Annotated in this window: 207 protein-coding genes, 11 tRNA genes, 3 rRNA genes, 1 other RNA gene, 1 pseudogene and 2 riboswitches (1 of these 225 running past the window's edge); of the genes and pseudogenes, 53 read left to right on the forward strand and 170 right to left on the reverse strand. The window is 48.3% G+C overall.

Features of this window, described 5'->3' with window-relative positions; all coding sequences use genetic code 11:
• Positions 1–106 precede the first annotated feature (106 nt).
• From ACUN27_RS35870 to ACUN27_RS35880, 3 genes are all read left to right on the forward strand, one after another.
• Positions 107–673 (forward strand): RNA polymerase sigma factor, encoded by a 567-nt coding sequence (locus ACUN27_RS35870; protein WP_127457751.1) that lies wholly within the window; start codon positions 107–109, stop codon positions 671–673.
• Complete coding sequence (locus ACUN27_RS35875; protein ID WP_315954980.1) at positions 660–1949, forward strand: hypothetical protein; 1290 nt, start codon at positions 660–662, stop codon at positions 1947–1949. Before ACUN27_RS35870 ends, ACUN27_RS35875 begins: the two co-directional genes overlap by 14 nt.
• A gap of 138 nt (positions 1950–2087) precedes the next feature.
• Positions 2088–3371, forward strand: a complete 1284-nt coding sequence (locus tag ACUN27_RS35880) for a MerR family transcriptional regulator (protein WP_445560523.1) — start codon at positions 2088–2090, stop codon at positions 3369–3371.
• An 81-nt stretch (positions 3372–3452) separates the two neighbouring features.
• On the opposite strand, the gene ACUN27_RS35885 is transcribed toward ACUN27_RS35880, so the two are convergent.
• The 3 genes from ACUN27_RS35885 to ACUN27_RS35895 all read right to left on the reverse strand — a co-directional run bounded on the left by ACUN27_RS35885 (position 3453) and on the right by ACUN27_RS35895 (position 7094).
• Positions 3453–4970, reverse strand: a complete 1518-nt coding sequence (locus tag ACUN27_RS35885) for an HD domain-containing phosphohydrolase (RefSeq protein WP_326062282.1) — start codon at positions 4968–4970, stop codon at positions 3453–3455.
• A 111-nt stretch (positions 4971–5081) separates the two neighbouring features.
• Positions 5082–6530 carry a flotillin family protein gene (locus tag ACUN27_RS35890; RefSeq protein ID WP_315954983.1) on the reverse strand — a complete coding sequence of 483 codons (1449 nt, stop codon included), beginning with the start codon at positions 6528–6530 and terminating at the stop codon, positions 5082–5084.
• 36 nt (positions 6531–6566) lie between these two features.
• A complete protein-coding gene (locus ACUN27_RS35895) occupies positions 6567–7094 on the reverse strand; it encodes an NfeD family protein (protein WP_157323527.1) in 528 nt (175 codons plus the stop codon).
• Positions 7095–7280: 186 nt separating this feature from the next.
• On the opposite strand from ACUN27_RS35895, the gene ACUN27_RS35900 reads away from it, so the two are divergent.
• Together ACUN27_RS35900 and ACUN27_RS35905 are read left to right on the forward strand one after the other, a co-directional pair.
• Positions 7281–8840 carry a copper amine oxidase N-terminal domain-containing protein gene (locus tag ACUN27_RS35900; protein ID WP_315954984.1) on the forward strand — a complete coding sequence of 520 codons (1560 nt, stop codon included), beginning with the start codon at positions 7281–7283 and terminating at the stop codon, positions 8838–8840.
• Positions 8841–8957: 117 nt separating this feature from the next.
• Positions 8958–9290, forward strand: a complete 333-nt coding sequence (locus ACUN27_RS35905) for a hypothetical protein (RefSeq protein WP_326062283.1) — start codon at positions 8958–8960, stop codon at positions 9288–9290.
• Positions 9291–9355: 65 nt separating this feature from the next.
• Here the strand turns inward: ACUN27_RS35905 and ACUN27_RS35910 are convergent, their stop codons facing one another.
• Positions 9356–10711: an 8-oxoguanine deaminase gene (locus ACUN27_RS35910; RefSeq protein ID WP_445560524.1), complete on the reverse strand. Its 1356-nt coding sequence runs from the start codon at positions 10709–10711 to the stop codon at positions 9356–9358.
• A 49-nt stretch (positions 10712–10760) separates the two neighbouring features.
• Positions 10761–10857, reverse strand: a riboswitch (purine riboswitch).
• A 188-nt stretch (positions 10858–11045) separates the two neighbouring features.
• Here ACUN27_RS35910 and ACUN27_RS35915 point away from each other — a divergent pair.
• The gene (locus ACUN27_RS35915) at positions 11046–11246 is read left to right on the forward strand and encodes a cold-shock protein (RefSeq protein ID WP_028555458.1); all 201 of its coding nucleotides are present in this window, start codon (positions 11046–11048) and stop codon (positions 11244–11246) included.
• A 71-nt stretch (positions 11247–11317) separates the two neighbouring features.
• Positions 11318–11518 carry a cold-shock protein gene (locus ACUN27_RS35920; RefSeq protein ID WP_127457760.1) on the forward strand — a complete coding sequence of 67 codons (201 nt, stop codon included), beginning with the start codon at positions 11318–11320 and terminating at the stop codon, positions 11516–11518.
• Between the two features lie 132 nt (positions 11519–11650).
• Here ACUN27_RS35920 and ACUN27_RS35925 read toward each other — a convergent pair whose 3' ends face one another.
• The 10 genes from ACUN27_RS35925 to ACUN27_RS35970 form a co-directional block, all read right to left on the reverse strand.
• A complete protein-coding gene (locus ACUN27_RS35925) occupies positions 11651–12031 on the reverse strand; it encodes a general stress protein (protein WP_326062284.1) in 381 nt (126 codons plus the stop codon).
• Between the two features lie 76 nt (positions 12032–12107).
• Positions 12108–12272, reverse strand: a complete 165-nt coding sequence (locus ACUN27_RS35930; RefSeq protein WP_127458160.1) for a DUF1328 domain-containing protein — start codon at positions 12270–12272, stop codon at positions 12108–12110.
• A gap of 80 nt (positions 12273–12352) precedes the next feature.
• A complete protein-coding gene (locus tag ACUN27_RS35935; protein WP_315954988.1) occupies positions 12353–12886 on the reverse strand; it encodes a DUF1003 domain-containing protein in 534 nt (177 codons plus the stop codon).
• A gap of 419 nt (positions 12887–13305) precedes the next feature.
• Positions 13306–14199: a CheR family methyltransferase gene (locus ACUN27_RS35940; RefSeq protein WP_315954989.1), complete on the reverse strand. Its 894-nt coding sequence runs from the start codon at positions 14197–14199 to the stop codon at positions 13306–13308.
• Positions 14169–16961, reverse strand: coding sequence for a CHASE3 domain-containing protein (locus ACUN27_RS35945; protein WP_315954990.1), 2793 nt, complete (start codon positions 16959–16961; stop codon positions 14169–14171). Before ACUN27_RS35945 ends, ACUN27_RS35940 begins: the two co-directional genes overlap by 31 nt.
• A gap of 93 nt (positions 16962–17054) precedes the next feature.
• Positions 17055–17870: a PPK2 family polyphosphate kinase gene (locus ACUN27_RS35950; RefSeq protein WP_326062286.1), complete on the reverse strand. Its 816-nt coding sequence runs from the start codon at positions 17868–17870 to the stop codon at positions 17055–17057.
• Between the two features lie 13 nt (positions 17871–17883).
• Positions 17884–18651, reverse strand: coding sequence for a sigma-70 family RNA polymerase sigma factor (locus ACUN27_RS35955; protein WP_315954992.1), 768 nt, complete (start codon positions 18649–18651; stop codon positions 17884–17886).
• Entirely contained in the window at positions 18648–19106 is a 459-nt protein-coding gene (rsbW, locus tag ACUN27_RS35960) for an anti-sigma B factor RsbW (RefSeq protein ID WP_315954993.1), read from the reverse strand. The genes ACUN27_RS35955 and rsbW (ACUN27_RS35960) overlap by 4 nt, the downstream gene beginning before the upstream one ends.
• The gene (locus tag ACUN27_RS35965) at positions 19103–19471 is read right to left on the reverse strand and encodes an STAS domain-containing protein (protein WP_326062287.1); all 369 of its coding nucleotides are present in this window, start codon (positions 19469–19471) and stop codon (positions 19103–19105) included. Before ACUN27_RS35965 ends, rsbW (ACUN27_RS35960) begins: the two co-directional genes overlap by 4 nt.
• Before the next feature lie 15 nt (positions 19472–19486).
• The gene (locus ACUN27_RS35970) at positions 19487–19942 is read right to left on the reverse strand and encodes a DUF948 domain-containing protein (RefSeq protein ID WP_445560525.1); all 456 of its coding nucleotides are present in this window, start codon (positions 19940–19942) and stop codon (positions 19487–19489) included.
• A gap of 186 nt (positions 19943–20128) precedes the next feature.
• Here ACUN27_RS35970 and ACUN27_RS35975 point away from each other — a divergent pair, with 186 nt between their 5' ends.
• Complete coding sequence (locus ACUN27_RS35975) at positions 20129–20587, forward strand: Dps family protein (RefSeq protein ID WP_315954996.1); 459 nt, start codon at positions 20129–20131, stop codon at positions 20585–20587.
• 78 nt (positions 20588–20665) lie between these two features.
• Here ACUN27_RS35975 and rsbW (ACUN27_RS35980) read toward each other — a convergent pair whose 3' ends face one another.
• From rsbW (ACUN27_RS35980) to ACUN27_RS36005, 6 genes are all read right to left on the reverse strand, one after another.
• Positions 20666–21082, reverse strand: coding sequence for an anti-sigma B factor RsbW (gene rsbW / locus ACUN27_RS35980; protein ID WP_326062290.1), 417 nt, complete (start codon positions 21080–21082; stop codon positions 20666–20668).
• Complete coding sequence (locus ACUN27_RS35985; RefSeq protein ID WP_326062291.1) at positions 21079–21411, reverse strand: STAS domain-containing protein; 333 nt, start codon at positions 21409–21411, stop codon at positions 21079–21081. Before ACUN27_RS35985 ends, rsbW (ACUN27_RS35980) begins: the two co-directional genes overlap by 4 nt.
• Positions 21412–21550: 139 nt before the next feature.
• The gene (glgD, locus tag ACUN27_RS35990) at positions 21551–22645 is read right to left on the reverse strand and encodes a glucose-1-phosphate adenylyltransferase subunit GlgD (RefSeq protein WP_445560526.1); all 1095 of its coding nucleotides are present in this window, start codon (positions 22643–22645) and stop codon (positions 21551–21553) included.
• A gap of 20 nt (positions 22646–22665) precedes the next feature.
• Positions 22666–23859 (reverse strand): glucose-1-phosphate adenylyltransferase, encoded by a 1194-nt coding sequence (locus ACUN27_RS35995; protein WP_315955000.1) that lies wholly within the window; start codon positions 23857–23859, stop codon positions 22666–22668.
• A gap of 7 nt (positions 23860–23866) precedes the next feature.
• On the reverse strand, positions 23867–25768 hold the full coding sequence (glgB, locus tag ACUN27_RS36000; RefSeq protein ID WP_445560527.1) for a 1,4-alpha-glucan branching protein GlgB: 1902 nt from the start codon (positions 25766–25768) through the stop codon (positions 23867–23869).
• A gap of 138 nt (positions 25769–25906) precedes the next feature.
• Positions 25907–27046 (reverse strand): SpoIIE family protein phosphatase, encoded by a 1140-nt coding sequence (locus ACUN27_RS36005; RefSeq protein ID WP_445560528.1) that lies wholly within the window; start codon positions 27044–27046, stop codon positions 25907–25909.
• A gap of 225 nt (positions 27047–27271) precedes the next feature.
• Here ACUN27_RS36005 and ACUN27_RS36010 point away from each other — a divergent pair, with 225 nt between their 5' ends.
• Complete coding sequence (locus ACUN27_RS36010; RefSeq protein WP_445560529.1) at positions 27272–27688, forward strand: YtxH domain-containing protein; 417 nt, start codon at positions 27272–27274, stop codon at positions 27686–27688.
• Between the two features lie 37 nt (positions 27689–27725).
• The gene (locus ACUN27_RS36015; RefSeq protein WP_326062296.1) at positions 27726–28139 is read left to right on the forward strand and encodes a hypothetical protein; all 414 of its coding nucleotides are present in this window, start codon (positions 27726–27728) and stop codon (positions 28137–28139) included.
• Positions 28140–28227: 88 nt separating this feature from the next.
• Here the strand turns inward: ACUN27_RS36015 and srtB are convergent, their stop codons facing one another.
• The 6 genes from srtB to isdC form a co-directional block, all read right to left on the reverse strand.
• Positions 28228–29016, reverse strand: a complete 789-nt coding sequence (srtB, locus tag ACUN27_RS36020; protein WP_445560704.1) for a class B sortase — start codon at positions 29014–29016, stop codon at positions 28228–28230.
• Positions 29003–29773: an ABC transporter ATP-binding protein gene (locus ACUN27_RS36025; protein ID WP_445560530.1), complete on the reverse strand. Its 771-nt coding sequence runs from the start codon at positions 29771–29773 to the stop codon at positions 29003–29005. Before ACUN27_RS36025 ends, srtB begins: the two co-directional genes overlap by 14 nt.
• Entirely contained in the window at positions 29763–30746 is a 984-nt protein-coding gene (locus ACUN27_RS36030) for a FecCD family ABC transporter permease (RefSeq protein WP_445560531.1), read from the reverse strand. The genes ACUN27_RS36025 and ACUN27_RS36030 overlap by 11 nt, the downstream gene beginning before the upstream one ends.
• A 13-nt stretch (positions 30747–30759) precedes the next feature.
• On the reverse strand, positions 30760–31677 hold the full coding sequence (gene isdE / locus ACUN27_RS36035; protein WP_315955007.1) for a heme ABC transporter substrate-binding protein IsdE: 918 nt from the start codon (positions 31675–31677) through the stop codon (positions 30760–30762).
• Between the two features lie 81 nt (positions 31678–31758).
• Positions 31759–36204, reverse strand: coding sequence for an NEAT domain-containing protein (locus ACUN27_RS36040; protein ID WP_445560532.1), 4446 nt, complete (start codon positions 36202–36204; stop codon positions 31759–31761).
• Between the two features lie 40 nt (positions 36205–36244).
• Positions 36245–36916: a heme uptake protein IsdC gene (gene isdC / locus ACUN27_RS36045; RefSeq protein ID WP_315955009.1), complete on the reverse strand. Its 672-nt coding sequence runs from the start codon at positions 36914–36916 to the stop codon at positions 36245–36247.
• 353 nt (positions 36917–37269) lie between these two features.
• Here isdC and ACUN27_RS36050 point away from each other — a divergent pair, with 353 nt between their 5' ends.
• From ACUN27_RS36050 to ACUN27_RS36060, 3 genes are read left to right on the forward strand one after another with little or no spacing between them, the layout of a single operon-like run.
• A complete protein-coding gene (locus ACUN27_RS36050; RefSeq protein WP_445560533.1) occupies positions 37270–38223 on the forward strand; it encodes an ABC transporter substrate-binding protein in 954 nt (317 codons plus the stop codon).
• A 2-nt stretch (positions 38224–38225) separates the two neighbouring features.
• Positions 38226–39221 (forward strand): FecCD family ABC transporter permease, encoded by a 996-nt coding sequence (locus ACUN27_RS36055; RefSeq protein ID WP_445560534.1) that lies wholly within the window; start codon positions 38226–38228, stop codon positions 39219–39221.
• Complete coding sequence (locus ACUN27_RS36060) at positions 39221–39994, forward strand: ABC transporter ATP-binding protein (protein ID WP_445560535.1); 774 nt, start codon at positions 39221–39223, stop codon at positions 39992–39994. Before ACUN27_RS36055 ends, ACUN27_RS36060 begins: the two co-directional genes overlap by 1 nt.
• A 44-nt stretch (positions 39995–40038) precedes the next feature.
• Here ACUN27_RS36060 and fumC read toward each other — a convergent pair whose 3' ends face one another.
• Positions 40039–41421: a class II fumarate hydratase gene (fumC, locus tag ACUN27_RS36065; protein WP_326062304.1), complete on the reverse strand. Its 1383-nt coding sequence runs from the start codon at positions 41419–41421 to the stop codon at positions 40039–40041.
• 206 nt (positions 41422–41627) lie between these two features.
• Here fumC and ACUN27_RS36070 point away from each other — a divergent pair, with 206 nt between their 5' ends.
• A complete protein-coding gene (locus ACUN27_RS36070; RefSeq protein ID WP_315955014.1) occupies positions 41628–42020 on the forward strand; it encodes an acyl-CoA thioesterase in 393 nt (130 codons plus the stop codon).
• Between the two features lie 11 nt (positions 42021–42031).
• Here ACUN27_RS36070 and ACUN27_RS36075 read toward each other — a convergent pair whose 3' ends face one another.
• Positions 42032–42601, reverse strand: a complete 570-nt coding sequence (locus ACUN27_RS36075) for a pyridoxamine 5'-phosphate oxidase family protein (RefSeq protein ID WP_326062305.1) — start codon at positions 42599–42601, stop codon at positions 42032–42034.
• 196 nt (positions 42602–42797) lie between these two features.
• Here ACUN27_RS36075 and ACUN27_RS36080 point away from each other — a divergent pair, with 196 nt between their 5' ends.
• Together ACUN27_RS36080 and ACUN27_RS36085 are read left to right on the forward strand one after the other, a co-directional pair.
• A complete protein-coding gene (locus tag ACUN27_RS36080) occupies positions 42798–42956 on the forward strand; it encodes a hypothetical protein (protein ID WP_315955016.1) in 159 nt (52 codons plus the stop codon).
• 196 nt (positions 42957–43152) lie between these two features.
• Entirely contained in the window at positions 43153–43761 is a 609-nt protein-coding gene (locus tag ACUN27_RS36085; protein WP_315955017.1) for a DUF3298 and DUF4163 domain-containing protein, read from the forward strand.
• On the opposite strand, the gene ACUN27_RS36090 is transcribed toward ACUN27_RS36085, so the two are convergent.
• Together ACUN27_RS36090 and ACUN27_RS36095 are read right to left on the reverse strand one after the other, a co-directional pair.
• Positions 43758–44732: a TRM11 family SAM-dependent methyltransferase gene (locus ACUN27_RS36090; RefSeq protein WP_326062306.1), complete on the reverse strand. Its 975-nt coding sequence runs from the start codon at positions 44730–44732 to the stop codon at positions 43758–43760. The two genes, ACUN27_RS36085 and ACUN27_RS36090, sit on opposite strands and share 4 nt — an antisense overlap.
• Positions 44733–44766: 34 nt before the next feature.
• On the reverse strand, positions 44767–45663 hold the full coding sequence (locus ACUN27_RS36095) for a LysR family transcriptional regulator (protein WP_315955019.1): 897 nt from the start codon (positions 45661–45663) through the stop codon (positions 44767–44769).
• Between the two features lie 128 nt (positions 45664–45791).
• Between ACUN27_RS36095 and ACUN27_RS36100 the strand changes: the two genes are divergently transcribed.
• Positions 45792–46862: a branched-chain amino acid aminotransferase gene (locus ACUN27_RS36100; RefSeq protein WP_315955020.1), complete on the forward strand. Its 1071-nt coding sequence runs from the start codon at positions 45792–45794 to the stop codon at positions 46860–46862.
• A 131-nt stretch (positions 46863–46993) separates the two neighbouring features.
• Here ACUN27_RS36100 and ACUN27_RS36105 read toward each other — a convergent pair whose 3' ends face one another.
• The 5 genes from ACUN27_RS36105 to ACUN27_RS36125 form a co-directional block, all read right to left on the reverse strand.
• A complete protein-coding gene (locus ACUN27_RS36105; RefSeq protein WP_315955021.1) occupies positions 46994–48511 on the reverse strand; it encodes a malate:quinone oxidoreductase in 1518 nt (505 codons plus the stop codon).
• A 348-nt stretch (positions 48512–48859) separates the two neighbouring features.
• On the reverse strand, positions 48860–49285 hold the full coding sequence (locus ACUN27_RS36110; RefSeq protein WP_315955022.1) for a YkvA family protein: 426 nt from the start codon (positions 49283–49285) through the stop codon (positions 48860–48862).
• 88 nt (positions 49286–49373) lie between these two features.
• The gene (locus ACUN27_RS36115; RefSeq protein ID WP_315955023.1) at positions 49374–49994 is read right to left on the reverse strand and encodes a LysE/ArgO family amino acid transporter; all 621 of its coding nucleotides are present in this window, start codon (positions 49992–49994) and stop codon (positions 49374–49376) included.
• A 3-nt stretch (positions 49995–49997) separates the two neighbouring features.
• Positions 49998–50873 carry an N-carbamoylputrescine amidase gene (gene aguB, locus ACUN27_RS36120; protein WP_315955024.1) on the reverse strand — a complete coding sequence of 292 codons (876 nt, stop codon included), beginning with the start codon at positions 50871–50873 and terminating at the stop codon, positions 49998–50000.
• Between the two features lie 6 nt (positions 50874–50879).
• On the reverse strand, positions 50880–51914 hold the full coding sequence (locus tag ACUN27_RS36125; RefSeq protein ID WP_315955119.1) for an agmatine deiminase family protein: 1035 nt from the start codon (positions 51912–51914) through the stop codon (positions 50880–50882).
• Positions 51915–52176: 262 nt separating this feature from the next.
• On the opposite strand from ACUN27_RS36125, the gene ACUN27_RS36130 reads away from it, so the two are divergent.
• A complete protein-coding gene (locus ACUN27_RS36130; RefSeq protein ID WP_315955025.1) occupies positions 52177–52812 on the forward strand; it encodes an FMN-dependent NADH-azoreductase in 636 nt (211 codons plus the stop codon).
• Between the two features lie 270 nt (positions 52813–53082).
• Here ACUN27_RS36130 and ACUN27_RS36135 read toward each other — a convergent pair whose 3' ends face one another.
• Positions 53083–53817 carry a metallophosphoesterase family protein gene (locus tag ACUN27_RS36135; protein ID WP_315955026.1) on the reverse strand — a complete coding sequence of 245 codons (735 nt, stop codon included), beginning with the start codon at positions 53815–53817 and terminating at the stop codon, positions 53083–53085.
• Positions 53818–53838: 21 nt separating this feature from the next.
• Positions 53839–55440, reverse strand: coding sequence for a hypothetical protein (locus ACUN27_RS36140; RefSeq protein ID WP_445560536.1), 1602 nt, complete (start codon positions 55438–55440; stop codon positions 53839–53841).
• A gap of 538 nt (positions 55441–55978) precedes the next feature.
• On the opposite strand from ACUN27_RS36140, the gene hmpA reads away from it, so the two are divergent.
• Positions 55979–57193 (forward strand): NO-inducible flavohemoprotein, encoded by a 1215-nt coding sequence (gene hmpA / locus ACUN27_RS36145; protein WP_326062309.1) that lies wholly within the window; start codon positions 55979–55981, stop codon positions 57191–57193.
• On the opposite strand, the gene ACUN27_RS36150 is transcribed toward hmpA, so the two are convergent.
• From ACUN27_RS36150 to ACUN27_RS36160, 3 genes are all read right to left on the reverse strand, one after another.
• On the reverse strand, positions 57188–57694 hold the full coding sequence (locus tag ACUN27_RS36150; protein ID WP_326062310.1) for a Crp/Fnr family transcriptional regulator: 507 nt from the start codon (positions 57692–57694) through the stop codon (positions 57188–57190). The two genes, hmpA and ACUN27_RS36150, sit on opposite strands and share 6 nt — an antisense overlap.
• 70 nt (positions 57695–57764) lie before the next feature.
• Positions 57765–58235 carry a hypothetical protein gene (locus ACUN27_RS36155; protein WP_445560537.1) on the reverse strand — a complete coding sequence of 157 codons (471 nt, stop codon included), beginning with the start codon at positions 58233–58235 and terminating at the stop codon, positions 57765–57767.
• Positions 58236–58424: 189 nt separating this feature from the next.
• The gene (locus tag ACUN27_RS36160) at positions 58425–59600 is read right to left on the reverse strand and encodes an ROK family transcriptional regulator (protein ID WP_315955032.1); all 1176 of its coding nucleotides are present in this window, start codon (positions 59598–59600) and stop codon (positions 58425–58427) included.
• 172 nt (positions 59601–59772) lie between these two features.
• On the opposite strand from ACUN27_RS36160, the gene xylA reads away from it, so the two are divergent.
• Entirely contained in the window at positions 59773–61092 is a 1320-nt protein-coding gene (xylA, locus tag ACUN27_RS36165) for a xylose isomerase (protein WP_315955033.1), read from the forward strand.
• Positions 61093–61806: 714 nt separating this feature from the next.
• Here the strand turns inward: xylA and ACUN27_RS36170 are convergent.
• The 6 genes and pseudogenes from ACUN27_RS36170 to ACUN27_RS36195 form a co-directional block, all read right to left on the reverse strand.
• Positions 61807–62301, reverse strand: coding sequence for a CBO0543 family protein (locus ACUN27_RS36170; RefSeq protein WP_445560538.1), 495 nt, complete (start codon positions 62299–62301; stop codon positions 61807–61809).
• 10 nt (positions 62302–62311) lie between these two features.
• On the reverse strand, positions 62312–62791 hold the full coding sequence (locus ACUN27_RS36175; protein ID WP_445560539.1) for a CBO0543 family protein: 480 nt from the start codon (positions 62789–62791) through the stop codon (positions 62312–62314).
• Positions 62792–62908: 117 nt separating this feature from the next.
• On the reverse strand, positions 62909–63163 hold the full coding sequence (locus ACUN27_RS36180; protein WP_315955120.1) for a YiaA/YiaB family inner membrane protein: 255 nt from the start codon (positions 63161–63163) through the stop codon (positions 62909–62911).
• A pseudogene (locus ACUN27_RS36185) lies at positions 63152–63361 on the reverse strand (YiaA/YiaB family inner membrane protein); the annotation flags it as partial. The gene ACUN27_RS36180 and the pseudogene ACUN27_RS36185, both read right to left, overlap by 12 nt.
• Positions 63362–63471: 110 nt before the next feature.
• Positions 63472–63927 carry a hypothetical protein gene (locus ACUN27_RS36190; protein ID WP_315955036.1) on the reverse strand — a complete coding sequence of 152 codons (456 nt, stop codon included), beginning with the start codon at positions 63925–63927 and terminating at the stop codon, positions 63472–63474.
• Between the two features lie 10 nt (positions 63928–63937).
• On the reverse strand, positions 63938–64711 hold the full coding sequence (locus tag ACUN27_RS36195; protein WP_315955037.1) for a hypothetical protein: 774 nt from the start codon (positions 64709–64711) through the stop codon (positions 63938–63940).
• A gap of 188 nt (positions 64712–64899) precedes the next feature.
• On the opposite strand from ACUN27_RS36195, the gene ACUN27_RS36200 reads away from it, so the two are divergent.
• Positions 64900–66189 (forward strand): LysM peptidoglycan-binding domain-containing protein, encoded by a 1290-nt coding sequence (locus tag ACUN27_RS36200; RefSeq protein WP_445560540.1) that lies wholly within the window; start codon positions 64900–64902, stop codon positions 66187–66189.
• A 61-nt stretch (positions 66190–66250) separates the two neighbouring features.
• Here the strand turns inward: ACUN27_RS36200 and ACUN27_RS36205 are convergent, their stop codons facing one another.
• Positions 66251–67987 (reverse strand): methyl-accepting chemotaxis protein, encoded by a 1737-nt coding sequence (locus ACUN27_RS36205; RefSeq protein ID WP_445560541.1) that lies wholly within the window; start codon positions 67985–67987, stop codon positions 66251–66253.
• 269 nt (positions 67988–68256) lie between these two features.
• Here ACUN27_RS36205 and ACUN27_RS36210 point away from each other — a divergent pair, with 269 nt between their 5' ends.
• The 5 genes from ACUN27_RS36210 to ACUN27_RS36230 all read left to right on the forward strand — a co-directional run bounded on the left by ACUN27_RS36210 (position 68257) and on the right by ACUN27_RS36230 (position 74268).
• Positions 68257–70848: an Ig-like domain-containing protein gene (locus tag ACUN27_RS36210; RefSeq protein ID WP_445560542.1), complete on the forward strand. Its 2592-nt coding sequence runs from the start codon at positions 68257–68259 to the stop codon at positions 70846–70848.
• Positions 70849–70979: 131 nt separating this feature from the next.
• Positions 70980–71597 (forward strand): PH domain-containing protein, encoded by a 618-nt coding sequence (locus ACUN27_RS36215; protein ID WP_315955041.1) that lies wholly within the window; start codon positions 70980–70982, stop codon positions 71595–71597.
• 102 nt (positions 71598–71699) lie between these two features.
• Positions 71700–72089 carry a hypothetical protein gene (locus ACUN27_RS36220; protein WP_315955042.1) on the forward strand — a complete coding sequence of 130 codons (390 nt, stop codon included), beginning with the start codon at positions 71700–71702 and terminating at the stop codon, positions 72087–72089.
• Positions 72090–72235: 146 nt separating this feature from the next.
• On the forward strand, positions 72236–73357 hold the full coding sequence (locus ACUN27_RS36225) for a carbohydrate kinase (protein ID WP_445560543.1): 1122 nt from the start codon (positions 72236–72238) through the stop codon (positions 73355–73357).
• The gene (locus ACUN27_RS36230; protein ID WP_315955121.1) at positions 73354–74268 is read left to right on the forward strand and encodes a pseudouridine-5'-phosphate glycosidase; all 915 of its coding nucleotides are present in this window, start codon (positions 73354–73356) and stop codon (positions 74266–74268) included. Before ACUN27_RS36225 ends, ACUN27_RS36230 begins: the two co-directional genes overlap by 4 nt.
• A gap of 66 nt (positions 74269–74334) precedes the next feature.
• Here the strand turns inward: ACUN27_RS36230 and ACUN27_RS36235 are convergent, their stop codons facing one another.
• Positions 74335–74913 (reverse strand): nitroreductase family protein, encoded by a 579-nt coding sequence (locus tag ACUN27_RS36235; RefSeq protein ID WP_326062315.1) that lies wholly within the window; start codon positions 74911–74913, stop codon positions 74335–74337.
• A gap of 424 nt (positions 74914–75337) precedes the next feature.
• Here ACUN27_RS36235 and ACUN27_RS36240 point away from each other — a divergent pair, with 424 nt between their 5' ends.
• A complete protein-coding gene (locus ACUN27_RS36240) occupies positions 75338–76948 on the forward strand; it encodes an S-layer homology domain-containing protein (RefSeq protein ID WP_326062316.1) in 1611 nt (536 codons plus the stop codon).
• A gap of 152 nt (positions 76949–77100) precedes the next feature.
• Positions 77101–77577 carry a hypothetical protein gene (locus ACUN27_RS36245; protein ID WP_326062317.1) on the forward strand — a complete coding sequence of 159 codons (477 nt, stop codon included), beginning with the start codon at positions 77101–77103 and terminating at the stop codon, positions 77575–77577.
• Positions 77578–77587: 10 nt separating this feature from the next.
• Here ACUN27_RS36245 and ACUN27_RS36250 read toward each other — a convergent pair whose 3' ends face one another.
• The 4 genes from ACUN27_RS36250 to ACUN27_RS36265 all read right to left on the reverse strand — a co-directional run bounded on the left by ACUN27_RS36250 (position 77588) and on the right by ACUN27_RS36265 (position 82178).
• A complete protein-coding gene (locus ACUN27_RS36250) occupies positions 77588–78385 on the reverse strand; it encodes an energy-coupling factor transporter transmembrane component T family protein (protein ID WP_326062318.1) in 798 nt (265 codons plus the stop codon).
• Positions 78376–79863 carry an ABC transporter ATP-binding protein gene (locus ACUN27_RS36255; protein ID WP_445560544.1) on the reverse strand — a complete coding sequence of 496 codons (1488 nt, stop codon included), beginning with the start codon at positions 79861–79863 and terminating at the stop codon, positions 78376–78378. The genes ACUN27_RS36250 and ACUN27_RS36255 overlap by 10 nt, the downstream gene beginning before the upstream one ends.
• A gap of 5 nt (positions 79864–79868) precedes the next feature.
• A complete protein-coding gene (locus ACUN27_RS36260) occupies positions 79869–80465 on the reverse strand; it encodes an ECF transporter S component (protein ID WP_315955049.1) in 597 nt (198 codons plus the stop codon).
• Between the two features lie 104 nt (positions 80466–80569).
• Positions 80570–80679, reverse strand: a riboswitch (TPP riboswitch).
• 53 nt (positions 80680–80732) lie between these two features.
• Complete coding sequence (locus tag ACUN27_RS36265) at positions 80733–82178, reverse strand: methyl-accepting chemotaxis protein (RefSeq protein ID WP_315955050.1); 1446 nt, start codon at positions 82176–82178, stop codon at positions 80733–80735.
• A 196-nt stretch (positions 82179–82374) separates the two neighbouring features.
• Here ACUN27_RS36265 and ACUN27_RS36270 point away from each other — a divergent pair, with 196 nt between their 5' ends.
• The gene (locus ACUN27_RS36270) at positions 82375–83106 is read left to right on the forward strand and encodes a DUF3105 domain-containing protein (RefSeq protein WP_315955051.1); all 732 of its coding nucleotides are present in this window, start codon (positions 82375–82377) and stop codon (positions 83104–83106) included.
• 23 nt (positions 83107–83129) lie between these two features.
• Here ACUN27_RS36270 and ACUN27_RS36275 read toward each other — a convergent pair whose 3' ends face one another.
• Positions 83130–83918 carry a helix-turn-helix transcriptional regulator gene (locus ACUN27_RS36275; protein ID WP_315955052.1) on the reverse strand — a complete coding sequence of 263 codons (789 nt, stop codon included), beginning with the start codon at positions 83916–83918 and terminating at the stop codon, positions 83130–83132.
• A 119-nt stretch (positions 83919–84037) separates the two neighbouring features.
• On the opposite strand from ACUN27_RS36275, the gene pyk reads away from it, so the two are divergent.
• The 3 genes from pyk to ACUN27_RS36290 all read left to right on the forward strand — a co-directional run bounded on the left by pyk (position 84038) and on the right by ACUN27_RS36290 (position 86814).
• The gene (gene pyk, locus ACUN27_RS36280) at positions 84038–85450 is read left to right on the forward strand and encodes a pyruvate kinase (RefSeq protein ID WP_157323652.1); all 1413 of its coding nucleotides are present in this window, start codon (positions 84038–84040) and stop codon (positions 85448–85450) included.
• A 190-nt stretch (positions 85451–85640) separates the two neighbouring features.
• Entirely contained in the window at positions 85641–86597 is a 957-nt protein-coding gene (gene uvsE, locus ACUN27_RS36285; RefSeq protein ID WP_326062320.1) for a UV DNA damage repair endonuclease UvsE, read from the forward strand.
• Between the two features lie 64 nt (positions 86598–86661).
• Complete coding sequence (locus ACUN27_RS36290; RefSeq protein WP_445560545.1) at positions 86662–86814, forward strand: hypothetical protein; 153 nt, start codon at positions 86662–86664, stop codon at positions 86812–86814.
• Positions 86815–86945: 131 nt separating this feature from the next.
• Here ACUN27_RS36290 and ACUN27_RS36295 read toward each other — a convergent pair whose 3' ends face one another.
• Positions 86946–87848 carry a YihY/virulence factor BrkB family protein gene (locus ACUN27_RS36295; protein WP_315955054.1) on the reverse strand — a complete coding sequence of 301 codons (903 nt, stop codon included), beginning with the start codon at positions 87846–87848 and terminating at the stop codon, positions 86946–86948.
• A gap of 83 nt (positions 87849–87931) precedes the next feature.
• On the opposite strand from ACUN27_RS36295, the gene ACUN27_RS36300 reads away from it, so the two are divergent.
• Together ACUN27_RS36300 and ACUN27_RS36305 are read left to right on the forward strand one after the other, a co-directional pair.
• The gene (locus ACUN27_RS36300) at positions 87932–90244 is read left to right on the forward strand and encodes a UvrD-helicase domain-containing protein (RefSeq protein WP_326062321.1); all 2313 of its coding nucleotides are present in this window, start codon (positions 87932–87934) and stop codon (positions 90242–90244) included.
• 89 nt (positions 90245–90333) lie between these two features.
• Positions 90334–91236 carry a manganese catalase family protein gene (locus tag ACUN27_RS36305; RefSeq protein ID WP_445560546.1) on the forward strand — a complete coding sequence of 301 codons (903 nt, stop codon included), beginning with the start codon at positions 90334–90336 and terminating at the stop codon, positions 91234–91236.
• A 45-nt stretch (positions 91237–91281) separates the two neighbouring features.
• Here ACUN27_RS36305 and tpx read toward each other — a convergent pair whose 3' ends face one another.
• From tpx to trxB (ACUN27_RS36320), 3 genes are read right to left on the reverse strand one after another with little or no spacing between them, the layout of a single operon-like run.
• Positions 91282–91806 carry a thiol peroxidase gene (gene tpx, locus ACUN27_RS36310; RefSeq protein ID WP_315955057.1) on the reverse strand — a complete coding sequence of 175 codons (525 nt, stop codon included), beginning with the start codon at positions 91804–91806 and terminating at the stop codon, positions 91282–91284.
• Between the two features lie 57 nt (positions 91807–91863).
• Positions 91864–92175: a thioredoxin gene (trxA, locus tag ACUN27_RS36315; RefSeq protein ID WP_315955058.1), complete on the reverse strand. Its 312-nt coding sequence runs from the start codon at positions 92173–92175 to the stop codon at positions 91864–91866.
• Positions 92176–92213: 38 nt separating this feature from the next.
• Positions 92214–93161: a thioredoxin-disulfide reductase gene (gene trxB, locus ACUN27_RS36320; protein ID WP_326062323.1), complete on the reverse strand. Its 948-nt coding sequence runs from the start codon at positions 93159–93161 to the stop codon at positions 92214–92216.
• Positions 93162–93518: 357 nt separating this feature from the next.
• Here trxB (ACUN27_RS36320) and ACUN27_RS36325 point away from each other — a divergent pair, with 357 nt between their 5' ends.
• On the forward strand, positions 93519–94448 hold the full coding sequence (locus ACUN27_RS36325; protein WP_315955060.1) for a peptidylprolyl isomerase: 930 nt from the start codon (positions 93519–93521) through the stop codon (positions 94446–94448).
• Between the two features lie 97 nt (positions 94449–94545).
• Here the strand turns inward: ACUN27_RS36325 and pdaA are convergent, their stop codons facing one another.
• From pdaA to ACUN27_RS36345, 4 genes are all read right to left on the reverse strand, one after another.
• Positions 94546–95280, reverse strand: a complete 735-nt coding sequence (gene pdaA, locus ACUN27_RS36330; RefSeq protein WP_315955122.1) for a delta-lactam-biosynthetic de-N-acetylase — start codon at positions 95278–95280, stop codon at positions 94546–94548.
• A 174-nt stretch (positions 95281–95454) separates the two neighbouring features.
• Entirely contained in the window at positions 95455–96573 is a 1119-nt protein-coding gene (locus ACUN27_RS36335) for an HD-GYP domain-containing protein (protein WP_326062324.1), read from the reverse strand.
• Positions 96570–96998 carry a response regulator gene (locus ACUN27_RS36340; protein ID WP_326062325.1) on the reverse strand — a complete coding sequence of 143 codons (429 nt, stop codon included), beginning with the start codon at positions 96996–96998 and terminating at the stop codon, positions 96570–96572. The genes ACUN27_RS36335 and ACUN27_RS36340 overlap by 4 nt, the downstream gene beginning before the upstream one ends.
• Positions 96991–98544, reverse strand: coding sequence for a sensor histidine kinase (locus ACUN27_RS36345; RefSeq protein WP_445560547.1), 1554 nt, complete (start codon positions 98542–98544; stop codon positions 96991–96993). The genes ACUN27_RS36340 and ACUN27_RS36345 overlap by 8 nt, the downstream gene beginning before the upstream one ends.
• A gap of 158 nt (positions 98545–98702) precedes the next feature.
• On the opposite strand from ACUN27_RS36345, the gene ACUN27_RS36350 reads away from it, so the two are divergent.
• Positions 98703–99344 carry a response regulator transcription factor gene (locus ACUN27_RS36350; protein ID WP_315955064.1) on the forward strand — a complete coding sequence of 214 codons (642 nt, stop codon included), beginning with the start codon at positions 98703–98705 and terminating at the stop codon, positions 99342–99344.
• 56 nt (positions 99345–99400) lie between these two features.
• On the opposite strand, the gene lepB is transcribed toward ACUN27_RS36350, so the two are convergent.
• The 4 genes from lepB to ACUN27_RS36370 form a co-directional block, all read right to left on the reverse strand.
• A complete protein-coding gene (gene lepB / locus ACUN27_RS36355; protein ID WP_326062327.1) occupies positions 99401–99961 on the reverse strand; it encodes a signal peptidase I in 561 nt (186 codons plus the stop codon).
• A 74-nt stretch (positions 99962–100035) separates the two neighbouring features.
• Positions 100036–100662 carry a hypothetical protein gene (locus ACUN27_RS36360; RefSeq protein ID WP_326062328.1) on the reverse strand — a complete coding sequence of 209 codons (627 nt, stop codon included), beginning with the start codon at positions 100660–100662 and terminating at the stop codon, positions 100036–100038.
• 70 nt (positions 100663–100732) lie between these two features.
• Positions 100733–101503: a hypothetical protein gene (locus ACUN27_RS36365; protein ID WP_445560548.1), complete on the reverse strand. Its 771-nt coding sequence runs from the start codon at positions 101501–101503 to the stop codon at positions 100733–100735.
• Between the two features lie 59 nt (positions 101504–101562).
• A complete protein-coding gene (locus ACUN27_RS36370) occupies positions 101563–102024 on the reverse strand; it encodes a hypothetical protein (RefSeq protein WP_445560549.1) in 462 nt (153 codons plus the stop codon).
• A gap of 209 nt (positions 102025–102233) precedes the next feature.
• On the opposite strand from ACUN27_RS36370, the gene ACUN27_RS36375 reads away from it, so the two are divergent.
• The 6 genes from ACUN27_RS36375 (at position 102234) to ACUN27_RS36400 (ending at position 107676) form a co-directional block, all read left to right on the forward strand.
• Complete coding sequence (locus tag ACUN27_RS36375; RefSeq protein WP_445560550.1) at positions 102234–102662, forward strand: DUF1761 domain-containing protein; 429 nt, start codon at positions 102234–102236, stop codon at positions 102660–102662.
• Between the two features lie 168 nt (positions 102663–102830).
• Entirely contained in the window at positions 102831–103109 is a 279-nt protein-coding gene (locus tag ACUN27_RS36380) for a hypothetical protein (protein WP_315955070.1), read from the forward strand.
• A gap of 675 nt (positions 103110–103784) precedes the next feature.
• The gene (locus ACUN27_RS36385; protein WP_445560551.1) at positions 103785–104582 is read left to right on the forward strand and encodes a helix-turn-helix domain-containing protein; all 798 of its coding nucleotides are present in this window, start codon (positions 103785–103787) and stop codon (positions 104580–104582) included.
• Positions 104583–104691: 109 nt separating this feature from the next.
• Positions 104692–105666, forward strand: a complete 975-nt coding sequence (locus ACUN27_RS36390; RefSeq protein WP_315955072.1) for an ABC transporter substrate-binding protein — start codon at positions 104692–104694, stop codon at positions 105664–105666.
• 4 nt (positions 105667–105670) lie between these two features.
• Complete coding sequence (locus tag ACUN27_RS36395; RefSeq protein WP_445560552.1) at positions 105671–106684, forward strand: FecCD family ABC transporter permease; 1014 nt, start codon at positions 105671–105673, stop codon at positions 106682–106684.
• 50 nt (positions 106685–106734) lie between these two features.
• Positions 106735–107676 (forward strand): FecCD family ABC transporter permease, encoded by a 942-nt coding sequence (locus ACUN27_RS36400; protein WP_315955123.1) that lies wholly within the window; start codon positions 106735–106737, stop codon positions 107674–107676.
• A 60-nt stretch (positions 107677–107736) separates the two neighbouring features.
• Here ACUN27_RS36400 and ACUN27_RS36405 read toward each other — a convergent pair whose 3' ends face one another.
• The 3 genes from ACUN27_RS36405 to ACUN27_RS36415 all read right to left on the reverse strand — a co-directional run bounded on the left by ACUN27_RS36405 (position 107737) and on the right by ACUN27_RS36415 (position 109247).
• On the reverse strand, positions 107737–108177 hold the full coding sequence (locus tag ACUN27_RS36405) for a DUF6526 family protein (RefSeq protein WP_315955074.1): 441 nt from the start codon (positions 108175–108177) through the stop codon (positions 107737–107739).
• Entirely contained in the window at positions 108174–108401 is a 228-nt protein-coding gene (locus ACUN27_RS36410) for a DNA-binding protein (RefSeq protein ID WP_127457084.1), read from the reverse strand. Before ACUN27_RS36410 ends, ACUN27_RS36405 begins: the two co-directional genes overlap by 4 nt.
• 84 nt (positions 108402–108485) lie before the next feature.
• Positions 108486–109247: a GTP pyrophosphokinase gene (locus tag ACUN27_RS36415; RefSeq protein WP_315955124.1), complete on the reverse strand. Its 762-nt coding sequence runs from the start codon at positions 109245–109247 to the stop codon at positions 108486–108488.
• 231 nt (positions 109248–109478) lie between these two features.
• On the opposite strand from ACUN27_RS36415, the gene ACUN27_RS36420 reads away from it, so the two are divergent.
• Positions 109479–110282: a hypothetical protein gene (locus ACUN27_RS36420; protein ID WP_445560553.1), complete on the forward strand. Its 804-nt coding sequence runs from the start codon at positions 109479–109481 to the stop codon at positions 110280–110282.
• A gap of 45 nt (positions 110283–110327) precedes the next feature.
• Here ACUN27_RS36420 and ACUN27_RS36425 read toward each other — a convergent pair whose 3' ends face one another.
• Positions 110328–111626, reverse strand: a complete 1299-nt coding sequence (locus ACUN27_RS36425) for an NCS2 family permease (protein ID WP_315955076.1) — start codon at positions 111624–111626, stop codon at positions 110328–110330.
• 203 nt (positions 111627–111829) lie between these two features.
• Between ACUN27_RS36425 and ACUN27_RS36430 the strand changes: the two genes are divergently transcribed.
• Positions 111830–112639 (forward strand): MBL fold metallo-hydrolase, encoded by an 810-nt coding sequence (locus ACUN27_RS36430; protein ID WP_315955077.1) that lies wholly within the window; start codon positions 111830–111832, stop codon positions 112637–112639.
• A gap of 60 nt (positions 112640–112699) precedes the next feature.
• Here ACUN27_RS36430 and ACUN27_RS36435 read toward each other — a convergent pair whose 3' ends face one another.
• The 5 genes from ACUN27_RS36435 to ACUN27_RS36455 all read right to left on the reverse strand — a co-directional run bounded on the left by ACUN27_RS36435 (position 112700) and on the right by ACUN27_RS36455 (position 120455).
• A complete protein-coding gene (locus tag ACUN27_RS36435; RefSeq protein WP_445560554.1) occupies positions 112700–114883 on the reverse strand; it encodes a CocE/NonD family hydrolase in 2184 nt (727 codons plus the stop codon).
• A 12-nt stretch (positions 114884–114895) separates the two neighbouring features.
• Positions 114896–116062 (reverse strand): dipeptidase, encoded by a 1167-nt coding sequence (locus ACUN27_RS36440; RefSeq protein ID WP_326063180.1) that lies wholly within the window; start codon positions 116060–116062, stop codon positions 114896–114898.
• Positions 116063–116074: 12 nt separating this feature from the next.
• Entirely contained in the window at positions 116075–117049 is a 975-nt protein-coding gene (locus tag ACUN27_RS36445; RefSeq protein WP_445560555.1) for an ornithine cyclodeaminase family protein, read from the reverse strand.
• A 99-nt stretch (positions 117050–117148) separates the two neighbouring features.
• Positions 117149–119785, reverse strand: a complete 2637-nt coding sequence (locus ACUN27_RS36450; RefSeq protein ID WP_445560556.1) for a response regulator — start codon at positions 119783–119785, stop codon at positions 117149–117151.
• A 178-nt stretch (positions 119786–119963) separates the two neighbouring features.
• Positions 119964–120455, reverse strand: coding sequence for a CcdC protein domain-containing protein (locus ACUN27_RS36455; protein WP_315955082.1), 492 nt, complete (start codon positions 120453–120455; stop codon positions 119964–119966).
• Positions 120456–120687: 232 nt separating this feature from the next.
• Here ACUN27_RS36455 and ACUN27_RS36460 point away from each other — a divergent pair, with 232 nt between their 5' ends.
• The 3 genes from ACUN27_RS36460 to ACUN27_RS36470 all read left to right on the forward strand — a co-directional run bounded on the left by ACUN27_RS36460 (position 120688) and on the right by ACUN27_RS36470 (position 123791).
• Positions 120688–121956, forward strand: a complete 1269-nt coding sequence (locus ACUN27_RS36460; protein ID WP_445560557.1) for an MDR family MFS transporter — start codon at positions 120688–120690, stop codon at positions 121954–121956.
• Between the two features lie 392 nt (positions 121957–122348).
• On the forward strand, positions 122349–122747 hold the full coding sequence (locus ACUN27_RS36465; protein WP_315955125.1) for a CHRD domain-containing protein: 399 nt from the start codon (positions 122349–122351) through the stop codon (positions 122745–122747).
• A 171-nt stretch (positions 122748–122918) separates the two neighbouring features.
• Complete coding sequence (locus ACUN27_RS36470) at positions 122919–123791, forward strand: DNA-primase RepB domain-containing protein (RefSeq protein WP_445560558.1); 873 nt, start codon at positions 122919–122921, stop codon at positions 123789–123791.
• Between the two features lie 31 nt (positions 123792–123822).
• Here the strand turns inward: ACUN27_RS36470 and ACUN27_RS36475 are convergent, their stop codons facing one another.
• From ACUN27_RS36475 to ACUN27_RS36565, 19 genes are all read right to left on the reverse strand, one after another.
• A complete protein-coding gene (locus tag ACUN27_RS36475) occupies positions 123823–124356 on the reverse strand; it encodes a DUF3231 family protein (protein WP_315955085.1) in 534 nt (177 codons plus the stop codon).
• 71 nt (positions 124357–124427) lie between these two features.
• Positions 124428–125411: a hypothetical protein gene (locus ACUN27_RS36480; protein ID WP_315955086.1), complete on the reverse strand. Its 984-nt coding sequence runs from the start codon at positions 125409–125411 to the stop codon at positions 124428–124430.
• A gap of 665 nt (positions 125412–126076) precedes the next feature.
• The gene (locus ACUN27_RS36485) at positions 126077–126859 is read right to left on the reverse strand and encodes an AAC(3) family N-acetyltransferase (RefSeq protein WP_315955087.1); all 783 of its coding nucleotides are present in this window, start codon (positions 126857–126859) and stop codon (positions 126077–126079) included.
• Positions 126856–127347, reverse strand: a complete 492-nt coding sequence (locus ACUN27_RS36490; protein WP_315955088.1) for a GNAT family N-acetyltransferase — start codon at positions 127345–127347, stop codon at positions 126856–126858. Before ACUN27_RS36490 ends, ACUN27_RS36485 begins: the two co-directional genes overlap by 4 nt.
• A gap of 2 nt (positions 127348–127349) precedes the next feature.
• Entirely contained in the window at positions 127350–127604 is a 255-nt protein-coding gene (locus ACUN27_RS36495; RefSeq protein WP_315955089.1) for a phosphopantetheine-binding protein, read from the reverse strand.
• Complete coding sequence (locus ACUN27_RS36500; protein ID WP_315955090.1) at positions 127601–129223, reverse strand: amino acid adenylation domain-containing protein; 1623 nt, start codon at positions 129221–129223, stop codon at positions 127601–127603. The genes ACUN27_RS36495 and ACUN27_RS36500 overlap by 4 nt, the downstream gene beginning before the upstream one ends.
• Positions 129220–130575: a DUF4910 domain-containing protein gene (locus tag ACUN27_RS36505; RefSeq protein ID WP_315955091.1), complete on the reverse strand. Its 1356-nt coding sequence runs from the start codon at positions 130573–130575 to the stop codon at positions 129220–129222. Before ACUN27_RS36505 ends, ACUN27_RS36500 begins: the two co-directional genes overlap by 4 nt.
• A gap of 403 nt (positions 130576–130978) precedes the next feature.
• Positions 130979–131343: a transfer-messenger RNA gene (gene ssrA / locus ACUN27_RS36510) on the reverse strand.
• 174 nt (positions 131344–131517) lie between these two features.
• The gene (gene smpB, locus ACUN27_RS36515) at positions 131518–132000 is read right to left on the reverse strand and encodes an SsrA-binding protein SmpB (protein WP_167053092.1); all 483 of its coding nucleotides are present in this window, start codon (positions 131998–132000) and stop codon (positions 131518–131520) included.
• Positions 132001–132094: 94 nt separating this feature from the next.
• Positions 132095–135073 carry a ribonuclease R gene (gene rnr / locus ACUN27_RS36520; protein WP_326063045.1) on the reverse strand — a complete coding sequence of 993 codons (2979 nt, stop codon included), beginning with the start codon at positions 135071–135073 and terminating at the stop codon, positions 132095–132097.
• Between the two features lie 44 nt (positions 135074–135117).
• Complete coding sequence (locus ACUN27_RS36525) at positions 135118–135915, reverse strand: alpha/beta hydrolase (protein WP_326063046.1); 798 nt, start codon at positions 135913–135915, stop codon at positions 135118–135120.
• Positions 135916–135991: 76 nt separating this feature from the next.
• The gene (gene secG, locus ACUN27_RS36530) at positions 135992–136228 is read right to left on the reverse strand and encodes a preprotein translocase subunit SecG (RefSeq protein ID WP_029196004.1); all 237 of its coding nucleotides are present in this window, start codon (positions 136226–136228) and stop codon (positions 135992–135994) included.
• Between the two features lie 112 nt (positions 136229–136340).
• The gene (locus tag ACUN27_RS36535) at positions 136341–137057 is read right to left on the reverse strand and encodes a M50 family metallopeptidase (RefSeq protein WP_315955094.1); all 717 of its coding nucleotides are present in this window, start codon (positions 137055–137057) and stop codon (positions 136341–136343) included.
• A gap of 88 nt (positions 137058–137145) precedes the next feature.
• Positions 137146–138438, reverse strand: coding sequence for a phosphopyruvate hydratase (gene eno / locus ACUN27_RS36540; RefSeq protein ID WP_127457101.1), 1293 nt, complete (start codon positions 138436–138438; stop codon positions 137146–137148).
• Between the two features lie 37 nt (positions 138439–138475).
• Complete coding sequence (gene gpmI / locus ACUN27_RS36545; protein WP_315955095.1) at positions 138476–140014, reverse strand: 2,3-bisphosphoglycerate-independent phosphoglycerate mutase; 1539 nt, start codon at positions 140012–140014, stop codon at positions 138476–138478.
• 1 nt (position 140015) lies between these two features.
• Entirely contained in the window at positions 140016–140768 is a 753-nt protein-coding gene (gene tpiA, locus ACUN27_RS36550; RefSeq protein ID WP_445560559.1) for a triose-phosphate isomerase, read from the reverse strand.
• Positions 140769–140795: 27 nt separating this feature from the next.
• Entirely contained in the window at positions 140796–141977 is a 1182-nt protein-coding gene (locus ACUN27_RS36555) for a phosphoglycerate kinase (protein ID WP_315955097.1), read from the reverse strand.
• Between the two features lie 136 nt (positions 141978–142113).
• Entirely contained in the window at positions 142114–143118 is a 1005-nt protein-coding gene (gap, locus tag ACUN27_RS36560; RefSeq protein WP_127457105.1) for a type I glyceraldehyde-3-phosphate dehydrogenase, read from the reverse strand.
• Positions 143119–143196: 78 nt separating this feature from the next.
• A complete protein-coding gene (locus ACUN27_RS36565; RefSeq protein WP_315955098.1) occupies positions 143197–144219 on the reverse strand; it encodes a sugar-binding transcriptional regulator in 1023 nt (340 codons plus the stop codon).
• A 233-nt stretch (positions 144220–144452) separates the two neighbouring features.
• Between ACUN27_RS36565 and ACUN27_RS36570 the strand changes: the two genes are divergently transcribed.
• Positions 144453–144524, forward strand: a tRNA-Arg gene (locus tag ACUN27_RS36570).
• 225 nt (positions 144525–144749) lie between these two features.
• Positions 144750–145331 carry an ATP-dependent Clp endopeptidase proteolytic subunit ClpP gene (gene clpP / locus ACUN27_RS36575; protein ID WP_127457107.1) on the forward strand — a complete coding sequence of 194 codons (582 nt, stop codon included), beginning with the start codon at positions 144750–144752 and terminating at the stop codon, positions 145329–145331.
• A 538-nt stretch (positions 145332–145869) separates the two neighbouring features.
• On the opposite strand, the gene ACUN27_RS36580 is transcribed toward clpP, so the two are convergent.
• The 24 genes from ACUN27_RS36580 to ACUN27_RS36695 all read right to left on the reverse strand — a co-directional run bounded on the left by ACUN27_RS36580 (position 145870) and on the right by ACUN27_RS36695 (position 169775).
• The gene (locus ACUN27_RS36580) at positions 145870–147639 is read right to left on the reverse strand and encodes a stalk domain-containing protein (RefSeq protein WP_445560560.1); all 1770 of its coding nucleotides are present in this window, start codon (positions 147637–147639) and stop codon (positions 145870–145872) included.
• Positions 147640–147856: 217 nt separating this feature from the next.
• Entirely contained in the window at positions 147857–148126 is a 270-nt protein-coding gene (locus tag ACUN27_RS36585) for an HPr family phosphocarrier protein (protein ID WP_028555561.1), read from the reverse strand.
• 148 nt (positions 148127–148274) lie between these two features.
• Positions 148275–149207, reverse strand: a complete 933-nt coding sequence (whiA, locus tag ACUN27_RS36590; protein ID WP_127458361.1) for a DNA-binding protein WhiA — start codon at positions 149205–149207, stop codon at positions 148275–148277.
• 5 nt (positions 149208–149212) lie between these two features.
• Positions 149213–150196, reverse strand: a complete 984-nt coding sequence (locus tag ACUN27_RS36595; protein WP_127458362.1) for a gluconeogenesis factor YvcK family protein — start codon at positions 150194–150196, stop codon at positions 149213–149215.
• A gap of 31 nt (positions 150197–150227) precedes the next feature.
• Positions 150228–151115 (reverse strand): RNase adapter RapZ, encoded by an 888-nt coding sequence (rapZ, locus tag ACUN27_RS36600; RefSeq protein ID WP_127458363.1) that lies wholly within the window; start codon positions 151113–151115, stop codon positions 150228–150230.
• An 83-nt stretch (positions 151116–151198) separates the two neighbouring features.
• The gene (locus ACUN27_RS36605) at positions 151199–152146 is read right to left on the reverse strand and encodes an ROK family glucokinase (RefSeq protein ID WP_157323796.1); all 948 of its coding nucleotides are present in this window, start codon (positions 152144–152146) and stop codon (positions 151199–151201) included.
• A 154-nt stretch (positions 152147–152300) separates the two neighbouring features.
• Positions 152301–153248 carry a thioredoxin-disulfide reductase gene (gene trxB, locus ACUN27_RS36610; RefSeq protein WP_157323739.1) on the reverse strand — a complete coding sequence of 316 codons (948 nt, stop codon included), beginning with the start codon at positions 153246–153248 and terminating at the stop codon, positions 152301–152303.
• 101 nt (positions 153249–153349) lie between these two features.
• A complete protein-coding gene (locus ACUN27_RS36615) occupies positions 153350–155086 on the reverse strand; it encodes a tetratricopeptide repeat protein (RefSeq protein WP_315955100.1) in 1737 nt (578 codons plus the stop codon).
• Positions 155087–155189: 103 nt separating this feature from the next.
• Entirely contained in the window at positions 155190–156140 is a 951-nt protein-coding gene (locus ACUN27_RS36620; RefSeq protein WP_127458367.1) for a ribose-phosphate diphosphokinase, read from the reverse strand.
• A 75-nt stretch (positions 156141–156215) separates the two neighbouring features.
• Positions 156216–157022 carry a histidinol-phosphatase HisJ gene (gene hisJ, locus ACUN27_RS36625; protein WP_315955101.1) on the reverse strand — a complete coding sequence of 269 codons (807 nt, stop codon included), beginning with the start codon at positions 157020–157022 and terminating at the stop codon, positions 156216–156218.
• A gap of 26 nt (positions 157023–157048) precedes the next feature.
• Positions 157049–157705: a bifunctional phosphoribosyl-AMP cyclohydrolase/phosphoribosyl-ATP diphosphatase HisIE gene (gene hisIE, locus ACUN27_RS36630; protein WP_326061956.1), complete on the reverse strand. Its 657-nt coding sequence runs from the start codon at positions 157703–157705 to the stop codon at positions 157049–157051.
• Entirely contained in the window at positions 157702–158460 is a 759-nt protein-coding gene (gene hisF, locus ACUN27_RS36635) for an imidazole glycerol phosphate synthase subunit HisF (protein ID WP_326061957.1), read from the reverse strand. Before hisF ends, hisIE begins: the two co-directional genes overlap by 4 nt.
• 48 nt (positions 158461–158508) lie before the next feature.
• Positions 158509–159114, reverse strand: coding sequence for an imidazole glycerol phosphate synthase subunit HisH (gene hisH / locus ACUN27_RS36640; RefSeq protein ID WP_315955103.1), 606 nt, complete (start codon positions 159112–159114; stop codon positions 158509–158511).
• 2 nt (positions 159115–159116) lie between these two features.
• Positions 159117–159725, reverse strand: coding sequence for an imidazoleglycerol-phosphate dehydratase HisB (gene hisB / locus ACUN27_RS36645; protein WP_315955104.1), 609 nt, complete (start codon positions 159723–159725; stop codon positions 159117–159119).
• Positions 159726–161012 (reverse strand): histidinol dehydrogenase, encoded by a 1287-nt coding sequence (gene hisD / locus ACUN27_RS36650; protein WP_315955105.1) that lies wholly within the window; start codon positions 161010–161012, stop codon positions 159726–159728.
• A gap of 18 nt (positions 161013–161030) precedes the next feature.
• Positions 161031–161669, reverse strand: coding sequence for an ATP phosphoribosyltransferase (hisG, locus tag ACUN27_RS36655; protein ID WP_127458374.1), 639 nt, complete (start codon positions 161667–161669; stop codon positions 161031–161033).
• Between the two features lie 72 nt (positions 161670–161741).
• Positions 161742–162953 (reverse strand): ATP phosphoribosyltransferase regulatory subunit, encoded by a 1212-nt coding sequence (locus ACUN27_RS36660; protein WP_326061958.1) that lies wholly within the window; start codon positions 162951–162953, stop codon positions 161742–161744.
• A gap of 232 nt (positions 162954–163185) precedes the next feature.
• Positions 163186–163662, reverse strand: a complete 477-nt coding sequence (locus ACUN27_RS36665; RefSeq protein WP_315955107.1) for an acyltransferase — start codon at positions 163660–163662, stop codon at positions 163186–163188.
• A complete protein-coding gene (gene ppaX, locus ACUN27_RS36670) occupies positions 163659–164318 on the reverse strand; it encodes a pyrophosphatase PpaX (protein WP_315955108.1) in 660 nt (219 codons plus the stop codon). Before ppaX ends, ACUN27_RS36665 begins: the two co-directional genes overlap by 4 nt.
• The gene (lgt, locus tag ACUN27_RS36675) at positions 164296–165273 is read right to left on the reverse strand and encodes a prolipoprotein diacylglyceryl transferase (RefSeq protein ID WP_315955109.1); all 978 of its coding nucleotides are present in this window, start codon (positions 165271–165273) and stop codon (positions 164296–164298) included. Before lgt ends, ppaX begins: the two co-directional genes overlap by 23 nt.
• Before the next feature lie 42 nt (positions 165274–165315).
• Positions 165316–166257 (reverse strand): HPr(Ser) kinase/phosphatase, encoded by a 942-nt coding sequence (gene hprK, locus ACUN27_RS36680; RefSeq protein ID WP_145668175.1) that lies wholly within the window; start codon positions 166255–166257, stop codon positions 165316–165318.
• 184 nt (positions 166258–166441) lie between these two features.
• The gene (locus ACUN27_RS36685) at positions 166442–167563 is read right to left on the reverse strand and encodes an ABC transporter ATP-binding protein (RefSeq protein ID WP_127458380.1); all 1122 of its coding nucleotides are present in this window, start codon (positions 167561–167563) and stop codon (positions 166442–166444) included.
• Positions 167564–167676: 113 nt separating this feature from the next.
• Complete coding sequence (locus ACUN27_RS36690) at positions 167677–168792, reverse strand: PucR family transcriptional regulator (RefSeq protein ID WP_315955110.1); 1116 nt, start codon at positions 168790–168792, stop codon at positions 167677–167679.
• A 131-nt stretch (positions 168793–168923) separates the two neighbouring features.
• Positions 168924–169775: a C40 family peptidase gene (locus ACUN27_RS36695; protein ID WP_326061960.1), complete on the reverse strand. Its 852-nt coding sequence runs from the start codon at positions 169773–169775 to the stop codon at positions 168924–168926.
• Positions 169776–170010: 235 nt separating this feature from the next.
• Between ACUN27_RS36695 and ACUN27_RS36700 the strand changes: the two genes are divergently transcribed.
• From ACUN27_RS36700 to ACUN27_RS36715, 4 genes are all read left to right on the forward strand, one after another.
• Positions 170011–170403, forward strand: a complete 393-nt coding sequence (locus ACUN27_RS36700; RefSeq protein WP_315955112.1) for a hypothetical protein — start codon at positions 170011–170013, stop codon at positions 170401–170403.
• A gap of 6 nt (positions 170404–170409) precedes the next feature.
• Complete coding sequence (locus ACUN27_RS36705; RefSeq protein ID WP_315955113.1) at positions 170410–171006, forward strand: gluconate 2-dehydrogenase subunit 3 family protein; 597 nt, start codon at positions 170410–170412, stop codon at positions 171004–171006.
• Positions 171003–172565: a GMC family oxidoreductase gene (locus ACUN27_RS36710; RefSeq protein WP_326061962.1), complete on the forward strand. Its 1563-nt coding sequence runs from the start codon at positions 171003–171005 to the stop codon at positions 172563–172565. The genes ACUN27_RS36705 and ACUN27_RS36710 overlap by 4 nt, the downstream gene beginning before the upstream one ends.
• 94 nt (positions 172566–172659) lie before the next feature.
• The gene (locus ACUN27_RS36715) at positions 172660–172962 is read left to right on the forward strand and encodes an MTH1187 family thiamine-binding protein (RefSeq protein WP_315955115.1); all 303 of its coding nucleotides are present in this window, start codon (positions 172660–172662) and stop codon (positions 172960–172962) included.
• Positions 172963–173071: 109 nt separating this feature from the next.
• Here the strand turns inward: ACUN27_RS36715 and ACUN27_RS36720 are convergent.
• The 53 genes from ACUN27_RS36720 to ACUN27_RS36980 form a co-directional block, all read right to left on the reverse strand.
• A tRNA-Lys gene (locus ACUN27_RS36720) sits at positions 173072–173144 on the reverse strand.
• A 9-nt stretch (positions 173145–173153) separates the two neighbouring features.
• Positions 173154–173235: transfer RNA gene (locus ACUN27_RS36725), tRNA-Tyr, on the reverse strand.
• Positions 173236–173282: 47 nt separating this feature from the next.
• Positions 173283–173355: transfer RNA gene (locus ACUN27_RS36730), tRNA-Phe, on the reverse strand.
• Between the two features lie 45 nt (positions 173356–173400).
• A tRNA-Asp gene (locus ACUN27_RS36735) sits at positions 173401–173477 on the reverse strand.
• Between the two features lie 27 nt (positions 173478–173504).
• Positions 173505–173580: transfer RNA gene (locus ACUN27_RS36740), tRNA-Thr, on the reverse strand.
• A gap of 71 nt (positions 173581–173651) precedes the next feature.
• Positions 173652–173727, reverse strand: a tRNA-Val gene (locus ACUN27_RS36745).
• A 16-nt stretch (positions 173728–173743) separates the two neighbouring features.
• A tRNA-Met gene (locus ACUN27_RS36750) sits at positions 173744–173820 on the reverse strand.
• A gap of 29 nt (positions 173821–173849) precedes the next feature.
• A tRNA-Ser gene (locus tag ACUN27_RS36755) sits at positions 173850–173941 on the reverse strand.
• A 117-nt stretch (positions 173942–174058) separates the two neighbouring features.
• Positions 174059–176976, reverse strand: a 23S ribosomal RNA gene (locus ACUN27_RS36760).
• 216 nt (positions 176977–177192) lie between these two features.
• Positions 177193–177268 (reverse strand) — tRNA-Ala (locus tag ACUN27_RS36765).
• Positions 177269–177283: 15 nt separating this feature from the next.
• A tRNA-Ile gene (locus ACUN27_RS36770) sits at positions 177284–177360 on the reverse strand.
• Positions 177361–177442: 82 nt separating this feature from the next.
• A 5S ribosomal RNA gene (gene rrf, locus ACUN27_RS36775) occupies positions 177443–177559 on the reverse strand.
• 126 nt (positions 177560–177685) lie between these two features.
• Positions 177686–179221 (reverse strand): 16S ribosomal RNA (locus tag ACUN27_RS36780).
• The 16S, 23S and 5S rRNA genes sit together here with 10 tRNA genes alongside, the layout of an rRNA operon.
• A gap of 319 nt (positions 179222–179540) precedes the next feature.
• Positions 179541–181037 carry a lysine--tRNA ligase gene (lysS, locus tag ACUN27_RS36785; protein ID WP_445560561.1) on the reverse strand — a complete coding sequence of 499 codons (1497 nt, stop codon included), beginning with the start codon at positions 181035–181037 and terminating at the stop codon, positions 179541–179543.
• Between the two features lie 125 nt (positions 181038–181162).
• Entirely contained in the window at positions 181163–181639 is a 477-nt protein-coding gene (greA, locus tag ACUN27_RS36790) for a transcription elongation factor GreA (protein WP_127457170.1), read from the reverse strand.
• A 221-nt stretch (positions 181640–181860) separates the two neighbouring features.
• On the reverse strand, positions 181861–182877 hold the full coding sequence (dusB, locus tag ACUN27_RS36795) for a tRNA dihydrouridine synthase DusB (protein WP_315955973.1): 1017 nt from the start codon (positions 182875–182877) through the stop codon (positions 181861–181863).
• A gap of 17 nt (positions 182878–182894) precedes the next feature.
• The gene (locus tag ACUN27_RS36800; RefSeq protein ID WP_315955972.1) at positions 182895–183107 is read right to left on the reverse strand and encodes a helix-turn-helix domain-containing protein; all 213 of its coding nucleotides are present in this window, start codon (positions 183105–183107) and stop codon (positions 182895–182897) included.
• Positions 183089–183604, reverse strand: coding sequence for a 2-amino-4-hydroxy-6-hydroxymethyldihydropteridine diphosphokinase (folK, locus tag ACUN27_RS36805; protein WP_326061300.1), 516 nt, complete (start codon positions 183602–183604; stop codon positions 183089–183091). Before folK ends, ACUN27_RS36800 begins: the two co-directional genes overlap by 19 nt.
• A complete protein-coding gene (gene folB / locus ACUN27_RS36810) occupies positions 183601–183969 on the reverse strand; it encodes a dihydroneopterin aldolase (protein ID WP_315955970.1) in 369 nt (122 codons plus the stop codon). Before folB ends, folK begins: the two co-directional genes overlap by 4 nt.
• A 17-nt stretch (positions 183970–183986) precedes the next feature.
• Entirely contained in the window at positions 183987–184802 is an 816-nt protein-coding gene (gene folP, locus ACUN27_RS36815; protein WP_315955969.1) for a dihydropteroate synthase, read from the reverse strand.
• Positions 184803–184835: 33 nt separating this feature from the next.
• Entirely contained in the window at positions 184836–185699 is an 864-nt protein-coding gene (pabC, locus tag ACUN27_RS36820; RefSeq protein ID WP_326061301.1) for an aminodeoxychorismate lyase, read from the reverse strand.
• A gap of 3 nt (positions 185700–185702) precedes the next feature.
• Positions 185703–186284 carry an aminodeoxychorismate/anthranilate synthase component II gene (pabA, locus tag ACUN27_RS36825; RefSeq protein ID WP_161407595.1) on the reverse strand — a complete coding sequence of 194 codons (582 nt, stop codon included), beginning with the start codon at positions 186282–186284 and terminating at the stop codon, positions 185703–185705.
• Between the two features lie 33 nt (positions 186285–186317).
• A complete protein-coding gene (locus ACUN27_RS36830; RefSeq protein ID WP_445560562.1) occupies positions 186318–187856 on the reverse strand; it encodes an anthranilate synthase component I family protein in 1539 nt (512 codons plus the stop codon).
• A gap of 121 nt (positions 187857–187977) precedes the next feature.
• On the reverse strand, positions 187978–188919 hold the full coding sequence (cysK, locus tag ACUN27_RS36835; protein WP_127457161.1) for a cysteine synthase A: 942 nt from the start codon (positions 188917–188919) through the stop codon (positions 187978–187980).
• A 103-nt stretch (positions 188920–189022) separates the two neighbouring features.
• Complete coding sequence (locus ACUN27_RS36840) at positions 189023–189982, reverse strand: peptidyl-prolyl cis-trans isomerase (protein ID WP_315955966.1); 960 nt, start codon at positions 189980–189982, stop codon at positions 189023–189025.
• A gap of 34 nt (positions 189983–190016) precedes the next feature.
• Positions 190017–190883, reverse strand: coding sequence for an Hsp33 family molecular chaperone HslO (gene hslO / locus ACUN27_RS36845; protein ID WP_315955965.1), 867 nt, complete (start codon positions 190881–190883; stop codon positions 190017–190019).
• Positions 190884–190906: 23 nt separating this feature from the next.
• Positions 190907–191671 (reverse strand): type III pantothenate kinase, encoded by a 765-nt coding sequence (locus ACUN27_RS36850; RefSeq protein WP_315955964.1) that lies wholly within the window; start codon positions 191669–191671, stop codon positions 190907–190909.
• On the reverse strand, positions 191668–192537 hold the full coding sequence (nadC, locus tag ACUN27_RS36855; RefSeq protein WP_315955963.1) for a carboxylating nicotinate-nucleotide diphosphorylase: 870 nt from the start codon (positions 192535–192537) through the stop codon (positions 191668–191670). Before nadC ends, ACUN27_RS36850 begins: the two co-directional genes overlap by 4 nt.
• 1 nt (position 192538) lies before the next feature.
• Positions 192539–194149, reverse strand: a complete 1611-nt coding sequence (nadB, locus tag ACUN27_RS36860; RefSeq protein ID WP_315955976.1) for an L-aspartate oxidase — start codon at positions 194147–194149, stop codon at positions 192539–192541.
• Positions 194150–194277: 128 nt separating this feature from the next.
• Positions 194278–195216 (reverse strand): quinolinate synthase NadA, encoded by a 939-nt coding sequence (gene nadA / locus ACUN27_RS36865; protein ID WP_157324474.1) that lies wholly within the window; start codon positions 195214–195216, stop codon positions 194278–194280.
• A 201-nt stretch (positions 195217–195417) separates the two neighbouring features.
• Positions 195418–197370, reverse strand: coding sequence for an ATP-dependent zinc metalloprotease FtsH (gene ftsH / locus ACUN27_RS36870; RefSeq protein ID WP_326061303.1), 1953 nt, complete (start codon positions 197368–197370; stop codon positions 195418–195420).
• Positions 197371–197467: 97 nt separating this feature from the next.
• Positions 197468–198007 (reverse strand): hypoxanthine phosphoribosyltransferase, encoded by a 540-nt coding sequence (gene hpt, locus ACUN27_RS36875; RefSeq protein ID WP_127457153.1) that lies wholly within the window; start codon positions 198005–198007, stop codon positions 197468–197470.
• A 70-nt stretch (positions 198008–198077) separates the two neighbouring features.
• On the reverse strand, positions 198078–199493 hold the full coding sequence (tilS, locus tag ACUN27_RS36880; RefSeq protein WP_326061304.1) for a tRNA lysidine(34) synthetase TilS: 1416 nt from the start codon (positions 199491–199493) through the stop codon (positions 198078–198080).
• A 36-nt stretch (positions 199494–199529) separates the two neighbouring features.
• Positions 199530–200441: a serine/threonine-protein kinase gene (locus tag ACUN27_RS36885; RefSeq protein ID WP_315955959.1), complete on the reverse strand. Its 912-nt coding sequence runs from the start codon at positions 200439–200441 to the stop codon at positions 199530–199532.
• The gene (locus ACUN27_RS36890) at positions 200425–201144 is read right to left on the reverse strand and encodes a vWA domain-containing protein (RefSeq protein ID WP_127457174.1); all 720 of its coding nucleotides are present in this window, start codon (positions 201142–201144) and stop codon (positions 200425–200427) included. Before ACUN27_RS36890 ends, ACUN27_RS36885 begins: the two co-directional genes overlap by 17 nt.
• 143 nt (positions 201145–201287) lie before the next feature.
• Positions 201288–209516: an S-layer homology domain-containing protein gene (locus ACUN27_RS36895; RefSeq protein ID WP_445560563.1), complete on the reverse strand. Its 8229-nt coding sequence runs from the start codon at positions 209514–209516 to the stop codon at positions 201288–201290.
• Between the two features lie 326 nt (positions 209517–209842).
• Entirely contained in the window at positions 209843–213235 is a 3393-nt protein-coding gene (locus tag ACUN27_RS36900; protein ID WP_315955957.1) for a collagen binding domain-containing protein, read from the reverse strand.
• A gap of 183 nt (positions 213236–213418) precedes the next feature.
• A complete protein-coding gene (locus ACUN27_RS36905) occupies positions 213419–214180 on the reverse strand; it encodes a class D sortase (protein ID WP_445560564.1) in 762 nt (253 codons plus the stop codon).
• Positions 214181–214273: 93 nt separating this feature from the next.
• A complete protein-coding gene (gene spoIIE / locus ACUN27_RS36910; protein ID WP_445560565.1) occupies positions 214274–216766 on the reverse strand; it encodes a stage II sporulation protein E in 2493 nt (830 codons plus the stop codon).
• 350 nt (positions 216767–217116) lie between these two features.
• Positions 217117–217704: a S1 domain-containing RNA-binding protein gene (locus ACUN27_RS36915; RefSeq protein ID WP_445560566.1), complete on the reverse strand. Its 588-nt coding sequence runs from the start codon at positions 217702–217704 to the stop codon at positions 217117–217119.
• A gap of 105 nt (positions 217705–217809) precedes the next feature.
• On the reverse strand, positions 217810–218130 hold the full coding sequence (locus ACUN27_RS36920) for an FtsB family cell division protein (RefSeq protein ID WP_161407612.1): 321 nt from the start codon (positions 218128–218130) through the stop codon (positions 217810–217812).
• A gap of 15 nt (positions 218131–218145) precedes the next feature.
• A complete protein-coding gene (yabQ, locus tag ACUN27_RS36925) occupies positions 218146–218721 on the reverse strand; it encodes a spore cortex biosynthesis protein YabQ (protein ID WP_315955954.1) in 576 nt (191 codons plus the stop codon).
• A complete protein-coding gene (gene yabP, locus ACUN27_RS36930) occupies positions 218718–219005 on the reverse strand; it encodes a sporulation protein YabP (protein WP_157324487.1) in 288 nt (95 codons plus the stop codon). Before yabP ends, yabQ begins: the two co-directional genes overlap by 4 nt.
• Positions 219006–219122: 117 nt before the next feature.
• Positions 219123–219386, reverse strand: a complete 264-nt coding sequence (locus ACUN27_RS36935) for an RNA-binding S4 domain-containing protein (RefSeq protein ID WP_127457143.1) — start codon at positions 219384–219386, stop codon at positions 219123–219125.
• The gene (locus ACUN27_RS36940) at positions 219386–219658 is read right to left on the reverse strand and encodes an HU family DNA-binding protein (RefSeq protein ID WP_029197991.1); all 273 of its coding nucleotides are present in this window, start codon (positions 219656–219658) and stop codon (positions 219386–219388) included. The genes ACUN27_RS36935 and ACUN27_RS36940 overlap by 1 nt, the downstream gene beginning before the upstream one ends.
• A gap of 168 nt (positions 219659–219826) precedes the next feature.
• Positions 219827–221344 carry a nucleoside triphosphate pyrophosphohydrolase gene (mazG, locus tag ACUN27_RS36945; protein WP_445560567.1) on the reverse strand — a complete coding sequence of 506 codons (1518 nt, stop codon included), beginning with the start codon at positions 221342–221344 and terminating at the stop codon, positions 219827–219829.
• 387 nt (positions 221345–221731) lie between these two features.
• Positions 221732–223438 carry a putative polysaccharide biosynthesis protein gene (locus tag ACUN27_RS36950; RefSeq protein ID WP_326063939.1) on the reverse strand — a complete coding sequence of 569 codons (1707 nt, stop codon included), beginning with the start codon at positions 223436–223438 and terminating at the stop codon, positions 221732–221734.
• 131 nt (positions 223439–223569) lie between these two features.
• Positions 223570–224112, reverse strand: a complete 543-nt coding sequence (gene spoVT, locus ACUN27_RS36955; protein ID WP_315955951.1) for a stage V sporulation protein T — start codon at positions 224110–224112, stop codon at positions 223570–223572.
• Between the two features lie 250 nt (positions 224113–224362).
• Complete coding sequence (locus ACUN27_RS36960; RefSeq protein WP_127457140.1) at positions 224363–225469, reverse strand: peptidylprolyl isomerase; 1107 nt, start codon at positions 225467–225469, stop codon at positions 224363–224365.
• The gene (mfd, locus tag ACUN27_RS36965) at positions 225450–228977 is read right to left on the reverse strand and encodes a transcription-repair coupling factor (RefSeq protein ID WP_315955950.1); all 3528 of its coding nucleotides are present in this window, start codon (positions 228975–228977) and stop codon (positions 225450–225452) included. Before mfd ends, ACUN27_RS36960 begins: the two co-directional genes overlap by 20 nt.
• 95 nt (positions 228978–229072) lie before the next feature.
• Positions 229073–229297: an anti-sigma-F factor Fin family protein gene (locus ACUN27_RS36970; protein WP_145669352.1), complete on the reverse strand. Its 225-nt coding sequence runs from the start codon at positions 229295–229297 to the stop codon at positions 229073–229075.
• A 129-nt stretch (positions 229298–229426) separates the two neighbouring features.
• Complete coding sequence (pth, locus tag ACUN27_RS36975; RefSeq protein ID WP_315955949.1) at positions 229427–229987, reverse strand: aminoacyl-tRNA hydrolase; 561 nt, start codon at positions 229985–229987, stop codon at positions 229427–229429.
• Between the two features lie 390 nt (positions 229988–230377).
• Positions 230378–230686, reverse strand: partial view of a 50S ribosomal protein L25 gene (locus tag ACUN27_RS36980; protein WP_315955948.1) — the 3' end only. 330 nt of this gene lie beyond the right edge of the window; 309 of the gene's 639 nt are visible here — the last part of the coding sequence; its start codon lies off the right edge, out of view; the stop codon is at positions 230378–230380.

Genomic DNA, 230686 nt, shown 5'->3' on the forward strand with positions numbered 1-230686 from the left:
ATATCCTTTCGAATTATTTAAGTAGGGGGATAATGCCGTAAAAATTTTTTGGGCGTTTTGCGAACTTTTTGGAACCTGCAAACGTCTAATTCAGAGAGGTGAGAGAATGGAGACGACCGGTGTCCATGTATTTGAGTATTTAAAGTACGTATCTGAAACAACAGATCAAAAAGTCATTCTTCGCAATTTAATGGAGACCTACGGAAATGATGTTTGGAATTACGCTTTCAGCATTTGCCGCAACTCCGATTTAGCTGATGATATTGCCCAAGATGCCTTCCTAAAAGTTTATCGCAATCTTACTACATTCCGCGGCGAAGCTTCGGTTAAGACCTGGCTTCTTACGATTACACGCAATACTACTTATGACTATTTACGCAAGGCCTTCTGGCGCAAAGTTACCCTTGTTGGCTTCATTCAATCTACAGGTACATCAAGTTCTGCCGAAACAGAAGCTATGGAGAAATTATATGCCAGCGACATTTGGAAAAAAGTAATTTCCCTTCCACCGAAATACAGGGAAATTCTGATTTTGCATGCCCACTATCAGCTCTCAACGAAAGAAATGGCGTCTATCCTTAATATATCGGAGGGAACCGTTAAATCACGGCTTCATCACGCCAGACTCAAGGTGGTCAAATTGAAGGAGCGTGAGGCTCTTGAAGAATCCTGATCCGGATGATTTACGCAAACAATTGGAATCAGGACCGCTTGAGCGCCCAGGCTTTACTTCCAAGCTTCAGCGCGAGATTGAAGAAGCGGTTGAACGCAAAGAACGAACGAAGCCAAGAATCAAGCCCATGCTTTGCTTCGCTGGTGTCGGTGCAATCGCGGCCGCGATCTTGCTTTTCCCTTGGAATACGCTACATACCCAAAGTGATGCCGCACCTGTCGCAGATGCAGCCATCACAGCAACAACTGCGTCCTTAAACCTCTCTCCTACGCCGATTACCACGGCTTTGCTGATTGGCTTAAGGACCGAACATGAGCCTGCCAGCGAGCCTGGGCGCGTACTGAAACCCATGCGCTATAGTACCTATCGCACGATGCTGATCGCGCCTGTTCGGGGGCAGCTGCAGAAGACGTCCGAAGGCTCAGGGATTCTTATGCCTTATAAGCAAAACTTCTGGAAAATCGATTCGTTGGTCCATCGAACGAAAACAGATGAATTCCATTACTTATCCGCTCATTTGGCGGATCAGCCCGTGAAACCGGAAGTTTTCCCGGATCAAGAAGACGAGCAGCTCAATCGGACAGAAACCCTCCTATTTGCAGGGAATCAATATGTATCTATTGCCGAGTCGGAACAGACCGTGCGTGGCGGCACGCCCTATCAGGCAGATCGCATCTGGGTCCGCACACTGCCGCAATTAAAAGAAGGCCACACCGTACAGTTTTACAACAAACCGGTGGACAAGAATCACGTATCTATCGCTGATGTCTACGGCACGAACACGAATATCAGCGGCGTGCTTGCAAGCATATCCAGCAGTTTGCGCGGCGAGGTCTCTGGCGAAAGCTGGACGGTTCAGCGTGAACCAGGGCACTGGGTTGGCAAGGTCGCTGAAACGCCGCGTGTCACAAACACGGCGGCAGTACCCGACAGCTATGCGCTGCATGACTTCCCGCGAGAGCTGCCCGATAAAGTCGTCAACCACGACGATTTGTGCTGCAACTGGAACGGCATTCAGTCTTCCTGGCCGCAAGCGACCGATGCTTTAACTTCGCCGATGAACGATATGCTCGTTATCTTTGAAAACGGCAAGCTCAAGTTCTATCCCTACGGCCAGGCACCCGGGAGTGATCCACAGCTTGTGCTGAATCTGCTCCCCGGTGAGCAGCTTGTCATGGCGCAGTGGGCCACAGATCATTATGTCGAGGAATGGATTGATAAGGTTGGTCGGTATTTAGCACCAGAGACGGATAAACATGTGCCGTCGATTGATTAAAAACAAGAAAGGTCCATTCCCCAGTTGTTGGGAATGGACTCTTTTTTCATTGTCATTTGTTTCATGTCCTGAATACAATGTTACAGCTAATTGCCTAAGCCTAAAGAGCTTAAGAAGAAAGGATGACGATACAGAACAATGAAAAGATCATATAAGCTCACCGAAATCGCCGGCAAAATCGGAAAGACACGTGCATCTGTCGTCGAATGGTCCAATCACTTTCGCGAATTTCTTCCGATCGTAGCGGTTGACGGTTCACTCAGGTACACGGAAGAGGCCATCGAAATGTTTCGAGTCATCGCCAGGATGAAAGACGCCAATAAGCCACTTAAGTTCATAAAAGAACAGTTACAGGAAATGCGTGATAAGGAAGCTCTTGCACTTCCCAAAGATATACAAACTGCGCAACCTGAAACTCCGGCTTCTCCTCCGTCTCCTGCTATTTCCGGCTCCATTACTCCCCCGCTGGCTGTCAACAAATCGAACGCTCAGTTTAACAATGATACGATCGAATTGCGTAATTCGGTACAGCTCCTCAAGCAAAAGATAGAATCGAACAAAACAACGGAGAAGTTAAAGGACTACGCAGATAACCTGAATCAAAAAGCCAGTATAGCATCAGTTACAGCCGGCAGAGCTTCATCACCTGCTATGGATCACTCCAACTTTCAGTTCGATCTGTTAACGCATAAATTCACAGAGCTAAGCGCCATTGTCCATTCTCTCATGCAGAAGGTCATAAAAACACCGGAACAAACAAGTCAGGAAGAAAGCTTGATAACCACTGTTGAAGCATTGGATACACGATATCATAGCGTTTCGGATGAAATAGCGGACCTGCGTAATGAAATCCAGCGTCTCGCGCAATCGCAAGAGCAAGTGCAGGCGCAAGTCCAAGCACAACCCGAGACTTCGGAGATCGACCTCAAAGGTGAGATCCTCTCCGCTGCAACTGAGCTACTGAGACCACAAGTCGAAGGTGTTTCGGAGGAAGTACAGAAGCTGGGCAACCGCTGTGACGCCCTTACGGAGGAAGTAACGGAACTTAGCAGCGTTAATCAGATTCTTGTTAACAAGATCGCTGAGCTCATTGAACAGGACATCCGAAGTGAAATCGCTACAACCATTGAATTGTTACACCGACAATTTGAAGGTGCTTCTCTTAAAGTGAAAGGACTTCAGAATGTCATCCAAGCTATTCAACAGCAGATCCAAGAAGCCTCTGAACAAGACGTCAAAGGTGAACTGCTTATTGCCACAACGCAGTTGCTGAACCAGCAATATGAAGGCGTTACCGGGGAAATGAACCAACTGAAAGATGACCTGAACAAAAAATACGATGACATGTTTCAAAAAATGACTGCACAGCAACGATTACTGGATAAGATTGCCGAATTCTTAGGCTATCCTGTTATCAATTGATCGTCATGGATTGCATAAATAATAGACCTTCCTTCACGCAGCAGCGGGCTCTATTATTTATGCATTTGCTGTTTCATGCGGTCAACTTACCTGTGATGTCTTCTTCCCAGGGTTCGAGCTCATGAAAACATCAATAAACGCCTGCGCATAGCTGGGATCCCACTGCGTCCCTTTGCCCTCCGCGAGAATGGCCATCGCCTTCTCAACCGCCATCCCCTTCCGATAAGGACGATCGGAGGTCATTGCGTCGAACGCATCGGCTACCGCGATAATGCGCCCAAATTCTGGGATCTCCTGGCCTTTCAGGCCGTCCGGATATCCCTTGCCATCATAGCGCTCATGATGTGAGCGCACGCCCGGAAGCAAAGGCGCCATCGCCTCCGCCGGCTCAATTTGCTTCAGGATCGATTCGCCTAGCACCGGATGCAGCTTGATTTTCTCAAACTCCTCAGCGGTCAATCGGCCCTCTTTCAGCAATACATTGTCACGAACGCCTATCTTCCCTATGTCATGAAGCAGGGCTGTTTTCTTCAATAGATCGAGTTCCTGCTCACTTAAAGCCACAGCTTTTCCAATCAGAAGGGAATACTGAGCAACGCGTGTGGAGTGCCCTGCCGTATAAGCATCTCTAGCGTCAAGGGCAGCAGCTAATGTGGAATAATAACTCTGCAGCAGCTGATTATTCATACTCTCGCGCGCTTCAAGCCCTTTGACCATATGATTAAAACCTGCAACCAATCTTGAAAATTCATCTGAATATAAATCCGAAGCCCTAACCTGCAGGTCCCCGGATTGCACGTCTCTCATCGCTCGGTACAAGTCTCCGATAGGCTGTTGAATATCTCTGGCCAGCATCCGTGCCCCAAGAGAGGAAAACCCCACGCCAAGCAGCAGAATGATCCCCGCCCACTTCCAATAATCCACCGTAAAATCCGAAGACTGTGAAAGAAGACGAATTTGCGTTGCTAAGCTAAAAAGGAACAGCGGCATCGTTCCAATCAAGAACGCGCTTAACTGGAATTTGCGTTGAATGGAAACAATCACGCGCCCATCCAAAGAGACGTCCTCCCCATAAAGGCGCTGGCCTACCTCACGGATATGGATAAGAACCGGCCGGATCGCCTGGGCTGTCGTAAAAAATTCAAGCAAAGCATGCATGCTTGCCACAAGCACAGCACCTACTCCGGCAAGCCCAATATAATAAGCCGGCAGTGAAAGCCAGCCCATCGCAATCCCGATGGACGCCATCGTCATGGCTGGAATCGACAGGCCAAGAAAATGAGGCCCCAGAATCCGTTTCACGGACAGTGCCGGAAAGCGATGAGTTTGCAAATAAGCGTCCCGAATGGACGTTAAGTCAGGCGCCTCCTGCTTCAGCAGGGTCCGAATGGGTTGCATGTGCCTGCGAAACACCAGCAGCTCCGCCAGCATCATGACACCTAGGGAAATGGTCATAATGAAGAAAATACGCACCATTTCTGCATTCGAAATGGATAAGGTCGTTGAAATAATGACCCCGCCAACCACAACAACAGCAATACCCGAACCTATGATATAATTGCGGATCAAATCTCGCAGAAACCTTTGGTAAATAACCATGACGGATGCCTCATTTCACTCTAAACTTAGTCCCTATTGTATAGCAATTCGCCCTTTTACGCTTATAAAAAAATGCCCTCAGCCCTAGGGGCCAAGGACATTCACTTGGATTCATTCCGTTTCCTTATTCACATTAGGCACATTGTCCTTGCCGAGGAAGGCGCGTGCAAGCTCCGTAACACTCTGACCTGTTAGTGTCTGCGTAATTTCAGGCACTTGGGCGATCATTTTGACGATGTCGCCTGTCACCTTGTTCACGCCGGATGTCGCACCGTCTTGGGAGATCACCGTGATTTTGTCCACGTTGCTCAGTGGCGCTGCAATCTTCTCCGCTAACTCCGGCAGAATGCGAAGAATTTCCACCGTCACCGCCGCCTGCGTGTACTGCTTGTAGGCTTCGGCTTTCTTCTCCAGCGCCTCCGCTTCAGCAAGCCCCGCCAAGCGAACGACTTCCGCATTCGCTTTCCCTTTGGCGAGCTCCGCCTCGGCCGTCGCTTCACCGCGCTTTCTCGTCGACTCGGCATCCGCCTCGGCTTCGAGAATTTGCCGCTGTTTGCTCACTTCGGCGCGCATAATCGCAGCCTGCTTCTCCGCTTCGGCGGGCTTGATGACCGACGCCTCGAGTTCCTTTTGCTTCAGCTCAACTTCAATCTGCCGTACGGTCTTGTTCGCTTCAGCTTCCATCTGCCTGATTCTCACCTGCTCCGTCACGAGCGACTGCTGAATCTGCTTCTGCTTCAGCTCATAAGCCAAGTCCGCTTCCGCCTGCCGGCTCGTCGTTTCCTGCTTAAACTCCGCTTCTCGCATGCTTAGCTCTTTGCGGTACTGCGCTTCTTTGGCCGATGCGACCGTTTCGGCTTCGACCTTCAGCTGGTGCGCCTCTGCTTTGCGAATAGCCGATTCTTTTTCTGTATCCGCTTGTCGGATCTGGATGTCCCGTTCGACCTCGGCTCTGGCAATGCTGGCGCTTTTGCGGATGCGCTCCACTTCCGGCACACCAAGGTTCTCAATATAACCTTGATCATCCGCCACACGCTTGAGGACGAAGGAGATCAGGCTCAGCCCCATTTTATCCAAATCCTCCGAGCACGTCTCCCTCATCTTGCTGTTCAACTCATCCGGATTCTTGAGGATAGCTTCTACCGTTAATTGGCCAACCAACCCGCGCAGATGCCCCTCAACGGAATGAAGAATCATCATTTCACGCTCCAGCAGCGTGTGGTCCAGAAACTGCTCGGAGGCCGTGGCGATGGCGATGGGGTCGCTTTGAATTTTGATCTGGGCAACCGCCTCGATCTTAAGCCGTATCCCCTGTTGAGAGAACATGGGCTGATCCGGCTTGACGTCGAAGCTCATGAGCATCATGGAAATTGTTTTGTAGCTCTGAAAGCCCGGAATGACAAACGTTCCTCCGCCCTGCACGACGCGTTTGCCGCCCAAACCGAACACGATCATCGCCTCATTCGGCGGAACTTTCTTATAGGCTCTAACAATGGTAGTAAGTAAAATGAAAACAACAAGCACAATCGCAACAACCGTATACAAAATCGTTAACGTCATCAAATAACCTCCCGGAAGTTAGTAATACCCTCAAGTTTAATCACTAAATTGACTTACTGTAGCGACGCCTTTATCCATATGAAGAATGACCACCCTCGCTCCTTTGGGTATCGATTCTCCAAGCTCGGATCGCGCGCTGATGGACCGTTTGGTCCCTTGCATCACAATCACCATCTCGCCGATTCCCTTTCCGTTAATGGGCACAATCAGCTTCCCTAACTGTCCATTGAGTTCAAAATCGCTTTCTCTCATGCTGTCATCATGCTTATAGATGACTTTGGCATAGAAAAGGAAGAACAGCCAACCCACAAAAAGCCCGGCGCCAATAGCAATGAGCAGGATGAATAAACTGCTGGTCATTCCTACCTCACTCAGCATATACCCCATCCCACCGAATACCGTTAAGCTCGCTAATAGGGAAGACAAGTTGAAGAAGGACGGTCCCCCATGGCCATGTGCTCCTCCGGTATCTCCGTGGACCTCGAAAAAGTCGCCTCCAAAAAATGTAACAAGAACAGTTAGTACAAGGCCTACAAAAAAACATACCGCAAACAAAGTCATCATAGACGTCACCTCCTTGTGGCCTCCTTCAGGAAGCATACTCCATCTAATAAATATAGACGAAATTGGTAATAAAAGGTTTCGGTCAAAAAATAATCCGTTTTCAAGCGAATCCTTCTTTGGTGCATAGCGTATAATCATTGGACGTCTTTTTGTTATTTCTATTAAAACTAAGGAGTAGATTAACACATGTACAAAAAGAAAATGACTTGGTGGGTATCCGCCGCCATGGTGTTCCTGCTGCTTGCGCTGACAGGTTGCCAAGCTGTACAAGGCTTAGATCTTGCTGAGGCGATTAAAAACAGCGCAACCGTGAAGTCCTCCGAATCCAAAGGCACCTTGCAGATTGAGTTCGTCCCCGGCGACACCTCCAAGCTAACAGCTGACGAGCAGAAGTCGCTCAGCGCTCTGCAACATGTACAAGTTGAGCTTACGAACGTGAAAACACAGAACGCACAACAGACTTCAGCAGAAGGTACAATTACATACGGGAAGGGCTCCATCCCCTTCAAGCTTGCTACAGAAGGTACGAAAATTATTTTAAGTATTGAAGGCGCGAAAAAACCGATTGTTTATGACGTCTTAGGCGGGTCGGATGCAACGCTCACCAAAATGCTGCCAACCGTCATTCAGGAACAGTTCGGAAATAAACTAGCCGAGATTAAATCTTCGGTAATTGGACTTATTTTAGCGAATACGGCAAATCCTTCGAATATTTCGGTCTCATCTGTTACGGACAAAGTTAACGGTGCCGACCTCTCCCTCCAGCAAGCACATATTGAACTGAACGGCACTGAGCTAGCCACCCTGCTCCAGAAACTGTTCAGCAATATCTTGGCGGACGAAGCTGGATTAAAAGAGCTGCTGAGCCAATTGTACGATGCTTTGTCACCTGTGATTGAAGATCAGGTCAAGTCCGGTTCCGCCGACTTCGCCATGACGATTTTGAGCAACAAACAATTAGCCATCGGACTCGTTTATGAGCCTATCCATGATTTCCTGGAGAAAGCGGCTGCCTCTTTCGAAGAAGCCATTAGCGGGAATGCCGAGCAAGGTGTGATGCCCATTAAAGGCTTGTTTGACGCCAAGTCTACGCTGCAGGCTGATCTTTACATCGATGCCGATAAATTCATTCGTAAGCAAACACTTGCGGTCAACGTCCCGCTTCCCGATAAAGGCACTGGCGTTGCAGGGCTTAAAATCTCCTTCGCAAGCGAAACCTGGAATATGAATAAACCGGTTACAGCTGATACCATGGATATCTCCGGCGGCGCCGTACAAGTTGGAAAGGACGCTTCCTCCATTTATCGCGTGCTGGGCGACTTGGATAACCAGTCCACATTCTACAAAATGCTTCGTGAAGATATGAAAGTAACGAAGAAGGAAGTTAACTTAAAGCTGACGGATGGCGATGCTGGCTCGACTAGCGATACACCGCAGCCATTCATTAATGCAGATAACAAAACCATGGTGCCGGTGCGCTTTATATCCGAAAAGCTTGGCGCTGAGGTTAGCTGGAACGGCGACTTGCAGGAAGTTACCATCAAAGACTTGTTAAGCGGTAAAACGATTGTACTGAAACTTGATAGTAAGATTGCTACTGTTGACGGTGCTTCCATTGAGTTGGAAAGTGCTGCAACGCTCCATAATGGATCTACCTTCGTGCCGATTCGTTTCATCGCAGAGTCGCTTGGCGGTAAAGTATCCTTTGACGATGATACTCGTGTGGTAACAATTAAACGCGATTAGTATCTTGGAATAAGTGGATAGGCAAACGCACCTTTTTCGGACGGCTGAATAGTCTGTAGTGAACCTAGGCAAAAAGCCTACCGATGCGCGCAGCCGCACGAAAAAGGAGCGAAAGCTATGTATATGAATCCGTCGCAACACCCCGGTCATCAAGGATCGCAAGTTCTTTATCAAGCAGAACCAGACTGGCAGCATCAAATGATGCACAAGCGGAACACGATTATGGGAGCTGTTCACCCCCATGTCGGTCGTACGATTCGCGTCACAACTATAGACGGTCATACGTATGAAGGCGTGCTGGTGAATGTGGATGGCCACCATGCTTATCTGCATGTTACCCCGCATGCTCAGCCTTTCGGGCACCACAGACCTATATATACGCCTGCTCAGTACAATCAAATTTTGACGTTAGTTCTGTTCGAGCTGCTAGTCATTTTATTGCTTGCTTAAAAGGAAAGTTCGCCCTCCCTTGGTCTGTAAAGGCCTTGCGAGAGGTGCGGGCTTTTTTCGTTCTCTTACTGTTGCATAAAACGTTCGAACGATGCTTGGCAGTCCATCGCAAGCCGTTCCTCATCCTCTCCAACAAGCCTGCCGTTCTCGACGACGACCTTTCCAGCCACGATGGTGTAATCCACTGGTCGCTTAAGGCCAACCGTTGCCAGCCATGATTTGGGGTCGGTCTGCGTCCCTACAGCGTCAATATGGTCTACACGAACCATGAACAAGTCCGCGGCCTTCCCTACCTCAAGCGATCCGATATCGGATCTGCCTAAAATTTCAGCGCCGCCTCTGGTGGCGATTTTCAATAAATCATAGCCGCTGGGCGCCTGAGCGCTGGATTGCAGTCTGTGCAGCAAATACGCTACCCTGAGCTCCTCAAGCAAGTTCGATCCGTCATTGGATGCACTGCCATCCACCGCCAAGCCTACGGGAATTCCCATATTGAGCATTTCGGGGACTCTCGCGATACCGGACGAAAGCTTCATGTTGGAAATCGGGCAATGGGCGACGCCGGTTTGGGTTTGCGCGAGCACCCTCATTTCCTCATCGTTAAAATGAATGCCATGGGCGTACCACACGTCGGACCCTAACCAGTCCAGGCTTTCCATATAAGCCAGCGGTCTCATGCCGAATCTTTCAAGCGTATAGGCTTCTTCATTCTTCGTCTCAGCCAGATGAGTGTGAAGCCGTACGCCTTTGGCTCTAGCCAGCTTCGCCGACTCCCGCATCAGCTCTGCGGAGACGCTGAAGGGTGAGCACGGCGCCAGCACCACCTGACGCATCGAGCCTGCGCTGGCATCGTGATAACGATCAATCAGCCTCTCACTGTCAGCAAGGATCGTATCCAGGTCCTGCACGACGCTCATAGGAGGTAAACCTCCTTGATCCTTGCCAAGCGTCATGGACCCTCTGGAAGCTACGAAGCGAATGCCTAGGCGTTCGGCTGCTTCGAACTGCTTATCGATGAAATGAGCGCTATTTTGCTGCGGAAATACATAATGATGGTCGAAAACGGTGGTACACCCATTTTTCATGAGATCGGCAATGCCTGTTAGGGAGCTGTGATACACGGTATCAGGCGTGATCCCCTTCCAAATTTCATATAGATAGCGGAGCCAGTCGAATAACTCCAGCTTTTGCACCTGCGGCAAATTGCGCGTAAACGTCTGATACAGGTGATGATGCACGTTAACCAAGCCTGGGTACACAAACATTTGCGAGGCATCGATAACCCTGTCTGCTTCATACATGTCCTTCCCCATCTTCGTAATCCGATTCCCTTCGATAAGGATATTCGTCCGTTCCAACACACGATCCCCGGCATCCACCGTAACAATAGCCTGCGCATTGCGAATTAATAATGAACCCATCTTTCATTCCTCCTCAACGTAAAAAAATCCTAACCAACAAACACAATATATAAGCATATATTGTGTTCGTAGTTAGGACTTAGGTTCCCAGTAGAGCCCCCGAACCAAATTATCGAGGTTATACGAACTATGAAATTATGATTTGAAGCCATATTTAGCCTCAGTATAGGCAACTTTTGGGAGCGCGTCAATTGGTTTGAAATGATTTTTTCACGAAATTGGAATAAGCTCCCTTCGAAATGGATATATTATCAAAGCTGCGTTAACAAGCTGTCAGGTTCTGAATGATCCAAGAGCAACACGCAGGAACAAATTATTGGAGGTTTATGTCTACATGGAAACAGGTACTGTAAAATGGTTTAATGCAGAAAAAGGGTTTGGCTTTATCGAAATGGAAGGCGGCAATGATGTGTTCGTTCACTTCAGCGCTATTACAGGGGAAGGTTTCAAAAGCTTGGATGAAGGCCAACGCGTACAATTTGAAGTTGTTCAAGGTAACCGCGGACCGCAAGCTGAAAATGTAGTCAAGCTGTAGTCCTTACCACATATTGCTATACACTGCTTGCGAGTCTGAGGCTGAGTCTATAATGACAAGGAGGAGTTCACATGTACTTTTCAAAGAAATCGATGGAACCTGTGCCCGAAGAGCAAACGAACATTTGGACCTGCAGCACGGAACAGTGCTCATGTTGGATGAGAGATAACTTTTCATTCGACGAAAGTCCGGAATGTCCGATTTGTCATTCTGCCATGGTCAAGGATTCAAAGATGCTCCCAACCTTATCGAACACAAGCAGCAGGCGATAATTAGTAATACAGCCTACGGCAGTACCCGAAGCCCTTATTGTCTCCGAGAATGGAGGCAATAAGGGCTTTGCTATTCATAAGTGCTATGAACAGGAAAAAAGAGACCCGCGAAGGAGTCTCCCCTGTCCATTTTTATAAAATCGTACGCTGAAAATCTGCTTCATCATAGGCTTTGTACTCACTGGAAGGCTTCGCCAGGACAAGGATTTTCCCCCGATCCAGCTCACCTTCCAAACGACTGGCCTCTACATCCGGCACGCCGAGAGCCTTCATCTTCGCCCTAAGCTCATCGCCGCGGGAACGGAAAAGATTTGCTATAGCGGTCAGCATGCCCTCCTCCTGCACGGTAATTTGCTCTGCACCCGTATAATTTGCGACGAAATCGGTACCTTCAGCACTGTGCGTCAGTACATAAATGTGTTCCCTCGAAAAGCCTTCCCTGTACAATTGCTGTACTTTCTCCTGCGCTTCTTGCAGATTGGTTGTCACACTCACTCTTGTGTAAGTACTCATGGTAATTCCTCCTCTTTCGATTGATTTTATTGGGTTAAGCGATTGTTACTGTGGGTTCATGTAGACTAGTTGTGAACTAGATGCCTCGGCGTCTGCCGAAAATCAGCGATACGACAAACATGATCAGGAATACGAAGAACAGTACTTTGGCAATTCCTACTGCCGCTGAAACAATTCCAAAAAATCCGAATACACCAGCTACAAGAGCAATGATTAGAAACATGACAGCCCAGCCTAACATAGGAAACACCCTCTTTTCATCTTAAATTTGTGTTGCTTGGCTATGATATCTATTAACCGCTTGTCCTTAAAATGAAACATTTATCGGTGGAAAATCTCCCGTTCCATTCTCTCCAACCTCTGATCCATCCGTTCGAGCAGCTCCTTCATCTCCATATTCTCTTGTTCAGCCCGATAATTAATGGCAAAATCCAGGATAGCCTCCTGCTTATCTCGATTTGCCTGACGATTCTGGCTCATGAGGATAACCGGCGCTTGAAAAGCCGATATGCACGAAAGTATCAAATTCAGCAAAATGAACGGCGGCTTATCGTAGGCAAAACGCGTCAGATTGAGCAGCATCCAGCTCACCAGAAAAAGAGCGAACAGCACGATAAACGTCCAGCTTCCGCCAAATACCGCGATACGGTCGGCAATGCGATCCGCCCAGGACGACTTTTTGGCCTGCTGCTGCGTCAAATGCGACTTGATATTCCCTTGATACTCTCTGACCATTGCGGTAATCCGCGTCAGCTGCTCGATATTAAGCTTGGCATGCGTATCACGCTCCAACTCTTGAATCAGCTTATCGGGTATGCGCTCATTTGGAGTCTTCAGCTCATCTGCTACGCTCATTGTGATCTCCTTCTTTCTGGTGATTTATAAACATTGTTAACCGCTGGCGCTGCGGGCGAAACAAGGGTTGATGGAGTGCATATGAGGTTAGATAGCTTAACCCATGGTTATTTGGGAACTACAGTCCTTTATTCTCCTGAAATAGCTTGTTCCATACAGATAAAGGGAACTGTGGGCCACTATTTTGGCGTTTCGCTCGATAAAGTGTGGCACGAAGGCCGAATAGTGCCCTGTAGTTCCGCTCATCGTGGAAAAATGCTTCTTTTTCCCAAAAATAGAGGCCCCCAGTTCCCTTAAGATACACCTATGCAGCGTTCTCCCAGGTTTTTTACTGTTCCTCAACCATAAAACTCCATCCCCCGCAGCTAGCAACAAAAAAACCACTTGAGACAACGATACCCTCATCGTCTCAAATGGTCTTATCTCTTACGGTATATTCGTTCCTGCGGAACGTACTCCTCATAATGCACGCCTTCCGGCACGAAAAGAATGGACTCTTTCTTGCCTAACCCGAGGTACCCTCCGCCGACCAAGCTGCCGTGAAACAAGCTGTGTACTTGGGTCTGCAGCTTATGATCGAAGTAGATCAAGACATTGCGGCACAAGATCACATGAAATTCATTAAAAGAGCCGTCCGTTGCCAAATTGTGCTGTGCGAACATCAAGTTATCCTTCATGACCGGCTGGAAGTAAGCGTACTGATGATCCGTTGTGTAATATTCGGAGAAAGCTTTCGTCCCGCCGGAATCCAAATAATTTTTGGTGAAGTATTGCATCTGCTTAAGCGGGAAGGCCCCTTTTTGCGCGGCATCAATCGCTTTCTCATTCATATCCGTTGCATAGATCTTTGTTCGCTCCGCCAAGCCCTCTTCCTGCATCAGGATCGCCATGGAGTACACTTCCTCCCCCGTCGCGCAGCCGGCATGCCAGATGCGAATCTCGGGGTACTTCCTGAGCTCAGGCACGACCCGATTGCGAAAAGCGCGGAAAAAGCTGGGGTCTCGGAACATCTCGGTGACGCGGATCGACATGTCATTGAGCAAGCGGTCCACGAAGCCAGGTTCATGGAGAACCTTCTCCAATAGGGCGGTGACGTTCGGCAGCTTCTCTGCTTTCATGCGATTCAGAACCCGCCTCCGTAAGGAAGAACGGACATAGTGGCGGAAATCAAACCCGTACATTTGATACAGGCCTTCTAAGAGGAGATTAATCTCAATGTTTTGTCGTTCATCCTCATAAGGCGGGTTCTCCAAGTCGACGGGCTCTTCCACAAGCTTACGATTCAATGTTTTTTCACCTGCTTCGTTAGCCATACACGCATGAGCGAAAATAGCTGATCCATATTTAGCGGCTTCGTAATATAGTCGGAAGCGCCGGCTTCCAGACATTTCTCCTTCTCACTTTTCATCGCTTTGGCCGTAAGGGCGATAATTGGCAGTTCATGCATCTGCAGTTCTCCTCGAATCGCCTGCATGGCCTCATAACCATCCATGACCGGCATCATGATGTCCATCAAGATGAGATCGTACTCGGCGCCTTCGCCTAACATTTCCAGGGCATCTTTCCCGTGATCCGCTACATCCACGGTAACTCCCTTCGTCTCCAGCGCAGTAACGAGCGCGAAAACGTTGCGCGCATCATCGTCGACGAGCAGCACTCTTTTGCCTTGGAACAGCTGCGCATCCGAATGGATGACATCCACGTCCCCAATCATCGTTTCAACCGATGAAACGGCAGACGGCGCCACAGCTTGCGTAGAAATAATCGTTCGCTCTTCCACGGCTGCGGCAATTTCCCCTCCATGAGGGTCATTGCCAGGCGACCCGTTATCCTGCTCCGTTTCAATTGCGTTAGGCACGTAGAGCGTAAATGTACTGCCCTTGTGCACCTCGCTTTTCACAACAATGGAGCCCCCGAGCAGACGCGTAAACTCGCGGCAGATGGATAAACCAAGCCCTGTTCCGCCAAATTGCCGGTTGGTTGTGCCATCCACCTGGCGGAACGCTTCGAAAATGACCTGCTGCTTGTCGATGGGAATCCCGATACCGGTATCCGTAATCGAGATGGCAAGTACTTTTTCTGCCGGATCTCTGCGCAGGAGCTCCTTCACACGAACCGGGTCGGCAAGCGCGATTTTCATCATCACGGAACCTTTTTCGGTAAATTTAAACGCGTTGGAGAGCAGATTCTTCAATATTTGCTGTAGACGCTGACCGTCCGTCTGAATGACATTCGGCACATCCGGATCCAAGGTGATGTCAAAGTCGAGTCCCTTTTTCTCCGCGACCGGAGCAAACATAAGCTTCATCAATTGCGGCAGTTCAGTCACATTGAAATCGTCCGTCATGATTTCTATTTTGCCCGCCTCGACTTTGGATAAATCCAGGATATCGTCGATTAGCGCCAGCAGATCCTTCCCTGCGGCATTCACCACGCGCGAATATTCCACAATCTCTGACATTTGCAAATCGCCGTTATTTTCCGCGAGCATCTGGGACAAAATCATGATACTGTTCAGCGGCGTACGCAGCTCATGCGACATATTGGCAAGGAAGTCGGATTTGTACTGGGAGCTCGTCTTCAGCTTTAACGAATAATCTTCCAGCTCGTCTTTGGCCTTCTTTAATTCCAACGCCTTTTGCTCAGAGAAATGGTTCTGCTCTTCTAAGAATTCGTTGGTCATGCGCAGCTGTTCCTGCTGCATTTGCAGCTCTTCCGACTGCGCCTGCAGCTCCTCGGATTGCGCTTGAAGCTCTTCCGTCAATATCTGAGACTCCGATAGCAATCGCTCTACTTCCATGCGGCTGCGCACATTTGTGATGGCCGAACCAAACTTCTCTTGCAGCGAGTCAACCAAGGTCAAATGCTGAGCCTGGAACGTATGAAGAGACGCTAACTCGATGACAGCCTCTGTGTGACCATTCACAAGAATCGGCGCTACCAGCAAGTTACGGGGGACCGAAGCACCTAAACCAGACGTAAGTTTCACATGATTTTCCGGCAGGTTATCGATGAGGAAAATACGCTGATCCACCGCACATTGACCAACCAAACCTTCTCCCAACCGGAAAACAGCCGCAGCAGGATCCTTTCCGGACGCCGCATACCCGGCTATTTTCACATAGCGAGTTTCCTCCCCGACGTTTTCACGTAGGTAGACAGCCCCATAAACACTATCCAGCATTGGCGCTAATTTGCTTATAAAAGTTCCACCCAAACAGCCGATATCATTAATTCCTTGATACAAAGTGGCGACTTCGGCGATATTCGTTTGAATCCAGTTTTGCTTCTCCAAATCTCCCAACATTTCATTGGTCGCTTCCGCCAACTCTCTTATTTCATCATGGCTGGTCAGTTCAATTCTCGACGTCAGATTCCCTTCGGAAGATGTAATATAACGAATCATTCTCGTAACTTGCTTGATCGTACTTGTAATAGAATTAGATAAGACCAGTGCTACAATTATTGCAAAAATAGAAATGATGCCAAGAAGCGTGAAAAGCACAATTTTAAGATTTTTATTACTTTGAGCGAGCTGCTCAGCTCTAGCCGTCGTCAGCTGCTTTTCTGCGGCAAGAAAAGAATCAAATTGGGTACGCAGTTGATCCATCAGTTTTTTTCCTGAATTTTGCCTGAAGTAATCGTCAATTGCCGCCTGTTTGTTTTCTTTCTTCAACAGAATCACATTATCACCGGCCGTGCGGATCCAACTTTGGATGGTCGGCTTGATACGCTCCAAACTCTCTTTCTGAGCGGGGTTATAACTGACTAACTGCAGAAGCTTATTATAATTATCGAGCCATGTTTTGTTGGCTGTATCGTAGGGTTCCAAGTATTGAACGTCTCCAGTAATGATGTAGCCTCGCATGCCGGTTTCCATATCAACCATATTTTTCTGTATGGCGTTGATAAGATCATGCGCTTCCAAATCATGACTGGAGACGAAATCCACTTCCTTCTGCAGCGCATTGACACGACCGCTCACAATGAGAAGAGCAATTCCTAAGCATATGATAATAAATACATATCCCATTATTATTTTTGCACGTATATTCGCACGAAAAAATTTGCCCATAGCAGCCTCCTAGTACAGTTCATAGAGAACGTTAGTTAACATTCTACTAATCTAACTATACCATAGTTACGGAGGTAGAGAGAAAAACAACGCCTATTCCTGTAGTTTTTCTAGTATTTCATCGAGCTCCGGATCTGACTCTGGAAATGCTAGATTCATGCTCTCTAGCGCTTCTACAGCGATTTGCAGCACAGCCCAATCCCGGTACCAGCGATGATTGGCTGGCACAATGTACCAAGGCGCCGTTTCAGAGCTGCAATGCTTAAATACCGCTTCATAGGCTTCCTCATATTCGGCCCATGACTCCCGCTCTACCAAATCATTTTTATCAAATTTCCAATGCTTCGTAGGATCTGTCAGCCGATTGCGCAGTTTTGCAAGTTGGAAATCTTTCGAGATGTGGAGAAAAATCTTCACGATTTTCACGCCACCGCTCTCCAATAATTTCTCAAATCGGTTAATATGCTTGAATCTGCTCTTCACTTCCGACCCGCTAATCCAATTATGGACTCTCGTGATGAGCACATCTTCGTAATACGAACGAATGAAGGCTCCGATCATCCCTTTGGCCGGTGCAATCTGATGAGCGCGCCATAAGAAATCATGAGCCGCTTCCTCTTCCGTTGGCGCACGGAAACTGTTTACCCGGAATCCCTGCGGATGCAACCCCCCAAGAGCATGCTTAACGACGCCATCTTTGCCACTGCAATCCATCCCCTGTATAACAAAAAGAACGGATTGCTTCTTCTCGGCGTACAGCTTATTTTGCAGTGCTTCCAGCTGCTCTTTCAAGCGTTCAACCTCAGCTTCTACCTCTTCCCTGTCATGGACGGCTCCGGTATCATTGGGGTCGATATTCGCTAAACGAAACTTTTTTCCATATTCCAATTTAAAATGCTTGACTGGCATAGGCCGGCCTCCTCTAAGGATTGGGTGTAAGAACTGCCTTCAGTTTCAGTATTGCCCGCTTCTGAATACGGGAAACACTCATCTGGGATATCCCTAGCTGATCCGCAATTTGACGCTGAGAGAGCCCTTCCTGATAGATAAGATGAATGACTTTCTTCTCTTCCTCTTTCAAGCAGGTCATCGCCTCTTCCAGATCCATTCGTCTCTCCAGGGATTGATATTCGTCGGTCGACCCGGCAATCATATCACCAATCGTCGCACTATCCCCTTCACTGTTCAGTGGCGTATCCAGCGAGGTGTAATGATAATAGTCTCGGCCAGCCAGTATTTCTATGGTCTCTTCCGTGCTGAGCTCCAAATAAGCCGCCATTTCATCGATATTCGGCGACCGTTCGAGCTTGACGGTGAGCTCATCCAAGGCTCTCTGAACGAGGGCTCCTTTCTCCTTAATTCGTCGCGGAACCTGTATGTACCATGACTTGTCACGCAAATAGTTCTTCAGGTGACCGATCAAGCTTTTCATCGCATAAGCTTCAAATGGAGTATCCAGTGTACTATCGTACTGGGTGAACAGCCGAAGCAAAGACATCTGCCCGACCTGATACAGATCCTCATAGAGATCAGGACGGCTCCGTGACATCTTGCCGACTGCCATACGAACGATAGGTTCATAGTGCAGCAGCAGTGCCGTAGCCGTCTCTTGGCAAGCCGTCTCTTTATAAATTTTCATTTTCACATACATGTCATAGAGAGGCTTGTTGGATGATGCATTCACATTCATACCATTTCCTCTTTTCTATTCATCTGCCCTGTTAACTGCTTCTTCAAAACAACCTGAGTGCCTTTACCGCTGTCCGTTAACACCTGCACATCGTCCATTAAAGCCTGCATGAGGAACAATCCTAACCCCCCTACCGCCGCTTCACTAATGGATTTATGATGCAGAGCAACCGTATCGGATTCGGCTTGCACATAATGAAAGCTATTCCCTTCATCCTTAACACTAATTTGCAAAAATCCGTCCTGCTGCTCGTACTGAATCTCAATGGTTCCAGGCTGCCCCTGTTCATAAGCATGCAGAATGGCATTATTGCAAGCTTCTGCTACAGCCACCTTCATATCTTCAATATCTTCAAATGAGAAGCCCGCTTTAGAGGCTACACCGTATAAGGTAAGTCGGACAATATCTAAGTATTCCGCCTGTGCGGGGATCGTAAGGCCGATGTATGGGTTCATATAATTTCTTCTTTCCTTTCTGCTCTGCCTTGATTATGAATTTGCAGTTCTCCGTCCACCAAATAGCGGGCAACGCCTGTGATTTCAAATAAACGTTGAATTCTGGCGGGAATATGCTGAATACGGAAGGGTGCGCCCATCGCAGCTCTTACTTTAAGCACCGAGACAATTAAACCTATCCCCGTGCTGTCAATGTAACGCAGCTCTTTTAAGTCTAAGGTTAATTGCTGATCACCCTGAGAGACGACAGAATCCAGAACGGCCGCAAGCTCGGAGGCTGCTGACAAATCAAGTTCCCCGCTTAAGTATATAATATTTTCTTCCCCATTCGATTGCTTATAAACCGTAAATTTGCGTATGTTCACAAAGATAGCTCCTTCCTATTTCATGCTGCCCATATGAGGCGTCTTTTTGGATTTAAACTTCTTCCACATCTCGACCGAAACTGCCGCTCCCTGCAAAATCGTTTGCCATCTGCGGCTTAATGACGGCGTATCTTTCGGCAATCGCGTTTGTTTCACCGCGTCGATGAAACCTGTGGCTGATTGTTTCATAGAAGATGTAAGTTCGTGGACGACTTGACCAACGTCGTTCACGGAGCTGAACAGATGATTCAACTTTGCCAGCTTCGCACGAACATCTATAGCCATCTCATTGGTATTGAGAATAACGTCCTGTACTTCGGAAGAAATCTGCGTGACTTCGTCCTTCATTTGACCCATCGTCAGTGTGATCTGATCCAGGGACAGCTTCAGTGATTTCAAGGTTTGAATCAAATAGAAGACAAGGAATACGAAAGCTACGGCAGCAAGGACTGCGCTAAGTTCGACCAACATGTCAATCACCCCTGTTCGCTTGATTAGTTTGCTTGATTACTTATCGTTACCCGTATCGCCGAGAAATGAAACAGCCCTCCATGAATTTCCAGATGTTTCTATGCTATGTTTCAAAAGTGAACCTCCCGGGTAAAGACAAGATAGAAACAATGAAACAATCCTATAAGATGAATGGAGGAATTTCCCATGGCGAAAACCGCATTGAAGGAACATGCCATTACCGAAACGTTGGACAAGCAAGTAGCGAACTTCTCAATACTATATATGAAACTGCATAACTATCACTGGTATGTAAAAGGAGAAAATTTCTTCACGCTGCATCTAAAATTCGAAGAGTTGTATGGGGAGGCCGCGCTGCATCTGGATGTTATCGCAGAACGAATGCTTTCGCTGCGCGCCGTGCCAACCGCTACCCTGCAGGAGCACCTGGAGCTTGCTTCCATCAAAGAAGCTAGCAAGGGGGCTTCCGCAGCGGAAATGGTGAAGCAGTTGGCAAGCGACTTCACCCTCATCTGCTCGGAGTTGACCGAGGGAATCGCGCTTGCCGAAGAAAGTAAGGATCAGCCGACCGCTGATATGCTGATCGGGATTCGCGCTTCGCTTGAGAAGCATAGCTGGATGCTGGAATCTTTCCTCGGCCGCTAAGACATAGCCGATCATAGTTCCCTTAGCCACAAAGGGCTATCTCCATAGGTCATAATTGACCCTAGAGATAGCCCTTTTTTATACATATTTAACGAGCGTGACTTCCGTCCCTTGCTCGGTGTTCACCGTCACCTCGTCCATCAGCGCTTGCATGAGATACATGCCAAGGCCTCCAGACTGCAGTTCGCCGAGTGTCCGGACATCCGGAGGTTCCGACTGCTCTTGCTGACTTTGGTAATCAAAGCCAGGGCCGTCATCTTTCACTTTCACAATCAGCTTGCCTTCACCAAGCTCAAAGCTGATTTGGATTTGCCCCAGCGTGGCCGACGTCTCCCCATGAAGCACCGCATTGTTGCAGGCCTCCGAAACCGCTACTTTCATATCCTCGATATCCTCATAGGAAAACCCCAGCTTAGAGGCAACCCCGTAGAGACTAAGCCTGACGAGGTCCAGGTACTCCGCTGCTGCGGGTATGTGCAGACGAACGACGTTCATGCGGTTCCTTCGATCCCTTCATTAAGAAATCCGGAAATGCCTGTAAGGTCAAACAGCCTTTTAATACCGGATGGAATATGGCGTACGGCAAACGGCGCTTTCAACTCATCGCGTATTTTCAAAGCAGAGACCACAATACCGATCCCCGTGCTATCGATGTATGTTAACTTGCTTACGTCTAGAATTAACGCCTTATCGGTTCTATGAACAACCGCTTCGAGCGCATGGCGGAACGTTAAAGCTGCTGCCAAATCGAGTTCACCGCGGATATGAAGCAGTATAGATGTTTCCAATTCTTCTTGATCAACTTGGAACTTTTCTACGGACATGAGCCACACTCCTTCTATGTGATTTGCTCTTTCAAGTGTAACAAGTGCCTAGCCTTTACACAAGGTTTACAGCCAAAAGCCTGATCTGCCGGGCCTTTCCGGACATGCAACGAAGCCGGCCAATCCGGCCAGCCTCCGCTTACAACACTCCGCTCTTCTCCGCTACGAATGGATGGGCGTACTCGCCGCAAATGACCGCTCCCTGCTCCACCATGACTTGTTTGTCCAAAATAACACGGTCCAAATAGGCGCCTGCCTGGATCATGCAATCCTGCATGATCACGCTATTTTTGACGTGCGCTCCCGCATGAACGGCAACTCCGGGGAACAAGATGCTGTTCTCCACAAAGCCTTCTATTCGGCAGCCGGGCGCAACGAACGCATTGCGTATCAAAGCTTGCTGATGACATGCGATCGCAGTCTCGTCCTCTTTTCGCGTATACACAGACTCTTGATGCTCCATGAACTGCCTCCATCCATGCGGCTGCAGCAGCTGCATGCTGTGCGCATAGTAACTGTCAACGGAATCCATAATCGCCATATAGCCATGATTGGCATAACCTTGTACATGAAGGTGGTCCAGCTGCTCCCATACCGCCTGTTTCAGATCCATGGCTTTTCCGGGCTTCAGGCTCATCTCAATGAGATCAATCAGCAGCTTGCGCTCCAGAACCATCGTGTCCAGATCAATATTTTGCGGAGAGAGGCTTGGCAGCGCATGGTAGGTGGGAGCGGCGCCAACAACCCGGCCTTGATCATTTATATTTAAGCTGTAAGCATGTCCAATATGCGCATGGCGGTCCATCTCCGTCAAATGTTTGAAAAGTACCGTAATGTCCGCTCTGCTACTGTCATGGTATTCCATCATTTGATCATAATGGGAATGATAAATAATGCGGCTGGGTGCAAGCAAAACATACTTCTCCGCTCTGGATTTCAAGTAATCCAGAGGGTAATCCAACTGAAGCTCATCGTCATGCTTGGCGGCTAGTGTGTGCAGCGCCTCTAACCCATAGTGCCGACCGTTTCCGATATGCTGGAGCAGCGATTCCGCCTTCGGAGTCGCCAGCACCACCACCTCTTGAATGCCGGCATTGCTCATATTGGAAAGCGCAAAATCCGCTAACCGGTACCGGCCGGCAAAAGGCACTGCCCCCACGCACCGGTCACGGGTAAGTGTGGACAAATCGCTTTGCTCATTCATGAGATTAATGAAACCAAGAACATTCTCCATACGGCATTCCTCCTCTGGGCTTAAACGAAATTCAGCCGCGTACCGGTCAATGTAGCAGGTATAGAGGCTGGATAGTGACGTCCAATCACGGATTTCTCACCGACAACAGTAATGCCCGGATTCCCTGGCTTGCCTACGATAGCGCCGTCTTTAATAATTGATCCTTCCCCAATAATAGCGTTAAGGATAAGGGCGTGCTCCCCAATCTGCACGCCGGGCATAATGACGCTGTTCAGCACCCGGCTATGCTTGCCGACCTTCACACCATCGAATAGAACCGAGTGACTGACATTGCCGTAGACAGAGACGCCATCCCCTATTTCGGCGTTATTAACCCGCGCGTCAAGCGCCACTTGGCTTCTGGGGAAGTTCCGTTTGGCCGTCAGCACAGGCCATGCCTCCTGATTCATCTGCAGCCTCGGATTATAACCAAGCAAATCCATGTGAGATTCCCATAGGCTTTCTATCGTGCCAACGTCCTTCCAGTATCCTTCAAAAGGATAGGCTGACACATGCGCCCCTGCAGCCAATAGCCCGGGAATAATGTCATGGCCAAAATCATGGCTTGAAGCCGGATGATCCGCATCCTGCTCCAAACAGGACTTCAGGAACTCCCAGTTGAATATGTAAATCCCCATGGAGGCTAAGTTGCTGGCCGGTTTGAACGGCTTTTCCGCAAAAGCGGTAATCCGATGCTGCTCATCTACGCTAACAATCCCGAACCGGCTGGTTTCCTCCCATTTCACCGGTATAACCGAAATCGTGGCATCCGCGCCGGTTGCCTGATGATGTTCCAGCATCGTCCGATAATCCATGTTATAAATATGATCGCCGGAGAGGATCAGCACATAACTCGGGTTATGCTCCTGCAGATAAGCCAGGTTTTGATAGACGGCATCTGCGGTTCCCTTATATGCATTAGGTGCTCCGGCCTGCCGCTCCAGAACGGAAATGCCGCTGCCGCCACTTCCAGCACCTTCCACCTGCCAAACGTCCCCGCTCCCGATGTGCGCATGCAAAACAGCCGGTTTATACTGCGTCAGCACGCCAATCGTACCGATTCCTGAATTGCGGCAATTGCTCAAAGCGAAATCAATCATCCGATATTTCGCTCCAAAATGAACCGCCGGCTTCGCCATATACCTCGTTAACGGACGAAGCCTGCTCCCTTCTCCGCCAGCCAACAGCATAGCTACACATTCCTGCTTTTTCATCATCATCTCATCCTTCCCTTTGGTTTTTTTTGAAAATGACAGCCGCCAGTGGCGGTATCGTTACCTGAATGCTGTAAGGTTGATTCTGACACGACCACTCTTCCGCAGTCTGTGCAGACTCATTCATCACACCCGATCCACCGTATTCTGGGCGATCACTGTTAAATACTTCTTGATATTGCGCAAGCTCTTTCACTCCAATACGGTAACCTTCGTGTGTTTCGGGTTTGAAATTACAAACCATAAGGAGGTCTTCATTCTCCTCCCCTTTCCGGCCAAATAACACCAGACCGTCCGCCGTATCCTCAAAATCAATCCCTTCAAACCCATCAGGCGCATAATCCCGCTCCCACAGAGCCTTCTCCGATATATAGAAATGATTTAGTGTCTTCACAAAATGTTGAAACTGTTGATGTTCACGATCCTGCAGTACATCCCACGTGAGTGCCGCTTCCGAGTCCCAATCCTGCTCCTGGCCGAATTCGCTGCCCATGAACAGGAGCTTTTTGCCGGGATGCCCGATCAGATAGGCGTACAGCACACGCAGATTGGCAAATCTCTGCCAGCTGTCGCTTCCCGACATTTTACCCAGGAGAGACTTATCCGGATTAGCCATCTCGTCATGCGCATAAGGGAGGATATAATTCTCATCCCATGCCTGTTGCAGCGATTTCGTCAACTGCGGTTCCAACCCGCTGCGTTCCTCTTGATTCTTTTTCATATAGTCGATTGTGTTCCACGTAAAGCCTAAATTCCATTTATAATTAAAACCCAGTCCGCCCTGTTCAACCGGCTTGGTTACTCCCAGGTATGAACTGGAATCCTCCGCCATCATCAAGGCGTTCGGGTATCTGGCGAAGATGACGGCATTCAGCTTTTGGAGAAAAGCGATGCCTTCCAAATTTTCCTCGCCACCCTCGTTATTCGTGATGCAGTCATCTTCCGACCTGTCAAAATTCAGCGTCAACATACTGTACACCGCGTCGACACGCAAGCCGTCAATATGATAAACATCCATCCAGAACAAAGCATTGGAAATTAAAAAGCTATGCACTTCGGGTTTCTCGTAATCAAAAATATAAGTCCCCCATGTCGGATGCTCGCCTTTACGGTTGTCCGCATATTCGTACAGCGGTTTTCCGTCGAATCGGGCTAATCCGTGAGCGTCTTTGCAGAAATGCGCCGGCACCCAATCCATAATGACGCCGATCCCCATCTGATGGCAGCGATCAACCAAATACATGAACTCCTGAGGCGTTCCGAAACGACTCGTCACCGAGTAATAGCCCGTTATCTGATAGCCCCAGGATTTATCCAGCGGATGCTCCATAAGCGGCATAAGCTCGATGTGCGTAAAGCCATGGGTCACGACATAGTCGACTAACTCGTCCGCCAATTCTCTATAGCTGTAGAAGCCGCCGTCTTCCTTGCGCTTCCAGCTGCCCAGATGCACTTCATAAACCAGAAGCGGCTGCTGTAGAAATTGGTGAGATGTCTTCCCTGCAAGCCAAGCTTCATCCTGCCAAGCATAACCTTCCAAGGAAGTCACTATGGAAGCGGTTCCGGGTCTAAGCTCAGAAGAAAACGCGTAAGGGTCTGACTTCAAATAACAATCATCCTCTGACGTAATAATTTCATATTTGTATAAAGTACCTTCCTTCAATTCGGGGATAAAAAGTGTCCACACACCGTCTGACACCGTCATGCCATGATTCCTACCATCCCAACCGTTGAAGCTGCCCGATACGTTCACTTGCTTTGCATTTGGTGCCCACACGGCGAAATGGACGCCTTTCACAGCATCTTTTTCCTCCAAGTGAGAGCCCAGAAACCGATAACTTTGATACTGCGTACCCTCATGAAATAAATATAGAGCGTCTGAACTGGGTGACGATGTCATCGTTGTCATCCATTTTCCTCCCCGCCATCGATTAACTTCATGCCTTTTATTACCCCCGTTATCGCCTATTGAAACAAAAAATGCACAAGCCGCCCAATTTATGGGACGAACTTGTGCATGTATCCATTTCTTATTAATAAATGCCAATTACGAAATGCTAATCATGACCAGACACATATCGTCCTGTGGAGCCTCGCTTTTGTCATGCGGATAGATCCGCTCCACCAGATCCTCTGGATCGTGTACGCTGCCAGAAGACTGCAGACCTTGCCGTATTTTCGCGATACCATCCTGTTCCTCATCATCCAGCCATTCCGATAGACCATCTGTGAATAATACAATACGTGCCTCTTGCTCATAACGAATTACGCCTTTCGTTACTTCAATTTCCTCAAAAAAACCAATGGCGCAGCAGCCTTCCGTCAACAGCTTCACCTCGCCGTCCAACTCCGCAATGCCTGCGGGGTGCCCCGCATTCACATACTCAATCGTTTGTTTCTCCGTATCCAGCACCAAGTAGATCGCCGTAAAATAATAATTGATCAAACTGTCCGATTGATGCAGCTGATGCATCCTGCCATTCAACTCGCGCATCACACCCTCCGGATCGCAAATATGCGTGATGGTGTCCTTCAAAGCCGAATAAATATACATACACACCAGGGAAGACGAAATACCGTGCCCCATCATATCCAGCAAAATAACACCATACCGATTCGGTCCAATCGGATACCACGCGTAGAAGTCCCCCGCCAATTCCGACGATGGCTTATAGACCGCAGAGATTCGGATATCTTCCTCCTCTATGGGGTTGTTGAGCACGCTGCGCTGTACCTGTTTTGCCAAATCCAGCTCATATTTAATCCGCTTATCCCGCTCTTTGTGCCAATCCTTCTCATATTTCAAACGGAGCGTCGCACGGATTCGGGCAAGCAGCTCCACCTTATTAATTGGCTTCATTACATAATCAAGCGCCCCTGCATCCAAAGCCTCAGCGAGCTTATTCGAATCCCCCATCGCCGTCACGAAAATAATGGGAATATCCCGCAGCCTCTCATCTGCTTGAATCGTGCGACAGGCCTCTACGCCATCGATCTCCGGCATCATCATATCCATTAAGATGAGATCTACCGGCACCTCTGCCGGACTGGGGGAATGCATATCTAATAACTGATACAGCTCTTTCGCCGAGGACACCATTTGAAGATCCGTGTATCCTGCTTTAAGCAGTATTTTTTCAATAATTAGTAAATTTGTCGCGTTATCGTCCACAATGACAATGCTCATCGTCATAACCCCTTTCGGGTAAAAGTTAACTGGAACCCTCATCTAGTTTACCATAGTTCAAAAACAAAGAGCTTCTCTATGTACTACCCGCCTGCGAAAATTTCAATCATCATCAATGATCGGCCAGGTATTTAAAGTACCTCCCCTGTTTCAAACCAAGAAAATAGGGTTACAACCTGGTATAAGGCATGACCCACTATACCCCAATTGAAGGAGAGATGACTCATGAGTGAAACTGTCGAAACAAACAGAAGCGGACTATTGTTAGGCCTGGTAATCGGTGGTGCGATAGGCGCTGTAGCCTCATTGTTATTAGCCCCGAAAAAGGGAGCAGAACTGCGAGACAACCTCACAACGACCTATCGAAATCTATCTGATAAAACAAACCAGTTCGCCGCAGCCCTCGGGCAAAAGACAAAGGAAATGGCCGCCAAGACTGCTGATAAAACTGAAGAGATGGCGGAAAAGCTGAGCGATAAAACACAGGACTTAGCCGAAATGGCGGGCGATAAGGTGCAAGAATTTGGTGAAAAGGCAAGTGAGAAAGCAAAAGACATTGGTGAGAAAGCTAGCACTAAGGTACAGGAGATTGCCGAACCATTGCAGTCAGCTAAACCGGAGTACTCGAATAATCGGCACTAAAAGAGTAAGCCATCATTTTTGAAAGGAGTGATTTGAAATGGATAAAAACATGCTGCATCGACAACTAACCGATTTCGGTTTAGAACGTGTGGAGTATACGGAGAAGGCCGTCTATCAATATAATATCTATAGTGAGGCTACAGCTGCCTCCTATCCGCTTACATTGACGACGCTCACCTCCGAGCACGGGAATACCACTGTACACTTCCATGAGGCAGGTTTTCCGGAGAATAGATTTGTTCCGCTGGAGGTCCGCCGGATCGCGCTGGACAAGCTGATTGAACTAGAACGGCTGTGTAACGGCCCCTCCGGTAAAACCTTAGAGGAAGCCAACAACAGCTCCATGGCTCAAGATTTGGACGAGATCAAGAAACTCGGCAATGAAATGAAGCACATGAAGACCAACAGCGAGTTGATCGAGAAGAATCTGATCCCGGACCCGATTCAATAAAAAAAGGTTGGACAGGAGAACCCCCTGTTCAACCTTTTTTGTTTCGAATGTGTTGCGTACAACCATACCATGCGGCTCTCAGTAGGCATTATTCAGTCAATGAAGTGAGCTTACCGTGTATCACTAGTCTTCCATCTTTGGAATCAAGCGTGTAGTCGCAGGTAGAAAGCGTAAGAATGGAGTCGTTTGCTGTTAACGCTTCATTAGTCGCATAGATCGAGCGGTTCTGAATCGTATGCAAGAATGATGCATATTCCGTGTCATCGGCAAAATCGGTTTGAATATAGTTGAATTCAGTCGTCGTATAGTAAACCGCAATAATGTCCACCCGATAGGATTGATGTAAGCTTTCATAAATAAACGTCCGGTGGGATTGAAAAAATGCCGGGTCCAGATACTTCTTTAAATTCCCGAACATGGAACCGTTTTTCATCCGATGGCCATAAATAATCGTATGACGTTCGTCCCCGCTCGCATCGTTCCGGAAATCCATAAATATACTTCCGGCTTCCATGGGTTCCCGCTCGTAGTTTCTGCTCAAATAATACTCGTTATCAGAAGCTTGCACGACAGGATAATCAATTTGGGTATCGCTGATTCGCAGCCAACCAACCGTATCTGGATTTTTCTCAAGCAATCGATCGAATTTGGAAGGCTTCGTCTTCGGATCCTGTCCTGACGTCAGCGCAAGCTGAGTCAAAGGCCAGCTTCCAGACTTATACAGCTCCCGCGCCTCGTTCATCACTTTGCTATTCTCTGAGTTAGCTAACACATAGTTAGCTAGCTTGAAGGTGGAGCCAATAAAAACGACTATGCAGAGAAGCGTCACAAGGCTAGACCACAGGCTTCTCTTGCTTAATTTTCTAAATCCCGACAGGCACCATGTATAAACCCGTATCTTGATCATGTTTTACGATGACGTCAACTCCATAAACTGATTTGATCATCGACTCCGTCATAATGTCATGTGGAGCGCCTTCCATAAACAATTGACCGTTCTTCATGACGAGAAGTCGGTCACTATATCGAATGGCCTGATTCATATCGTGAAGTACCATAACAATCGTCAATCCGTGATCGACATTCAACTTCTTGATTAACTCCAAAATTTCGATCTGATAGTAGATATCCAGGAATGTTGTAGGTTCATCCAGAAATAAAATGGAAGTTCGTTGAGCAATCGCCATTGCGATCCAGACACGCTGCCTCTCCCCGCCCGACAATTGCTGCAGGGTCTTGGCGCGTTTGTTTTGCAGATTCGTGCAGGTCAGCGCCCACTCAATCGCTTCTTTGTCTTCTTTTCTCTCCTGAGCGAATAAGGTTCTATGAGGCAACCTCCCAAAGCTCGTTAACTTTTCAACTGTTAAATCGGAAGGAGCCTCGTTGCTCTGATGGACAACAGCCAGCTTTTTGGCCAATTCTTTTGTTTTATACATGTTTAGCTCTTTGCCATCCAGAACTACCTGACCGGTATGAGGCGCATAATTGTTCGACATCACACCAAGAAGCGTAGACTTCCCACAGCCATTGGGGCCAATGATTGTCGTAATTTTACCCTTCACGATCTCACTCGTTACGGATTTCAATTGATCGTTCTTTTTATCATAGGAAAAAGAGATATTGTTAATTTCCACGAATCTGATCACTCTTTCTCAGCATGAAGATTAAAAACGGCCCGCCAATAACAGCCATGATAATGGAGGCGGGAATTTCGGAAGGTGCAAGCACCGTGCGCCCCAGCGTATCGGCGGATAAAATTAACAGCGCCCCGCCCAAAGCCGAGAAAGGAATCAAAATTTTATGATCCGAACCTACCAGCAAACGAGCGATGTGAGGAACAAGCAAGCCTACGAAAGCGATCATTCCGCCAATAGCGGTCGCTACCGCAGCGAGCATTACGGCCACTACAGAAATAAGTAAACGTGCCCGAGTTACCCTAAGCCCTAAATTTTGGGCTGATTTATCCTGAAGCGACAGCATATTGCACCATGAATATAAAAAGAAGGCTACCACCAAACCGATTGTCCCGTAGATGAGCATCACTTGGACGTCATTCCATGTCTTCATGGTAAAGATCGAGGTAACGGCCTGATTGATGCTGGTGACTGCGTAGCTTCCACGATAATTAAACGATTGTCCCAATCCTGTAAAAGTAGCGTTGATGGCGAGACCTACCAAAATAATACGGATCGGACTCAGACCAGACTTCCAGGAAAAGGAATAGACCAAGAAACACGCTAGCGCCCCTCCAAAAAAGGCGAACATCGGCAGCCAGTAAAACAGCTGCGGAAACAACGTCACGAACAGCAGCGAAACAACGCCCGCTCCGGAGGAGATGCCGATCACCCCAGCGTCAGCCAAAGGGTTCCTCATGACAGCTTGCAGCAGAACGCCGGAAACGGCTAGTGTTGCTCCAACGAATAGAGCCACTATAATTCGCGGTAAACGCAAATCCTTAATAATCTCTACTTTCTTATTGGCCCCTGTAAAAAGGCCTTGTATAAATTCAAGGCTACCTACCTTAATGCTTCCTGTAGTTATGGACACTAACGTTACGATGAAAAGCAGGAGGACAACGACAACCAAGCTCCATCCAATTTTATTCATGTCTTCTCTTCCTTTATTCATCCCTATTTGTTGGATACAGCATTTTCACAAGCTCATCAAGGGCTTCCGTAGCGGCAAGATTCCCCGTTGTTCCGAACAAATCCTCCTGCAAATCATAAACCCGATTATGCTGAACCGCCTCAAAATGCTTCCATATATCATTCTTCTGGAATTCCTTATCGAACATTTTAATGACTTCATCCGGCAGCCCATGGGCCGCTCGTAAAATAATGTCCGGATTCGCCTGTTGCAAATATTCCGTGTTCGATGCCAAATATTCGACTTTCTCTCCTTGCACCACATTGATGCCTCCAGCCAGCTTAACAAGATCTCCGATGTAAGAGTTCTCCGTTGCAACCAGATAGCTCCCCGGCACGCCAAGCAAAATTAGCACGCTTGGCTGCTTCTTGCCAGCAATCTTCTGATTGATTTCCTTTTGCTTGTCTTGAACCTTCGCGACGATTGCCTGAGCCTGCTTCTGGCGATTGTATTTATCGCCGAGCGCAATAATTTCTTTATTCATCTTGTCCAGACTTGTGAAATTAAGAAAAGTCGCATCGACAGCAGCATTTTTAAATACCGGGGCCAAATCATATTCTAATGTCGTCACCGACAGTACGTCTGTCGGATCCAACGATTTCACGACCTCCATATTGGGACTCATCGGATTTCCGACTTTGGTTGCCCCGTCGTAACGGTTAGGAAGCTCCTTCGTGCTAGTAGGGACGCCGACCAAATCCATCTCCAACGCATCCATAATTTGCGCAGCCGCAACCGTAGTCGCAATAACCCGCTTCTCGCTCTGCACATCAGCAGCCGGAGCCGCTGTCTGAGAAGCAGCTGTGTTGCTGTCCGAGGGCGTTCCTGACGAGCAGCCCGCTGTCATAACCAACATACCGGCAAGCAGTATGGCTCCCATTCTCTTATTCATGCCCGGTTCTACATCCTTCCCCTTAAAAATTACAGAGGACACCAGTAAACTGGTATCCCCTTTCTTACCTCATTCTCTTAATTACTTGGATTCCGCTTGTTTTAGCATTGCCAAAACCAAAGTAACTGCTTCCGCCCGGCTAGCGCTCAGGTTCGGAGCAAACGTATTGTTCTCACGGCCGCTAACCAATCCCAGACGGTAGGCTTCCGCTACAGCGGATTGTGCCCACTGCGGGATTTCAGCAGCATCCGTAAAGGTTAACGCGGTATTTCCTGCTGTGGACAAACCTAATGCACGAACAATCATAACAACCAATTCAGATCGGTTAATGTTTTGTTCAGCGCGGAACGAACCATCTTCATAGCCATTAATGATCTGCATTCCGGCTATTGCCGACAAGCTCGGCTTCGCCCAAGCTGGAATTTGATCAAGGTCACTAAATGCGAGCGAACCGTCCGCTGCTTTCAACTTCAACGCGTTGCCCAGCATCACGGCAAATTCAGCGCGCGTCACTTGACCGTTAGGACGGAATTGACCATCCTCATAGCCGCTGACGATACCTAGATCAATCGCTTTCTCAATAGCGGCTTTAGCCCAATGGCCTTGAATATCCGCCCACTTCTTCACTTCCGGCTGATTGCCGTTAGTTTCATCGTCTTGCTTGACGTAAGGTTTGATGTCGTTTCCATTAAACACCAACTGCACATCGTAATCCCCTGTATAATGACCGGCCCAGTCCATTTTGACCTGAGCATAAATCTTTGTTTCCAGAGCAAAGTCCTTCACAGCAAAGCGGATGACTCTGCTGTTCTCAGCGTCATTCGTACTAACAACTTCAGCATCGGCAAGCGTTCCATCTTCTAACTGAATTTTGAAGCCCGGTGCCTCTTTGCTCTTCGTTACGGTGAGATATACATAGCTTTTGCCATCAACAATCGTCAAAATAGCCGGATGCTTCACGAACTCATTCGTAATGGACTTCTGAGTACTTCCACGCAGGATGATGTTGAAATCAACCGAATAGTCGCCAGGCATATAGACTACACTTAACGGTTTTACAACCACGGGTTTAACTTCGCCAGGCGATTGTACGCGTACAATACTGGATTTATCAAATGTAAGATCAACATCGTAAGAATGGTTATAGTTAAGTTCCGGCCAATTTACTTTCACCCAACCCATGGTTCTGACCGTTAAATCAGCCACAGGGAATTGAATCACACGCGTATTTTTGGTGTCGTCTCTGCTTATAACATCGGTATCTCTTAAGCTTCCATCAAACTGTACTTGGAAATCTGTCGTTTCTTTGCTTTGCTTCAGTGTAAACGACACGAGCATCTTACCGCTGCTCACGGTTAACGTACCAGGCGTTACAACATAGTCCTGCATAACCGATCTTTCCGTAGTGCCATATTTAAGAATTTTATAGTCGATGCTGTATGTGCCGTCTGCAATCCCATGGATATTGGAAGGTACGGATGGTGTACTAGGACCTGTACCTGTGCCCGGAGACGTCCCAGGATCAACAGGGTCCACTGGGTCCACTGGATCTACAGGATCTACAGGATCTACAGGACTGGTACCTGCGGACGTAGCATCGCTAAAGCTAATTTGATAACTTGGATTGACTGTCTGACCGTTCTCTGTTGCGGATAAAAACAGGTTATAGGCCGATGTTAAATTCGGCAATTCGTATTTCACTTCTTGGGAAGCCGATAAAACAGTAACAAGGTCTGAACTTTTCATGGCTACCGCAGGTAAAATGTCCTCTGTAGTTTGATCCGGATGTACTAACTGCAGCTTCGTGATCGATGTCCCGTTTTTCAGCTTAAAGAACATCACATTCTTGCCATTCTGAACGGTTAATCTGCTCGTGTTATCCAGGTAGGAACTTACCGGAGCTATAACACCGCCGAGCGCGCTGCCGTACAAACTTACATTGTAATTGCCTTCTGGAAGCGGCTGATCGAGAGGCAAGATCGGTGTCAAGCTGCTCGCATCAAAGGCAATTTGCAAAGGCTGATCTTCGTGAACAACACCTGTCACATCAACCACGACTCTTGCGTTCAGCTTCACCGACAAATCGTTAACTTCAAATTGAACGGATCTCGTATCCTCGGATGGATTGGAGGTAAGTGTCGTTGTCTCTACCAGAGTCCCGTTTCGTTCCGTTTTGAAAGATGTGATCCAAGAGCTGTTTTTCAGCGTAAGGGAGACCATCTTTTTCCCATTCTGAACTTTCAGGCGTCCACTCGTTAAATCAGCGTAATTCTCCATCAATGACGTTTCATTCGTTCCGTCCTTATGCAGATTGAATTTAATTTTGTAGGATCCGTCTTCAGGTTGACCAGGCTGCCCAGGCTGTGTCGGCTTAGGATTGTTTGTAATCACCGAAGCATCAAAAGCCGTAACTGCCGTTTGCAGTTTGGTTAAAGCATCATCTACTTGCTTTTGCGTTGCATCCGCATTATTTGCAGTAACCTGCGCAGTCGTAATGGCAGTTTGCAGAGCGCTTATCGCACTAGCCGGGAATTGGCCGTTATAAATACCTTCCTCCGCTGTGTCGTGCTTATCTTGCGCGCCTGTAAGCGCTAGATTCAGCTTCGTTTTATTTGATGGAAGAATGGTAATGGAATAAGAGACATCCGTTACTTTTAACTTGTTACCCTCACTGTTCGCAAGCTCGATATTCGTCAATGTCACTGGAGCATAAGTCGATTGGGTAACCGACTTGGCTTTGAATTCGAGCATTAGATACATATTGTTGGCATCAAAGCTTTTTCCGCTAGCGCCTGTTAAAGTCAACTTCAGCTGACCAGCAGCTTGATCGGTATACCCTAAGGAGAAATTATCAATCAGCGACTTGGATTTCGCTTTATCGAGTTCAAGCAGGTTCGAATCGTAAGTCAGTGTCATTTCTTGACTATATACTTGTTGATAGACGCTTTGGCTCACGCCTGTAACTCTGAAATTCAGATCCAACACTTGCTTTGGCTCCACAGTTGGCGCGCCGATTAACTCAGCAATCTGTGACTTTGCTACAATGCCATTAGGATCAAATTTAAACAAAAAGTTATTGCCTGCATATTGCGGCGGCGCTATCGTGTTATGTACGTAAGCAAGGATATTGGACGAGAGATCCCTCGCTTCAAATTCAATGACTCTCGTATTGGCTGATGCATCCTGGCTTGTAACCACGGCATCAACCATCTGTCCATTCAATTGGGTCTGAATAACATCTGTATCCGTGCTTTTCAGCACCGTCATAATCACTTTTCTTTTCCCCTGCTGAACGGATAAAGTTGCAGGATTTACAAAATAGCTTTTCATGCTGGATTCTTTGCTTGGGTTCGTTGCGTTCAACGCTTGAAAAGGAATGCTGTATACGCCGTCTGCGATAAACGGCACGATGCTGCCAGTATCGAATTTAAACTGGAAGTCGTTTGTAGCGTATTGAGGTGGCGCTATCGTGTTATGCACTCTGGCAGCTACATTTTGAGTCAAATCAGCTATTTCAAATTCAACTTCTCTTGTGTTAGCTGCCGTATTGGTGCTGACAACGTTCATTTCCACGAACTGCCCATGCTGATCCTTCGTTTTCAGCGAGTCCGTATCCGTGCTCTTAATGACCGTAAACCGAATCGTTTTCTTCCCATTTTCGTCCACCGTCAATCTCGCCGGTTTTACGAAATATGATTCCATCGAAGAGGTTTTCGTCGGATCCGTTGCATTTAATGCCGAAAAATAAATGTGATAAACGCCAGCACTCACATTTCCTGGCTTTGGATTATTGGTTATCACGGAAGCGTCAAATGTCGCAACTGCGGTTTGCAGCTTGCTCAAAGCATCGTTTACTTGAGCCTGCGTAGCATTCGCATTCTCAGCTACAGCCTTCGCCGTCGTGATCTCAGCCAGCAAGGCGCTTATCGCATTAGCCGGATATTGGCCGTTATAGATGCCTTCTTGCGCTCCGCTTTGTTTCGCTTGCGCTGTAACAATCAATTGATTCAGGTTTGTTTTATCAACTGGCGTTTGTTCGGGTGGCGTGATACCTTCTGTATCAAAACCGATTTGCAAAGGCTGGTCTTCATGGATATTAAACTCAGGTACATCCACTTTGACTCTGGCATCTAGTCGGAGCGACAAGTCCGCTACTGCAAATTGAACCGTTCTCGTGTTTTCTGACTGATTAGAGTCGAGTGTCGCAGCCTCAACCAGATTGCCATTCAACGCAGTCATAAACGATGTAATCCATGAGCTGTGATTTAATGTGAAAGAAGCCTTCACTGCTCCGTCTTTCACAGTTAAACGACCGCTATCGGAGTCAGCATAACTCTGCATCATCGACGGTTCATTCGTACCGTCTTTGTATAAAGTAAATTTAATTGGGTATTCCCCGTCTGGAAGATTTATATTACTGGTGGCTGCATGAGCTACAGAGTCTTGACTTAGCGGGAAATGCAGCGTGCTTAACAGCACAAAAAACATCAGAAAGATCGTTCCGACTTTCCTTAATCGATTCTTCAAAATGATTACTCTCCTTCGTCCTGAAATCGTAATTGCTGAGTTAAGGCTTTACGAACTTGCGGATTAAAATAAATGATGAGATCACTAACAAAGCGACCAATACAGTAACTGGCGTCGTGTCCCCGGTTTGCGGATTCACTACCGCAGACTTCTTATGCTCCGTATTAACAGCGGGAGCTGCTGCGGGAACCGGGCTGTCACTCTTCGCTTTTGGCGTTACGTTTGCAGCCGTGTCGGACTTTGCTTCAGCGGTGCTCAGTGCTTTCATACTCTTCGCGTCAAAAGCAAAGCGAATCGTATAATCATGATCGTAATCGACGGATTTCACCGTCACATGGATTTTGGCTTTGAGCGGACTCGATACATCCTTCACTTTAAACTGAACCATCCGCGTATCATCGGCACTATCGCTTTTTAGCACTTGGGTATCCGCGAAACCTCCGTCATTGTCCACTTTAAAAACCGTAACCCATGAACTGTGATTCAATGTCATTTGCATGGTCATTTCCCCATTTTTCACATGGAGAATCGCTGGCTTTTCCCAGTAATCGTTAGCCATGGAAGCAGAGTCATTATCTCCTTGAAGAACTGTATATCCAATGGAGTACGTCCCATCTGCAGGAGCAGCAGCCTTCGCTACAGGCACGTTAATGAGCACTACGAAGATCAGCATCATTAAAAGTGAAGCCGAGATGGATAAGCATTTTTTCATGTTCTTTCCCCTCCTTTCATCATCCTTGGGAATTAAGATAATGATAATCATTATCAATAAACAGCAAAAAAAAAGAATAGGCTTTCTATTCTATTACTTCGCAACACCCCATTTGCAAGTCGAATGCTAAGATAGCAGAAGTCGCTTGTTAATAGAGAATGATAATCATTATTAATTGGTTTATGGTTTAATCTTAGCCTAGCCTAATGAAAATTGTCAATACATTCTAAACCCCTAGATTTATTATAAAAAATTACGATTGACTTTTGATAATGATTTTCATTATCATTTTAAAAGTGCTGTCATATGAATCGGTCACATCATTTTCTTAAAATACCTGGAGGTCATCTTTTATGAAAAGAGTTCATTTTCTCTTATTAAGCACAATCCTGGTTGGCATGTTAGCGGGTTGTTCCAGTCCTCCCCCACAGTCTTCGGATACCAACCAGCAAGCGAGCAGCGGCTCCCTTTCCGTTACAGATTTTTCCGGCCGCAAAGTGACTTTCTCCAAGATTCCGACGAAAGTTGCTGCTCTTAGCAACGGTGAAATGGATATTGTATACGCGCTTGGCGGCCAATTGGTAGGCAGACCTACATCCACTGCCCCTCTTACCATCAAAGAAGCGGCTAGCGCTGAACAGATCGGGACGCCTCACGGCATGGACATGGAGAAAGTGGCGCTCGTCCAGCCGGATGTCGTTCTGGGAAATAACCCGTTGAACCTGAAAGACGTGCCTGCCGTCGAGGCACTCGGCTCCAAGATGATTTTGACGGATGCCAACAGTGTCGCAGAAATCAAAAAACAAATTGGGCTTTTCGGCGAAGTGCTGGGCAAAAAAACGCGTGCCGACGAGCAAATTCAAGCCATTGATAAGAAAATTAGTGAGTTGCAAAAAAATCAGCCTGCAGCAAAGATACGCGCTCTGCTTGTTTACGGTGCTCCCGGCACCTATATGGCTGCTCTTAACAATTCGCTGAGCGGTGATATTCTCTCGATCGCAGGCGGGGAGAACATTGCGTCAGACTATCAAAGCCTGGATAAATATCCGCAATATGCGCAGCTAAATACCGAGAAAATTATAAAATCGAACCCACAGGTCATTTTCTTTATGGCACATGGAGATACAGACAAAGTGAAGGAGGGTTTTCTGAAGGAGATGCAGATGAACGCAGCATGGAACAGTTTGGACGCCGTTAAAAATAATCGCATTGAAGTGCTGCCATCCGATCTGTTCGGCTCCAATCCGGGAACACGCGTCATTGAATCCCTTGCGCTGATGCAGAAGCTTCTCCTTTCTGTTAAATAACTATGAACATACAACAGCGTGATACTAGAAGAAAACTAAGTTTTGTTGTCGCTCCTATCCTTGTCGCTCTCGTGTCCATCTATGGATTAACTTACGGCTCCGTCCATATCTCGCTCAGCGAAATCTGGGCCGTCTTCATGGCGGAGGGATCGCCTTTACACGAGAAAATCGTTATGAATCTCCGACTTCCAAGGGTGCTGATCGGATTGCTCGTCGGTGCATGCTTGGCTGCGTCCGGCGCCTTACTCCAAGGCGCCATGAAAAATCCCTTATCCGACCCAGGGGTCATTGGCGTCTCGGCCGGCGGAGGTCTTGCCGCGGTTGTCACCATGATTATTTTTCCGCAATACAGCTATTTGCTGCCTATTGCCGCTTTTCTCGGAGCCTTCATCACTTCCATTTTCATTTATTTGCTGGCATGGGATAACGGTTCCTCGCCACTCAAAATTATTTTGGCCGGAGTCGCCATCAATGCTCTGCTAGGGGCTGCAACAAGCGGAGTTATGGTCGTATTCAGCGACCGTGTTCAGGCCATTTTGCCTTGGTTGGCGGGCGGACTGAGCGGGCGAAGCTGGTATCACTTAGCATTTATGGCACCTTATGCGCTCATTGGTCTCGGTTTGTCCGCTTTAATGATCAAACCCTCCAATCTGCTGCAGTTGGGGGACCATACCGCGCAGCTATTAGGCCAGAAAGTTGAGCTTCAACGGCTCCTTATTATCCTGTTGTCTTCCTTATTAGCGGGGGCTGCTGTCAGCGTAGCAGGCTTAGTGGGCTTCGTCGGCTTGATTGTTCCTCATGCCATTCGCCTGCTGATTGGGGACGATTATCGGTATTTACTCCCTTTATCCATTCTGGGCGGAGCGGCCCTCGTCGTTCTTGCCGATACCGTGGCGCGATCGTGGTTTGATCCGATTGAACTTCCCGTCGGCATTTTGCTTGCGGGGCTGGGTGCACCATTCTTTTTATACTTGTTAAAGAAGCGGAGGATCATGTAATGTCTGCAATTGAAACGAGGCAGGTACACCTCCATGTTGGCGGTTTCCAACTTCAGAATGTGACGCTTTCCATTCCTTCTGAAAAAATCACAGCTATCGTAGGGCCTAACGGCTCCGGCAAGTCGACTTTACTGCAAGCGATGACCCGTCTATTGACGCCTGATCAGGGAGAAGTTTTTGTACAGGATAAGCCCCTGCAGCGTTTTAAAACAATTGAACTTGCGCGGACAATCGCGCTCATGACGCAATCCAAACATACGATACCGAATCTAACCGTAGGCGAACTCGTCGCGTATGGCCGCTCGCCATACAAACGATTATTTGACCATATGAATCAGAAGGATCGAGATATTGTTCAATGGGCCATGGAGGTTACGCACACGCAGAGGCATGAAAACCGCATGTTTCATACCCTGTCTGGGGGCGAACAGCAAAAGGCGCGGATTGCGATGGCACTCGCTCAAAAAACGACGATTATTTTACTCGATGAACCGACTACTTTCCTTGATATCGCCCATCAGCTGGATGTCATGGAAATGCTCGTGAAGATCAACGAAGCTTATCGGATAACGATTGTTATGGTTCTTCATGATCTTCAGCAAGCTGCGAATTACTGCCATTACCTCGTCGCTATGAAAAGGGGCGAAATCCAGCAAACAGGAAATCCCAAGGAAGTCATAACAGCTGAATTTCTTAAAGATATTTACCAGATCGAAGCCAAGGTTAGGTTCGAAGATAACTACGTCAACATCATGCCTCTTCGCAAATTGTAAAAAAAACGGTTGAACAGCACACAATGCGCTGTTCAACCGTTTTGTTATTTCGGCTGCACCATATCCTCCGGCCGCACGTAAGTATCGAACTGCTCCGCCGTCAAGTAGCCGCTGCGCACGGCTGACTCTTTCAACGTCAGCCCTTCCTTGTGGGCTTGCTTCGCAATGCTGGCGGCTTTCTCATACCCGATATACGGGTTGAGCGCCGTAACCAGCATGAGCGATTGCTCGAGATTGCGCTGAATCACCTCGCGATTCGGCTCCATCCCCACGAGGCAATTGTCGTTGAACGAGCGCATGCTATCGGCCAGCAGCCGGACGGACTGCAGGAAGTTGTGGATGATGACGGGCTTGAACACGTTCAGCTCGAAATTGCCCTGGCTGGCGGCGAAGCCAATGGCCGCATCGTTGCCCATGACTTGGCACACGACCATCGTCATCGCTTCGCTCTGGGTCGGGTTCACCTTGCCCGGCATGATCGAAGAGCCGGGCTCGTTCTCCGGGATCGTGATTTCGCCGATCCCGCAGCGGGGACCGCTCGATAGCCACCGTACATCGTTGGCTATCTTCATCAAATTCGCCGCGAGCGCCTTCAGCGCGCCGTGAGCGTACACGATCTGATCATGGCTGGTCAGCGCATGAAACTTGTTCGCCGCCGAGACGAAGCTCGTGCCCGTCTCGTTCGAGAGCTGCTCGGCAACGCGCGCGCCGAATTCCGGATGCGCGTTCAGCCCGGTGCCCACCGCGGTGCCGCCAATGGCCAGCTCGCGCATCGTATCCACGCTGCTGCGCACCATGCGCGCGCTCTGCTCCAGCATCGCCCACCAGCCGCTGATCTCCTGCCCCAGCGTCAGCGGGGTGGCGTCCTGCAGGTGGGTGCGGCCGATTTTGACGATGGAGGCATAGGCCTCCATCTTGCTGTGCAGCGTTGCCTGCAATAGCTCTAGCGCAGGCAGCAGCTCTTGCTCCACCGCGAGAACGCCGGCCACGTGCATCGCGGTAGGGAACGTATCGTTCGAGCTCTGCGAACGATTCACGTCGTCGTTGGGATGGATGCGCGCTCCATCCCCAAGCAATTCGCTGCCGCGATGCGCAATCACCTCGTTGACGTTCATGTTCGACTGCGTTCCGCTGCCGGTCTGCCAGACAACGAGCGGGAACTCGCCGCTCCAGCGGCCCTGCACGATTTCATCTGCCGCCTTCGCGATGGCGTCTGCTTTCCCCGGCGTTAACCCGCCAAGCTCACGGTTAACAATAGCGGCCGCTTTTTTCAATAACGCAAAAGCAGCTATTAACCGCTCCGGCATCCGCTCGGTCCCAATCTTGAAATTCTCAAAGCTGCGCTGCGTCTGAGCGCCCCACAACTTATCCACAGGTACTCTGATTTCCCCCATTGTATCTCGTTCAATCCGGAATTGCTGCTCCAAACCAATCATCCTCCTATGTAGGCGCTGACCGCCAATACCTTCTGTTAACCAGCCAATGGCTAGCGTCAAACACATGAAGCATAGTTTGCCCAAATGATGGAACGCTATGAGCCATAAACTGGTTTTCTCCCTTGCAAACAAGCTATAATCAAGGATAACTAATAAAACATGTGCCCTGTACAGGGTATCCAAAGGAGCTCTCACGCATGGAATCCAGACTTGCTATCATCGTCCGCTCGACGGAAATCGATGTGAACGGCCACGTCAACAACGCCAAATATTTGGAGTATTTGGAGTGGGGCCGTGAGGAATGGTACGAACTTTCCCAACTATCCTACGAGACCTTCGGCTCGATGGGCATCCAAACCGTAACGGTGAACATCAACATTAATTACAAAAAAGAATGCAAGCAAGGCGAACACCTCACCATTACCTGCCGCCCGGATAAAATGGGACGCTCCAGCTATGTGCTGAAGCAAGAAATTTATAACGAGCAAGGGGAGCTGTGCGCAGATGCTCTGGTAACCAGCGTGACAATGGACAGCACGACACGCAAAAGCGTGGAAGCGCCTGAAGCGCTGCGGAAACATTTTAGCTGAAAAAGAGAAAGTTAAAGGTTACCTGTGGATAACTTTTCCCCAAGTGGTGTCGGCATGCCGTCCATGCTGATCATGTTTTTCTCCTGCCAATACGCCAACAGTCCTTCCTCCCCTTTATTTACAGCCCATTTCTGCAGCGTATTCCGCTCACCTTCGTAATTATAAAAGGGAACGCTGAAGCCACAGGAGGTCTTGACCTCATGGACTTTGACAGCGATGATTTGCCGGGCTCCAGGCAGCATAGTGAACATGGGGGCTAACGCCTCCCATTCCGGGGTTTCCGGTAGAATGACGCGCCCCTGCCCGTATAAGCGCAGAATCATTGGCGGTCCTTCGAATGCGGTGAACATAACCGTTATCCTTCCGTTCTCTTCGAGATGCGCGCTCGTTTCATTCCCGCTCCCCGTTAAATCCAAATAGGCCACTTCATATGCATTCATAATGCGCAGAACGTCATGGCCTTTCGGTGATAAATTTACATGCCCATCCCCAGACAGCGGTGCCGATCCTACGAAAAAGATGTGCTGCTTGGCAATAAACGCCTCATGTTCCGGCAATATGGCCTCAAATGATTTCCCCATTGCGCTCTCCACCTTTCCATTTTCTTCTATTATGCTCCTCCTTACTCTATTTGTGAAATATATTTCTTTGGCGTGCTTTATAGTTATTTCCTATGGTCATTTACCAAATGATATCAAAAAAGATGGAAATTATTTGTATAATTCAGGAAACATGGAGGCATACTTAGTTGGTTGAAAAATGAGGAGGTGAGTGTTCATGTCAACGAACAATCAAAACGATGTGGTAAGCCACGCCATCAACGCGGCCCAGGCCAATGCGGAAGACAGCCAAGCGCAGCAGCAGGTGGAAGAGCTAAGCTCCATGCTGCAAAGCTCAACAGCCGATGCCAATGAGGAAACATCCTCTGAAGAGTAGTGCAACGCTATTTTTACTTGAGTACCGTTTGCCCTTAGGGACAAACACTAAAAGAGCTTTCCCGACAGGTCAATCCGGACCTGGGGAGAGCTCTTTTTATACGCAGCAGGACTAGCATCTCTACCTCCATCCCCATGAACCAATCGCCCATCGACGGAATAAATTGTAGCAAAAACATTAGGGATGGATGTTACGTATGGACGGATTAGATCACCCTGTAAGTATACAAACCTACCAGATGCTCAACGACAAATTAAAACTGCTCTACCCCGCCGTTATTCATCACACGCCTTACACCGCGGAGCGCGCCATGAACGTGGCGATTGTTAATGCCGTTAACAAGCAGCTTTACGATCAAGGCTACCCCCAAAATCCGAAGACAGACGTTACAGCCTACTACGAACTGAAAAACAATCAGCGAGGGGTACTCAGCCTGACCTTATGGAATTATGCGTTTTCCGGCGGCGCTCATGGCCTTACGATTCAAAATGCTTTAACTTTCAATACAGAAACCGGTCAGGCTTATGCGTTAAAAGATTTGTTTAAGCCGGGCAGCGATTATGTCGGCAAGCTCAGCGAAATGATTAAAGCTGAAATTAAACTGCGAGATATTCCCTTACTGGTAGATTTCAAAGCGATTCGGCCGGATCAGGATTTTTATATCGCGGATAAAGCACTCGTCATCTATTTTCAAGTTTACGAACTGGCAGCTTATGTGTACGGTTTTCTTTATTTCCCTATTTCTGTGTATGCCATTCAAGACATCATTGCCGAAGAGGGCCCGCTGGGGAAAATGTTCAGTTAAACGCAGACGATAATTTGTCGGCTAAACTTTCCTTTATTGACTTCGCAGCGCTCTGCTATGTGAAAGCCCGCTTGCTCGATCAGCGGATCAATCTGCTCCGTCGTAATAATGACCGCACGCTGTGCCAAGCGGCGAGCTGACTGCAGCATTTGCAGCTGCTCGTCCTCCGGCAGCTTCGAGCATAAGTTGTACGGCATGTCCAGGATCAGCGCGTCATAGCGGCTCTCTGCGCTGCCAGCAGCTGGGACAGCAGAGACAAGGGAGGCCGCTGGCAGGCCCAGCGACCGCATGTCACCAAGCGTGACCACGTTCGGCATGCCGAAGTGGGCCAGATTCACCCGCGCGCCGCGCACCGCCAGCGGGTTCATGTCATTGCCGACGATGTCGATACCCATCGACATCGCTTCCACCAGCACCGTGCCGATGCCGCAGCACGGGTCAATGACCCGCGTGCCCGCTATGACGGGCACGGTGATGTTCACCACCGCTCGCGCTACGCGCGTACTCAGGGCGGTGGAGTAGTTCTGCGGCTTCTGCTGATGCTGAAGCCAGACGGCTTCGCCGTAGGAGCAGTCGCCGAACAACCAGCGGTCCCCCAGCTGCGTCACGGCGAACCACTGCTCCGGCTTCCGCATCTCGGCTTTGCCGCGGAGATGCCGGCCTAGTTCGCGTTCGACGTCCCGCCGCCGGTCATACAGGACCGGCGTGTCCGTCTCCGCGAACACAACCTTGAACGTTGCCCCCCGTACGGTCAACGTCTGGACTTGCGAGGCCAGTTCCGGCAGGCTGCCGGCCTCGTACCGAACATCCAGCCGCAGCTTCAGGAACGGGCTGCGGCTCGGTTCCACGCAGCGCGGGCTGACGGCGTAGCCCGCGCCGAGCACGGTTCCTGCGCCCAGTAAGGTGCGCAGCTCTAACTGACATAGCGCCTGCTCGTCTTCATGGCAGGCGTAAATATAGATGTGTTCCATTGATCGGTATCCCTCATTTAAATGTGAATCTAGGTTATGAAGTAACATCTTTGTTTTCGCTTAGGAATTGCTGCGTGACTTGCTTCATGAAAGTTTTGGTCGTCTGGCACAAGAACATATCCTTGCGATATACGATGCCAACATCCTTTTGCGGCACAGGATCCATAATGGGAATACAGCGGATCTCACTGCTCTGAATACCTTCCAAATAGGAGCCGGGTAAAACCGCACCGCACACATGATTTTTAGCCATTTGCAGCAAAGATTCCAGAGTGGACAGCTCCAACACCGGCTTACATAGCAAATCTGACTGCTCGCAGCATGCCTCTATCATATGCCGGACATAAAATTTCTTAGGCAGCATGGCGACTGGAAGCTGCACAAGATCCTCCAACCGGATCGCCTCGGCGTTAGACAACGGGTGATCTTTCGAGACGACTAGCAGCAGTTTTTCCTTATACAAGGGAATACGAACCAACTGCTCATCCTCTTCCGGCAAAAAAACAACGCCTAGATCCAGCTGATTGTTCAGCAGCCCTTCTATCGTCTCTTCGGTAGCCAGTTCAGCTACAGACAGTTCTATTTTCGGATACTCAGCATGGAAAGCCATAATCGTAGCCGTCAGCAGATGATTGCCCGAGCAGCCAATACGCAGCCGCCCCCGCTGCATCCCTTGAATCTCGTTGAAAGCAGCCTGCGCTTGCTCCAGCTCATGAAAAATATTGCGGCTGTGCTTAAGCAAAATCTCTCCGGCCTCTGTCACATAAACCTTTTTGCCGATGCGCTGAAAAAGAGGCGAACCGATCCGCTGCTCCAAGATGCGAATTTGTTGGCTTAATGTGGGCTGGCTAATTCCCAGCTTCTCTGCGGCTTTCGTGAAATGCAGTTCTTCGCAAACTGCCAAAAAGTAGGCCAATAACCGATAATCCATCCTCTTAGCCCCCGTTCATAGCGATTAACTATGATCGTAATTGATATTTCCCAATTGATCAATGATTGTTATTTTTCTATAGTATAGAATAACGATTAAGATCGTAAACGAAAGGTGGTTACTTGCCCATGTATGGACAAATTCGATTTGAACGCAATCCGCACCTCAAAACAAAACCAGGCGTCCAGGATGACCTAGGCTTTGGGCGTATCTTTACAGACCATATGTTTGTGCTGGACTACGTAGAAGGACAAGGTTGGCACGATCCGCGGATCGTTCCTTATGCCCCGCTCTCTTATGACCCTGCCGCGATGATTTTTCATTATGGGCAAGCTGTTTTTGAGGGGTTAAAAGCTTTTCGTACCGCGAACGGAGAAATTCAAATTTTCCGTCCGGACCAAAATGCCAAAAGGCTCAACCGTTCCAGCGAACGGCTTAATATGCCACCAATCGATGAGGACTTCATCGTAAACGCCATTCAAGAGCTCGTGCGTGTCGACGCTGACTGGGTACCAAGCAAACAAGGTGCGTCTCTCTATATTCGTCCCTTCGTGATTGCTACTGAAGCCGGCCTTGGCGTGCGTCCTTCTTCGCGCTACTCCTTTGTTGTCATTATGTCGCCGGTAGGCGCTTACTATGAGGAAGGGCTTCAACCCGTCAAAATTCTCGTAGAAAGCCATTACGCCAGAGCGGTTCAAGGCGGTACTGGCGGTGCCAAAGCTGCTGGGAACTACGCAGCCAGCTTGAAGGCACAAGTGCTCGCTAAAGAGCATGACTGCGCGCAGGTGCTGTGGCTGGATGCTATCGACAAGAAAAGCTTAGAGGAAGTCGGCAGCATGAACGTCTTCTTCAAAATTAGCGGCGAAGTCGTGACGCCAAGCCTTAGCGGCTCGATCTTGGAAGGCATTACTCGCAAAAGCATCATCCACTTGCTGAACGATTGGGGCATCCCTGTCACGGAGCGGAAAATCTCCATCGACGAAATCGTGCAAGCGTATGAAAATGGCACGCTGGAAGAGGCCTTCGGCACAGGCACAGCCGCCGTTGTTTCGCCTATCGGCAGCCTGCTGTGGCAGGGCACTCCCATGGTTATTAACAATGGCGAGATCGGTGAGCTCGTCCATAAGCTTTACGACACGATCACTGGCATCCAGTACGGCCGTATCGCGGATAAGCACGGTTGGATGGTAACTTGCTAATCGCATCCTTGCATCTTGAAAGAACCTTCCTTCCACTTAGGTGGTTGGAAAGGTTCTTTTTTCGTTTCACCACCAAAACAAAATAAGAGTTAAGCTTTCGCTTAACCCTTAAGTCCGTGTACCACCGGTTATTATGATACGGTGCGGCTTGCTACCTTTAACGGCAAGTTTTCAACTAAACCAAGCGCCCGTGCTGTTGAAGAATCAATTTGTTTGATAAGCTCAGGGTTTTTCAATAGCGAAACGCCAAACGAAGGAATCATTTCCTTGATTTTTGGTTCCCAAGCTTTGACCTGTTGCGGGAAGCATTTTTTGATTAAGTCAAGCATAACGGAAACGGCTGTCGATGCCCCCGGAGAAGCACCAAGCAAAGCTGCTATTGAACCATCAGCGGCGCTAACAAGCTCCGTTCCGAATTGAAGCGTTCCTTTGCCGGCAGCTGTATCTTTGATAACCTGCACGCGCTGGCCAGCAACCACCAGTTCCCAGTCTTCGCTTTTGGCGTTAGGGACAAATTCACGCAAAGCTTCCATACGCTGCTCTTTGGATAACATAACTTCCTTGATCAGGTATTTGGTCAATGACATGTTTTTGCTGCCTGCCGCGAGCATCGTTACAAGATTATCCGTTTTGACGGAAGTGATTAAGTCAAACATGGAGCCGGTTTTTAAGAACTTCGGTGAGAAGCCGGCAAACGGTCCAAAGAATAACGATTTTTTCTTATCGATAAATCGCGTATCCAAATGTGGAACCGACATCGGAGGAGCACCCACCGGCGCCTTGCCGTATACTTTTGCAAAATGCTGGTCGACAATTTCCGGTTTCTGACATACCATGAATATCCCGCTTACCGGGAATCCGCCAATCCCTCTTCCTTCCGGAATACCGGATTTTTGCAGCAAATGGAGACTTCCTCCGCCTGCACCGATAAAGACGAATTTGGCCGAGTGGTGGTCGACGTTACCGCTATCAAGGTTCCGTACTTTGAGCTCCCAAGAGCCGTCGCTCGCACGTTTGATATCATCCACGCTATGTTTGTACATGATATCGACGTTTTGATCCTTTAGGTGAGCAAACAAGTTACGCGTTAACGCGCCAAAGTTGACATCAGTGCCTGATTCAATTCTTGTTGCTGCGATAGGTTCATTCAATTCCCGATCTTTCATAATAAGTGGAATCCATTCCGCCAATTTAGCCGGATCATCGGAAAATTCCATCCCTTGAAACAATGGATTATTCGTTAGTGCTTCAAAGCGTTTCTTCAAAAATGCTACATTTTGCGCCCCTTGTACTAGACTCATATGAGGCAGCGGTGAGATAAAATCCTGCGGATTACGGATCAGCTTGCTATTGACCAGATAAGACCAGAATTGTTTGGAAACTTGAAACTCTTCATTCGTTTTGATAGCTTTGCTGATATCTATGGATCCGTCCGATTTTTCGACGGTGTAGTTAAGCTCGCACAATGAAGAATGTCCCGTTCCCGCATTATTCCATTCGTTAGAGCTTTCCTCGCCAGCGCTTGCGAGCTTCTCAATTACTGTAATTTTCCATTCCGGCACTAACTCTTTCAACAGTGACCCCAAGGTCGCACTCATGATTCCGGCACCAATTAAGATAACATCTGTTTTCATTTGTCTGTTGCTCATTTTAACCGTCCTTATACCCTAAGATTTGCAGAAAGGATGTAGGCGTTCTTGGTAAGACGCTACAGCAAGCCAGGGAGCAAGCTAGTCACACATCTTTTCTGGATCAAAACTAACCCTATTTATAAAATATTTATTTAACTATTATATGATAGTTATAAGCTGTACGACAAGAAGTAAGGCCAAGAAGCCTTGCAGGTTATTCCTTACATCGTGCGTAGAAGCTTCCACGAAAGCAGTTTCCGAACCAATTATGCCTATCTTTACATCTTGTATGAAACTAAATGATAGTATTTGGCCCCACAGCCATAGACTGCGGGGCGCTTTCTGTTAGATCAACATGAACTCGTCTTACTTCTGCTCAGGTGCTTCTCCTTTTTCCCGATCAGCCACCAACTTACCGTCAATATCGATAATATCTTTGGATTTCACGGCCTCTTCTCCGAAAAAATCCCTCAGCTTGCTCTTGGCCTTGATCTTCACATCCTCGTCAATATTCTTCGCGACGACGGCGAGAGCTAATCCAAGCGCGCTCAAATCATCGACATAACCGACAATCGGCAGCAAATCAGGGATAAGATCCAGCGGCAGAATGAGATAGCCGAGTGTCCCGTAGATTTGTACTTTAGCTTTTAGCGGTGTTCGAGGACTCTCGACGGCATAATAAAGCAACAAGCAACTGTAAATCACTTTGCTTCCTGCCTTTTTAGCACCTTTTTTCAATTTGGACCAGAAATCATCCCGATTAAAATACTTTTGATATTTAGAAGCGTCCATTTCGCGATCACTCCATTCTTAACCCCATTATACCACTATCGATGGTGATGAGCTAAATCGCACCTTCTCGCACTCGCAAGACAAAAGGCTACCCCCCAAGGAGCAGCCCAACAATGGCTACAAGACCGAATATGGTTAAAATGACACCCGATATCCGGTTAATCCAGCGATACACGGAAACATGGATACGATCGCGAAACATCCCGATCACGAAGCTGAGCGCCAGCCACCATAAGGCAGATCCGGCGAATACGCCAATCACCAGAGCGATGGCCGCCCCCATGCCGGTTTGCGCGCCACCCATGCCTAAACCGGCAAAAGCACCGAGGAACGACATGATGGTCATCGGGTTGGTGATGGTGAGCATGAGGGTCGACGCATACGATTTGAGCAGCGTATCACCAGAGGCTTTGGCCGCTTCCGTAGCAGGCCGGGAACGAAAGGTTTGCACACCCAAGTAGATCAGGAATAAACCGCCTACCGCTTGCAGCAGCACCTTTTGGTCAAGGAGAAAGCCGGTGATCAGCGTCAGTCCGAATCCGGCGATAAAGCCGTAGAATGCGTCAGCTGTCGCAGCTCCCAGCCCTGACAAGAAGCCATGCAAGCGGCCTAATGCGATTGTTCTTCGAATGCATAATATACCAATGGGCCCGACCGGCGCTGCGATCGAGAGCCCAAGTAAAATACCTTTCAATAAGGCAATGAGCATAACTTACAGCACCTGATCTCCATCATAGGTCGCAATTTTTTTGTAAAGATCCGGACGACGGTCGCGGAAAATGCCCCATTCGATCCGTTGAATTTCCAACTGATCCAAATCGAATTCAGCGACAAGCACCGTTTCTTCCGTGCGGCCAGCTTCTTCGATCATGTTGCCCTGAGGGCCGGCAATGAAAGAAGATCCATAGAAGTCGATACTGGAATCTTCGTCTACTTCTTTCCCAATGCGGTTCGAAGCAATAACCGGCATCAGGTTCGACGCGGCGTGTCCACGCATGCACATTTGCCAGTGATCTTTGGAATCAATGGAGCCATCTTGCGGCTCAGAGCCGATTGCCGTTGGGTAGAACAGCAGCTCAGCGCCCATCAAAGCCATTACTCTGGCAGCTTCCGGGTACCACTGGTCCCAACATACGCCTACGCCGATTTTGGCGTAACGGGTTTTCCACACTTTGAAGCCGGTGTCGCCAGGATTGAAATAAAACTTCTCTTCATACCCTGGACCATCCGGAATGTGGCTTTTGCGGTAAGTGCCGAGCACTTGGCCATCGGCGTCAATGACGGCAAGCGAATTGTAGCGCGCATAATTTTTTTTCTCATAAAAAGAAATCGGCAGCACGACTTTAAGCTCTTTGGCAATCTCGCGGAAATGATTAATGGCTTTATTATTCTCGAGTTCCGTCGCGTACACGTAGTAATCGGACTTTTCTTTTTGGCAGAAATAGGGCGTCTCGAAAAGTTCTTGAATCAAAATGATTTGCGCGCCCTTCGCAGCCGCTTGGCGAACCAAAGCTTCTGCTTTGCGAATGTTTTCATCAATGTTTGTGGAACAGCTCATTTGAGTGGCTGCTACTTTAACGTTTCTCACGATGTATCACCCTTTCTGGCTAGCTGGCATTTGCTGCGTTGTGCAGTGGACGTTGCCGCCCTCTTTGATAATGGACATCCCGTTGATTTTGCGGATTCTGCGGTCCGGGAATGCTGCGCTCAGCACTTCTTCCGCTTTGCGATCCGTCTCCTCGGCAGTCCCGCCGAACACCGGCAAAATGATGCCGCCGTTCACGAAATAAAAGTTCAAATAACTAAGCGTTAAACGCTGCTCTTCAAAGAAAGTAATAGGCGGTTGTTCGATTTGGATAATCTCGAAAGAACGGCCTTTGGCATCTGTCGCCTTGCGCAGAATCTCCAGATTCTCCTGTGTGATGGCATAATTCGCATCGGAAGGGTCATTGCACACTTGCAAGATGACTTTGCCCGGGGCAGCGAAGCAAGCGATATTATCGACATGGCCGTCCGTTTCGTCGCCGTCGAGTCCTTTGTTCAGCCAAATGATTTTCTCGACATTCACGAAGTCCTTCACGAGTTCTTCAATCGCTTCGCGACTTAACTCCGGATTACGGTTCGTATTAAGTAAACATTCTTCCGTTGTCAAAAGCGTGCCTTCTCCATCGACATGAATGGAGCCGCCCTCCATCACTAGCGGAGCGTCGAAACGCTTCACGCCATGGTGCTCCAAAATTTGCGGAGCCACGTTATCATCCAGATCCCATGGCGCATATTTGCCGCCCCATGCATTGAATTTCCAATTCACCGCGGCGATTTCTTGCTGTTCGTTCAGCAAAAAGGTAGGGCCATTATCACGGAACCAGGCATCGTTATGTTCAATTGTTAGAAAATCAACGTTAGGCTCCGTAAACATTGCCTTAACTTGATCGGCATCAGCAGGATTGACAACGACTGTCACAGGCTCGAATTCCGCGATGGCCTTGACCAAATCCGCGTAGCCTTTTGTTACGACAGCGTGATCCTCTGGGTACACCATGGAAGCTTGGACAGGCCATGAAATGAAAGTGCGTTCATGAGTTGTCCACTCTGCGGGCATTTTATAGCGTAAATCCTTAGGTTTCATCATTTCATCCATCTCACTTTATATAAAATTTATATACGTATTTTTGAGGGCCAAAAAGCACCGTCTTTCATCATATACCAAAAGGAGCCTCCACTCAATGTACAGAGGTTTACAATTTTGAGAACGACCTGCTAGCAAACTCTATCAAACTCTAGCTAGACCTAAAAGCCATCCAGAATTAGCTTCGTATAGTTTCCCTCCGATTTATGAACATTAAAAAAGGCTTGAACAGCGCACAACACATTAGGGAGGATGACCAATTTTGGCAACTATCTTACACATTACCGCACACCCTCACGATCATCAGACTTCATACAGTATGGCTGTAGGGAAGGCCTTCATCGATGCTTATCGGGAAGCTAATCCGAATGACGAAGTGATTCCAATCGACTTGTACAAAATCTCGGTTCCGCACATTGACGCGGATGTGTTCAGCGGATGGGGCAAATTACGGAGCGGCCAAGAATTTACTTCGCTAAGCAAGGAAGAACAGGCCAAGGTTGCTCGCCTCGGCGAATTAACCGACCAGTTTGTCGCCGCGGATAAATATGTTTTTGTGACGCCGATGTGGAACTTTTCCTTTCCTCCCATCATGAAAGCCTATATTGACTCCATATGTATGGCCGGCAAAACATTCAAATACACAGAAAGCGGCGCCGTAGGCCTGCTGCCAGGCAAAAAAGCACTGCACATCCAAGCCCGTGGCGGCGTGTATTCAGAAGGTCCCGCGGCAGCTATGGAGATGGGCCATCGTTATATTGGCATCATTATGTCTTTCTTTGGAATCACCGACTTCCAAGGACTTTTCATAGAAGGGACCAATCAGTTCGCGGATAGAGCGCAGCAAATTAAAGAAGAAGCGATTGCTAAGGCCAAGGATTTGGCAAAGAGCTTTTAGAGGGAAGACTGTCGGGGAAACTACGCCCCCCAGCCAGGGTAACAAGAGAACTGGAGGCCTCTATTCTGGAGATAAACGAGCTGTTTCCTCGCCTAGCGGAACTACAGGCTTTTATTTATCCTCCATGGCGTACTTTTAGGTAAAAACACTTAACGTAGTTCCCCTTTCACGTAGAAACTGTGCCTTACCATGGAAAATAGAGGATCATAGTTCCCTCCAACACAAAAAAAGCTAAGTAAACCGGTATACGGTCTACTTAGCTTTTTTGGTCTATGTTTTCTTACGGCCCCGGTATTGCCCCGTTCGCAGCTCCAGAATATAAGCATCCGCGTCCAGCATCTGCTCATCCTTGGCATGCTGTACAGCAAGCTCGATATCGTATGGAACTCTCACATGCTGAAGATTAAACGTACCAGGCTCTTTGCTGTGATAATTTCCCTCCAATAGGACATAAGAAGCCTGCGTCATATCTAGAGGATTGCCCACGCTGCCTGTGTTGAAAAGCATTCGTCCTTTGAGTATTTGCAGAAAAGCATTGTGGACATCGGCGTAACCTGCCACATCCGCTTCCCTGGGATCACCGCAAGCTTCAGAGGATTCGAACATCGACAATCGGCTCTCCATAGAGTCCCACGGCTGGATGCGTTCGTAGACACTTCTTGGCGAAGCGTGGAACAATCTTACGAATTTACCGCTCATCCAAAATTCATAGGAAAAAGGCAGCTCTTTTAGATATGTCGTCCGCTCTATCCCCAACCGCTCCTGCTGCCAAAGCAAAACCGGATCCGTTACTTGGTTTCCGATGAAATCATCCCAATTTCCTTTGATCACTACATCACAGGATTCCCGTACACGGTCCACGACCTGTTCGGAATGCGGTCCTTTGCCGACGAGATCGCCGAGACAAATGATTTGCGTCACATTCCGCTCCTGAATATCGTGCATGACCGCTTCATATGCAGGCATATTGCCATGGATATCTGAAATAAGGGCTAGTTTCTCCATCAAGCCGCACCTGCCTTTAAATTAAAATGATTCCTCCGCTAATGATGCCGTTACTGACACGTCCGCCTCTTTCCCCGCCCTCCGAACTAGAAACGGATACAACAGGTATAGGCCAATGGCATACAGCAGCACAGCTATGTAAACGGGAAGCAAATGAATGAAATTTGTATAGCCAATATGAAAATGGACCAGCAACCCTGCTGCAAAGCCTGGTATTCCGCCCCACAGAAACGTCCACCACAGCCAGCTTTCGCCTTGATTCACTCCCCAGAGCGCGGAAGCTGCAATGGCTACAGCCAATGAAAATAAGGCGCCCCCAAAACCCGCCCTATCGTGCGCGATAAGCGGAATCAGATGCTCGTTCCAATTTGTAAGAAGCTCAGGTGTTACACCCAGATACGCTAAATCGGTCGGTACGAACACCTGCGTAATCCCGACAAAAGCAATGGTCAGCCCGCCGATCGCGAGACCAAACCCAAGGACAACGAAACAGCACTGCCCCCACTGGGCTCTGTACCAGAGGGCGTCATTCCGTAAGCCCGGAGGCTTCCTTGAAGGATAATCCTTCAACCCGCGCAAGGTGAGCAGCAGCATGGGGAGAAGCACAGCAGCTGCGATAGCATGCAGCGGGTCGAAATAGCCATAACCAAGATACAGGAAAAAGCTGCTGAAACCTACTGTGCATGAAGTAAGCAGCGCGGTACGAGCCCAGTGCGAGCCGAACCGCAAACCATGTGTGGCCAGTTGGTAATAAAAAATGCCTAGCGAGATCATGGTCCCCGCTAAGGTAATACGGTCATGAGACATGAAATGTATAATATGCCCGTTAAATCGATTTATGACACTCCGGCTCACGCCAAGGAAGGTTTCATCATATGGCAAAAGCACGCTGGTTGAAGCGATCAGCCAAGCCAGCACACCGCCGATCATCATGCCAATGCCGAGCAAGCTCATCCAGCCCCAATTCGCCCAAAACGACGGCGGCTGCGGCTCCTCTGTGTCACGAATGCGGTCATAAAGAATCGCTTCGTTGATTCGCTTTGGCAGCCCTGGCCCCGCGTATACGAGCCCGCTGTGCAGCTGCACGCTATTCGCGCCTGCGGCCAGTAGCTCTAGCGCATCCTGCGGCTGACTCACCGCGCCAGCCGCGACGATCGTGGCCGCCCCAGCTGCGCGGAGACGGCGAATCAGGCTCAGCTGCGCGCTGAGGACAGATCGGCCGCCAACGCAGATGCGGCGGCTGCCCTCCTCGCGTTGCGCTTCGCCGACGACGACCCCGCTCCAGCTGGCCGGCTGGAGCTCACGCAGCATGCCTTCGGGCAGCTGCGGCGGGATATACAGCAGCGCCGGCTTGCCCGCTGCTGCTGCCAGCTGTCGTACCTCGAGGAGGTACGACAAAGCTTCGTCCGGTGGCCAGCCTTCGGCGAGGCCATCGATGTAGAAGCCCGCCGCGTACGGCGCCAGCTTCTCCAGCAGCTCCTGCTGCTGAAGCAGCGCTTCGCGCGGCGTGCTGCCCGGCATCGGCCGGAGCCGCACGAAGTGCGGCAGGCGATGCCCTGTGCCTTTGCGCAGCCGCTCGGCGACCGCATCTGCGCCAGCATTGGCGTAGCCATCGGGGTACACGATGGCTTCCTGCTCGGGGACGCGCTCGATAGGCGCGTCGCAGCGCACTTCGCGCACGGTGATGGGGCCAAGCTCGATGAAGCCGATCCCGAGCTGGGCCAGCGCTTTGTGCGCGATGCCCTCGGGATCGAGAGCTCCGCTCAAGCCGACGGGGCACGGAATCGGCACCCCAGCGATTTCATCTTGCAGCACGGCCGACTGCTCGAAATGCCCCATCGTTTTGATAACGAAGGTACCGCCCGGCATGCGGCTTAATCCGCCCATCGTCTGTAATGTAAGGTCCCGCGCGATCTTGGACGGCAAACGAAACAAAAGTGGTTTAAATATCGAATGATAAGACCAGTCAGGCATCTATGCGCTCCTGTCTCTTATAATGATATGGAAATTTGTTCATTTCTAGTATAACGCGAAAAAGATTGAAATGAATACAGACACAGATTGTTGTCTTTTCATGTGATTACAATCACATCTCACCCATTCGCTTTTTACTATACTTACCTCATAACCACCAAAACTTTCTGAAGTGAGGCGAGTCCCTATGCTAAGTCAACAATCCATCGATATCATTAAATCCACAGCTCCCGTATTAGAGATACATGGTACATCCATCACGAAACGCTTCTATGAAATGTTATTCACTTCACACCCCGAACTGCTGAACATATTTAACCATGCTAATCAAAAACAGGGCAGACAGCAAACCGCTCTGGCTAATGCGGTTTACGCCGCCGCGGTGCATATTGATCGGCTCGAAGCCATTTTGCCCGTTGTGAAACAAATTGCTCATAAACACCGCAGCCTTGGGGTGAAGCCGGAGCATTACCCGATTGTCGGCCAGCATCTGCTTGCCGCCATTCAAGAGGTGCTCGGAGAAGCGGCTACGCCGGAGATCTTGCAAGCTTGGGCCGGAGCCTATGGCATCATCGCGGATGCTTTCATTGGAGTTGAAGCAGATATGTATCACCAAACAGAAGCGCAAGAGGGCGGTTGGTCGGATTTTAAACGTTTTCGAATTGCTCGGAAGGTGAAGGAAAGCGATGTGATTACTTCCTTCTATCTTATGCCTGAGGACGGGGCTCCACTCCCAACATTTGAACCGGGGCAATATATCAGTGTCAAACTTGATATTCCTGGCGACACGTACACACATATCCGCCAGTACAGCCTCTCGGACGCTCCTGGAAAAGCCCATTACCGAATTTCGGTGAAACGGGAAAATTTAATGGCCGACCGTCCTGACGGGAAAGTTTCAATGTTCCTGCACAATGAGACAAAGGAAGGCGATGTTGTTCTGATCTCAGCGCCAGCGGGGGATTTCACTTTGGATCAGCAGGATCCCCGTCCTGTCGTGCTCATCAGCGGCGGCGTAGGATTAACACCGATTGTTAGCATGCTGCAAACATTGGCCTCTACGAATCCCGAGCGCCAAGTGACGTTCATCCATGCGGCTCAGAACAGTCAGCATCATGCCTTCAAAGGGCATATTGAGGAGCTCGGCTTACAGCATCCAGCACTGAGCTATTATTGGTGCTACGATAAGCCTACGGCATCAGATCGGGAAGAGAACTCTTTTCATCGAGAAGGTCACGTTAGTCTTGACTGGCTTCAAAGCGTTGTGCCTACGTCCGCGGCAAGCTTCTATTTCTGCGGTCCCGTGCCTTTCATGAAAGCTGTAAACAGCGCCCTTCGCGAGTGGGGTATCCCGGAAGAGGACCGACACTTTGAGTTCTTCGGCCCTGCCGGCAGCTTATAATTTCGCGACTTTCTCCCTTAGAAGCCGGTTCACGGTTTCCCGGCGCAGCCCGATCAATTGGCCGATCTCTTCTTGTGTAAGCACATCCGTTAAAACCGTGGTGCCCAGATAACTGTGCATCCACTGTTCCAGCTTTTGCAGCTTCACCGTCGGTGTTACTTCGGTCAATTGATCAATCCGCTGCTGCATCATCCTTAGCTTCTCTTGCAGCTGCTGCGCAATGATCCGGAAGCGCTCCGGGTTGTGATCCAGTTCACGGTACCATTCCTCGGAAGGAATAGTTTCAATTTCACTAGCTACCAGTGCGACCGCCGTCCCATAATAAGGCTTGGGGCTAATCAGCGAATGGTGAGGAATCGTCTCCTCCGGCACAATGATATTCACGAGTGTGGGATGGCCGTCTTCGTGTACACGGACAATTTTGAGCAGACCGCTTTTGAGGCGGTATAAACTCCCTGATTCCCCTTGACGAAACAACGTCTCGCCTTTGTGAAGCTTCATCCTTTCAGTCTCCTCTACGCGAAAAAGCGACAGCAGTTCTTATGCTGGTCGCTTTTATTTGTTTGATTGTTTAAAGTTCTTTTTTTATAGCCGTAGGGGTAGGCATCATCTTGTTGAGGAACTGCGAGAAGGCTTCCGACCATCTGGAGACGACCGGTACTTGCTCGACTTTCGCGATGAGCCACACAAATATGATTAGACCAAGCAGTGAAACCAAAACGGCTGCCGGCAGAGCCCAAATCGAAGTCGTATGCGCAAAAAAAGGAATAAACGACACCGACAAGATCGGAGCAGCGTTCCATTTTAAAACCTGAATAAGTGAAATCGTAATAATAGCCGTTAGAAAAAAGGAGAGCGTGCCATGACTAATGCTGTACATGACGCTTCCAAGGGTGACCGCAATAATCGCCCCAAGGGTGATTCGTCCGACATCTTTAATTTGATCCACACGATGCATGAAAAGGAAGCTGAAAGCACCGAGCGTGGGATAAAAGACCATCCGGAGCGATGGAAAATGATAGGACGCCCAGTAAGCACCCATTAAATAACAGCAAATGACGAGTGAACGTAAAAGCATCGTTGATTTCCGTCCTTTATTGTGAGTCATAAGAGAGTCATAGGAGTCATAAGAGGCTCAAAACCCTTCTTATTTTACATAAGATCGGATGGGATGGTCAAATGCAATTTCATACATATCTCATACCTGATTATTTATTAACTACCTTAACGATCAATTACCATCTATAGACACCGTCGTTGAGGCAAAAAACTTCGATACCGCAAACGATGCCGCCCCTAGAACCGTCGAACGGTCGCTCAGCTGCGAGAACTCCACGTTCAGCAGCTTCCGTGGAAGCGGCAATGAACGTTTCTCCAACAGTTGGAGCAGCGGCTTCATGAGCCACTTCTCCGCTCCGGCCAAACGGCCTCCGAGAATGATGAACTCGGGATTATAACCGTTAATGATGTTAACGACACCAACGCCGAGATAATACCCGAGTCGCTCAAACAGTGCAATGACCTTCTGATCTCCGGCTTCCGCCTTGCTCAGCAGCATATCGAGCTGCGCGGGTTCTCCCAGCTCCAGGCGGGCTTGCTCTAGCAGCGCATGCTCGGACGCGTACAGTTCCCAGCAGCCTAAGCTCCCGCAGCGGCACTTCGGTCCGTCATGCTGGATCGAAATGTGCCCGATCTCACCGGAGAATCCGGTTGCTCCACGGTACAGTTCTCCCTTAATGATGATGCCGGCGCCAATCCCGATCCCGATTGAGATATACACCAGGTTCGCGGTGTCTTTCCCCGCTCCGAACTGCTTCTCTCCTACAGCTCCTGCATTCGCTTCATTATCAATGACGACAGGAATGCCGAACGCTTCCTCGATATCCTTTTGCAATGGCACGTTCTCCCAGCTTAAGTTAGGAGCGAACAGCAGATTGCCGTCATCATCGCATATGCCCGGCACACCAATGCCGATGCCAATGATGCCGTAAGTGCTCGCCGGCGCACTGTCGATCAGCTTGCGGATCGTTACCTTCAACAGCTGAATGACGGATTCAACCGAGGCGTTGTCATGTTGAACTCTTTTTTCGCTGATCACCTTACCGGTTAAATCCGTCAAAACAGCCAGTATATCATGGACGCCAAGATCAACGCCGATGGCATATCCGGCCGTCCCATTGAACAGCAGCATCATTGGCTTACGTCCTCCGCTGGACTCGCCAGCGCCGATTTCATCGACTAGGCTGCTTTCGATCAACTCGTTCACGAGGCTGGATACCGTCGCCTTCGTAAGCCCTGTAATCTCCGCGATCCGTGCGCGGGATATCGGCGAATCCGTGCGAATATGGTGCAGCACGATGGATTTATTTATTTTTTTCACTAAATTTAAATCGCCTGTTTGTTTCATAACTAGCCCCCACACCGCTCCAATAGCTTGTCTTTTCTTGTAATTGAACTGATTTTAACATGAATGGCATCCTCACGCACTAACTAAGTTTGTTTAATGAATTTACAAACTTTGCGATTGATGCTATGATGACTTCATAAGCATTTATAAACTCATTTTGGAGGCTGAATTCATGAGCTACTTTGATAACATCCAACAAATCAAATACGAAGGCCGCACATCGACGAACCCGCTGGCATTTAAATTTTATAACCCTGACCAAGTGATTCTAGGCAAAACGATGCGTGAACATATGCGTTTTGCAATCGCTTACTGGCACTCCTTCTCCGCTAACGGCTCCGATCCGTTCGGCAGCGGCACGGCTGTTCGCGCTTGGGATCAATATTCCGGCCTTGAACTGGCGAAAGCGCGCGTTGACGCATGTTTCGAGCTGCTGCACATTCTTGATGTAGACTACTTCGCTTTCCATGACCGCGACATCGCGCCAGAAGGCAGCACGCTGCAAGAAACGAACCAATACCTGGATGAAATCGTAGGTCTGATCAAAGACAAGATGCAGGCTTCCGGCAAAAAATTGCTGTGGAACACAGCGAATATGTTCACGAACCCGCGTTTTGTGCACGGTGCTGCTACAACTAATAATGCTGACGTTTTTGCTTATGCTGCTGCACAAGTGAAAAAAGCTTTGGATCATGCCAAAGAACTCGGCGCTGAGAACTACGTTTTCTGGGGCGGCCGTGAGGGTTATGAAACGCTGCTGAACACGGATCTGGGTCTGGAGCTCGACAACCTTGCCCGCTTCTTGCACATGGCGGTTGATTATGCCAAAGAAATTGGCTACACCGGACAATTCTTGATCGAACCTAAGCCGAAAGAGCCTTCCAAGCATCAATACGATTTCGATGCGGCTACTACGCTTTCTTTCTTGCAAAAATACGACTTGCTTCCGTATTTCAAATTAAACCTGGAAGCTAACCATGCTACGCTGGCTGGACACACTTTCGAGCACGAGCTTCGCGTTGCCCGTATTAACGGCGTGCTTGGTTCCATCGATGCGAACCAAGGCGATCTATTGCTCGGCTGGGATACCGACGAGTTCCCGACTGACCTGTACGCGACGACACTTGCGATGTACGAAATCCTTCTTAACGAAGGCGGAATCGGCAGAGGTGGCGTGAACTTTGACGCTAAGGTTCGCCGTACATCCTTCGAGCCTATTGATGTGGTGTATGCTCACATCGCAGGTATGGACTCCTTTGCACGTGGCTTGCAAGTCGCTGCCAAAATGATCGAAGACCGCGTATTCGATAACATTCTCGACACGCGCTACGCTTCCTTCAAATCCGGCATCGGCGCGGATATCGTGTCCGGCAAAGCAAACTTCAAGACACTTGAAGCTTACGCGCTTGAGAACAGCCACAACATCGTTAACCAATCCGGCCGTTTGGAATTGATTAAAGCTACGGTTAACCAGTACCTGATTAACTCATAATTACCTGCTTGGTTAGGCGATACACGCGCCGAACACAACATGAGACTGCCTCCGAAGGCCAGAAATGGCCTGAGGGGCAGTCTTTTTTGTCTGCTTGCTGCACTGTGGCTGCTGGGCAGGTTGGTTGATTGGCTTGCTTGCGGATCTACTGCCTCTTCGGGGGCCAACTGGGCAGGCTAAGGGAAGCTTGTTTGTAGTGCTTCAAGCCCCCCTTGTTGTATTTTCTGCAACGTAGTTAGGGTTGTTCGCGGCTTTCTTTCCCCTTCATTGTACAAAATGCAATGAAATCATTGGATTTGTGCTCAAACGTTAGCTTTTGAGGGCAAATCGCTGCAAAAAGTGCAATGTGGCTTATCCGAACAAGCCAATTGCGGCCAAATGGTTGCAGAAAGTGCAACATAGCTGCGGGGACGTAGCTACAGGCAAGACTCTGGCGTTGTAAGGACCTGGATTGACTCATCCACGGGATAGTTAAGCTTGTTTTACAGCGTTAACGCAGAACTTCCGAGCGTCGAGCAAACTTTAATGCTGAAAAACAGCGTTACAACAAGAAACACGGCGGGATCAGCCATTCCCGCAGCAGCTAAGCTTGTTTTACAACGTTAACGCAAATATTCCGAGCGTTGACCACACTTTAGTGCTGAAAAACAACATTACAGCAAGAAACACAGCAGGATCGGCCATTCCCGCAGCAGCTAATCTTGCTTTACAACCCTACCGCTGCACCTCCGGCTGTTTCCCCCCGTCGTCACGCGCAAAAAACCAATGATTAAATACAAGGGATAGCTGCAGAGTCATCCATATGCTAATGAACGTCCAATACCAGCTCCAAGCATGATATTTGATCAGCTGGGTTTGCGTTTCAAGGATAACCTCAACCACCGTAATCGCTGTCGGAAAGGCCAGCACGAAGAGAAAGCGAGCCCACCCCTTTTTCACCTTCGGATAGTAAATATTCAAATAAACGGCAATGATCGGATAGCCCATAAATTCAAACGTTAGACTCGAGTAATTTCGCTGAAGCTCTCTAATCGGATATTCCAGCCATCTATGTTCCACAACGATAAGGCCCAGAATCCAGCTTAAAAATTGCTGAAATAGAAAGGCAACATGCGCTTTGCGACGGTCGCGTTTGGGCACAAGGAGCATTCCAATGGCAGAGATCGCCCACACGGCTAAGATAATGAAATAGTCTAACTTAACATTCATAACCGTCGTTCTACCCTTCCTTCTGTATCTTCCTTTGATAAAACCAATCCACATACGTTCTTACCGCATTTAAGACCAGCCATAAGAGAACCGTATGAAGGACGATATTGAAATGCACATATTTCAGAATTTTTGTAAAACTGGAAAGCAAAGTTAAATAGATCGCTAAGAACAAAACGACGCGAAGATGATAAAAAAACGTGATTACGCCCGAGTTCCGGCTTGGAAAATAAAGCGCAAACAGCGTTGAGACCATCGGGAAAAAGATATAGTTATTAGTGAAATTGCTCCCGGATGCAGCAGGAAATTCGCGAATCGGATTGGCAATGGCCTGCCATTCGACTAACAGCAAGCTCATGATCCAAGCGACCATTTGCGTAGATAAGAATAACAGAACGGCTTCCCGAGTCCGATGTTTGGGTATCTTAATCGGTATGAGAATGATGCAAACGATCCAAATGACGATTAAAATACCCCGTTCCACTGTCATACTACTCAGCCTTTCTGCATGAAATCTCCTAATTCCCAATATGCCCGAATTGCTTCCATTTAACCCTGAGACAAGGAGAAACGACTTCGTCGTCCTTTTAGGAAAAGCGCGTTTGTCTTACACCTCTTCGGTATTTTTTTCTACAGTTTGCAGCGGCGCGTCGTCGTTGTTGTCACGCACTGTTTTTTGAAGCACGAAGGAAGACATCGTAAGAAATAAGGCCGTAACCGCGTAATACCCTTTTACAGAAAGCAATTGTTCAAGATTAATGATGCCGATGAACATGCCCAGCAGCGCAAGAGCGAAGGAACTCCAGGCCAAGAAGGTGAAAGCCGATGTGTTGCGTTTCCGGGAATCGTAGCTGTCTTCCAAATTATCGCGGATGACCTTCTGCAGGACGAACGCCGACATCGTTAGGAATAAGGCGCAGACGGCAAAATAACCTTTTACACTTAGCGATTCCTCTAACGTATATATTCCGATAAACATGGCCAGAAAAGCGCCGATAAAAGATGCCCATGCCATAAATGTAAATGCCGTTGTATTCCGTTTGCGCGTATTGAGTATCATCTCTGAAATCCTCCTGTGGCTGCTGCTGCAACCGTTTAGTATCTTGCTCTTGATACTTAGTATAGGAGAATGAAAACATCTCAAAAAGTACTATTTACCAATAGTACCCATCAATCGCAAACGGCCACACCCAACGCCATATGTTCCCAAAACATCGTCTGAATGTACTTCGCCTCCTCTTTGGTGCAGTTGACGAGAACGACCACTTCGGTCTTCTTACCCGGCGCTGGATTTTTCACCCCTTTCTTCTTTTTATGCAAAATATCAATAACAACCCCGATCGTGAACCCCGCTGCTGCGCCAATCAGCCCCCATAGAATCGCTCCTCCTTTTAACACAAAACCATAGGTGGAGCCTATAACCGTGAAGGCTGTTGCCAAGGCCGCACCCGCATCAAATAAGCTGATGCCGTCTGATCCATGGATGCTGTCGAACATCCCTGGCTTGCCGGGTCTCTCCTGCAGCGGGACCGCATAGATATTTTCCTTAAGAATACCCGCTTCTTCAACAGCCGTTATCGCCAGTTCCAAATAAATGGAGTGTTCAAATGATGCTATGACATGCATGGTATCCTCCTTATTTTCGAAGCGGTGATTTAGGAAATGAAAACTGTGAGGGCTGGTAGCTGCTTTTTAACATCACAGCCTGTTCATGATCGAATAGCTTGTTGTACTCGACCGTATTGACGTAAGCATCATAAACGGCAAACCCGTAAATAGAAGGCAGAAATAGAATCCAGTGCATATGCAGAACGCTGCTCGCTCTAGACAAGTCCCAATATAGGAGAAAATGAATTCCTTCAAGTAAATGAGACCAATACGATACAAGGATCCAGTTCCCAAGAACAAAGAAGGCATTAATAATACGTTGGGTATAGAGCTGCCCCATTCCCGGCATCAGCAGTGACCAGACAACGGCCAGCCAAGGGGAGCGTTTATCTAAGTAGTTTATTTCCATTCCAGACATTTTGAAGGGTTCGATCGGTGCGTTTTCCCGTCTGGCCAGCAAATAGTGATGATTCATATCCACGGCGGTGCGATAGCTATCATAGATGGAAAATAAATAAACAGGAGCATAGAGAGACATCCACCGGATGTTTAACACCTCATTGGCTTTCTCGAATTGCCCTGTGAAGGTATACACAATAGCTTCGTTCAAATGCATTTGGCTGTTAATCAGCATTTCCCAACCAATCAGCATAAAGCCGCGAAAGTACTTGGATAGCAGCAAATGCCCGAAGCCCGGGAAAGCCGCAGACCACCAAGCAATAATATAGGGATTCCGCAAATGCAGCTGAGTAATGCCTAATAAACTGACGAAAGCGATTTGACGGCGGGGTTTCTGTGGCATGTGCAGCATCCTTATGAAGAATAAGTTTCCAGTTATTCTATTATCTTCGCTGGTGTGTAAGATATGCATGCCTTTTCGACAATTGTTTGTGAGTAGACATACACCCACTCGCCCGATTTCGAATATGGTAAAGAAAAAAGTAGGCTCGGATCCGGTTCCTTGCTTACGTAAGAAAGTGAGGAATCCCCATGCAAATCCACGTTGTCCAAAGAGGACAGACGTTATATCGCATTTCGCAAACATACGGTGTGTCCGTGGATACGATTGCAGCAGCCAATGAGATGACGCCCAGCCAATCACTGGTCATCGGACAGGCATTGGTCATTCCAATCGTAGGCTCGTACTATTGGGTGCAGCCCGGCGAAAGCCTCTATTCGATTGCTCATAAGCTCGGTCTTGACCTCCACGAACTTGCATCTATCAATGGACTCACCCTGTACCAGCCTTTACCCGTCGGATTCCGATTATATATCCCCCCAGCTCCCCGCACACAAGCGGAAGTTAATGCGTATTTGGAATCACGGGGGAACGAAGTCTCACCTGCCCTGATTCAAGCCGCAAGGGAAGCAACCCCACACCTTACCTACTTAGCCCCCTTCTCCTTCCGCATTAAGCGGGATGGCACCTTACAGGCCCCGCCTCTCGACGATCTTAGGAGAATTGCCGAGCAGAATGGGGCCACCCTGATGATGGTTGTGACTAACCTGGAAAATGATCAGTTCAGCGCCGAGCTCGGGCATATTATTCTCACGGATGAAACCGTGCAGAACCGCCTGCTCCAAACCATCCTTACTACGGCTAAGGAACTTGGCTTCAAGGATATTCATTTCGATATAGAGCATCTATATCCGGATGATCGCGATGCCTACAACCGCTTCCTACGGAAAGCGGCCGATCAGATTCATCAGCAAGGTTACCTGATGTCGACAGCGCTCGCGCCCAAAACAAGCGCCACTCAAGCAGGCGAGTGGTATTCCGCTCACGACTATAGAGCGCATGGTCAAATCTCCGACTTCGTCGTTATTATGACGTATGAATGGGGCTACAGCGGCGGTCCCCCTATGGCGGTCTCCCCCATCGGTCCCGTGCGCAAAGTGCTCGAGTATGCCATAAGTGAAATGCCGTCATCCAAAGTGATGATGGGCCAGAACCTGTACGGCTATGACTGGACGCTGCCTTTCGTGAAAGGCGGTCCGTTCGCCAAAGCCGTCTCCCCGCAAGCTGCGATTGATTTGGCCCGCAAATACAACGCGCAGATTTTATACGATTACTCAGCGCAGGCTCCTCACTTCAACTATTGGGATGATGCCGGCAAAGAGCATACAGTTTGGTTTGAGGATGCCCGCTCCATTCAGGCTAAGTTCCGTTTACTGAAAGAACTGGGCTTACGCGGTATCAGTTATTGGAAGCTGGGACTCAGATTTCCACAGAACTGGCTGCTGTTGGAGGAAAATTTCAAAGTCGTCAAACGTGCTTAATCACGTATGAAAAAAAGGATAGAGTGTCAGAAGACTACTGACGGCTCTATCCTTTAATCGTTTACACACGGAAACGGTCAACCGCTTCCAGCAGCTGCCCTGCCATGTCGGACAATGTTCTGGAGGAGGTGGAGATCTCCTCCATCATGGCGAGCTGCTCTTCATTGGCAGCCGCTGAATCCTGGCTCGCAGCCGCCCCTATGTTCGCAGACTCCGTAACGTGCTCCATATGCGTAACGACTTCGTCGCTGCGGGTCGTGACTTGGGCGATCGCTGCACTCACATCCTCCACTTTCATTAAGACCCCGCCAAAGGCTTGCTTCATCGACAGTAGCGAGTCGTTCACTTGTTGTGAAGCGATCACGCCATCCTCCGTCAGTTTCATACCCTGACACATCGCCGTATCCACATCCCCGGCTTTATCTTCAATCTCACGAAGAAGACCTGCAATTTGTTTCGCTGCTTCATTCGTTTGTCCAGACAGTTTCTGCACCTCTCCAGCTACAATACTGAATCCTTTGCCCGCCTCCCCCGCTCTGGCGGCCTCAATAGAAGCATTCAATGCCAGCATATTGGTTTGCTTCGCAATGTCCGTAATGACGCCAATGATAGAACCTATTTGACCACAGCTGTCACGCAGTTCATTCGCAATCGTCCCTGCCGCCAATACTTTATCAGAAACGAGCCCAATCCGCTCGCGCATTCTCCCTACAGCTTCCATACCCGCTAATGACACATCTGCTGCAGATTCGGCCAACTGCGCCATATGACGGCTGTCTGCGCTAATAGCAGCCATTTCCTCTTTCACAACTTGAATGGTAAATAGCGTCTCTGTGACAATAGCCACTTGCTCTTGAATGCCTTGCGACAAGGAGTCTGTCGAAACAGCTATCGTTTCCGCAGCCAGCTTGCTTTGCTCCGCATGGCTGGCGAACTGCTCCGCCTGCTGAGTGAGGACATGCGCGCCTTGCTGAACATTCCCGATAAACGCCCGCAGGCTGATTAACATGGCTTGGAAAGAGCGCTGCAAATTGCCAACTTCATCCTTCGAAACAGCCCCCTCAATGGACAGGGAAAGATTACCGGCTTCCGCTTCGGCCATGAGCCCCTGCATAACATGCAGCGGTCTGACAATGAGCGCTGATAACCATCTTCCTATCACATAAAAAATGCCGATTGCACAAACCGAGGATATAAGCAATATCCAGATCAGATGCCGGTACTGCTGATTACGCTCTTTGTTTATCTCCTCCGATGTTTCCAAACGGTCGTTCAGCAAGCTCTCCACATAACCGTGGATGTCTTCCATCGTACCTTTGATATGTGTTTTATAGTACTTATAAGCCTCTTGGGTCTGCCCTGACGCCGACAGAGACTCCACTTTTCGCTGATCTTCCTCATAAGAGATTAGCGCTTCTTTTAACTTGGATATCCATAAAGTCCCTACGGGCTCCCCTTCCAAGGTTGCTTCGTAATCTTTCAATAATTGATTGGTTTTAACATGCGTCTTGCTGATCTCATTATCTAGTACATCCTTGTAGTGGCTATCCGGTGTTAAGACATGCTCCAGGAGCCTGTCATTGATGGTATGAACGTTACTCTCCACTTCATTGATCCAAGTTGTTGGCAAATAATCGAATTGGTACATCTCTTCCGCTTTTTTGTTGATTTCACTGAGAAAAAAGAAGCTCGTCACCGTCAGAACGATAAGGAAAACGACAGCCAACACATTCAACGCCAATATTTTCATACTAATTTTCAAGTTTCCAACGATGCTTATCAACCTGATCTTCTTCATTTTCTCATCTCCCCTGAGTAATCTGCTTTTAAATATACAGGTCATTCAGAAAGTAGACAATAAAAGCAACTAAATTTTATTTATTTTATTTTTATTAATTGGTTTATGTTGTTTTATGAAAAAAGGAAACTTTTTTTATCATCCCAAGGTTAAAATTCGGTAGATATTGTGACAGCTATTCATTTCGATCTCTGATTATCCGATACTAAATAGGTTCCCAGTTTTTCATTCATAACTTATTACGGAACGATATCGGAGGGATTATTAACGTGAGGTTTAGACACAGCAAGTGGTTATCCTTGGTATTCATTTTCATTTTGGCCAGTCAATCTTTAATCGCAGGAAACGCCTTTGCCGCTGATGAGATTTCCAAACTCGTCCTGAACAAGAATGAGCTTGCTTTGCAAGTTGGGGATACTGCAAATCTAACGGCAACTGCTATTTTCGTAAGTGGATCTACTGAGAATGCAACGGTCAAAACGGATTGGAATTCCGGTACGACAGATGTTGCTTCCGTCTATGCAGGTGTAGTGACAGCCAAAAAAGAAGGAAAAGCTGTTATTACGGCTACTTATATGGGTAAAACCGAAATCGTGAATGTCACTGTAAGCAAAAAAGTAAAATCGTTAACGACAGATAAACGCTCTCTCGAGCTTCGTCTGAATAGCACAGATCAGCTGTTAATTACCGCCTATTACGATGACGGCACGTCCGAGGATGTGACGAGTAAAGCAGACTACACGGTAGATACAAGCTCCATCGTTACTGTTACCAACGGTTTGGTAAAAGGACAAAATCCAGGCAGCGCAAACGTAACGATCAAATATATGAACCAATCCCTGACCGTTCCTGTTGATGTTGAGGTTGTCCGCCGTATTGACGCGGAGAGCTCAACCGTTTCCTTGCTCTTGAACGGAACAGCCGATATTAAAATCAAGGCGACTTATCCAAACGGCGATATGGCCGACGTTTCCGAAAAAGTGGTTTGGACAACAGATAAACCTAATGTCGCCGACGCTATCAAAGGTAAAGTTACAGGCTATAGCGTTGGAACAGCCAACCTAACGGCAACTTACGGTACCAAATCTACGACAATTACGGTTGACGTGGACAGCACCCTCAAACTCGAATTAGATAAACAGAATTTGCTTCTGAAGAAAGATGCTACTGGCGTATTGAAATTAACCGCTACATATGCTGACGGAAAAACGGAAGACATCACAGATCGGGCCGAGTGGGCGTCCAGTGATGAGGAAATCGTTCAAGTTTCAAAAGGAAAGCTCTCTGCGATCGCAATCGGTGAAGCGAAGATTTATGCGAAATACGGGGATAAATCCGTTGTAGCCAATGTAGACGTAGAGGTTCCGCGCCGCTTGGTTGTAGATACCGATCTTGTTTCCTTACAAACAGGACAAGAGCAGCAGCTAGTCCTTCACGCTACCTATGCCGACGGCACAAGCGCAGTCGTTACGGATAGTGCCGACTGGAGCGTGGATGATGAGAACGTAGCTTTCGTTATCAAAGGAAAAATCACAACATACAAACCCGGTATCGCTACAGTAAGTGCAAAATACGGTGGCAAAACAACTACTACGAAAGTGGAAGTTGATATCCCTACAATTATCAAACCAAGCAAAAAAACCGTTAATCTACAAATCGGCGGTTCCGACAAAATCACTTTGATGGCCTCTTTCAAGGACGGTCGCGAGGTGGACGTCACGAACAAAGCCGAGTGGACAACCAGCTCCAAGGACGTTGCCGAAGCTCAGAATGGCGAAATCTTCGGTCTTGCGACAGGCGCAGCGACCATTACGGCGAAATATGGAACGCGCACAGCGGTGATTCAAGTGTCTGTAGGCGTTTTGAAGAGCCTTACGGTCAGCCAAGAGAAGCTGATTATGAAAAAAGGCGACACAGTTAACTTGAAAGCCGAAGCGCTTTACACGGATGAAACGAAGAAAGATGTGACTTCCGACGTGATCTGGACCAGCAGCAATGCGAAAACCGCAACGGTGGACGGCGGAGTTGTGAAAGCTATAGCTTCTGGGGAAGCTACATTGACAGCTCAACTAGACAGCAAAACAGTCACTATTCCGGTTCAAATCGATATGGCAAGTGATCTAACGGCGAATGTAGCTAATCTGGTTTTTGATATGAATGAAACACGCACGATCGTTCTGACGGCTACCGATTCCTCAGGCGCATCGCGTACAGTTACCAATGATGCAGAGTGGAAAACAAGCAACAACGCGATTGTATCGGTATCCAAAGGGGTTGTAACTCCGGTATCCCGAGGGAAAGCAACCATTACGGCAACTTATGGCGGCAAAAGCGTTTCGATCCCGGTTGAAATCGGCGTAGTTGCAGGACTCACAGCAGACAAGACTTTCATCGTCACAAAACGAGGCGAGCAAGTCCAAATTAAATTGACAGCAACTTTGTCAAACGGCACAACGAAAGATGTCACAGAATCGGCGACATGGAAAGTTAGCGCCTATAAGCTGGGTACCGTGACAAATGGACTTTTCACACCTACAGCTTCTGGTAAGACAACAATCACCGGATCTTTCGGCGGCAAAATGGTCGCTATTCCCGTGGAAATCGACTCTTTGAAATATTTGAAAACCGATGTTGTCAAAGTCGAACTCAAAGAAGGCAGCACAGCCAACATTAAAGCACTAGCCACATACACGGATGGATCTGAAGAAGATGTCACGAAACCAGCTTTGTGGACATCATCGAATATCATGATCGCAGATGTGAAAGACGGCATCATCAAAGCAACCGGCAAAGGAACTGCAAGAATTACAGTGACGTATTCCAACATGAGAACAACGGTTCAAGTGACGGTTACCAAATAAAGCAAAGGGCTATCCTCAAGTAGATGCTTCTACTTCTGGGTAGCCTTTTTTTGCGTCATAACACTCGCCTGCTTTCCATATTTTGTACTATACTTAATAGGTATTTATTTGTTCATGAGAGGATTGATGTTATGTTTGGTAAAGTAGCAGCTGATATTCTGGGGTTAAGTGATGTAGGTTCCGTGATCAAGCCTGAAAATTACGATAAGGTCGATGCCGATGATTACGTTATGCATGAGGATAATGAGAAAATTTTCTTTTTGATTAAATCCAAATCGGATGAATACTGCTTCACGAACCAAGCTTTAATTCATCTTGACGGCACGAGTGCCATAAGCAAGAAACGGGTGCTGAACCGCTACCCTTACAGCAAGTATGCCCTTTCCCAAGTTTCTTTCGAAACAGCAGGTACGGTCGATCTCGATGTGGAGATCAAATTCGTGCTGGGTTCTGTCCATTTCTCGATTGATGTTCACAAAAAGCATGTTGAAGAACTGAAAGACCTGTATAAAGCTCTGTTTAAAATTTCGGAAATTACGCAGGAGAACGAGCACTTCCTTGACTACGCGAAGCAAAGTATCGAGCTGGCTTCCGCCACATTAAACCGTACGACGAAAACCGAGGGGCAGAAACTCTCTGAGGAATTCAAGCAGGTGAATCAAGGCGCCTTCGACTGGCTCGTAAGCACGCATAAGCAGTACAAAGTGAAGGATTTCGGCTTCGTTTTTGAGAAATTCATTAATCAATAACCTTGTCCTCATTTATTCATACATAAAATTTCATGCATAGGGGAAGCTAACCGTACCTGCATTAACAGGCCACTATTTAAGAAGTGCTTGGAGGTATGAAACATGTTTCCCCGATTTATGAAACTAGCTTTGATTTCATTTCTGTGCATCACCGTCCTGCTTGGGGCTCATCATTATCGCAAGCATCCTCATAATCAGCAAATGATCTCATCTGCTGAAAGCTGGGAGGCGGCCAAGCAAGGTTCGCCCACTTTTTATCAAACCAATCCATTCGGTATGCCTGGGGCAGAGGCAAGACTGCATATGACTACGGATATGAATCAACATGCCGCGGCATATGGACTTACACCGCCAACCTCGATGAAAGCATTAATGGTTCCTACGCAGGACAAAGCAGATAAGAGATGGGGCGGATGGAGCTATATCGGCCTGTTGGGACTGCTGGGGCTGCTCGGTATCCGAAGCCGTTCGGAGTCTTCTTATTCGGAATAAGCCATTCAAGGAGCGCTGTTCCCGGTTTCGGGAAACAGGCTCTTTTTCATTTGCGAACGCATTACAGACAAATGTTTAAGTGTTGGACATTTGTCTGTTACTGATATAAACTAGAGGTGTAGTCAACGATCGAAAGGAGTCATTTCATGGATCGTGAACAGCAAATTTTAGCGCTCATTCGTCAAAATCCATTCATCTCTCAGCATGAAATGGCCAGCATCATTGGCATTTCCCGCTCCGCTGTCGCCGGCTACATCGCGGCCCTGACCAAGAAAGGGACGATCCGCGGGCGCGCATACGTAACCTCGGATGAGAATACGGTCATGTGTATCGGCGGTGCGAACCTAGACAGCAAAGCGACTAGCAAGCAAGCCATCCGTTTGGCCTCTTCGAATCCAGTCACTGTGACGGAATCGTGCGGCGGTGTTGCTCGCAATATCGCTGAGACGCTTGCGGGACTCACCTGCGAGACGGCGCTGCTCACGGTTGTTGGCGATGATAAGGCCGGCCAATGGGTGCTAGAAGAAACGCGGAAGCGCGGTGTTGATGTCAGTCAAGCCATCGTACTCCAGGGTGAGAACACCGGGACGTACACAGCGCTGCTCGACGCGACAGGCGAGATGTTCCTCGCTTTTGCCAATATGGACATCTACGATAAATGTACACCTGCTCTCCTGCGGGACAAATGGCCGCATGTGGCTTCTGCCAAGCTCGTCATTGCGGATACGAATTTGCCCGCCGAGACTCTAGCCGAGCTGATTGATCGATGCAAAGAAGAAAACCTGCCGCTATTTATCGATCCCGTGTCTTCGGAAAAGGCCAAAAAGCTCCCTCAAGAGCTGCACGGTGTAACGGCGATTTTCCCGAATTGGGAAGAAGCTTGCCAATTGGCAGGTATCGCGCCCGGCAACAGCAGCAACAACAGCGATTTCAGCACGATTGCAGGAGCGATCCTCGCTCGCGGCGTCCGCCACGTCTTCATTACGCTCGGCAGTCAAGGCGTCATGTATGCCGGCGAGGAAGGCGAGCGGCATTTCCCTCCCATTCCCACCAAGGTTGTGGAGGTCACAGGTGCAGGCGATGCTTTTGTCGCCGGTATTGCTTACGGGGTCATGCGGCAATCCACCTATATGGAATCGTGTATGTATGGACTCGCTGCTTCACATATTACGCTTCAAACCGACCAATCTGTCGCGAGCGAGCTGACGGAAGAACGACTGCAACAAACCCTACATCACTTGACCAAAGGAGACGAATCCCTATTATGAATACAACTTACCTAACGTTTACTGATGAAGTGAAAGACGCTTTGGCGAACAATAAACCTGTTGTGGCCTTAGAAACTACGATTATTTCTCACGGGATGCCTTACCCGCAAAATATAGAAATGGCCAAAAAGGTCGAACAAATCATCCGCGATAACGGTGCCGTTCCGGCTACGATTGGCATCATGGACGGTAAAATCAAGATCGGCTTGAACGAGCAGGAGCTCGAAGCTTTCGCGACGAACCCTCATGTGGAAAAAGTCAGCCGCCGCGACTTCCCTTACATCCTCTCGTCGGGCCAAATCGGCGCGACAACCGTCGCAGCCACAATGATCGGCGCTGCACTTGCAGGCATCGAAGTGTTCGCTACCGGCGGCATTGGCGGCGTTCACCGCGAAGGCGAAGTGACGATGGACGTCTCCGCCGATTTGACTGAACTGGCTCAGACCAACGTTGCTGTTGTCTGCGCAGGCGTGAAGTCCATTCTCGATATTGGCCGTACGCTCGAATATCTGGAAACGCACGGCGTTCCCGTGGTTGGCTACAAAACGAGCGAGTTCCCGTCCTTCTACGCCCGCGAAAGCGGCTACGGCGTAGACTTCCGCCTCGATGAGGCAGTCGACGTTGCGGCCATGCTCCGCACGAAGTGGGAGCTCGGCCTTGCTGGCGGCGCCATCATCGCCAACCCGGTCCCTGCGGAATCCGCAATGGACCATGTTGAGATCGAAAGCTTCATCCAGCAGGCGCTTGCTGAAGCTAAAGATCAGAACGTGACCGGCAAGAAGGTCACGCCTTTCCTGCTAGCGCGTATCAAGCAGCTGACCGAAGGCCGCAGCTTGGAGACGAACATCGCGCTCGTGTACCACAATGCAGAAACCGCCGCGAAGGTTGCGGTTGCACTCAAGAGCAAATAAACAAAACCCTCCATGCTCACGATCGATCATCGTGGACATGGAGGGTTTTTTATTTGTCAGCGAAGACTACTCGCTGACCCAAAGCGTTTTTTGCTCGAACGGTGTACGCGCTGCTTTCGACGGCGGAGCCATGTCCGGGTAGCCGAGGTAGACGAAACCGACAAGCTCCTCTTTCGCGCCGAGGCCGAAGGCTTCGCGCATTTTCGCATGATAGGTCGGCGCTCCCGTCCGCCAGATCGCACCCAGACCGAGCGAGTGCGCGGTCAGGAGCATATTTTGTACGGCGGCATGTGCAGCCGCGTACTCTTCGATCTCCGGCACAACGGCTTGTGCCGAAGGCGTAACCGCCACGGCGATGACCACAGGTGCGCGGAAAGCTTTCTTCATCTGAGCGCCTTTGAGCACAGCCAGCTCTTCCTCCGTCAATGCTGGGTCGGCTTCAGACGCCGCGACCTCCGCATACCCTTTTCCAAGCAGTCCACGGCCTTCGCCCGTCATGACCCAAAACCGCCACGGTTCAGTATGGCAATGGTTTGGCGCCCAAGTGCCTGCTTCCAATATCTCTTCAATCAGCGCTTTGTCAACAGGATCCTGTTTGACTTTCCCGATACTTCGGCGATTGCGGATTGCTTCTTTCAATTCCATGTTTCTCCCACTCCACTCTTAGAAATGCACTTCATTAATGTACCTACTCTAAGTCTATTGTTATATGTACGATCCTGCAACAGCAAACATACAGGTCACTCAAAAATAATGGTATAGGACAATATGACAATAAGAAAACCTGACGGATCGGAGAAATCTCCAACTCCATCAGGCTTGGGTATCTTATGAGAATTTCTTTGGGAAGCTTAGTAGAACTACAGAAACTTTTTTAGCCATATTGACGTCTATGTTAGAGGAAAGTGAAAAAACAGCCGACTTTCGTTCACTTTTAGCACTCTCGTTCTTCGACTGCCAAGAATTTGACAATGACAATGGCTATCAGGCAAGCTATAGTTATAGCAACAGAACGAACAAGATTGCTTGCTAGAATCATATATTTATACCTAGGAGGTACTACATCTACATGAAAAAATTAACGATGATTGCGACAGCTGCTATGGCTTTCTCTTTGTTCACATCCACTGTCCTAACACACCCTGCTTCTGCAGCTGGCAAAACAAGCGCTGACTTCACAGATTTGGCCGGTATTGATGCTTCATTAAAAGCCAAAATCGATGCTATGTTGGCATCCGATATATTCGAAGGTGTATCCTCAGACACGTTCGGTATTACGCAAAACATGACTCGTGCACAATTTGCAAAAGTAGCAACGCTGATTTACGACATTCCTGTCGATCTTACTGTTAAGGTGTCCAGCTTTACTGATGTCCATGCGGACGATTCCGCTAATGGTTGGGCAATTCCTTACATCGAAGCTGCGAAAAAAGCTGGATTGATCGACGGTGTTACCGACACAACCTTCGTTCCTGGCGATTCTGTCACTGCGGGTCAGCTCGACACTTTGCTGCTTAAAGGACTAGGGAAAACTGTTTCCGTAACAGGCACACCTTGGTATGCGGATGCTGTGAAACAAGCAACAGAACTTGGCATTCACCCAACTGGAAAATCCGGTGATCAAGCTGCTAACCGCGCTGACCTAGTTACTAGCTCTTACGTAGCACAGCAAGCTTTCGACAATGACAACAAAGCCCTTATTTCGATTACAAAAGTTCAAGCTTCATCCGACAATAAACAGGTTCAAGTTACACTGAATACTAAAGTAGACACAGCCAAAGCAACATTCACACTTAAAAACGGCACGACTACTGTTCCTGCAACTACGACTTGGTCGACAGACGGCCTTACAGCAACGCTTGCTGTTGACGCTGCCCTTGCTACAGGAGATTATACAGTAACACTTGGCGGCCTTGACGCATCTACGATTAAAACAGCTACTGGAAGCTTCAGCGTAGCCCCTATTGACAATGGTAATGTTACTATCGAAGATAACTACACATTGGCAGCTGTAATCGATAGCGGTCTAACAGATTCAGCAACTGGCTCGATCACAAAGGCGATTGCCGAAGATCCAACACAAAGTAAATTTGCTAAAGAAATCAAAATTCAAGTGAAAAACGCTAGCGGCGACATTGTTGCCGTTCCAGGGATTGTTCAATCCGTATTCTCATCGAACACTGGTATTGCTAAAGTAGGTCTAACTGCTGACCATCACGCCTACGTACTCGGCAACAAAGCCGGTACAGCGGATGTCACTGTGGTTGTCAAAATCGGTAATAACGATTCCAAACAATTGCACGTACCCGTAACGGTTACGAATGATTCGATTAGTGTGAAACAAATTAAAGCCGATGAAACTTCCATCAAGAAAACGATGACGGTTAGTAACGGCGTCTACACAGCTGACATTAATCCATATACAGAAATGGATCTTACTCTAATAGATAATTTTGGTATCAAATACGAAAACAATGAGATTGCCGATTACAACTTTGGACTTGGCACACTTATTGTTGCCAGAGCTATAAAAGGTGACGGAGTCAACCCAGTAGGTACTGTAACGGTTGGCGACAATGGCATGGTTCACGTTGAAGGAAACGTCGTTTCTTTTGAATTATCCATTGTAGCTCCATCCGGCCAACAAGCAGTAAGCTATGTAACACTAAAACGCAACTAATCACACTTTCAAAATGGGCTGCCCGAAGTAGTGTAACTACTTTGTGGCGGTCTTTTTTTGCGTTCTGTGCCTCACATGCACCAACATGCCCATCTCACATATATTGCTAATGCATGCGCAAGCTCAACTTCTTAAGAAAAGGGGTCCGTCCCATGTACAACTACCCTGCTTATTTCATTCCTCAACAGCCTTTATATCGTCATTCCCCGACTGTGTCCGCTTCGTCCTATATTCGACGAAATGGCCAGTATGAACACCAAGATCAGTTGGAAGTTTGGACAGGTTGGGAGCAGCATTTTCCCTATTTCCATACAAATACGATCATTCCTCGTGATTATCCAACGGTTGATTCTAAAATACTATCCAACTCGATTGCATCTTCTCATCATCTGCTTAAGGACGCTTCGCTTCTCATTCAAAAGCTATCTGAACCCGCCATCGCTCACGAGCTTATGACACATGCCCAACAGGGCAATCAAAAAGAAGTGGATCGTATTGTCCACTCCTTCGGCGTGAAATCTGCTGTTGTCACTAGTTATTCCCCAAGCTCCGTGAAGTTTACGATTGATCCGCAAACCCCTGACATCCCCTGCTGTGAGGTAACATTAGCACTCAAATGGGGGCAATAGCCGACTTCCTTTATCGTACATCGAAAGCATTCCAAATCGGCCACGCCGTCCCCGCCCAAAACGCGAAGATAACAAGAAGCAGCCAGTACATCAGATAATAAAAATCTAACTTAGAATAGCTGGATTGATAATAATAAGTTCGTTTGGTTTGTGTAGAAAAACGCTTCGCTTCCATGGCCACAGCTGTCCGGTGAGCGCGACGGATGCTCTGCGCAAGAAGCGGTATGGCATACATGCGCATCAAGGTGTACCAACCTGTCAGCCAACTGCGTCTCTGCTTCCTGCCCCGCACCTTGAGCGCGTAACGCAGCGTCTGGAATTCCTCAATCATAAGCGGCAGCATGCGAAGAGCGGCAAGGAAGCTGTAAGCGTACTTCGGCGCCACCTTCCACTGCTGCATCAGCGCATAGAACAGGGCAACAGGACGTGTCGTCAAGCTGAACAGCAAGCCGACAGCGGCAACCTGTAAGCCGCGGAAGCCCAGATGCAGACCGCGGTAAAAGCTTTCTTCCGTGATTCGGATGAATCCGAGGCGAAACCACTCTGTATCCCCGCTGCCGAACATCATCATCCCCGCCGCGGAGGAGATAAAAATGAGCAGGAACGGCGAAGCATACAGCAGCAGACGCCGCAGCGGCTGGCCTGAATAAACGAACAGCGGCACCAAGGCGCCCGCCGTTAAATACATCATCGTATTCAGATTATGCGTGAATACAACAAGAACAAACAGAAGCAATGACAGGACAAGCTTCACTCCCGGATTAACCCGATGCAGCCAGGTTTCACGATACGTGAACGTTATTTGCATACCATCGGCGCCCCTTCCTCGGCTTGTGCTGCGGAAGTCGCAGACTGTTCCGTCACACAGCCCGCTTTAACCTGCCAAACGCGTGTGGCGCAGCGTTTGACGATCTCCTCATCGTGCGTCACCATCACGATGACGGTCCCGCCTGCGCGCAGCCGTTCCAGCTGCTCCAGCATGCGCATCGTACCGCGTGCGTCGAGCCCGAAGGTGGGCTCATCCAGCAGCAGGATACGCGGGCTGCGAACCATCGCAGAAGCTACGCTTAAGCGGCGCTTCTGGCCCATCGAGAGCTGGAACGGATGCCGCTTGCGCAGCGCGAGCAAATCGTACTGCCGCAGCAGCTCCTCCAGAGCAGCCTGCTGTGCATCCTTCCCTCCCTCCGCCTCCGGCAGGGAGTAGAGCAGTTCTTCTTCTACCGAATTTGTCAAGAATTGGAATTCGGGGTTTTGGAACACGAAGCCGACTTGCTCCGCAAGCTGCTCGATTCTGCTGCCCTTCACGCCATCGATCCAGCAGCTGCCCTTGGTCGGGATGAGCCGCATGATGGCGAGCAGGAGCGAGCTTTTGCCGGCGCCGTTAGCACCGATGATCGCGATCCAGTCACCTGGATAGACGCTCAAGTTATCCACAGAGGTCTTGATCTTTCCGCCGCGAAGCCCGGTAAAATCGCGAAAGGACATGACCGGCTGCCGATTCTCAGCATCAGCTTCGACTTCCGCGGGCAACTTGCTCCTGCTTAAGCGTTCCATGTTAAGTTCGCTCCAAACGCCCGGATACCAAATCCCGTAGTCGGCAAGCTGCCTTTTGTACCTTTCAAATACGATTTGTGGCGAGCCATCAGCCAAAATCTCCCCATCCGGAGAGAGAACAATCAAACGGTCGATGAGATCGAGAATGCCGCTGATTTTATGCTCCACAATGACCAAGGTTTTGTCAGCGCTAATGGACCGGATCGTTTCCCAAACAAGCCCCGTGCCTTCATCATCCAATAACGCTGTAGGCTCATCTAGAAAAAGCACTTCCGGCTCCAGCGCTAGGACGCTTGCAATCGCCAATCGCTGCTTCATCCCCTGTGACAGTTGACCAATTAAGGTATGAGCGTCTTCCAGGTGCAACCCCACTAAGCTCAGATAATGCGCGATCCGTTCCGGCATTTCCTCACGGGGAACCTGCCTATTTTCCAAAACGAAAGCAATTTCCTCATCCACATACGGCATGCAGAACTGAGCGTCTGGATCTTGAAACACGTACCCCCAGCGGCTTGGTGTGACAAGTTTATCCGCTTTCAGCGGAATCTCGATAATATCGGGAACGATCCCGCTCAGCACTTGGAGCAGTGTCGATTTCCCGCAGCCGCTTGGCCCGAGCAGCAGCACCTTTTCCCCCGGCATTACTGAAAAGGAAACCCCTTGAAATAACAGGGGAACCTCGTCACCGGGATATTTTAACCGCAGATTGGTAACCCCCATGCCCTCGCTCATCCGCATTACCCCAGTACATCGTAATCGTTCTTTGAGACGGGTCTAACCAAGTTCAGCACGCCCGTGCGAGCTAATGCTTTAGCCAAGTAATAGGCGAACACCCCAGCTATAATGGCGGAGCCTGCGAGACGAAGCCCAATAAATAAGCAATAATTCCAGAACGTTAGCTGATCGATATAGCCATAATATTTATCTACAAGCAAGGAAAGCGCTGCGGATGCGAAGGATGCTAGGACTGTTACACCCACATTCGCCCGGCGATACAAGAAAAACGCGAAGACCAGCTCTGCGCCAAGCCCTTGAAGAATGCCATACGCAAGCGTCGATACTCCCCATGATCCTCCAAAAAGGGCTTCAATTGTCGCGGCTGCAACTTCAGCCAATAAGGCGACGCCTGGTTTACGAATAACGAGGAAAGCAAATGTAGCCGCCATGAACCACATGCCGTAGCTTAACTGCTCTGCATGCAGACCGATCGGTTTTAGAAGATCATACATGGGTCCCCATATGCGATAAATCACCCCAAATACTGCCGCGATCACGATGGTAACCAAAATATCGGTCAATTTTAACCCTTTTGCTCTTGTTTCTTTTTGTGCCATTTCTTCTTCCCACTCCTTTTCCTGGATACCTTTTTTGTTAAAATGAGATAGGCGAACACGACAAAAAAAGCCTACCGGGATGCGGCAGGCATAAAATTAGTGCAAAAAGAGGCACTCCAATTCTCTACGCTGGCATTACCCAGATCAGATTAACGGTCAGTGGCATAGGGCCACTATCTCAGCCTGACTTCATCAAGCACCCGTGTTGCTATTCATTTGGCTTAACTGTAGCGGATTAACCGATATTTAGCAATGCCTTAGGAGAAATTATTTTTCCATCAAAAGTTTTAAATCCAATGTCAATCCATATAACTGGCGGATGCTGTCAACAATATCTTCCACCCGTTTCTGCTGCACTTCCGCGCTAGCAAGCACTTGCTGCACGGATGCGGCGGACTCTTCCGTAATGGCTGCCACGGATGTCATCTCCTCGGCCACCTTCTGGGAAGATAGTTGCAATTGCTGGTTCATGCGCTGCAAATTCTCGGCTTGCTCCATGACTTCAGCTGTATTCGTGTTAATAACCTCGAATAGCTGATCAACACTTTCCGCTGATTTTCTGCCCGATTCTACCGCTAGCTTGCCGACAGCTACTTTCTCAACAGCGGTTTCCACCTTCTGCTGAATGGAGCCTAGAATCTCTGAAATATCCGTTGAAGCTACGTGAGCGTTCATCGCAAGCTTCCGAATCTCACCGGCAACTACCGCAAACCCTTTGCCATGTTCCCCGGCTCGTGCAGCCTCGATGGACGCATTGAGCGACAGCAGATTCGTTTGATTCGCGATATCGGCAATCGTTGTCACGATATTTCCGATTTTCACATTTTCTTCGTTCACTTCATTCATGATGTTGGACGTTTCCGTTACGATCACGGTGATGTCCTTGATTTTATGCGTCAAATCCTCCATTTGGTTCTTACCTTCATTCGTCATGCGGGCTGTATCCCTGGATCTGCTGCTCATCGTGTTCGATGCGGAAGAGGTCATCTCCACCGTCTCATTCACTTCTTGGATAGCCGTTGTAATGTCTGTAATGGAAGTTGCTTGAGATTCAATACCGATGGAAATTTCTTGGAAAGCCGCAACAACTTCTTCTGTGATTCTGCCTGTCACGGATGCATTTTCATGAAGCGTATTACTGGAAGTTCCCAGCGCCTCTGTTGTCGTACGGACGCCTGTCAGAACCTCTTCCGTCTTCATGCGTGACACCTCGGACTCCCGAGCGCTCTGTGCTACACGGCTTAATAATCGGCTTCCTATCTGGCCTTGACCTATTAGCGTAATGATGATTAGCACATAAAAAACATTGATAGCAATATAGTCAATTGGACCTGACAACGTGGAACAGAAATAGTTCAAATTTAAGATCCCGATAACGCCATTAAGCAGTAACGGTTTATAATCCATATACAAGGAGACCAGCGCTAAACTTAAATACAAGATAAGCATGCTGGACAAAGCGATATTATGCGTCATGAAGAAATATGAAATCACATTAAGGCCTATGGCAATGATATACTTGGTGTAAGTGACCCCGATTTTCCTCCAGATCAGCAGTGTACAAATTAGCGCAATAGGCGCTCCAAAAGTCAGCAGCGTCATAACGACTCCCATGGATCTATAGGAAGCCCCCATTCCTAACACCAAACAAGCCCATAACAGCTTCACCATTAATCCGTTTCTTTTATGTAGTTCCAGCATCTGCGCTGTCATTTGGTCTTCCCCCCTTTTTTCTATAAATTTTTCTACAAAAATAGACATTTACTTACATCATTCAACAATTGAAAGGGAAAATCCTCCTTTTTGTATACCGAAAACGGGATCTTTACAAAGAATTTGACTTCTTGTCTCTATCGAAACTACAATATGTAGTGTATGACGGATTATAACGTAAAGGAGCTCATATCGAATGGACACTAGCACCATACAGAACGGACCGGATATTACTGCAATTCTAATTTATATAGGGGCTGCTCTTTTCATTTTGGCCATCCTTGGTTACGTGCTTGCCGCGAAGACGAACAAAGCGAACACGAGCAAGCTGAAAAAGGCCGAGAAGCAGGCCCTGCACAAAAAACGCAAGACTTGGATGCTTCTCTCTCATACTCTTATGATTTTGGCCGTTTGTTCTTTGGGAACTTCTCTGATCCAGTCTTCATCCAACAAATATAGCGTCGAAAAGCTTAATTACAATGCGCCTATCGAGGTCACGACGGATAAGGATTACGGGCGCAATCATGATGAGGGTATGCTGACCTACGAGATGAAAATCCCGACTTCAGGCACGCATAGCCCCCATGACTTAAAGTTCGGTTTTTACAAGGAAAAACCGACATATGCTATGCTTGTGCATAACTTGGAGCACGGTGACATCATCATCTATTATCATCCCGATGCACCTCAAGAACTCAAGGATCGCCTCGAATATTTGAGCCACTTCAAACAAGCAGGCGCCGGTGTGCTGGCTGTGCCTAACCCGGATGTGCCCAGCGATAAAGAGGTTGTCGTAACGGCCTGGACGAAAACGATGCAGCTTCCTAAGTTTGACGAAGCCAGCGTGGGAACTTTCATTTACCAGTATATCGATAAAGGTCCTGAGAAGATCCCGCCTGAAGTGCGCCGTGGCGGCGGAACGATGTAACCATCCAAGTAGACGAACTCCAGCTATTTACGGACGTTTTCGCGGTCGGAAACCAGATCAGTTGGCACTAGTCCGGTCAACCTTTTAAACACACGATAAAAATAGGACGGGTCATTGTACCCGATGAAATCGGATATTTCCGTCACCGTTAACGCCGAATGCCTGAGCATGTACACAGCCGTTTTGATCCTGGCTGCATGCACGTATTCACTGATCGTCTGTCCTGTCACTTTGCGAAATAGGGTAGCTGTGTAGTTCGGCGATCTGCTAATGCAGACACCCAGTTCCTCCTTACTGACATGCTCCCGGTAGTGGTTCTGGATGTAACTCTTCATCTGCTCGACTAGTTGCAGCGTGGCGCTCGTTGCAGCTTCTTGGTCCCACTCTCTGTGCAAATAAACGAACAGCTCTGTTAGCAGCGCTTCACACAGCGTCTGATAATAGGGCTGTTTGTCCTGCCATTGCTGATGGATATGTCGCAGCCGGTCGAGAATCAGTTCATATTTGCTCGTGAATCGACTTGTGGCGCTGGACAGCTTAAAAAGCGGAAATGACGCATGAGCTTGAACGGCTCTCGGATCAAATTGAACGACATATTTTTCGTGCAGCATGGTTGGAACACTTCGTCCGTAAAAGGGAATACTGCTTGGGATGAGCAGCCATTGCCCCTTCTCCAGCACTTGCTTTTTTTCCTCGATCCAATAAACGCAGCGGCCGTAAGTAACAAGCACAAGCGTCCAATCCTCGCACCCCTCCTGTGATTCCCCATACCAATTGCTGCTTTTATCATACGTGTAACTTGTTACCTTCATCTTCCACCACCTGCATACTATTTTTCATATAGCATACTATATTTCATGGAATTTTGTCGAAATAAGGCATATAATGAAGCCAAAATTGATTCGTCCACAACGAAAGGAAGTCCTAAACAATGCGTAAAACGAAAATCATTTGTACCATGGGACCTGCTTGCGATTCCGTCCCGACTCTAAAGGAACTCATTCGCTCCGGTATGAGCGTTGCCCGACTTAATATGGCTCATGGCGATTTGGATGAGCACCGCGGACGCATTCAGCGCGTTCGTCAAGCGGCTCAGGAGTTAGGTGTTGTCGTTCCGATTCTGATGGATATCAAAGGACCGGAAATCCGCATCGGACAACTGAAAGATGCTTCCTATGATTTGAAAGCCGGCGATCGCATCGTTCTGACGACAGAACAAATTGTCGGGGACGGCAACCGCGTTTCCGTGAATTACCCTGGCCTCCCGCAGGACGTTAAGCCAGGCAATCTTGTGCTTATCGACGACGGCTCCATTGAGCTTCGCGTTGAATCCATCGATGGCACGGAAGTCATCTGCAGCGTCTTGAACCAAAGTGTTCTGAAGCAGCGTAAAGGCGTTAACTTGCCAGGTGTTCGCACATCTCTGCCAGGTGTAACTGAACGTGACGTGATGCACATTAAATTCGGTATCGAAGAGAACATCTCCATCGTCGCCATGTCATTCGTGCGTAACGGGAACGATGTTCAGGAAGTTCGCGGTATTCTGGAGCAGCATGGCGCAGGCAATACGCCGATTATCTCTAAAATTGAGAATGAAGAAGGCATGACGAACTTCGCTTCTATCCTCGAGGCTTCCGACGGCATCATGGTTGCGCGCGGTGATCTTGGGGTAGAAATTCCAACAGAAGAAGTCCCTATCGCGCAAAAAGATATGATCCGTGCTTGTAATCTAGCCGGCAAACCGGTTATTACAGCAACGCAAATGCTGGATTCCATGCAGCGTAACCCGCGTCCGACGCGTGCAGAAGTGAGCGATGTCGCTAACGCCGTCCTTGACGGCAGTGACATGGTCATGCTTTCCGGCGAAACCGCAGCAGGCAAATATCCCGTCGAGTCCGTGACGATGATGGCGACAATTGCCGAGCGCGTTGAGCAGACGATGGAGCGCAGCTCCATGATCGATGCACAGCTGCAATCGAACAACGAAGTGACGGAAGTGCTGTGCCAAGCGGTTGTATCTTCTGCGAATAAGCTGAAGGCTGCAGCGATTCTGACGCCTACAGAGAGCGGATTTACCGCACGGATGATTGCCAAGTATCGTCCGGAGGCGCCGATTATTGCGGTAACGTCCAACGAGTACGCGATCAATCTGCTTAGCATGGTACAGGGTGTAATCCCCATCCATGGCGAGTTCTGCGAATCGACGGATGCGATGATTCGCTCGGCTATCGGACATGCCGAAACCCTCGGCTACGTGAAAAAAGGCGACCTTACCGTCGTTTCCGCAGGTGTTCCTGTGGGGAAATCGGGAACAACCAACCTGTTGAAGGTTGAGCGGGTATAAATCGTTTGGTTTAAAGGATCGTTTGGAGAGAATCGGATAAAAAGAGAGAATAGATGGATCAGAGAGAACAAAGAGATCCACAATAGAGAAAAGGCGCCTTATGGGTGTCTTTTCTCTTTTAATGCCTTAAAACCTCAGCCAAGGGGCAAATTAACGGTAACTTTATCATGCACTTTTAACGGGAGGCTCCATGATTATCCGACTTGGATTCGTATCGATTGCGCTCGCGATTTTTAATAATACACCCAGCTCGACATTTACGTATAAGCTGTTCTCACAGCGTCCGCGCGAGGAAGCCCTTCAGCGTGCGATTGATATCGGACGCAAAAACCTCGAAGCCACGCAGCGCATCCTCTTTTACAATGCCGCTCATGGGATTCGCTTGTTTCGTCTCTCTTCCTCGCTCATTCCGCTCGCCACGCATCCGGATGTGCAAATTGACGTAGCCGGCGAATATAAAAAAGAGCTCAAGAAGCTCGGCGACTTCGCCAAGGCACATGACATTCGCCTCAGCATGCACCCCAACCAGTTTACCCTGCTGAACGGGAGCGACTCGGTGGTTGCGGCGGCGATTCAAGACTTGCGCTACCATGCTGCTATTCTCGATGGGATGGGGCTGGATGAATCAGCCATCATCAACATCCACGTCGGAGGCGTGTACGGCGACAAAGCCGCCGCGACGGAGCGGCTGTTTGCGAAGGTCCCCGAGGTGCCGGATAACATCATGCAGCGGCTTACTTTTGAAAATGACGATAAAACCTACACCCTCGAGGAAACCCTCGCCGTGAGCCAGCGGTTGCAGCGTCCCTGTATGCTGGATTTGCATCATGATTGGTGCAACCCATCAGAGGCCACACCTCAGGAGCTGCTTCCGCAGATCGCGAAGACTTGGGGCGATATCCCTATGAAAATCCATATTTCGTCTCCGAAGTCTTCCAAGGACACGAAGGAGTTTCGCTCCCATGCTGACTACATTGAGCCGGAGCAGCTGGTCGCTTTCCTCAAAAGCTGCAAGGAGGCAGGACTGGACCGCGTCGACGTCATGATAGAGGCGAAGATGAAGGATCTTTCTCTATTCCAGCTGGCGGAGCAGCTGGGTAAGATCCGGGGGATTAAGCGGATTGATGGAGGCATTTTGGAGTGGTAGATAGGTAAAGAAAGACCGTAGAACGGAGCGGATTCCGCTTAGTTCTACGGTTTTTTGGGTTCGGTTGAGCCGTGGGATTAGTGAGGGGAAGCAACAGGTATTAACGCCGATTACTCCCGTTATTTTCCTCGTCTCATTCATTTTTGCACAGATAGATGGATTCTCTAACGTTAATTTGTTCAAAATCAACCATTTTCCGGAAACACCGATGATTTAGATGGAGCTTTTCCAGTTATTCCGTTTCCTGAGCCGACGCAGCTTGGATTAGAGGTAGATTTTCCAGCTATGTCAGTGTGACCGCACCTCTAGGAGTCGGTGGTGTGGGGCTTCGCCCTGGAAATCGGAGCGTCACCACACAGTCCTATCCTTCTTATCCTGCATGTCCTTTTTATCCTGTTTATCCTGCCAATCCCGCTTATCCAACGATACCGTATGAACATGCTCCTGCATCTTCACATGCTTCAGGGCATTGATCTCCCCTCCAATAATAATGAGCAGCGCGGAGATGTAGAACCAAGTCATAAGGACAATAATCCCCCCGACACTGCCATAAGTGGCGCTATAATTAGTAAAGTTATTCACGTAGAAAGAGAAACCCAGACCTGTCCCCTGCCAGCCAAGGGAGGCGAATAAGGCGCCGGGGAGCACACTTTTACACGTCAGACAGGTGTTCGGAGCTATGTAATAAATACCTGTGAAAACTATGAACAGGATAATGAAGTTCAGAATCCAGCGAAGATTGTTCCAAACGTTAACCTTCGTTGCCGCCAGATGAACATGGGCCTGTACCCAGTCGCCGATCCAATGGCCGAATACGCTCAGAAGCAGCGCAGAAGCAATAACAATAAGCATGCCCAGCGTCAGCATAACTGCCAGAAAACGCGAGTGAATAAAGCTTTTGCGCTCCGGCAAGCCGTAGGCTTTATTCACGGCTATCACGATCGCATTCATCGCTGCGCTAGCGCTCACCAAGGCCAGGATTAACCCGAAGGACAAGGTCCCGCCTCTTTTTACATCGAGCAGATTGGTCAAGGTATCCTCAAGCCAGCTGGAAACGGCGCCTGGTATGTAGTCTTTGATTAGTGACACCACATCGTCAGATGAGAACGGCAAATACCCGAGCAAACTCAGAATAAAGAGTAGAAACGGGAACAGCGACAGCAGGAAATAGTAGGCGCACTGTGCAGCCAGCCCCGTAGCATCGTGCTTTTGGAATTGGTGCCAGAGCAATTTTAAGTTAGATATAACCATTGGCGGAGTTATCCTTTCATTGCTCAAGAATTGTGATAAAATAGGTAGTTCAGTCCTGCAAGGAACAGGTGATTACCCTATCAATGAACTCTCTATCTATTTACCCTACTCCAATAAGCTCTAAACCGGCTGCTGAGCGAAAGGTTCCGCATGCTCAGATGGCTCGGTTAACGAATAGCTCGGATTTTGTGCCCGACGAGGATCGGGACGCTTATTTTTTCCGCGATTTGGAACGCCATCGCATTTTGTTGAATGAAGCGCAGGTACAAGCTGTGCGCCATTTCAAGGGTCCTCTTCTCACGTTAGCGGGAGCAGGTTCTGGCAAAACAACCGTACTGGTATGCCGAGTCGCTTATTTGCTGCGCGTTCACCGGGTGCATCCGTCGAATGTGCTGCTGATTACTTTTTCGAAAAAAGCCGCTGAAGAAATGCGGGAGCGCCTCGCTTCCCTGCCTGGCCTGGATGCGAGTATGACTCACTCGATGCAAGTGAGGACGTTTCATGCCTTCTGCCTCCGGTTGCTGCGAATGAATGGGTTCAATCAGGAGATTCTGAGCGACGGCCGTTATCAGCAGATTGTTTTCAAACGCATCATGCTGAGCATGGGACTTCAGGATACCTATCAACCCGAGGTTCTCATTTCCATCCTCTCTTCCTACAAAATGCAGCTGATCAACGTCAGCGACCTTCCCGAAGATACGGAAGAAGATCAGGAGATGAAGCGAATTTTTCTGCAATATGAACAGTGGAAAATGGAGCAGATGAAGATCGATTTCGACGATATTTTGATTCTCGCGCATCAGCTGCTGAATGACAATGGCGATATCCTGCGCTCGCTGGAGCGAAAGTTTTCATATATCAGCGTCGATGAGTTTCAGGATACGAACACCGTGCAATATGAGATTATTAAAATGATCGCTCGAAATCATCAAAATTTGATGGTCGTCGGGGATGATGACCAGACCATTTATTCGTTTAATGGTGCTCAGAATAAATTTATTTTACAATTCCATGAACAGTATCCTACTGCGACGACCGTCACGCTCGATATTAACTATCGATCCACTTCGAGTATCGTTGGACTCGGCAATGCTATTATTCAGCATAACGTCCAGCGCAAGAGCAAGACACTGCTAGCCACCAAACAAAGTGAAACGAAACCGTTGTATGTAAGGCCTGCCAGCAGCGATGACGAAGCGGATTGGCTGATCAACGATATTCGCGTTAAAGTCGCTGAAGGCGGCTGCGCGTTTGGGGATTTTGCCATTCTATACCGCACGCAAAGCAACAGCAGGGCTATTATTGAGCAGTTGATTCTGCATAATTTGCCCTTTGTCGACTATGGCAGCAGCGATTCTTTCTATGAACAATGGATGGTCAAGCCGATTATCGATCATCTTCGGATCGCTCATGAACGCCGCAATTTTGAAGCGATAGAGGGTGTCCTACCTTCATTATATATAGGGCGTGACCAAGGCATGCGGATTATTCAGGAACAGGAGGCGATTCAGGCTAAAAAGTGGCCGCTGATCCACCTGCTGGGCTTGCCGCAGCTGAAGGATTTTCAGAAAGAAAAGCTGAAAAGCCGTATCCGTCTAATCAAGTCGCTTGCCGAAATGAAGCCGCTGGAAGCCATCCAGGCGATCCGCAAAGACTTCTACGACGCCTTTCTGGAGACGAATAAGCGCAGCAAGCTTACGCATCACCGGGAGATGCTGAAGGAGACCCTGGACGAGCTCGAGTCCTCTGCCAAGCGTTTTGATTCGGTGGAGCAGTTCCTTTATTTTATCCATGAAGTCGCAGAAAAACGCACGGAAATGAGCGCACTGCCAAAAGAGCAAGCTGCGAATAAAATTTCGCTCATGACGATTCACAAATCGAAAGGCCTCGAGTTCAAGGTGGTCTACTTGCTCTGTGCAATCGAGGGCAACATGCCGCATAGCTCGGCACTGGAAGCGAACCAGCTGAACGATGTTCAGCTGGCCGGCGTCACCGCGCGCGACAAAACCGCCGCCGCGCTGGAGGAAGAACGGCGACTCGCTTACGTCGCCGTCACGCGCGCCAAGGCCGAGCTGCTCATCAGCTCGCCGGCGTATTATCGCGGGAAGAAGGCGGAGCCTTCCCGCTTCCTGCTGTCCGCGTTCCCTGACGCGGACGGGACGGACAGCCGCAAGCCTGTGGCGGCGGCTGTGACGAAGTCAGCCGCGCCGAGAACGTCGGCGGCTGCGAAGCCCACCGCGACGGAGTCGGTCGCGGCGTGGGTTTGCGGCCAGGCCGGCTGCAAGGCCTGGTCGCGCATTTCTTCGCCGCAGGAATCGCGGCGAACGGCGAAGGCGTGCCCCTTGTGCGGCGGGGCCATGGTCAAGGGCAGCAGGCTCGTCCCACTCGCCCGCTAGCCCGCCAGCTCGCCAGCTCGGAGGATTGCATGATATGACCCCTGCTTGGTTAGAATACATCCGTATCTGACCAGTTGGAGGGGATCATTTTGATCAAAAGATTCAATCGATTAGCTATTGAGCTTCCGCAGCCGACAACAGCCGATCCAAACGCAGCAGCCGCTGTACAAGAGCTGCTTGGCGGTAAATTCGGAGAAATGTCCACGCTGAACAATTACATGTTTCAGTCGTTTAATTTCAAGAATAAGACGAAGCTGAAACCTTTCTACCACCTGATTTCCAGCATAACTGCTGAGGAATTCGGCCATGTTGAGCTCGTTTCACACACCATTAACCTGTGTTTGGCTGGTGCAACGAAACCCGGTGATCCGGATTCAACACCTCTGTCAGCTGCCAAGGATGTGCGCAATACGCAGCATTTCATCTTTGCCGGTCAAAATGCGCTTCCCGTGGACTCGATGGGCAAAGCTTGGACTGGCGAGAATGTGTTCAACAGCGGTAATCTCATCCTGGATTTGCTGCACAACTTCTTCTTGGAGTGCGGAGCCCGCACACACAAAATGCGCGTCTACGAAATGACCACTCACCCCGTTGCTCGCGCGATGATCGGCTACCTGCTAGTTCGCGGAGGCGTGCATGTGGTCGCTTACGCCAAAGCGCTTGAAGTGGCTACCGGTGCAGACGTGACCAAACTCATACCCATTCCGAGCCTGGACAACAGAGCGTTCAACGAAACTCGCAAGTATGAGGAAAAAGGCGTCCACCGGGTCTTGTATCGCTTCAGCGATGAGGGCTACCGCGACCTGGAGCAGATCTGGAAAGGCACACATCCTGAAGATGGCGGCGATTTGATCGTCAAGGAGGGCATTCCGGAAGGAGGCCCCATTCCAGAGTATGCAGACACACCGGAAGAGTTTGCCCCTGGCATTTTCCCGGAAGACTTCATGAAAATTGCCGCAAGACTCCAACAGTCTGCCGGTATTCACGCATAAAAAAAAGGACGAAACAGGAATGAACCTGCCTCGTCCTTTTTTTATTTAAACAAGCTCTCTCAAAGCTTGAAGCGCCGCGTCATAATTCGGATGCTCTTTCATTTCGGTTAAATACTCAACATAACGAACTGTATTGTCAGCATCTACAAGGAAGATGGCCCGTTGATCAAGCTGGATCTCTTTAATCAATACGCCATACGCTTGGCCGAAGTTACGATGTTTGTAGTCGGAAAGTGTAATAACTTTATCAATTCCGGCAGCCCCACAGAAACGGCTTTGCGCAAAAGGAAGATCCACGGAAATCGTCAGAATGACAACGTTATCCCCCAGTTTATCTGCTTCCACATTGAATCGGCGCGTCTGCGCATCGCAAGTTGCTGTGTCCACGGAAGGAACAACGGAAATCAGCTTTATTTTACCCGCATAATCCGACAGGCTCACCTCTGTCATAAGATCTTTATTCACCGTAAAATCAGGCGCTTTATCCCCAACTTTAATCTCCGGTCCTAGCAAAGTGACTGGATTTCCTCCAACAGTTGCTACTCCTGTGCGTTCTTGTACTTGTGTCATGATAGTTCCTCCTGAATGGTTGATGTCGTTTATATGTTTTGATGCTGGGAAAAGGGATTAAGCTTGCTCGATTACAGCTTTAAGTTTCTCTTTGGGTTGCACGCCTACCAGCTGATCCACCACTTGCCCGTCTTTGAAAACTAGCAATGTTGGAATGCTCATGACGTTATATTTAGCAGCGGACTCCGGGTTGTCGTCCACGTTGATTTTTACGATTTTGGCTTTGTCGCCAACCTCGGCGGAGAGTTCATCCAAGATCGGAGCGATCATTTTACAAGGGCCGCACCAAGGTGCCCAGAAATCGACGAGCACGGTTCCACTACTTGTTTCACTTTGAAAGGTTGCATCGGAAATTTGGTTAACTGACATGGCTAATTCCTCCTAGGATTTAAGTTATTTGATGTTGGTTATTTGCTGCTGACAAGAGCAACAGCATTTTCTGAAATATATCGCTCAGCATCTAGTGCCGCCATAGCACCGCTGCCTGCTGAAGTGATGGCTTGCCGGTAAATGTGATCTTGCACATCACCGCAGGCAAATACGCCTGGTATCGCTGTTTTGGAAGTTCCCGGGATGACCTGCAGGTAACCGAGTTCGTCGGTTGGCAGTTGACCACCCAAGAATCCTGTATTCGGCGTATGACCGATTGCCAGGAAGATGCCGTCTGCTTCAAGCAATTCTTCTTCGCCTGTTTCGTTGTTGCGCACTTTAAGCCCTTTGACCCCAAGCGGTCCGGCTTCTACTTCCAGCGGGGTGCGGTTCAGGCTCCAAACCACTTTCTCATTGCCGCGGGCGTGATCCTGCATGATTTTCGACGCCTTCAGATCATCACGACGATGCACGACGCGCACTTCAGATGCAAATCTGGTCAAAAATTGTGCCTCTTCCATCGCGGTATCCCCGCCGCCAATCACGATAATTTTCTTATTTCTGAAGAAAAATCCGTCACAAGTGGCGCAAGTGCTGACTCCTTTTCCGATGTTCTCAGATTCGCCGGGGATGCCCAGCTTCTTAGCTGAAGCGCCTGTAGAGATAATGATTGAATCCGCCGTCAGTTGACCCCCACCTTCTAGAAATAACGTGAACGGCCGTTTCGACATATCCACTTCCGTCACGCGCCCTGACTGGATTTTAGCGCCGAAGCGCAGCGCCTGCTTCCTCATGTTGTCCATCAGTTCAGGGCCCATAATACCGTCCGGGAACCCTGGGAAGTTATCCACCTCCGTTGTAGTGGTTAATTGACCGCCAGGCTGTATGCCTTCGATGACAAGCGGCTCCATGCTCGCTCTCGCTAAATAGATCGCAGCCGTTAATCCGGCCGGGCCTGTTCCGATAATGATCGCTTTGTGGTGCATACAAATGCCTCCTTTTATTCATCGATATTTGTTTATTTCCTATTGTTGATTGCTTGTTGTCTATTTCGTATTTCTTATTTCTTAGTTCTCATTTCTTATTTCTCTTTTCTCATTTCTTACCATCGTTTTGTTAGCAAATTAATTTGATGCAAACCTTATGAACAGATCATATCAATTTCATTTAAATTTGTCAACAATTAAATTGCATACAAATCAAATATGAAAGTAGAAACCTTTACTCCTTCCAGAAACCGGTTAAGCCTTCATAAAACATTCAGTTAGACTTCATGTGGGCTTCAGATTCCATAGGCATAATAGAACCATGTCATCCAGAGACACATACTGAAGGGAGCAAATATGAATAAAACACAAATAAGATCTAATCGCACATGGAAATGGGTATCAGCTGTACTGCTGATCTGCCTTATCGCATATATCGCTTTCTACCCACCAACTAAACACGCTGCGGGCAGCGCGGGGACAGTAGAGCCCGTCGCCAAAGTCAATGGTGTCAGCATCAACTCCGAACAGTTATATCAAGCTATGCTCGCTAGCGGCGGTCAGCAGACTCTTGATTCCATGATCTCTGAAGAGCTCATTAATCAAGAAGGTCAAAAAGCAGGCATCACCGTCACCGACGAAGATATTGATAAAGAAGTTGCCAATGTAAAAGGCTCTTATGGCTCTGACGCTGAATTTCAACAAGCGCTCACTTCTTACGGTATGACTATAGACGATCTCAAGAAAAGCATGAAGTCGCAGGTCCTTTTGAAAAAGATATTAACGCCTCAAATCACAATTACAGATGATGAAATCAAAAAATATTACGATGAAAACCTCGAAACCTTGAAGGTTCCTGAGCAAGTTCAAGCCTCTCACATCTCCGTAGCGACGAAAGAAGAGGCGGATGCTATTATAGCCGATTTGAAAAATGGGGCCGACTTTGCCACGGTAGCTAAAAGCAAATCTTTAGACACAGCTACCAAAGATAATGGTGGATCCCTTGGCTACATCTCTAGCGGCAATATGGACGAAGCTTTCGATACCGCGGCCTTTGCTTTAAAAGTTGGCGAAACCAGCGGCGCTGTTAAGACAAGCACGGGTTACGACATCATTAAAGTAACAGACCACAAAGCAGCTTCCACCCCTACAATGGAGGAGAAAAAAGAAGATATTAAGTCGGCGATCACCACTCAGAAACTGGCTTCCCTCTCCACCACATGGCTGCAGGATAAGAAATCGCAGTCGACGGTTGAGAACTATTTGAGCAAGCCTAAAGGAGCTTAACGTATCCTTCCATCTATTCCACTGTACGTGGAGACAGAGGCGGCTGCCTCCACGACCAGCAGCAAAAAAGGATGCCCATGGGGCATCCTTTTTCATTTTACGGTGTACGAGTTTTCATCTCGTCCAAGCTCTTGAACTGATAGCCTTGACTTCTGGCGTCGTCAATGATTTTGGCCAGCGCCTCCGTGTTATCTTTGGATACGGAATGCAGCAAAATCACCGCGCCAGGGTGCAGCTGCGCCATCACATTTCTATACGCATACTCCCAGCCCTTCTGCTGCTTGGGCTCCCAGTCGCGGTACGCAATGGACCAGAACACGTTCGTGTAGCCAAGCTGCTGGCTGACGGCTAGCGACTGACCGTTGAAGATGCCCCGCGGCGTGCGCAAATAATGCATCTCCTTCTGGCCAGTGACAGCGCTCACGCCATCCCTCACTTGATCGAGCTCTTTCTTGATCCGATCGGCGGAAATTTGGCTCATATCCGGATGGCTCCAAGAATGGTTGCCAATCAAGTGCCCCTCTTGCGCCATGCGTTTCAGCAGTTCCGGCTCGGTTTTGATGTAATGGCCGGTCACAAAAAAGATGGCTGGCACTTGCTTTTCTTTTAGCACGTCCAGAATCTTGCCGGTATACCCCTGCTCATACCCATTATCGAACGTGAGGTACAATTCTTTGACCGCTAAATCACCTGTAAAGATAGCCCCATGCTGCTTCAACAGATTCTTGAAGCCTTCTTCATCAATGGAAGGACGCTGTCCGTTGGTGCTTTTTTTGAAGCCGAAATGATAAGACCCGTCAGCGGATACGAGCGTGGCCTGTCCGAGCAGCATCGCAATCACGACGGTAAGGATACGGATGTAATTCACGGGTGCAGATTCACTCCTTGCCTTCTGTGGTTGAGTTCAGCCTTCATAGACTGTTACTAATATTCCACAGGAAAGGCTGGAGTAGGCGTGATTCGAGCAGGGTAATATTGGATGCTCGGCACCAATCCTCTAATCGGATCAATCAATGACTTTCCCGAAAATCTCCACGATATCCGCGCGGAACGAGTGCCCCACCAGCTTTTGAATTTCGGCATAGGCTTCCCGCTGGGACATCTCTTCCCTGTAGGAACGCGGCGTCGTTAGCGCCAGGAATACTTCCACTAATCCTAGCATCTGCGATAGCAGAGGGATTTGATCCCCAGCAAGCCGATACGGGTAGCCGGTGCCATCCACTTTTTCATGATGATACAGGAACGCCTTCTCCACCTCTTGAAAGTCAGGGATGCCTTCGCATAATTCCTTGGCCATGTAGCAGTGCTCCTGAACGACTTCGAATTCGAATTCGGACAGCTTGCCTTCCTTTTCGAACATATAATCCGGCAGCTTGACCCTGCTAACAAAATGCAGAAGCGACAGCAGATCAATCTCCCAGTCCTGTACGCGCATTCCCCCATAGGCCTTCACCAGTGATTTGAGCAGCATGCTCATCTCTCCGATTTCTTTCCGTGATGTCTGGGTTTTCCGCTCCCCAACGGGAATAAAGCTTTGCAGAAGGTTAATCACCTGCTGTTTCTGCTGCTGGAAAGCCAAAGCCTCGACACGTTTTTTAAACTGATTGCGCGAAACAAGGATGACCCCTCCCAAGATCGCGCTTCCAAATGTATATACACCTCTGGTTATTGCAGCAATAATCGGTGAAATATCTCCAACTATAACGGAAGTTGGCCCGAATATAGAGAGAAGTACGACGTACATCATAACAATGAGGCAGCCGTATACATATATTTTGGAATCTACCAGCAAACTAAGCAGAATGGGACAAAAGGCAATCGCCACCCACATGTGCCATAAGGACAAAGGGTTGTACAGCGTAGTCACGACAACAACAACAAAGATAATGATTGGAGATATGAGCTTTGTATACACATTCTCTTTGGGCAAGTTCTTTTGAATCACAAGAATTCCCCAACAGAAAAGCGACACGGTAAGCGAGGTTACCATATAAAGATAAGATTCCGAGTCTCGGATAACGAGCCAGTAGAGTATCCCGCCAATCGTGCATAACGAAGCCATACTTGCGATAATGAACATCATCAGTTGATCGACGGGCTGATTCTCGAGGCGCTGCATGTTCATATGAGCGAACTCCTTTTGGAGACGGGGTAGGTTCCGTACTCTTTGCATTGGAAATAAGAAATTCCTTTCATGACCTCTTCAATGGTCGATAATATGACCTCTGGACTCGTATCCTTCATTAAATAACCGTCCACACCTGCTTGAAAAGCACGATAAATATCCTCACTTTCATCAAATGCGGTCAGGATAATGATTTTCATCTGCGGATATATGCTCTTAAGTGCCTTCGCACCTTCAATGATCGGTATGCCGGGCATTTTGAGATCCGTCAACAGTAGATCCGGCACGATGGAGAGGGCTTGCTCAATAGCTTCACTGCCATTGGTAGCCTCACCGGTTACCGCGTAAGCGCCGCAGCTGCCCAACAGCATGCGAAGACCTGCCCTTACAATGGAACTGTCATCAGCAATAATGACTTTATACATAAGCAGTACTCCTTTCGCGCGGTATATATGCGGTAACTGTTGTTCCTACGGCTTCCTCAGATTGGAATGTGATTGAGCCATTCAAGGCTTTAATCCGGCTCTCCATGCCGCCCAGTCCGAACCTTCCCTCTTGATGCCTGTCCTCGGACTTCATTCCGATTCCATCATCCTTAATCATAACGGTCCATTGCACACTCGTAACTTCAATCATAACGTGAAGATGCTTCGCTTTTGCGTGCTTGATGACGTTATTGGCCGCTTCCTCCACCAAGTGATAGATCGCACCTTCGACGTCCACCTGTTCTTGCGAAACCCAACCGACATGTTCAAAAATCGGCTTCACTCCCGTGTTCTCTGTGATGCGCTGCAGCATTTTTTCAATCGCGTAATGGAGATTCAGCGTTCTTTTTTCGTCCTTAAGCTCCGTTATGAATTGCCGGATATCGCGGTGGCTTTCTTTCACCTTCTTCTCGATCTCGGTGACATAAGGGAGCATTTCATCTCGCGCATGCGCGGGTAGGGCATTCTTCAACTGAAACAGCTGAATGGAGATGAAGAACAGCTCTTGTGTAATGCCGTCATGAATGTTCTGTGCGATCGTATTGCGCTCTATCGCGACCGCTGCTTCCTCTGCTTCCAGCAGCTCCTCGTCGCTGAAATGAATGGCTTCCAGCCTCATAAGAATGAACTGGATGTACATTTTGTGCAGGATGGATAATTCATTTTTCTCCGCCTTCACCAACAGCCAGCCATACGATTTCCCGCCACGATCGAGCAGTGTCTGGATGTACAGCGACTCTAATTCACCTGTAGGAGAAGGCAATTGGGCGTACATCCTCTGACCGTGCAGCGATGCATTTTGCTTCATATAGTTCGTGAAATAGGTATGCTTCCAGCTCAGCGCCTTCTCGTTCTGTCTATCTCTTTCCATACAGAGCATGACTTCACGCTCATCCAAAATTTTCTTGAGCAGACCTTCTAAATAAAGAATACCCCCCTGCTTCCTCGGCTGCCGAGCCATAAAACGAGAGGAATAAATCATCACCATCTTGCGATACTGTTTACGCACTGCTTGGATAGTGTAGTGCGCAAAACTTATCAAACAAAAGTAACCAAGGATAACAAAGCTATAATCAAAATGGTTCAGCAGATAGATGTACGCGGCCGCATCAGAAGTCAGCGCAAAGATCAACGGGAGTAAAAGCGCATAACAAAAAGAGATCCGGTAATACCCCCGCCATGTCACGAAGCGCTTGACCATTAATAAGCCGGTAAAACAGTAGATTAAGAACGGTGAGGACAACCCTCCTGTTAACCAAAGCAGGTAAATCCCAAAACTAATATCCACAGCAGATGCCGCAATCGCGGCTTTTTTACCCATTTTAAAAAGATATAACAGACTGTAGGCCGTGTGAAAAAGAACGGCAGCCAACAACAATCCCGGTGTCACGTTCCCCGATTTGGTATAAATCAGGAGCCCCATCAACAGCAGCACCCATCTGCCTCCAAAAAAAACATACAAGCTTGATTTGGTAGTTAGAAACATCGACAAATACTCCTAAACTTTATCAATTCTTAATGGTCTTTCGACTGCATTTGTTATACAATGAAGCAGTCAACTACAATAATAGGTAAAAAGCACTAGGAAATTATACCTAGTTTCAGTATATCATAGATCGCATCATTTTGGAGGGAAACCAATCGATGAATATGATTATCCTTGATGACCATCCGCTTGTACGCAAAGGTATTTGTACCATTGTTTCATCTGGTCAGTTCATGAATATTGTTGGGGAAGCAGCGAATACGAAGGAAGCTCTACGGCTTCTTGATCAGACAAACCCCGATCTTGTGCTCGTAGATTTAAATTTGGGAAATGAGAACGGCATCGATTTCATACAAGAGGCACGCAGGGCAGGACATGCTTGTAAATATATCATTTTGACTTCGTCCATTACGCAAAGTGAGCTTCAGCTCGCACAGTCCATGCAAATTGAAGGCGTCTGTTTAAAGGAAGCGTTTCCAGAAGATTTGTTGTACGGCATTGAAGTTGTCGCTCGCGGTCGTAAGTACTACGATCCGGTGTTGATGGGGTCGATCATGGAGCATAAATCAGGCAGGGAAAAGCAAGAGTTGTCTGAATTGACTCCCAAAGAACTTGAAGTGTTGATGTCGCTCGGTAAAGGCCGCTCGAACAAGGAAATCGCTAACGCCCTCTATATCACGGAGTTTACCGTCAAGAAGCACGTAAGCCAGGTTCTGGCCAAGTTAGAACTAGCGGATCGGACGCAAGCCGCCTTGTACGCCTTATCCAAAGGGCTGGTTCAATTCGAAATGCAGCGTTAATCGCCTATACATAAAGGAAGATCCGCCGGGATAACCCGCCGGATCTTTTTTTGGCTTTACAGGTCAAGAGGCTCAGCAATGCGATGCATCGGCAGCAGCGAGAAGAAGGCATAACCTTTCACATCTTTGATGTGTACAGGACCCAGCGAGGGGTCCCGGCTATCCTTGCTTTCGCCCAAGTTGCGATTGTCTCCAACTACGAACAGGTAGCCGTTTGGAATCGTCTGTACGTCCATATTTTCCGACTTGCCGGCTGTATACAGCTCAGGCAGCGGTGTTTCGTTGACGTAGATGACGCCATCTCGAATGAATACGCGATCGCCTTGAACGGCAATGACACGTTTAATAATGCTGAATTCTAACCGATCATCCTTGATTACAACCACATCGCCATACTTCGGCGTTTTAAAAAATAGCGATACTTTATTCATCAGCAGAACATTGCCGCTTTGCAGCGTCGGATTCATGGAATTACCAGAAACCCTCGTCAGTCCTATCATGTTATTAATCAATATAAAGGCTAGAGAGAGCAGTAAAATGAATCGAACCCAACCCCAGAATTCACTTTTATGCTTAGTCGCTGCCGGCTTCTTACGTGCCAAAACTTCATCTGCCATGATACTTTCCCACCCTCGCTAACTTTCTCGCTAAATTATGATTGATTGTACGTGACATGACTTACAGTTGCATCCTATCGCTGTTGCCCATAGACATCCGAAATGACCGTTGGCGGTTGGATCTCCGATTGTGACGCAGGTGGCACTGAAGGTGGTGCTGCTGGCGGTGTTGCCGGTGGTATCGCTGGTGCGCTAGGTGGCGGCGCAACCAAAATGATAGGCGGGCTCTGCGTGAACACCATAGCCGGCGGTACGTAGCTGCCTGCTAATGAATCCATGGCATCTTTGGCGCTGTCGAGAATGGTTTGCAGCTTATCCAAAATTTGTTTGCGGTCCTGCTCCGTTTTGACCTCCGTGCCGGCAAGCAGGTATTGTGCATGCTGCTCGAGTGCCTGCAGATGAAGCTGTTTCTGCGTATCAGTGAAAGATTGAAGACTTCTAGTGGATGCTTCAAGTCGAAGCTGCAATTCTTTCTTTAACAATTCCTTCTGCGCATCCGTCTCTGATTTCATGGATTGATCCAATCCTTGGATGACCTGCTCCGTCTTCTTGTTAAACCAAGAAGCCATTGCACCGGCAATATCCATATCCGCATAGGAAATTCCGGCGGACGCCGTGAGAACGACAGTTAAAGAAACAATTCCGGCTGCGACAATCTGCTTGGACTTCACCTTACGCTTCTTCTCATTTCTCCTCATCATTTTCATTCCTCCCTTTCTCAAAGTAAGCGTATAGCCCCGAAACCGGGGCCCGTCCGCTTATGGCATTTTATTATTTCAAACCGTTAAGTACGATGTTCTCTAGAGCTGTTTTACCTGAAGCTTCAAGAGCGTCGCCTTTATCTGTAATTGTTTTGATGTTAGCTGCTTCCAGATCATCAGCAAGTTTTTGAAGTTCTGCCAATTTAGCTGCAATTTTAGCCGTTAAGTTATCTTTAATTTCTTTGGATGCTGCTGTTCTTTCTTGGCTCAGCAAGTTGTTGAGCTCTGTTTTTGTCGTTTCAATTTTCGTAGTCAATGTCGCCGCTGCTTGCGCTTGCGTTGTTGCAACGCCTGCTTCAAGAGCATTCAAGGATTTTTTACCTTGCTCGTTTACATCGTGGATGATGTCTAATTTGCCGGCAAATCCAAGGCCATCAATAACACCATTGTTAAAGTTGTTGGCATCATTTACGACTTTGTCGTACTCGCCAGGCATGCTAGCTACAATACTTCCTTTTTTAGCGTCAATGGAATTGGAGTACGCCGTTACTTGACCGTTGATAGCCCCTTGTGTTTGCGCCGTTTCTGTTGTGCCCGCTGTTTTCACATTATTAACAGCACCATTGTTGATCGCTTTGTAATCCGAAACCAACTTGTCGTTATTGGAAGCGACGAAGCTTGCTACATCTCCGGCTACTAGAGCTTTTGTTACTTTAGTGGCGCTGTTATACCAGCTTTGAAGCTGTCCGCCAGCATCTGTTGCAGCAAAAGCTGTACCCATACCCGCTACTAATCCTGTTGCGATAACCCCAACTGCTAATTTACTTTTCAATGCTTTCATCGTTCATCAATCTCCCTTGGCATCATTTTATTTGTTGAATCATAATTCACAATGACTGACTACTTGCCCGGCGTTAACGTTAATTCCTGAAGCACCTGGATGGTCAATTGATCCACTTCACGGTCAAGCTTCTCGTTCGAAGCAAGAACATACTTGTCAAATTGGGCCGGCCCTTCTGTCTTCGTCAGCTCTTCCGCTTTACTTTCAATTTGGCTGACGTAGTCTTGCCTAACCGCCTCTACACGGTTCCTCGCTTGTTGACTCTGGACGTCCTGAACTTGTTTCAGTCTGGCGGCATGGCTTGAGCGCATCTCATCGGCCCCTGCTTGCATGGCTTGTCTGCTTTCGTTCAAAGCACGAATAGCTTTGCTATTCACTTCGCTCTTGCCCGTCTGAAAACTCGCCTTGTACCAGTTTTGCAGCGGCAAGCTCGCATCGGAGTAGGCATAGGCCGTACTCATGATGAGGAAAGTCGAGAGGCTCAATGAACCGATCATCACTTTTCGTTTTAAACGGATCATCGCGCTGCCCTGCCTCCTTCGTGTTCTGCACCTGCTTACAAATTTATTGTAGCTCAGCATCCATTTTGCGCCTTCCCACACAAGAGTAATTTATTACTACTACCTTGGCGGGGGGGTCGATGGTATACTTTCGTACCAGATCGAAGAGAAACTTCATTTACAAGAATGAAGCGCCACGATACAATTCGTCTGTAAAAGATCTAACATACATGATTAGTGGAGGGTTTATCTTGAATTTATTAGAAGTGAACTATCTTGCTGTGCTTGTTGCTACAGCGGTCACGATGGTGCTCGGTTTCCTGTGGTATTCGCCCGTCTTATTCGGTCATGCATGGGCTAAGCAGCGTGATCTTAAAATGGGCGAGATGTCCGGAGGCGGCCCGCTCACCTACATCCTTACTGCATTAACCGCTCTTGGGGGTTGCTTTATTCTGGCTCTGCTGCTGACAATGGGCACTGAAACCACTTGGGTATCCGGACTTGCGGTCGGCGCGTTGATCGGTCTGAGTATCTCTCTGAAAATCGGCATGAATTACCTATTTGAAAACGCCAAGCTCCCGCTGTACTTCATCACCGTAGGCTACCACCTGGTGGCCTATGTCATCGGCGGCATCATTATAGGTGCTTGGCAGGGATAGCTCTTTTTTTCTTTTTCCGTGATTCAATCCCACCAAACTGGTGTAATAAGGTAAGTCCCCAAGCCATATCGTGAACGCCTGCATATACTGGAGCAGGACCCTTTTGGGAACACAACCTCCAGCTGAATCCAACAGCTGGACTATAACCTGTGTACGGTGGTATCTATGATGGAAAAACAACTTATAACCGCAAAATATGACTTGCTCCACGTTCTTGGGCTGGCTTCCGAGGAAGACATTTACAATGCCCAATATAATGGGCTGTCACTGGCCGATATCGCTGAGGCGAATAAGGTCGACGTTCAAAAAGTAATTGATCTTCAGCTCGCCGAGCTCATTGAACAGCTCGATGAGCGCCTGTCCAGCGGCAGTATCACACCGGAGCAGTACTACGCTCAGCAAGCTGAACTGCCCGAAATCATCATGAGAAGCGTCTACGCCTTATAATTGCAGCTTAGAGTCGGCGTATGTCGAGGGCTGTCTCGAAAGTAGAGATTTCTACTTTTGAGACGGCCTTTTTCCTTTTGGCTGGCTTCTCAGGTAGCTTAGTTCAAGTAACACAATACCCACCAATTGCAGCTTTATCCACTAGCCCCCAAGTAGCTACCATTCCGTAACGGACTCAGGAGACGCTACTTCGCCAGATTTGGTCTATTTCCAGTTGCTAACGGACCGAGGAGACATTATTCACGGATTTTGCTGCTGTTTCGGACATTTTCGGGCCAATAACGGCTCCTGGGTCCGTTAGATGCGAATCCACTCCTACAAACAGCAAATAGCGTCATCTCAGTCCGTTAGCCGACGGCTGTTGCTCACACGTGCCAAGTTAGCGATTAAAAAACTCCGCCAATAGTTCCACAACTAGTTAAAGTACGACAATTCCCACCAGTCGCAGCTTTATCCACCAGTTCCACAACTAGTTAAAGTGCCACAAATCCCACCAATGCAGCTCATCCACCAGCCCCCCAAGTAGCCCACATTTTGTAACGGACTCAGGAGACGCTATTTCGCCAGATTCGGCCGGAACTCGCCCTCATTTGCATATTTTCTCCACTTGTTGCAAACTCCTTTCTGTGTCACTATCAAAGAAAGCATTTTCTAGGATTGGAAAGGATTCCGAATATGAATTTTCAACAGCTTATCCCCCTCGTCCCGCTCATTGAGCAAATCGAGACCTGCGGCACCTCCCTTACACTCGGATGTCCATCTGGCATGTACCAGCTTATTATTGTTCGTCGCGGTCATATAACGCTGCATCAAAATAACCAAGAACCGTCGGTTTGTTCGCAAGCCTATGCTTGCCATCCCGAGCATGGTCCCTACACGATACAAGTTCCCAAAACCAAAACCGCCGAATACATCGTTATCACCTACAGGATGATACCTGACGGTTACCCCTGGTCCTTGCATGGCCCTCTCACAACCTTGAGTGAAATCAAAATCCACTATATGTTGGACGAGCTGCTCCGCACAACGGAGGATATCCATCCACTATCGGTAGAGGAAATAGCTGCTCAGACGATTCGAAAGCGCATGATGCTGGAGCGTATTCTTTTCATTTATCTATATGAATCTCATTTAACTCAGGACAAGAAGTCATCCAGCGAATCCATTGAAGAGATCCTTTCCTATATGAACGAGCATTATATGTTGGAGCTTTCGCTTCCGATGCTGGCTAGACGGGCAGGCATGAGTGTCGGCTATTTTACCGTTCTTTTTAAAAAACAAACCGGGATGACGATGATGAATTACTTGTATACCCTGCGTATTGAGAAAGCGAAACAAATGTTTCTTCACACCGATTTACTGGCCAAAGAAGTGGCAGGACGTGTCGGATTCATCGACTATTTCCATTTCAGCAAAGTATTCAAAAAGAAGACCGGCACCTCCCCGTCGGAATTCGTCGCCAATCAAAATTAATCTAAATATTAGACATGCTGATTATGCAAATCAGACATGTCCTTACGCGGAAATTGAGCGTATTATTTCAAATGAGAATAATAATCATTGTCATGGGGGAGTCAACAAAATGAAACACTATTTTACACGTTTTAGCTTGCTTGCACTGATCACCGTGTTTGCACTGAGCCTAGCGGCTTGCGGCAAATCTACGAATATCGAATCCGCGGCAGCAACAACGTCTGCTGCAGCAAGCCAGAAACCTGCCGCTCAGACGGACGGTAAAATCACCGTACAGGATGCTACAGGAACACTTGAACTACCTAAGAAACCTGAACGCATCGTAGCTATGGAATTCGGATTCACGGACACCCTCGTCACATTAGGCGTACAGCCGGTTGGTGTTGCAGATGATGACAGCCCGGATCTATTGATGGATTCTGTCAAAGCCCAACTCAAAACCTACAAGTCCGTAGGGTCCCGTTATGAGCCGAACATTGAACTAATTTCCTCATTGAAACCAGATTTGATCATTGCTGACATTAACAAACATAAGAATGCCATTGCCCAACTTAAAGGTATCGCGCCTGTTCTGGTATTGGATGATTTCCAAGCCGACTACAATCAAATGCTGAAAAACGTTGGCATTATCGCCAAGGCTGTCGGTAAGGAAGAGGAAGGCAAGAAACGTCTGGCTGAACACCAAGCTAAAGTTGATGAAGTGAAAAAGAAACTAACCGCTACAAACCTTCGCGTACTTCCAGCGGTTGTGAATCCCAAAGGATTCTTCGCACACTCAGATCACGCTTACAGCGGTTCTTTCCTAGCGATGCTTGGTTACACGGATCCAGTTAAAAATGCTGCCGCCTACCCGCAAATTACACTTGAGCAGCTCGTAGAAGCAAATCCGCAAGTGCTATTCCTGATGCCAACGGAGAAAGAAACGATTGTTAAGCAATGGGAAACAAATCCGCTATGGCAGAAAATTGACGCTGTAGCTAACAAGAAAGTATTTACTGTAGAGCGTCGTGACTGGTCTCTATCACGCGGATTCCTCGGATCCGAGAAAATTCTTGATGATATCGTGAAGAATTTGGGGCAATAGTCCAATGAAGCCTATAACTGAGAAGCAGAGCCAGAAATGGCCTCTGCTCTTCCTATTTTCTGCCGCTGTTCTTGTGATGCTGATCGGCGTGATTTGCAATTTGAAATGGGGCCAGGCCTATGTCTCCTGGCACACTTTGTACGAAGCGGTGACTTATCAGGGCAGCGACAAAACCCATCTGTACATCCAAACGCTTCGTCTACCACGCGCCATCATGACGTGTATCGTCGGGATGCAGCTCGCTTTGGCCGGTATGTTGACTCAGATCACAACCAAAAACCCCTTGGCATCCCCGCACATTTTCGGGATTAATGCCGGGGCGGCGTTAGCCGTTGTGATCGGGCTTGTCATTTTGCCCCATTTCGGAAACTTCGGGCTCATCGGCTTTGCCTTCGTCGGTGCTGCACTAAGCGCGCTGCTGATCTGGTCGTTAGCAGGCGCAGGACGCCAGCAGTATGTGCGTCTGGCGCTAGCCGGCATCACGATCCACTTCCTCATGTCTTCCATGACGGAAGGTTTCATTATTATGAATCAGCATGCAACGGACAGCATGATTTTCTGGTTGGTCGGCTCCCTGAATCAGGCAGGGTGGTCGGATGTGCGAATCATTTTCCCCTTCTTCATAGGGGGAATGGCTTTGTTCAGCCTTATGCTGCCGGCGTTCAAGCTGCTGCTGCTTGATGATGACATTGCAGCGGGCTTAGGTCAGCGCGTCAACATCGTGCGCGGCATCAGCATCGTGCTTGTGCTCCTGCTCGCCGGATCTGCCGTGGCCTTATGCGGCCCGATCGGCTTCATTTGTTTGCTTGTTCCACACATCGCTCGGGCGATGATTGGGCCGAACCTGCAAATTCTAGGGCCGATGACGGCTCTGCTCGGAGGAATCTTGCTCGTCTATGCCGACTTTCTCAGCAGATTCATTGCTTTTCCCTTCGAATCGCCGGTCGGTATCGTGACTGCGGTGATCGGTGCACCATATTTCATTTACTTGGCACGTAAGCAAGGAGGTGCGAAGTGAGAAAATACACACACACCTCCTCCCTCTCACTGATTGTGGCTCTGATTATCATGTTTGTATTAACTGCCCTGTATGTCCATGTAGGTGCTGTGCGCATTCCGTTTGGCGATGTGTGGTCCGGGTTAACAGATGCACAAAGCCAGTCTTACTTCATCGTGCATCAAGTCCGCTTGCCCCGCGTGTTAGTTGCGATTTTAGCGGGCTTCGGGTTAGCCGCCGGCGGCGTCATTCTGCAAGGCTTAGTGCGAAATCCACTGGCCAGCCCTGACGTCGTGGGGATTACGAAAGGGGCCGGTTTCATGGCGGCAGCGGTGCTCTTTCTATTCCCCAAATCGCCAAGCTACGTCTTGCCGATTGCGGCTTTCGCCGGCGCCTTTCTAGCCTTCCTGCTCCTGCTGCTGCTCAGCCGCCGGTTAACGCTTAACCCCTCCACATTAGCTTTGGTGGGCGTAGCGATCGGTACTGTGTTCCAAGCTGGCACACAGTACTTGATTGTCAGGCACCCCAGCGATATTAACATGGCGCTGCTCTGGCTCTCCGGCAGCTTGTGGAGCCGCAGCTGGCACGATGTCTACACCCTGCTGCCGTGGATCGCAGTGCTCCTGCCCATCGTGTGGGCGAACTTTGCGAAGCTGAATGTATTTCTGCTTGGCGATGACATCACCGCCTCGCTGGGCCTCAACATCGTGAAGCAGCGCTTCCTGCTGCTGCTTCTTGCCGTTGCTTTGGCCGGCATCTCCGTGTCGGCGGTCGGCGCGATCGGCTTCATCGGCCTGATCGCCCCGCACATCGCGCGCAGCCTCGTCGGCAGCCGGCATCAGTGGCTGATCCCGCTGGCAGCTATCATCGGCGCGGACTTGATGCTGCTCGGCGACCTCCTCGGCCGCATCATCATCCTCCCGCGGGAAGTGCCTGTAGGGATCATGACGGCCGTGATCGGCGCGCCGTATTTTATTTACCTGCTGCGCAAGGAACGTCTGCGCAACAAATAAAGGGGCTTTCCCAGGAGGTCAGATATGACCATTCTGGGAAGCCCCTTTCAGTTTTACAAACTATATGCGATAATCGTCGTTTCTCCAGCTCTTGATGGATTTCTTAATCGTATCCGATGACCATTGCCCGTCAGCCGCCTTCTGACATAGAGCAGGAAACTCTTCGTCGGAGGCAAAGCGCAGCGCAGCGATCTGACCCACTGTTAATCTCGCATCCAGCAGCTTTTGAGTTAACACATAGTGCCTGAGATTCTCTTCTGCACGAATCGCACGATCCTGTGCTTTCAACGGATAGGAACGAATCAGCAGAAATACAATGATCACAATGATAGAAATGAGTAGAAAAAGAAAGGAAGGCAGCAATTGATCCCCTGATTGCACGGATCTAATTAACTCTACGATCGACGTAACCAATAGAATTAACGCTAGCAAAGAGAACACATAATGAAACAATGGATGCATTCTGCGGTGATTTGCATACGTTTGTTCGCCGTTTTTCATGATTTCCCCACAATCTCATCAATCTCGCTTTTCAAGAGCAAGTAGCGATGCACACTTCTCATAATTGGCACCTTGGTTAAATTGTTTTTGTCTACATACTGCTTCATCTGATCCTTGGTCAGACCTAGCGATTTCCCAGCTTCCATCACCGTTAATACAACTTCATTACTTGTCGCGTTGAACGTCGTTTTCACTTTTTGATTCCAATCCTCAAATACCTGCATGTCCGAAGCAACACCCTTCTGTTCCAATCCTTTCATTATAGCACAGAAGTACGCAGACAAAGCATCCATTTGTAGGATGCGGTCTTACTTACCGTCATCATCACTCAAAAGCTCCAGCAATGCCTGCGGCAGCGCAAACTGCTGATTGTTAATGACGATCTTATTGAGCGCGTCACTGGCCAAAATGCTGGAGGTCTGCTCTTCTTTAATCTCTTCGATTTCCGCATGCAGACGTTCCATTTGCAGATCAAGCGCAGATGCTGCCATAGCTGCTTGTTTAAGCTCCTCCAACAATCGTGCAGGAACAGCTTGATTGCCTTCATTGAACTTATAAAATATTTTATGCTCCAAACTGGCCCAAAAGTCCATCGCAATGGTACGAATTTGAATTTCAATACACACGCTTTCTTGCCGATCCGTCAAATGCACCGGCACTTCAACCAGCAAATGAAGACTTTGGTAGCCATTCGGTTTCGGATGCTTGATGTAATCTTTCTCACCCAGCACCTTCAGGTCGCTTTGGTTTTTGAGCATATTGGAAATGGCATAGATGTCCGAGACGAATGAGCATGTAATCCGCATGCCGGCAATATCCTTCACACATGCTTTGATCCCGTCAAAAGACATGTCTCCTCCCTTCCTGCTGAGCTTATGAAAAATACTCTCGGGCGATTTCAAGCGGGATTTGGTATGCTCGATCGGATTATATTCATGCAGCATCTCGAATTCCTGCACTAAGATTTCTACGCGGGTTTCCATGGCGTCCAAAGCGAATTTGTACGTCATCATAAACCTTGTAATTTCGTGCTTAAATCGTTTCAAATCATTCATAGAAAGCTGATTCATCATGGCAGTTCCATCCTTTAATCGTGGTTATTTTACCAGTCTTATCTAGTGTAAGGTACGAAAGGTCCGTGAGCAAATTTTGGTGTTCGTATTGACACTTTGCGCGGTCGCTTGATATAGTACATTTATCATATTTCGAGTGAAAACTTACGTCGGGAAGCACCCGTAGGATAAGGCTTTGGCCTTTTCTTGCAGGTGCTTTTTTTGTCTTTCCTCGAAACTTAAGGAGGCTTGTATCTGAACCTATTCACTTTGCTTCTCGCCGCTTTTGTTCTAGTCTCAGCCCTTCCGGGAGAGGCGTCTGCAGCAGCTCCGTTCAGCTTCACGACAGGACTTTTGGATAAAACGCTAGCCGCTTCCACCCAAGCTCAAACCAATCGTATTCACGCTTTACAGGATGAACTGGTCACCCTTCAGAAGCAAGAACAAGAATGGGATCATTCAATTACGGTGCAGCACAATCAAAATAAAGAGACACTGGCAGCGCTAAGCAAACAGGCTAAAGCAATCGACGCTGCTCAACTAGCCAAGCTGGAAGAGGATGTACTGCGAACGAGAGAACGCTACAAACCATTATTATCCCGTTACACCGCAATTAATAAACAAATCGAAGATGTGCGGCCGCTCAAAAACAAAAGCTTGAACACCATGCTCCGTCTTCAGGCCACGGCTTTGAAAATTCCCGCCCAGCTAGCGCGCGCAGACATTCAATCGAAGGAGAAAGCCCACCGGGCAGCCAAAGATAAAGCCTCCAAAGCAACGAAGGACATACGTGACCGTCTCGAGGACATCAATCCAACTAACGTGCAGATTAAAGCTAAAATGAGCGCTGTCCAATCTTCTCGCAAAAGCTTGTCTCCGCTATGGAGCGCTTTTAAGAAAAGCGCCAAGAAAGGGGATGCGATCGGGGTCCAAAGCACCATGAGCTCCATGGTTTCCCTCCAGCGTCAAGTCAATGACGAGAAACAGCGAATCTATAAGCTGGAGACCTCCGTCCGCGATAAGCTAGCCACTATAAAAAAAGACACCGGTTAAGGTGCCTTCTGTTACATTCATTTAATTAATAGGCAAAATTCTTGCTCAATGACTGAAAAACACAATCTGAATAAAGAACAGCACCGCAAATAGATAAAAAATCGGATGCACATCGCTTCGTTTTCCGCGGAGCAGCTTTAATACCGGATATACGATAAATCCGATGCCAATTCCAGTTGCAATACTATACGTCAAGGGCATCAACACCACGATAAGAAAAGCCGGAAAGGCTTCCTCCAAGTCTTGCCACTCTATTTTACGGAGCACATTCATCATCAGGAAACCGACGATAATTAACGCAGGCGCAGTAATGGCCGGAATGCTGGCAAGCACGGCAATGATTGGCGAGAAAAACAAGGTTAAGGCCAGCAATACGCACACCGTGATCGCCGTCAGCCCGGTTCTCCCGCCTACAGCAACGCCGGAACTGGACTCAATATACGCGGAGGTGGGACTCGTTCCAAGCAATGCCCCTGTCGAAGTTCCTATCGCATCGGCCAGCAGTGCGCCTCTTGAGCGCGGAAATTTATTGTCCTTGAGAAGCCCCGCTTGCTCGGCAACCCCAAGCATCGTTCCCGTTGTATCAAATAAGGTAATCAATAAAAATGTAAAAATGACAGCGTACATCCCTCCCGAAAAAACACCCTTGATATCTAGTTGAAAAGCCGTCGCAGAAAGCCCCGTCGGCGCTGCAACGAATGATCCCGGCATCGTCAAAAGTCCCATAATCCAGGCCAATACAGCGGTAATCAACATGCCGAAGAACAAAAAGCCACGCACCTGATAAGCCATCAGGATCAGCGAAACGATAAGGCCAATGATCGTCAACGAGGTCATATGTTCTCTAAGATCACCTAATGTTAGCAGCGTTGAGGGAGAAGCTACGATAACCTTGGCATTTTGCAGGCCGATAAATGTGATAAACAAGCCGATCCCCGCAGTGATGGCATGCTTCAAGCTTGTGGGAATCGCGTCCAGCAGCATATATCGGAAAGAAGTTAACGATAACACAATGAACAAGGCTCCAGCGACAAAAACAGCACCAAGCGCAGTCTGCCAACTGACACCGCTTCCGCCTACAACGCTAAAAGCAAAATACGCATTCAACCCCATTCCTGGCGCAAGCACAATCGGGTAATTCGCAAAAATTCCCATAATCAGCGTCGCCACAATGCTTGCCAACACCGTTGCAATGAACACCCCGTGGAAATCCATCCCCGCCTTGCTTAGAATCCCCGGATTCACAATCACAATATAAACCATCGTCAAAAACGTCGTGACCCCTGCCATGAGTTCCGTCGGCACCGTTGTGCCCCGTTCTTTCAATTTAAATAACGAATTCATTGCTGATGACCTCCAACCAACGGGATTTGTTTTTTTATTCTTCCCTTTGTTTGGAATCGTAGTAATCAATTTTCTCCATTGACAGCGCTGCCATGCGGGGATACAATTGGCACTAAACAACAAGAATACAACAACATTCACACAATAAACAACATTAAATGATCATGAAACAACAATGTCTATGCGCTAAGGAGGATTCATCCATGAAGGTTCATTTTTTGGGAACAGCAGCATATGAGGGTATCCCCTCGCTCTTCTGCCAATGTCTCACCTGCAAACAAGCCCGCGAACGCGGAGGTAAAAATATTCGTTCCCGCACTTCCGTCATGTTTGACGACGACTTGAAGGTCGATTTTCCACCTGATACCTTGATGCACTCACTACAGTACGGGATCGATATGAACAGCGTAAAGGATCTGCTCATCACCCATTCACACTCAGACCATCTATATGCTGAGGATATGGCTATTCGTGCAAAAGGCTACGCCCAATCAGGCGAAGAAACCATGCATGTTTACGGACATGACCTTCCATTCCGCCTCATCTTTCAAGCGTTGAATGGACTGAAGCACAACTATCATTTCCACCGGGTGATTCCGTTCCAGCCTGTAGAGACGCAAACGGCCACGATCGTTCCGCTGCTGGCGGATCATGATCCTCTCGAAACTTGCTTGCTCTATTCCATCGAAAAGAATGGAAAAACAGTCTTGTATGGCAACGACAGCGGGTGGTTCCCGGATGAAACGTGGGCTTGGCTGAAGGATAAGCAGTTCGATTTGGTTATCCTGGAATGCACCACAGGCCGAGTGGGGCACAGAAACAACCATATGAACGTGGATGCCGTACTCGAAACGAAAACATGGATGGATGAAGTCGGTGTATTGAAGCCGGGAGCACAAATCTACGTGACACACTTTTCTCATAATGCGGGGCTGCTGCATGAGGATTTGGTTGACATTTTTCAGCCTCATGGGATTGAGGTTGCTTATGACGGTTTGATTGTGGAGCTCTAGCTGGAGTAAACGAAAAGACACCTCATCAGGTGTCTTCTCTTCCCCGCTATTCTCTCCCGATTACAAAATAATCGGAAGCTTCACATGACTCGGATATTCCTCCGAGTGGTAAATCGTTTGCTGCACGATCACTGGCTTTGGATCCTCATAAGGGTTGATGCCGGTATTCGTGTTAGGAAACGCGATAAACTTGCTCGACGATGTCACCGTAAACCGCAATTGGTGGCCTTCGCGGAACGTGTGGGCAATATTTTGCATGAATATCGCGTATTTTTCCACTTTACCAGGCGTAAGCAGCTCTGGATTATCCAATCCACTACGGTACTTCGCCCGCACGATGTAATTGGACAGCTTTATCGAATTGCCGAGCGCATCCACATCGCTCAAAGTAACGACCCAGTCCGTATCAACACCGGTGCTCGCCGCATACAATTCACAAGACAGCTCGCCCGCTACGGTTAAATCCCGCTCCAGCACAGCGCTCGTATACACAAGAATATCACTGCGCAGCTCATGCTTGCGCATGTTCTCCGGCTCTCTTTCGCCACTGTCGGCAACAGGATCCTCGGGGTTATACACATACGTATCCGCAGGACCTTGCAGAGTAGGAGCCTCGATCAGCACACCGTCTCCATGGCTGGAGTTGGCCCGCCCTTTACTCCCCAGATAAAAGCTCTTGATTTGCGCCTCCGCAGGCGTCCAGTCCTCGGACGTTCGCCACTCGTTGCTTCCAACAACGTAATACTTCGCCCTTGGCTCTTGATCAATGCCATTGGGCAGCTCTTTCAGGAACCTGTCGAACCAGCGCAGCACATTTACGTCATAATCGTAAACAACCGCATCGTTGCTGAAGCTGGTACCGAGCAGATCTCTTGCTCGGTTAGGGCCGTGCTCCCATGGTCCGAGCCATATTTTCCGGTTGGGGACATCATGCTTGGTCAGCATCCTCCATGTCTCCGAGACGCCTGCGCTGTCCCCGTCGTACCAACCGGAAATGACAAACATCGGCACCTTAACCTGATCGCCACGCTCCGTAAAGGTGCAATTTCTCCAGAAATCATCATATTCCGGATGCTCACTCCACAGATCCCAAGGGCCAGAAGCTCTGCCAATCATCTGCTGAGGAACCTCTCTGATCGGTCTGGCGTCTACGGCTTTCTCCGGATCAACGGTTTTACCCGCAAAAATATCAAAATCCGTCCTTGTACCAACGGACTGCGCAAGCGTCCAGCAGAGCAAAGGCCAGGAACATACGGTTCCGCCTTTACGTACCGTATCCACAAATGGTGAACCTACGTTCACTTCATTAACGACCGCCTTTAAATTCGGATGTCCACTCGTAGATGCTGCTGTTACAACATATCCGAGATAGGAGGCACCCCACATGCCGACGCTGCCGTTTGACCATTCCTGCGACACGATCCAGTCGATCGTATCAGCACTGTCGTCCCGCTCATAAAAGAATGGAACCAGCTCTCCCTCGGAATCTGCGCGCCCTCTGACATCCTGATTGACGACGGCATACCCCTTGTTCGCCCAACGCTTGAAAAATTCTTTGCGCAAGTTGCGATCATAGCAGGTGCGAATCAGTATGGTTGGCAGCCCCTGCGCGGATTGAGCACCCTCAGGCAGATACACATCCGTTGCCAAACGTACGCCGTCCCGCAGCGGAACGAGAAAGGTGCCCAGATCGTTCACGCCGAATTCCGGCTTCGAGAGGAGCGGATCTTCGTACACCACAAGCGGGGTCAACGCTTCGTACCCTTCCGCCACTAGCACTTCCATGCCGTACCGGTTCGGCGCCACGAACGCGATAATGCGTCCATCTACGGTCACGATGTCGAGCGCCGTATCCTTCCGCATCGCCCAAACTTGAGATGTCACCTCTTGTCCCGATTGTCCTGATCTTTCCGTTTGTCCAGTTTGTCCCGTTTGTCCCGGTTCTCCCGCTCGGCCAGCCACCCTAGCTGTATAACGCACATGCCGTGCATAAAGGTCGCCATTGCCAAGCGTAACCTCGTCTCCCTGCCAAACGGCTTGGTCATAATGCGCCAAAGACGTCTTGATTTTGGAAAAAGGCAATATGTACGGTGTCTTCTCCGGAAGGACATTTTCCTGCATTTGTGTTCTCCTGCGAGCATCCACTTTGGCATGCATAATCGCATTTTCGGCAAACCGGATTTTCCCCTCATACACACCGGCACAATACAAATTAAACGTCGTTGACTGAAAATATGTGCTCATCCCCGTTAACTCCTATCCCCAGACTTGTTCGAAAACACGCAGCCAGTTGCCGCCCATAATCTTCTGAACGTCTTCATCGCTATACCCTCTTGCAACCAAGCCACGGGTAAAATTGATAAAATAACTGTACTTTTCCAGTCCCTTCACCGTTTCGGTAGACGGTCCGTCTCCTTTGGCAAAGCCAATTCTCGGTGCAATGTGCTCTTTAAAATACACCAAAGACCACTCCACATCGCTCATAGGCCAATCCGTACCAATACCCACATAGTCAACGCCGACCAGCCGAACCACATAATCGATATGATCCAGCACATGTTCGATTGTCGTTTCATTCGGGTCCTGATAGATAAACCACGGCATTGCAAAAACACCGATGACGCCGCCGGTTCCAGCAATCGCCTGGAGCTCTTCATCGCTTTTGCAGCGCATATGGCCAAAGAGAGCCTCTACGCCAGTATGGGAAGCGATAACCGGCGCCGTCGAGAGCCGACATGCATCCAGCGTCGTTTGCTTGCCGCAATGACTGGTATCAACGATGATGCCCAGCTCATTCATTCTGCGAATGAAGCGCGCACCGAAATTGCTGACACCGCCATTGGCTTGCTCCGCACAACCGGAAGCAATGTAATTCTGATTGTTGTACGTAAGCTGCAAAACACGCAAACCGAAATGATAGAGCGCGTCAAGCAAGGCGAGATTTTTGCCTAAGCCATCCGTTTCCTGCGCGGTTACGATGCCCGCTTTCTTATTGGTGCTTTTGGCGGTGCGAATATCTTCGGCGTTAAGCACTTTGACCAACCAATCATTCGTATCGAATTGACGCTGTATTTCGCCCATGCTGGTCACAAGACCCTCTATATCGGATATGTCCAGTTGGCGGTTACCCGCGGTAATGCCGGAACGATACCACTCCTCCTTGAATGCTGGGAGTTCCCCGCGCGCTGCCATATCGTGAATGATTTTGCTCGGCATGCCGCTGTACACCATTGGTTCATCCCGGTAAGGCTCGCAGGCTTCACGGATGTTTTCGGAGATCTGCGCAGGGATCGCTTGGGGCGACAATGGACCTTGGAACAGCAGATCAATAATGATACTGCTTTCGTGAAGCCGGCTCGCACGGTCCTCCTGCTCTGGGGTTAAGTGAAAAGGATACAATCCTTCCGTGAGATTCGTCTTCATCTACAATCGCTCCTAAAATGCAATTTGTGTGCCTTTATTCCTACGAACCGCTTCTTGAACAATATAATGAGCAGCTGCCAGGTCTTCACAAGCTAGCCCCAATGATTTGAAAAGTGTGATTGCCGTACTCGAACTCCTACCTGGCTTAAGCCCGACCAATAGCTCTCCGATTTCGCCTAAAATGTGCCCCTCCCCGATCGCCCCTTCGTGCAGGGGAATCAAGTAATCCCCCGCTTCGTTCACGGCGGACTCCCGGCGATCGACGAACAACTCCGCTTGACGCACGAGTTCGGAATCCAGTTCACGGTCCTTCGCCCGGCAAGCACCGACAGCATTGACGTGAGCGCCTTCCTTGATCCACGCTCCGTGCAAAACAGGTGTCGTCGACGTCGTCACCGTGCAAATAATATCCGCGTCCCGTACGGCCTGCGCCGCGGAGGAAATAGCTTCCACCGGAAGTTTGTACCGCGCTTCCGTCTCTTCCTTCAACTTCCGGGCATGGTCCGGGTTCGGCCCCCATACCGTAATCCTCTCGATCGGGCGAACCAGCATCATCGCCTCGATGTGGGTTCTGGCTTGCTCGCCCGTCCCGATCATCGCCAGCGTGCTGGCATCCGGTCTCGCCAGCAGCCGAGTCGCCACCGCACTGACGGCCGCTGTGCGGATTGCGGTGATTTTGGTACCATCCACAACGGCCTCCAATTGACCATTGGTTGAATTAAACAAAGAAACAAACCCTTGATGCGAAGGCATCCCTTTCGCATGATTATCCGGCAGCACGGTAATCACTTTGGCCCCCACTCGCTCTTCCCGCTTCAAGTAAGCCGGCATGAGTCCCATAACATGATTCCCCTGTAAAGGAACAACGCTTCTTAGCGATTGAACGGCTTCTCCATTCGTCAAATCTGCCAATACAGCCTGCATGATTTCCATGCAAGCTGACATGGACAGCAATTCCAGAACCTCGCGTTGATTGATGACTAGCATATCTGAATGATCACCCGCTTCGTTAGTACTTGCCCTTACATTATAGCAAAACGCACTCCCCATGGCTTGCAGCGCAGTACGTTTTATTTCACATCCGGCCTACCTGTCGTCAGACGATGCCGCGATCTGTTTATATCCCTTCACTCTCGAAGTTTGAATCAGTCGCTGCAGCAAACCGAACAACTGAATGGGATCGAACGGTTTTGTAATATAGCCGCTCATACCCGCTTCGAGCACTTCCTCCTTCACGCCTTTCATCGCATCGGCCGTCATCGCAATAATCGGAATATCCTTGGCATGCTCCAATTGGCGAATATGTTTGGTCGCCTCGTAGCCGCCCATCACGGGCATTTGCAAATCCATCAAAATGGCGTCATACCGCCTCACCTTCGCACGGGAGACAGCTTCCAGACCATTTTCAGCCACATCAACTACTACGCCGACTTCCTTCAGCATTTCCGTTGCAACCAACTGATTGATTTCATTATCCTCCACGAGCAAAATGTTCGCATGCTGCAGTGCCTTGAAACGCTCCGACTTCTCCGGATCAGGCCCTGTGACCTGCTTGGCCACAAAATGCTGCTGAAACAAACTGATAAGCTCGTTATACAATTGGGACTGGCTGATCGGGTAATACAACACCTTATCTATGGCTTGCGAACGGATGCGCGTTTGCAACTCCGGCTCATGATACGCGGTAACCATCACAATGACCTGCATCGGCGAGGAGAATTCGAGCTGAATACGTTCAGCAAGCGGAACGGCAACAGATTCCCTCAGCTTCCAATCTACGATGACCAAATCATATCGGCCATTGCGGTAAATTTGTTCAATTGCCCCACTCTCGGACTCTGCTGTATTGACAATAAACTGGAACTGTTCAAGCTGGTTTTTGAGTACGAGCTGCATATCCCCCTCATCACAAACGAGCAGCACCCGAAGCAATTTCAATTGTGAGTCTTGATTCATCGTTGTAAGCCGCGATCCCGTACTATATCCAAAATCCGCGGTAAAGGAGAATGAACTGCCCTGCCCGGCTTGACTCTCTACACCTATCGCTCCCCCCATCAGCTCGACAAGATTTTTACTGATCACAAGACCAAGCCCTGTCCCTCCGTACTTCCGGGTTGTCGACATATCTGCCTGTGTAAAATGGTGGAACAACTGCTCCTGCTGTTCTTCCGTAATGCCGATTCCGGTGTCACGAACCGTAAATCCGAGAGTGACGCCCCTTTCACTTTTGGCCAAAAGGCAGATCTCAAAAGTAATTTCGCCCTGATCCGTGAACTTCACAGCATTATTCGACAGGTTAATCAAAATTTGATTCAAACGGAACGGGTCGCCGACAAGCATTTGCGGAACTTCATGATGAATGGAGAAATGCAGCTTTAACCCTTTGTCATACGCTTTCATTCCTATGAGATTTGAAATCTGGTTGAGTACATCATACAGATCAAAATCGACCTGCTCGATGACCAGCTTCTTGGCCTCGATTTTGGAGAAATCCAGAACGTCATTGATGAGTGCGATTAAATTTTTGGCGGAAATAATCGTTTTATCCACATAAACTTGCTGCTGCTCTGAAAGCTCTGTTTGCTGGAGCAAATAACTTAGACCAATCACCGCATTGAGCGGCGTGCGGATTTCATGGCTCATATTAGCCAGAAACTCGCCTTTCGCGCGATTCGCGGACTCGGCCATTTCCTTGGCTTCCGCCAACTCTGACGTACGAGCCTCCACTAGTTCCTCGAGGTGGCCTTTGTATTGGTGAAGTGCCTTCTCTTGCCGCCTTAGTTCGGTAATATCATGACCGGTTCCTGTCACTTCCACGATCTCCTTGTTCCGATTAAAAATCGGCGAAACCGTGTAATGCATACATTTATTTTCACCGCATGGCAGAAGGCTTTCCGCTTCGAAGGACTTGGATTCCTTGGTGCTTAACACTTCGTTAAGCGCTTGCTTCCACTGCTCGCGAACCTTCTCCGATGACATCATGTCCAGCATATTTTTCCCGAGCAAATCACGTTCGTTCGTTTTTAAGAAATGCGACATCTTGTTATTCGCCTGAGTAATCCTCCCATCCAGGTCGCAGCAGTAGACGAGGTCAGGCGAGTTTTGCACCAGCGTCCGATACCGACTCTCGCTCTCGCGCAGCTTGATCTCCGTTTCGAAACTTCTAATTTCATAAGCAATCAATGAGTAGTAAAGTGGGATGGCTACCGTATGAAAAATCACATAGCTAACTGCAAACTCTGTCAAAAAATAGTTCATCGTTTCCTGAGGGGCAAGCAGTGCCCAGCCTACTGTCTGCAAACTGATAACCAACCCTAGCAGCCAGCCGTATTTCTCCATAAGCTTTCTACGTTTCACAGACCATCGATGGACAATTATACTGATCAACGTCGTAGTCACAAGTGAGCCTAATGGAAAAAGCAAATCTCCGCCAAGCATGGTGCGATAAGCGCCAACCATCAGAGTTGTAACGATTGCAGATAGAGGACCGCCAAAAACAGCCGAAAATATAACGCTTACAAAGCGGACATCCATATGCAACCCGTGTGCGACTTGTAACGGCATCTGCATAATAAGCAGACCGAAGATCCCGAAAGCGATTCCGAAAATGATCGACTGCGCTCTTTTGGAGCATTTTACATAATAGGGGTACAGCCATCTTAATAGAAAAACAAAAGTCACGATTAATGCACTGCATTGTGCAAAATAGAACAGAAATTTCATGTGACACCTCACCCCCATTTTACCTACTCGCTGCGTGAAAAAATTGTCATTTCTTGTCTATTATATATTACAACATTCAGTTCGGATCTTCTACTGATATATCGTGAGAGCCTGACCTTTTCGCCATAATAAAAAAAGCCCCAAGCTGCAAGCAGCCTAGGTACTCTTCAGTCGTAATTTAGTTCACACTGGCTTTGCGGTACTTCATGAAACTGCCAATTCGCCAAACTGAAATGTATAAGTACGCCATTAACATCGTAAGAACGGTAAATTCCGTATAATCCAGCCCTTTGAAATACTGCGAAAGCGCGATACGAATGACGAGCACGGCAATGATGACATACTTGAAATTCTTGTTTGGCTTCGCGTACACATACCCGTCTTCCCGCTTCTCGTAACCCGTATGGTACAACATAATACTGCCCAGCCCGACGCCCAGCAGCATCGCGCACAACATCTCCCAGATCACAGGTAAATGAAAGGGATGATCAGGAATTTTCGTCAACGAGTAGATGGAAAAACCAAATAGAATAGGCAGTATGATGACGGGGATTAATATTCCCAGACCTTTATTTTTGATCGGACGTGTTTTGCCGCGGGTTCTGAGCCATATTACCAGTATGATAACCAGTGCGCCAATACCATACCCGACCAATGTTCCAGCATTCATGATAAAAGTTCCTCCTGTTGCCGCTTTTTATATAAGTATACACGATATTTCACCGAATTCATTCAGACGCAGGTCATATTCCTTCTCGGTCTTCAGGCTGATGCGTGATCCCGGATCAAACCATCCTTTCCGCTGCGATAATCCGATTATCCGCATGTCCTTCCTTCGTTTTGTTTATTAAGCAAGAATGGTAGTATGTAAGTAAACACTATCAACTAGAGGTAACAGCCAGATGAGAATGAGAGATTGGGATATTAATTTAAAAATCCGCCTTGGCGGAGAGACTGCTTTTAACGTTATTTTTTGGACTTTTTTTCCGTTTTTATCGATCTATTTTGCGAATTCCTTCGGCAAAGGCTGGACGGGCGTCCTCCTGATTTTGTCACAAACGTTGTCCGTTTTCGCCAACTTAATAGGCGGTTACTGCGCTGACCGTTTCGGACGCAAACGGATGATGGTCCTCGCGGCATGCGGACAAGGCGTCGGTTACGGCGTCTTCGCTCTTGCCGCTTCGCCTCTGCTCGCGATGCCCGTTCTTGGCTTCATCGGGTTCAGCTTCGCCAGCATGTCCGGCTCCATCTATTGGCCTGCCAGCCAAGCGATGGTCGCGGACGTTGTGAAAGAGGAGCATCGCTCCAGCGTCTTTGCCATCTTCTATACAGCCGCGAACGTGTCTGTCGTTGTCGGGCCGCTGCTCGGGTCTATCACCTACGATGATAATCCGTATATTGTGCTTATCGCTGCTTCGGTGTTCTGTCTTCTCCTCTCTTTGACGATGAGCCGCACCTTGCACGAAACGCTGCCGGAGAAGCTTGCCGCGCGCAACCGCTCCACAACCGGTGAACCTTGGTACCGGTTCCTTGCCGCGCAGCTGCGCGACTATAAGATCATTGCAGCTGACCGCGTTTTCTTGCTGTTCATCCTAGCCGGTGTGCTGCTGTCTCAGACCTTCATGCAGTTGGATTTACTGTTCCCTGTTTTTATGGAGGAAACCGTGAAGTTATCGACGATCTTCTCCTACGGCGACTGGAGTTTGCAATTATCCGGCAAGCAGTTGTTCGGCCTGATTGTATCCGAGAACGGCTTGTTCGTAGCCCTCTTTACCGTCCTTGTGACCAAATGGATGCTCGCTTACCGTGACCGCTATGTATTCATCGGCGGCGCGCTTTTCTATGCACTTGGCATTGTGATGTTCGGCCACATGTCCACCTTCTGGGGCTTCACCCTCGCGATTGCCGTGTTCACACTAGCTGAGCTGATGTCCGCTGGCCCTCAGCAAGCTTTCGTCTCCCGGTTGGCTCCTGAGCATATGCGCGGCCAATATTTTGCCGCAGGTAGCTTGCGGTATACGCTTGGGCGCACCCTAGCGCCGCTGTCCATCCCGATCTCGTCGTGGATTGGGTTCACATGGACGTTCATTTTGCTTGCGGGCATAGCTGTGATTTCCGCAGTCCTGTACAACATCATGTTCAACTTGTATGACCGTCAGACCGCTGCTTAATGATATTTGATTATCCTACTCACCATTCAGCCAACTTCCCAATCCATTCATAAACCATGGCGGTGAGTCCTCTAAGATTTTATTTAACGGAACTGGAGGCCGCTATTTGAAGGAAATCGAGTAATTTCCTCTCTAGCGGAACTACTGGGCCTTATTTGTGCGTGGAGCCGTCCTTTTCAGGCAAAAACAGCGAAATAGAGGAACACAGTTCCCTCGGCTTAGCCAAAACTCCATATCCCGCCAAAATAACGGACTATAGTTCCCCTAGCCCCCCTTATCGCCCCATCGCACGATGAAATTCTTGTCATTTAGGCCTATCAACAAGCAAATCTCTCAATCTATGAATACATAGAAGTATTACTAGATAAGGAGAGTGAAGACCTATTCCTACCATATACAAAGCCTTTTTAAACGGTAAAAACGAAGTGCCTCCCGTACAAACTTTATCATCCGGAGATGCCATATTCGAGCTGAACAGCAGTGGAACCCAGTTAAGATTCGCTTTGATCATGCGAAATGTTTCCCGCGCCACCCAAGCCCATATTCATCTTGCGCGGCCAGGGCTAGGCGGTCCCATTGCAGTTTTCCTGTTTGGCCCCAACCAATTCGGTATTTCTGTCAGACGAGGCGTCATTCGCGGCATTCTAACGAATCAGGACTTAGTCGGTCCACTGCAAGGAAAAACGCTTAAAGACTTAATCGCTGAATTCGAAAGTGGTAATGCCTACATCAACGTGCATACCAACCGTAGCCCGGAAGGTGAAATTCGCGGCCAAGTCAAACAGCCTTAAAGCTATGTGAAAAGACACCCTCTGCGGGTGTCTTTCTTTCTATGCGCGAACGTCCCTACTCCCCTTGAAAATAGGTTCAAAAGTTTACACTGGGTTTATCCTTTTAGAATATGAATGTTTAGAATACCAATCACTTAGGTGACGGAAACCTAGACAAAGGGATGTGGCCAGATGAAAAATAAACCCACGCAATACTCCACTCTAGTTCAGCGAAGTTCCAGCCATATGCATCAATTCATTCATAAACTTTGCCGCAAAGGAGACGAAAAACTTCATTTTATCTTAGTACATGATGCTGAGCGTTCGAAGCCAAATCAGACCAACTCCGCTCATTCTGCACACTCTTTGAATTCATCCAACGACAAACAAGCCGTCCTGCTGCATAAACCCCTCTTACTTTTGGAAAAACAAGTCCCTCACATGAAGTTGATCTCCAAAAACAATAAATCCATCCATTTACTCAGCCAAAATGCGAAAGGCTACGCAGTATTCATGGAAATTAACCGCAGAGATGAAAAGAACCGCGAAATCAAAGAAATCCGAGCACAGTTTATCGATGTCGATCTCAATAAAATATCCGAACAGTTCCAAACCAAAGAACAATTGAAAGCGCGAATCAAACAACTCAAATCGGACCCTTTAGAGCGCATCCAATCCATTACCATTAAAAAAGGGAAACAAGGTCAATACCTGCTTAGGGCTCAACGCGCTGAAGAGCAAGTTGCTCAATTGAAAAAAAACTTCCTCAAAAAACACTGGCAACAGATCAAAAATGCCATGATCATCGAAACAAAAAACGGCTATCACATCTATTGGGTCATTCAAAACGGATCCATATCAAAGTTCGTTCCTATTCAAAAGGCGCTAGCCAGCAAATTTGGTTCAGATCCGATGATTACCAATCTGTCGAGGGTCATGCGAATTCCAGGCTTTTACCATTTGAAAAATCCGGATAAGCCTTACCTTGTCAGGGTCATTCATTCAGGAAGGAAGCAGCCTTTCACGCAAGAGGAACTTATTCAGACACTAATGTTAAGACCATAATCTAATGCAAAAAAGCACCCTGCACAGGTGCTCATGCTTCCGGTCTATAATACGGCGGTGCCTTCAACCACCCTTTTCGCATCAATAGATCCTTAAGCGTTAGCGAAAAGATGATCTTTTTCATCTGAAACTTGGCAAACAGTGCGGCCACATCCGGCCGTACGGCTTCTGTCAATCCCCGGCAGCCATAATTGATTCCCAATACTAAATTAAAGCTGAGCAGACTTGCTATCTCCTCGTCTGACAACTTCGACCCCACAGGAATATGTCGAAAATCGCCAACGGGCTTATCCGGCGACGCCTCTGGCATCGGGATTCCTTCATTTTTCAAGAATGCAGTTATCTCGTCGAGTATCGGCCGATGCACATCATTAATGACCTCTTGCAGCTTTTCTTTCAATTCAGGATCCTCCGTAATATTAAAAGAGACCTGTTCACCACGCATCGTTTGATCGGTTGCTGTGAAATAAAACCACAGATTCATGACTTCTCCGACATTTAAAGGAGGCTTTTCGCCATCCAGAAACGGCTTTATCGCATCGCCGAGTACCTCCATGATATTCATATTCCCAGCTCCTTTTGGTTAATAGCGTACCCATTGGCATCTATTTTATAAGGGCGATAATGGAAGCCTCTCTAGCTTCCAAGCTCCAGGATCAAACGCTTGAAAGTTGCATAAGCGGGTTTCTCTGAATAGTCGTCACGCAGAATACCAAATTGATAGAAGATGTTCACGTTAGAACTGTCGGCATCCCGAAGTCCAAACAACTCATAATGCGTAATATGGAGCTCAGGATGAAGACGGTAGACGGTTCGGATTACTCTTTCAAGGACACTCGCTTGTTGCTCGTACGTTCTTTCGTTTTGTGTAAAAGGATTCTGCCCCGTTGGCCAGCCACTTTCCGTAACGCGAATAGGTATCGTCGCGGGAATTCCGGCCTTGATCAAACTGCTTTCCCTTAAATTTCGCAAAGTGCGTTCTACAGAATCCGCTATTTCATCCAAATGAAGCGGTTCTTCAAAGACATCGACATAGAAGTTATGCCCCACAAAATCAAGAGCGTCCAAGAACGGCCTCCCTCCAAGCTCAGCGAGACCTTCCCAGAAATGAGGAACTGCCATTGGCCCCTCTGGCACGGAACCGAACCCAATCTGTACCTGAAGGCCTTGGTCTCGCACTTCTTGTTTAGCTGCCTTTACCCCTTCCACAAGTGCTTGCAAGGTGTAAGGTTTAGAACCTTCCATAAACGACAAATTCGGTTCGTTCGTAATTTGAAGAGAGGCCAGATGGGCACCATACTTCCTAATGATTTTGCGAATAAAATCGAGCCATCTGTCCATATCGATGTCAGTCTCTTGCATACATCCCGCCGTCAGATCACCTAACAGTCCGAATTGAAGAAGACGGTCCGCAAAGGAGAATAACGCTGGCTCTGATTCAGGTCCGGTATAAACGAGGTAGTTCCTCGGAAACAATTGCTTCGAACCTCGGAGTTCATTGAGTGCAAGCTGAATGCTACCGTAATCATCCTTTGGTCCAATAGCCAAACCGGTCGGTGTGCCAGCTACACTTAGCGGATAAATCCCGAACGTTAAACCAGTTGTCGTCATTGTGCTCATCATTCCTTTCTCATTCAACGTTCCCAAGCAACCGCAGTCGCTTATTAGTATGAACGGACGGAATTGGAATATGTGGACTGATGGCAATGAATACAACATGTAACACCAAAAAGGAGCCCGCCACTGAATTTCAGTGACAAGCTCCTTTCATTTTCTTTCGGGGTGTCTTGTAATTTGTATGTATCTTCAATCGTTACCTCTATGAAGGGTAAGCCATACTTCACTTCAATCTTCAGCTCGGACCTCGTGCTCCTGCCCACTTTTTTCATCAATGTAACAGTAGCCATCCTCCGAGCAGAAAACAGACTTCTGCAGGCACGGTGCTTCCATTTAAATCAGAACCCGATTTTTGCAATAATAGTTGCAACCTCGGCTCGACTGATGTTACCTTTTGGCTCAAGTACAGCCCCGTTTCTTCCCAAAAATAATACTAGCCTCCACATTGTCCGTAACGCTGCTTTGCGCCCACGAAGACACTGCCTCATTAGATCCATATTATCTTAATCTTCTTCAGTTATTAAAGGGGCTTCCTTTAAGTTATCTAACATTTAATGACAACTTAGGAAATTGAGATAAAACGAAAGAAAGTTGGACATGAGAGGGTATTGAAATGTCCATTATCTAACTTGCTAATGCCGCAATGAAGTCAAATCCATGCAGATTCGCTAACCGGGATCTTTTTTTATTGATTTCACTAAGCAATAAGGATCGTCATTCAAGTGCTGCATGACCACCTCTATAAAATCTGAGAAGGCACATTGCGCCACATACCCATTACCTAACGGTACTTTATGAAATTGGTTCCGTTCTGTCAACCATGTTTCAATCGGATATAAATTTAATCGTGGATCCAGTTCCAGATCGCGCGCAAAAAACTTATAGGTACGTTCCTTTTCCTCTCCATTATCTACATAGATTCCTGTGAACATCTTCCAATAACGATAGGGAACTTCTACCCGCTCCTCTGCGTAATGGATGAGAGAAGCCGCCTGGATCGGTGCTCCTAGTAAAAGCAATTTTGCTCCAAGACCGATCATCACGTCAAATGACCCATCAATATCAAATGCGGAACCTGTATCGGGGGATGTAATTGCCTCTGCAAGCCGTCCTACTGCCGCAATCGACTGCAAGGGGTGGTAACTTCGCAGGCTTGCAGGTAGTTTACGTACACTCTCAGAAAAGATACCCATCCCTTCGGACGAAGTAATCTGGCGATCAAATGGTATGCCTTTTGCAAATCCAAAGCTAAAAGTAGGAACGGCAAGCGTACCCTCGTTGCCCAAATAGTCAAGCATCAGGCGTACCAACTCTACTGGCATTGCCTCAGTCTCGCAACTTTCAAGCCTACCAAGTTGAAACAGAGAGCTATGGACAAACACCATATCCCCTGGATATATATTAACCGCTTCAAGTACCTGTCGAAAGTCTTCATTTGAGAACTTTTTCATTCACTTACTCCTACCAAAAATTTACGCATTTGATATACCTCGTATTCGTAGCCCGTATTTTCCCAGAAATTACGGGCTTTTTCGTTGTGATACAAGACCTGCAGCTCGATCGAATCAATATTTTTCGTGACAAACCATTCCTCGAGCTTTTTCGCCAACTCGCTTCCTATTCCGTATTGGCGCATTTCCGGTTTCACGTATACATGCGAAATAATGCCGACTTTGCCTCCGCCTAAATAATTGGGTAGCAGTTTGATCATACCTTGGATAAAACCGATCACTTCCTCCCCATTAAGGGCTAACCAAACCACGCCAAACTTCCCCAATGTAGGTAAAAGCGATTTCGACCACATTTTTTCACCGCCGGGTACAAGAGGTTGGAGCAAACCCTTATCGCCCATGTAGTCGTACATAAGCACAAACAAAGTCTCCATTTGTTCCAAGAGCGTACCCGCCTCTTTAAGTTCTAGGTATCGTATGTTCTCCACGATTAAAGCCCCTTGATGCAATGGATAAACCCTGCCAGCGTTGTGTATTGCTCTGGATCTGCAAGTTCAAAATCCATTTCCACTTTGAGATCTTGCTCCACTTGAGCGACCAACTCTAAAAAACCTAGTGAGTCGATAAGACCAGGAAGTAATTGAAATGAATCGATAAATTCCTCGCGGCTAACCCCAAAAAGTTTTAATTTTTCTTGTAACGTATTATATAAATAGTTTTCTACATCTTTGTATTGTAATGTCAACGTAATACCTCCAATTGTTCCATTAACTGCTTGCGATCGATTTTACCGTTTGAATTTAATGGCACGTCTTCCACGAAAATCAACTTTCTCGGTATCATATAGTCTGGCAATTTGGCTTGGCAGTGGTTCAGGATCTCTAGATGGTTTGCTTCCAATTCCTTTGGCAAGAAGGCGCAGACCCCTTCTGCTTTTCCATGCTGCTGCAGTAAAGGAACCACAACGGCAAAAGCGGCACCTGTCCCCAGCAAAACATGTTCGATCTCCTGAATTTCCACGCGGTACCCCATAATCTGAAGCTGGTTATCTATGCGACCTAGGTAATAAAGGTTGTTAGACTCATTACACATGACAAGGTCGCCAGTTCGATACCAGATTTTTCGGGGGTGGTCTGGGAAAATTATATACGAATGCTTTGTCTTTGCGTCATCGTTTAGGTAACCTCTAGTAATTTGAGTTCCAGATACACACAATTCACCAACCTCACCCACTGACAATTCTCGAAAATCCTCACTGATGATCCGCCACTCCTGCGTAGGGAAAACTTGCCCGATCGGTACAAGGCCTCGCTTACATTCACCAGGTGACCGATCCGCATCCCAACGATACTGCGAAATCGCAATAGTTGCCTCTGTGGGACCGTACAGATTTTCGACAACAGAGTTGTTCGCCGCCTCCTGCCAAGCCTCGGCGATACCTTGAGGTAGAGCTTCTCCGCAAAAAAAACTGTAACGAAGCGATGGAAAGGCATTGGGCTTTAGTAATCTTAATTTTTGCATAAACATCGGGACTGATGGTACGGAAAACCAGACTGTGAGTTCATGATCTTTGATGAACTTTGCGGGTGACATCACAGCCTGTTCTGGGACCGGGTACAGACATGCCCCGCTCCCCCAACAAATGAACATGTCATGAACACTGAGGTCGAAGGTCATGTCAAACATTTGGGAGAAACGGTCTAGTTCATTAAAAGAATAGCTTGTAATAACATGCTGCAAATAGGAAGTGACATTGCGGTGACTGACAGGTACGCCTTTCGGATTCCCTGTACTGCCCGAAGTGAACAACAGATAGGCAGTCTTCTCCAAATTGCTTGGATACGGTCTCCACCATTCGTTCCTTTCTACCAAATCCATAGTACAGAAAAATCGATGCTTCTGGTTTCGGGCTGCAATAATATTTCCCATTTCGTTGTCTTCCATTGGTAAAATGACGTTCAGACGACGATTCACTAGAGGTAACAGCTTAGCCAACAGTCCAAGCGCCTCAATTCCAACTATAATAGTTGAGGCCCCTGAAGCTTGCAACATATAAAGAGTTCGTTCTAGTGGAAATTTAGGGTTAAGCGGCACGTACCCTCGCCCTGAGGTCAATGTACCTAAAACCCCCGTATAAGAGGTTAGGCTGCGGCTCGCAAACACAGCCACCACTTCCTGTTGCTCCCCTATTTCTGCCGTTTGAATCAATTGGGCCAGTTGAATCGCCTTGTCACCAAGTTCCTTATATGAGTATACTTCATCGTGAACAACTAAGGCAGGCCTGTCATGAAATTGCTCAACAGAGCGCCAAAAAACGGATCCCAATCCATTATCAGGTCCTTTATGTGTTTGCTTCTGATTCATCGTGTCCTCCTCGCGTATAACCTTTCATCCGTTTGCATAACCGAAACGAGTAATTCACTTCCTTGTAAATCCTTAGCTGCACGCACTATTAACTCATATGGCATTCCAGATCGGCGTGCGATATCAAGTAAAGAATTCTGTCCGTCAGAAAAGTTCAAAACCCATAACATGGCGAATTGGATATCCTGTGCGTTTTTTTGTCCTCCGACCGAGCTGTAAAGACCTCGTTTACCAAGTTGAGGTTCACATTTAGGGTTGAGATTCAGATAACGATCGTCTGATTCCAAAACATGCAACACCTGAAGATACTTTTGATACGTGTTTGCCAAGTACGACGATCCGACAAAATCAAGATTATCAGCGGAGCTATGATACTGTGGAAACCGGCCATATGGCGTGCGCATAAGCGATCCGACAGGCAGATTAAATCCTGGGGAAGAAAATTGTCGTTCGTCGCTTCCCATCGGAAAGAAGTCTATAATCTGGAAAGGCTCGCCAGAGTCCTCAAGCACTTTTTCAACCACTTTATCGAGATAGTGATTTCCATGTTTGGTTCGCTTATACGTTGATTGACCTGGGTCACCGAGACATGTGGCCACTAGTCCACACTTGATTCTCCCGACCTTGTCTTGGTTTTCATGCAACCACGTTATCGCGCCGATTGTTTCTGGAATGAACAGGAGACGAAATGAATGTCTTCGCTTCAAATGAGTCAAAAGTTGACCAATCAAAGTTAACAGTACAACTCCGCTCAGGCTGTCATTGCACATAGAAGGATGACACACGTAGCAAGAGAGTAAGATTTCCTCTTCGGTTTCACCAGGCAAGTAAAGCTCTCCCCAAGTAACAAACCCCGGTTTGAGCGTAGATTCGATTTTCACTTCGTATAGATCATCCGGTAGTGATTGTAACAAATTATGAGGTAGGCAAAAACCCCAATCTTTTCGATAGTAGCTCGTCAGATAGGGAGTCCACTCCGGGTAATCCGGTAATGTAAATAAATGATTTTTTAATTCATCAAGTGTCATCTTTGCATGTATAGGGACACTATAGTTAAGGACATGCAGGTTGGATTTTTGGAAATCTACAACTCTTACCCCTCTTGAGTCCTTTATATAGGCATCTTCAACATTCCATTCATTTGGAACCTCCCAATCAAAAACCTGTGTTCCAGTCGGCACTTCATGAATATTAAGCGGTATATATTCTTGAATGATCTTTAACGTCTCTCTTACGCCGTTTCCCGTGATACTACGGGTGATGGGATACAGCCGAGCCATAAGGTCATACATCTCTTGCCCTGCTTCATCCACCCGTTCTTTATTTAAAAACCATTCGAAATGCTCATACATAATTCTACGACTCCCTACAACTTTAATTCCCCACTGTAATCATACACTGTAAAGTCAATACAACACTTGCCCGAAAATATCCAAAGTGCTGAGAGACACAACAGGGATTTCGTACACAAAATCAATAAATTGGATTATAGAAAAGAATCCCAATTAGTCCATGTGTTATAATAGCACAGAATAGTACAATTTTGTATAAAATTTTACACTCAATAGTGGGAAAACTATCTTGACGAACATTATCTTTCTAAATTGTAAACTTTGAAATCGTTTGCAAGTTTACAATCTTAAAGCCGTGCTCCCTCCGTCACGCTCCAGTCCGTCCGGGCGAACCCTCCAGGGTTTCTCCCCCGACCTCCTAATACAAAAGAAAAAAGCACCCTCACGGGTGCTTCTTTCTTTTGTATGGAGGTGAGGGGAGTCGAACCCCTGTCCGAAAATATCGCCACACAGGCTTCTACGGGTGTAGTCACAGTTTTGATGTCACCCGAGCAGCGCGCCGTAACCCGCTCTGCGTTGGGTCAGCCTGATTGTCTTCCTACGTTCGACCCCAGGCGGAGACCAAACGTCGTATCCCACTAAGGTTGGGCCCCTATCCTAGCACATGGGCGATGCGAGGGAGGAGCTAGCTCACAGGTTATTAAGCTGCGAAAGCTAAGTTGTTGTTTTGTTTGCCATTTAATAGGCTTTAGCGTTGTTAAAGCGGACGCGTCCCCACTACCCGCAACCCGCGCTCGAACTATCCCCGTCGAATCCAAGAACACCCCCGGATTGCCTTCATTTCCGCCAATAGAGCGGAGAAGGTAAAAGACGAGCTGTTTGAGCGAAATTGCTCTTTAATACTGAATCATTTGCTGTAGACCTAGTATAACACAAGCTGTTCAAAAATGAACGCTCAGGTTTGTGGAAGCTAAGGTGCTGCTTACCAATACCTTTGCCACGTTACCTAGCAATCTTTTGCTTCTCGCGCAGCGCACGCTGAATATCGCGTTGTGCATCTTTTTTGGCCGCGGATTCACGCTTGTCGTACTGCTTCTTACCTTTACCAATACCGACTAAAAGCTTAGCATATCCATTACGGATATACACTTTCAATGGCACAAGTGTGTAACCTTCTTGCTTTGCCTGGCCTAACATCTTGGCGATCTGCACCTTTTTCAAAAGCAGCTTCCGCGTCCGTGTCGGATCCTCAGGATTACTTCGGTTACCTTGCTCAAAAGGACTAATGTGCATGTTATGGACAAAAGCTTCCCCATTACGAATCGTCGAAAAGCTATCGCCAATGTTCGCTTTACCTGCCCGTAAGGATTTGATCTCCGTGCCGGTCAAGACAAGACCCGCTTCGTACGTTTCTTCAATAAAGTAATCGTGTGAAGCCTTCTTATTCTGGGCAAGCACCTTGCCATCTGCCTTCTTCGTTGCCACGTGAGATCCTCCTCCCGCAATTTCCTGCAGGTAAATACTGCTACAATGTGCATCCTATTGTAGCAAGATCAAGCCCGAAATGCAAGAAGCGGCGTTATCTCCGCCGCTTCTTGCTACCGCCGCCGTCGCCGTCACTCCGGCGACGACCACCCTTGGCAAGCGCGTTCACGCCGCTCGCCCAATCACTGCCGCCGCTGCTGCGCTCAGCAGCGGAACCACCGCCCGCTTGGGCTTCGCTTCCAAGCGCAATGCCCCCGCGGCCGCGCTTGCTCTCGCCGCGTCCAGCACCGCTATCTGTCCGGCCTGCGCCGACAGATTCCAGCCTTGAGCTCAAGCTGCCGCCTTCGCTCAGCTTAGGACCGCGCGCCTTCCCGCGACCACCGCCGGCTTTGCCGCGGTTTTCGCTCCACGGCGTGCTACCGCCTTTTCCTCGGCGCGATTTCCCCTGCCCGGCGCCATCACGCTCTTGACCTGCTTTCGCGCGACCAACGCCGTCACCACGCTCTTGACCTGCCCTCGCACGTCCCTCAGCTCCATCACGAGGTACTCTTCCCTCTTGCCCTTCCACACGACCGCGACCTTCACCGCGCTCCTGCCCAGCCCTTAAGCGCCCTGCTCCATTGGTTCCCTCTTGACCTTCTTTCACACGTCTTGCCGCGCCTTCTATGCGTTCTTGTCCCGCTCTCGCACGCCCAGCAGCCCCACCATCACGGCCCGCACGTGCCCCCCCATCAGTTGCACCAACAACACTACCTTCTCCGCGTCTCCGCCCCGCACTCTCACCCTGAGACTTCGAAAAGCCGCCTTTACCTTTGGTATAGCCGCCCTTGCCCTTCTCCGGCTTGCCTTTGCCGCCACGGAAGCCCTTGAAACCTGCCGCTCCTTTGAACGGCTTGCCGCCTCCACCGCCACGGCTATAACTACCCTCTTTGCGAGGCTTCATATCCAGCAATTCAAAATCAATCGTATGCTCTTCCATATTTACGCGAGCCACACGGACTTTAATTTCATCGCCAATCCGGTAGATCTTGGACGTGCGCTCTCCAACGAGAGCAAATTGTCTCTCATGGAAGTTATAATAATCATCGGTCAAATCGCTCAAACGGATCAAGCCCTCAACGGTATTGTCCAATTCCACGAACATCCCGAAGCCAGTTACACTAGAAATAATGCCCTCGAATTCTTCGCCAACTTTATCCAGCATATACTGAGCTTTCTTCAGTGCCTCTGTTTCACGCTCTGCATCTACAGCCACACGCTCACGTTCGGATGATTGCTGCGCAATATCGCTCATGCGGGAAGCCAAATATTCATGACGAGCATCGGACAAAGTACCGTTTTGCAACACTTCGCGAATGACCCTATGAATGATTAGATCGGGATAACGACGAATCGGAGAGGTAAAGTGGGAATAAAATTCCGCCGCCAAGCCAAAATGCCCCAAACTCTGCGCATCATAACGAGCCTGCTTCATCGAGCGAAGCATAATTTTGCTAAGCACAGTCTCCTCTGGCGTCCCCTTAATGTCTTCCAGTAAGCTTTGCAGCGCACGTGGATGTACGGAATTGCCCTTCCCTTTGACCGTATACCCGAAGTTCGTCACGAACTCCATGAAATTCATCAACTTCTCAGCATCAGGATCTTCATGGACACGGTATAAGAAAGGTACTTTCATCCACGAAAAATGCTCAGCAACCGTTTCATTCGCAGCCAGCATGAACTCCTCAATCATCATTTCCGCGACAGAGCGCTCTCTCTTCACGATATCGGTTGGTTTACCGTCCGCATCTACGAGAATTTTAGACTCTTCAAAGTCAAAATCAATTGCTCCGCGCTTCATCCGTCTGGAACGCAGTCTAGCTGCCAGCTCTTCCATCCGCTTAAAATCTTCCATCAAATACGCATAACGCTCCACAAGCTCAGGCTCTGCCTCACCTGTCAAAAGCTTACGCACATTCGTATAGGTCATTCGCTCGCTAGTCTTAATTACACTCGTAAAAATCTCATGATTAACAACTTTTAGATTCTCATCGAACTCCATTTCACAAGACATCGTTAAGCGGTCTACTTTGGGGTTAAGCGAACAAATGCCATTCGACAACCGATGCGGCAGCATCGGAATCACACGATCCGTCAAATAGACGGAACATCCGCGGTTATAAGCTTCGATATCCAGCGCAGTGCCTTCCCGAACATAATAACTTACATCGGCGATATGAACGCCTAATTTATAATGACCATTCTCCAAAAGCTCCACATTAACCGCATCGTCCAAATCCTTGGCATCTTCACCATCAATAGTGACAATCCGCTTAGCGCGAAGATCGCGGCGCCCCTGGCTAACAATCTCATCTTCCGTAATCGAATCCGGTGCAGCGTCCGCTTCTTCCAGCACTTCCTCTTTGAAAGCCTCCGGCAGCTGGAACTTGCGCACAATCGCCAGAATATCAACGCCTGGATCGTCCTTATGGCCAAGAATCTCAATAACTTCCCCTTCAGCCGCAGAGCGACCTTCTGGATAGTTCACAATCTTTACTACGACCTTCTGCCCCGTGACTGCGCCATTAAAAGCGTGCTGAGGTATGAAAATATCTCTCGTCATCCGCTTATCGTCAGCAATAACGAACGCATACGTATCCTGTCCCTGAAAAACGCCCACAATCTGCGTATTGGCGCGCGTAATCACCCGCACAACTTCGCCTTCCAAGCGGCCTCCGCCTTGGCTTCTGGACGTTACTTTCACGAAAACAATGTCACCGTTCATAGCCGTATTCAAATCATGCGCATTAATATACACATCCGGGTGCTCCCGGTCTTCGGGAATCAAGAACGCGAAACCTTTCGCATGGGCTTGCAGTCTTCCTCTTACCAAGTTCATGCGCTCCGGCACGCCATAACGGTCATTCCCGCCTCGAACCACGTGGCCGCTTTCCTCTAAACGATTTAATAATTTAATGAAATCCTTAAATTCTTCCGCTCCTGCAATCCTGAAATGCTTTTCGAGCTCTTTATAGGACATGGGCTTATAAGCCTCATCTCGCATCAAACTAATAATATCTTGATCTGTTATCATATACACTCTTCACCTTCTTGTTGTTGTTGAGCTTCGTCCTACACTCACCGTACCCGTTCCTTTACTCCATAGTATGCCACTTGTAGAGAAAGGATAAACGCCGCAATATCGGCATAAACAAGCTCTCTCTCTTGATCAAGCAGCAAACCGTGCGATGATTTCGCATAATAACGAAGCTCTTTGCTTTCAGAGCGAGTGCGTTCATATAAAAACGCTGCGCTTCCCTGATGGACGACGCCATCCTTGCCCCCCTGCCCGATCCATATCGGCGCTTTTACTTGAGGCAGCAAACCTTTTACATGTTTCAAAAGCTTTCGCAAACTAACGACGCAACGAATCGGCGTTTTGGTATATGCACATGACTCATCTAATAGCGTGGAGAGTGTTTTGGGCTTCTTATTTATGTATTTGATAAAATACTGCATAATGACCGCCAGCGCCGATTTTCTTGACGTCAGAAAGATCGGTGTAGCCAGCGAGATCACACCTGCTACTTGACGTTCAACCGCCAGCTTCAGGGCCAAAAGCCCACCCATCGAATGCCCCATTACGACGACGTTTTTGCATTTCGCCGCAAGCGCGTCGTAATTCTCCAGCACATGCCCATACCAATCCGTCCATCCGGTTCGTAGCATATCTTCCGGTGACGTGCCATGTCCGGGAAGCCTCACTGCCTGAATCGTGTAGCCCTCATCCCGCAGTTCATACCCAATCCGTCGAAATTCGGAGGGCGATCCCGTGAACCCGTGAATCATTAATATACCTGTTGTCTGCTTCGTCCCCTTGCCTGTCCAGAAAAAAGGCTCAGTGGATTTGTAGATTCTGCTTTCGATGGTAAACATCTCCTACCTATAAGGCCCTTTTAAAATGAAAAAACAGCAGGAGTAGATTTCCCCTGCTGTTATCGTTTTATGTGTGTTAGGCCTTCACTACGTATGCTACGACAATGGAAAGAATGAAAAATGCAGCAGCAAGCCCCATCGTGAAACGGGACAAGAAAAGTTCTAAACCTCGTGCTTTTTGTTTACCAAATAAGTGCTCCGCACCACCGGAAATGGCACCGGACAACCCTGCGCTTTTACCTTTTTGTAGAAGAACAATCGCAATTAATCCGACTGAAGCTATGATCAACAAAATTTTCATAAAGATTACCATGTTTATTAGCACCCCAATTGCCTGTACTTTTGCTTATATGACTAGCATGAGTATTTTAACACAGTTCGTCCTAGAAAACAACAAAAGAGGTGTTTGGACGTTTTACTACGTTTTAATCACGATAGGAATACGCTGATGATTGGCGATTGGTGCTTCTTGACCGCTTATTTCCCCCAAGAAAAGCTTGAACCGCTTGCTTCGCACACCATAACGCAAAGAGTGTAAAGATAATCGCCCATACCATGGTCGGAACCCCTGTATGAAGCGCCAAATTCGTGGCGTCCCCAGCTTGCCGTGCATCTCGCGACGCAGCTTGGATCAAATAAATCGGTCCGAACACGGACTCTTCCAAGCACAGAAAAGCGAGCAGCAAGTAATAAAAATTGCGCAGCCATTTGATAGGAATAGCCATCATAATGATCGTCAAGGCAATAAATCCGATTAAGAACATGATGCCGAAACCATTCCGAACGAATAGGAGCAATGAAATGGCGGATATCGCGATCATGACCAGAAAACCGACCTGCTGCTTCCCTCTGGCAAAGGCTGAGAACAGGAACCAAGCGAATACGGAAGCTGTCGTATATCCGGCCAGAGCCACAGGAATGATCGACCACGATCTTGCCTGAGAAATCGCCGAAAGCGTGACACCGCTATGGTTGGCATACAGCTCAATTCGCTGCACTTGACCAGACAGCGCCAACGTTACCACCGCGTGCCCAAACTCATGAACCATGGTATCCAAGTTGCGAAAAAAAGAAGAGGGGATCCAGTGTGTAAGCAATGCGGAACCTATCAGAAATAAAATAGTCTTCACCCAATTGCTCATTACAATGACCCCCTCGGTCGCACAGGCGGCGGTGACGAAGTCACCGGCCAGCCCCAGCTGTTATTTAATTATTTACTACGTAAAAAACTTATTTAAAGTTTCTCAAGTTGTAGAAAGCTTTTTTACCCGCATATTGAGCTACGCTGAACAACTCGTCTTCGATACGAAGAAGTTGGTTGTACTTCGCAACGCGGTCTGTACGGGAAGGAGCACCTGTTTTGATTTGACCAGCGTTTGTAGCAACCGCGATGTCAGCGATTGTGCTGTCTTCGCTCTCACCGGAACGGTGGGAGATAACCGCTGTGTAACCAGCGCGTTTCGCCATTTCGATCGCATCAAAAGTCTCAGTAAGCGTACCGATTTGGTTTACTTTTACCAAGATGGAGTTACCGATGTTTTGCTCAATACCTGTGGAAAGACGCTCAGTGTTCGTAACGAACAGATCGTCACCAACGAGTTGAACTTTGTTACCCAATTTCTCAGTAAGCAATTTCCAACCTTCCCAGTCATCTTCGGAGCAGCCGTCTTCAACTGTGATGATTGGGTATTTATCAACCCATGCAGCAAGGAAGTCAACCCACTCAGCGGATGTGAATGTTTTGCCTTCGCCTTCAAGTACGTATTTACCGTCTTTGAAGAACTCTGTGGAAGCAACGTCCATACCCAAGAATACGTCAACACCTGGTTTGTAACCAGCTTTTTCAATCGCTGTAAGGATTGTTGTGATCGCTTCTTCGTTGGATGTGAAGTTAGGAGCGAATCCGCCTTCGTCGCCAACAGCTGTGTTAAGGCCTTTGTCTTTCAATACGGATTTCAAGCTATGGAAAATCTCTGCGCCAATGCGAAGAGCTTCTTTGAACGTAGGTGCGCCAACCGGCAGAACCATGAACTCTTGAACGTCAACGTTGTTGTCGGCATGCGCCCCACCGTTGATGATGTTCATCATTGGAACTGGAAGTGTTTTGGCATTGAATCCGCCAAGGTATGTGTACAAAGGAACATCCAAAGCGTCAGCAGCAGCGCGAGCTACAGCCATGGAAACCGCCAAGATTGCGTTAGCGCCTAATTTTGCTTTGTTCGGAGTACCGTCTAGCTCGATCATTTTTGTGTCGATGCCAACTTGATCAAGTGCATCCAAGCCAATGATTTCAGGAGCGATGATTTCGTTAACGTTGTCAACGGCTTTCAGAACGCCTTTACCCAGGTAACGACCTTTGTCACCGTCACGAAGCTCAACAGCCTCGTACGCGCCTGTGGATGCGCCAGATGGAACGATAGCGCGGCCAAATGCGCCGGACTCTAGATAGACTTCAACTTCAACCGTTGGGTTACCGCGGGAATCCAATACTTCGCGTGCATAAACATCAGAAATAATAGTCATTGTAGAAAACACTCCTTTTATATAATTAATTTGGTTGCTATCTCTTAAGGATTGTAGTCCCGGTCATTTGTTCCGGTTGTTTAACCTCTAAGAAGTCCAGCATGGTTGGGGCAATATCTGCCAAAATTCCGCCGTCTCTTAGTGTAACAGATTTGTCCGTAACAATAAAAGGGACCGGATTCGTTGTATGCGCCGTATTGCGTGAACCGTCCGCATTCGTGACGACATCGGCATTCCCGTGATCGGCTGTGATGCAGACAACTCCGCCTTTGGCAAGAACCGCTTCCACCACTTTACCCAGGCACTCGTCTGTTGCTTCGATCGCTTTCACCGTTGGCTCCAGCAAGCCGGAGTGGCCAACCATGTCAGGGTTTGCGAAGTTAAGGATGATCGCGTCATGACGTTCTGCTTCAATCTCTTTAACAACAGCATCAGCCAGTTCATAAGCGCTCATCTCTGGCTTCAGGTCATAGGTCGCAACCTTCGGGGAAGGGATCAGCAAGCGAGTTTCGCCTGGCAGTTCCGCATCGCGTCCGCCGCTGAAGAAGAACGTTACGTGCGGATATTTCTCCGTTTCCGCTGCACGAAGCTGCTTCAGACCGTTCTGTGCCAACACCTCGCCAAGCGTGTTATCGAGATCCTTCGGTTTGTACGCTACGAAACCGTCAACAGACTCGCTGAACAACGTCAGACATACGTAGTACAGGTTCTTAGCCACTTTAGGACCACGGTCAAAACCACGGAAGTCTTCATTCGTGAAGACTTGCGAAAGCTGGATCGCACGGTCCGGACGGAAGTTGAAGAAGATGACGGCATCGCCGGATTCAACAAGCCCTACCGGTTTGCCATCCTCACCAACGATAACCGTTGGCATAACGAACTCGTCGAAGATGGATTTTTCGTAAGATTCAACAATAGCTTTCATCGGATCAGTGTAGGCTGGACCTTCACCGTAAACCATAGCGCGGTAGGATTTCTCCGTACGCTCCCAACGTTTATCGCGATCCATTGCATAATAGCGTCCTTGAACGGTCGCAATTTTACCTACGCCGACTTCGGCGATTTTCTTCAGAAGGCGCTCCATGTAGCTCTTCGCAGAATCCGGAGCTACGTCGCGGCCGTCGAGGAACGCATGGATATACACTTCATGGAAATCTTCTTTTTTAGCTAGATCCAGCAAAGCGAACAAATGCTCAATGTGGCTGTGTACGCCGCCATCGGAAAGCAGCCCGTAAAGGTGCAGCTTTTTGCCGTTCTCTTTGGCATGACGCACAGCGCCTACGATCGTTTCATTGTCGTAAAATTCACCGTCACGAATCGATTTGGAAATCCGCGTCAGATCCTGATAAACGATACGGCCTGCGCCGATATTCAGGTGTCCTACTTCAGAATTCCCCATCTGGCCTTCAGGCAAACCTACAGCTTCACCGCAAGCCGTTAAAGTTGTATGTGGATAACTTGACCAGTAACGGTCATAGTTCGGCTTTTTGGCATGAGCAACGGCATTCCCCTGCTCTTCCGAACGCAGTCCGAAGCCATCGAGAATGATGAGTGCTACCGGTTTCGGTCTGGACATATTACTTCGCCCCCTGGACGAGTTGAATGTAGGAAGCAGACTCTAAGCTTGCTCCACCAACAAGTGCGCCATCGATATCAGGTTGCGCCATGTATTCGGCAATGTTGTTAGGCTTCACGCTGCCGCCGTATTGGATACGAACCGCATCAGCTACGGAAGCGCCGTAAAGACCGCTCACAAGCTCACGGATGTAGCCGATAACGTCTTGTGCATCAGCAGCTGTGGAGGATTTTCCAGTGCCGATTGCCCAGATTGGCTCGTAAGCAATAACCACTTGTGCTGCTTGCTCTGCGCTAAGACCAGCAAAAGCTGCTTCTGTTTGCACTTTGCAAACATCTTTGGTTTGACCCGCTTCGCGCTCTTCCAGCTTCTCGCCTACGCAAAGGATCGGTTTCAAGCCGTGTTTGAAAGCCGCAGCGACTTTCTTGTTTACGATTTCGTCCGTCTCAGCGAAGTAAGCTCTACGCTCGGAGTGGCCGATAATGACATACTCCACACCGAGATCTTTCAGCATAACGCCGGAGATTTCGCCTGTGAACGCGCCATTGTCTTCGAAATGCAGGTTTTGTGCGCCTACATGCAAATCAGTGCCTTTTACAGCTTCAACCAGTGCCGGCAGGTTTGTGAAAGGGGAACAAATTACGCTTTCTACGCCTTCGATCGTGCTGCCTTTTACTTCGTTCACGAAGCTAACAGCCTCGGAAACGGTTTTGAACATTTTCCAGTTACCCGCGATAATCGGTTTTCTGCTCATTCGGATACGCTCTCCTTTGATAATGAATTATTTATCGTTCAAAGCTACAACGCCCGGCAATGCTTTACCTTCCATGAACTCCAAGGAAGCTCCGCCGCCTGTGGACATGTGGTTCATTTGCTCAGCCAAGTGGAATTTTTCCGTTGCTGCAGCAGAATCGCCACCGCCAATTACTGTGTAGCCTTCTGTTTTTGCACAAGCCTCAGCAACCGCACGTGTACCATGCGAGAACGGCTCGATTTCAAATACGCCCATCGGTCCGTTCCAAACAACCAGTTTGGACTTCGCGATAACGTCTGCATAAAGTGCACGTGTTTTAGGTCCGATGTCAATGCCTTCCCAATCTGCAGGAATACTGTCAATATCAACGATTTGCGTGTTCGCATCAGCGCTGAATTTATCAGTAACAACGATATCTACAGGAAGCAGGAAGTTAACCCCTTTTTCTTTGGCTTTCTCAATAAAGCTAAGCGCCAAATCAAGCTTCGAATTGTCCAGAAGCGATTTACCGATTTCGTAGCCTTGTGCTTTCAGGAATGTATAGGACAGACCGCCGCCAATCAAGACGTTGTCTGCAATGTTCAGGAGGTTTTCGATGACAGCGATTTTGTCTTTTACTTTGGAACCGCCGACGATCGCTGTGAAAGGACGCTCAGGGTTGTTCAGCGCTTTGCCAAGAACATCAAGCTCTTTCTCCATCAAAAGACCGGAAACAGCCGGTATGTAAGCAGCGATGCCTGAAGTTGAAGCATGTGCACGGTGAGCTGCACCGAATGCATCATTTACGAACAGATCAGCCAGATCAGCGAAAGCTTTTGCCAATTCAGGATCATTTTTCTCTTCGCCTTCGTTGAAACGAACGTTTTCAAGCAAGAGAACGTCGCCATTTTCAAGCGCATCCACTTGTGCTTTCACGATTTCACCAACGGATTGATCCGCTTTGATCACGTTTTGACCAAGCAGCTCAGCCAATTTTACAGCTACCGGTGTTAAACGAAGCTCTTCAACCACTTGTCCGTTCGGACGACCAAAATGCGCAGCAAGAATGACTTTAGCGCCTTGCTCTACCAAGTATTTAATCGTAGGGAGCGTTTCTCTGATTCGTGTATCATCCGTGATTTGACCATTCTCTACAGGTACGTTGAAATCAACGCGAACGAATACTCTTTTACCAGCTACTTCAACATCGCGAACACTTTTCTTACTCATAAGTTAAAGCCTCCTGAACGTGTATGGTTTACTTCCGTACTTCCTGTTTCCGATCAACTTATATAGGCAACAATCGCACATAAAGAGGAGAATCGCTTCTCCTCTTCATGTGGTTGTTAGTGTGTGTTGTATGAAATTACAGACCTTTTTTAGCGATGAAAGCAGCCAAGTCAACTACACGGTTGGAGTAGCCCCACTCGTTGTCGTACCAGGAAACTACTTTCAGCATGTTGTCGCCAACTACCATTGTGGACAATGCATCAACTGTGGAAGATGCTGGGTCACCATTGAAGTCGCTGGATACAAGCGGCTCTTCTGTGTAGTTCAGAATGCCTTTAAGAGGGCCTTCGGAAGCTTGTTTCAGAGCTGCGTTTACTTCGTCAACTGTTACGTTAACTTTAAGTTCAACAACCAAATCAGTTACGGATACGTTAGGTGTAGGAACACGCATAGCCATACCGTTCAATTTGCCTTTAAGTTCTGGAAGAACCAGACCGATTGCTTTTGCTGCACCAGTGCTGGAAGGAATGATGTTCTCAGCTGCTGCACGAGCACGACGAAGGTCTTTATGAGGAACGTCAAGCACGGATTGGTCATTTGTGTAAGAGTGAACAGTTGTCATCATACCTTTTACGATTCCGAAGCTATCGTTGATAACTTTCGCGAAAGGAGCCAAGCAATTTGTTGTACAAGATGCGTTGGAGATGATTGTGTGAGCTGCTGGATCGTATTTGTCTTCGTTTACGCCAAGTACGATTGTGATATCTTCGTCGGAAGCAGGAGCGGAAATGATAACTTTCTTAGCTCCACCTTTCAAGTGAAGGGATGCTTTTTCTTTCGCTGTGAAGATACCAGTGGATTCAACAACGATTTCTGCGCCTACAGATGCCCATGGCAGGTTCCCAGGGTCACGCTCAGCAAAAACTTTGATGGAACGACCGTTAACGATCAATTCGCCTTCGCCAGCTTCAACTGTTGCGTCTAGTTTACCGTGAGTTGTGTCATATTTAAGCAAGTGAGCCAGTGTTTTAACGTCAGTCAAATCATTTACTGCAACGATTTGTACTTCTGAGCTGTTCAAAGCTGCGCGAAACACGTTACGACCAATACGTCCGAAACCGTTAATACCTACTTTTACCATAGCGAATTCCTCCTAAGATTAAAAAAGATTTATTTATTTCAAAACGCAGCTGGTACAAGCCCACGTTATGATGTCCACTTACACATGTTTCATAATTTCAAGTGCCGCCGCTTCATCCGTTACCAGCACATCTTCTTGCCCGTGCCTTAGAACGGAGGCGATCGCTTCACCCTTGCTTTTGCCGCCTGCTACGCCAATCACGACCTCTGTCCGCTGCAGATCCTCCAGACGAAGCCCGACTGTAGGCATCTTGTGCACGACATTTCCTTGGCGGTCAAAATAGTACCCGAATGCCTCTGCCAGAGCGCCATCGTCCTGCAAGCTGCGAGTCGTTTCGGCATCCACCTTGCGCCTTCGAGCCATGACCATAGCATCTCCGATACCGTGAACTACGATGCGACAACTGCGAACAGCGTCAACAACTTCCTGAATCTGCGGATCTTGGATAAGCGTCTGATACGCTTCCTCGCCTAAATGATCCGGCACATGAAGCAGTCTGTATTTCCCGCCTGTCTTCTTGGCCATAATAGAGGCGATCGTATTCGCCTGCATATCCACGCTTTCGCCGAGTCCACCGCGAGCCGGTACGAACCAATTGCCTTTCATGGAAGAGGAAATCGTCAGGTTATTCGCAATCTGCGCCATTGTTGAGCCGCCGGTTACTGCAATAATGTCGCCCTTGGCCACATATTTGCGCAGTGCCGCTGCGCCGGCGCGTCCAAGCTCCTTCTTCGTGAAGACCGAAGTGTCCGTATCGCCAGGAACCACAATGACTTGCGAGAGACCGTACGCTTTCGCGATGCTTTCTTCCAAATCCGTCAATCCAAAAGCGATCTTAATGATTGGCAGCATATCTTCGAGCAGTTGACGGCCGGACTCACTGATCTTCATCCCAGAGGCGTCCGATTCCAAAAGCCCATGCTCCTTAAGGAAGTCTACCTCTCCGCGGAGCACCCGCTCCGTCATATCGAGCGAAGAAGCTAACGTTCTACGTCCGACAACACCAGAGACTAAGATATGATGCAGAATCGAGTATCGCTTCTTCATGATGTCCATGAGATCCGGCAAGAGCTTTTTCTGAATGTCTAGAATTTCTCTCATATAACGACGTTCGACGCTCCTGATCCAGTGATGGACGTTTTATGTCCCGGGTATACATTTTGCGTCCCACCCGGGTGAAAAAAAATGGCCTTACACGTTTATTATAACCAATAACGCTTTAACATTCAACAATTGTTCAAACAATTTCAACAAAATGTGCTGTAAGGGCTTACGGTATTGCTTTTTGCGCGGAGGTGACATATAATAACCCTTGCTTCGCTTTTTTGAAACATGCGCCCGTGGTCCAATGGATATGACGTAGGCCTCCGAAGCCTGAGATAAAGGTTCGATTCCTTTCGGGCGCGTAAATGACATGGAAATGAGAGAAATATCAGAGAAATCAGTCGTTCGACTGATTTTTTTTGTTGTTAGTTTGACCTTCCTTGACCTTCGAAGGTTTTTTCGTTATCATACTTGTAGATACTGTAAATAGTATGTACTCGGGAGATCAATTTCATAACTCATAGCATGACATTGGCCCCAGGCACCAATCTTTTAAACCATCTACCCACCCCAAGGAGGTCATTCTCATGAGTTTTATCCCTATGGTCGTCGAACAGGACGCACGCGGTGAAAGAGGATATGACATCTACTCTCGCTTGCTGAAAGACCGCATTATTTTCTTAGGCACGGGTGTCAACGATGTTGTGGCAAACTCCATCATTGCTCAGTTACTTTTCTTGGCCGCACAAGATCCTGATAAAGATATCTCGCTATACATTAACAGCCCTGGCGGTTCCATCACAGCCGGTATGGCGATCTACGACACGATGCAGTTCATCAAGCCGGATGTCTCCACGATCTGCGTTGGTATGGCTGCTTCGATGGGCGCCTTCCTGCTAACCGCTGGTGCCAAAGGCAAGCGTTACGCGCTTCCGAACAGCGAAGTCATGATTCACCAACCGCTTGGCGGCGCTGAAGGTCAAGCCTCCGATATCGAAATTCGCGCGAAGCGTATTTTGAAAATGAGAGATAACCTGAACAAAATCCTTGCAGAGCGCACAGGACAAACGTTCGAACGCATCGAAAAAGACACAGACCGCGACAATTTCATGAGTGCTGCAGAAGCAGCCGAATACGGACTCATCGATAAAGTAATCGAGCGCGTCTAATAAAAATAACCAGCTTGCATAACTGCGCTATTGAGCGGCCTTGCGGCTGGTTTTTTTATTGGTCTTTGCTCCTCACCTCTTACTCCTTCCTCTCGACTTCCAACTCCTGTTCCATATTCCTAACTCCTGATCACTGAACTCTCATTTCCCTTCGTCCTTCTTCCTTCCCACCGTTTCTACTCCACTTCACTGACCTCCTCCTCTTTAACGGACATGACAGGCCTCTATTTCTCTCTTTTAGGCTCCAAATTCGACTTAACGGACCCCACAGCAGCTTATTACCATAAACAGCCCTAGCAACGGATAAAATCGACTAAATAACGTCACCTCAGTCCGTTAACTGTCCGGTTGTAGTCAAAAAGCAAAGAATAAACGGCTCGTGTGTCCGTTACACATCGAAATCCCTGCCGCGCGTTTGACTTCTGTACTTGCTGCAAGCCGCATCAAGCAAAAAAAGAGCCTCAGAGGCTCCTATCCACCCGAAAATCTTCCGATTTTCCAAGCGAAGCGATAAGATCTCTAAGGCTCTTAACAATACTTACTTTTTCTCATCCAATGGGTAGAAAATAAGGTCAATCGGGAACGCTGAGCCCGCCGGAGGCGTGAACTCAATATCCAGCGCGTCTTCCTTGCCCGTCGTGCGAGCCAGCACTTCCATGCCGTCAAACGCGGTAATGACACCGGAATTCGGCACCGGAATGATCTCGCCGTTAATTTTGAACGGACCTTTGAACACGCCGCCTCTGGCCATAATCATAACGGCCATTTTGCGCGGCTTATCCGAATGGATTTTATAAACGACACCATAGTTTCCGCCGTTCTCTACGTTCTCCTTGCGCATTACATCATAACCTTTGACGAACGGGTCGGTCTTATTATCGCCTATCGTCAGCACCGATGTTTTGGCAAAACTCGCCGCATCAATATCCCACTTGATTTCAGATACCGGGAAAGTCCCCCTCACATGACCATTGAAAGCCAACAAAGGAAGTTCCTTCACAGTATTCGACGTTAACCTTTGATCCGTTACCGCGAAAGACATTTGCAACTCGCCGTCTGTCTCGACATCATAGAACAAATTCACGCCTTGCCCTGGATAAAAATCTGGAAGCTTCGCATACACATAGGTCTCATGAGGAGCAACCGTCATTGTATCTGTGTACACATTGTTCAACAGGAAGTCTACAGAAGCTTCGCTGCCGATCAAATTAGCATAAACGGAAGGGTAAACCTCACCTTTATTCGTCGTCTTGATCGTTACCGGTTTATCCGTATTATTCGTGGCGAAGATCGCCATCGTCATGATTTGTTTCGTTCCGTTGATATGGTCAGCATACAAGCGCGCTTTCCCATTGATTTTGTCCTGATACAGAATGCCTTTTTCCGTAAACTCTTCAGGACTATCGCTTACCAGCAATGTGCGGTCAGTCAGTTCTGTTAATTTCTTTGGAAGCATCGGCAACTCGTTGAAATGGGACCAGATGGTACCCCAGTCCGATTTGATGAAACTGCCCACAGGAGCTGTATAAATCGGGTACTCTACTTGGTTCAAATAAGGTACGTCCTCAACCGTTACATAACTTTTGAATAATTTACTTTCGTGTCCATGGCGATCCTTCACGGTCAAAGTGACCGGATATTTGCCTGGTTTAAAGAACGCTTCCTCTTTGCCAACCCAATCATAGGATGCAATGCCTTCCGCATCTGGATCGTAGCTCAAGTCCACATACTTCACAGGCTCTCCAAGGCGGTAAGTAGGCTTCGCAGTTGCAAACTTAGCTACAGGTCGGGAATTGCTGTCTTGATCAATGTAGATGCCCTCAGGCGTCTTAAAGTGGACAATCTCTACGCGACGCAATTCACTGTTGTACGTGTACTTCGCGCCCATGTAATCCGCAAGCCATGTCAGCTTAACCAGAAGCTTCCCGTTCACAATCGCAGCAACCGAGTTAAAAGGCGTATCCACGCCATTGGTCGTAACTGTCTTATGGTCAGCATCCAGCACGATGTTGTAGCCTGGAGGTGTCATTTGAATCGTCCGGGAATCGTTATTCCACTCTACCTTGAAGCCCATGGTATCGCCCAAGAACTTGGCAGGAACGAATGTGCTGCCGTTGATAATCGTAGATGGCGACTCCAAATGAATCTGGTCCTCATTTACGAAAGCTTCTGACTTATCGATATAAAGTAAAATAAAGGACGAACTCGCCGATACGGCATGCGCTGCTGGTGCTGAAATCGCACTAGCCAGAAACACTAGTAAAGCGAGCATAACAGTAATTTCTTTCCTTAAAGCATTCCATTTCATTCTCTCTCTAACTCCTTTTGCCTTAGTATGCGAGGTATGCGAGATAGAGGGCAAAGCAAATAGCCCTTTCCTTCATTGACCACGTTCATTAGACGCCGCCAAGAGAAAAAGGTTGCTAGTCTATTTAAATGTTAACAAGATTGACACTTATTTACCGTAACTGCCGAAGCAGCGGTCAATTGCAAAAAAGCCTCCTCGAAAGGAAGCTTTTGAAGGATTATTGGTTTTCCAATTCTTCCTTGCTAACTAACGTGACTAAAGCGTTTACAGCCTGCTCTGCATCCGAACCTTCTGCACTTATGAAGACTTCGGTCCCTGTGCTGATCGCGAGACTCATAATTCCCATGATGCTCTTGGCATTCACTTTCTTCTCATCTTTCTCAACGAAGATCTCAGATGAAAACTTATTCGCCTCTTGAACAAACAATGCCGCAGGTCTGGCATGAAGTCCTGTTCTCAACTTCACAACGACTGGACGTCTGGACATGGAACTAATTCCCCCTAGTGTGGCGCTTATATGAATTACTACTGATAACAGTGCTATTCCTTATGTTATAACATTATACCATTTTTCCCTCAAGTACACTAGAAAAAATGAGAAAAACTTATTTACATCGTGTTCATTCCCGTAAAAGCTAAGAATTCCGCTGTTTTTCAGCCAATTCGTCAATTTTTCGCAGGCGATGATTAACGCCGGATTTACTGACATTGCCCTTGAGCATATCGCCAACTTCCTTGAGATTCAGATCGGGATGCTGAAGTCTGATTTCGGCAACCTCTCTCAATTTCTCTGGCAAACTGTCAAGTCCAACCTCTCTTTGTAAAAGCCGAATGTTCTCGATCTGCCTCACCGCCGCTCCGATCGTCTTGTTCAGATTCGCTGTTTCACAATTGACAATCCGATTCACCGAATTCCGCATATCCTTCATGATCCGGACATCCTCGAAGCGCAGCAGCGCTTGATGAGCCCCAATGATACTGAGAAATTCAATGATCTTCTCGCCTTCCTTGATGTACAGGACGAACCCTTTCTTACGCTCGATAAAGCGGGCATTCAAGTCGAATTTGTTGGCGAGATGCGCCAGTGCCTTGCAATGCTCCTCATAGATCGAGGCAATTTCAAGATGATAGGAAGATCCTTCGGGATTATTCACCGAGCCGCCGGCCATGAAAGCTCCGCGCAGATAAGCGCGTTTGCAGCAGTTGCCCTTAATAATCTCTTTGTTGATTCCTGTCGTAAAGATAAATCCTTCAGAAACGATTTTCAGATCACTGAGCAGCTCTTGCACTTGACCAGGTACTCTAACAATATATACATTATTCTTCTTCAAACGCATTTTCTTACGCACGAGCAGTTCCGTGTGCAGTTTGTACGTCTTTTTGATGAGGGAGTATATACGTCTGGCGATAGCAGCGTTTTCGGTAGAGATATCGAGAACAACGCGTTGGTTCGTTAACTGAACCGATCCATTCATGCGAATTAAAGCAGATAACTCCGCTTTTTCACAACACGCTTCCGCTTCGGTTATTAAGGTCAATTCTTTTTTGGTTGTTGCCGCAAAGGACATGAGACTCACTTCTTCCTTGACATCCAGCTTTCGACAAGCTGATAAATATGGTCACTCAATTTCTCAGCGTCATGTCGAAGGTACGTGCGGAATAGCACGAGCCGGTCAGCAATGACCCGATACCCTCTTTTCGTGACTTCATCCAAATCCAAGTGAACCGCTTTTGAACCTTTTTCGGCATATCTCGCCTGAACTTGCGGTGGAATTTCGCCATTGTTTACGATCACATAATCAAACAGATGCCGCTTGAGATGATCATAAACCGCATCAAGGTGATCGCTGACTGAGTAGTCATCGGTTTCCCCGGGCTGCGTCATGACATTGCAAATGAACATTTTCACTGCTTTCGATTTGGCGATCTCCTCAGCAATACCGGGAACAAGCAGATTCGGCAGCAAACTGGTGTATAAACTACCTGGGCCGCAAAGAATCGCATCAGCATCGCGTATAGCAAGAATTGCGTCCGCAAGCGGTGTCACGTTCGCGGGTTCTATGAACACTTGCTTAATGCGTCCTTCTGCTTTGGGAATTTTGGATTCCCCTATGACTAAAGTACCATCTTCCATTATCGCTTTCAACACGATCGCTTGATTGGAAGCCGGAATAACCCGCCCTCGAACAGCAAATACTCGGTTCATCTCTTGCACGGCCGTTACGAAATCACCGGTAATGTCAGTGAGCGCCGCTAATATTAGATTTCCCAGACTGTGCCCAGCTAAACCTGTTCCCACCTGAAATCGATACTGCAGCATTAATGACAGCAGCGGCTCGACATCAGCAAGTGAGGTCAATACGTTGCGAATATCCCCCGGTGGGGGCATCTGCATCTCATTGCGGAGAATGCCGGAGCTTCCTCCGTCGTCCGCTACCGTAACGATTGCAGTAATATCAACTGGTTTTTCCTTCAAACCTCTAAGCATTACTGAAAGACCTGTGCCGCCGCCGATTACGACTATTCTGGGAGTGCGCTGTGATTTTTCATATTTCATCCTTCATTCACCCTCTTAATCGTTAGGACGCTTATACCCGGTCCCGCTCGGCATCTCGATGACTCAACCGCACAGCTTCCGTTTCACTGTTCCCCAGAACCTTGCCCAGGTATTCGGTAATGGCTACGGAACGATGTTTCCCTCCTGTACAGCCAATCCCTACAACGACCTGGCTTTTGCCTTCCTTCTTGTATTGAGGCATCAAGAAGTTCAGCATATCAAGCAATTTCGTTAGGAACTCTTGCGTCTCGGTCCATTTCATCACGTAATCGTACACATCGGGGTCTTGACCTGTCTGCGGGCGAAGCTGTTCCACATAATGGGGATTCGGCAAGAAGCGAACATCGAAGATTAAATCAGCATCAATGGGTACACCATACTTAAATCCGAAAGAGATTACATTTATAGATATGCGGTTGGTTTCCAAATTGGTAAACCGGGAAATAATTCTTTCTTTGAGCTGTACCGGTTTCAAAGTACTGGTGTCAATAACCTGTGTTGCAAGACCTTTGAGCTCCTCCAGCAGCTTGCGTTCAAGCCCTATGCCTTCGAGTGGAGCACCTTCGGGCGCAAGCGGATGCCTGCGTCGGCTCTCTTTGTAGCGTTGAACAAGTGTCGCATCGGTAGCATCTAAGAAAAGAATTTCATAACTTAGCGTGTAATTCTCATGGATATATCGAAGCGACTCCTGAAGTGCAGTGAAAAATTCACGCCCCCGCAAATCAATCACCAGTGCGACTTTGCCGATTTTCCCCATCGACTGTACGATCAACTCGGCGAATTTAGGAATAAGGACAGGTGGTAAATTATCGACGCAGAAAAACCCAAGATCTTCGAGACTCTGCACCGCAATTGTCTTTCCAGCACCCGACATTCCTGTAATAATGACCAGTTTCGCTAAAGGGTGGTTCTCTTCCATGAATGACACCTTCCTTTGGAGTGCTTTCGCAGGCCGAAGTCCCTGCCATCAGCCATGCGAACTGTACTTGTCAGTCTAGCATTCTAACGCAAGTTCAAACCGGCTGCGCCTACGACACCAGCGTCATTACCAAGTGTGGCGGCAACAATCTCAACGCCTTCAGCTGCTGCTTCCGGTGTGTATTTCTTGAATGTGTCGCGGATCGGTTGGAACAGAATTTCGCCTGCTTTGGATACACCACCGCCGATGATGAAACGTTTCGGGTTAACAACGACAGCCAATGCCGCCATGGAGCGTCCAAGATAGTAAGCAGCGCGGTTCACGATGCGAAGAGACACTTCGTCTCCGCTTTTCGCAGCGTCGAATACATGCTTCGCTTCAATTTTCTCATGAAGCGCAAGAGAAGTACGCTCACCGCGTTCAACCGCTTCTTTGGCCATACGAACGATACCTGTTGCAGAGGATACCGTCTCCAAACAACCCATTTGTCCGCATCCGCATTGAATCGCTTCGATATCCGGCACAACCGACATGTGTCCAAGTTCGCCGGCCATACCCGCGGAACCTTGATAGATTTTACCGTTAATAATAATACCGCCGCCAACACCGGTTCCCAGCGTATAGCAAACTACATTCGGGATCCCCGCGCCTGCTCCAGCCCATGCTTCGCCTAACGCTGCCACATTGGCATCGTTATCGATTTTCACGGTTTTGCCCAGAAGCGTTTCCAACATTTTCTTGGCAGGGACATTATGCCAATTCAAATTTGGAGAGAATTTGACGAATCCTTCCGGAATATCCATGAATCCGGCTAACCCCGCGCCGATACCCGCAACTTGCTCCCACTCATAAGGGGATTCTTCCACAATTTGTCGCACTTGCGCCGCAATTCGACCAATGACGGACTCAGCGCCATTCTCTGCGCCTGTAGGCCCTTCTAACGTTTGCAGCAGCTTCCCCTGCTCGTCGCAGATACCGACTTTAATGTTGGTACCGCCTAAATCTACACCGATATAAATCTGATTTGACATTTGCAAGGTCACCTCATGAATAATCATTAAAATTTTCGGGCATATGCTCCTGTTTAAACTATAAGACAACCCTGTATACAGGTCAAGATTCAACTATTCCCCAAAGAAATGAGAAAACGTGGAAAGCATAGCCTTCCACGTTTTCTGTACCCTCTTACAGCGATTGACTCCAATCGTGTACGATATGGCCTTCAAGGAATTTCTCAGCTTCAAGGGCTGCTGCACAGCCACTTCCCGCTGCTGTGATCGCTTGGCGATATTTAGTATCTTGTACGTCGCCGCAAGCGAAAACGCCAGGAATATTCGTTTCCGTCGTGCCTGGCTTCACAATGATGTAGCCAAGCTCGTCGGTATCAATTTGTCCGCCTAGGAACTTCGTATTCGGTGTATGACCGATCGCTACGAAAATACCATCTGTTTCGATAATTTCTTCTTCTCCAGTGGTATTATTTTTCACTTTCAGACCTGTAACACCTTTCTCGCCGGATACAACTTCAAGCGGTGTATTGTTCAGCGCCCATTTCACTTTCTCGTTACCGCGTGCGCGATCTTGCATGATTTTGGAAGCGCGAAGCTCATCGCGACGATGAACCAGGCGTACCTCGGAAGCAAAGCGAGTCAAGAAGTTCGCCTCTTCCATAGCGGAGTCTCCGCCACCAACGACGATAATCTTTTTGCCGCGGAAAAAGAAGCCGTCACACGTTGCGCAAGTACTTACGCCGCGTCCGATATTTTCTTTCTCATTGCCGATCCCGAGCAATTTAGCGGAAGCGCCGGTGGAAATGATCAATGTTTCTGTTTCAATCTCGCCCAGACCTTCAACTTGCAATTTGAATGGACGATTAGTTAGCTCAACGGAATTGACCCAGCCTGTTTTGAATTCAGCGCCAAAGCGTTCCGCTTGTTTGCGCATGTTCTCCATTAATTCAGGACCCATGATGCCTTCAGGGAAACCTGGGAAGTTCTCTACCTCGGTGGTAGTGGTCAATTGCCCGCCTGGCTCCGGACCCTCAATAACAAGTGGGCTAAGGTTAGCACGAGCTAGATAAATGGCTGCTGTTAGACCGGATGGTCCTGTTCCTACGACGACTGATTTGTACATTTGGTTTCCCTCCTAGTTGCTTTCTACCAAGAAAGCTATCTTTAGTATGCATACATCTATGTATGAAAGCCGGGTCTCACGACACGGCAAAAACCCAGCTATCAAATGCTCGTAAATTTGTCGAAAATGGCTTCCATCTTCTCACGTAGGCCGCAAGTATCATCAATCAGTTTCACGTTGCGGCTGACTGTCGAGACCGTCACGCCATAACGCGCAGAAACCTCTTGATACGAAATTGCGCGGCGATGCATTTTGGCAATCAAGTATTCCAACGCCGCTGCCCAGCCTTCCGATTTCTGAATTTTGGGCACTGATGGGTACATCTTCGTCAGAAACTCAACCCACAGGATTTCTAAATCATACTGTTGCACCATATCGTAGCGCTTATGCATATGGGAAAGCGCTGTTTCCATGACGCTTTGCCATTTGACATCCCAAATAGGCAAGTGCGGAGAGTATGGTGAAGCCTCAACCATGATCTCTTCATTTTCAAGAAAAGCGGGAATGGACTCCCGAATCCCCATGCTGCGAAGCACAAAAATGGCTACTTTCTTCAAATAGTCATCTTCGTGACGATCCAGAATGAAGTCCTGCAGCGCATCTCTCACTTCACCGTCAGCAATCAGACCAAAGGCCTGAATAACCTGCAGCTTCGTTTCGATATCTCCATGACGTAATGCCCAGAAGAAGGAGGAGCGCACAAGCGGATCTTTCTTCAGTTGATCAGGAATACCTTGCGAGGATTTCTCCAGCACACGGAACTGTTCTTCAAAAGGCAGATGGTAATGGTAGCTCCAAGTTAATGGACCGTCCGCCTTCTCTCTTGTACGCAGTTGATCCAAATAAAACTTGGAGATCTCAGCGCCAGGATCCAGCTTCTGTGTTTGCTTCCAATACCGGTAGGCTTCATCGAACCGCCCCAGATGACAAGCGGCTACAGCTGCATAATGGTACAAGCAGGGATCTGCTGCACCGTCACCTGCCTTCAGCAGACGCTTGAACAGATGGTACGCTTTCTCATGTTGAGAAAGAATCCCCATCGTCGTAGCAAGCTTGAAGACATGATCCTGCTGAAACGGATACGTTTTGCACAAAAGCTCCGTTAATTCCGCTAGCTCTTTCTTATTACCGAAATGCTGATGGAAGATGGCCATGTTACACAGCGCATGCAAATTCCCAGCATCAATTTCGAGCACTGCGCGAATGGTTTCCATCGCCTTATCGAATTGGCCCATATAATAATAGGCGAGGGCCAAGTTGTTCCGTGCTGCTGTGAATTCAGGCTGATTCTTCACCAGCTTCTCCAACTGCCTCACGGCCTCGGCGAATTTCCCTTCTTCCAGAAGAGCGCGGGCTTTATCATGCTCGAAGAGCCCTTCTCGACTCTTAATGCTAGTGAGAGGGGCGGGCCGTTCAAGCTCGTAGCTCAGCATTTCCATCATTTCTTCGGATTCGTCCATAAACTGACCTGTGGGGTCGGTTTCCAAATACCGAACTAATGCTTGTTCTGCCTGCTCGAAATTTTCCATATTGGCGTAGTTGTTCGCCATATAAAAGTGACATTCCGTCATCTCGGGATCGATCGTTTCAAGGATATGCTGCAAAATTTGGTTCGACTCGTCGTAATTGCCCATTTCGGAGAGAACTCCCGCGAGGTTGCAGTGATTCACAGGGTTATCCTGCTCATACTCCGCAGCCCGCCGGAAATATTTCAATGCCTTATCATAATGAAACCGATCCAAAGATTGAACCGCTCTCTCGAAAAAGAATGCGGCATCCATATTTATTGAGATTACTTTAGGTTTTGGCGCATCGGACACACGCTTAATCTTTTCCATAGCAAGACACCTCCGGCAATTTGATTACAACTCAAATTATACCATAGATCGCTTGGAAGCCAAAAACATTATCCGAAGGTAAGATCTGGTCTATACAATTTGCCTATACGCCGCCGTATTTAAACAAGGAAGACAAGGAACCGCCATCATTAATAATGCGGATCGCATCGGATAACAATGGAGCTACGGAAAGCACATTAAATTTATCGGAGTGTCCTTCCGGAATCGCAATGGAGTCCGTAATGATCACTTCTTTGATGTTCGGGTGATCCAAACGCTGCAGAGCTGGCCCTGAGAAGACAGGATGCGTTGCACAGATGTAAACGTCGTGCGCGCCTCTTTCTTTCAAGCTTTCTACAACGTTAACGATCGTCGTTCCTGTATCAATCAGATCCTCGATAATAATCGGTGTACGGCCGACAACATCACCAATGACGTGAGTAATCACGGACTCATTGTGTTCCGGACGTTTCTTGATCATCATCGCGAAAGGCGCATCCAGGATATTCGCCATTTTCTCAGCCGTTGTTGCACGGCCTGCATCTGGAGATACGATGATCGGGTTATGCAGATTTTTCTTTTTGATGCAATCACTGATGACGTCAAGAGCCGTCAGGTGATCAACTGGAATATTGAAGAAGCCTTGAATCGCCGGTGCATGCAGGTCAATCGTAACAACACGGTGTGCGCCTGCCGCACTGAACAAGTCAGCAACTAATTTAGCAGAAATCGGCTCACGCGGAGCAGCCTTGCGTTCTTGACGAGAGTAACCATAATATGGGATGACAAGGTTGATCGTTTTTGCAGAAGCTCTTTTTGCCGCATCCATCATGACCAAGAGTTCCATCATATGTTCATTAATCGGATGGGAGAAGGTTTGTACCAGGAATACGTCACAGTTACGAATCGTTTCTTCGTAGAGACAGTAGATTTCTCCGCTTTTAAAACGGGATAATTTGATTTGTCCAAGCGGCTGGCCGAGCTCTTTACAAATACGTTCCGCAAGCTTCGGATTCGAAGATCCGGAAAAAATTTTAACATTGTCGCTATGCATGGTTAATGGTTACCTCCGAAGGTTCATTAAATAGATTGTTCACGCCCTACTCATTATACATGAAAGGTGTCGAATTTAAAAAGTCACAAGTTGTCGATTTCGTGCATGAAATGTGGCTATTTCGTTAAATCCAATCATTTTGAGCAGCGATCTTGCTTCATCCAAATATTGGCCTAACCGCTCCGGCTGATGAGCATCCGATCCAAGTGTCACCGGGATTCCCACCTTATGGCAATATTCGAGCATACGGCGGCTAGGAAACATCTCTTTGCAAGGATGACGAAGCCCGGATGCATTCAACTCAATCGCAAGCCCGCATTCCTTCACTGTGTCCAGCGCTGCCTTCTCCAGCTCCCAGGTATCGCGATCCGGCACATAACCAAACCGCTTGATCATATCGAGATGACCCAGGTAATCATACAGTCCTGTACGGGCTGCTTTCTTCACTGCCTCGTAGTATTGGGTATAAACCTCATAAATATCCTTACCTTCCCAACCTGCGATCTGACGAAAATCAGAAATATCCCACTCGCCCAAAAAATGGACGGAGCCAATCACATAATCCCATGGATACGCTTTAATAATGGCCTCTATTTCTGACTCATAACCTTCAATATAATCGCCTTCGAGACCGACACGGATATCAATTTGATCCTTGTACTTCTCTTTCAGGTGCAAGCACTCCTCGACATAACGAGGCAGTTCCTCCATAGGCATAGCCATCTCTGGCCAGTAGGTCTGCGGATTCACATGCAAAAGCGGCATATGATCAGACAGCCCTAATTGCGTGAGCCCGATCTCGATGCCGCGTTTGACGTATTCCTCTAGTTCCCCAGAGGCATGACCGCAGCGCACATGATGTGTATGATAATCAATCAACATCGTGAAATCACTCCAGGTCGTCTTATTTATTTTTTAACATGCCGATTCGCAAGCTCTTTCATAATATCATCCAATGGCAATTTATTATTACGTAAAAGGACCATTAAGTGAAAAATGAGATCGCTCGCTTCATAACGAAGCTCGTCATTGTCTTTATTTTTAGCAGCAATAATAACTTCCGCTGTTTCTTCGCCTACTTTTTTGAGGATCTTATCCACACCTTTCTCGAAAAGGTAAGTCGTATAAGCACCTTCCGGACGCTCAGCATCGCGTGAAGCAATAACGGCTTCCAGCTCACCAAGGATAGCGAATCGATCTCCGGATATCGCAGGTTCCGTTCCTTCTTGTGCCGCCCCTTCGACCGGAATGCTTTCCGTGAAGCAAGTGTAAGTGCCATTGTGGCAAGCCGGGCCTACTTGCTCTACAAGAACTAGCAGCGTATCCGCATCGCAGTCGTAGCGCAGTGCCTTAACCTTTTGCGTATGACCCGAAGTAGCGCCTTTGTTCCACAGCTCCTCACGGGAGCGGCTCCAGAACCAAGTGTCTCCGGTTTGAATCGTACGTTGCAAAGATTCGCTATTCATATAGGCCAGCATAAGAACTTCTTTGCTGACGGCATCCTGTACAATGGCAGGTACTAATCCATGTGCATCATATTTAATCTGTTCCAGTGAAAATGTCATCGAATTTCAACCCCTTTACCTTTCAGGTCAGCTTTGACCCCTTGTATCGACAGCTCTTTATAGTGAAAAATAGTAGCAGCCAGCCCTGCATCGGCTTTGCCTTCGGTGAATACATCGTAGAAATGTTCCGATTTACCCGCTCCGCCGGAAGCAATGACAGGAATGGTGAGCAGCTCCGAAACAGCGCGTGTCAGCTTCAGATCGAACCCATCCTTCGTACCGTCCGCATCCATGCTCGTCAGCAGGATTTCGCCGGCGCCAAGCTCTTCCATCCGCTTCGCCCACTCCAGCGTCTTAATGCCTGTAGCATTACGCCCGCCGTGAGTGAACACTTCCCACTCGCCCCACTCCGCGTTAAACTTCGCGTCAATTGCCACGACTATACACTGGGAGCCGAACTTGCGCGCTCCATCGGACACCAGCTGAGGATTGCGGACCGCCGCCGTGTTGATGCCGATTTTATCCGCTCCTGCACGAAGCAGGCGCTTCATATCGTCTACGCTGGAGATGCCTCCTCCAACTGTGAAAGGAATCGTGATTTCTCCCGCCGTTTGCCGGACAACCTCCACCATCGTTGCTCTTCCTTCGACGGAAGCCGAAATATCGAGGAAAACGAGTTCATCCGCGCCTTCTTTATCATAAATCGCTGCTAGCTCCACGGGATCTCCCGCATCTCGTAAATTCACAAAATTTACGCCTTTGACCACCCGGCCATCCTTGACGTCGAGGCAAGGAATAATTCTTTTGGCTAACATGATGGCACCTCCTTCTTAACTTAGCAGAAAGAAAGAAAACCTATCCGCCTACTTGCACATCGCCAGAAAATTTTTCAACAGCTGCATGCCGATATCTCCGCTCTTCTCCGGGTGGAACTGCATGCCGTACACGTTGTCTCTACCGACAATCGCCGTCACCGGCTGATAATAGTCCGTCACTGCCAGCAGATCGCTTTCGCGCTCCGGCTTCGCATGATAGGAATGCACGAAGTATACGTGCCCTTCCTCAATGCCTTCAAAGATCGGACTCGCGCTTTGCCTGTAGCTCAGCTTGTTCCAACCCATATGCGGCACTTTGTAGTCACCGCGAAACCGGACCACGGAGCCGGGCAAAAGGCCCAGCCCCTTGTGATCCCCATGCTCCTCGCTGGAGGCGAACAGCAGCTGCATGCCGAGGCAGATGCCGAGAAGCGGCTTGCCGGATTCTGCATACCGCTTCACCACGTCATCCAGACCGGACTCGCGCAGCTGCTCCATCGCATCGCCGAACGCTCCTACTCCTGGCAGAATGGCCCCTTCTGCAGCAAGAATCTGCTCCGCATCGCCTGTAACCACAGCTTCATAACCAAGCCGCTCAACGGCTTTGCTGACGCTATGTAGATTCCCCATGCCATAATCGATAATCGCGATCATTTTTACAGCACTCCCTTCGTCGAAGGAACCCCCTGAACGCGAGGATCAATCGTTGTCGCTTCATCGATTGCGCGACCTAGCGCTTTAAACACCGCTTCAATCATGTGATGGGTGTTATGCCCATAATGTACGATGACATGAAGCGTGATGCGAGCTTCCAGCGCAAGCTTCCATAGAAACTCATGAACAAGCTGCGTTTCAAAGCTGCCCACGTTGGCCGTAGGATACTGAGCGCGATACTCAAAATGCGGTCGGTTGCTGATATCAATAACGACCTGCGCTAGCGCCTCATCCATAGGGACAAACACGCTTGCATAACGTTTGATCCCTCTTTTATCACCTAACGCTTCGCGTAACGTTTGACCCAAGCAAATCCCGATATCTTCAACCGTGTGATGATCATCAATTTCGATATCGCCTTTAGCGTCAACGTTCAGATCGAAATGTCCATGCTTCGTGAACAAATCCAACATATGATTCAAGAAAGGAACGTCCGTTTGAATTTCCGAACTCCCAGTCCCATCTACTTGGAACGATAGTTTAATATCCGTTTCATTCGTTTTGCGGGCTACACTCGCCGAGCGGCCCTTCCCATTATCCTGTTCAGCCATTTATTTCAACTTCCCTTCCTTCTTGAGTCGTACTTCCACCGCTCTCGCATGACCTTCCAGCCCTTCATTGCGGGCCAAAGTCATAATCATATCGCCGTTCGCGATGAGCGCTTCCTTGCTATAGTGAATAACGCTTGATTTTTTCAGAAAATCGTCTACATTCAGCGGGGATGAGAAACGGGCTGTGCCGTTCGTCGGCAGCACATGATTCGGCCCGGCGAAATAATCGCCGACAGGCTCTGTGCTGTACGCACCCAAGAAAATAGCCCCAGCATTCTCAATGCGCGGCAGCAGGTTAAAAGGCTCCTGCACTAGCAGCTCGCAATGCTCAGGCGCCAAGCGGTTGACTACGTCAACGCCTTCGTCCAAGCTGTCCACGAGGAGAATGGCACCTCTGGTCGCTGTAGAAACGGCAGCGATCGCTTTCTTCGGCAGCATATCCAGCTGCCGCCATAGCTCTAGCCGAACCGATTCGGCTAGCTCCTGGGACGGTGTCACCAGAATAGCCGGTGACATCTCATCATGCTCGGCTTGCGCCAGCAAATCAGCCGCAACGTATTCAGGATCGGCGTGCTCATCCGCCAGCACGACGATGTCCGTTGGCCCGGCGATCATGTCGATATCGACGACGCCGAACACGAAGCGCTTCGCCAGCGCGACGTAGATGTTGCCAGGGCCGACGATTTTATCGACCGGCTGGATCGATTCCGTGCCGTAGGCCAGCGCGGCTACCGCCTGCGCCCCGCCTGCGCGGTAGATCTCTTTCACACCCGCTTCGGCTGCCGCCACGAGGATATGCGGGTTGATGCCCTCTTCCCCAGCGGTGGCCGGAGGCGTCACCATCGCGATCTCCGGCACCCCCGCCACGATCGCGGGGATGGCATTCATCAGCACGGAGGACGGGTACGCCGCCTTCCCTCCGGGCACATACAAGCCGACCCGCTTCAGCGGTCGGATGATTTGGCCCAGCAGGCTGCCGTCCGGCTGCAGGTCCATCCATGATGTGCGTTTCTGCTTCTCATGAAACGCACGAATATTAGCGGCCGCTTGACGCAGCGCCGCCAAGAACTCGGCGTCGACCTGTGCGTACGCCGCCTGGATCTCTTCGTCGCTGACGCGAAGCTCAGCGACTTCGACGCGGTCGAACTCCCGCGCCATGCGCCGCAGCGCGGCGTCGCCGTCCTTCCGCACCTCATCGATGATGCGGCGGACGGTTTCATTTTGCTCCGGTGAACCGTATTCGACCTCGCGTTTCAATTCAAATTCCGAGGCGGGTAGTATCCGCATAGCTATCTCCCTTTCTTTCTAAACCTTCGTCAGCGCAGGAAGTACCGCCTGCAGCATATCACACAACCGCTGAATGGATTCGTTCTTCATGCGGTAGCTAACCCGATTCGCAATTAAGCGGCTCGTAATTTGAAAAATCTCCTCTTGCTCCACGAGTCCGTTCTCTTTCAGCGTCTGTCCCGTCTCCACCATGTCCACAATACGGTCAGCAAGACCGATGAGCGGCGCCAGCTCGATAGAGCCGTTCAACTTAATGACCTCTACCTGCTGCCCTTGCTCGCGAAAATATTGTGATGCCACGTTCGGATACTTCGTCGCCACTCTTGGATTGATTACTTGCTTCCAATCCGGCAGCCCGATCACCGACATGCGGCAGCGAGCAATCCCCAAATCCAGCAGCTCGTAAACGTTACGGTTTTCCTCCATTAACACATCCTTGCCGACAACCCCGATATCCGCTACCCCATATTCGACATAGGTCGGAACATCCACAGGTTTTGCTAAAATGAATTCCATTTTCGCTTCATGTACGGGAATAATTAACCGACGTCCTTCTTCCAAATCCTCCGGAATCGGCAGCCCCGCTTTATGAAAAAGCTTCGCTGCCTGTTTATAAATACGGCCTTTCGGCATCGCTACTTTAAGTATTTCATCCACCGTTCCAACCTACCTTCCGATCGCCGGAGAAAAAGCGCTTAATCTGCGCTCCCTTCCTGCTTTGTGTGTACCTTATTGCGCTAACAGCGCTATAACTTCCTGATATGCGATGCCAAGCACCTCATATGAACCATCTTCTTTCGCTAATCGCGCGCTCGACCAAGCTCCTGGTTCGCTCACCAGCTGCGTAATTACCACAGCCGTCTCCTCGCTGCCCCGCTTAGCTTTGGCTAGTTGGAGCGCTTCTTCGCGATGCTCAGCATCGTAAGCAATCAACACGCGCTTAGGTGTCGCTACAGCTTCTCCGCCGTTCACTTCAAGAATGCGGTTCGTCTTCAGCGCAAAACCCGTCGCCGGCGCAGGCCGCCCGAACTGGCTCAGCAGATTATCGTATCTGCCGCCGCTGCACACTGGGAAGCCAAGATCTGCTGCATATCCTTCAAATGTCATGCCTGTATAGTAGGAGAAATCTCCAATCATCGTTAAATCGATAACAACGTGTTCGCTTACGCCATAAGCTTTCAGGACATCCCACACTTCACATAGGTGTCGAATTGCATCCTGCGCGATAGGGTGCTGAGAAACCATCCGAGCTTGCTCGCAAATTTCATCTCCGCCTCTAAGCCTTAACACGCCGATTAGCTCCCGCTCCACCTCTGGCGTAAGGGCCAGTGACTTGATTGCTTCACGGTATCCGACATAATCACGAGCTAGCAAATGTTCCTTCAAACTCAGCTGAGCATCACTGCGGCCTTCCAGTGTTTCCTGGAACAATCCGTTCAAGAACCCTACATGGCCGAGTGCAATCTTGAATGTACCAACGCCAGCCGCTTGCAGCGAAGCAACTGCCAAGGCCACAACCTCAGCATCAGCTTCTGACGAAGCATCCCCGATTAATTCAACACCTGTTTGGTAAAACTCCGAATCGCGTCCAGCTTCCTCTTCTATCGCGCGAAACACGTTCGAATGATAGGATAAACGAAGTGGGAACGCATGTTCCTTCAATAAAGATGAAGCTACACGTGCGATCGGAGCAGTCAATTCGGAACGCAATACTAGCGTTTGACCTTTGCGATCCAGCAGCTTGAAAAGCTTCTTATCTTCTGTGGAGCTTGCCACCCCAACGGTATCGTAATATTCAAGTGTAGGCGTAAGGATCTGGTTATATCCCCAGCGTTCCATACAAGCCAGTACACGGTATTCTATGTTGCGCAGCTTCGTGACCGCTTCGGGCAAGTAATCCTTGACCCCTAACGGCTTTTCAAATACTTTTGGCTTTGACACCGTCTCACCTCAACATCTATAAATTCAGTTCTGTTTTTCCCTCTTATCACTTTATCGCGTTAACGTGCTACCATACTACCAAAATAAAGAATGTACGGCTATTTTATCACGTAACCCTAGGACCGTCAATTGCCTCTTTCACTAGTTCCTTACATTTACAATTTCTTTACGTTCGCAAAGAAAAAGAGCTGTACAGCTCAATAGCGCACAACTCTTATTTCTCAATTTGAAATTAACGTATGGTTTGCAGCGGATTTCCTGCGACGAAGCTATGCGCGGCTACATCCTTGTGCACGACTGAACCCGCACCGATGATTGCGTAATCTCCGATCGTTACGCCTGGAAGAATCGTCGTATTCGCCCCCACCATCACATGGGATCCGATATGAACATCGCCAAGCCTATACTCCTTGGTCAAATATTCATGAGCCAATATCGTCGTGTTATACCCAATAATCGTATTATTGCCAATATGAATCTTCTCTGGAAAAAACACATCCACCATGACCATCAAGGCAAATGCTGTGTGTTCCCCCACCGTCATCCCAAGGATATGCCGGTAGATCCAGTTTTTCATCCGCAGCGAAGGCGAATATCGTGTAATCTGGATGAATACGAAATTGCGAATCGCCTTCCATTTGCTGACGGTATGATAGATTTGCCACAGGGCATTAGGACCCTCAACCGGGTACCTGTCCGTTTTTCTCAATGAGCATCCACATCCGACGCAAGACCCACGATAGGCAGTAGATCGAACATATCGTCAATTAGATGATCAGGATTGTACTCCTCCAAGTAAGAGCGGCCTTTCCATGACCATGTAACACCAACTGATATGACACCCGCATTTTTCGCGGCTTCAATGTCATAATGGCTGTCTCCCACCATCACGGCTTGATCCGGCGTTCCTCCCAGTACCTTAAGTGCAGCGAGAATGCCTTCCGGGTGCGGTTTCGCTTCCTTCACATCTTCTACAGTGACAATCGTGCTCACGAACTCGTCTAGTCCGCACAATTTCAGGCCCATTAGCGTAGTTTGTCTGATTTTGCTGGTCACGATGCCGATTTTAATCCCATTCTCATGCAATTTCTTCATAACAGCTCGCACGTTAGGGAACTCCTTAACAAGCTCATCATGTTTGGACAGGTTAAATGTTCGATATTTCTTTATGAGCTCTTCCACTTCTTTTCTTCCTGTAAAAAACTCCATTTGCTCGACAAGCGGCCGCCCCATATTCGGGATGATTAACTCCCGGCCTACGGGTTCCGGCGTCTCGCCTTCCAAGCTATGCAAAAAGGACTGCACAATCAGCTCATTGGTATCCACAATGGTGCCATCCAGGTCAAACAGTACGGTTTGAATCATAATCTGCTCCTTTATCTTGCTGCTCTTGTTCTTTCACGACTCTATTTTTGTCTAATGTTTTTGAGGAAACAATCGGGTCTGCATAGTGAACAGTGGCATACCCTTTTTTCCTTCTTACGGTAATTAAAATGGCCATTCCAATGACAAGCAGAAGTGCTAACAGCTGTGAGAATCTCACGTTGCCGCCATACGTCATCACACCCGGTTCAAAGACGGCTTTCATCGGAGACCAAAGTGCATTAACAAACGAAGCCAGCCATGCAGGACCTGTGAAATCCAAACTATCCGTGCGCAAGCCCTCAATGAAGAATCGTCCTATGGAGTACCAGATGAAGTAACTGAAGAAAAGTTCTCCAGCTCGTAAGAATGGTCTGCGGCGAAGCCATAGAAGCACACACAATCCTACAATGTTCCACAAAGATTCATACAGAAACGCCGGGTGATAAAACGTGCCTTCAATGTTCATTTGATTCACAATAAAATTAGGCAAATGCAGCGTGTTGCGCAGGAATGACTCCGAAACAGGGCCCCCATGTGCTTCCTGATTCATGAAATTGCCCCAACGTCCAATCGCTTGGCCAACGATTAAGCCTGGCGCGCAAATATCCGCAATCCGCAAGAAACCGTAGCCTTTTGCTCTAACATAGAAATACACACCGATAATGGCGCCGATTAACGCCCCGTAGATGGCGATCCCACCGTGCCAGATCATGAAAATTTCAGCCAAGTTATTCTTATAATCCGACCACTGGAAGGCCACATAATATATTCTTGCCCCAATAATGGCCGAAGGCACGCCAATCAGCAACAAATCCATGAAAAAGTCAGGAATAATCTTGAATCGTTTTCCTTCTTGAATGGCCAATAGTAGCCCGATTAATGCTGCTGTACCTAAAATAATGCCATACCATCGGACATGAATCGGTCCAAGGGAGAACGCAACGCTTTCTAACATAGTTTCACTCCTTCAGATGTTAACTGTCTTTCTAGCCAGATTTCAATCAAAATCTTCATAATCTTCGTTCAGCGATTCCGTTAGTTTATTCGTAAACTGCAGCGCCGCGTTGTACCCCATCCGCTTCAAACGATAGTTCATCGCAGCCACTTCTACGATAACCGCTAAATTTCGTCCAGGTCGTACTGGAATCGTGACGAGCGGCAAATCGGTATCAATGATGCGTGTGAGTTCCTCATCTAAGCCTAAGCGATCATATTGCTTGTCCTGCTGCCAATTCTCCAATTTGACCACGACGGAAATTTTCTTCACATTACGAACCGCCCCGGCTCCGAACAATGTCATCACATTGATAATACCGACGCCGCGGATTTCGAGCAAATGCCGGATCAATTCCGGCGCGTTCCCTGTCAGCACTTTATCTCCGTTTTGACGTATTTCAACGGCATCATCGGCAATTAAGCGATGCCCTCTTTTTACAAGCTCAAGCGCTGTTTCGCTTTTCCCGATACCGCTGCTGCCTGTAATCAGCATGCCGATACCATAGACATCGACAAGAACGCCATGAATCGTCGTGCTTGGCGCTAATTTATTTTCCAAAAACCCTGTTAATCGGCTTGCGAAAATGGTTGTAGACATTTGACTGCGAAGCACGGGAAGATCACGTTTTGTCGCTTCTTCCAACAGCTCCGTTGGAATATCCAGCCCTCGTGTCACGATGATACAAGGTGTTTCCTCCGGAGCGCATAGCTGCTCTACCCGGTTTCTGCGGACACCTGTCGTTAACATCTCCATGAAGGTGATTTCTGTCTTCCCTAGCATTTGAATACGTTCTCTCGGATGATAATTGAAATATCCCGCCATCTCGAGACCCGGACGGTACAAATCTCCGGTTGTTATCGCACGTTTGAGCCCAGATTCACCTGCAAGAACCTCCATATGGAGTTGTTCCACTAACTCGGAAACCTTCACCTTTTTGGCCATCGTCCTATCTCCTCTGCGTTTTGCCTGAGCAAAACCTGCTTCATCTGCTCATACTCATTTCTTTTCCAATAGTTTCATCGTAATGGAATACGAAACTGAAATCAACTAAAGTGTTCGCAATCTTCCTGTTTCTCCCCAAACAGCAAAAAAGCCAGCCGATTACGGCTGGCCTTTCAGTTCCAACTTATTTCGCTAAGATGGACAATGTGGATTCTTTATCGAAGAAATGAACTTTGTTCATATCCAAAGCCAATTTCACGTTTGTGCCTTCTTTGATTCCGGAACGGCCATCTACACGTGCGATAACTGTGTTAGCGCCGATACCGTTCAGGTACAAGTACATTTCGTGACCCAAGTTCTCAGTTAATTCAACGTTAACGTTGAATACTGTGTTCGGGGAAGCTTCCAAGAATACTGGCTCTTCGTGAATGTCTTCTGGACGAACTCCCAGAATCACTTCTTTACCAACATATCCTTTGTCTTTCAGTACTTGTGCTTTACCAGCTGGAACTTCAACGTTAACAGAACCTGCTTTGAAGAAGATTCCGCTTCCTTCTTGTGTCAGTGTACCTGTCATGAAGTTCATGGATGGGGATCCGATGAAGCCCGCAACGAAGATGTTCACTGGGAAGTTGTAGATTTCTTCAGGTGTAGCTGCTTGTTGAATGATACCTTTATCCATAACAACGATGCGATCGCCCATTGTCATTGCTTCGATTTGGTCATGCGTTACGTAGATTGTCGTAACACCAAGACGTTTTGTTAATTTTGTGATTTCCGCACGCATTTGTACGCGAAGTTTCGCATCCAAGTTGGAAAGCGGCTCATCCATTAAGAATACTTGTGGCTCACGAACGATCGCACGACCCAAGGCAACACGTTGGCGTTGACCACCGGAAAGAGCTTTTGGTTTGCGGTCCAGCAAGTGAACGATATCCAAGATTTTCGCTGCTTCGCGAACGCGAGCATCGATATCAGCTTTTTTGAATTTACGAAGTTTCAAACCGAATGCCATGTTTTGATAAACAGTCATATGCGGGTAAAGGGCATAAGATTGGAAAACCATCGCGATATCGCGGTCTTTAGGAGCGACATCATTAACTAGGCGGTCTCCGATGTAAAGTTCACCCTCAGTGATTTCCTCTAATCCTGCGATCATACGAAGAGTTGTGGATTTTCCGCAACCGGAAGCTCCAACCAATACGACGAACTCTTTATCTGCAATTTCAAGATGGAAATCTTTAACTGTAGATTCTTCTGCACCAGAATATCTTTTAACGATATGATTTAAACGTACGCCTGCCATGTGTTCATTCCCCCTACGGTTTATCGATGTACACTACTTGTTCATCAACTTTTGACTATACTCATCTTACCCCACGAAGGCCGGACTGACTATGCACAATACCTACAAAAAAATCACTTTCTTTTCGTTACTTTGTACAATAATAGTGCAAGTCTCACTAATACCGCATGATTAAACGTTCGGACATCCAGTCCGGTCTCATTTTTGAACTTGTCCAATCGATATAATAGTGTGTTCCTATGAATATAAAGCTTCTTCGCGGTTTCACTAACATTGCAGTCTAATGTGAAGAAATGCTCAAGGGTTGTAACCGTCTCTGCGTCCAGCGCATGGTCGGTGCCGCGCAGCACCTGCTCCAGGAATTCCGCTTTCTCCTCTTCCTCAATAAGGTGCAGCAGCTTTTCCAACCGAAGCTCCCAACGAAGGTGAATGAAGCTGCCTACGTGGAAGGAGCGGCCTAGCATAATCGTTTCCCTTAGTTTGAGAATCGTAGCAAACAGCGATTTCGCGGGTTTCACTGGATAATCGATGGCTAGATGGCATTCTCCCACCCACTCATTAGCGAGCATTTCATATAAACCTGAACCCAGGGCATCTAGAATTTGTTCTACGCTTTCTTCTTCGTCACCCTCACGCTCTTCGCTTCCACTCGCTAGCAAACCTTCCGGCGCTAGAATCAGCCATTCTTTATCCATTAGAGGAATCAGAATAATCTCCGATTCAAAGAAAGATTCCAGCAGCTTTTTCAGCTCTGCGTAGGAAACGCTCTGGCTTTGAGAATAATCCCCGTATAAAAGCAGCGGAATTTTCGTTGAATACAGTGAGGATTGTGAAGCAAGCGCATCTGGAAGCTCCGCGTAAGTCGAACCGAGTTCCATTTGCTGAAGCAGCCAATCCCTTAACTGATGAGCCCTTCTTTCATCTTCAGACAGGTAAATGCCACGCTGTTTCTTTTCCTGTGTTTGTTTGGACTCAACCGTCATTTCAACGAGTTTGCGCTCAGATGCCGTCAGCTTGGCTCCAGCTATCTGTAAAACGCGTATATCCTTATGTTCCTTAGCTAAATAAAACAACACATCTTGCCCACGTTCAATACTTCGACAAAAGCTCGCCGGGTGTTCGGCTTGTTCTTCGGATAAGTGCAACCAATCTGCTTCAGAGATCAAACCAATGTGCATAGGTGTCTGTAAAACCGCTTCCAAACGTTCTTTTATGCGCTCCCAATCCATCTGCGTCTCTCCTTAGTCCTAGCTTTCTTCTATCTCTATCTCCCTATTGTACCATATCTGCCAGGTTTCATGGAAAAGAACCCTCCTGCAACTAGGCTGCATAAGGGTTCCATTGATTGGTAGCTAATCTTCTAGTTTAAAACCCGACGTGCCGTCACGTAATGATCCGCCCACCACTCTTTGTTAATTGAGGTGAATTTCACGCCGCCTTCACCATACGTATGGATCATCATGCCATCACCTACATAAATCCCGACATGTCCAATATTTTTACCTGAATCCACAGTTGTAAAGAAAACTAAGTCGCCGGTCTGCAAATCGCTTTTGCTGACAAACTTACCTTCTTTCGCTTGATCGCGAGATACCCGCGGTAGCGTGATGTCGTACTCAGCAAACACGGTTTTCACAAACGACGAGCAATCCATCGTTTTGGTTTGTCCATATTTCGCACCAAAAACGTATGGTGTACCCAAGTATTTCTGAGCAGTCAAAATAAGCTCAGCTTTCAACCGATCCTTGGAGGAAAGAAGACTTTTCCCGCCAATGAAACTGCTCTTATAGTCATTTACACTACGAGTGACGACTTCGTCTTTGCTCTGGGAAGACATAACCATTTTCCCTTGACCGACATAGATCCCAGCAAATGATGGATTCTTACCACTGCCAAAGAACAAGACGTCACCTGGTTCCGCTTTGGACATATCCGTGATTGTCTTTTTATTCATTTTAAATTGATCCGCAAGCGTTCTTGGAATCGAGTAATCCAGCGTTTGGTAGACATAATAAATCAAGCCCGAGGAATCAAACCCCGCACCAGGCGTTTCGCTACCTTTGGAATAATCGACTCCTACCATTTTCTTCGCTAGTGAAACTGCATCCATATCATCATTAGCGGCGTATGCGGAAATAGCTGTTGTTGCTGAGAGTGCAAACGTTACCGCTGCCGTTATCCCAACTGTGCGTCTTGCAAGAATCTTTATCATCTTAAATCCTCCAGTACGTATTTGTTAGTAGATATGGAAAAGTCCATTTAATCTAGTACAAGATTACCATGTCTATGAAAAGACTTTCATTCCTAAAATGTTTCCTTACACACACATGATTGGTAATGCTAACAAATCTTTCATCCGTGCGTCATTAAGGACAGCGTGCTCATAAACTTCGTTTTTTTGGAAATAATTGTACAAGGGATATTCGTCCTATAGGGAGGTACTACATATGGTTTGGACGCAATGGTCTTTGGACCGAGTCATTATTCTCTTGATTGGGGTCGCCTATCTACTCTTATGGATCCAAGTGACTTTATCGCACTATCGTCAAAACTTTCATAAGAAAATAATGTGGAGTCCAGTCATTCTGTCTTTTCTTATCAGTTTTGTCTCCATTCTGTGTACGCTTGTCAATCGCCATGGTTGGTATACGGCTGTGCATCTCATCTTTTGGCTTGGGGTCCTTCAAGGATTAATCGGCTTTGCTTTTCATCTAAGTGGTGTACGTAAAAGAGTAGGCGGCTTTGCTTTACGAAACTTTCTCACAGGACCGCCGGTGCTGATGCCTCTACTATTTTCTTTTCTAAGTATTCTTGGACTTACTGCCATTTATGGAGGTTGATTGACGATGACAAATCATAGCTATTATCCGACTTATAACGTCATGGATGAGCAAAAGGAATGGGATGCCAACACTCGGAATATTGTAAATGCACGTTTACAGCGTGAAACCATGTATCAGTTCCTCACACATGTAGAGGCAGAAACATTGCGGGCTTGGTGCTCGCTGCTTATGGATGATAATAGGGGAGAAATCATTCAGTACGTCCTTTGTCATATCGACGAGGTTCTCACACAGGACAAAGGTGAGGGGCAGCGAAAAATGAATGTCCCCCCTTTGCGCACGCTTTTACGTCAAGGGCTTAAAGCTATTGATGAGACTGGCTGGATTGATAGCAGCAAACCTTTTTTTCAACTAGATGAGACGTCTCAGCGACACATTATGCTGCAAATCAGCAGCGACAGTTACCCTCTGACAGAAAATTGGGAAGGCGTCCCGCAGAAAGCTTTGTTTCAAAAACTGCTGAAGCTCAGTGTCGAGGCTTATTATTCTCATCCTTTGGTATGGTCGGAGATCGGGTTTGGCGGTCCTGCCTATCCGCGTGGTTATGTGCGCGCAGAAACAGGCCAACTTGACCCTTGGGAGGCTGTGAAGGAGCAATGAAGAGGAGATACGAGCAAGACGAAGTTGATATCTTAATCGTTGGAGCAGGCGCCGCTGGCGGCGTTCTGGCCAAAGAACTGAGCGAAGCCGGTCTCAGTGTCGTTGTTTTGGATGCCGGACCTTGGCGAGATCCTCAGAAGAATTTTGCTAGTGACGAGTTGAGCATGCGGCAGTTAGGGTGGGAAGATACTCGCCTTGTAGACGGGACCGTTCCGCTAGGCATGGGTTACTCTAATTCGGGACGGGGAGTCGGCGGGGGAACGCAAAACTTCACGGGCGTTTTCTTACGATTTCATGAATCTGATTTCAAAACCAAATCCATCGATGGTGTAGGAGAAGACTGGCCCATTCATTACAAAGATCTTGAACCTTACTATAATCGGATTGAAAAAGAAATTGCCGTTTCCGGACCTAAACATTTTCCATGGGGCAACTTTCGGGGGCCTTATCCCTATCCGGAACGAGACCCCTTAAGTCCTAACGCCTACCTGTTTCAAAAAGGCTGTGAAGCACTCGGCATTCAATCCGCTGTTACTCCGCTTGCCATTCTATCTGCTCCCTATGATGGTCGTCCTCCCTGCATCAACCGCGGTTTCTGCATCCAGGGCTGCATGCCGAATGCCAAATTCAGCACCTTGACCGTTCATATCCCCAAAGCTGTGAAAGCTGGGGCAGAGGTTCTCCCCGATTGCATGGTCACTCAGATTGAAGTTGACGCAAACGGTCATGCCAGCGGTGTGCTCTTTGTCCATCAGGGAACGGAGTACCGGCAGCGTGCCAAAACGGTTATTGTATGCGCACATGCCGTCGAAACGCCTCGTCTGCTGCTTCATTCAGCGTCGCCACTATTTCCTGACGGTCTAGCTAATTCTAGCGGATGGGTTGGCCGTGCTATTATGACGCATAGCAGCAACGATGTGTATGCCAAATTTGAGCAGGAGGTTCGTTTATACAAAGGCACTCCAGTGCTAGCATCTACTCAGGATTTCTATGAGACAGATCCTCGGCGTGGTTATGCTCGCGGCTATACAATTCATTCTCACGGTTCCAGACCTATAGATATGGCCGATGGGATCAGCAAATCGACGCAAGATCCTCTTTGGGGATCAGGGCTAAGACAAGCTATGCTTAACTACAATCACTATGGGCGGTTAACGATGGTTGGAGAGGTTCTTCCACAGTGGGATAACCATATCTCCTTATCTGACGAAAAAGATGACTACGGCATGCCACGTGCCGCTGTTACCTTTAATTACGGAGATAATGATCGCAAACTCATCGATCACGCCGTTGACAATATGCAGCTGATCCTCAAAGCGGCTGGAGGAGAAATTGCCTTCGTTGTACCGGATACGCAGCATTTCATGGGGGGATGCCGTATGGGAAATAACCCTGCTACATCTGTCGTCAACACATACGGGCAGAGTCACGATATACCGAACCTTTTCATCTGCGATGCGAGTCTGTTCGTGACCTCAAGCGGCTGTAATCCGACCAATACGGTTATGGCTCTTGCTGCAAGGACTGCGGATTATATTATTGAACTTGCTAGCATTTAAGGCAGCGGTGCTCTAGCGTTTAGTTGCATCTCCTATATTCCAACATCTACAATAGAGCATAGCAGGCAAGAGGAAAGGAGAGGTTTCAACATACATGGCTATTGCAGAATTTACGATTATCCCAATCGGGACAGCAACTACAAGCCTTAGCGGATATGTGGCTGATCTTCACAAAGAACTAGAAAAGCACACGGATATTACGTTCGAGATGACACCCATGGGAACTATTCTAGAAGGCTCCTTAGATCGAATTCTGGAGGTCATTCGCGCTGTGCATGAGGTTCCCTTTACGAATGGCGCACAGCGTGTATCCACCTCCATTAAAATCGACGATCGCCGTGATAAAGCGGCCTCTATGTCTCAAAAAATGCAGTCGGTTGCAGAAAAATTGAAATAAAAAGAGCATCCCTCGTTGGGATGCTTTTTTGTATTAAAGGCGTTTATAGAAATCAAAATAATAAAAACAAAAAAAGACCCTCGCGGCCTTGTGTTTTTACTTATAAAAGTGAGCCATGTAGGACTCGAACCTACGACACCCTGATTAAAAGTCAGGTGCTCTACCAACTGAGCTAATGGCTCTTAGGGAAATGGAGGCTGATGGATTCGAACCACCGAACTCGGAGAGAGCAGATTTACAGTCTGCCGTGTTTAGCCACTTCACTAAGCCTCCAGATTGCGAGATAACCGTGCTGCGTTGTAGCAGCACAACCATCTCAATGGCTCGGGACGGAATCGAACCGCCGACACGAGGATTTTCAGTCCTCTGCTCTACCGACTGAGCTACCGAGCCTTATGTACTTCTTTTTAGTTTGTCCCATTCATTAAAAAAGATGAATGGCGGAGCCGACGGGATTCGAACCCGCGGTCTCCTGCGTGACAGGCAGGCATGTTAGGCCTCTACACCACGGCTCCATGACAATTCAATTTGCACCAACTAAATGGTGCCGTCGAGAGGACTTGAACCCCCAACCTACTGATTACAAGTCAGTTGCTCTACCAGTTGCGCTACAACGGCATATAGTTTCGAGGCCCCCGAAAAGTAATCGGAAACTCCATCTTGGAAACACTTCACTTTTTGGGGTAAAGTGGTGGAGGCTGACGGGATCGAACCGCCGACCCTCTGCTTGTAAGGCAGATGCTCTCCCAGCTGAGCTAAGCCTCCATCTGGAATGGTTTTATGGTAGCGGCAGAGGGGCTCGAACCCCCGACCTTACGGGTATGAACCGTACGCTCTAGCCAGCTGAGCTACGCCGCCACATAAAAGGTGTTATATATGTTTGGAACTGGCGGAGAGAGAGGGATTCGAACCCTCGCACCACTTACGCAGTCTAACCCCTTAGCAGAGGGTCCCCTTATAGCCACTTGGGTATCTCTCCAAGACATATATACTCAGGAATTATTATTCCCTGAAAACTAGATACGAAACGTTTGTAAAGTTACAACTATAGGTTTCAAGCAGAGAGACTTTAATCTTCGATTAAAGATCCCTATATTAGGTTAAGCCCTCGACCGATTAGTATTCGTCAGCTGCATACGTTGCCGCACTTCCACCTCGAACCTATCAACCTCGTCGTCTACAAGGGGTCTTACATACTGGGAAATCTCATCTTGAGGGGGGCTTCGCGCTTAGATGCTTTCAGCGCTTATCCCCTCCGTACATAGCTACCCAGCGGTGCCTCTGGCGAGACAACTGGTACACCAGCGGTACGTCCATCCCGGTCCTCTCGTACTAAGGACAGCTCCTCTCAAATTTCCTACGCCCGCGACAGATAGGGACCGAACTGTCTCACGACGTTCTGAACCCAGCTCGCGTACCGCTTTAATGGGCGAACAGCCCAACCCTTGGGACCTACTTCAGCCCCAGGATGCGATGAGCCGACATCGAGGTGCCAAACCTCCCCGTCGATGTGGACTCTTGGGGGAGATAAGCCTGTTATCCCCAGGGTAGCTTTTATCCGTTGAGCGATGGCCCTTCCATTCGGTACCACCGGATCACTAAGTCCGACTTTCGTCCCTGCTCGACTTGTAGGTCTCGCAGTCAAGCTCCCTTATGCCTTTGCACTCTGCGAATGATTTCCAACCATTCTGAGGGAACCTTTAAACGCCTCCGTTACATTTTAGGAGGCGACCGCCCCAGTCAAACTGCCCACCTGACACTGTCCCCATACCGGATCACGGTACCAGGTTAGAACTCCGATACGATCAGGGTGGTATCCCAACGGCGCCTCCACCCAAGCTGGCGCTCAGGCTTCTAAGGCTCCCACCTATCCTGTACAGATCGTACCAAAGTCCAATATCAAGCTGCAGTAAAGCTCCATGGGGTCTTTCCGTCTTGTCGCGGGTAACCTGCATCTTCACAGGTATTAAAATTTCACCGGATCTCTCGTTGAGACAGCGCCCAAGTCGTTACGCCATTCGTGCGGGTCAGAATTTACCTGACAAGGAATTTCGCTACCTTAGGACCGTTATAGTTACGGCCGCCGTTTACTGGGGCTTCAATTCATAGCTTCGGGGTTACCCCCTAACCACTCCTCTTAACCTTCCAGCACCGGGCAGGCGTCAGCCCGTATACTTCGCCTTGCGGCTTCGCACAGACCTGTGTTTTTGCTAAACAGTCGCTTGGGCCTTTTCACTGCGGCCCCCTCGGGCTATTCACCCTACCGAGGCACCCCTTCTCCCGAAGTTACGGGGTCATTTTGCCGAGTTCCTTAACGAGAGTTCTTCCGCGCGCCTTAGAATTCTCTTCTCACCCACCTGTGTCGGTTTGCGGTACGGGCACCTTCGCCTGGCTAGAAGCTTTTCTTGGCAGTGTGAAATCATGACCTTCGGTACTTAAAGTTTCCCTCCCCATCACAGCCCAGCCTTACGGTTAGCGGATTTGCCTACTAACCAGCCTCACTGCTTGGACGAGCATCCATCAGCTCGCGTCACTATCCTTCTGCGTCACTCCATCGCTCATAACGGCTACGGTGGTACAGGAATTTCCACCTGTTGTCCATCGACTACGCCTTTCGGCCTCGCCTTAGGTCCCGACTTACCCTGAGCGGACGAGCCTTCCTCAGGAACCCTTAGGTTTTCGGCGGATCAGATTCTCACTGATCTTTTCGTTACTTATACCGGCATTCTCACTTGTATGCGCTCCACCTGTCCTTACGGTCAGAATTCAACGTACATACAACGCTCCCCTACCCATGCACATACGTGCAAGCCATAGCTTCGGTGGCGTGTTTAGCCCCGTTACATTTTCGGCGCAGAGTCACTCGACCAGTGAGCTATTACGCACTCTTTCAATGGTGGCTGCTTCTAAGCCAACATCCTGGTTGTCTGTGCAACTCCACATCCTTTCCCACTTAACACACACTTGGGGACCTTAGCTGATGGTCTGGGCTGTTTCCCTTTTGACAATGGATCTTAGCACTCACTGTCTGACTCCCGGATTTAAGTTTGTGGCATTCAGAGTTTGACTGGACTTGGTAACCCTTGGCGGGCCCCGCACCCAATCAGTGCTTTACCTCCACAACTCCACATCCGAGGCTAGCCCTAAAGCTATTTCGGGGAGAACCAGCTATCTCCGAGTTCGATTGGAATTTCTCCGCTACCCCCACCTCATCCCCGAATTTTTCAACATTCGTGGGTTCGGGCCTCCAGTGAGTGTTACCTCACCTTCACCCTGGACAGGGGTAGATCACACGGTTTCGGGTCTACGTCCACGTACTAAAGCGCCCTATTCAGACTCGCTTTCGCTGCGGCTCCGTCTCTTCGACTTAACCTCGCACGGGAACGTAACTCGCCGGTTCATTCTACAAAAGGCACGCCATCACCCATATAGAGGGCTCTGACTTTTTGTAAGCACACGGTTTCAGGTTCTTTTTCACTCCGCTTCCGCGGTGCTTTTCACCTTTCCCTCACGGTACTGCTTCACTATCGGTCACTAGGGAGTATTTAGCCTTGGCAGATGGTCCTGCCGGATTCCGACGGGGTTTCACGTGACCCGCCGTACTCAGGATACCTCTAGGAGATTCGTTCGATTTTGGCTACAGGGCTTTTACCTTCTATGCCGGACCTTTCCAGATCACTTCGCCTACCAAACTAACCCCATATTGAGGTCCTACAACCCCAAGGAGCAAGCTCCTTGGTTTGGGCTATTCCGCTTTCGCTCGCCGCTACTGACGGAATCACTTTTGTTTTCTTTTCCTCCAGGTACTTAGATGTTTCAGTTCCCTGGGTCTGCCTCCAATGTAGCTATGTATTCACTACATGGTAACTGCGCATTACCACAGCTGGGTTCCCCCATTCGGACATCCCCGGATCAAAGCCTGCTTACGGCTCCCCGAGGCATTTCGTCGTTCGCCACGTCCTTCTTCGGCTCCTAGTGCCTAGGCATCCTCCGTGTGCTCTTTCTAGCTTAACCTAGAAATTACATTTAAAGATTGTCGTGCAACCCGAAGGTTACACTACCTAAGTTCTTACTTTACGTTTCATTTCGTTATCTAGTTTTCAAGGAACAAAGTGTTCATTGCGATTCAAATTCCCTTGCCCTATCTCAGCGGCGAAAGTTATCTTATCACAACTCACATTCTCATTTCAAGTCGAAATTTCTTGGAAATCTCTGTCTGAAAATGATAGTTGGTGGAGCCAAGCGGGATCGAACCGCTGACCTCCTGCTTGCAAGGCAGGCGCTCTCCCAGCTGAGCTATGGCCCCATATGATTATGAAATTGGTTGGCCCTAGTGGACTCGAACCACCGACCTCACCCTTATCAGGGGTGCGCTCTAACCAGCTGAGCTAAGGGCCAATATGTGTTTTGGGGAAACTCCCCAAAATAAAAACCCACCTACAAGCTTTCGAAGCTTTCTTCGAAAGCTTGCTATGGGTCCGCTTGGCAACGTTCTACTCTCCCAGAACCCTGCGGTTCAAGTACCATCGACGCTGGAGGGCTTAACGGTCGTGTTCGAGATGGGAACGCGTGGGTCCCCTCCGCCATCATCACCAAACGAGTGCAACATGGTTGTAACCATCCTGCTGAAAGAGCTTGCTCTTTCAAAACTGAACACGAGTGAGTAAACGATTGTGTATCCGAAGATACTTGACTGGGTCGTTTCAGACCCGAGTCTCCATAGAAAGGAGGTGATCCAGCCGCACCTTCCGATACGGCTACCTTGTTACGACTTCACCCCAATCATCTACCCCACCTTCGGCGGCTGGCTCCCTTGCGGGTTACCCCACCGACTTCGGGTGTTGTAAACTCTCGTGGTGTGACGGGCGGTGTGTACAAGACCCGGGAACGTATTCACCGCGGCATGCTGATCCGCGATTACTAGCAATTCCGACTTCATGCAGGCGAGTTGCAGCCTGCAATCCGAACTGAGATCGGCTTATAAGGATTGGCTCCACCTCGCGGCTTCGCTTCCCGTTGTACCGACCATTGTAGTACGTGTGTAGCCCAGGTCATAAGGGGCATGATGATTTGACGTCATCCCCACCTTCCTCCGGTTTGTCACCGGCAGTCATCTTAGAGTGCCCATCCGAAATGCTGGCAACTAAGATCAAGGGTTGCGCTCGTTGCGGGACTTAACCCAACATCTCACGACACGAGCTGACGACAACCATGCACCACCTGTCTTGGGTGCTCCGAAGAGGGGCACTATCTCTAGTGCTTACACCCAGATGTCAAGACCTGGTAAGGTTCTTCGCGTTGCTTCGAATTAAACCACATACTCCACTGCTTGTGCGGGTCCCCGTCAATTCCTTTGAGTTTCACTCTTGCGAGCGTACTCCCCAGGCGGCATACTTACTGTGTTAACTTCGGCACCGAGGAATCGAATCCCCAACACCTAGTATGCATCGTTTACGGCGTGGACTACCAGGGTATCTAATCCTGTTTGCTCCCCACGCTTTCGCGCCTCAGCGTCAGTTATAGGCCAGAAAGTCGCCTTCGCCACTGGTGTTCCTCCACATCTCTACGCATTTCACCGCTACACGTGGAATTCCACTTTCCTCTCCTACACTCAAGTCAACCAGTTTTGGATGCGAACCGGGGTTGAGCCCCGGGCTTAAACACCCAACTTAATTAACCGCCTGCGCGCGCTTTACGCCCAATAATTCCGGACAACGCTTGCCCCCTACGTATTACCGCGGCTGCTGGCACGTAGTTAGCCGGGGCTTTCTTCTCCTATACCGTCACACAAAGCGCAGTTACTCGCCTTGCTGTTCGTCTAGGGCAACAGAGCTTTACGATCCGAAAACCTTCATCACTCACGCGGCGTTGCTCCGTCAGACTTGCGTCCATTGCGGAAGATTCCCTACTGCTGCCTCCCGTAGGAGTCTGGGCCGTGTCTCAGTCCCAGTGTGGCCGTTCACCCTCTCAGGTCGGCTACGCATCGTCGCCTTGGTGAGCCGTTACCTCACCAACTAGCTAATGCGCCGCAGGCCCATCTATAAGCCACAGATTACTCCGTGTTTCATAATTCTCTCATGCGAGAAAACCAGTTATCCGGTCTTAGCTATCGTTTCCGATAGTTATCCCAGTCTTATAGGCAGGTTGCCTACGTGTTACTCACCCGTCCGCCGCTAAGCACCGAAGTGCTCCGCTCGACTTGCATGTATTAGGCACGCCGCCAGCGTTCGTCCTGAGCCAGGATCAAACTCTCCATAATAGAAAAGCTGAATAGCTCATTGACTTGCTAGCGAGATTTTACAATCTCATTTATAGTCGATTACTCGACTGTGCTTACTCACTCGTTGTTCAGTTTTCAAAGATCAAGAACTCTTGTCCTATCCGCTTTCTTTCGAAAGCCGGAAGTCCAATATACCATACTGAGTTTTTGTTTGCAACTTATTTTTTAAGTTGTTTTCAACCATTTGCTCGTTGTCCTCAGCGGCAACTTTTATAAGATACCACAGACGCTGCAGACAATGCAAGTACTTTCGACAAAAAATTTCGAGGCATCTTACGATGCCCCGAAATGGTCTTCCTTACTCTCCTTGACGCTCACGCATAAGCGGGAACAACAAGACATCGCGAATAGATGGGGCATTGGTCAATAGCATAACCAAACGGTCGATTCCTATTCCTAAACCACCTGTTGGCGGCATTCCATATTCCAATGCACGAATGAAGTCCTCATCCATTTCATGAGCTTCATCATTCCCCTGCTCTTTCTCACGAAGCTGAGCCTCGAAACGCTCTCTTTGATCGATAGGATCATTAAGCTCAGTAAATGCATTCGCATGCTCACGCGCTACGATAAAGAGCTCGAAGCGATCCGTGAAGCGCGGATCTTCCGGGTTCTTTTTGGCAAGCGGTGAAATTTCTAGAGGATGTCCATAAATAAAGGTCGGCTGAATCAGCGTCTCTTCTACAAACGTCTCAAAGAATTGGTTCAAGATATGACCAAATGTCATATGAGGCTCCACTGGCACATTATGCTCTTTGGCTAAGCGATGCGCTTCCTCGTTCGTCATTTGAACGCCGAAGTCTACACCTTTCACTTCTTTAACCGCATCAACCATGGAGATACGTCTCCAGCCAACAGCTAGATCAACCACGTGATCTCCATAAGGAATTGAAGTCGTACCAAGAACCTCTTGAGCGATATGCGCAATAAGCTCCTCAGTCAGCTTCATAATGTCTTTGTAGTCAGCATAAGCTTCGTACAACTCAATCATCGTAAATTCTGGATTATGGCGCGTGGAGATACCTTCATTCCGGTAAACACGACCAATTTCGTAAACTTTCTCTAGTCCGCCAACAATAAGGCGTTTCAAGTGAAGCTCAATAGCAATACGCATATGAAGCTGCATATCCAAAGCATTATGATGCGTATTAAACGGACGAGCCGAAGCCCCGCCTGCAACCGAATGAAGCGTCGGTGTTTCCACCTCTAAATAACCCAGCGAATCCAGGTAACGGCGCATCGACTGAATAATACGGGAACGCAGAATAAATGTCTGTTGAACATCTTGATTCATAATCAAATCAACATAACGTTGACGATAGCGCAATTCTACATCGCTAAGACCATGGAATTTGTCCGGAAGCGGAAGCAAGGACTTGGTCAATACCTCAAGAGACTTAACCTTAATGGAGGTTTCTCCGGTTTTCGTTTTAAAAACAACACCTTGAACGCCAACCATGTCACCCAGATCCAAAAGATCAAAAGCTTTGTACTTGTTCGCATCCAACGCATCTTCCCGTACGTAGATTTGAATTTTCCCTGTAATGTCTTGGATATGAGCAAAACTTGCTTTACCCATGCCTCTTTTTTGCATAATACGTCCTGCAATACTAACCTCGTAGTGCTCTTCGTCCAGCTCTTCCTTTGTTTTGTCCTGGTAAGCTGTCAAGATCTCTAGCGTTGTATGCGTTCTAACGTATTTGCTGCCGAAAGGATCTACACTCAGACCGCGAAGCTCGTCCAATTTGTTACGGCGAATGACGAGCAATTCGTTCAATTCCACTTCCTGGCTCATGTTTTCATCTCCTACATATTTTAGTAAAGGGTGCTAAAACCGGAAAAAAGCTTCCGTAAGGAAGCTTTCCAGACAATTTGCCTATGCTGAGCAAAGGTAAACTGAAACGGGGCTGCGGCTGCACGCTACTTTTTAATATCAACAATTTGATACTGAATGACGCCAGCTGGAACGTTAACATCAACGGTTGCGCCCTTTTGCTTGCCAAGAATTGCTTTGCCCACCGGGCTTTCATTCGAAATCTTATTCTGTAGCGGATCAGACTCCGCGGTACCTACAATATTGTACTCAACCAAATCACCGAATTCCAAGTCCTTCAGTGTAACGATGGATCCTACACTTACCGTGTTGATATCCACATCGTCGTTATTAATAATCCGCGCATTGCGCAGCATTTTTTCTAAAGTGATGATTCTGCCTTCAATAAAGGCTTGCTCGTTCTTCGCATCTTCGTACTCGGAGTTCTCACTGATATCGCCATACCCGATGGCAACCTTGATTCTCTCCGCGACTTCGCGGCGCTTCACTGATTTAAGATGCTCAAGCTCGTCCTCGAGCCTTCTCAAACCTTCTGGTGTAAGAATGACCTCTTTTTCAGCCATTACCAACTGATCTCCCGTCATGTGAAAGATTTTCATATCGTTGAATCGATGCTTCCTGCTAGGAGTTAGGTCTTTATAGAGCTGATTCAAGTAGTATGAATTCACGGTTATAAAATTAGGAACTTACTCGTTTGTCTTTCAATATATGCAGGAACACATTAATATTGACTGATTATATTGCAACCGTTTCAAAATGTCAATCTCAACCATAGCTGCATGATTTATTGCAGTACGGGAGATTCTTCTTGGCTGGATGACGACGATTGCGCAGCAAGGTGCTCAACGTATTCATTCAGCGTCCGAACCATTTCATCACGCTTCAACATCTCCATAATGGCGTCCTTCACACGAGCTGCTCCTGTTAATCCCTTGAGGTACCAAGCCATATGTTTACGCATCTCTTTTACGGCAACGTGCTCGCCTTTGAGTGCTATGAGTCGGTCCATGTGCAGGATTGCGATGCGGATTTTCTCTTCCGGTGTCGGTTCCGGAGGTAGCTCCCCATTAGCAAGATATTGAACGGTACGGTAAAGCATCCACGGATTGCCTAATGCACCACGGCCGATCATGACGCCGTCCACACCCGTTTGGTCCAACATACGTTTGGCATCCTCAGGCGTAACTACATCACCATTACCAATAACGGGAATCGACAAAGCTTGCTTCACATCTCGGATAATGTTCCAATCCGCTTTCCCTGTGTAGAGCTGCTCGCGCGTACGACCGTGGACGCTAACTGCACTGCCGCCGCCTCTTTCGACAGCCTTTGCATTTTCGACAGCATAGATGTGATCAGAATCCCAGCCGATCCGCATTTTTACGGTGACAGGTTTGTTTACTGCCTTTACGACGGTCTCGATCATTTGTTCAATTTTATCCGGTTGAAGCAACCAGCGTGCACCAGCATCGCATTTGGTGATTTTGGGTACCGGGCAGCCCATATTAATATCAATAATATCTGCGTTGGTATGTTGATCAACGATTTTGGCCGCTTGCACGAGTGTTTCCGTGTCGCCGCCGAAGATTTGTAAGCTGAGCGGTTTTTCCCGGTCATCTACATATAACATTTCCATCGAACGGGTGTTCCCGTGAACGATAGCCTTATCACTAACCATCTCCGCACACACCAGCCCTGTGCCAAACTCTTTGGCAATCAGACGGAATGCAGGATTACAAACGCCCGCCATCGGGGCAAGCACAACTTTATTGGGAGCTTCGACATTACCTATTTTCAGCACCGAAGATTCCACCTCTCTTATCTCGCAACCACTGCGATTAACTCGTCCGGCTCGATATCAAGCACCTGCGAGATCTTATTAATGATTTTCGTATCCGGTTTACGTGTTCCTCTTTCAATTGCACCCAAAATGGCGATCGATACGCCGAGCAAATCAGCTAGTTCATTCTGGGTATATCCTTTCAATTTACGAAAAGCGCGTATGCGCTGAGCTACTGAGCTTTTTTCCATAACACAACGCCTTCCTTTCCTTCCAGTTTCTCCAGATTCGCGGAGATGAATTCAAATGCAGCATCTTGCCGCTCGTAGAGAACCTCTGAGAGAGGGACTAATACAAAAGCCCGCTCATGCATCCGCGGATGCGGAATGATCAAGTCGGGGGTCGTTAACTGCTCGTCGCCGTACAGAAGCAAATCCAAATCGATCGTTCTTGGACCCCAGCGCACATCGCGCTTTCTCCCCAAACGATTCTCAATGGCCAGCAATTTGAATAGCAAATCTTCAGCAGGAATAACCGTTTGTAACTGAACGACCATATTAAGAAAAGCAGACTGGTCTACATAACCGACCGGCTCGGTTTCGTAAATACTGGACAAGCCAGTCACGACAATACCCGGCTCCTGGTTCAGCGCTGTAATCGCATCCTGCAAATATTGTTCGCGATCATTTATATTGGATCCTAATGCGACATAAGCTGCAATGCTGCGTTCTCGTTCTTCGGCTGTCATGACGTTGCCCGCTTTCGGTTAATCTCTACAGTCACGCCGTCAAAAATAACGGCAAAGGGCGGATGCGGCTTAATGACGCGAACCGTCACTTCATTGATACTAGTATAAGTATGAAGAAGCATTGATGCAATGTTTTCCGCTAAAGCTTCAATTAATTGGAAAGTGCGTCCTTCGACAATTTCTTTTACTTTGAAAAAAACCTCGCCATAATTCACCGTATCGTCGAGATGATCCGACTGGCCGGGTTTATGAAGCGGAAGCATCAGCTCTACATCCACATAAAAGCGCTGGCCCAATTTATTCTCTTCCTGAAAAACACCGTGATTACCAAAAAACTGCATGCGGGACAGTGTGATTTTGTCCATTGATGTGACCTCCTTCATTATGAGCGAATAATGGCATCCGTCATGACGGCAGCCCGCTTGGTTGCTAATACGTCGTGCACACGAACGATTCCACAGCCCTGCGCGATTCCCAGCACGACAGTTGAAAGCGAGCCTTCCAACCGCTCGGCCGGCGGTAGATTCAATGTCATCCCGATCACGCTTTTACGCGATGTACCCAGGAGGACCGGATACCCAAGATCAACAAGAGGGCGCAGTTGGTTCATAAGCTGCAAGTTCTGTTCGTAGGATTTCGCAAAGCCGATCCCCGGATCCAAAATAATCCGTTCGTCGCGAACACCCGCGTCTCGTGCTTGACTCACATAGTGCTGAAGATCGCTTAGCACCTCTGGTAGGAAAGCCTTATATTCCGTGTTCAATCGGTTATGGGTAATAATGAAGGGGCAATCGTAGCTCGCCGCTACGTCAACCATACGGGGGTCGGCCTGCCCACCCCATACATCATTGATGATGTGCGCCCCTGCCGCTAAAGCTTGCTTAGCGACCTCTGCTTTATACGTATCTATAGAAATAGGAACGTTAATTTCACGACTTAGAGCCTCAATGACGGGGATTACCCGGCGAAGTTCCTCCTCCTCGGTCACCTCCGCAGAACCTGGACGGGTGGACTCGCCTCCAATATCAATGATATCTGCGCCATCCTCAACCATCTGCCGAGCTCTGCGTATGGCATCTTCTACGGTGACATAGGATCCGCCATCCGAAAAGGAATCCGGGGTTACGTTCAATATGCCCATGATGATCGTTCGATCACCGATGGGCAGCTCGTGTCCTTTACAGGATAACACTTTCATCTGCTGTTCACTTCCTGTATGTTTATCATTTTATCAATATTCGTTATATGTCCGAATCAGTTCACGAGTTATGGGACCCACTGTTCCTGTACCCACTGAGATCTTTTGACCACTAGGTGTATACAAAGTTGTGACCGGCACGATTTCTTGAATGGAATTGACCAGAAACACCTCATCAGCCTCCACCAAATCTTCCCAACGATATAAACCATCTTGAGCAGGTATCTGCCCTCGCTGGGCAATTCGAAGTACGTGCGCTCTGGTGATTCCCGCCAAAATGCCTGTATCCAGCGAAGGCGTGTAGCATGTCCCGTCCTTAATGAAAAAGATGTTGCTGACAATCCCCTCAGCCACATAACCCTCTTCGCTCATCATCAGACCCTCTGCGCGTGTGGCCCAGGGGTACTGGCCTAGCTCTCTTTTAGCCAAAATATTGTTCATATAGTGAAAAGACTTGAATCGGTACAAGCCCTCCGGTGTATTTCGAGGCAGCTTCAGCAGCTGTAAGGCTTTGCCCTCTTCATATGTCTTCGTATCCCTCGGCGGGAGGGCCTTGATATAGACAATCTCGGTAGGCTGACCGTAGTCCCCCGAAGGAAGACCAAGCGCTTCTACTCCAGCAGATACGGAAAAACGAATATAGGCATCCTGAAGCTCGTTCGCAGCAAGCAGATCTTCAATCAACTTCTCTGCGCGGTCAAAATCAGGCTCATACCCAATCCCTAGCTCCTTACAACCCTCCGCAAGACGATTCATGTGCTCAGCAAGGAGAAAAGGAACTTTGTTATAAGTACGGAAGGTCTCAAAGAGACCTAATCCGTAAAGAAAACCGTGATCATAAACCGAGACCACGGCTTGTTGTTCATCTATAAGTTTGCCATTGATGCTAATGATCATAAATTAAGCTCCTGCTTTAGCCGTGCGGCGTAGAAAATTGCGCAGCATTTGGTGGCCATGCTCCGTGATAATGGATTCGGGATGAAATTGAACGCCCTCAATCGGATATTCCTTATGACGCAGCGCCATGATTTCACCTTCAGCCGTACGGGCACTGACTTCCAAGCAATCAGGCAGCGTCTCCGCTTTGACAATCAAAGAATGGTAACGTGTCGCGATGAAAGGAGATGGTAACCCTTCGAACAACGTTTGGCCATCATGGAAGATTTCTGAGGTCTTGCCGTGCATTAAGCGCTCAGCTCGAATGACGTCGCCGCCAAAAGCTTGTCCGATGGACTGATGTCCCAGACAAACGCCGAAAATGGGGATTTTACCCTTGAAATGGTCAATCAGTGATAGGCTAATACCGGCTTCATTCGGCGTGCAAGGACCCGGAGATATTAAGATATGGTCGGGCGCCAAGGCCTCCACACCTGCTAAATCAATTTCGTCATTGCGACGAACGATGACTTCTTCCCCAATTTCCCCCAAGTATTGGACGAGGTTGTACGTAAACGAATCATAATTATCAATCACTAAAATCATTCTAAGCTCCCCTTTCGTCAGCCCTGCTCAGGCTTAAGCTCGGCTCATGCTCCGCTCGCTATATTCAATTGCTTTCCACATCGCTTTGGCTTTGTTCAAAGATTCGATATACTCACGCTCGGGAATAGAATCGATGACGATCCCCGCCCCCGCTTGAATATGCCCCATACCTTCTGCCGCCACCAGCGTGCGTATAATAATATTAAATTCCATATTGCCATTATAGTCAATCCACCCCATAGAACCCGTGTACAGGCCGCGGCGAACTGGCTCTAACTCTTCAATGATTTCCATTGTCCGAATCTTCGGGGCGCCTGTGATTGTTCCTCCAGGGAACGTAGCCGCAATGACATCGTACGCATCCTTGCCTTCCGCCAACTCGCCGACCACTTCGGAGACGATGTGCATGACATGGGAATAGTACTCGATGACCATAAAATCCTTGACGCGGACAGAGCCGTACTTGGAGATGCGGCCAAGGTCGTTGCGCTCGAGATCGACCAGCATGACGTGCTCGGCGCGCTCTTTTTCGTTGTCGATGAGCTCGCCGGCCAGGCGCAGGTCATCCTGTTCGTCTTTGCCGCGCGGGCGTGTGCCAGCGATAGGACGCGTCCGCAGGACGCCATCCTCCAGCTGCACGAGCAGCTCCGGCGAGCCGGAGACGAGGGCGAAGCCTGCGAAGCGCAGCAAGCCCATATAAGGCGAGGGATTGACGATGCGCAGCGCCTCGTAGATCTCTTCCGGCGTCGTGTTCAAGCGCCGGCTCTGTCTGACAGACAAGTTGACTTGGAACACGTCACCTTGTGAGATGTAGGCTTGGATGCGCTGCACCGCCGCCATGTAGTCGGCTTTGCCGAACGCAGGCTGGATGCCCGCGATGCTCTCTACATCGATGTGCAGCTGCTCGCGCGCGATCGATGTCCCTTCCGGGCCGCTGTGCGGCGAGCCCGCTGCGCTGCTAGTGCTGATGCCCTGCCAGCGACGAAGCATGGCATCTGTCTGCTCTTGCGCCTGCGCATATAGCTGCTGCAGATACGCGTCATCCGCAGCCAGGTCCGTCTGCAGGGACGTGTGGACCATGAGGTATAGGCTTTTCTCAAGGTGATCCACAGCCCATACTTGATCATACATAGCAAAGCTGTAATCCGGGATTGGCAGATCATCCGCCGCTTGGGTCGGTAGCTTCTCGATAGTACGGATTACATCGTAGCTCCAGTATCCGACACATCCACCTAAGAATTTAGGACCGCCTTCTACTTTGGGACTATGATGAGAAGACATCCATTGTTTCACGATTGAAAGCGGCTCGCCTTTCATGCGAGTTACATGACCGGACGAAGTCATTTCAGCTTCCAACCCTTTTCCATGTACCGTCGAAAATGGTTGTAACCCGAGGAACGTGTAGCGCCCGCCTTTCCCGCTCTCCAGTACAAAAGAATTCGGCGCCGCTTCCTGCCAAGCTGATTCCCAGGAGACGATACGATCTTCGCCCAGCTCGAGCTTAACGACGTAAGGCAGCATGGTATACGCGGAGGACCAACTGCGCCACTGCTCTAGGGTTGTTAATATCATGATTGCCCCTCCTTCCAATAATATCCGAAGATTAGTTGTCCATTAGTATACTCCAACCTATCACAGAAAAAAAGCCCCAGCTGCAAGAGCTGAGGCTTACTTAATTGCATGAAGGTCAACTTTATTGCTCTTCGAATTGGTAAAGCGGTGTAGACAGGTAACGCTCACCGTTACTTGGTACGATCGCTACGACACGTTTGCCAGCTCCAAGTTCTTTGGCCACTTTCAAAGCTGCGAAAATCGCTGCGCCTGAGGAAATACCGCCAAGAATACCTTCTTCTTTGGCTACGCGACGGGAAGTTTCGAAAGCATCTTCATTCTCCACCGCAATGATTTCATCGTAAATGTTTGTGTTCAAAATACCAGGAACAAAACCTGCACCGATACCTTGAATTTTGTGAGGACCTGGTTTACCGCCGGAAAGAACCGGTGAAGCCGCAGGTTCTACCGCATAAATTTTGATATCAGGGAAATTTTCTTTCAGCACGCCGCCAGCGCCCGAAATCGTACCACCTGTACCGATACCGGAAATGAAAGCATCCAATTTGCCATCGTGACCCTTGATTGCTTCCACGATTTCTGGACCTGTTGTTTCACGGTGAACTTTCACGTTAGCCGGGTTCTCAAATTGTTGCGGGATGAAATAGGAAGGATTCTCCGCTTTCAATTCTTCCGCACGTTTGATCGCACCCTTCATTCCTTCTGCTCCCGGTGTAAGAACAAGTTGCGCACCGTAAGCACGAAGCAGGTTGCGTCTTTCTAGAGACATCGTTTCTGGCATAACCAGAATCGCTTTATATCCTTTAGCTGCTGCAACAAGTGCAATTCCGATTCCCGTGTTACCGCTAGTTGGCTCAACGATTGTATCACCAGGCTTAAGTTTGCCTTCTTGCTCAGCTACTTCGATCATGGAGATGGCAATACGGTCTTTAACGCTGGCACCAGGGTTCTGATACTCCAATTTAACATAAACCTCTGCGCTTCCTTCCGGAACGACACGATTCAAACGAACAAGCGGTGTATCTCCAATCAAATCCGTAATGCTTTGTACTAATCTTGCCATTGCTAGTTCCCCTCCAGATTGAGTAATAGATGATTTCCGAGTTAATTAGTCGGTATTATACATTTAATCTTATCAATGCACCCACGCGTTGTCAACCACATTTTCAGAGACCCTGCTTAAACTCCGGAGCAATAACAGCTACTTTCCATTTCGTTCGAAGCTGCGAAACATAATCCTTAAGCGGCGGAGCTTCCTGCAGCGCCAACTCTCTGCGCACATTTTCACGAATAAACGCTTGATCCGGATTTTCTTTGTCACGCTTGTTTTTCAGCTTCACTACTGCAAATCCTTGCGCTAACGCTACTGGCTTACTGACTTCCCCAACCTTCAGCAATTTCGCAGCCTCCAGAACGGGTGCTGCCACAAAAGGGTCATCACCCTCAATCCAGCCGAGGTCTCCTCCCGTGTTATTGGTTGCGTCATCCAGGGAGCGATCTCTGGCCAGAATTTCAAAGCTTTCGCCTTTCCCCAGCGCGGCAATCACTTTGTTCGCCTGATCCTTGGTAGAAACAATTATCTGCTGGATGTTGTACTCGGTTTCCTGCTTAAATTCATCAGGATGCGCTTGGACATAAGATTCCACCTGAGCATCCGTTATTTGAATATGGCTGGTAGCAAGTTTCTCCAATAGCAGCTTATTCGTAACGTCCTCTTTGATTTCTTGCCGGGACAGCCCCAACTGATTTTGCATAGAGGCATAAAATTGTTCTTCACTCTCGTATCCTTGCTGCATTCGTTTCAACTCACGTGCAATCTCCGCATCTGCAATCGCAGTCCCCGTCTCGTTTCCTTCCAGACGTATCACTTCACGATCCAACAGCTGACCTAACAGTTCTGCTCCATAATGATGTTCCAGCGCTGTTCGAAGCTCTTGCCGCGTAATATCTCGACTTCCAATTTTGGCTACGACCTGATCATTGTTCTGCTCGCCTTGCTGCTCAGGATCCGCTGGGTGACTCGATTCTGATTGGTTCATAGTATGAGTGATCAGCAAGGATGCGAGCACGAGAATACATACTGCCATCAGAATGATGACTCCCCACAATCGCTTTACGTTCTGCATCCTGACTCCTCTTCATTTCCATAATGCTGCTGATCTACAGATCAATCATGCGTTGCAACTCTTCTTCGTCGAAACGATAGGCTTCATTGCAGAAATGACACACAACTTCGGCGAAGCCTTCATCATCGAGAATTTCTTGAAGCTCCGCTTTCCCCAGGGAAATAAGCGTCGATTCAATCCTTTCCCGACTGCATTTGCAGCGGAACATAACATCCATTTGATCGAGTGTTTGAAAAGAAGGTAATACCGTCTGCAAAATTCCTTCCAGGTTTAATCCGCCGCCGAGCATGGTTGTAAAGGAAGGGATGCGTGAGAGTATTTCCTCAATTTCACTAATCTCCTGATCGCTTAATCCAGGAAGCAATTGAATGACGAATCCGCCCGCTGCTAAGATCGAGTGATCGGTATTTACCAAAACACCAAGAGCTACTGCTGAAGGCGTCTGTTCCGACTTCGCAAAATAGTAGGTGAAGTCTTCCGCTAATTCGCCAGAAACTAGCGGTGTGCTGCCTTTGTAAGGTTCTTTGAGACCTAAATCTTTGGTTATGTACAAAAAGCCGTCCGTTCCGACCGCAGCGGCAACATCGAGTTTACCATTCGCTTTAAGGGGAGGGTCAACCAGCGGATTATCCACATAACCACGCACCTCGCCTTTGGCATTGGCATCGACCACAATCTGCCCGATTGGACCGTCTCCTTTGACTTGAATAATGAGATGTTCCTCACCTTTGAGCATGGCTCCCAAAAGAAGACCGGCGGCTGCCGTTCTTCCTAACGCCGCAGTGGCGGTAGGGGTCGTTTGGTGTCTTCGGCTAAGTTCCTCTGTGAGGACGGTGGTTTGTACCGCAAAAGCACGAACTCTTCCCTGAAGAGCCGTTCCTCGAATTAAATAATCGCCCATGTTACGTCCTTTCCTTAAACAGCTTATGCATTTCTCTCATAAATCATTTGTAAACCTTGCAGTGTCAGCAAAGGATTCACGATTTGAATCGTTCGGGACTCACTGGAGATCAATTCTGCAAGCCCCCCCGTTGCTATGACGGTAGGATTTACATTAAACTCCTGTTTTACACGTTCAACAATCCCATCCACTTGACCTACGTAGCCATAAATAATCCCTGCCTGCATAGCAGCTACCGTATTTTTGCCGATTACGCTTTTCGGCTTCACAAGCTCAATGCGCGGAAGCTTTGCCGCTTTTTGATACAACGCTTCTGTGGAAATACCGATGCCTGGTGCAATCGCGCATCCCACTAACTGCTGGGCTGGATCAATATAGTCATAGGTTGTCGCCGTTCCGAAATCAACAATAATACAAGGAGCTCCATACAGTTCAAGAGCTGCAACCGCATTTACAATACGATCCGCCCCAACTTCTTTGGGATTGTCTACCCGCACATTCAATCCCGTCTTAATGCCGGGACCTACGGTAAATGGCGTCCTTTTCAAATAATGCTTACAAAGGCTTTCCATCACACTAACGAGCGGAGGGACAACGGAAGAGACGATTACACCCTCTACTTCGCTGAATTTAATCCCAGAATGTTGAAAAAGGCTATGCAACTGCATGCCGTATTCATCAACGGTAGCCGAACGATTCGTGCTCACCCGCCAGTGGTGCAGGAGTGTACGCTCTTTGTAGAGGCCAAGCACAATATTGGTATTCCCCACATCGATCACGAGAATCATAACGCTGTCCCCTTCCGCTCATTAAGGTCAAGTGAAATATCCAGCGCTGCAACCGAGTAGGTCAACCGTCCAACCGAAATCACATCTACGCCCGATTCAGCCATAGCTTTAATGGTCTGCACCGTTACAGATCCTGATCCTTCTACTACAATATGCGGAGCTTTGCTTTTAATTATGGAAACTGCTTCCTTCATTTTAGCCGGTGCCATATTATCCAACATGATAATGTCAGCTTGGGCCGATAACGCTTCTTGCAATTGGTCAAAATCTTCGACCTCTACCTCAATCTTCATGGTGTGGGGGATCTGCTTCCTGGCCGCTTGTACAGCCTGTGTGATACCTCCAGAGCCCTTGATGTGATTATCCTTGATCATAACCGCATCATAAAGACCGAAACGGTGATTATGACCGCCGCCTACGCGAACGGCATATTTCTCAAGAAGCCGATGACCCGGCGTCGTCTTCCTTGTGTCAACAAGTCTGGTCGGCAAACCTTCCAGGGCATTAACAAACTCCCGTGTTCTGGTCGCAATACCGGACAACCTTTGCATGAGGTTAAGACTCAAACGTTCGCCAAGCAGGATGCTTCGCGTGTTGCCTTCCACTTCAGCAATAATTGTCCCTTTATTAACTGACGATCCTTCTGCGACTTTTGTTTCAAAATGAAGAGTTGAATCGACGACAGCGAAAACTTCGCGGGCAATTTGCAGACCGCAGATGATTCCGTCTTCTTTGACGTGGATAATCCCTTTGGACGCATGGTCCAAAGGGATCGTTGTCAGAGTCGTGACATCACCGGTGCCAATATCTTCTTCTAGCCAAAGCCGAATCTGTTTACGAATAAGTTCCATATTTAAATCCAGCATATTAAATCCACTCCTCTATGCTATCTTCCCCGCGCTTAAAAACAATATGCTTCTTCCAGTCACGATCATCCCGTTCCGGGAAATCTTCCCGGTAATGACCCCCACGGCTTTCCTCACGCGCCAAAGCCGCTGTTGTCGTAAGCAATGCACAATTCAGTAAATTAGCAAATTCATAATCTTCACGTTTCGTCATCAAGGAATCAAAAATAGAAAGCTGTCTGGACAATTCATCGTGGCCTTTTTGCAGACCTTTGGCTGAACGCTTCAGTCCAGCGTAGCGCAGCATGACTTTCTGCAGCTTCAGCTTCTTTTCGACAACAGCCTGATTCGGAATTTCCGTTCTTGGCGCTTCAGACTCCGCGCGGATTTGAATGTCGCCTTCCAGAGCCGGCAGCTCTTGAATACGCTCGATAATCCTTCTGCCGAATACGATAGCTTCCGATAACGAATTGCTCGCTAACCGGTTAGCGCCATGTACACCTGTGGAAGACACTTCACCACACGCGAAAAGTCGGCGAACGTGCGTCTCTCCGTGCAAATCTGTCTTCACGCCACCCATCATATAGTGAGCTGCGGGAGCAACCGGGATCCAGTCCGTGCTCATATCCAAACCATAATTCAAGCAATACTCATAAATCGTTGGAAAGCGATGTTTAATTAGTTCCTCAGATTCATGTGTAATATCTATGTATACAAAAGTTGACTTGCAATTCTCCATCTCGTCGACGATGGCGCGAGCTACAACATCCCTAGGCGCTAACTCCAGCTGGGGATGGTACCTTTCCATAAAACGCTCACCTTTGATGTTGCGAAGGTACGCCCCCTCGCCGCGCACCGCCTCGGAGATCAGAAAGCGCGGAGCGCCAGGATAGCACAGCGCCGTAGGATGGAATTGTACGAATTCCACATCCTGAATTTGCGCACCGGCGCGGTAAGCAATCGCGATGCCGTCACCCGTCGCGATATCGGGATTGGTCGTGTAGCGGAACAGCTGTCCCGCACCACCCGAGCAGAGGATCGTGGCGTTGCCGCGCACAAACACCCGCTGGCCGCCCGGCTTCTGCACGAGTGCTCCGTAGCACTCGCCATCTTGCGTGATCAGGTCGATCACGAAGTGATCGTCCCAGATCTCGATGTTCGGGTCTTGTTTCGTGCGCTCCGAAAGGGCTCGTACAATTTCGGCGCCGGTAGCATCACCATGCGCATGCAAAATGCGTCGCTGGCTGTGAGCCCCTTCCTTCGTCAAAGCGAACTCACCATTCTCCAGATCGAACTGAGTTCCCATTTGAATCAAATCCTGTACGCCGTTAGGACCTTCGTGAACTAGAACATCAACAGCCTCTGGTGAGCAGAGGCCGGCGCCGGCGATCAAAGTATCCTGCATATGATATTCAGGTGAATCCTCGTCGGAAATAACAGCTGCAATCCCGCCTTGTGCATAACGCGTATTGCTATCGAGGAGAGATTTCTTCGTAATCATCAGAACTTTCTTATTTTCACTAGCGCGCAGAGCCGTAAATAATCCTGCAATACCTGCGCCAATCACAATCACATCTGTATGTACATGAGGAATGGAATTTAAGTCTACATCTACGAGGTATCTAGGAATCATGCCGCTCACCCGATCTTCACCATTTATTCTCGCCAAGAAACAGAATCGTGAGATTCTGCTTCTTCACGAGGGTAACTAACAAAAATGATTTGATGCGATCTTTCAATTAAACAAGAGAGTAGCGCATGCTACTTTACTTGTAACATGCGCTCTAAGGACAATCTTGCTTTATCGGCTACATCTTCCGGTACATAAATCTCTGGCTGCATGGTCTCCAAACACTTCACAATTTTCTTCAAATTGTTTACTTTCATGTTCGGGCAGACCAGGTATTTGGTTGCAAAGTGGAATTGTTTGTCCGGACTATCCAAGCGTAGTTGGTAACCCGTCCCGTCTTCCGTCCCGACAATAAATTCTTTGCAGTCTGATTCTTTGCAATATTTAATAATCGCTGTCGTGCTTCCCACGAAATCACCCAACTTCACGACTTCTGGGCGACACTCCGGATGTACAACAAATTGCGCATTAGGATATTGCGCTTTCATTTCCTCTACATCTTTGACCGTCAGCATATCATGCGTATTGCAATAACCTTCCCAGATGATCACTTTTTTGCTTGTGAATTTTGATACATAGTCGCCCAAATTTTTATCCGGTACCCAGATGATCTCATCCGAATCGACGGAATTAATAACGTTTATGGCATTTGCAGAAGTACAACAAATATCTGTTTCTGATTTAACATCAGCGGATGTATTGATGTAGGCAACGACCTTAGCTTTAGGATGTTGGCGCTTCAAAGCACGAAGACCCTCAACATTGACCATATCCGCCATCGGGCAGCCTGCACGCTCATCCGGAATGATCACGGTTTTGTTCGGCGCCAAAATTTTAGCGCTTTCTCCCATGAAGTGGACGCCGCAAAAGACAATAACATCTGCATCTGTTTGTGCCGCTTTTTGCGCTAGCAAAAAGGAATCCCCCCGGAAATCGGCAACTTCTTGAACTTCGTCACGCTGGTAATAATGAGCAAGAATAATAGCATTCCGTTCTTTCTTCAATTGAAGCAACCGCTCTTTCAATTCTCGGTTCTGCTCCGCTTTACGCTCTAGTGCTAAAGCTTCCATGGATGCTTCCTCCCCTGTCTGGGATGTAAAGTGTACTTCTTAACTATCTAAAAGTAGTATGATCTAAGCTAGTTAAAATTAGAGATTTACAACTAATTTACACATTCCAGCATCCCCTGTCAATGCGTAAAAAAGCCGAAATAAGCAGAAAATCCGGGTACACCTGACGTGTACACCGGATTTACGAGTTGCCATTGCTTGTTACTCTTCGGATTGATCCGAATTCGGATCTTTCTCTTTTTCGAACTCTAATTTATTGCTTTCATTCTCTTTGCTTTGCGGTTGAATGTTCACTTTAACGTCCTCGTCAATCCCGCCGGCATTCAGCTTGCCTTTTTCCAAAAGCTCAATAATTTCATCTTTATCGAGCGTTTCTTTCTCAAGCAGCGTTTTGGCTACGAGATGCATTTGGTCGGCATGCTCAGTAAGAATGGCGCGTGCACGGTCATAACAAGTGCGGATAAAGCTTTGCATCTCTTGGTCAATCTCATAAGCGATTGCATCGCTATAGTTTTGCTCATGGCCGATGTCGCGGCCTAAGAACACTTGACCTTGGGAGCTGCCGAACTGCATCGGTCCAAGCTTATCGCTCATCCCGTATTCCATAATCATGCGACGGACGATGCCAGTAGCCTTCTGGAAGTCACTGTAAGCCCCTGTGCCGATCTCACCGATAAATAATTCTTCGGCAACACGACCACCAAGGAGGCCAGTTACTTTATCCAACAGCTCGTTCTTCGTCTGCATCATGCGGTCTTCGCCTTCTTTGGGCAACATCATCACGTAACCGCCAGCGCGTCCGCGCGGAACGATCGTCACTTTGTGCACCATATCTGCATTTTCCGCATGATAACCAATGATTGCGTGTCCGGCTTCATGATAGGCGACAATACGTTTCTCAACATCGCTGATGATCCGGCTTTTCTTTTGCGTACCTACAATAATACGGTCAAAAGCTTCCTCGATCTCAGCCATCGAAATATCTTTACGGTTACGACGAGCAGCAATCAATGCTGCTTCGTTCAATAGATTCTCTAAATCAGCGCCTGTAAATCCAGTCGTGTAACGGGACAGAGCGTCCAGCTTCACATCTTTGGCGAGCGGTTTATTGCGGGCATGTACTTTCAGTACAGCTTCGCGGCCTTTAATGTCAGGGCGGTCAACCGTGATTTGACGGTCAAAACGACCTGGACGCAATAAGGCAGGGTCAAGAATATCAGGGCGGTTCGTTGCAGCGACGATAATAATACCTTCGTTAGCGCCAAACCCGTCCATTTCAACTAGCAACTGATTGAGGGTTTGCTCACGCTCGTCATGTCCGCCACCTAATCCAGCGCCGCGTTGACGACCGACCGCATCGATCTCATCAATGAAAATGATACAAGGCGAGTTCTTTTTCGCGTTCTCGAACAAGTCACGAACACGGGATGCGCCGACACCGACGAACATCTCCACGAAGTCAGAACCGGAAATACTGAAGAACGGAACGCCTGCTTCACCGGCAACTGCCCGTGCAAGCAATGTTTTACCTGTTCCCGGAGGACCATTGAGCAGAACCCCTTTAGGGATTCTTGCGCCGACGGCTGCGAATTTCCTTGGATCTTTGAGGAATTCAACAACTTCGACCAATTCTTGTTTTTCTTCATCCGCACCGGCCACATCTTCGAATGTGACACGTTTCTTCTCCTCATTATATAAGCGGGCACGGCTTTTGCCGAAGTTCATCACTTTGCCGCCGCCACCCTGAGCTTGGTTCAATAAGAAGAAAAACAAGATGAAGATAATGACGAATGGGATAATAGAGGTCAGGAAGCTAATCCAGACGCTATCCCGCTCCATTGTCTCATACGTTTCTGATGGAACACCATTGGCTTCGATCAGTTGAACGACCAATTGCTCGTATGGAGCATGCGTTTCAAAACTCTTCTTATCCGCTCCGCTTGGAGGATTAATATACTTACCTTTAATCAAATACGTGTATCCATCGAACTTGAGGGTTACGGATTCCACATTTTTGTTAACAACCGCTTGGCGGAATTTATCGTAAGTAATTAATTCCTTTTGTTCGTTTTGGGTACTGATGAAATGGACGATACCTACTGTTACCAAAAATATAAGTAAATAAAAACCGGTATTCCGGATAATTCGATTCATCCCAAGCCTCCTCTCGAACGGCACACTTTTATTATTTTACCATATCCCGGTAAAGCACTACAACATAACCGCAATGAAGAAGCCCGGAGATATGACATTAGGTTGAGTAGATCTCTGGTTTCAATATGCCGATAAATGGAAGGTTACGGTATTTCTCTGCATAATCCAGACCATATCCGACAACGAACTCGTCTGGAAGCACATAACCTGCGTAATCAGGTTCGAGTTCAACGGTTCTGCGTGCCGGTTTATTAAACAGCGCAACGACCGAAATCGTCTTCGCATTGCGTCGCTCTAGCACATCTATCAGATAACTCAGTGTTAAACCGCTATCGATAATGTCTTCCACGATAAGAATGTGCCGTCCTTCTACGGGAACATCAAGATCTTTGATAATCTTGACGACACCGGATGACTTCGTGGATTGACCATAGCTCGAAACGGCCATGAAGTCGAGTTCCAATGGCACTTTAATTTGCTTCACAAGGTCAGCCATGAAAATAAAAGCTCCCTTAAGCACGCAAATGACCAACGGATTCTTGCCTTCGTAATCTTTGGAGAGTTGTTCTCCTAATTCTTGAATCTTCCCTTGAATCTGTTCTTCACTGTAAAGAACGTCTTGAATGTCGCTGTACAAGGATGAACCCCCTAGTTTATATTATGAATCCTTATAAATTTACATTCTAGAAGAACGAAATTTACGCATGTTACTTCAGCACGAGCTTCAAATGAAGCACACGTTCTGTATCGGGACCAACAAGAGCGTGCTTGGACCTACGAAAGCCGGCAATCCAGAGGATTTGTCCGGAAGCATCGACCAGTAACGGGATGACATCACGCCGACTTAACGGCATTTTGGCATCAATGAACATATCTTTTACCTTTTTGGACCCGTTTAAACCATACGGTTCCAATCGATCTCCTGTTCTGCGGCTACGAAGAACTAGCGGCAGCTGAAGTTGATCCAGATCCAAAAATACGTCCGTTGCGGATGAGAGCAAAGCTGCTGTCTCTAGCGAACTGACGGGCATCCATGAGCAAAGCAGTTTGGCTTCTATTTCCGGCAGGTTCAGTTCATCCGTATCGGATCCGATCGCATAAGCATAAGGCTTCGGCGAAGGAGCAGATATCTGAAATTGAATGGCTTCATATTCTCTCACAATATAAAGGGCATCATCAACCTGCAGTACTTGATTAGAAACCTGATCCTGCAAGATCAGCTCGCGGATACTTTCAATCCGGTTAAATTCCAGCCGGTCCATTCCCAAACAAAGACAGTTTAATATTAATTTAATCAAACGCCTTTGTAAAGCAACGTGAAGTCCGCTGAAATCACTTCTCTGTAGCCGGCAAGCCGCTTCCTGAAAAGTCACTATCCGGCGTAAAACCTGCTCGGTCTCCCCAGCCAAATAATCATCTTCAGCGCGCATCATATCCGTCAATCGATTCAGCGACTCGGGCAGATGTTCATTGTACTGCTTCAGCATCGGCATAACATCCAGCCGAATTTGATTGCGAAAATACTTCCGCAGCTCATTGCTGCTGTCTTTACAATAAGTAATGTGATGCTGAGCGCAATAATTCACAATATCTGATTTGTATATACGTAGGAAAGGACGAATCAGTTCCACTTTTTTTTCTCGCCTGCGTTCCGGCATCCCGACAAGCCCGGACGGGCCTGTTCCTCGGAGGATTCGCATCATAACCGTTTCCGCTTGATCATCGGCATGATGCGCGAATGCAATTCGCTGAGCATCATAATCTTCCGCAATTTGATGAAGGAATTCGTACCTTTTCTCACGCGCGGCTGCTTGCCCATTCAACGCCGTTTCCTCTATATAAGCCGGTACATCGATGACGCCAATTTCACAAGGTAGACCTAGCTTCTTCGCCAACTCCATCACAAAATCAGCTTCCCCGTCCGATTCCGCACCCCGGAACTGATGATTCACATGAGCTACAACCAACTTCCAGTTGAAACTGGGTATCAGCGCAAAAAGGACATGAAGCAGCGCCACGGAATCAGGTCCTCCTGAAACTGCAACGATGACGACATCTCCCGAATCCGCCAACTTCTCTTCGGTCACTCGCTGCCGCACCTTGGCGACAAGATCGATTTCCATACTGTCTTCCTTTCCGACTTGCATGTTCCCTAATTATTAATTTAACCAGTAAAGATAAACAGTTGCTACAAAAATAAAAATGGAGGCCGCGAAGCAAACCTTAAGCCACGGCATTTTCAGAGCGGGCTGTGAAAGTTTTTTACCCAAAATGAGTTTTTTCCAATAATGAAAAGCTTCCTGCGATGTAGTAAACTCGCCTCTCAATGCTTTTTGAAGAAATGGCGCGATCTGGGCAGCTGCTGAATTTTCTCGCATAATGACCATAAGCTGATCGACATCTCTATTTTGAGGGAGCATCTTGCTCATTGCCGTGAAGCGTTTGCGCTGATCGAGCGATTTTAAAAGTAAAATGGCAAATGAAAATAAATCATAGCTCTCTTCCGCTACCCGTTCCCCCATCTTCCAATAGCCGCGGTCATACACTTCGGTCAGCTGCTTAATCGCTCTGCCTTTGGGTGTCACCCCACCGAAATCAATGAGATCCACATCGCCATACTTGGATACGATCATGTTCTCAATCTTCAAATCCCCAAACACATAACCGCTCTTATGAATCTCCGTCAGCTTTCTGAGCAGGTTGGAGCCAATGACATAGATCCAGTCCTGCCCACGCTTATGTATAAAATGAGAAATTGTCATTCCATCAATATACCGCATGACATAGAAAGAGATCTCTTTCCCGCGAACCTGCATATCATCCGCATCGATTAAGAAGTTCTTAAAGGATGTATCTGTGAGGGATATGGCGAGAAGCGAATTAATCTCCGATTGGTGGTCAACCGTTTCATGTCCTGCTTTTAGAGCAAATCTGGCCGTTCCTCTTCGTACGAGAACCACAACACCGTTAGAGCCAGCACCTAATAAACGTTCGACCACATAACTTCGGCCGTTCCATTTGCCTTGGATTTCTGTCCCTGGACGGAAAGCTTCCTCATACCACGTAGTCACTCAGCATCCCATCCTCGGTTGTTGGTGCGACAGGCTTCTCCGTCACGAACTGCAGCGTCTGCAGGAGCGCCGGACCTGTCGGAGTCGTACCCTTCATGTTTATTTTATAGAACATCTTGTCTAAATTTGCAAGTTGATTCGTCCAGTTGAGATCCATCTCCAACTCTTGGTCCCTCGTTTTTGTTGACGGAAAGTGGAACACGGCTAATTCACTTTTGCCGCTGCGGGCCCTAAGACTTAGCAGAAGATCATGAATAGCTTCCCGCACCGCTGCAAGCTTGGGCTTCATACTAGCACTAGCATCTATTAAAAGCGCTACGCGAAGGGAAGTAGTTTCACTCATGGAATCTATCACCTGCACGACCTCTGCCCGCTTCTCAGGCGGCAGCTGCTCTAATTGATTAATCCCCAGAATGCTTTGCAATTCTTTGCCTACCGCATGCTGTATCGTCGTTGTTACGGTTTTGCGCGTCATCATTTGAACGGTTTGGGACAGCTGGACTGAATTGACAATACGGCTCATCCCCCCGCCTGCTGCGGCAATCTCACGAATCTCCTCCGTCCCTAACAGGCCTAACTCCCCTTGGTCGACCACACCTATGACATTCACAGTTACACCTTCCGTATGCGCTTGTGCAGCCGCTATGACTGGACTCACGCCAACATTCGAACATCCATCTGTAATTAACAAAATCTGTTTCATCATAACAATTGCCTCCCTGACATAAGGAAAATTTGCTCTCTAGCAGCTCATCTCCTAGTTTTTCCATTTTTGAGAGGCTCTAATCACCTGGAAGAGAAAGAAAAGAAGCAGGATCCCCCAAAGGGCTCCTGCCTCTATTTTCATTACCAGAGTGGCTCCGGTATCATCTTGGTTAATGTTTCTGAGCCGTCTTCATTGCGTTTGTACTCGTGCGTATTGGCGCTTTCCTCTACTTGCTCGAAGCCCCAATAAGACGGGGAGACGTCAGGGAAAGACTGACTGGCGTTTTTCAATGGACCGCGGTGCAGGAGACGATTAATCATCGTCACCGCTTCTGCGCGAATCATCGCTTGCCCCGGTTGGAAGGAGCCGTCCGGATATCCGTTAATGATGTGATAACGGTAAATCTCCTCGATCTCATTCTTCGCCCAGTGCGCAGAAATATCATTGAAATGAAGATTGTTGGATGCATCTGCTTTCAGGTTCAGGTAACGGGCTATGACGGCCGATAGCTCAGCACGCGTAATCGCGGTATCCGGCCGGAAGGATCGATCCTCATACCCGCCAAATAAGCCGGCTCTCGTAGCAGCCTCAATGTACTCACTGCCCCAATAAGCGATTGGCACATCCGGGTAGAGCACTTCCCCTTTCACTGTGCTGCGCAGATCCATGATCCTTGCGAAAATTGCCGCCACTTCTGCTCGGGTAATATTGCGCAGTGGCTTAAACTCCAGATCAGGGTATCCCATGATATATCTGGTGTGCTTGCTATTCTCATAGCGGTTCGAGAACAACATCACTTGAAGTGTAGACTTATCGTCTTCCAGATGTACGAGTGTTGTCTTACTTGAAATCCATGCTTCGTTCGTTACGTTTTGTTCCGCTTTAAGAAGGGCGTTGGATAACACTTTCACTTTGTAGGTCAACGACCCTTTTCCATTCGCGGCCAAATCACCGATCGCCCACGTGATCGTATTTCCGTTCACGGATCCGCCTGCTGCGTCAGCGACCGTCGTGTAGGTCGGAATTTGTGCGCTAACGCTAACTCCCTGCGCTAATATACCTGTTTTGTTGCTGTATTCAACCGTAAACGTGATTTCTTGTCCTTCTCCATAATTGGCTTTATCCGAAAATAAATGCACGGACAAGTCAGTTTGGCCCGGCAGAATCATACCGCCTCCGACAGAACCGCCATTGCCTTTGTCTGATGTTGATTCCCGCTGCATTTGCAAATCATGCTTAACGATTGCATATTCTACGGATATCGTCGGGCTGATATACGTCACATATCCCGGTTTCGTGACTCGGATGTAGTAATCCGATGTCGGGAAGACCATATAAGCGTAATCTCCGGCAGCGTCTGTATTCTGCGGGTTCTTGTTATCGTTTGGCGCGAAGCCTACAAGAACAGGGAGTGGAACCATGGTATGCTTAGTTTTTCCATTAATTGCATTTCTAGGCGTATCTGCATAGTACAGCTCAACATGCGCATCTTCGATTACTTCTCCCGTGATGGCATCCGTAACTTTACCATAAGGGTCGATTAGTTCAAGCGCAATGTTCAGTTCGCCATCGCTGCTGATTTTCAGCTTCGACAGTTCCCCTTGGGCGTTCTCATTCAGCACAATGAATACGCCCGGCTCTACTTCGTAGCTAATTTCCATCTTGTATTCGCCTTGCGTCAGGCCGTTCATACTGAACGTTCCGTTGGCTTGAAGCGGAGCGTTCGAAATTTCATGATTCGAGCCGTCCAGCAATCGAACTCGCATTTTGTTCGTCATGTCCGCAGGAAACACACCGACACTCTGATTGTCGTTACCTACTGCAATAAGACCGCTGGCCCCTTTGGAAGGCATAAATTCTTCATGTCCTGCTCCGGAAACCACACCTGCCGTTATCGTTTGTGTGTAAGTAATAAGCTGAGTGTGTCCGCCGATTTGAACGGGCTTCGTAATTTGCATTTGATAATCGACGCCTCCGCGAGGGATCGCGATCTTGTAATAGCCTTGGTACGTATCTTTCGTAACCGTGTAAGCTTCTCCGGTAAAGTCGATGCCGGGATTCGCGTCAAAATTAGCCGTAATGACAACATGAGCACCATTAACCGGTGTGACAACGCCATCGATCATCTCAGTAACAATCCCTACAATACTCGCCGGCTCAAAAGTCATGATAATTTGCGCTTTGGCATGCAGGTCACGCGGACTGTCGTCAGCAATTGCCTGAATCGGGAACCGCTCGGAGATGATGCCTTCAATAACGGCAGACTTGAACGTTACCTTTGCTTCACCTTTTTCATTCGTGACAGCCGATGAGCCACCAACGAAAGTACCTATTGGAGCACTGAAGTTAACTTGAACATTCGAAAGCGGTTGACCCGCTTGATCCAATACGACTGCCGTTAAAATAGTCGTAGACTGCCCATCGCCGACAATGCTGCTAGGATCAGCTGTTAAGATTAAGCGATATTGGCTGAGCTCGGCATCTACGATAACTTGGTTGCTTCCAACCGTGCTCGGTATCGCATAGAATGCTTTGCTTGCCTCTGCGTAATTCTCAGCTTGTACTACGATGCTGTAACGTGCTGCCTTACGTTGTCCAAAATTGTAGCCACCGTTTGCATCCGTTGTTGTTTTCGCGATTTCCACATGGCTGGCATCTTCATTGTACAAGGTAACGGTAGCACCAGCGATTGGCCGGTGTTCTCCTGCAACTGTAATGGTACCCAGAATTTCAATCGCATTTTTCACCGTAAAACCATTATTGCCGCCAAATGCGCCGTTAGGTGCATCTGTCTGGATGTCATGACCGCCGATTGCCGTATCATAACCCTTGAAGGTTAATTTGAACGACTCTGACGTCTGATTACCCAGAATATCGTCCGGCAACCGTGTCAGTACGTTTTTCCATTCTTTATGGCCATCTGTGATGTATGTTTCCGAATTCGTCAGGACGAATTGAATGACTTCGGAATGGGTGCCATGGATATAAACAGCTTCCACTCGCTGTACATCGTTAGAGCTAACGGCTGAAAGCTTCAATGGATCCCCTGGTGCAAGCACCGGCTCTGTCCATGGCGAGCGCGGCTGACTACCTGCCCATCCGTCAAGCGGATCCCCAACAACGTATAGCTTATCTTGAATGCTCTCTTCTTTTCCGCTCTCAACAGCCGATGCCTTCAGGCCGATCAGATACGGATGATCGTTGTCATACGGAGTGCCTTCCGGAACATGAACGACTACCTGCAGCGCCTGCTGCTCTCCGGCATTTAACTTGAAGCCAGGAACTCCGCCTTGATTCACATCCGGGGAGATATAGGTCCATTTCCACTGCCCTTGATCGAATGCCCACGTGGCTGCCACTTGGCCATTAACGATCACATCCGTAGTAAATGGCGTGTTCACTTCAAGCTTAAAGAGATCTACACCCGCTCCAGTATTCGTCACGATGTGCGGGAACGTTGCCGTTTGTCCGGCCTTCACACTTTGATCCGGAGCTGTATTCAACGTGTGCTGCCCAAGTACAATGGCGTTGATTAAGTTCGAACTCAGCTCATCATACTTCTTCCCGCCCTTTGAAGGGAGAGAATAGTATTCGTTCAAGGTATACTTGACGCTATATACCGAGCTAACGACGGTTGCGTTATCCGCCTGTACCTTGAATTGTAATTCACTGTTGCTGCCAGGCTGAATCGGTAGGCTTTCCCAAGTCAAGCTATAGGTAGATCCGCTTACTGTAGCCCTAGGGTCTGCCCAGCTGATATGAACGCCGGTTGGAAGCTGGATCGTCGTGAACGGGTTGAACGCGGTACTTTGCCCGTTATTCGTCAGCTTCATCGTGAAGAGAAGCTCTTCACTCGCCGTATCGAACGGAACGGAGCCGTCCTGACGAGCCGGTTTGCTGCTGCTTAGCAGCAGGGAAATGTCGGGTTGCACGACGTTCACGGACAGCATCTCGGCTGATATTGTTCGTGGCGCGCCTGCAGTCTCCGCCGTCTGATAATCAAGCTTCGGCGTGATCTGTGCGATGTAGCTACCCGCCGGTCCATCCGTTTTCAACCTTGTAACAATTTGATACTGCGCGGATGGGTCCATCGGACTGGCATCCCCTGTAATAGACCCGAGTGGATACTTATCTCCAACTTTCGGAATGTCAGTGACCGAGCCGCCAACGATTTTACCTACCGAAATGATTTCCTGTTGAACAAGCCCTGACAGCGAATCAAGATTTACATGATACGTGGTCGTATTAAGCGGCTGATCCAGACTCAGGAGATAGGTCACTTCATCGCCAGGGCGCACTGTCGTCGTGCTGTTGTTTGTCGATTCTTTGATCGAAGCCGATACCGTCAACACATCGACAGAGAGTACCTGCGGCAAGGACACTACAGGCGTGTAAATGGCAACTGGGGTGCTCTCCCGGGACTCGTATCCGGTTATTTTACCGTTGATCGTAATACCCGTTGTCCCCGGTAAAACTTCTGGCTTCGTAGTGACTATGAAGGTCACTTTCTTTTTGCCGCTTACAGCAAGATCAGAGAGCGCTGACCATGTAAGCGTGTCGCCACCGCTAAGGGATCCGCCATCCGAAATCGAGCCTGGCTTCACATTCAGTTCGCTTGGCAGCTTGACTTCCACCGAAGGTTTGTATGCTGTCGCGTTCCCAACGTTGTTCAGTTCAAACTCAACTGTGATTTCGGTGTTGGTTTTGGAAAACTTCGTATCGGCAATCGCCACCAGAGCCATGGTTAATTTCGGCTGCAAAATTGCAATGCTTGTTACTGCATCAGCCGTTTGCGCTGAGTCGGAGCCGTTCTGCTTATTCCACTTGGCCACGGCCGTAGTTTTGTACGGAACTACTTCACTTGCGTCGAAAACACCTGCCTTCGCTCGTGCTTGAAAGGTGTATGTGAAAACTTTGGCCCCCAGTGAGGCATCCGTCTCCGAATTAGTTAGAACTTTGGTGAGCTTGTTTCCTGAAACTGTAAAATTATAAGGATTGTTCGTTAACGTAAAGTTGCTTCCAAGAGAGTCGACTACATCTTCGACAACAACGTCGTACGCTATCGTCCCGTCAGGTATCGTAACTTCAACTTTGTAGTCTACGGTATCTCCTGGACGAATCTTGGTGATATCGCCACTGCTCGTTGCCGTAATAACATTTGTAATCGTGACGCGCGGAACATCAACGGTAGCTGAACCTGCTACGTAATCATACTTGGCGCCGCCACTATCAGGCAGACTGTAGTAGTCTCCAGTGGAAGCTAAAATGCTTTGCGTTGATCCTGACCCCTTGACGTTGTCAAGACGAGCAGTGAATGCGTATGTTTGCTCGGCATTATTAGCAAGTGTCGCAACTTGCGGGAACGTCATCGTAACCCCAGCGGCCGTCCCGTCTCCAGAAACAAAACTAAATCCTGCAGGCAGAGTTACTGTTGGCGTAAAGGTATAGGCCGGGTTCAGCCCCTTGTTCTTCACAGTGACGGTGTAGGCTCGGGTGTCGCCTGCTTTCATGGATGTTGTACCAGGACTTAAGGTGATTTCCAGCTGCGGCGCTTTAATGGTCACCGTAGGCTTTTGTGCGCCCTGAACAGATAAGGTTTTCTCTGTTGCGGATGCTTCTGGCTTCCATTTGAAGGCTGCGCCGGATGTATCACTTACGGATGTACCGGCATTAATCTTCTTAACGGTGGTTTTAACATAATACGTATACGTCGCGCCCGGTACCTCCGCCATTCCGGCGAGTTTAATGAGGCCTGCTGTTGTCGTATCAACAGTTGGTGATCCCGTACCTGTATGTGTCAGGGAATCATACCCCGTATACGTCGCAACATAATCTTCATTACTTGGTATTTCAATTTCTACCGATGGTGAATAAGCCACATTGTTAGCCGGGACTTTCACTTCCACCTTGTAGACTACCCAATCTCCAGGCTTCAAAGAGGTTTTCGTACCCGAAGTATCCTCAACCGTCTTCGTAATCGTCGGTCCGGCTGCTGTCAGATTGGTCGTCGTCGTCTCCTGCCCGGTGTAAGGGCGATTGATGACTCCTGCTGATGTATTATTTTGCCCATAGTAGGTCCAGCTCGCATCTTTCAGCACAATATCTCTGCTCGCGCCGATTGGATCGATTAACTGAGCTGTATACGTCAGCGTCACCGAGTTGGCATTGCCCGGTTCTATGGTAGGAATTTCATTGAATTTGATCGAAGTGCCTGTCTGCGTATAGTCTTCACTACCCGGTAAGTCCTGCAAGCCATCCGCTAACTTATCCGTCAGCTTCACATGATAGGCCGGTGTCGATCCATTGTTCGTTAGCTTGATTGTAACTGTAACGGATTCATTTCCGTGAAGGTCAATCGTTTTGTTCACTGTGCGCGTTATGCTCACATCTGGTTCTACATAGGCTAATTCAACTTCCTTGCGCTTGCTCTCAACAATACCTTCAGAATTCTCATAGGTAAGGACGACCAGGTTTTTAGCCCCTTTGTCCTTGGTGACGTAGCTGGTATCGTTTTGAATCCGCACTTTTACCTCGGTGGCAAGTTGGCTTACCTGACCCTCAACTAGATCCGTGTTGCCAAAATCCCACACGAGAGCTTGCATATCATCTTCGTATGTAGGCGTTATTCCATTAATTTGATAAGTGCTAAGTGAGCCTTCATACATGGTACCGAGAGGCAGATAGTCATAAAGCTTAACTTTGTGCTGTTTCGCCGGCAGGCCCACAGCGTCGTATGCCACTTTAAAGCTAGCTGTATCACCTACAGTTACCGCTTGCTTCAGCTCATTGACCGGCTGGCCTCCCACGGTAGTTCCATCGTTCACTCTAACGATTTTTTCACTAACACTAGGCGTTGTCACATGAATGTCCGTTGAATCGGAATCGGTAACCGTTCCTGACGAAACAGATACACCGCTTACCTCAGCTTTGTTGACGAGAACGTCCGCTGCAACTACATTGCTTCCACCGGATTTAGCAACCTTCCAGGTCGACCGAACGGTGGCTTCATAAGTAATCGTGAATTCACGATCCGTAGCACTCGCGTAATCCATATTTCCTAGCGTCCACGTTAAGGCTGTAGTTCCATCCACTGAAGCTGTTTCCGATAAACCACGGGATATTGATGCACCGGTTGCATCCTTAACTTCTGCCGAACCATCGACAAAGACCTGCCCGTCACCCAGCGTATCTTTCACAGTGATCCCTGTCACAGGAACGTACTCGTTGACTTTGACACGCAGCGTGTACACAAGCCTGTCGTTGTATCCGACCTCGCTTCCCGCTGAAGAACCCGCCTTCTTCTGTACACCTTTATAAATCACGATATCTCTAGCAGTCACCTTCTGTGTCACAGACCCCGTAAAAGTTTGACCATCCACGGTAGCAGAATAGTCAAACTTATCGTCCTTCTGTGTGCCATGCGTCATGATATGATTGCCTGCGTCCGTATTTAAAAAGGCCGCCTGATAACTAAACGTTTTCTTGCCTTTTCCGTCCTCGCCTGCCACTGTTAGTGCCGGAAGCGTCCAGTTAATGGTGCGCACCCCGTTGGCAACCGTTTGTGTCGGCGTTCCGGTTTGGCCTGTAAAACCGTAGTGCTCAACTGCCGCATCCGTTGTCTCTTTAAAGAGTGTAAATGTTGTAGATGACCGTGCATTGTTAACCATTTCGATCTTATAAGGAAGCTCTCCCCACTCTGCGCCTCCTGCAGGAGGTGCATCATCAGGGCCCGCCCCCTTCACATTCTTCACATCATTGATAAGTCGGATGGAAAAAGGCGTGACCTTAATGGCTTTGCTCCACGTCTTGGTAGGAAGCGCAGCGTCATAGTATAACTTGCGGGGATCACTGCTCGCATATAACCGAACCGTAGGCGTCAACATGGTCCCAAACGGAACCAGACCGCCGCTATTTGCTTTCCTGTAGTTATTAGAAACTTTGATTTTCACAGGAAAATCGAAGCTTTCCCCGGCAGCGATATCTTTGATATCCTTCCAAAAAGCTGTAATGGTTCCTGTTACGCCATCCGTTACCACCGTACTGGGACTCATATCCGATGCCAGCTCAAGACCGTCCGGCAGTACAACTTCAACGCCAGCGTTGAAGGCCATCGTTCCCGGAGCTTTATTATGGGCATGGACCAAAATTTCCGTATCGCGTCCTAGTACAGCTTCCGATAATTCTTTCTTTTGTAGTCCATCCGGATCATTAGGATCTGAATCGTACCCGGTTACATTAAACTCATCGAGCTTGCTTCCGTCAAATGCATAGGATGGTGCAGCCTGCACCGCGCCAAGCATACCGCCAATTAACTGGATGACCAGCATCAGCGACATCAGAATGGCCATTTTCTTCCGATAACGCAGCATGATTTACCTCCATTATAATTGTCGCAACCCAAATACTGTTCGCTCATCTTAGATGCACGATTGCTCAGATTTTCCTCAGCTCAAACACTTGATCTTCCCATTCTGTAAACCCAACATTAACGACTCCCCACACAACCTATTGCCATCCCTCACCCCATTTTTTTAACTGTAAAGAATCTATTTATAGTTAACCATGATTATAGTCCTACTTGCAAGTAAATATAGGACCTAATTCCTATTTATTGCAAGAAATATGTCATAATTTATCACAATAAAACAAAAAAAAGCCCTAACAGCAAATGAGCTGTTAAGGCTTGGCATCAACTTTAGTTTTTACGCCATTTTCTCCGTAAGAGGAAGCCTAGAAGAATGAGCGCCAAACCGGATAATTTCACTGCCGTGTGACTGGACTCGCCTGTCACCGGGAGTGTCTCCGGCTCGGGGCCTTCCAGTGTCGTTGGCTCTGGACTGAGCGAAGGCGCAGACCCGTTTGATTGGGCAGGCGTTGGACTCGGCGACAAACCAGGACTTGGGCTCGGGCTTGGATTCGGGCTTGGGCTTGTGCCCAGACCCGGACTTGGCGAACCGGACGGAGCAGGCGACGTACTTGGCTTCGGTGATGTTGAAGCACTCGGAGTTGGATCCGGATCATTCGATGATGAATCGTGTTTTGGCGGATTCGTTGGCGTGCTGGATGGTGGGTTAGACGGCGTACTAGACGGCGAATCAGTTGGCGTACTAGTAGGCGGGTTAGATGGCACGGTAGACTTAGTATTGGTTACAGTGATTGAATAATTCTCACCCGAACTTAAGGATACCGGATATTCCTTATCCGCATCCAAAGCGTACCCAGCAGGCGCTGCACTTTCCTTCACTACATAATTGCCCTTAAGCAAGCCTGTGAAGTTAGCAACTCCATTTTCATTCGTGGTCATTGTACCAATCCGATCCAACACCCTGTCGGACTTCCGGTACAAGTCAAAGGTTGCTCCACTGAGCAGTACTGTGTAATTGGACGCATCCACCTTTTTCACGGAGAGCGAGCCCCTTACACCGCTGCCTGTGCCGGAACCGCTCGAAACGCCAACAATAATATCCTGTACGGTTTCCTTGGTCACTGTCGTTACATTGTTGCCACTCAGGATAACCTTATTGGAAACCGTATCCTTATCATTGGCCGCGATGAGCGATTGGTACTCCAAGATATAGGCGGAACGAATAGGATTCACAAATTGCAGGCGGAACGTTTGTTTGCCGCTTGCATCTGTTTCGATAACCAAAGTATAGTCGACTTCCTTGGTTAACTCTGCCCCTTTCGTTACATTGCCATTCATATCAACTATCGTTTTAAACAGATGGAACGTATCCAACAGCAGCAGCTGATTTACCGTAGGCGTATCGATTAATAAAGCATCATTCAAAGTTGACTGTCCTTGATTAATCGTTATCGTCCAATTAATCTTGTCGCCGCTTTGTAACCCTTTTTTGCTGACGTACTCGCCTCCATGTGGAATGTTCACGGTCGCTTTCAGATCGTTCGACACAGGTTTATCCGCATCGAATAGTTTGGCTGTGTTGTTTACAGTGGCACTGTTAATCAACTGTCCGTCCAGACTCGTTTTAAAGACGATAGAATACGGCCCTAATATAGGTTGTTTAAATGAGAGTTTCAATTTATTAGCTGCATCAATTTGATACTCGTACTCAGAAGCATCTACTATACTGCCTAATGTTGTAGTCCCATTTGGGGCAATGACCATCTTATAAACATTAAGCGTGACTACATCGAGCTTTTGATTTGAGTCCAAGAGATCCTCAACGACAGCTTGTTCAATGGGCTTACTATTATAGTTGACCCCTACGGTCCAAGTAATCTGTTTGTGCGCAGCGTCATAGGTACCGTTTTTGAAACCATTATTCTTGACTTCGTCCCTTGTATAAAAAATATCCGTAACTGTCTTGGTTTGCTCATTTTCCCAACGATCCAACCAGGCCATTTGAGCTGTGTTATAGAAATCTGTTCTGCTGCCTGCAGGTTGAATCCAATCCAGATTAAATGCTGTTTTGTAATTAATGGTCACCGGTCCGGTTAAAGGATTCTTGAATCTTACAATAAAGCCATCCTCAGGAGCTACAGAGTCGTCTAATGTATATTCAGATGGATCCAGCACTCCTGCGCCTTGCTTGACTTTAAAGGTATCTGGAAGAAGACGAAGCCCCTTGTAAGGGAATGTATCTGTCACAACCACGTGGCTCATTTGCTGGTTGTCGCCATTAATCGCAATATTCCATTCAACTATCTTAGTATTATAATCGATATGCCCGTCGCTTTTGACAATTGCCACCTGATTAATTGGCTTAACAACCGTATCACTGCTTCCACCACCTGAAGTAACTGTGTTGGTTACGGAACCATTGTCCAAAACAGGTTTGCTTGCCTTCGTTTTATAAATTATTTTATAAGCTGATGAAATATCTTGAAGAAACTGCAGCTTGAATCCCTTCTTACCCTCTGCCGTCTGCGGTGTTAATGTATACTCTGTAGCAGGCACTACACTACCCAACACTTCGCCGCCTGCCCCATTAAATGTGACCGGAAATACTTGAAAGGATTCGGCTACTAACTCGTGGGACTCATTGAATAGGTCTGATAACCAAGCTGTCGATTGCGGGATATTCCCCTCATTATAATTATATTGAATTGCCCAACTTATCGTCTGCGTTCCTGTCGCGTAGTCAGTTGCGATCTTCTTAAGCACGCTTCCATGCTTGACTTCAACTGTTGCAGTTGCTTGAACCGGTGTCTTATTGCTTCCGGACAGTGTCGCTGTGTTCACAAACGATGACTTGGTTGAGTCCGTAATTGGCGTTGCGAACTGTATCCGGTATGCATGAGTAATCGGGTTATCAGCAAAGTGAACGGCAAGAATGCTGCCATCCGTGCTTACTGTATACTGGCTGCTATCCAACAGCTCTCCCAAAATCATAGTGCCATCCAATTTTACGTCCAGAGAATAAACCGCAACGGAAACAGGAACAGCCAACCCCGCAGGTATAGGATCTTTTACGACCGCTTGTTGAATGGAGTCCATCGACTTGTTCACATCAACGGTCCAATCAATTTGCTTCGCATTAAAACCGTTAGCCACACCTGCTTTACTTATGGTAGAAGGAACATCCGGCCTGAAAATAAGGGTAAAGACCTCTTCTCCCGAATTTATCGGAATCGTAATAATTTGCGTTGTCGATCCAGTTATTTGGCTTTTATTAAACTGGGTATTGATCGTGAGGGTCCCTCTTACATTATCATGGCTTTCAATGAAGTTATTAAAAGTAATGATGACTTGGCGGCTGTCCTTGTTCACTTGAAAGGTTCCAACTTGATCGTCACCAGTAGTCAAAGTCCCACCCACGTTATTAAATAACAAAAATTGCGCTGGCAGCATAAACGTATAGGTGTCGCCTGCACGGTAACTATGACCGTCCGGCAAAGACCAGGTATAGTCCAGCCTTACTCTAGCTCCCTGATCGTAGACGTTTCCTGTTACGACTTGTCCCGCACTGTCGTAAACAGCCATCGACACGCTCTCCAAAATGTTATCAGTATTGGAGATTTCAGTAGCGTTTGCTTTGGTTGAAACGCTGACTGCATACAAGCACTGCATGAAAACTAACAATATAACGAGTAGCAGCTTCAATTCCTTCTTCAACATCTTCATAAATTCCCTCCATCCCTACACGTGTGTGGACCAAAAAAACTTAATTCACCTTTGATACAAAATGTATCAGAAAATACCACACTATACAATACATAACGTATCAATATAATTATTATATGATACATTTTGTATTGTATACGTCATAACAGTTTCACATCGGACTAAAGTGAAAGCAAAATCTTTTTAGTCCGATGATTCAACAATTTTTCCTTTTATAATTAAACGGTGCGTCGGATTAACCATGGGGTCGCAGGTAATTAATGTTATTTCCTTATCCTTACCATTACCCTTTAAGACCGAAACATCTGTAGGAAGGACATATTGCTTATCCTCCACCATGTATTTGAAATGTTTGCTCCCTGTCTCCACTTGAATGATGTCACCCAGGTCAACTTCATCTAGTCGGTTAAAATTTTTCCCATAGGTCAAATTTCTGTGGCCAGCTATCGCATAGTTGCCTACCTCGCCCGGTTTCCCCGTATTAGCAATACTTGCAACGGATACTTTCAAATTCTTCACGGTTGCGTCGGTCAAAATAGGAAGTTTCAAATTGATTTTATCGATCCGCAGTACACCCTCCACATTTTTGGGCAGCGGTGTCGGTTTCGGCGCAACTTGCATCTCCAGAGGCTGTGCCTGCTTTACACTAGGCGGATTAATTGGTGGATTAGTAGCAGCCGAATCAACAGATCCCGCGGTATCCACTGGGCCCATAGCACCCAAGCTGCCAGTTGCCTCGACTTTTCCTATGAGCGTATCCACACCCTCAGTTTGTGCACTCTCACTCTCCTCCTGCGGGATCTGATCCATGAGCTGCAAACTTTCCTGCCATTGATTCATAATCTTCTGCTGCTGATAACTCTCGTACCGGTCATTCAAGGCTGGATATAGAAAAATCAAGACGCCGAGGATGATGCATGCGAGAGAAAGCACTTTCCTGAACATGCCATACCGCCTTTCTCATAAATCCTGTAATACCCTTATTTTCCCACACCAAAACCGCAACAGCAAATGAGCTGTTACGGCTTCATTTTCTAACTAACTGACTGTTTTGGGACGCTCCATGCGCGTAATCCCCGGCCAGCGGAATGTCGCCCACTCCGGCTGCCGCTTCTCTACGCGAGCGACAACGACCGTCATATCATCCTGAATTTCGCCATGATGATGGCGGAAAATTCGTTCCAGCAAACAATCCGCGAACTCTTGCGGCAAGGTCGTGTCAATCTCATGGATCATGCGCTTCATCCACATCTCCTTATTCACCGCATGACCAGGCGCATCATAGATCCCATCGGTCATCATGACGAGGATATCTCCCGATTGGAGAGGGATAGAAACCAGATCGACATCGATCTCGCTTAAAATGCCCACAGGCAGATTATTCGCGGAGATGGAGATCACCTCGTTCCCTCGCTTAATAAAGCTCGGTATGGAGCCAATTTTCATGAACGTCGTATTGGCATTGTACATGTCAATCAAAGCCATATCCACCGTTGCATACATCTCATCGGAGGAACGGAGCATCAGCACGGAGTTCAGAGACTTGATCGCCAGCTTCTCGTCCATCCCGGACTGCAGCAGCTGCTGCAGGATGCTAAGGGCGGTCTGACTCTCGGCCCGCGCCCGCTCGCCGTTGCCCATGCCGTCGCTAAGCGCAACGGCATACTTGCCATTGCCCAGCTCCACCGTGGAGAAGCTGTCGCCCGAGAAAAGGTCGCCCCCTTTGGCCGCGCCGGCGACCCCGGTCTCTACTACGAATTCTTTGGCAGAGCCGAATACGACCGTGCTGTAGCCTTCGCCGCGCTCATGCATCTCTTCGCGCATTACGGCGACATTCTCGCCGATGATTTCGCTCAGCAGCGGCGCAATGATTTTCCGGCATTCATCGAAGCCTTTCGTGTATTGATGAATGATTTCAATTTCAATATTTCCTTCATCTAAGGAAATGATGTCGATTGAATGAATCGATAAGCCCAGCTCCTCTAGCGCATTGCGAATTTGCTCCTCCTGAAGGAACAACTCCTGCCCTTCCCGTTTAATTTCCTTCGCCAGGTCCTCCATCACCTGCGAGACACCAGATAGCTGATCTGCAACCAGATGACGGCTATCCATAATTTGTTTTTTCCAATGCAAATCATTTTTGTACAAGCTATATTGCTGCTTCATCACATCAAGCACCTGATCCGTCCGATTACACACCTTCTTCCATTCCGCAGGTATTTGCTTCTTCGTCATATTCTCCTTTGTCTCAATATTGGTCATCATATCCGTCATAAACGTATAGGTTTGGTAAAATTTCTGATCCCAGCACTGGCTCTTCTTCCAGCAGGATTCACAAGTTTTCTGTGCAACGGCATTCATGAAATGCCCAACTTCCTCCTCCTTACGGCTGACCGCATCATCCGTCGTTAATTGTTTAAAGCTGCGTGACAGCTGCCGGAACACTTCCGAGAACTGTTCCACACGGCTGGCTGTCACATCGCGAACCCGCTTCGCATAGTCCTGCTGCGATTTGAGATTCTCCTGCGTGCCAGGCACATATTTGGCAAGCGTAAGAATCAGGCTCCTCGGCGTAAGGAGAAACAGCGTAACGGCCGCAAGCGATTCCCATGCGGAGTTGATCATATCGGCACTCGAACCTATATAGAACGATAGAATCGAAGATCCCAGCAGCATACCGAAAGCAACAGCGAGCCGATTCCCTTCCTTGAGCAGTCCCGCTAACATTCCAGAGAAGGCAAGCAAGCTCATTTGATAGATGGCGTTGCTATTAGCAAGACTTAAGATAAGCCCTGTGATGACGCCAACCGAGGCTCCAAAAGGCGCTCCGCCTACCAATGCAAATAGTAGAATCAAGTATCGGGAGAGCACGTGCTCTACGGTGACAGGCCCCATTACCCAGCTCACCGTCCCTGTCATAACGGATGCCAACAAAATGATTAAGCAGATGATTTCCTCATGTTTCAAATGATAGTTTTTACGGGTAAGTGTGAATACCGGAATAGCTTGTATGAAAATCAGTGTCAGCACTAAACTAAGCAGCGCCTCTACGGACAGCATCATCAGGGAATACCAGCTTAAATTCGATACGACCAACTCTGCAAAAAGCTGAACCAGGAAGGTTGAACTGAAAACGAGCAGCGGAGCGAGTGTAAGATCGGAACGCTCAAACTTTTCAAACGCTTTTTGAACGAGCAGGAAGACGATAATCTCAGTAACAAGATATCCTGTATTCGAATTGATGGACAGTAAGCTACCGGCAAACGCCGCAATACCCACCCAATGTAAAATGTCTCTCCTCGTAAAGTAGATAACTGCGATAAAGGCTAAAGCAAACGGAGATAGCTGTTCGAGGATCATCGCACGTCCAAGAAGGAATGCCATGACGATGAGGAGAAAAGACCACTTCTTAGCCACAAAAGCTTGAACAAAACGATTTTCCACTGCCGCACTATGAGCACCTGTTTTCGCTCTTTGCCATATTCCTGACCATCCACCGCTAATCGTCGCTCCTAGGCTTCTTCTTTGCATGCTTTGAACACCATCCATTCTTCCCTTATTTGTTTCTCTAGTATAGAGACAATCTAGCAGAAAGTTTGTCAGAATGAGTTGATAGATTCAAAGAAATTTCCGACAAGCCGCGCCAGCCGTGTCACCCACCCCCAGCCCTTGCCGCGTCTCGCTTTATTACGCTGAAAGCGTATCCAAAAGTCTGATCCTCCCGAACTTTCGCCACGCAGATGGGGGAGATACCCGTAACTCCATGTCGATTGGAATTGACCATACGATGAATTGTAATAATTGGTAATTCGGCAGAAACCATTGCAAAATAAAAAAACCACACCCGCCTAAGCGAAATGTGGTTCTATTATAAGCATCTATTAGTCTCTTCTTCCGCCTCGACCACCGCGTTTGGACTCGGTGTTCTTCTTCAGAGACGAAATCCGCTCTTCACTATCTTTAAGGAAACGAGATACTTTATCTTCGAACGAGAACGGTCTAGCTCCGCCTTGCTGCTTGTTAAAGCCGCCGCGACCGCCACCACCGCCGCCGCCACGATTGAAGCCGCCGCCTGGACGACCGCCGCCTGGGCCACCACTAGGAGGACCACTGCGTTCTCCGCCACTGCTTGGACGACCACCTTGGAAGCCGCCTGGACGATCTCCGCTCGGGCGTCCTTGATAGCTGCTGCCACCTGTACGTTCAGGACGAGCTGGTCTTTCCTCAACTGGCTTGTCAATCGTTTGCTTGATCGACAGTCCGATCTTGCCATCCTTGTCCACGTTAATCACTTTGACCAATACTTTGTCTTCCAGCTTTAAATGGTCATTAACGTCTTTCACATAATTGTCTGCGATCTCCGAAATGTGAACAAGACCGGTAACTCCTTCAGCAAGCTCGACGAATGCTCCAAAGTGAGTAATCCCCGTCACTCTACCCTCTAACTTGGTGCCAACTTCAATTGCCATAAAGTAAAATGTTCCTCCCTTAAAATGTTGAAAACACTGGCTACGCCGATTATAACCGATGCAGAAACCACGGTCAACACGGCATTCGCCCCTTCTTCAGTCCTTTTATTGCTTCGAGACACTAAGTGGCGTCTCTCCCGTTTTGCTATAGTGAAAATCCCGGCGAATAATTTGATCCAAGTATTCGTCATTATGAAGCCTACTGATTTCCTTCTGCGTCTGCTCCTTGACCTTCTTCGCATCAACGAGCTGTTGCTCCATATTCGCCACGGCATTTCTCTTCTCGTGAAGCTTAGCGAACTGCCCCCAAATGTTAACAGCAGCCCAACTCATAAAACAGAGAACAAAGATCATCAGAAAACGCAGTCTTCGCTTTGAGCCTACACTACTGCTGCGCTTGTTTGGTGCGGTTGCTTGAGCCTGCATGTATAGGAATTCCTCCTACTTTGAGAATAACCTGCGATATAACGTTACGATCTTGCCCGTCAGCTTCTTCAACCAATCAGGGATCACGAAATATTTATGCACAGGCCGAGTCATCCAGAGGAGTAATCTCCACAAAGGATAAAGCAATTGTAGCACAATTCTGTAAAGGAATATAGCTACAGCAAGCAAAAAGCCCAAAATTATCACAGTTAGACGATATAAGCCAATGATCGGTTTAATGATAAGAATTTCGACGGTTTTTGCAATAAACTTGTAAATCGCGATAACTACTCGTATGAGAAACAGCGTCAGATGAACCACTACCTGGCTGAGGAAGGCGAAATAAAAGCAAATACCGATCCCCATTCCCAGAAAAATAAACATACGAACTTGTCCTTCATTGCTGTAAATCAACAGTCGGAACACAAGGATTGTCGCCACAATCCAATACACCGTATCAACGAGCGGAATCGTCCATCGCGGCAGCCTGAGCTTACCGGAAAGCACTCGAAACACATCAAACATCGCGCTAATGGCGACCCCGCTCAAAAACATCATAAAAATCGTGTGGAATTGAACGTTCAGCGTCACTTGAATAATTTACCAAGAAATCCCTTGGATTTCTCCTGGGTATTTCCATCCACATACGATAATTCTTGAATAAGTCCTTCAATGGCGACTAACCCCTGCTCCAAGCTCAAATTCTTAATGTGCAAATTCTGCCCCTTGATCATCAAGTAGCCCATTTCCGTTTCAAGGAGGAACTCTTCGCTGTCAAAGCTCTCTACGTTCAAAACTCCGGAGATCTCCAAGAGCTTGCGATTCAGCATTTTGATTTCTTGCCGTTTGTTCGTATTTTTAACGGGTTCCATCATGGCCTGTACCCCTCCTTCATCTATCATTACGATATGGGAGGATGTCCTATTTTAGAACCAAAAAAAAGCCCAAGATCCCTCATCCGGGAATCCTGGACTATTCGGTGTTCAACCGTGTTACTCGGACTGATAAGCCTCTTCCTTGACCAGCGTGTACATCTTCGCAGCGTCTTCCTTACGGGTCGACTCCGACAGGAGCTCTACGCGAATCGTCACCTTTTTCTGACCAAATTGAATAGCCAATTCGTCGCCGACTTTCACTTGCGTACTCGCCTTGGCATCTCTGCCGTTAATCCAGACACGCCCTTGGTCGGACACGTCCTTCGCTACGGTTCGGCGCTTAATCAGTCGAGATACTTTTAAAAACTTGTCAATTCGCATTATTTTACAGCGTCTTTAAGCTTGTTACCCGCTTTGAAAGCTGGAACGTTGGATTCCGCGATCACAATTGGGTTACCAGTTTGTGGGTTGCGGCCTGTACGACCGGAACGTTTGCGAGTTTCGAAAGTTCCGAAACCGATTAATTGAACTTTATCTCCGGATGAAAGAGCGTCTGTAACTTCACCAAGGAATCCGTTAAGTACAACTTCTACGTCTTTCTTAGTTAGTCCGCTTTTTTCTGCAATGTTGTTGATCAAATCCGTTTTGTTCATGTGATTTGTTACCTCCCAAAAATAGTTGAAGATCATGTCTTCTATGTACCAAAATTCGCAAAGCTGAGAGACTTTGAACGATGTTCAAATATCCCTACTATTAAATTTCCATATTCAACCTTACACCAAACTTAGTATTCTTCTTTTTTCGTCAAATTCCTTCTATTACTAGCGAAGTTTTGTAACTTTTTTTGCTTCCTGCCAATAATTTTCCATCTCTGATAACCCAGTTTGTTCAAAAGAAAGCCCTTTTAAACGTAGCTGATCTTCAATATATGAAAATCTTTGAATAAATTTTCGATTTGTGTGTGCAATAGCTTCTTCCGGATCAATTTTGAGGAATCTAGCAACATTTACGATAGAAAAAAGCACATCCCCAAGCTCCTCAAGCCGATCTTGAGCCGCGTCTTCTGACGTATTTTCGATTGCCTCCCGCAGCTCTGCCAACTCTTCATCCAGCTTCTCAAGCACCTCTCGCAGCTCAGGCCAATCAAAACCAACGGTAGCCGCCTTCTTCTGCAGCTTCAAGGCCTTCATGAGCCCCGGCAACTCCCGTGGAACGCCATCCAGGACCGATTGCTTCGTCACGTCAATGCCTTTCTTCCGCTTCTCCTCGACCTTCATCGCATTCCAGTTCACAAGCGCCTCATCGGCATCTTCCGCTTTGTTGTTCCCGAACACGTGCGGATGGCGGCGAATGAGCTTCTCGTTCAACGTAGCAATGACGTCATACACAGTGAATGTCCCGATCTCCTCTTCCATCTGCGCATGGAGCATAACTTGCAGCAGCAAATCTCCCAGCTCTTCGCACATGTGCTCAGGATCATCTTCATCGATCGTCTCCAGCACTTCGTAAGCTTCTTCTATGAGATTTTTGCGGAGGCTGGCATGCGTCTGCTCGCGATCCCAAGGACAGCCCTCTGGACTCCGAAGAATTTGCACGATTTCATGCAAACGGCCAAAAGTGCGATAGTGGACCTCGTCCTGCTCGCTCTTCGGCACCCAAACAAGCGATAAATTTCCGTAACCTTTCACATGATCCAGCTCATGCAGCGGCACTTCGATAATCTGCTCGGCACCTGCCACGCCCAGAGAGTGGCCGACAACAACGCGATATTCATCCGGGTACGTCTCCATGAGAGAAATCTTGAGGTCTGACGCCGTGTAGGTGTCGTAGACCTGCCCAATAATTGTATGCATCTGCGGATTAAGCGCATAGCGGCTGAGACTGGTCGCATCCAGCAACTGGAAGCCATCGATCGGATCGAAACCGAAGCGTAAGAATGCCTGATCCAGAAAACTTTCTCCCCCCATGACTTGGAGCGAGATCCCTTCTTCCGGACACCGCTGCTTCAAAAGCTGAACCGTGTACTCCGCCACCATAGGGTGACCAGGGACAGCATAGATGACCTCGGTGGATGCGTCTTTGGCAGATTGAATAAGTGACTCTGCAATAGATTCATAAACCCCTTCAAAACTTTGATGAGCAATATAATTGGCGTCGAAAGTTTGGTAAGGGATTTGATTGCTGTCCAGCATACGGACCATCGGATGGTCCTCCGTGCGCAAATAGAGCGCGGCTTGTGATTTCGCTGCACTTTGGAGCTTTTTCCAGACGCCGAGTGTGAGCTGGTCCTCGTCTCCCGTTCCGAGTCCGACGACAGTTATGTGAGCTTGAGTTGACATGGATGGCACCTCCTGAAATATGTATGGGACCCGAATTGGGTCCAAAAAGCCCAGGCTCCTCTCCTTCGCGGGAGGGTTAATCACGGGTTAAGGGACTCTTAGCGGGCTTACTGCAAAAAGTGAAGGTCTTTGCTAGGTAAATCCCCTCGTGTGCAAGTTTTACTGCAAGAAGTGCAGGTTATTTTAAGCAAATCAGCCGATTTGGCTGTTTTTCGAGGAATTTCCTGTATGAAATGCAGGACGTGTCAGGATTAGCCGCCATGATGCTAATTTCACTGCACATTTTGCAGGAAATTGCATTTGCTGCAATGTGCAATGGCAACTGCAAAGCTAATAGCAGGGGCAACTGCAAGGGCAAGGGCAGCGCATGCGCAGCTGCCGGGAACCCTACCGGCCGGCTGAACGCCCCGCCGGCCAGATCCGAGCCAGGACCGGCGCCAGCTTCCGGTCCAGCTCCGGCATCAGCCGCAGCTCCTCGCGGCTGATGCTGCCGCTGCGCAGCAGCACAAGCCCGTAGACGGCCGCGCCGCCGGCTACCCCAACCAAAGCGATTGCGCTCGCGCTCAATCGCTCAGGCAAGTGCCATGCCGCCACAGCGGGCATGGCTAGCAGCTGCAGCGCTGCGAGGCAGACGCCCATCGCCACCACGCCCAGCGTGGGTGCGATGACGTATGGCCGCAGCGCGAAGCGCGCCCCGGTGCAGCGGCGCAGCTGCACCAGATTCAGCCCCGCCGCAGCGGCGTAGGCGATGACCGCGCTGAGCGCGGCGCCTTCGATGCCCCAGCGGGGCATGAGCACGACGTTGCCGAGTGCTTTCAACACGATGGCAACGAGCAAGGCCTGCGCCGGCGTGTGGATCGCGCCGGCACCCTGCAGCACGCTGGCGGAGACAGCGTTCAGCGTGCTGAACAAGGCCGTGAACGCCAGCACGGCCATCGTTAGGCTCGCCTCGCTGTTTTTATACAGCATGATATTGATCGGCACCGCGGCAAATGCGAGTCCAAACGAGGCGCCCAGCCCAATTAGCCAAGAGAGCCGGATGGACATTTCCGCGCGCGAGCGCATGACGTCGGTCAATCCTCTTGCCTTCGCATCCGCCATGGCAGGAACGAGGACAGCTGACATTGAGGAGGCTACCATCACAACAAGCTGGACCAACGGCAAGCCGCGGTTATACAAGCCAAACTGCCGCATCGCTTCAAGCTCACTACCTTGCGAAGCTTCTAGCAGCCGAGGCATCGTAAACGTGTCGACCAAAGTCAACAACGGCACTACGATCGCTCCTAAGCAGACAGGAATCGCATAAGCTGCAATCCGTCTCACCCACTGTCGAGTGGACAGGGCCTTAGCTTCAGGACTACTTCCGCCCTCCCGCTCCTCCGAACCATTCAGACTCCGCATCGCTTTTCGCCAATATACATACATAACGACTAGCCCTGCGGCTGCACCGGTAACGGAACCGAAAGTCGCTCCTGCTGCAATCCACTCCTCGTCATAAGCAAGTGCCGCCAAATAAAGCAGTAAAGCAACCATCGTAATAACCCGAATCAACTGCTCCATGACTTGTGAGACCGCGGTTGGCAGCATATTTTGATACCCCTGAAAATAACCGCGCAGCACCGCCAGTGTCGGAGCTAAAAGCAATGCAAAAGAAACGCTTCGAATCGCCTTCTCCGTCTGCTGGATCCCAATCCAACGGGCAATCTCGCCCGCTCCAAGATATAGCAGCACGAACAAAACGATACCGCTGCCCAGCAGCACTGTTCCCGAAATGCGGGCGATGCGTTTCGCCTCACGATGATCGCCGTGAATGACACTCTCCGCCACAAACTTAGAAACAGCGACAGGAAAACCTGCCGTAGCCGCAAATAAAATCAAAATATAAAGCGGATAAACCGCATTATAGATACCAAAAGCGGCATCTCCCGCTACATTTTGCAGCGGTATTTTTTGCAATGTGCCCAGTAACTTCGAAAGCACAGCCGCCGCACCCAGAACCGCAGCCCCTTTTAACAGCTTGGCTGTCCCCTGTTTTCCGGCATTCTGATGGAGCTCTTCGCGATCCATCTGATGCCCCTTGCCGGTCTCCCCCATCCTATTTCTCCTCTGCCTGATGTGATACCTATACACGTATTATAACGAAATAGCTCTATGCAGACAAAAAAAGCTTCTCTTACAGATGAACATCACCTCAGTAAGGAAGCCTTTGTGTTTTATGATTTTCTCTATTGTTCCATCTGTTTCGCCAGAAAACCGGCCGCTGTTTCTACCATCTTCACTTCCATGTTCCCCATTTTTACACTCTCGTCTTTCGAGATCAAAATAACGGAGCCAATAGGATCGCCCCCCGCCACAATCGGAGCAGCGACGAAAGAAGAGAATGTCTCATTCATATCCTTAATAATCTCAAACTGTCCGGAGTTGCTCTCCAAAATCGGTTTACGGTTTTCCATACAGGATTCAATAATTGACCCCACTGATTTTTCTAAGAAATCCTTTTTGGACCCACCAGCCATAGCAATAATCGTGTCTCGGTCTGAAATCATGGCAACATGATTCGTACTCTCAAATAACGACTCTGCGTACTCCTTAGCAAAATCACCGAGCTCTCCAATAGGCGAATATTTCTTCAGAATCACTTCACCATCGCGATCAACGAAAATTTCCAAAGGGTCGCCTTCGCGAATTCGCAGTGTGCGTCGTATTTCCTTGGGAATAACAACTCTCCCTAAATCATCTATCCGACGGACAATTCCAGTTGCTTTCATACCTCTAGATGCCTCACTTTCCGCTCAAGAATTAGATACGACAGGAGCATGAAATCTTGTATGCTAGATCGGGTTTTGGTGGGAACTTGAATTCTATCCATAGTATTCTTCACTTCCCAATCTTCTATGCAGTCGCTTCTGCTAAGGAATTTTTCTTTATGTAGCTTTGCATTGCACCCTGCTGTGATTATGTTGTCCAAAAATAACAAATAAAAACAGGATGTCCATATTCGGACATCCTGGTAAGTTCTTACTTTGCCGCCGGGCTTGCTGCAGGGCTTGCTGCTGGACTTGCAGCAGGGCTTGCCGCTGGAGCCGGGCTTGCTTCCGGTTTAGGCAAATTATTGGTTTCGATCAAGTTCGGGTATTCTTTCTCTGCGAACTCAGAAAGGGATTTCTCCGCAAGCTGAGATTTGATTTGTGTTTTAAGCGTGTCATCTAGCTGTTTCGTGCTTCTGGATTCCACTTTCATAACGTGGTAACCAAAAGAGGATTCAACCGGATCAGAAATTTTGTTCAAAGGAAGTGTACTTGCCGCTTCTTTAAATTCAGGCACCCATTGGTTGATGTCTGCATCTTTGTACGTACCGCCAGCATCTTTAGAACCTGGATCATCGGAATACTCTTTCGCTAGAGCCGCGAAATCTCCGCCGCTATCCAATTTGCCTTTTACTTCTTTCGCTCTTGCCAAAGCTTCGTCCTTCGTACGTAGATCTTTCTGAGTAGCTGCATCCTTCAAGGAGATCAAAATGTGGCTAACTGTTGCGATATCAAAAGCATGTGCAGCCGCTTGCTCGTTATAGGAATCTTGAACAGCTTTGTCCGTGATTTTGCTTTCCATGCTGCCCATTGTGTAGAAACTCATTTTCATCAAAGATTCGATATCTTTCAGCTCGATACCGTTGTCTTTCAACTGCTTGTCCATTCCGCCTTCTTGTTTACCGAAGTAATCCGTGATAGCTTTCATTTGCTCAGTGACTTGTTTGTCAGCATCCGCTTTTACTTTATCATCCGCTTTTGCAGACAATACGCGGAAAGTAACCATTTGCTTCAACATATCTTGTTGAAAAGCCGGGTCTGTCATGAATTGCGCCAATTGTGGTGAGAACATTTTGTTCACATTGATGAAAGAATCGAATTCACCGCGCGTGATTTTGCCGCCTTCTTTGTAAGTCGCAATCACGTCAGCCGGATTCCCTGTTGCTGTTGCAGCTGCAGATGGGGAAGGTGAAGCGGTTGCTGCACCCTCCTTTTTGCTTCCACAAGCACTTAATACGGAAAAAGCAACAAGCAATGCCACCATGCTTAATATCCATTTTTTAGAAAAAAGTCGTTTGCTAGTATGATTTGGCAACATCCTTTAATTCCCCTTTCGTTTTCAGAACATCCTTATATTGTACCAAGAACTTCTCCACCAACTCGATGGAAGCTTCTGGCTTCATACCTTTACAACGAATTACAATATGCAGCTGAGGGTCTGCATTGAGCTTGATCCGCCCATCAAAGCCTTTGGACAAATGGAGCAGTTTCTGACCATCCAGCCTGCCATTTTGGTCAATATGCACCTTGATTAGGTAATCATCCCCTTTTTGGCTGATCGTTTCAATTCGGTACTCCGCACCGTATGCTTTCAGGCGAGCCACTGACAGCAAGTTAAACACGGCCTGCGGCAGATCTCCGAAGCGATCCACGAGCTCATCATGCAGGTCTGCCGCTTCTTCCAACGTGCGAATCGCGGCCACTTTTTTGTAAATCTCGATCTTTTGCATGCTGTCGTAGATGTAGTCGGATGGCAGATAGGCATCCAATTGTATGTCGATGGAAGTGTTCCATTCCGGTTCCGGGACGGTCGCTTCCCCATCTATTTCTAGTTTCAGCTTTGCAATTTCTTCGGCTAACATTTGTGAGTAGAGGTCGAAACCTACAGAAGCAATGAAGCCATGCTGTTCGGCACCCAGCAAGTTCCCTGCACCGCGAATCGACAAATCCCTCATCGCAATTTTAAAGCCTGAGCCAAGTTCTGTAAACTCTTTAATCGCTTGAAGCCTTTTCTCCGCTACTTCCGTGAGCACTTTATCCCGCTGATACGTGAAATAGGCATACGCAACGCGATTCGATCGTCCTACGCGCCCGCGCAGCTGGTACAGCTGGGAAAGCCCCATTTTATCCGCATCATGAACGATAAGCGTGTTCACATTCGGAATATCGACACCGGTCTCGATAATGCTCGTACTGACAAGCACGTCGTATTCTCCATCCAAGAAATCGAGAATCGTTTTCTCGAGTTCCTGCTCACCCATCTGGCCATGGGCAACCGTAACACGGGCATCCGGTATCATCATTGAGATTTGATCGGCGATCTGTGTAATCCCTTGAACGCGGTTGTAAAGGTAATACACTTGACCTTCACGCGCTAACTCCCGCTCGATCGCTTCCCGAACCAAAGTCGGGCCATATTCGACCACATAGGTCTGGACAGGGAAACGATTTTCCGGCGGCGTTTCAATAACGGACAAGTCCCGAACGCCGAGCATAGACATATGCAGCGTTCTTGGAATCGGCGTTGCTGTCAGCGTCAGCACGTCAACATTCGTCTTAAGCCGCTTTAGCTTCTCTTTGTGGGACACGCCAAACCGCTGCTCCTCATCGACAATCAGCAGGCCCAGATCCTTGAATTGCACGTCTTGTGACAGCAATCTATGTGTTCCAATAACAACGTCAACCGTTCCTTTTTTGACGCCCTTCATGACTTCCGTCTGCTCTTTCTTCGAGCGGAAACGGCTGAGCACTCTCACATTAAACGGATAGCCTGAGAAACGCTCGCGGAATGTCTCATAGTGCTGCTGCGCCAAAATCGTTGTCGGCACCAAGACCGCAACCTGCTTCCCGTCAATGGCCGCCTTAAAGGCCGCACGAACGGCAACCTCGGTTTTCCCGTAACCAACGTCACCGCAAAGCAAGCGGTCCATCGGACGCGATTTCTCCATGTCGTTCTTAATCTCTTCGATCGCACGAAGCTGATCCCGTGTTTCATCGTAGGGGAACATGGCTTCGAACTCGTTTTGGTAGGAGCTGTCTTTGCTAAATCCATAACCTGTCGTAGCCTGTCGTTCCGCGTAAAGCTTAATCAATTCATCCGCAATATCCTTAACGGATGCTCTTGCCTTGCTCTTCACTCTAGCCCAGTCGGCTCCGCCAAGCTTATAAACCTTCGGTTCCTTCTCTTCGGAACCTACATATTTCTGAATCAGATCGATCTGGTCAATCGGCACAGACAGCTTATCGCCGCCGGCGTACATGATATGCAAATAATCTTTATGGATACCGCCCACTTCGAGCGTACCTATACCGACGTATTTCCCGATCCCGTGGTTCACATGAACAACGTAATCGCCAATTTTAAGCTCTTGATAGCTTTTGATCCGCTCGGCGTTCTCCAGCTTCTTCTCAACTTTACGGGCTTTGCGCTGTTTCTGTGTGAAAATCTCGCCTTCCGTAATGACAACCAAATGAATCGAAGGCAATTCAAACCCTGTTTGCAGATTCCCATCTACAATTTCAGGCACTTCGATCTGGTAGTCATTCAGAACACGCCTCACCCGTTCAGCACGCTCTTCGCCGTTGGCGAGGAGAATAACGTTGGCTCCGTTTTTCTTCCAACGCTCCATCTCCGCTTTGAGCAAATTCATTTGCCCGTGGAAATTTTGCATCACGCGACTGACGAAGTTCACGATATTCTGCGGTTGAATCCCAACGACCTGACGCAGAAACAGAGATAAATATAACGTTGGAAACGGTCTGCGGTGCAGCAGCGTTTCGTAAGATTTGGACAGCACAAAAGCCGGCAAGCTCTTCCCCTCTGTCAGCGCATGCATCATCCACTCTGCCTCGTCGCGTTCAAGCTGCTTCGCGGTCTCCAGCAAACGAGCCGGTTCGTCGATAATCAGCACAGCATCCTTAGGCATGTAGTCTATGAGGGTCTGTCTTTCCGTATATAAAAGAGAAATATATTTATAAATGCCTGGGAACGTCTGCCCTTCACGGAGCAGTTCAATGTCGTGTCCGATCCCTTCAAGCAGCTTGTCTTTGGCTGTTCGGTCGGTCATCTTCTCCAGCTGTGCCTGCAGCAGCTCATACGCATGCTGGGCAGCAGATTGTAATCGCTTTCTATCCGCTTGAATCTCACGGCAAGGAGGAATCGTAATCGACGTTAATTTATCTATTGACCGCTGGTCACTCACATCAAAAGTACGAATAGAGTCCACATCGACATCAAAAAGTTCAATCCGAATCGCATTTTCCGACGTCAATGGAAACAAATCCAAAATGCCGCCGCGAACGCTCATCTCCCCTTTGGTCTCAACCCGCTCCACGCGTTCGTAGCCCAAATTGGATAAGGTGCTGAGGAGCTCATCCAGTTGAATGGTATCCCCGACTTTAACGGTTATTCGGGATTCTTCGAACACTTGCTTAATCGGAAGTAATCTGCGCACGCCTGCGAACGGAGCAATCACAATGCCGCGGTAACCGCCCGCCAGCTTCGTGAGCACATCAATACGCTGTGCCAGCATCTCCGGACTGGAAGCTGCTTCTTCCGCTGTCAGAAGCTCTTGCGACGGATAGAGCAGAACATCATCGGATGATAGGCATTCTAGCAAATCCTCCGCTATTTTTTGAGCGGCAAACATATTATGAGTAACAATGAATAGCGGGCGCGTTAGCTCTCGCGCAAGAGTTGCGATCATCACTTGCTTGGAGGAACCGGTAAGTCCGGCAACGAGCTGCTCTTTCATCTCGGACCTGATGCCTGACACGATCGTTTGAAAGTCGGTATCCGCAGAAAAAGCCTGAATTAAAGCTTGCAAACAAGTACACTCCTCTCACAAAAAGAAGCCTTGGCACACTTGCCTCGGCTATTAACTCTTCATCTTCATCAATTTAATTCAGCGAAAACATCATGTTACTGCAATGGACTGGCCAGCAGCGACAACTCTGGATTGGCCTCCAGCGCCTCGCGGCAGTAATCGCAAACAACCCTAACCGTAACATCACCATTCGTGTTATACGATATTATATCTCTACGCTCATCAGGGGTCAAGAAATGGAAACCGAGTTGCTGCTCCGTAATTGCTTGATTAATTTCCCCAACAAAGGTATGACAATGCCTGCAAATGTACTTAATCATATATGTATGCCTCCTTCGACGATTCAATTACATCCTAGTATGGCCATTCTCCGGAGAAATTAGCCGAATGTACCATTGTCATTTTCGAATAAGGACCATGCATATGATGTTGGAGACAAACCGTGTTACTTATTTATTAAATTTGCCCATCGTCTTCTCGAAAGGCTCGTCCAGGCTCGACAACATCGCTTCACAGGTCAGATCCAGCACCTGATCCAGCGACTTCATCTCTTCCTTGGAAAAGTTCGCCAAGACATAATCAGCGATATTATAGCCTGGAGCAGGTCGGTTTACGCCTATGCGGATGCGGTTGAAGCTCTGAGTCCCGGCATGCTGAATAATGGACTTGATCCCATTGTGGCCGCCTGCACTTCCTTGATAACGGAGCCTGATTTGCCCAAAAGGCGTGTCCATATCATCATAAATGATGACAACATCCTCCACCTTCGCTTTATAGAAATCCAAGATTGCTCTCATCGATTCACCGGAAAGATTCATATACGTCATCGGCTTGAGCAAAAATACTTTCGTGCCGTTCACGTTCCCCTCTCCCAGCAGTCCCTTACCCTTACTTTGAAAAGAGTTTATCCCCCATTTGGCGGCAAAACGATCTATGGCCATAAACCCAACATTATGGCGATTCATCTCATATTGCTTTCCCGGGTTACCCAGTCCGATAAAACATTTCATTTTTTTTCAGATCCTCCTAGCCTTTTACTAAAAAATCCTTGGCGTAACCTGCATCTTAAGGTTATTGTTTACCTATATGTTACTAAAGTGAACATCAAATTCATAATTGCGGGTGAAACAGCGAATATGTATCTAAACGGTCAACAACTTACAAGCGATCATCATTTTCAAGATCATATAGATGCCGGTATTCCCGTCCAAGTATACTATCAAAACCTGCATAAGGATATAGGCTATATTGAATTTTACAGCCCGCATTTTATTAAAATAAATAATACGTTTTATAACAGAAATACGCACTTCATTGTTTCCCGGCCTGGATATTAACGGAAGAAAGAGGAAAAACAAAGGATACCCTTTGCGCGGCGGCGAGGGTACCCTTCTTTAAGTCTATACGGTCTGCTCTTCTTTCGCTTCCTCATTAACCTCGTTTGGCTTATCCTCTTTGCCCTGAGCAGCAACATCCTCAGGAGCCTCTTTCTGAGGCGCAAGAATGGTCAGCACAAGCTCGCTCGGATCCGACTTGACTTCAATCGTCCCCGGCACGCTAAGCTCACTGACCAGCATATTTTCTCCGATTCCTACATTCGAAATGTCCACAGTGATGGATGCCGGGATTTCACTCGGTAAGCAGCGGATCTCCAGCTCATGCAATTGAATCTGCAAAATGCCGCCCTCTTTCGCCCCAACGGCATCCCC

Source organism: Paenibacillus sp. WC2504 (assembly GCF_052682475.1).

Coding starts and splice junctions, on each gene's coding strand:
- ACUN27_RS36115 (WP_315955023.1), bottom strand. CDS start 49,994: ATGCTCATTGCCTTATTGAAAGGTATTTTACTTGGGCTCTCGATCGCA.
- ACUN27_RS36080 (WP_315955016.1), top strand. CDS start 42,798: ATGTCAACGAACAATCAAAACGATGTGGTAAGCCACGCCATCAACGCG.
- ACUN27_RS36365 (WP_445560548.1), bottom strand. CDS start 101,503: ATGAAAGCATTGAAAAGTAAATTAGCAGTTGGGGTTATCGCAACAGGA.
- ACUN27_RS36710 (WP_326061962.1), top strand. CDS start 171,003: ATGAAGAGGAGATACGAGCAAGACGAAGTTGATATCTTAATCGTTGGA.
- ACUN27_RS35920 (WP_127457760.1), top strand. CDS start 11,318: ATGTACTTTTCAAAGAAATCGATGGAACCTGTGCCCGAAGAGCAAACG.
- ACUN27_RS36255 (WP_445560544.1), bottom strand. CDS start 79,863: ATGAGCGAGGGCATGGGGGTTACCAATCTGCGGTTAAAATATCCCGGT.
- ACUN27_RS36085 (WP_315955017.1), top strand. CDS start 43,153: ATGGACGGATTAGATCACCCTGTAAGTATACAAACCTACCAGATGCTC.
- ACUN27_RS36265 (WP_315955050.1), bottom strand. CDS start 82,178: ATGACAGCGCAGATGCTGGAACTACATAAAAGAAACGGATTAATGGTG.
- ACUN27_RS36695 (WP_326061960.1), bottom strand. CDS start 169,775: ATGATAAAGATTCTTGCAAGACGCACAGTTGGGATAACGGCAGCGGTA.
- spoVT (WP_315955951.1), bottom strand. CDS start 224,112: ATGAAAGCAACTGGAATTGTCCGTCGGATAGATGATTTAGGGAGAGTT.
- uvsE (WP_326062320.1), top strand. CDS start 85,641: ATGATTATCCGACTTGGATTCGTATCGATTGCGCTCGCGATTTTTAAT.
- ACUN27_RS36450 (WP_445560556.1), bottom strand. CDS start 119,785: ATGAAATTTCTGTTCTATTTTGCACAATGCAGTGCATTAATCGTGACT.
- ACUN27_RS35905 (WP_326062283.1), top strand. CDS start 8,958: ATGTATATGAATCCGTCGCAACACCCCGGTCATCAAGGATCGCAAGTT.
- folB (WP_315955970.1), bottom strand. CDS start 183,969: ATGGACAAAATCACACTGTCCCGCATGCAGTTTTTTGGTAATCACGGT.
- ACUN27_RS35995 (WP_315955000.1), bottom strand. CDS start 23,859: ATGAAAAAGCAGGAATGTGTAGCTATGCTGTTGGCTGGCGGAGAAGGG.
- nadC (WP_315955963.1), bottom strand. CDS start 192,537: ATGCTGGATTTAAATATGGAACTTATTCGTAAACAGATTCGGCTTTGG.
- ACUN27_RS36615 (WP_315955100.1), bottom strand. CDS start 155,086: ATGGAAAAGATTAAGCGTGTGTCCGATGCGCCAAAACCTAAAGTAATC.
- ACUN27_RS36390 (WP_315955072.1), top strand. CDS start 104,692: ATGAAACACTATTTTACACGTTTTAGCTTGCTTGCACTGATCACCGTG.
- ACUN27_RS35885 (WP_326062282.1), bottom strand. CDS start 4,970: ATGGTTATTTACCAAAGGTTTCTGCGAGATTTGATCCGCAATTATATC.
- ACUN27_RS36405 (WP_315955074.1), bottom strand. CDS start 108,177: ATGAAAAACGGCGAACAAACGTATGCAAATCACCGCAGAATGCATCCA.
- ACUN27_RS36015 (WP_326062296.1), top strand. CDS start 27,726: ATGGATAAAAACATGCTGCATCGACAACTAACCGATTTCGGTTTAGAA.
- ACUN27_RS36295 (WP_315955054.1), bottom strand. CDS start 87,848: ATGGTTATATCTAACTTAAAATTGCTCTGGCACCAATTCCAAAAGCAC.
- ACUN27_RS36620 (WP_127458367.1), bottom strand. CDS start 156,140: ATGCATAGCGACAATGTTAAAATTTTTTCCGGATCTTCGAATCCGAAG.
- ACUN27_RS36915 (WP_445560566.1), bottom strand. CDS start 217,704: ATGGCAATTGAAGTTGGCACCAAGTTAGAGGGTAGAGTGACGGGGATT.
- ACUN27_RS36385 (WP_445560551.1), top strand. CDS start 103,785: ATGAATTTTCAACAGCTTATCCCCCTCGTCCCGCTCATTGAGCAAATC.
- ACUN27_RS36225 (WP_445560543.1), top strand. CDS start 72,236: ATGGATCGTGAACAGCAAATTTTAGCGCTCATTCGTCAAAATCCATTC.
- lepB (WP_326062327.1), bottom strand. CDS start 99,961: ATGGCAGATGAAGTTTTGGCACGTAAGAAGCCGGCAGCGACTAAGCAT.
- trxB (WP_157323739.1), bottom strand. CDS start 153,248: ATGTACAAATCAGTCGTCGTAGGAACAGGACCATCCGGTCTAACAGCA.
- ACUN27_RS36070 (WP_315955014.1), top strand. CDS start 41,628: ATGGAATCCAGACTTGCTATCATCGTCCGCTCGACGGAAATCGATGTG.
- glgD (WP_445560526.1), bottom strand. CDS start 22,645: ATGGAGAATGTTCTTGGTTTCATTAATCTCATGAATGAGCAAAGCGAT.
- ACUN27_RS36535 (WP_315955094.1), bottom strand. CDS start 137,057: ATGAGCAATTGGGTGAAGACTATTTTATTTCTGATAGGTTCCGCATTG.
- ACUN27_RS36920 (WP_161407612.1), bottom strand. CDS start 218,130: ATGCAGGCTCAAGCAACCGCACCAAACAAGCGCAGCAGTAGTGTAGGC.
- ACUN27_RS36010 (WP_445560529.1), top strand. CDS start 27,272: ATGAGTGAAACTGTCGAAACAAACAGAAGCGGACTATTGTTAGGCCTG.
- ACUN27_RS36565 (WP_315955098.1), bottom strand. CDS start 144,219: ATGAGAGAAATTCTAGACATTCAGAAAAAGCTCTTGCCGGATCTCATG.
- ACUN27_RS36215 (WP_315955041.1), top strand. CDS start 70,980: ATGTTTGGTAAAGTAGCAGCTGATATTCTGGGGTTAAGTGATGTAGGT.
- ACUN27_RS36705 (WP_315955113.1), top strand. CDS start 170,410: ATGACAAATCATAGCTATTATCCGACTTATAACGTCATGGATGAGCAA.
- greA (WP_127457170.1), bottom strand. CDS start 181,639: ATGGCTGAAAAAGAGGTCATTCTTACACCAGAAGGTTTGAGAAGGCTC.
- ACUN27_RS36430 (WP_315955077.1), top strand. CDS start 111,830: ATGAAGGTTCATTTTTTGGGAACAGCAGCATATGAGGGTATCCCCTCG.
- ACUN27_RS36690 (WP_315955110.1), bottom strand. CDS start 168,792: ATGGATTGGGAGCGCATAAAAGAACGTTTGGAAGCGGTTTTACAGACA.
- ACUN27_RS36425 (WP_315955076.1), bottom strand. CDS start 111,626: ATGAATTCGTTATTTAAATTGAAAGAACGGGGCACAACGGTGCCGACG.
- ACUN27_RS36245 (WP_326062317.1), top strand. CDS start 77,101: ATGTACAACTACCCTGCTTATTTCATTCCTCAACAGCCTTTATATCGT.
- ACUN27_RS36470 (WP_445560558.1), top strand. CDS start 122,919: ATGAAAAATAAACCCACGCAATACTCCACTCTAGTTCAGCGAAGTTCC.
- ACUN27_RS36395 (WP_445560552.1), top strand. CDS start 105,671: ATGAAGCCTATAACTGAGAAGCAGAGCCAGAAATGGCCTCTGCTCTTC.
- hmpA (WP_326062309.1), top strand. CDS start 55,979: ATGCTAAGTCAACAATCCATCGATATCATTAAATCCACAGCTCCCGTA.
- rsbW (WP_326062290.1), bottom strand. CDS start 21,082: ATGAACGTCGTTCGTCTGCACATACCCGCAGCAGCGGAGTACCTGGAC.
- ACUN27_RS36435 (WP_445560554.1), bottom strand. CDS start 114,883: ATGAGCACATATTTTCAGTCAACGACGTTTAATTTGTATTGTGCCGGT.
- ACUN27_RS36500 (WP_315955090.1), bottom strand. CDS start 129,223: ATGAATCAGAAGCAAACACATAAAGGACCTGATAATGGATTGGGATCC.
- ACUN27_RS36190 (WP_315955036.1), bottom strand. CDS start 63,927: ATGCATGTCATAGCATCATTTGAACACTCCATTTATTTGGAACTGGCG.
- ACUN27_RS36235 (WP_326062315.1), bottom strand. CDS start 74,913: ATGGAATTGAAAGAAGCAATCCGCAATCGCCGAAGTATCGGGAAAGTC.
- ACUN27_RS36350 (WP_315955064.1), top strand. CDS start 98,703: ATGAATATGATTATCCTTGATGACCATCCGCTTGTACGCAAAGGTATT.
- ACUN27_RS36345 (WP_445560547.1), bottom strand. CDS start 98,544: ATGTTTCTAACTACCAAATCAAGCTTGTATGTTTTTTTTGGAGGCAGA.
- ACUN27_RS35900 (WP_315954984.1), top strand. CDS start 7,281: ATGTACAAAAAGAAAATGACTTGGTGGGTATCCGCCGCCATGGTGTTC.
- ACUN27_RS36905 (WP_445560564.1), bottom strand. CDS start 214,180: ATGTTCAGGAAAGTGCTTTCTCTCGCATGCATCATCCTCGGCGTCTTG.
- ACUN27_RS36270 (WP_315955051.1), top strand. CDS start 82,375: ATGGACACTAGCACCATACAGAACGGACCGGATATTACTGCAATTCTA.
- ACUN27_RS35950 (WP_326062286.1), bottom strand. CDS start 17,870: ATGCCAGTCAAGCATTTTAAATTGGAATATGGAAAAAAGTTTCGTTTA.
- ACUN27_RS36030 (WP_445560531.1), bottom strand. CDS start 30,746: ATGAATAAAATTGGATGGAGCTTGGTTGTCGTTGTCCTCCTGCTTTTC.
- ACUN27_RS35985 (WP_326062291.1), bottom strand. CDS start 21,411: ATGTCCGTAGAAAAGTTCCAAGTTGATCAAGAAGAATTGGAAACATCT.
- ACUN27_RS36840 (WP_315955966.1), bottom strand. CDS start 189,982: ATGCAGAACGTAAAGCGATTGTGGGGAGTCATCATTCTGATGGCAGTA.
- ACUN27_RS36135 (WP_315955026.1), bottom strand. CDS start 53,817: ATGGAGAAACTAGCCCTTATTTCAGATATCCATGGCAATATGCCTGCA.
- cysK (WP_127457161.1), bottom strand. CDS start 188,919: ATGGCAAGATTAGTACAAAGCATTACGGATTTGATTGGAGATACACCG.
- ACUN27_RS36455 (WP_315955082.1), bottom strand. CDS start 120,455: ATGAATGCTGGAACATTGGTCGGGTATGGTATTGGCGCACTGGTTATC.
- ACUN27_RS36595 (WP_127458362.1), bottom strand. CDS start 150,196: ATGAAATATGAAAAATCACAGCGCACTCCCAGAATAGTCGTAATCGGC.
- ACUN27_RS36200 (WP_445560540.1), top strand. CDS start 64,900: ATGCAAATCCACGTTGTCCAAAGAGGACAGACGTTATATCGCATTTCG.
- ACUN27_RS35975 (WP_315954996.1), top strand. CDS start 20,129: ATGGCGAAAACCGCATTGAAGGAACATGCCATTACCGAAACGTTGGAC.
- nadB (WP_315955976.1), bottom strand. CDS start 194,149: ATGATTCCTAGATACCTCGTAGATGTAGACTTAAATTCCATTCCTCAT.
- ACUN27_RS36485 (WP_315955087.1), bottom strand. CDS start 126,859: ATGAAAAAGTTCTCAAATGAAGACTTTCGACAGGTACTTGAAGCGGTT.
- ACUN27_RS36325 (WP_315955060.1), top strand. CDS start 93,519: ATGAATAAAACACAAATAAGATCTAATCGCACATGGAAATGGGTATCA.
- gpmI (WP_315955095.1), bottom strand. CDS start 140,014: ATGTCCAGACCGAAACCGGTAGCACTCATCATTCTCGATGGCTTCGGA.
- yabP (WP_157324487.1), bottom strand. CDS start 219,005: ATGATGGAACCCGTTAAAAATACGAACAAACGGCAAGAAATCAAAATG.
- rsbW (WP_315954993.1), bottom strand. CDS start 19,106: ATGAACCCATACATCGGCCTTACGATCCCCGCACAGGCGGAATACTTA.
- pth (WP_315955949.1), bottom strand. CDS start 229,987: ATGAAATGTTTTATCGGACTGGGTAACCCGGGAAAGCAATATGAGATG.
- hisD (WP_315955105.1), bottom strand. CDS start 161,012: ATGCGGATACTACCCGCCTCGGAATTTGAATTGAAACGCGAGGTCGAA.
- ACUN27_RS35870 (WP_127457751.1), top strand. CDS start 107: ATGGAGACGACCGGTGTCCATGTATTTGAGTATTTAAAGTACGTATCT.
- ACUN27_RS35915 (WP_028555458.1), top strand. CDS start 11,046: ATGGAAACAGGTACTGTAAAATGGTTTAATGCAGAAAAAGGGTTTGGC.
- ACUN27_RS36300 (WP_326062321.1), top strand. CDS start 87,932: ATGAACTCTCTATCTATTTACCCTACTCCAATAAGCTCTAAACCGGCT.
- isdE (WP_315955007.1), bottom strand. CDS start 31,677: ATGAATAAGAGAATGGGAGCCATACTGCTTGCCGGTATGTTGGTTATG.
- ACUN27_RS36460 (WP_445560557.1), top strand. CDS start 120,688: ATGAGAATGAGAGATTGGGATATTAATTTAAAAATCCGCCTTGGCGGA.
- clpP (WP_127457107.1), top strand. CDS start 144,750: ATGAGTTTTATCCCTATGGTCGTCGAACAGGACGCACGCGGTGAAAGA.
- ACUN27_RS36850 (WP_315955964.1), bottom strand. CDS start 191,671: ATGATTCTCGTGATCGATGTGGGGAATACCAATATTGTGCTTGGCCTC.
- ACUN27_RS36890 (WP_127457174.1), bottom strand. CDS start 201,144: ATGAAACAGATTTTGTTAATTACAGATGGATGTTCGAATGTTGGCGTG.
- hisF (WP_326061957.1), bottom strand. CDS start 158,460: ATGTTAGCCAAAAGAATTATTCCTTGCCTCGACGTCAAGGATGGCCGG.
- tpiA (WP_445560559.1), bottom strand. CDS start 140,768: ATGAGCAGAAAACCGATTATCGCGGGTAACTGGAAAATGTTCAAAACC.
- hisB (WP_315955104.1), bottom strand. CDS start 159,725: ATGGCTGAACAGGATAATGGGAAGGGCCGCTCGGCGAGTGTAGCCCGC.
- ACUN27_RS36100 (WP_315955020.1), top strand. CDS start 45,792: ATGTATGGACAAATTCGATTTGAACGCAATCCGCACCTCAAAACAAAA.
- ACUN27_RS36445 (WP_445560555.1), bottom strand. CDS start 117,049: ATGCTAGTCATCAATCAACGCGAGGTTCTGGAATTGCTGTCCATGTCA.
- ACUN27_RS36410 (WP_127457084.1), bottom strand. CDS start 108,401: ATGCAGGTATTTGAGGATTGGAATCAAAAAGTGAAAACGACGTTCAAC.
- hprK (WP_145668175.1), bottom strand. CDS start 166,257: ATGGCCAAAAAGGTGAAGGTTTCCGAGTTAGTGGAACAACTCCATATG.
- ACUN27_RS36370 (WP_445560549.1), bottom strand. CDS start 102,024: ATGATCCGTTTAAAACGAAAAGTGATGATCGGTTCATTGAGCCTCTCG.
- lgt (WP_315955109.1), bottom strand. CDS start 165,273: ATGTTAGAAAGCGTTGCGTTCTCCCTTGGACCGATTCATGTCCGATGG.
- ACUN27_RS36240 (WP_326062316.1), top strand. CDS start 75,338: ATGAAAAAATTAACGATGATTGCGACAGCTGCTATGGCTTTCTCTTTG.
- ACUN27_RS36900 (WP_315955957.1), bottom strand. CDS start 213,235: ATGAAGATGTTGAAGAAGGAATTGAAGCTGCTACTCGTTATATTGTTA.
- ACUN27_RS36050 (WP_445560533.1), top strand. CDS start 37,270: ATGAAAAGAGTTCATTTTCTCTTATTAAGCACAATCCTGGTTGGCATG.
- ACUN27_RS36005 (WP_445560528.1), bottom strand. CDS start 27,046: ATGAGCATTGTCATTGTGGACGATAACGCGACAAATTTACTAATTATT.
- nadA (WP_157324474.1), bottom strand. CDS start 195,216: ATGGAAGCTTTAGCACTAGAGCGTAAAGCGGAGCAGAACCGAGAATTG.
- ACUN27_RS35935 (WP_315954988.1), bottom strand. CDS start 12,886: ATGAGCGTAGCAGATGAGCTGAAGACTCCAAATGAGCGCATACCCGAT.
- ppaX (WP_315955108.1), bottom strand. CDS start 164,318: ATGATTCAAACCGTACTGTTTGACCTGGATGGCACCATTGTGGATACC.
- pabC (WP_326061301.1), bottom strand. CDS start 185,699: ATGATCATTAGCATCAATGGCAAACTTATAGATGAACAACAAGCCGTG.
- folK (WP_326061300.1), bottom strand. CDS start 183,604: ATGACAGCCGAAGAACGAGAACGCAGCATTGCAGCTTATGTCGCATTA.
- ACUN27_RS36605 (WP_157323796.1), bottom strand. CDS start 152,146: ATGTCAAATCAGATTTATATCGGTGTAGATTTAGGCGGTACCAACATT.
- ACUN27_RS35880 (WP_445560523.1), top strand. CDS start 2,088: ATGAAAAGATCATATAAGCTCACCGAAATCGCCGGCAAAATCGGAAAG.
- hisIE (WP_326061956.1), bottom strand. CDS start 157,705: ATGACATTTTCACTGGAACAGATTAAATATGATGCACATGGATTAGTA.
- ACUN27_RS36685 (WP_127458380.1), bottom strand. CDS start 167,563: ATGGCAGGCGTACGTTTAAATCATATCGTTAAAAGATATTCTGGTGCA.
- secG (WP_029196004.1), bottom strand. CDS start 136,228: ATGGTAATCTTTATGAAAATTTTGTTGATCATAGCTTCAGTCGGATTA.
- ACUN27_RS35970 (WP_445560525.1), bottom strand. CDS start 19,942: ATGTTGGTCGAACTTAGCGCAGTCCTTGCTGCCGTAGCTTTCGTATTC.
- trxA (WP_315955058.1), bottom strand. CDS start 92,175: ATGTCAGTTAACCAAATTTCCGATGCAACCTTTCAAAGTGAAACAAGT.
- ACUN27_RS36700 (WP_315955112.1), top strand. CDS start 170,011: ATGGTTTGGACGCAATGGTCTTTGGACCGAGTCATTATTCTCTTGATT.
- ACUN27_RS36090 (WP_326062306.1), bottom strand. CDS start 44,732: ATGGAACACATCTATATTTACGCCTGCCATGAAGACGAGCAGGCGCTA.
- pyk (WP_157323652.1), top strand. CDS start 84,038: ATGCGTAAAACGAAAATCATTTGTACCATGGGACCTGCTTGCGATTCC.
- ACUN27_RS36195 (WP_315955037.1), bottom strand. CDS start 64,711: ATGCCACAGAAACCCCGCCGTCAAATCGCTTTCGTCAGTTTATTAGGC.
- ACUN27_RS36230 (WP_315955121.1), top strand. CDS start 73,354: ATGAATACAACTTACCTAACGTTTACTGATGAAGTGAAAGACGCTTTG.
- ACUN27_RS36525 (WP_326063046.1), bottom strand. CDS start 135,915: ATGTTTACCATCGAAAGCAGAATCTACAAATCCACTGAGCCTTTTTTC.
- ACUN27_RS36175 (WP_445560539.1), bottom strand. CDS start 62,791: ATGACAGTGGAACGGGGTATTTTAATCGTCATTTGGATCGTTTGCATC.
- ACUN27_RS36075 (WP_326062305.1), bottom strand. CDS start 42,601: ATGGGGAAATCATTTGAGGCCATATTGCCGGAACATGAGGCGTTTATT.
- hisJ (WP_315955101.1), bottom strand. CDS start 157,022: ATGTTGATTGATTATCATACACATCATGTGCGCTGCGGTCATGCCTCT.
- ACUN27_RS36105 (WP_315955021.1), bottom strand. CDS start 48,511: ATGAGCAACAGACAAATGAAAACAGATGTTATCTTAATTGGTGCCGGA.
- ACUN27_RS36055 (WP_445560534.1), top strand. CDS start 38,226: ATGAACATACAACAGCGTGATACTAGAAGAAAACTAAGTTTTGTTGTC.
- tpx (WP_315955057.1), bottom strand. CDS start 91,806: ATGACACAAGTACAAGAACGCACAGGAGTAGCAACTGTTGGAGGAAAT.
- ACUN27_RS35910 (WP_445560524.1), bottom strand. CDS start 10,711: ATGGGTTCATTATTAATTCGCAATGCGCAGGCTATTGTTACGGTGGAT.
- ACUN27_RS36275 (WP_315955052.1), bottom strand. CDS start 83,918: ATGAAGGTAACAAGTTACACGTATGATAAAAGCAGCAATTGGTATGGG.
- ACUN27_RS36375 (WP_445560550.1), top strand. CDS start 102,234: ATGATTAGTGGAGGGTTTATCTTGAATTTATTAGAAGTGAACTATCTT.
- ACUN27_RS35895 (WP_157323527.1), bottom strand. CDS start 7,094: ATGATGACTTTGTTTGCGGTATGTTTTTTTGTAGGCCTTGTACTAACT.
- pabA (WP_161407595.1), bottom strand. CDS start 186,284: ATGATTTTAGTGATTGATAATTATGATTCGTTTACGTACAACCTCGTC.
- ACUN27_RS36950 (WP_326063939.1), bottom strand. CDS start 223,438: ATGGGGGAGACCGGCAAGGGGCATCAGATGGATCGCGAAGAGCTCCAT.
- ACUN27_RS36220 (WP_315955042.1), top strand. CDS start 71,700: ATGTTTCCCCGATTTATGAAACTAGCTTTGATTTCATTTCTGTGCATC.
- xylA (WP_315955033.1), top strand. CDS start 59,773: ATGAGCTACTTTGATAACATCCAACAAATCAAATACGAAGGCCGCACA.
- ACUN27_RS36895 (WP_445560563.1), bottom strand. CDS start 209,516: ATGCTGCGTTATCGGAAGAAAATGGCCATTCTGATGTCGCTGATGCTG.
- ACUN27_RS36580 (WP_445560560.1), bottom strand. CDS start 147,639: ATGAAATGGAATGCTTTAAGGAAAGAAATTACTGTTATGCTCGCTTTA.
- pdaA (WP_315955122.1), bottom strand. CDS start 95,280: ATGCTGCTCGGACAGGCCACGCTCGTATCCGCTGACGGGTCTTATCAT.
- ACUN27_RS36400 (WP_315955123.1), top strand. CDS start 106,735: ATGTTTGTATTAACTGCCCTGTATGTCCATGTAGGTGCTGTGCGCATT.
- ACUN27_RS35925 (WP_326062284.1), bottom strand. CDS start 12,031: ATGAGTACTTACACAAGAGTGAGTGTGACAACCAATCTGCAAGAAGCG.
- tilS (WP_326061304.1), bottom strand. CDS start 199,493: ATGGAAATCGATCTTGTCGCCAAGGTGCGGCAGCGAGTGACCGAAGAG.
- ACUN27_RS36970 (WP_145669352.1), bottom strand. CDS start 229,297: ATGATTAAGTACATTTGCAGGCATTGTCATACCTTTGTTGGGGAAATT.
- gap (WP_127457105.1), bottom strand. CDS start 143,118: ATGGTAAAAGTAGGTATTAACGGTTTCGGACGTATTGGTCGTAACGTG.
- ACUN27_RS36335 (WP_326062324.1), bottom strand. CDS start 96,573: ATGAACATGCAGCGCCTCGAGAATCAGCCCGTCGATCAACTGATGATG.
- ACUN27_RS35955 (WP_315954992.1), bottom strand. CDS start 18,651: ATGAATGTGAATGCATCATCCAACAAGCCTCTCTATGACATGTATGTG.
- ACUN27_RS36800 (WP_315955972.1), bottom strand. CDS start 183,107: ATGGAAAAAAGCTCAGTAGCTCAGCGCATACGCGCTTTTCGTAAATTG.
- ACUN27_RS36960 (WP_127457140.1), bottom strand. CDS start 225,469: ATGTTGCCAAATCATACTAGCAAACGACTTTTTTCTAAAAAATGGATA.
- folP (WP_315955969.1), bottom strand. CDS start 184,802: ATGAAAGTGTTATCCTGTAAAGGACACGAGCTGCCCATCGGTGATCGA.
- ACUN27_RS36505 (WP_315955091.1), bottom strand. CDS start 130,575: ATGTATGAGCATTTCGAATGGTTTTTAAATAAAGAACGGGTGGATGAA.
- ACUN27_RS36940 (WP_029197991.1), bottom strand. CDS start 219,658: ATGAACAAAACGGATTTGATCAACAACATTGCAGAAAAAAGCGGACTA.
- ACUN27_RS35890 (WP_315954983.1), bottom strand. CDS start 6,530: ATGACGTTAACGATTTTGTATACGGTTGTTGCGATTGTGCTTGTTGTT.
- eno (WP_127457101.1), bottom strand. CDS start 138,438: ATGACTATTATTTCTGATGTTTATGCACGCGAAGTATTGGATTCCCGC.
- ACUN27_RS36110 (WP_315955022.1), bottom strand. CDS start 49,285: ATGGACGCTTCTAAATATCAAAAGTATTTTAATCGGGATGATTTCTGG.
- ACUN27_RS36125 (WP_315955119.1), bottom strand. CDS start 51,914: ATGAAACCTAAGGATTTACGCTATAAAATGCCCGCAGAGTGGACAACT.
- ACUN27_RS36830 (WP_445560562.1), bottom strand. CDS start 187,856: ATGATATTAACAACCCTAGAGCAGTGGCGCAGTTGGTCCTCCGCGTAT.
- whiA (WP_127458361.1), bottom strand. CDS start 149,207: ATGTCCTTTGCGGCAACAACCAAAAAAGAATTGACCTTAATAACCGAA.
- hslO (WP_315955965.1), bottom strand. CDS start 190,883: ATGGGCGATTATTTAATTCGAGGAACGGCTCTTCAGGGAAGAGTTCGT.
- ACUN27_RS36170 (WP_445560538.1), bottom strand. CDS start 62,301: ATGAATGTTAAGTTAGACTATTTCATTATCTTAGCCGTGTGGGCGATC.
- lysS (WP_445560561.1), bottom strand. CDS start 181,037: ATGAGCCAGGAAGTGGAATTGAACGAATTGCTCGTCATTCGCCGTAAC.
- ACUN27_RS36935 (WP_127457143.1), bottom strand. CDS start 219,386: ATGCGAATTGACAAGTTTTTAAAAGTATCTCGACTGATTAAGCGCCGA.
- ACUN27_RS36440 (WP_326063180.1), bottom strand. CDS start 116,062: ATGAAGACGAATCTCACGGAAGGATTGTATCCTTTTCACTTAACCCCA.
- hisH (WP_315955103.1), bottom strand. CDS start 159,114: ATGATCGCGATTATCGATTATGGCATGGGGAATCTACATAGCGTCAGC.
- mazG (WP_445560567.1), bottom strand. CDS start 221,344: ATGTCAACTCAAGCTCACATAACTGTCGTCGGACTCGGAACGGGAGAC.
- ACUN27_RS36715 (WP_315955115.1), top strand. CDS start 172,660: ATGGCTATTGCAGAATTTACGATTATCCCAATCGGGACAGCAACTACA.
- ACUN27_RS36380 (WP_315955070.1), top strand. CDS start 102,831: ATGGAAAAACAACTTATAACCGCAAAATATGACTTGCTCCACGTTCTT.
- ACUN27_RS35930 (WP_127458160.1), bottom strand. CDS start 12,272: ATGTTAGGCTGGGCTGTCATGTTTCTAATCATTGCTCTTGTAGCTGGT.
- ACUN27_RS36585 (WP_028555561.1), bottom strand. CDS start 148,126: ATGTCCAGACGTCCAGTCGTTGTGAAGTTGAGAACAGGACTTCATGCC.
- ACUN27_RS35940 (WP_315954989.1), bottom strand. CDS start 14,199: ATGGCTAACGAAGCAGGTGAAAAAACATTGAATCGTAAGCTTGTGGAA.
- ACUN27_RS36555 (WP_315955097.1), bottom strand. CDS start 141,977: ATGAGTAAGAAAAGTGTTCGCGATGTTGAAGTAGCTGGTAAAAGAGTA.
- rnr (WP_326063045.1), bottom strand. CDS start 135,073: ATGATAACAGATCAAGATATTATTAGTTTGATGCGAGATGAGGCTTAT.
- ACUN27_RS36095 (WP_315955019.1), bottom strand. CDS start 45,663: ATGGATTATCGGTTATTGGCCTACTTTTTGGCAGTTTGCGAAGAACTG.
- spoIIE (WP_445560565.1), bottom strand. CDS start 216,766: ATGCAAAGAAGAAGCCTAGGAGCGACGATTAGCGGTGGATGGTCAGGA.
- ACUN27_RS36250 (WP_326062318.1), bottom strand. CDS start 78,385: ATGCAAATAACGTTCACGTATCGTGAAACCTGGCTGCATCGGGTTAAT.
- glgB (WP_445560527.1), bottom strand. CDS start 25,768: ATGACAACGATGACATCGTCACCCAGTTCAGACGCTCTATATTTATTT.
- ACUN27_RS36160 (WP_315955032.1), bottom strand. CDS start 59,600: ATGAAACAAACAGGCGATTTAAATTTAGTGAAAAAAATAAATAAATCC.
- ACUN27_RS36360 (WP_326062328.1), bottom strand. CDS start 100,662: ATGATGAGGAGAAATGAGAAGAAGCGTAAGGTGAAGTCCAAGCAGATT.
- ACUN27_RS36415 (WP_315955124.1), bottom strand. CDS start 109,247: ATGAATCAGCTTTCTATGAATGATTTGAAACGATTTAAGCACGAAATT.
- ACUN27_RS36340 (WP_326062325.1), bottom strand. CDS start 96,998: ATGTATAAAGTCATTATTGCTGATGACAGTTCCATTGTAAGGGCAGGT.
- ACUN27_RS36260 (WP_315955049.1), bottom strand. CDS start 80,465: ATGGCACAAAAAGAAACAAGAGCAAAAGGGTTAAAATTGACCGATATT.
- ACUN27_RS36205 (WP_445560541.1), bottom strand. CDS start 67,987: ATGAAGAAGATCAGGTTGATAAGCATCGTTGGAAACTTGAAAATTAGT.
- ACUN27_RS35945 (WP_315954990.1), bottom strand. CDS start 16,961: ATGGGCAAATTTTTTCGTGCGAATATACGTGCAAAAATAATAATGGGA.
- ACUN27_RS36150 (WP_326062310.1), bottom strand. CDS start 57,694: ATGAAGCTTCACAAAGGCGAGACGTTGTTTCGTCAAGGGGAATCAGGG.
- rapZ (WP_127458363.1), bottom strand. CDS start 151,115: ATGGAAGAGAACCACCCTTTAGCGAAACTGGTCATTATTACAGGAATG.
- ACUN27_RS36060 (WP_445560535.1), top strand. CDS start 39,221: ATGTCTGCAATTGAAACGAGGCAGGTACACCTCCATGTTGGCGGTTTC.
- isdC (WP_315955009.1), bottom strand. CDS start 36,916: ATGAAAAAATGCTTATCCATCTCGGCTTCACTTTTAATGATGCTGATC.
- ftsH (WP_326061303.1), bottom strand. CDS start 197,370: ATGAATCGAATTATCCGGAATACCGGTTTTTATTTACTTATATTTTTG.
- ACUN27_RS36155 (WP_445560537.1), bottom strand. CDS start 58,235: ATGGGTGCTTACTGGGCGTCCTATCATTTTCCATCGCTCCGGATGGTC.
- ACUN27_RS36480 (WP_315955086.1), bottom strand. CDS start 125,411: ATGAGCACAATGACGACAACTGGTTTAACGTTCGGGATTTATCCGCTA.
- ACUN27_RS36475 (WP_315955085.1), bottom strand. CDS start 124,356: ATGAATATCATGGAGGTACTCGGCGATGCGATAAAGCCGTTTCTGGAT.
- trxB (WP_326062323.1), bottom strand. CDS start 93,161: ATGCACCACAAAGCGATCATTATCGGAACAGGCCCGGCCGGATTAACG.